At 39.9% G+C, this 230686-nt stretch carries 159 protein-coding genes and 2 riboswitches (1 of these 161 running past the window's edge); of the genes, 38 read left to right on the top strand and 121 right to left on the bottom strand.

Going from position 1 to position 230686, the window contains the following annotated elements; all coding sequences use genetic code 11:
- The 4 genes from asrB to R2R35_RS04170 form a co-directional block, all read left to right on the top strand.
- Window positions 1–490, top strand: the 3' portion of a protein-coding gene (gene asrB / locus R2R35_RS04155; protein ID WP_317733234.1) for an anaerobic sulfite reductase subunit AsrB. The gene continues 338 nt to the left of window position 1, outside the view; 490 of the gene's 828 nt are visible here — the last part of the coding sequence; its start codon lies beyond the left edge, outside the window; the stop codon is at window positions 488–490.
- Window positions 491–500: 10 nt separating this feature from the next.
- A complete protein-coding gene (gene asrC, locus R2R35_RS04160) occupies window positions 501–1463 on the top strand; it encodes a sulfite reductase subunit C (RefSeq protein WP_317733235.1) in 963 nt (320 codons plus the stop codon).
- A 147-nt stretch (window positions 1464–1610) separates the two neighbouring features.
- Complete coding sequence (locus R2R35_RS04165) at window positions 1611–2378, top strand: formate/nitrite transporter family protein (protein WP_317733236.1); 768 nt, start codon at window positions 1611–1613, stop codon at window positions 2376–2378.
- A 901-nt stretch (window positions 2379–3279) separates the two neighbouring features.
- On the top strand, window positions 3280–6258 hold the full coding sequence (locus R2R35_RS04170; protein ID WP_317733237.1) for a X2-like carbohydrate binding domain-containing protein: 2979 nt from the start codon (window positions 3280–3282) through the stop codon (window positions 6256–6258).
- Window positions 6259–6446: 188 nt separating this feature from the next.
- Here the strand turns inward: R2R35_RS04170 and R2R35_RS04175 are convergent, their stop codons facing one another.
- From R2R35_RS04175 to R2R35_RS04195, 5 genes are all read right to left on the bottom strand, one after another.
- Window positions 6447–7832 (bottom strand): diguanylate cyclase, encoded by a 1386-nt coding sequence (locus tag R2R35_RS04175; RefSeq protein ID WP_317733238.1) that lies wholly within the window; start codon window positions 7830–7832, stop codon window positions 6447–6449.
- A gap of 585 nt (window positions 7833–8417) precedes the next feature.
- Window positions 8418–8621 (bottom strand): DUF1858 domain-containing protein, encoded by a 204-nt coding sequence (locus tag R2R35_RS04180; RefSeq protein ID WP_317733239.1) that lies wholly within the window; start codon window positions 8619–8621, stop codon window positions 8418–8420.
- A 64-nt stretch (window positions 8622–8685) separates the two neighbouring features.
- Window positions 8686–11064 (bottom strand): endopeptidase La, encoded by a 2379-nt coding sequence (gene lon / locus R2R35_RS04185; RefSeq protein ID WP_317733240.1) that lies wholly within the window; start codon window positions 11062–11064, stop codon window positions 8686–8688.
- Between the two features lie 102 nt (window positions 11065–11166).
- Window positions 11167–11733 carry a TetR/AcrR family transcriptional regulator gene (locus R2R35_RS04190; RefSeq protein WP_317733241.1) on the bottom strand — a complete coding sequence of 189 codons (567 nt, stop codon included), beginning with the start codon at window positions 11731–11733 and terminating at the stop codon, window positions 11167–11169.
- Window positions 11734–11878: 145 nt separating this feature from the next.
- Window positions 11879–12370, bottom strand: coding sequence for a GNAT family N-acetyltransferase (locus tag R2R35_RS04195; RefSeq protein ID WP_317733242.1), 492 nt, complete (start codon window positions 12368–12370; stop codon window positions 11879–11881).
- Between the two features lie 431 nt (window positions 12371–12801).
- Between R2R35_RS04195 and R2R35_RS04200 the strand changes: the two genes are divergently transcribed.
- Window positions 12802–13005, top strand: a complete 204-nt coding sequence (locus R2R35_RS04200) for a cold-shock protein (RefSeq protein ID WP_033165712.1) — start codon at window positions 12802–12804, stop codon at window positions 13003–13005.
- 258 nt (window positions 13006–13263) lie between these two features.
- Here R2R35_RS04200 and R2R35_RS04205 read toward each other — a convergent pair whose 3' ends face one another.
- The gene (locus tag R2R35_RS04205) at window positions 13264–14040 is read right to left on the bottom strand and encodes an SDR family NAD(P)-dependent oxidoreductase (protein WP_317733243.1); all 777 of its coding nucleotides are present in this window, start codon (window positions 14038–14040) and stop codon (window positions 13264–13266) included.
- 97 nt (window positions 14041–14137) lie between these two features.
- Window positions 14138–16951, bottom strand: coding sequence for an oxidoreductase (locus R2R35_RS04210; RefSeq protein ID WP_317733244.1), 2814 nt, complete (start codon window positions 16949–16951; stop codon window positions 14138–14140).
- Window positions 16952–17123: 172 nt separating this feature from the next.
- Between R2R35_RS04210 and R2R35_RS04215 the strand changes: the two genes are divergently transcribed.
- Window positions 17124–18653: a PucR family transcriptional regulator gene (locus tag R2R35_RS04215; RefSeq protein ID WP_317733245.1), complete on the top strand. Its 1530-nt coding sequence runs from the start codon at window positions 17124–17126 to the stop codon at window positions 18651–18653.
- A gap of 218 nt (window positions 18654–18871) precedes the next feature.
- Here the strand turns inward: R2R35_RS04215 and R2R35_RS04220 are convergent, their stop codons facing one another.
- A complete protein-coding gene (locus tag R2R35_RS04220; RefSeq protein WP_317733246.1) occupies window positions 18872–24370 on the bottom strand; it encodes a S8 family serine peptidase in 5499 nt (1832 codons plus the stop codon).
- Between the two features lie 485 nt (window positions 24371–24855).
- Between R2R35_RS04220 and R2R35_RS04225 the strand changes: the two genes are divergently transcribed.
- The 6 genes from R2R35_RS04225 (at window position 24856) to R2R35_RS04250 (ending at window position 31056) form a co-directional block, all read left to right on the top strand.
- A complete protein-coding gene (locus tag R2R35_RS04225) occupies window positions 24856–26745 on the top strand; it encodes a ComEC/Rec2 family competence protein (RefSeq protein ID WP_317733247.1) in 1890 nt (629 codons plus the stop codon).
- A gap of 62 nt (window positions 26746–26807) precedes the next feature.
- A riboswitch (FMN riboswitch) is annotated at window positions 26808–26922 on the top strand.
- A gap of 164 nt (window positions 26923–27086) precedes the next feature.
- Entirely contained in the window at window positions 27087–28190 is a 1104-nt protein-coding gene (gene ribD / locus R2R35_RS04230) for a bifunctional diaminohydroxyphosphoribosylaminopyrimidine deaminase/5-amino-6-(5-phosphoribosylamino)uracil reductase RibD (protein ID WP_317733248.1), read from the top strand.
- The gene (gene ribE / locus R2R35_RS04235; protein ID WP_317734744.1) at window positions 28159–28818 is read left to right on the top strand and encodes a riboflavin synthase; all 660 of its coding nucleotides are present in this window, start codon (window positions 28159–28161) and stop codon (window positions 28816–28818) included. The genes ribD and ribE overlap by 32 nt, the downstream gene beginning before the upstream one ends.
- A 57-nt stretch (window positions 28819–28875) precedes the next feature.
- On the top strand, window positions 28876–30090 hold the full coding sequence (locus tag R2R35_RS04240) for a bifunctional 3,4-dihydroxy-2-butanone-4-phosphate synthase/GTP cyclohydrolase II (protein WP_317733249.1): 1215 nt from the start codon (window positions 28876–28878) through the stop codon (window positions 30088–30090).
- Window positions 30091–30180: 90 nt separating this feature from the next.
- A complete protein-coding gene (ribH, locus tag R2R35_RS04245; protein ID WP_317733250.1) occupies window positions 30181–30648 on the top strand; it encodes a 6,7-dimethyl-8-ribityllumazine synthase in 468 nt (155 codons plus the stop codon).
- Between the two features lie 165 nt (window positions 30649–30813).
- Entirely contained in the window at window positions 30814–31056 is a 243-nt protein-coding gene (locus R2R35_RS04250) for a DUF2089 family protein (protein ID WP_442872267.1), read from the top strand.
- 306 nt (window positions 31057–31362) lie between these two features.
- Here R2R35_RS04250 and R2R35_RS04255 read toward each other — a convergent pair whose 3' ends face one another.
- The 4 genes from R2R35_RS04255 to R2R35_RS04270 all read right to left on the bottom strand — a co-directional run bounded on the left by R2R35_RS04255 (window position 31363) and on the right by R2R35_RS04270 (window position 39298).
- Window positions 31363–32322 carry an acetylxylan esterase gene (locus tag R2R35_RS04255; RefSeq protein ID WP_317733252.1) on the bottom strand — a complete coding sequence of 320 codons (960 nt, stop codon included), beginning with the start codon at window positions 32320–32322 and terminating at the stop codon, window positions 31363–31365.
- Between the two features lie 592 nt (window positions 32323–32914).
- Entirely contained in the window at window positions 32915–34723 is a 1809-nt protein-coding gene (locus R2R35_RS04260) for an ABC transporter ATP-binding protein (RefSeq protein WP_317733253.1), read from the bottom strand.
- Complete coding sequence (locus R2R35_RS04265; protein ID WP_317733254.1) at window positions 34716–36476, bottom strand: ABC transporter ATP-binding protein; 1761 nt, start codon at window positions 36474–36476, stop codon at window positions 34716–34718. Before R2R35_RS04265 ends, R2R35_RS04260 begins: the two co-directional genes overlap by 8 nt.
- Before the next feature lie 20 nt (window positions 36477–36496).
- The gene (locus R2R35_RS04270; RefSeq protein ID WP_317733255.1) at window positions 36497–39298 is read right to left on the bottom strand and encodes an ABC transporter ATP-binding protein/permease; all 2802 of its coding nucleotides are present in this window, start codon (window positions 39296–39298) and stop codon (window positions 36497–36499) included.
- Window positions 39299–39567: 269 nt separating this feature from the next.
- Here R2R35_RS04270 and R2R35_RS04275 point away from each other — a divergent pair, with 269 nt between their 5' ends.
- Window positions 39568–40245: a response regulator transcription factor gene (locus tag R2R35_RS04275; protein WP_317733256.1), complete on the top strand. Its 678-nt coding sequence runs from the start codon at window positions 39568–39570 to the stop codon at window positions 40243–40245.
- On the top strand, window positions 40238–41278 hold the full coding sequence (locus R2R35_RS04280; protein WP_317733257.1) for a HAMP domain-containing sensor histidine kinase: 1041 nt from the start codon (window positions 40238–40240) through the stop codon (window positions 41276–41278). Before R2R35_RS04275 ends, R2R35_RS04280 begins: the two co-directional genes overlap by 8 nt.
- Before the next feature lie 277 nt (window positions 41279–41555).
- Here the strand turns inward: R2R35_RS04280 and R2R35_RS04285 are convergent, their stop codons facing one another.
- The 4 genes from R2R35_RS04285 to R2R35_RS04300 all read right to left on the bottom strand — a co-directional run bounded on the left by R2R35_RS04285 (window position 41556) and on the right by R2R35_RS04300 (window position 48015).
- On the bottom strand, window positions 41556–41762 hold the full coding sequence (locus R2R35_RS04285) for a hypothetical protein (RefSeq protein ID WP_317733258.1): 207 nt from the start codon (window positions 41760–41762) through the stop codon (window positions 41556–41558).
- A 137-nt stretch (window positions 41763–41899) separates the two neighbouring features.
- On the bottom strand, window positions 41900–45985 hold the full coding sequence (locus R2R35_RS04290; RefSeq protein WP_317733259.1) for a hypothetical protein: 4086 nt from the start codon (window positions 45983–45985) through the stop codon (window positions 41900–41902).
- A 248-nt stretch (window positions 45986–46233) separates the two neighbouring features.
- Window positions 46234–47139, bottom strand: a complete 906-nt coding sequence (locus R2R35_RS04295) for an alpha/beta fold hydrolase (protein WP_317733260.1) — start codon at window positions 47137–47139, stop codon at window positions 46234–46236.
- A gap of 243 nt (window positions 47140–47382) precedes the next feature.
- Complete coding sequence (locus R2R35_RS04300) at window positions 47383–48015, bottom strand: TetR/AcrR family transcriptional regulator (protein WP_317733261.1); 633 nt, start codon at window positions 48013–48015, stop codon at window positions 47383–47385.
- 339 nt (window positions 48016–48354) lie between these two features.
- Between R2R35_RS04300 and R2R35_RS04305 the strand changes: the two genes are divergently transcribed.
- From R2R35_RS04305 to R2R35_RS04315, 3 genes are all read left to right on the top strand, one after another.
- Complete coding sequence (locus R2R35_RS04305; RefSeq protein WP_317733262.1) at window positions 48355–49608, top strand: ABC transporter substrate-binding protein; 1254 nt, start codon at window positions 48355–48357, stop codon at window positions 49606–49608.
- Window positions 49605–50297 (top strand): GTP-binding protein, encoded by a 693-nt coding sequence (locus tag R2R35_RS04310; protein ID WP_317733263.1) that lies wholly within the window; start codon window positions 49605–49607, stop codon window positions 50295–50297. Before R2R35_RS04305 ends, R2R35_RS04310 begins: the two co-directional genes overlap by 4 nt.
- Before the next feature lie 103 nt (window positions 50298–50400).
- Window positions 50401–51405 (top strand): ATP-binding cassette domain-containing protein, encoded by a 1005-nt coding sequence (locus R2R35_RS04315; protein WP_317733264.1) that lies wholly within the window; start codon window positions 50401–50403, stop codon window positions 51403–51405.
- Between the two features lie 244 nt (window positions 51406–51649).
- Here the strand turns inward: R2R35_RS04315 and R2R35_RS04320 are convergent, their stop codons facing one another.
- The 11 genes from R2R35_RS04320 to R2R35_RS04370 form a co-directional block, all read right to left on the bottom strand.
- On the bottom strand, window positions 51650–52597 hold the full coding sequence (locus R2R35_RS04320; protein ID WP_317733265.1) for a glycoside hydrolase family 43 protein: 948 nt from the start codon (window positions 52595–52597) through the stop codon (window positions 51650–51652).
- A 231-nt stretch (window positions 52598–52828) separates the two neighbouring features.
- On the bottom strand, window positions 52829–54538 hold the full coding sequence (locus R2R35_RS04325; protein ID WP_317733266.1) for a heparinase II/III domain-containing protein: 1710 nt from the start codon (window positions 54536–54538) through the stop codon (window positions 52829–52831).
- Window positions 54539–54587: 49 nt separating this feature from the next.
- Complete coding sequence (locus R2R35_RS04330; RefSeq protein ID WP_317733267.1) at window positions 54588–56378, bottom strand: sensor histidine kinase; 1791 nt, start codon at window positions 56376–56378, stop codon at window positions 54588–54590.
- Window positions 56379–56397: 19 nt separating this feature from the next.
- Window positions 56398–57435 carry a response regulator transcription factor gene (locus R2R35_RS04335; RefSeq protein ID WP_317733268.1) on the bottom strand — a complete coding sequence of 346 codons (1038 nt, stop codon included), beginning with the start codon at window positions 57433–57435 and terminating at the stop codon, window positions 56398–56400.
- Window positions 57436–57670: 235 nt separating this feature from the next.
- Window positions 57671–59950 (bottom strand): GH36-type glycosyl hydrolase domain-containing protein, encoded by a 2280-nt coding sequence (locus R2R35_RS04340; RefSeq protein WP_317733269.1) that lies wholly within the window; start codon window positions 59948–59950, stop codon window positions 57671–57673.
- On the bottom strand, window positions 59934–60602 hold the full coding sequence (locus tag R2R35_RS04345) for an SGNH/GDSL hydrolase family protein (protein WP_317733270.1): 669 nt from the start codon (window positions 60600–60602) through the stop codon (window positions 59934–59936). The genes R2R35_RS04340 and R2R35_RS04345 overlap by 17 nt, the downstream gene beginning before the upstream one ends.
- A 54-nt stretch (window positions 60603–60656) precedes the next feature.
- Window positions 60657–62807, bottom strand: a complete 2151-nt coding sequence (locus tag R2R35_RS04350) for a glycosyl hydrolase family 28 protein (protein ID WP_317733271.1) — start codon at window positions 62805–62807, stop codon at window positions 60657–60659.
- A 189-nt stretch (window positions 62808–62996) separates the two neighbouring features.
- Entirely contained in the window at window positions 62997–64973 is a 1977-nt protein-coding gene (locus R2R35_RS04355; RefSeq protein WP_317733272.1) for an alpha-amylase family protein, read from the bottom strand.
- Window positions 64974–65230: 257 nt separating this feature from the next.
- Window positions 65231–66838: an ABC transporter substrate-binding protein gene (locus R2R35_RS04360; RefSeq protein ID WP_317733273.1), complete on the bottom strand. Its 1608-nt coding sequence runs from the start codon at window positions 66836–66838 to the stop codon at window positions 65231–65233.
- A gap of 29 nt (window positions 66839–66867) precedes the next feature.
- On the bottom strand, window positions 66868–67752 hold the full coding sequence (locus R2R35_RS04365; RefSeq protein ID WP_317733274.1) for a carbohydrate ABC transporter permease: 885 nt from the start codon (window positions 67750–67752) through the stop codon (window positions 66868–66870).
- 11 nt (window positions 67753–67763) lie between these two features.
- Window positions 67764–68720 (bottom strand): ABC transporter permease, encoded by a 957-nt coding sequence (locus R2R35_RS04370; RefSeq protein ID WP_317733275.1) that lies wholly within the window; start codon window positions 68718–68720, stop codon window positions 67764–67766.
- 354 nt (window positions 68721–69074) lie between these two features.
- On the opposite strand from R2R35_RS04370, the gene R2R35_RS04375 reads away from it, so the two are divergent.
- Window positions 69075–70055 (top strand): aldo/keto reductase, encoded by a 981-nt coding sequence (locus R2R35_RS04375; protein ID WP_317733276.1) that lies wholly within the window; start codon window positions 69075–69077, stop codon window positions 70053–70055.
- Window positions 70056–70236: 181 nt separating this feature from the next.
- Here the strand turns inward: R2R35_RS04375 and R2R35_RS04380 are convergent, their stop codons facing one another.
- The 10 genes from R2R35_RS04380 to R2R35_RS04425 all read right to left on the bottom strand — a co-directional run bounded on the left by R2R35_RS04380 (window position 70237) and on the right by R2R35_RS04425 (window position 85737).
- Window positions 70237–72015 (bottom strand): sensor histidine kinase, encoded by a 1779-nt coding sequence (locus R2R35_RS04380; RefSeq protein ID WP_317733277.1) that lies wholly within the window; start codon window positions 72013–72015, stop codon window positions 70237–70239.
- 17 nt (window positions 72016–72032) lie between these two features.
- The gene (locus tag R2R35_RS04385; RefSeq protein WP_317733279.1) at window positions 72033–73586 is read right to left on the bottom strand and encodes a response regulator transcription factor; all 1554 of its coding nucleotides are present in this window, start codon (window positions 73584–73586) and stop codon (window positions 72033–72035) included.
- Between the two features lie 29 nt (window positions 73587–73615).
- Entirely contained in the window at window positions 73616–75403 is a 1788-nt protein-coding gene (locus R2R35_RS04390; protein WP_317733280.1) for an ABC transporter substrate-binding protein, read from the bottom strand.
- 393 nt (window positions 75404–75796) lie between these two features.
- A complete protein-coding gene (locus R2R35_RS04395; protein WP_317733281.1) occupies window positions 75797–76837 on the bottom strand; it encodes a glycoside hydrolase family 18 protein in 1041 nt (346 codons plus the stop codon).
- A gap of 30 nt (window positions 76838–76867) precedes the next feature.
- Window positions 76868–77860 carry a glycoside hydrolase family 130 protein gene (locus R2R35_RS04400; RefSeq protein WP_317734745.1) on the bottom strand — a complete coding sequence of 331 codons (993 nt, stop codon included), beginning with the start codon at window positions 77858–77860 and terminating at the stop codon, window positions 76868–76870.
- Window positions 77861–77890: 30 nt separating this feature from the next.
- The gene (locus tag R2R35_RS04405; RefSeq protein ID WP_317733282.1) at window positions 77891–80416 is read right to left on the bottom strand and encodes a transglutaminase domain-containing protein; all 2526 of its coding nucleotides are present in this window, start codon (window positions 80414–80416) and stop codon (window positions 77891–77893) included.
- A 100-nt stretch (window positions 80417–80516) separates the two neighbouring features.
- A complete protein-coding gene (locus R2R35_RS04410) occupies window positions 80517–82007 on the bottom strand; it encodes an alpha-L-fucosidase (protein WP_317733283.1) in 1491 nt (496 codons plus the stop codon).
- A gap of 112 nt (window positions 82008–82119) precedes the next feature.
- Window positions 82120–83751 (bottom strand): extracellular solute-binding protein, encoded by a 1632-nt coding sequence (locus R2R35_RS04415; RefSeq protein WP_317733284.1) that lies wholly within the window; start codon window positions 83749–83751, stop codon window positions 82120–82122.
- Window positions 83752–83881: 130 nt separating this feature from the next.
- Complete coding sequence (locus tag R2R35_RS04420) at window positions 83882–84796, bottom strand: carbohydrate ABC transporter permease (RefSeq protein ID WP_317733285.1); 915 nt, start codon at window positions 84794–84796, stop codon at window positions 83882–83884.
- 11 nt (window positions 84797–84807) lie between these two features.
- Window positions 84808–85737 (bottom strand): ABC transporter permease, encoded by a 930-nt coding sequence (locus R2R35_RS04425; protein ID WP_317733286.1) that lies wholly within the window; start codon window positions 85735–85737, stop codon window positions 84808–84810.
- 605 nt (window positions 85738–86342) lie between these two features.
- Here R2R35_RS04425 and R2R35_RS04430 point away from each other — a divergent pair.
- Complete coding sequence (locus tag R2R35_RS04430) at window positions 86343–87401, top strand: carbohydrate-binding family 9-like protein (RefSeq protein WP_317733287.1); 1059 nt, start codon at window positions 86343–86345, stop codon at window positions 87399–87401.
- 193 nt (window positions 87402–87594) lie between these two features.
- The gene (locus R2R35_RS04435) at window positions 87595–88647 is read left to right on the top strand and encodes a LacI family DNA-binding transcriptional regulator (RefSeq protein ID WP_317733288.1); all 1053 of its coding nucleotides are present in this window, start codon (window positions 87595–87597) and stop codon (window positions 88645–88647) included.
- A gap of 136 nt (window positions 88648–88783) precedes the next feature.
- On the opposite strand, the gene R2R35_RS04440 is transcribed toward R2R35_RS04435, so the two are convergent.
- The 6 genes from R2R35_RS04440 to R2R35_RS04465 all read right to left on the bottom strand — a co-directional run bounded on the left by R2R35_RS04440 (window position 88784) and on the right by R2R35_RS04465 (window position 97569).
- Complete coding sequence (locus R2R35_RS04440; RefSeq protein ID WP_317733289.1) at window positions 88784–89548, bottom strand: copper homeostasis protein CutC; 765 nt, start codon at window positions 89546–89548, stop codon at window positions 88784–88786.
- A 165-nt stretch (window positions 89549–89713) separates the two neighbouring features.
- Window positions 89714–91888, bottom strand: a complete 2175-nt coding sequence (locus tag R2R35_RS04445) for an alpha-amylase family glycosyl hydrolase (RefSeq protein ID WP_317733290.1) — start codon at window positions 91886–91888, stop codon at window positions 89714–89716.
- A gap of 344 nt (window positions 91889–92232) precedes the next feature.
- Entirely contained in the window at window positions 92233–93069 is an 837-nt protein-coding gene (locus tag R2R35_RS04450; protein WP_317733291.1) for a sugar ABC transporter permease, read from the bottom strand.
- Window positions 93066–94370, bottom strand: a complete 1305-nt coding sequence (locus tag R2R35_RS04455; protein WP_317733292.1) for a carbohydrate ABC transporter permease — start codon at window positions 94368–94370, stop codon at window positions 93066–93068. The genes R2R35_RS04450 and R2R35_RS04455 overlap by 4 nt, the downstream gene beginning before the upstream one ends.
- A gap of 10 nt (window positions 94371–94380) precedes the next feature.
- Window positions 94381–95853 carry a sugar ABC transporter substrate-binding protein gene (locus R2R35_RS04460; protein WP_317733293.1) on the bottom strand — a complete coding sequence of 491 codons (1473 nt, stop codon included), beginning with the start codon at window positions 95851–95853 and terminating at the stop codon, window positions 94381–94383.
- Window positions 95854–95871: 18 nt separating this feature from the next.
- On the bottom strand, window positions 95872–97569 hold the full coding sequence (locus tag R2R35_RS04465) for a glycoside hydrolase family 13 protein (RefSeq protein WP_317733294.1): 1698 nt from the start codon (window positions 97567–97569) through the stop codon (window positions 95872–95874).
- A 114-nt stretch (window positions 97570–97683) separates the two neighbouring features.
- On the opposite strand from R2R35_RS04465, the gene R2R35_RS04470 reads away from it, so the two are divergent.
- The gene (locus R2R35_RS04470) at window positions 97684–98481 is read left to right on the top strand and encodes a LacI family DNA-binding transcriptional regulator (protein ID WP_317733295.1); all 798 of its coding nucleotides are present in this window, start codon (window positions 97684–97686) and stop codon (window positions 98479–98481) included.
- A 57-nt stretch (window positions 98482–98538) separates the two neighbouring features.
- Here the strand turns inward: R2R35_RS04470 and R2R35_RS04475 are convergent, their stop codons facing one another.
- From R2R35_RS04475 to R2R35_RS04495, 5 genes are all read right to left on the bottom strand, one after another.
- Window positions 98539–99705: an InlB B-repeat-containing protein gene (locus R2R35_RS04475; RefSeq protein ID WP_317733296.1), complete on the bottom strand. Its 1167-nt coding sequence runs from the start codon at window positions 99703–99705 to the stop codon at window positions 98539–98541.
- Between the two features lie 174 nt (window positions 99706–99879).
- Window positions 99880–100545, bottom strand: a complete 666-nt coding sequence (locus tag R2R35_RS04480) for a hypothetical protein (protein WP_317733297.1) — start codon at window positions 100543–100545, stop codon at window positions 99880–99882.
- A 102-nt stretch (window positions 100546–100647) separates the two neighbouring features.
- On the bottom strand, window positions 100648–101181 hold the full coding sequence (locus R2R35_RS04485) for an ATP-binding cassette domain-containing protein (RefSeq protein ID WP_331670222.1): 534 nt from the start codon (window positions 101179–101181) through the stop codon (window positions 100648–100650).
- Between the two features lie 182 nt (window positions 101182–101363).
- Window positions 101364–104477: a hybrid sensor histidine kinase/response regulator gene (locus R2R35_RS04490; protein WP_317733298.1), complete on the bottom strand. Its 3114-nt coding sequence runs from the start codon at window positions 104475–104477 to the stop codon at window positions 101364–101366.
- 182 nt (window positions 104478–104659) lie between these two features.
- Entirely contained in the window at window positions 104660–105637 is a 978-nt protein-coding gene (locus R2R35_RS04495; protein ID WP_317733299.1) for an aldo/keto reductase family protein, read from the bottom strand.
- 138 nt (window positions 105638–105775) lie between these two features.
- Between R2R35_RS04495 and R2R35_RS04500 the strand changes: the two genes are divergently transcribed.
- Window positions 105776–106150: a MerR family transcriptional regulator gene (locus tag R2R35_RS04500; protein ID WP_317733300.1), complete on the top strand. Its 375-nt coding sequence runs from the start codon at window positions 105776–105778 to the stop codon at window positions 106148–106150.
- A gap of 46 nt (window positions 106151–106196) precedes the next feature.
- Here R2R35_RS04500 and R2R35_RS04505 read toward each other — a convergent pair whose 3' ends face one another.
- The 3 genes from R2R35_RS04505 to R2R35_RS04515 form a co-directional block, all read right to left on the bottom strand.
- Window positions 106197–107195, bottom strand: coding sequence for a DUF4846 domain-containing protein (locus R2R35_RS04505; protein ID WP_317733301.1), 999 nt, complete (start codon window positions 107193–107195; stop codon window positions 106197–106199).
- Window positions 107196–107216: 21 nt separating this feature from the next.
- Window positions 107217–107888: a DNA alkylation repair protein gene (locus R2R35_RS04510; protein ID WP_317733302.1), complete on the bottom strand. Its 672-nt coding sequence runs from the start codon at window positions 107886–107888 to the stop codon at window positions 107217–107219.
- 503 nt (window positions 107889–108391) lie between these two features.
- A complete protein-coding gene (locus tag R2R35_RS04515) occupies window positions 108392–110446 on the bottom strand; it encodes a DUF2264 domain-containing protein (RefSeq protein ID WP_317733303.1) in 2055 nt (684 codons plus the stop codon).
- A 476-nt stretch (window positions 110447–110922) separates the two neighbouring features.
- Between R2R35_RS04515 and R2R35_RS04520 the strand changes: the two genes are divergently transcribed.
- Complete coding sequence (locus tag R2R35_RS04520) at window positions 110923–111450, top strand: ClbS/DfsB family four-helix bundle protein (RefSeq protein WP_317733304.1); 528 nt, start codon at window positions 110923–110925, stop codon at window positions 111448–111450.
- Window positions 111451–111588: 138 nt separating this feature from the next.
- On the opposite strand, the gene R2R35_RS04525 is transcribed toward R2R35_RS04520, so the two are convergent.
- The gene (locus R2R35_RS04525) at window positions 111589–115287 is read right to left on the bottom strand and encodes a glycosyl hydrolase 115 family protein (protein WP_317733305.1); all 3699 of its coding nucleotides are present in this window, start codon (window positions 115285–115287) and stop codon (window positions 111589–111591) included.
- 278 nt (window positions 115288–115565) lie between these two features.
- Here R2R35_RS04525 and R2R35_RS04530 point away from each other — a divergent pair, with 278 nt between their 5' ends.
- Entirely contained in the window at window positions 115566–116381 is an 816-nt protein-coding gene (locus R2R35_RS04530) for a helix-turn-helix transcriptional regulator (protein WP_317733306.1), read from the top strand.
- A 100-nt stretch (window positions 116382–116481) separates the two neighbouring features.
- On the opposite strand, the gene R2R35_RS04535 is transcribed toward R2R35_RS04530, so the two are convergent.
- The 12 genes from R2R35_RS04535 to R2R35_RS04590 form a co-directional block, all read right to left on the bottom strand.
- Complete coding sequence (locus tag R2R35_RS04535; RefSeq protein ID WP_317733307.1) at window positions 116482–117561, bottom strand: HAMP domain-containing sensor histidine kinase; 1080 nt, start codon at window positions 117559–117561, stop codon at window positions 116482–116484.
- A gap of 86 nt (window positions 117562–117647) precedes the next feature.
- Entirely contained in the window at window positions 117648–118316 is a 669-nt protein-coding gene (locus R2R35_RS04540) for a response regulator transcription factor (protein ID WP_317733308.1), read from the bottom strand.
- Window positions 118317–118885: 569 nt separating this feature from the next.
- Window positions 118886–120067, bottom strand: a complete 1182-nt coding sequence (locus R2R35_RS04545; protein ID WP_317733309.1) for a macrolide family glycosyltransferase — start codon at window positions 120065–120067, stop codon at window positions 118886–118888.
- A 239-nt stretch (window positions 120068–120306) separates the two neighbouring features.
- A complete protein-coding gene (locus R2R35_RS04550; RefSeq protein WP_317733311.1) occupies window positions 120307–121710 on the bottom strand; it encodes an FAD-binding oxidoreductase in 1404 nt (467 codons plus the stop codon).
- A 194-nt stretch (window positions 121711–121904) separates the two neighbouring features.
- Window positions 121905–123101 carry an electron transfer flavoprotein subunit alpha gene (locus tag R2R35_RS04555; RefSeq protein WP_317733312.1) on the bottom strand — a complete coding sequence of 399 codons (1197 nt, stop codon included), beginning with the start codon at window positions 123099–123101 and terminating at the stop codon, window positions 121905–121907.
- A 14-nt stretch (window positions 123102–123115) separates the two neighbouring features.
- Window positions 123116–123904 carry an electron transfer flavoprotein subunit beta/FixA family protein gene (locus R2R35_RS04560; RefSeq protein ID WP_317733313.1) on the bottom strand — a complete coding sequence of 263 codons (789 nt, stop codon included), beginning with the start codon at window positions 123902–123904 and terminating at the stop codon, window positions 123116–123118.
- 144 nt (window positions 123905–124048) lie between these two features.
- Complete coding sequence (locus R2R35_RS04565; protein WP_317733315.1) at window positions 124049–125584, bottom strand: L-lactate permease; 1536 nt, start codon at window positions 125582–125584, stop codon at window positions 124049–124051.
- A 281-nt stretch (window positions 125585–125865) separates the two neighbouring features.
- Complete coding sequence (locus R2R35_RS04570; RefSeq protein ID WP_317733316.1) at window positions 125866–126573, bottom strand: FadR/GntR family transcriptional regulator; 708 nt, start codon at window positions 126571–126573, stop codon at window positions 125866–125868.
- A gap of 180 nt (window positions 126574–126753) precedes the next feature.
- A complete protein-coding gene (locus R2R35_RS04575) occupies window positions 126754–126960 on the bottom strand; it encodes a hypothetical protein (RefSeq protein ID WP_317733317.1) in 207 nt (68 codons plus the stop codon).
- A gap of 90 nt (window positions 126961–127050) precedes the next feature.
- Complete coding sequence (locus R2R35_RS04580) at window positions 127051–129450, bottom strand: PEP/pyruvate-binding domain-containing protein (RefSeq protein WP_317733318.1); 2400 nt, start codon at window positions 129448–129450, stop codon at window positions 127051–127053.
- A 104-nt stretch (window positions 129451–129554) separates the two neighbouring features.
- Window positions 129555–130853, bottom strand: coding sequence for an MFS transporter (locus R2R35_RS04585; RefSeq protein WP_317733319.1), 1299 nt, complete (start codon window positions 130851–130853; stop codon window positions 129555–129557).
- Between the two features lie 81 nt (window positions 130854–130934).
- Window positions 130935–131510: a TetR/AcrR family transcriptional regulator gene (locus R2R35_RS04590; protein WP_317733320.1), complete on the bottom strand. Its 576-nt coding sequence runs from the start codon at window positions 131508–131510 to the stop codon at window positions 130935–130937.
- Window positions 131511–131804: 294 nt separating this feature from the next.
- Window positions 131805–131884, top strand: a riboswitch (ZMP/ZTP riboswitch).
- Window positions 131885–132173: 289 nt separating this feature from the next.
- On the opposite strand from R2R35_RS04590, the gene R2R35_RS04595 reads away from it, so the two are divergent.
- A complete protein-coding gene (locus tag R2R35_RS04595) occupies window positions 132174–132809 on the top strand; it encodes a class I SAM-dependent methyltransferase (protein ID WP_317733321.1) in 636 nt (211 codons plus the stop codon).
- A 286-nt stretch (window positions 132810–133095) separates the two neighbouring features.
- On the opposite strand, the gene R2R35_RS04605 is transcribed toward R2R35_RS04595, so the two are convergent.
- The 3 genes from R2R35_RS04605 to R2R35_RS04615 all read right to left on the bottom strand — a co-directional run bounded on the left by R2R35_RS04605 (window position 133096) and on the right by R2R35_RS04615 (window position 138045).
- Window positions 133096–133743: a hypothetical protein gene (locus tag R2R35_RS04605; protein WP_317733322.1), complete on the bottom strand. Its 648-nt coding sequence runs from the start codon at window positions 133741–133743 to the stop codon at window positions 133096–133098.
- Between the two features lie 297 nt (window positions 133744–134040).
- The gene (locus R2R35_RS04610; protein WP_317733323.1) at window positions 134041–136458 is read right to left on the bottom strand and encodes a cellulase family glycosylhydrolase; all 2418 of its coding nucleotides are present in this window, start codon (window positions 136456–136458) and stop codon (window positions 134041–134043) included.
- Between the two features lie 255 nt (window positions 136459–136713).
- Entirely contained in the window at window positions 136714–138045 is a 1332-nt protein-coding gene (locus R2R35_RS04615; protein ID WP_317733324.1) for a family 43 glycosylhydrolase, read from the bottom strand.
- 444 nt (window positions 138046–138489) lie between these two features.
- On the opposite strand from R2R35_RS04615, the gene R2R35_RS04620 reads away from it, so the two are divergent.
- On the top strand, window positions 138490–139344 hold the full coding sequence (locus R2R35_RS04620) for an AraC family transcriptional regulator (RefSeq protein ID WP_317733325.1): 855 nt from the start codon (window positions 138490–138492) through the stop codon (window positions 139342–139344).
- 91 nt (window positions 139345–139435) lie between these two features.
- On the opposite strand, the gene R2R35_RS04625 is transcribed toward R2R35_RS04620, so the two are convergent.
- The 5 genes from R2R35_RS04625 to R2R35_RS04645 all read right to left on the bottom strand — a co-directional run bounded on the left by R2R35_RS04625 (window position 139436) and on the right by R2R35_RS04645 (window position 145464).
- Window positions 139436–139942, bottom strand: coding sequence for a CarD family transcriptional regulator (locus R2R35_RS04625; RefSeq protein ID WP_317733326.1), 507 nt, complete (start codon window positions 139940–139942; stop codon window positions 139436–139438).
- Window positions 139943–140485: 543 nt separating this feature from the next.
- Window positions 140486–143137, bottom strand: coding sequence for a glycoside hydrolase family 28 protein (locus R2R35_RS04630; protein ID WP_317733327.1), 2652 nt, complete (start codon window positions 143135–143137; stop codon window positions 140486–140488).
- A 325-nt stretch (window positions 143138–143462) separates the two neighbouring features.
- Window positions 143463–143834, bottom strand: a complete 372-nt coding sequence (locus tag R2R35_RS04635; protein WP_317733328.1) for an iron chaperone — start codon at window positions 143832–143834, stop codon at window positions 143463–143465.
- 62 nt (window positions 143835–143896) lie between these two features.
- Window positions 143897–144598, bottom strand: coding sequence for a hypothetical protein (locus R2R35_RS04640; protein ID WP_317733329.1), 702 nt, complete (start codon window positions 144596–144598; stop codon window positions 143897–143899).
- A gap of 329 nt (window positions 144599–144927) precedes the next feature.
- Window positions 144928–145464: a flavin reductase family protein gene (locus R2R35_RS04645; RefSeq protein ID WP_317733330.1), complete on the bottom strand. Its 537-nt coding sequence runs from the start codon at window positions 145462–145464 to the stop codon at window positions 144928–144930.
- 824 nt (window positions 145465–146288) lie between these two features.
- Here R2R35_RS04645 and R2R35_RS04650 point away from each other — a divergent pair.
- Window positions 146289–147134 carry a class I SAM-dependent methyltransferase gene (locus R2R35_RS04650; protein WP_317733331.1) on the top strand — a complete coding sequence of 282 codons (846 nt, stop codon included), beginning with the start codon at window positions 146289–146291 and terminating at the stop codon, window positions 147132–147134.
- A 97-nt stretch (window positions 147135–147231) separates the two neighbouring features.
- Complete coding sequence (locus tag R2R35_RS04655; RefSeq protein WP_317733332.1) at window positions 147232–148038, top strand: AraC family transcriptional regulator; 807 nt, start codon at window positions 147232–147234, stop codon at window positions 148036–148038.
- A 223-nt stretch (window positions 148039–148261) separates the two neighbouring features.
- On the opposite strand, the gene R2R35_RS04660 is transcribed toward R2R35_RS04655, so the two are convergent.
- The 12 genes from R2R35_RS04660 to R2R35_RS04715 form a co-directional block, all read right to left on the bottom strand.
- Window positions 148262–149416 carry a glycoside hydrolase family 27 protein gene (locus R2R35_RS04660; protein ID WP_317733333.1) on the bottom strand — a complete coding sequence of 385 codons (1155 nt, stop codon included), beginning with the start codon at window positions 149414–149416 and terminating at the stop codon, window positions 148262–148264.
- A gap of 166 nt (window positions 149417–149582) precedes the next feature.
- Complete coding sequence (locus R2R35_RS04665; protein WP_317733334.1) at window positions 149583–150632, bottom strand: glycoside hydrolase family 88/105 protein; 1050 nt, start codon at window positions 150630–150632, stop codon at window positions 149583–149585.
- A 403-nt stretch (window positions 150633–151035) separates the two neighbouring features.
- On the bottom strand, window positions 151036–153390 hold the full coding sequence (locus tag R2R35_RS04670; RefSeq protein ID WP_317733335.1) for a glycoside hydrolase family 3 N-terminal domain-containing protein: 2355 nt from the start codon (window positions 153388–153390) through the stop codon (window positions 151036–151038).
- A 31-nt stretch (window positions 153391–153421) separates the two neighbouring features.
- A complete protein-coding gene (locus R2R35_RS04675; protein WP_317733336.1) occupies window positions 153422–155275 on the bottom strand; it encodes a beta-N-acetylhexosaminidase in 1854 nt (617 codons plus the stop codon).
- A gap of 250 nt (window positions 155276–155525) precedes the next feature.
- On the bottom strand, window positions 155526–158624 hold the full coding sequence (locus tag R2R35_RS04680) for an alpha-mannosidase (RefSeq protein ID WP_317733337.1): 3099 nt from the start codon (window positions 158622–158624) through the stop codon (window positions 155526–155528).
- Between the two features lie 196 nt (window positions 158625–158820).
- Window positions 158821–159804 (bottom strand): glycoside hydrolase family 130 protein, encoded by a 984-nt coding sequence (locus tag R2R35_RS04685; RefSeq protein WP_317733338.1) that lies wholly within the window; start codon window positions 159802–159804, stop codon window positions 158821–158823.
- Window positions 159805–160483: 679 nt separating this feature from the next.
- Entirely contained in the window at window positions 160484–161974 is a 1491-nt protein-coding gene (locus R2R35_RS04690; protein WP_317733339.1) for an ABC transporter substrate-binding protein, read from the bottom strand.
- A gap of 107 nt (window positions 161975–162081) precedes the next feature.
- On the bottom strand, window positions 162082–163008 hold the full coding sequence (locus R2R35_RS04695; RefSeq protein ID WP_317733340.1) for a carbohydrate ABC transporter permease: 927 nt from the start codon (window positions 163006–163008) through the stop codon (window positions 162082–162084).
- Between the two features lie 61 nt (window positions 163009–163069).
- Window positions 163070–164029 (bottom strand): ABC transporter permease, encoded by a 960-nt coding sequence (locus R2R35_RS04700; protein ID WP_317733341.1) that lies wholly within the window; start codon window positions 164027–164029, stop codon window positions 163070–163072.
- A gap of 397 nt (window positions 164030–164426) precedes the next feature.
- Window positions 164427–165833: an alpha-L-fucosidase gene (locus R2R35_RS04705; protein WP_317733342.1), complete on the bottom strand. Its 1407-nt coding sequence runs from the start codon at window positions 165831–165833 to the stop codon at window positions 164427–164429.
- Between the two features lie 94 nt (window positions 165834–165927).
- Window positions 165928–168939 carry a glycoside hydrolase family 2 TIM barrel-domain containing protein gene (locus tag R2R35_RS04710; RefSeq protein ID WP_317733343.1) on the bottom strand — a complete coding sequence of 1004 codons (3012 nt, stop codon included), beginning with the start codon at window positions 168937–168939 and terminating at the stop codon, window positions 165928–165930.
- 238 nt (window positions 168940–169177) lie between these two features.
- The gene (locus tag R2R35_RS04715; protein ID WP_317733344.1) at window positions 169178–170200 is read right to left on the bottom strand and encodes a LacI family DNA-binding transcriptional regulator; all 1023 of its coding nucleotides are present in this window, start codon (window positions 170198–170200) and stop codon (window positions 169178–169180) included.
- Window positions 170201–170684: 484 nt separating this feature from the next.
- On the opposite strand from R2R35_RS04715, the gene R2R35_RS04720 reads away from it, so the two are divergent.
- Complete coding sequence (locus R2R35_RS04720; RefSeq protein WP_317733345.1) at window positions 170685–171161, top strand: RNA polymerase sigma factor; 477 nt, start codon at window positions 170685–170687, stop codon at window positions 171159–171161.
- Window positions 171154–172146 carry a hypothetical protein gene (locus R2R35_RS04725; protein ID WP_317733346.1) on the top strand — a complete coding sequence of 331 codons (993 nt, stop codon included), beginning with the start codon at window positions 171154–171156 and terminating at the stop codon, window positions 172144–172146. The genes R2R35_RS04720 and R2R35_RS04725 overlap by 8 nt, the downstream gene beginning before the upstream one ends.
- A gap of 49 nt (window positions 172147–172195) precedes the next feature.
- On the opposite strand, the gene R2R35_RS04730 is transcribed toward R2R35_RS04725, so the two are convergent.
- Window positions 172196–173704: a sialate O-acetylesterase gene (locus R2R35_RS04730; protein WP_317733347.1), complete on the bottom strand. Its 1509-nt coding sequence runs from the start codon at window positions 173702–173704 to the stop codon at window positions 172196–172198.
- A 401-nt stretch (window positions 173705–174105) separates the two neighbouring features.
- Here R2R35_RS04730 and R2R35_RS04735 point away from each other — a divergent pair, with 401 nt between their 5' ends.
- Entirely contained in the window at window positions 174106–174624 is a 519-nt protein-coding gene (locus R2R35_RS04735) for a hypothetical protein (RefSeq protein ID WP_317733348.1), read from the top strand.
- A gap of 139 nt (window positions 174625–174763) precedes the next feature.
- Here R2R35_RS04735 and R2R35_RS04740 read toward each other — a convergent pair whose 3' ends face one another.
- Together R2R35_RS04740 and R2R35_RS04745 are read right to left on the bottom strand one after the other, a co-directional pair.
- On the bottom strand, window positions 174764–177004 hold the full coding sequence (locus R2R35_RS04740) for a right-handed parallel beta-helix repeat-containing protein (RefSeq protein WP_317733349.1): 2241 nt from the start codon (window positions 177002–177004) through the stop codon (window positions 174764–174766).
- A gap of 197 nt (window positions 177005–177201) precedes the next feature.
- On the bottom strand, window positions 177202–179925 hold the full coding sequence (locus R2R35_RS04745; RefSeq protein WP_317733350.1) for a right-handed parallel beta-helix repeat-containing protein: 2724 nt from the start codon (window positions 179923–179925) through the stop codon (window positions 177202–177204).
- A 582-nt stretch (window positions 179926–180507) separates the two neighbouring features.
- On the opposite strand from R2R35_RS04745, the gene R2R35_RS04750 reads away from it, so the two are divergent.
- Window positions 180508–181074 carry a DNA-3-methyladenine glycosylase I gene (locus tag R2R35_RS04750; protein WP_317733351.1) on the top strand — a complete coding sequence of 189 codons (567 nt, stop codon included), beginning with the start codon at window positions 180508–180510 and terminating at the stop codon, window positions 181072–181074.
- A gap of 82 nt (window positions 181075–181156) precedes the next feature.
- Window positions 181157–181513, top strand: coding sequence for a hypothetical protein (locus R2R35_RS04755; protein ID WP_317733352.1), 357 nt, complete (start codon window positions 181157–181159; stop codon window positions 181511–181513).
- Window positions 181514–181673: 160 nt separating this feature from the next.
- Here R2R35_RS04755 and R2R35_RS04760 read toward each other — a convergent pair whose 3' ends face one another.
- The 3 genes from R2R35_RS04760 to R2R35_RS04770 form a co-directional block, all read right to left on the bottom strand.
- Window positions 181674–182432: an ABC transporter ATP-binding protein gene (locus R2R35_RS04760; RefSeq protein ID WP_317733353.1), complete on the bottom strand. Its 759-nt coding sequence runs from the start codon at window positions 182430–182432 to the stop codon at window positions 181674–181676.
- Between the two features lie 3 nt (window positions 182433–182435).
- Window positions 182436–184754: an ABC transporter permease gene (locus R2R35_RS04765; protein ID WP_317733354.1), complete on the bottom strand. Its 2319-nt coding sequence runs from the start codon at window positions 184752–184754 to the stop codon at window positions 182436–182438.
- 110 nt (window positions 184755–184864) lie between these two features.
- A complete protein-coding gene (locus R2R35_RS04770; protein WP_317733356.1) occupies window positions 184865–185491 on the bottom strand; it encodes a TetR/AcrR family transcriptional regulator in 627 nt (208 codons plus the stop codon).
- A gap of 277 nt (window positions 185492–185768) precedes the next feature.
- Between R2R35_RS04770 and R2R35_RS04775 the strand changes: the two genes are divergently transcribed.
- On the top strand, window positions 185769–186122 hold the full coding sequence (locus R2R35_RS04775; protein ID WP_317733357.1) for a hypothetical protein: 354 nt from the start codon (window positions 185769–185771) through the stop codon (window positions 186120–186122).
- 37 nt (window positions 186123–186159) lie between these two features.
- Window positions 186160–186534 (top strand): DUF6483 family protein, encoded by a 375-nt coding sequence (locus R2R35_RS04780; RefSeq protein WP_317733358.1) that lies wholly within the window; start codon window positions 186160–186162, stop codon window positions 186532–186534.
- Between the two features lie 202 nt (window positions 186535–186736).
- On the opposite strand, the gene R2R35_RS04785 is transcribed toward R2R35_RS04780, so the two are convergent.
- From R2R35_RS04785 to R2R35_RS04795, 3 genes are all read right to left on the bottom strand, one after another.
- Window positions 186737–188926 (bottom strand): alpha-galactosidase, encoded by a 2190-nt coding sequence (locus tag R2R35_RS04785; protein ID WP_317733359.1) that lies wholly within the window; start codon window positions 188924–188926, stop codon window positions 186737–186739.
- Between the two features lie 331 nt (window positions 188927–189257).
- Complete coding sequence (locus R2R35_RS04790) at window positions 189258–189659, bottom strand: VOC family protein (protein WP_317733360.1); 402 nt, start codon at window positions 189657–189659, stop codon at window positions 189258–189260.
- 266 nt (window positions 189660–189925) lie between these two features.
- Complete coding sequence (locus R2R35_RS04795) at window positions 189926–191767, bottom strand: PA domain-containing protein (protein ID WP_317733361.1); 1842 nt, start codon at window positions 191765–191767, stop codon at window positions 189926–189928.
- A 134-nt stretch (window positions 191768–191901) separates the two neighbouring features.
- Between R2R35_RS04795 and R2R35_RS04800 the strand changes: the two genes are divergently transcribed.
- Window positions 191902–192483 (top strand): TetR/AcrR family transcriptional regulator, encoded by a 582-nt coding sequence (locus R2R35_RS04800; RefSeq protein WP_317733362.1) that lies wholly within the window; start codon window positions 191902–191904, stop codon window positions 192481–192483.
- 110 nt (window positions 192484–192593) lie between these two features.
- Here R2R35_RS04800 and R2R35_RS04805 read toward each other — a convergent pair whose 3' ends face one another.
- Entirely contained in the window at window positions 192594–193802 is a 1209-nt protein-coding gene (locus tag R2R35_RS04805; RefSeq protein WP_317733363.1) for a YibE/F family protein, read from the bottom strand.
- A gap of 178 nt (window positions 193803–193980) precedes the next feature.
- Entirely contained in the window at window positions 193981–200007 is a 6027-nt protein-coding gene (locus R2R35_RS04810; RefSeq protein WP_317733364.1) for a chitobiase/beta-hexosaminidase C-terminal domain-containing protein, read from the bottom strand.
- 546 nt (window positions 200008–200553) lie between these two features.
- Here R2R35_RS04810 and R2R35_RS04815 point away from each other — a divergent pair.
- Both R2R35_RS04815 and R2R35_RS04820 read left to right on the top strand, forming a co-directional pair.
- On the top strand, window positions 200554–201759 hold the full coding sequence (locus tag R2R35_RS04815) for a trigger factor (RefSeq protein ID WP_317733365.1): 1206 nt from the start codon (window positions 200554–200556) through the stop codon (window positions 201757–201759).
- A gap of 465 nt (window positions 201760–202224) precedes the next feature.
- Window positions 202225–203208 carry a phosphotransferase enzyme family protein gene (locus R2R35_RS04820; protein WP_317733366.1) on the top strand — a complete coding sequence of 328 codons (984 nt, stop codon included), beginning with the start codon at window positions 202225–202227 and terminating at the stop codon, window positions 203206–203208.
- Window positions 203209–203869: 661 nt separating this feature from the next.
- On the opposite strand, the gene R2R35_RS04825 is transcribed toward R2R35_RS04820, so the two are convergent.
- The 26 genes from R2R35_RS04825 to R2R35_RS04950 form a co-directional block, all read right to left on the bottom strand.
- A complete protein-coding gene (locus R2R35_RS04825) occupies window positions 203870–204280 on the bottom strand; it encodes a hypothetical protein (RefSeq protein WP_317733367.1) in 411 nt (136 codons plus the stop codon).
- 1014 nt (window positions 204281–205294) lie between these two features.
- A complete protein-coding gene (locus tag R2R35_RS04830; protein ID WP_317733368.1) occupies window positions 205295–205903 on the bottom strand; it encodes a pentapeptide repeat-containing protein in 609 nt (202 codons plus the stop codon).
- 9 nt (window positions 205904–205912) lie between these two features.
- Window positions 205913–207418, bottom strand: a complete 1506-nt coding sequence (locus R2R35_RS04835) for a hypothetical protein (protein ID WP_317733369.1) — start codon at window positions 207416–207418, stop codon at window positions 205913–205915.
- A gap of 47 nt (window positions 207419–207465) precedes the next feature.
- On the bottom strand, window positions 207466–207753 hold the full coding sequence (locus R2R35_RS04840; protein ID WP_317733370.1) for a WXG100 family type VII secretion target: 288 nt from the start codon (window positions 207751–207753) through the stop codon (window positions 207466–207468).
- A 13-nt stretch (window positions 207754–207766) separates the two neighbouring features.
- Window positions 207767–209089: a tetratricopeptide repeat protein gene (locus R2R35_RS04845; RefSeq protein WP_317733371.1), complete on the bottom strand. Its 1323-nt coding sequence runs from the start codon at window positions 209087–209089 to the stop codon at window positions 207767–207769.
- 150 nt (window positions 209090–209239) lie between these two features.
- A complete protein-coding gene (locus R2R35_RS04850) occupies window positions 209240–209752 on the bottom strand; it encodes a hypothetical protein (RefSeq protein WP_317733373.1) in 513 nt (170 codons plus the stop codon).
- Between the two features lie 57 nt (window positions 209753–209809).
- Window positions 209810–210109, bottom strand: coding sequence for a WXG100 family type VII secretion target (locus R2R35_RS04855; protein WP_317733374.1), 300 nt, complete (start codon window positions 210107–210109; stop codon window positions 209810–209812).
- A 145-nt stretch (window positions 210110–210254) separates the two neighbouring features.
- A complete protein-coding gene (essC, locus tag R2R35_RS04860; RefSeq protein ID WP_317733375.1) occupies window positions 210255–214802 on the bottom strand; it encodes a type VII secretion protein EssC in 4548 nt (1515 codons plus the stop codon).
- Between the two features lie 11 nt (window positions 214803–214813).
- Window positions 214814–215068 carry an EsaB/YukD family protein gene (locus R2R35_RS04865; RefSeq protein WP_317733376.1) on the bottom strand — a complete coding sequence of 85 codons (255 nt, stop codon included), beginning with the start codon at window positions 215066–215068 and terminating at the stop codon, window positions 214814–214816.
- Window positions 215069–215088: 20 nt separating this feature from the next.
- The gene (locus R2R35_RS04870) at window positions 215089–216144 is read right to left on the bottom strand and encodes an AAA family ATPase (protein ID WP_317733377.1); all 1056 of its coding nucleotides are present in this window, start codon (window positions 216142–216144) and stop codon (window positions 215089–215091) included.
- A 62-nt stretch (window positions 216145–216206) separates the two neighbouring features.
- Window positions 216207–216896, bottom strand: a complete 690-nt coding sequence (locus R2R35_RS04875) for a DUF6382 domain-containing protein (RefSeq protein ID WP_317733378.1) — start codon at window positions 216894–216896, stop codon at window positions 216207–216209.
- A gap of 20 nt (window positions 216897–216916) precedes the next feature.
- The gene (locus R2R35_RS04880) at window positions 216917–217222 is read right to left on the bottom strand and encodes a hypothetical protein (protein WP_317733379.1); all 306 of its coding nucleotides are present in this window, start codon (window positions 217220–217222) and stop codon (window positions 216917–216919) included.
- Entirely contained in the window at window positions 217182–218279 is a 1098-nt protein-coding gene (locus R2R35_RS04885; RefSeq protein ID WP_317733380.1) for a GGDEF domain-containing protein, read from the bottom strand. The genes R2R35_RS04880 and R2R35_RS04885 overlap by 41 nt, the downstream gene beginning before the upstream one ends.
- Before the next feature lie 67 nt (window positions 218280–218346).
- On the bottom strand, window positions 218347–218631 hold the full coding sequence (locus R2R35_RS04890) for a hypothetical protein (RefSeq protein WP_317733381.1): 285 nt from the start codon (window positions 218629–218631) through the stop codon (window positions 218347–218349).
- A gap of 169 nt (window positions 218632–218800) precedes the next feature.
- Window positions 218801–219862, bottom strand: coding sequence for a hypothetical protein (locus R2R35_RS04895; RefSeq protein WP_317733382.1), 1062 nt, complete (start codon window positions 219860–219862; stop codon window positions 218801–218803).
- A gap of 33 nt (window positions 219863–219895) precedes the next feature.
- Window positions 219896–221215: a hypothetical protein gene (locus R2R35_RS04900; protein WP_317733383.1), complete on the bottom strand. Its 1320-nt coding sequence runs from the start codon at window positions 221213–221215 to the stop codon at window positions 219896–219898.
- 18 nt (window positions 221216–221233) lie between these two features.
- Window positions 221234–221587 (bottom strand): hypothetical protein, encoded by a 354-nt coding sequence (locus tag R2R35_RS04905; protein ID WP_317733384.1) that lies wholly within the window; start codon window positions 221585–221587, stop codon window positions 221234–221236.
- 246 nt (window positions 221588–221833) lie between these two features.
- Window positions 221834–222292: a hypothetical protein gene (locus R2R35_RS04910; RefSeq protein WP_317733385.1), complete on the bottom strand. Its 459-nt coding sequence runs from the start codon at window positions 222290–222292 to the stop codon at window positions 221834–221836.
- Between the two features lie 15 nt (window positions 222293–222307).
- Window positions 222308–222973, bottom strand: coding sequence for an InlB B-repeat-containing protein (locus R2R35_RS04915; protein WP_317733386.1), 666 nt, complete (start codon window positions 222971–222973; stop codon window positions 222308–222310).
- Window positions 222974–222984: 11 nt separating this feature from the next.
- Complete coding sequence (locus R2R35_RS04920; protein ID WP_317733387.1) at window positions 222985–223443, bottom strand: hypothetical protein; 459 nt, start codon at window positions 223441–223443, stop codon at window positions 222985–222987.
- 35 nt (window positions 223444–223478) lie between these two features.
- Window positions 223479–224000, bottom strand: a complete 522-nt coding sequence (locus tag R2R35_RS04925; RefSeq protein ID WP_317733388.1) for a hypothetical protein — start codon at window positions 223998–224000, stop codon at window positions 223479–223481.
- 71 nt (window positions 224001–224071) lie between these two features.
- Window positions 224072–224731, bottom strand: coding sequence for a hypothetical protein (locus tag R2R35_RS04930; RefSeq protein ID WP_317733389.1), 660 nt, complete (start codon window positions 224729–224731; stop codon window positions 224072–224074).
- 222 nt (window positions 224732–224953) lie between these two features.
- Window positions 224954–227023, bottom strand: coding sequence for a hypothetical protein (locus R2R35_RS04935; RefSeq protein ID WP_317733390.1), 2070 nt, complete (start codon window positions 227021–227023; stop codon window positions 224954–224956).
- A gap of 31 nt (window positions 227024–227054) precedes the next feature.
- Entirely contained in the window at window positions 227055–229082 is a 2028-nt protein-coding gene (locus R2R35_RS04940) for an ATPase, T2SS/T4P/T4SS family (protein ID WP_317733391.1), read from the bottom strand.
- 18 nt (window positions 229083–229100) lie between these two features.
- Window positions 229101–229925, bottom strand: coding sequence for a hypothetical protein (locus tag R2R35_RS04945; protein WP_317733392.1), 825 nt, complete (start codon window positions 229923–229925; stop codon window positions 229101–229103).
- Between the two features lie 14 nt (window positions 229926–229939).
- On the bottom strand, window positions 229940–230569 hold the full coding sequence (locus R2R35_RS04950) for a hypothetical protein (RefSeq protein ID WP_317733393.1): 630 nt from the start codon (window positions 230567–230569) through the stop codon (window positions 229940–229942).
- Between the last annotated feature and the right edge of the window lie 117 nt (window positions 230570–230686).

Consider the following 230686-nt stretch of genomic DNA (forward strand, 5'->3'; position numbering starts at 1 on the left):
AGTTTCTCCGGTACGTGGTGTAATTGAATATTTTCACAAAAACCGTACTCAGGTCAAGGATATGACTGTTATAACCGGATTTAAGTCACCTTCATTTGTACTTTTCCAGGAGGATCTCAAAAACTGGAATGATAATATGAAGCTTATTCTGACAGTTGATAAAGAAGATGACACCCCTTCTGATGTCTGTGAAAACACAAAAGAATTACCCGCTTATCAGGTTGGACTGGTTACTCAGTATATTCCTGCAATTAAGGTTAAATCAAAGACAGATACGGCAATCCTTGTAGTAGGTCCTCCCATGATGATGCGTTTTACTGTGCAGGGTCTGTTAAAGGAAGGTTATCCGGAAGAAAATATCTGGATTTCCCATGAGAGAAAAATGTGCTGCGGAATCGGTAAATGCGGCCACTGTAAAATAGATGATGTTTATGTGTGCCTGGACGGCCCGGTATTTCCCTATACCAAAGGACGTCTTCTGGTGGATTAGGAGGTAAAGTATGGATATCAATACCAAGAGCTTAAAGAAAAATGCTTTCCGCGTCACCAAGGAAAGAGGAATTACCGCCTCCAGAATCCGTGTTCCCGGAGGACATATGGATGCAAAATATTTAGCAGTTATCCAAAAGATTGCAGAGGAATACGGAAATGGCAGTCTTCATATAACGGTCAGACAGGGTTTTGAAATACCAGGTATTAAATACGAAGATATGCCGGAGGTCAATACGCTTTTGCAGCCCTTAATCGAAGGTCTTTTAATCAACCAGGAAAAAAAAGGAAAAGGTTACGAAGCCTCCGGTACCAGAAATATCGTTGCCTGCGTGGGAAACAGAGTCTGTCCTTATGGCTGCTATGATACCTCCGCTTTTGCCCTGAAGATTGAAAAGGCTGTATTTCCTCATGATCTGCATTTTAAGATTGCTCTTACAGGCTGTCCAAACGATTGTGCCAAAGTACGTATGCATGATTTCGGTATTCTTGGAATGACTGAGCCTCAGTACGATAAGGACCGTTGTATCAGCTGCGGAGCCTGTGTGAAAGCCTGCAAGAAAAAATCCGTAGGTGCTCTCTCCTTCGTTAATTATAAAGTTGAGAGAAATCACGAAAAATGTATCGGCTGCGGTGAATGTGTTATTCAATGCCCCACCAGAGCCTGGACCAGAAGTCAGGAGAAATATTACCGTCTGACCTTACTGGGCAGAACCGGAAAGAAGAATCCCAGGTTAGGGGAAGATTTCATCAAATGGGTGGATGAAGAAAGTATTATAAAGATTATACTTAACACCTATGCTTATGTAGAGAAATACATCGGCAAGGAGGCTCCGGGAAGAAAAGAACATATTGGCTATATTGTTGACCGAACAGGCTTTGAAGAATTTAAAAAGTGGGCGTTAAAAGAGGTGAGCCTGCCAAAGCAGGCATGTGTCAGTCAGACAATCTATTGGAAGGGTATTGTTTATTAAAATACAAAAATTAAGTGCGTAATCTTTTGCTGCCAGTATGAATATCTGATTTCCTTTTGCAGCTCTGAGAAGGGATGATAAATAATTTGAATAAATATGCTGAACACAATAATTAACGAAACATTAAAAGAAGGGATTGGATAAAAAATGTATAATGAAGAAGTAGAGGCCTTTGGAAATGCCTCACAGGGGAAAATCAAACTTTTATATGGAAATCCATTGGGGTACTTTGTCTCCTCTATGCTTGCCGGTATTTATGTAGGCTTTGGTATCCTGCTGATTTTTTCCATCGGAGGGATGCTGGTGGACCAGCCTTATGTTAAGATCATAATGGGCATTTCTTTTGGTATTGCCTTAAGCCTTGTAATCATTGCAGGTTCAGAACTTTTTACCGGAAACAATATGGTTATGGCTCTTGGATTCTTTCAAAAAAAAGTTAAATTAAAAGATACTTTGCTCCTGTGGCTGGTATGCTTTATTGGAAATCTGGTTGGCGCCATTTTGATAGCTTTCCTCTTCTGGCAGTCAGGACTTGCAAAAGGCGCTGTTGGGGAATTTATTATTCAGGCTTCCCAAACCAAGATGGAGCTTTCTCCCCGGATTCTCTTTACCCGTGGTATATTGTGTAATGCCTTGGTCTGTCTGGCGGTTTGGTGCAGCGTTCGCTGTAAATCTGAAAGCGGAAAACTTATTATGGTTTTCTGGTGCCTTTTTGCCTTTATCACCTCCGGATATGAGCACAGTGTAGCCAATATGACCTTATTAACTGCCGGTTTATTTGCAGATACCAGCGGTGCTCTGACCATTGGTGGTTATGTTCATAATCTTCTTTATGTAACCCTTGGCAATATGGTGGGTGGCATACTTCTTGTTGCATTACCTTATTACCTGATTTCCAAACACAAAATCAACTAATTCTGATAAAAGCATTTTCAGACGATAATAAAAATGCCAGAGTTCCTGATCCTTTGAATATTAACTTGCATGTCAGCACTCTTACACCTGGATTTTCAGGGGTAAGAGTGCTATTTTAATCATGTTTACACCGCAGGATACTTTACCGTCTGCTTGTCCAGAGACGATAGCTTGCATGTCTTTAAAAATACTCTGGTATTCTCTCAACTGTCATGTTATAATAATATTTGTACCATAATTTTACATATTTATCATGAACAGGCTAAGGTGTGGTGTGTCTGAAAACTGCTTGTACCAAGCTGGAGGTTCACTTTGCGGGAGGCAAATTTGCCCAAAACAGCAAGACCCAATTTGGGGGACTAAGTGGTGTTACTTTTCTCAAATTACAACGCAGGTACTGCAAAGTGGGTTATTCAAATCGGCAATGTGCTTCCGACGCACCCTTGTTATATGTAATACAGTAGCTATATTATTCGTTTAATTACAAGCAACAACTTTAATTATGTCTCAACTAATCTCGACTCTGGACACTCATTTAAATCTGACTCTATAAATCGATATACTGATTTTGCTTCATTTACTTATTTCTCATTACTCAATTATTCCATCCCAGCTGGGTTATCAAAATTTTCAAACATCTTCTTTTGGAAATCAATAAATAAAATTATTTAACTCTTATTGGACTCAATTTCATTTCATAATACAGTAAACTTTAACAGCCTGCAGTTTTTCATACCATGAAGAAAGGAGGTTTCAAAACAGACGACTTGTTCAGACATCCTGTAATCGGGGTTTTACCGGTGACCGAACAGCGGGGACGGCGGTATGTTATGGGCTGGAGCATACACTTTGCTTATCCTTGCGCAGTAAATAAACCTATAAAGAAGGGAAGGTATAAATAATGAAAAAACGTCTTTTATTTTTATGTACGCTCATTGCATTCATGTTTCTGCTGTTGTCATCAGGACAAGCAGTTTCAGCAGCAGATTCACAATATCCCGGTTTTCGGGTAGAGGGTCGTTTTCTCTATGACAATCAGGGGGAAAAAGTAATCCTGTATGGTATTAATAAGATGATTGTCTGGACGGATAAGGATGGTATTCCCTCCTATTCCGAAATAGCAAAGACAGGCGCAAACAGTGTTCGAATCGTATGGTCTCTGGAAGACACTGCGGAAGAGCTGGATCTCGCTATCCGAAATTGCCGTACTGAAAATATGATTCCTATTATAGAACTTCACGATGCTACTGGTGACTGGTCAAAACTTTCTGCCCTGGTGGATTACTGGACAAGACCTGATATCGTTGCTGTAATTCAGAAGCATCAGGAATATCTTCTGGTCAATATTGGGAATGAAGTGGGTCAGCAGGTATCAGAAGCAGATTTTAAAGCAGGATACAAAACCGCTGTTAACAGAATGCGAACCGCCGGTATCCACGTTCCTCTGGTTATCGATGCCAGCAGCTACGGACAGGACATTAACATTCTGCAAAGCTGCGGCCCCTACCTGGTAGCGGAAGATCCGGATCATAACCTTATGTTTTCTGTCCACATGTGGTGGCCGAAAGCCTGGGGCTATACGGATCAGCGAGTAATCGATGAACTTCAGGAATCCGTAGCCTTAGACCTGCCTCTCCTCGTCGGAGAATTCGGTCATATATGGGACGAAACAGAAGCCGGAAAGATTCCTTATCAGACTATCCTTGAGTATTGCTACAAATATCAGATAGGTTATCTTCCCTGGGAATTCGGACCAGGTAATAATCCCCAGACCTTTTTGGATATGTCAACAGATGGTACCTACGATACCCTTCACGGCTGGGGTCTGGAGGTTGCAGTAACAAGTCCCTACAGCATCCAGAATATCGCTGAAAGACCGGTATCCATGCTCTCCAACCTTCCGGCTCTTATACCTGCAGAGCCTCTTCCTGCCGGCAATCTGGCTCTGAACAGAACCGTTACAGCATCTTCTTTAGAGAGCAGTCTCTACTCCGGTAATAATATTACGGACGGTAGTCGTGATACCAGATGGGCTTCCGGCCTCTCAGACCCCAACTGGGTATCCATAGATCTGGGCTCCGTTAAGGACATAAACCGGGTTCTTATTTGTTGGGAGGCGGCTTATGCCACTCAGTATAAAATACAGGTCTCTACGGATGGCACCACCTGGTCTGACGTCTACACCCAATACGGTGGAAAAGGACGTACGGAGGATATCAGTCTGACTGCCACCGGACGGTATGTAAGAATTTATTGCATGCAACGATATAATAACAGCTGGCCTTATTCTATTTATGAAGTAGGTATCTACGGTGCAGAATCCGCTTTAAGTGCTTCCATAAGTCCTGCTACTGCCGTTTTTGATAAGAATCCCGGGAAACAGGAGGATATTTCCATAACTCTGAATCCCAAAGCCAATACCTTAACAGCGGTAAAAAATAACGGAAGCAATTTACAAGCTGGCATTGATTATGTTGTGACGGGAACTGCTTTGCTCCTAAAAAAGGAATATCTGGCTGCTCAGCCCGTAGGTATATACCGTTTGACTCTGGACTATAATGGTGGTGTAGACCCGGTTCTTGCCGTAGCCATTGGCGATACTACGCCAAGTCCTTATATCAGGCCAGGAAGAGTCGACTATAATAAGACCGCCGGCAGTCAGTCAGATGTTGTGGTTACCCTCTCTAATGCAGGCTCCTTAAACAGTATTAAGAATGGAGCAAGCTTTTTAACAGCAGGAACCGATTATAGCCTTTCCGGTAATCAGGTAACCATAAAGAAAGAATACTTAAACCGCCAAAGTCTTGGTATCACCCGATTGACTTTTGACTATAACGCCAAATACAATCCTGTTTTGAAAGTAAATATAAGCGATACCTCGCCAAGCTCTGTCATAACACCTGTAACCGCAGCCTTTGAAAAACGCCTGCCGGCAGATATCACCATCCATATGACTTTGAATGGTAATTCCCTTACCTCTATTTTAAATAACACGGTTGTCCTGACAGCAGGAACCGACTATATCCTCACCGGTACAACCATAACCCTTAAAAAGGAATATCTTAGTACTTTACCCACAGGAACAACGGCTCTCTCTTTCGTTTTTAGTGCCGGCGCACCACAGCGCCTTACCCTGTCGGTAACAGATACCGTACCAAATTCTGCTATATCACCAGACAGAACTGTGTTTGACAAGGAATCCCCTGCCGATATCCCCATCACCCTGACCCTCAATGGCAACTCATTCCTTGGTATTTATAATGGAACAGCCCTTCTGATAGCCGGAAGCGATTATACCTTATCAGGCACAACAGTTATCCTGAAGAAGGAATATCTCTCTTCACTTTCAGAAGGAACGATACGATTACTCTTTGATTTTAGTGCAGGCAAAGATTCAGAACTTGTAATTACAGGTACTTCCGTAGCTTCCGGCCTTTCAGTGACCTTTTTCAACGGCACCAAAACTGCTCAGGCCAACACCCTTTCCCTGCGTCTAAAATTAACCAATACCGGCAGTGAAGCAATTAATCTGTCCGCTGTCACGCTGCGTTATTACTATACGAAGGATGGCAGCCAGCCCCAGTCTTTCTGGTGCGATTGGTCTAATGTGGGAAGCAGCAACGTAACCGGCAATTTTATCCCATTGACTGTCCCTACGACAAGCGCTGATAATTATCTGGAAATTGGATTCACCTCTGCTGCCGGGAGTCTGGCTGTAAATCAAAGTATTGAGATACAGATACGGGTTGCCAAAGCTGACTGGTCCAACTATACCCAGACCAATGACTACTCATTTCTTGAAAGCGCCGACAGTTATGTCTCTTGGGAAAAAATAACAACCTATGTAGCCGGTATGTTAAGTTCCGGCATTGAACCATAGTATTACATTATTAATCATAGAATGCCGGATTTATCTCCTGCAGTAAGCTTAAAGAGTTTTATTCCAGAAATATATAGAATAAACTTCCGTATTTAAGCTTATTTACTTCTGATAAATCCGGCATTATAATTTACAGACAGGCTAGGTTGTGGTTCGAACCTTAAGAAGCCTGCTTGCAGCATTTATGTTCATAGCAGGTTAGCCTGATTTCGCCCTTTTGCTTTTGATAAATACAGCGCCTGGTCAGCTCTCTTTAGAATATCCATACAATCTGAATCCGTCTTTTGAAAGAAGGAAATACCAATTGATATCGTTGATGTTATTACCGTTTCTCCTAAAGATATCTCTAAGTCTGAGATAACTGATAAAATACTCTGGGCGAAAACAAGCGCATTTTTCTTCTGCAGACCATTAACTATTATGATAAATTCGTCTCCGCCCCAGCGTATAATTTTGTCCGAGCTTCTGATGATACCGCTGATTGCCTTCACGATTTCTACCAGCACAAGATCCCCCGTCGCATGTCCGTATTCGTCATTGATTCCTTTAAAATGATCAATATCAAACATCATAATGACAGGGTCTGCTTCACATTTCAGGTACGTCTTATAGGCTTTATTGATATCTATTGTACCGCTTCTGCGATTACCTGCCCTTGTAAGAATGTCCTGATTCATTTCCGATTCCATTTGCTTACTGGTGTTATGGTAGCGTATTTTTTCTATTAAGGTTACGATACAATAACAAATAAACAATATAATAACAAAGACTAGCAGCAGTACCAGCATGAGCCTGGATACAAGCCTAATGCTCTGCTGATTCATCAGATCAATATCCTCCTGGATATCATCCAGATACATCCCCATTGCAATAACCCAGTCAAAGTCTTTGTATAACTTGGCGTAAGTCAGCTTCTCTGATATTTTGTCACTTTCCAGTTCCTTAAAATAATAAGTAAAGAACAGCTCTCCATTTTTATTGATTCCCTGCAGTTCTGTTTTATAGGGAAAGTTTCCACTCATATCTTTTGTATTGGTAGAAAGATATGTTCCTTCTGTCTCCGGAAGGTTCGGATGAACAATCCGGATTGCATAATTATCACCACCGGCATAATTGATTATCTCATTAACCCATACATAAGAATTATCACCGAACCTGGTACTTCTTATTATGTCTGAAACCTCAGCTTTTACCAGCTGATCAGAATATTCTTTGCTGATACCAAGGAATATGATTTCTTCACCGTGAGTCACTAAACGATAGGTAGCCATTTCAGGTACTACCTCCTTTAATGTATCCTCCCAGTTGTTCTTTGACAGGTTCAAAGGATCATATATGGCTTTCTTCTCCCCTGTATCCCATAGAATTACCTGTACGAAATCATAATCCGGGTTTCCATTAAAAAAACTGATAATGAATTGACTGAATTCAGCTTCAGAAAGCTCTGACTTCAGCTTGAGGACCGCTGCTGTTCTGGTCATGAACTTTTCCAGATAATCAACTTTCGTTTTCCTTCTGACTTCAATTTCCGATATAATGTTATTAACAGTGTCTTTGAGAATATCTTTTTTCATATTATAAACAGTTTCCTGGGTCTTGCTGATATAAATATTGCTGATTTTATCCAATGAGAATAGATAAAACCCTATCAGTACACCGCAAAGAATACTTAAAATTGCTAAAGTAAATAAAGTATATCTACGTTTGATAATACACGCCTCCAATTACCTGTGTTTACAGTCAAAAAAGAGGTCACAAATTACCACGTACCCTCATCCAGACATATTTGCTTTTCTTATTTTTACGTTATTTTTACAGTATGTACTCTATTATAGACTAATGTACCATTGGGAAGCAAGCTTAAACTATTACATATTCAAAGCAAAGATAACATTCCATACTTCTGTCGGTTTTCTGATACGCTTTCCACTATTTAAACAGTATGTTAAAGGATAAATATAATAAAATGCTATTTTAAAATAATTCCTATTATAAAAAGAGGATGTCACCAGTTATCTATTCTTAGAAGCAGTTGTCAACGAATACGGAATCGTTAAATTCAATATTCTAAAAATAACATCCTGCTTAAGAAATTTCTGGGACACCCTCTATTATAGCGATACTTAATTTGTCGTCTGTGAAAGCAGACGTACGACCAATTACTTATTCATATGATCATTTAACTGGTTTACCAGTTCATCTACCTCTACACCGTGTACGGCACAAGCATCTTCCAGACTTTCAGCAGAAGAAGCAGGACACCCCAGACAATGCATACCCATTTCGAAAAAATAAGGAGCAGTGGTATTATCTGCATTTAATACTTCACCAATCAATGTATCCTTTGTTACCTGTAATTTCATATTAACCTCTATTCTTGCGCACGCTCTTTGCGCATACCAAGTTTGTGGTGCGCATGCACAAACTTTATACTTCCATTGTTAATCCGCCCATAATCTGCTGACTGAATACATGTTCAATCCTGGGCAGTGAGATTTCCAGAGTTTCTCTTAATACATCCTCAATGGTTTCGACCGGGATTACAGTAAGCTGTTTCTTTACTTCCTCGGGAACCTCCTTTAAGTCTATCACATTGTCTTTTGGAATGAGGACTTTATTGATACCGGCTCTCTGAGCGCCTAGCAGTTTTTCCTTCAGTCCGCCAATAGGAAGCACTGCTCCTCTTAAAGTGATCTCTCCGGTCATGGCAATCTTTGGATCAACCTTTTTACCGGTAACCAGAGAAGCCAATGCGGTAAACAAGGCAATACCTGCTGATGGTCCGTCTTTTGGCACTGCTCCGGAAGGAACATGAATATGCAGATCTCTTTCTTTAAAGTTCACGGAATTTAGCGGCAGCCTGGATTTTAATAAGCTTAAGGAAATTCTTGCGGATTCTTTCATGACATCCCCAAGCTTTCCGGTTAACATTACAGCTCCGCCTCCCGGCATGTCCGTAGCTTCAATAAAGAGAATCTCACCGCCGACCGGTGTCCAGGCAAGTCCGGTTACAACTCCCGGCGGATTGTCCTGCTGCGCTCTGTCATGCCTTGATACCTGTCTGCCCAGTAATTCTTCCAATGCATCTGCATTTATCTGATATGGGGTTTCAACTTTGTTGGATACAATCTTCTCAGAGGTAATCCTTGCAAGTGCTGCCAGCTGCTTCTTCAAACCTCTCACTCCGGCTTCCAGTGTATAATCATTGATAATCTTCTGAAGAACTTCATCCTCCATTACCAGATGCTCCTCTGTCAAACCATGTTCCTCTAATACAGCAGGAAGCAGATAATTCTTAGCAATATGGAATTTCTCTTCCATGGTATAGCTGGATACTTGTATTACTTCCATTCTGTCCAGCAAAGGTCCGGGAATACTTTCCAGAGAGTTTGCTGTGGCTATAAAAAATACATCGGACAAATCATATGGAAGATCCATGTAGTGGTCGGTAAAAGTATTGTTTTGTTCAGGGTCAAGAACCTCTAACAAGGCACTGGCAGGATCTCCGCTATAACCACCGGCTACCAGCTTGTCTACTTCGTCAAGAACCATGACCGGGTTGTTGGAACCTTCTTTTCTTATGCTTTGAATAATTCTTCCGGGCATTGCACCAACGTAAGTTCTGCGGTGACCTCTGATTTCAGCTTCATCCCTGATACCGCCAAGGCTTAGGCGGATGTACTTTCTGTCAAGGGCCTCTGCAATGCTCTTACCAAGACTTGTCTTACCGGTTCCGGGGGGGCCAACCAGTAAAAGAATGGATCCACGTTTATCATTTTTCAGCTTCATAACTGCCAGATGCTGAATGATTCTGTCTTTTACCTTATTAAGACCATAATGCTGCTCGTCCAGTATCTGTCTGGCCCTCTCAAGGTTAATGGGTTTTGCCTCCGCCTTTCTCCAGGGGAGTGAAATCAGAAGCTCAAGATAGTTACGGATTACGTTATATTCTGAACTGTTAGGTCCTTGGGCTTCTAACTTGTCCAATTCTTCTAAAGCTGTATTTTCAATGTCCGCCGGCATGGCTGCCTCTTTTATCCTTGCAAGGAAATCCTTATCTTTCTGACTGCCTCTGTCTTTGCCTTCATTTAGCTCATCCTGAATAACTTTAAGCTGTTCCCGGAGCACAGACTCTCTGTAATACTTATTGGCTTTTTCTGAGAACTTCTCTGAAATCTGTAGTTGAAGTTCAATGGCTTCTTTCTGTTTTAACAGGTGGTCCATATACCTTAAGCTTCTGGCCTTTAAAGATTCTATTTCCAGTAATTCATACTTCTCATCGTTTGAGATAGACATATATTGGCTAAGATATACCATAAGGGTATTTAAGTCCTTAAACTCATCCACAATACGGCTGTATTGCTCACCCCCCTGGAACTTAGCACTGATTTCCCTGATTACCTTTTTCAGGTAATCAAGCATTTCCTCTTTGCTCTTATCATCCAGATCTATAATTTCAGGACTGAGTTCGTACTCCCCATGAACCAGACCATTTAGAAAATGCAATTCTCTGATTTCTACCCTGTCTTCTATCTTAACAGTAAGCATAAGGCCTCTTTCTGTCTTCTCCAGTTCCTTCACCTGAAAAGTTAATCCGGTACGATAGAAATCCTCTTCTTTTAATGCTTTCTGTCCAAAATTCTGTTTTAGCGGCAGGATTATTTTTGTGATATCCTCATTATTCAAATATCTTAATTGCAGCTCATCGGGTGTTTTTATATGCACCTTCGTTTCAACTCCCGGTAATAAGACTGAATTGGAAACAGGAAAGACAACTCCCTGGTTATTGTTATAATTATCTGACATACTATCATCCTTTCCTTTGGTATAAATGAATATTCATTTATTTATACTGTGAAATAATTGCGAGATCCCTTTGTCTATTCAACAAAATTATCTCGCTTGAATTTATTGTATCAATATTGCTTCCTGTATGATTTGAATCATCTCCTTTAGCAAATCCGCTCTTTCAGCTTCACTTTTATGATTATCCGCTGCTATTGCCTTGACCGGATAGAAAATTATCGCCAGTAAATTATCATCACTGTAATTTTTTATAACCTGCTTCTGCTTCATTTCATTCATAAGACTGTGAATGTTACAGATTTTCTTCCTCCTGGAACAGCCATTGGCCAGGGAGGGACAGTTGGAGAACTGCTCCACAAAACTGAAAACCTCTCTATTCTCCAAAATATAATTGTAGTAGCTTCTGATAAGTACTTCCAGCAACTGTTGTCCGGTCATTTTGATGTCTACCCTGTCAAGCAGATAATCAAAGATTTCTTCCGAATATTCCGTGTAAATGTCCTGCAGCATATTTTCTTTGTTTTCAAAATATATATAAACTGTTGCCGGCGAAACCCCCGCCAATTTCGCGATTTTTGAGATGGAAGCACCATGAAAGCCTTCTTGAAGAATCAGTTTAATAACTGCATCTTTTATGCTTCTCTCTTTCTCATCGTCTTTTTTTCTCATGATATCACCTCAACATGGTTTTATAATAAACGATCATTCATTTATTGTCAATACTTTTTTCATTCCCTTTACTATTGTACTCTAAATAGATGTTTACGGCAACTCTTATAGGGGGGGACTGCATGGCAACTTCGTTTTTAACCTATTATCGCTTCATTTCTTTTCTTAATTGAAAGGAGCCTGCTTCTAAATCCTTGGGGTTCTCGATTCTCACACAATGAAAACCACATTTATTAATATAGAAATTATGATTTCTTCTGCTAAAGATAGGTGTCTCCGTACTCCAGCTCAAGGTGTCCGGATACATCTCTTCAACCATCTGCCATACCTTTGTACCAACCCCTTTATTCTCTTCCGCTGCATCGAGAAAAATTGTTCCAAGGAAATGATGCTTATCGGTTTTAATCCACAGAACAATACCACCTATCAGCTCCTCATCCCTATAGATTTTAAAGGCAGTAGAATCCGGGTGAAGTCCCCATTTTCTTAAAAAACTGCCATCATCATATCCTTCCGGACCACCTTCCTCGTTGTTTGTATGCATCTTGCTGTCTTCATCAAAAGCTCTTTTTGCAATTCTTGTCAATTCATCAATATCCTGACTCTCCATTGGTCTAAATGTAATATTTCCTGCCATACATAAAATCCTCCCATTTTCATTTTTTTACACTTAAAACTTACTCTTAATTACTTGCCTCATGTCTACAGCAGAAGTATACTCTTTGACGTCGCGTCAAAGTCAATATGCATTTCTTACTTTTACAGCTGTTGATTGGATTACCAAAGCCTGCCTAGGCATATCGATTTGTGATGTCAGCACCAAGCATGTTGCCTAAAACAACAATGCATGGGTGTAACGAAATGAAACCGTAAGTAAAAATTTATTTTTTTTATGATTAAGTATTGACACCTGATAATATTCATGATATTATATCAATGTTATTTTAGATGCAAATTTGATTCACATATTTATGTAAGTCATTAAACATTTAATGGTTTGCACAAATATGTGATTTTTTATTTTCACCCAAAATATTCACAATTTAATTTTATTAGGAGGTATCTTTCATGAACAAAGGTACAGTAAAATGGTTTAACGCACAAAAAGGTTTTGGATTTATCACAAACAGTGAGAACGGTGAAGATGTATTCGTACATTTCAGCGGAATCGTTTCTAATGGTTTTAAGACTTTAGAAGAAAATCAGAATGTAACTTTTGAAATTACTAACGGACCTCGTGGTTTACAGGCTGTTAACGTAGAAATAGCTTAAGTTTCAATTCGTTATACCAATAAGAACCCCGGACTTTCTTAAGAACGTCCGGGGTTCTTATTTTATTATTGCTGCAACCATGATGAACTTCATAATCCGTTTTTATCTTTTTCCGCTTGTATGAACGAAACTAGAAATCAAAAAGACACATTCAATCAACGAAGAACAATTGATTGAATGTGTCTTAAATAATATTCTGAAGGAACGCAGCTATAAATCATAAAGGACATTTATTATCCGTGATCTTAGCTTCTACTCCTAAACAATAGAGCCGCCGCCATCAACAATGATAAACTGACCCTGTACATAGCTGGAAGCATCACTGGAAAGATATAATATCGTGCCGTTTAATTCACCTTTTCTGCCTGGACGGCCTGCAGGATTTGCTGCATTATAGGCATTCAGAAATTGCTCTGATTTAAACAGGGTTCCGGCGGTCATCTCGGATTCAAAAAGTGCAGGTCCAACGGCATTTACAGTTATACCATATCTTGCATAGGAAGCTGCCATTCCTTTTGTCATTCCAAGCACAGCAGATTTTGAGGAATTGTAGGAATGTCTGATAAACATATCATTTTTATCAGCTACCACTGCATTTACGGATGCAATGTTTACTACTTTTCCGTAACCTTTTTCTTTCATCTTTGGTATTACATATTTACTGGTTAAGAATATGCTCTTTACATTGGTATCAAAGGCATTATCCCATTCCTCTTCTGTCATACTGTCAACACCACCTCGTACTGCAATACCGGCATTGTTTAATAAGATGTCCACCTGCCCAAAGGTATTGAACACTGTTTCCATCGCTTCTTTTACACTCTCTTCTTTGGTAACATCGCAAGCTACTGCAAGGGCTTTTCGTCCTGTACTCTCGATAATTGCTTTTAATTCCTCAAGCTTATCATAACGCCTTGCCAAAAGGGCTACATCTGCACCTGCTTTTGCATAAGCAAGTGCTGCATCTGCTCCCAGTCCGGAGCTTGCTCCTGTAACGACTGCTACTTTTCCCGTTAAATCAAATAAATTCTCCATATTCTTAATTCCTTTCATTTTATATTTATTTAAAGCTATCAACTTTTTCTGTTATAGCTTATTGCTTCTATCATTTCAGCTATCCCTTCACCCGTTATTAAATACGTCCGGTTTCCATAAAAGCTGTACGGTCATAACGTCCGGTAAGGAGATAGGGAATAACTTCCTCTGCCTCTAATTTCTCTACCAGATTCAGCTTATGTACCAGCAGGCTGTTCTTGGAATAAGCTCCTCCAATTATGGTATTGACAGGAAGCTCTGCCCAAGGGTCGTCGATACTGGATTTTAAATTCATTGATACGATACCTGGCTCCCAGGATTTATAATTGTATTCACATTGATTCATGAGCAGAGCACCGTTCATAAAGTGAGCTGCACCATTTTCATCGGGCTGTCTGTCAAAGTGGAAATAGAAGCCGCCGCCAAAGGTCTGCTTGCCTGCTGCCGGGAATTGGTATAAAGCTGCGGTCATAGGACTGTTATATTCGCCTAAATGCATCTTTATATCCACCAGTTGTGTTCCTCTTCTGGTAACACCTGCTGTTACGGTATCACCATTTCGTCTGATTACAAATTCTCCACCCAGCTTCTTTGGTATACTTCCGTTATCCCTGCCGCATTGTACCGCCATTTCTGCTCCGGGTCCTCCCAGTACAAGACCCATGGTATACAGTCCCAAGGTTTTTCCATAAGTTGCATAAACACCCAGTATTGCTTCATAGTAATCATCTGCAAAGGTCGGATTATTAACATGGCAGACGGATAAGGTAACCACCGGCATAGAGAAAGGTTTTAACGGCGGAGGAAGAATTCTCTCTATGGCTGCGGGATCGGTCAGATAACTGATATAGATTCCCTCCTGATCGTCCATCAGAGAAACCTTACCGAAGTTTGGAAGTTCTTCCTTTGCTACCTTAAAACTGGGTACCTTCTCGGCTGTTGTAAACAGACTGGAGGCTGTATCATATGCGGTACGGGTTGCAGGAGCAATACTGCCGTCTTTTATCGCACTACCTATAAGCTTCACAATCGTTCCCCTGGCTTCCAGTTCAGATACCAGTGTTCTGTCGGGACGGAAGCCAAGAGATAGTACAACTGCTTCTGCATCCGCTTTTACTTCTTCTTTGTTCTCTATCTTTTCCAGTATAACGCTGTCTTTTGTAATCTCTTTCAGGGAATGTCCTAACAGGTATTGTGCACCAGCTTTTGCAAGACGTCCGCATACATCGGCAACATTGGTATGGTTTGCATTTGGTGCAGGCTTATCAAGCATATCAATTATTGTCACCTGATTTTCTGTTTCACATAAGTATTCTGCAGTTTCAAGACCGGTGAGTCCTGCTCCAATTACTACAACCTTTTTGCCCTTAAGGACTTCCTTACCGGATAATATGTCTTCTACGGTATACACGTTCTTGCCGTTAATACCTGGTATTTTGCCTGGTATAATGGAAGTGGAACCGGAGGCCAGCAAAACCGCATCTGGTTTACAGGCCATAATGCTTTCAGTATCTGCTTCCGTATTGAGTAAGACTTCCACTGAAAGTTTCTCAAACTCATTGCCGTAGTAGTCTGCAATCCACTGCATACGCTCCTTTAGAGGAGGTTTTTTCGCAAGATTAACCGTTCCGCCAAGCTCAGCCTGACGATCCATTAAGGTTACTTTCATTCCCCTTAGTGCGAGTGTCTGTGCCGCTGTCATACCCGCAGGACCTGCACCAACTACAACCACCCGATGTCCTTTGGTATCACGAACCAGATTTCCATACTTTCTCTCTCTTGCATATCTGGGATTTAAGGCACATTCCGGCGGTAAGCCTGCAGCATTGTATTCGTTTAAGCTTTCGAAACAGCGGAGGCAGGAAATACATTTACGCAGCTCCTTTTCCCTTCCCTCCTGGACCTTTTTACCCCATTCTTCATCTGCATTCCAGGAACGGCCCATGGAGACAAAATCAACTACACCGTCTTCCAAGAACTTTTCAGCTGCAGCAGGTTCCCTGATAACAGAAACACCGATTACCGGAATCTTTACATGACTTTTTACAGCCTTAAGAAAATCACGTCTCCAGCCCTGAGGGAAGGAAATTGGTTCAATACAGGTCATTCCGGTTTCATAGAGTCCACAGCTTGGATCAATGAAATCTATTCCTGCCTGTTCCAGTGCCATGGCAATCTTAACACCGTCCTGCACATGGATATACTCTTCGGTTACTCCAGTCTTATCAAGGAACTCTTCAATACTTAGACGTACACCAACTGGGAAATCAGGGCCGCACTCTTTCCGGATTCCTTCAATGATTTCAATAATAACCCTCAAACGGTTCTCGAAGCTTCCGCCGTATTCATCCTCCCTTTTATTCGTATAGGGTGAGAGGAACTGATGCAGCAGGTATCCATGGGCAGCATGTAATTCCACACCGTCACAGCCGGACTTTTGCACTCTTAGGGCACCAGCTACAAACTCCTTCACTATCTGCTTCACCTCTTCCGTGGTCAATGCACGGGTTTCCTGCTTCAGAAGTTTACAGGGAATGGCTGAAGGTGCCACTACCGGCTGTCCCCCAAGAAGGGCGGTCACGGTTTCACGTCCCGGATGATGAAGCTGGATAAATATCTTGCTGCCATGCTTATGTACTGCTTCTGCCAGCCTTGACAACGGTTCGATATGTCTGTCCTTGGTAACGGATAACTGTCTCATAAGACCGGCACCGTTTATATCATTTATACGCGTAATCTCAGGGATAATTAGTCCCGCTCCGCCAATTGCCCTTGCCTCATAAAATGCTATCATATCCTCTGAGGGTGTTCCATCCAGGTTAGCCAGGCCGCAGCCCATGGGTGACATGACTAAGCGGTTTTTAAGTTGTACCTTGCCAATGCTTCCCGTTTCAAATAATCTGTTATACATTCTGTACCTCCAATGGATTTTGTTAAATTTATAACACTGTTGATAACATAAGGATACAGGATTACGGGTAAATTCACAACGTGTATGATGAATGATAAAACTTTGACAATTTGGTTACCATGCACTAAAATAAAACAAGAGATATTATTGATAGAAAGAGTTGGGGATTTTTATGACTTTTAAAAAGCTGATTGAAAGAATATCCAAGGAATACCGCATAGATATATTAAGTGAAGGAGAAGATACGGAGTTACAGGATATTGCCTTGATTGACGGCAAAGATACCAATATCCGGAAGAATACCTTATATTTTGGTTACGATAAACAAATGAACAAGACTGTCTTTCTCCACAATTGTATTTTAGCTTGTACAGGCTCTGGTCCGCTTCCCCTTACCACTGGCTGTAATGCTGCCAGGGTCGCGGAAGAGGAGCTTTTCTCCCTGTTCAATATGGTCAAAAATCTGATAGAAACTACCCGCAGCAAGGGGATTTACGAGGAACTCACTGCCTTAGCAGACAGCTCCCGCAGTATAGAAGCGGTAATTGACGCAGCCTCTGTTAGGCTTGGCAGCTTTCTGGTATTCTGTGATATGAACTTTAAAATCATTGCCAAATCCAACTCCATACCGGTCCATGACCCCCTTTGGATAGAAAATACCGTCAAGGGTTATTGCAGTTACGAATTCATTCATGCTGTTAAGGATTTAACAGCAATTAAAAATGCCTCAATGACAACTTCAGCTTTTGAAGTCGTATGCAGCCAATCCTCCAACCGTAAAATCAGCTGCAAGGTCTTTCACAACAAGACCCAGATTGGATTTCTGTTAATGATAGAAGGAGACACTCCCTTTCTTCCCTCTCATTTTGAAATGCTTCGTACCATAAGTCACGCTGTCAGCTATACCATAGCTTACTATACACCAGATTTGTTTGAAGAAAACAGCCGTTATCATGAATTGCTATACAGCATGCTGATAGGTGCTCCTGCCAAGGACATTGCCAACCGTCTTTCAAGTCTTACGTTTCCCGGCAGAATGCTGGCGCTGTATCTTCGGCCTGCCCGATACTTAGGACAGCAGTATCTTAAGAATTATACCTCCAAGGCACTAAAGCATAGAATTGCTGAGACCCATGTAACCTATCACAAAAACGGTATAGCTGCTGTTATCCCATTACCAGAGGAGCCTGACCTGTTCAATAAACTGCCGGAATTATTAAGAGATCTTGCAAAGAAAGAATATGTACGTATTGGAATAAGCTATCCCTTTACAAAAATTGAGAATTTTGTAAACCACTTTGATCAGGCTTTCGCTGCTCTTGAGCTTGGACAGAAGCTAAAAAGCGAGGAACCGATCTGTTTTTATCAGGATTATCAGTTTTTTCATTTACTGACAGAGGCAAAATCTCCTGATAAACTGGGGAGCTTCTGTCATCCAGCACTGGCAGCGCTGCGGCAATATGACCATGCAAATAATTCCCAGCTTTATAAAACCTTGTGTGTCTACATTGAGAAAGGCTGCAATATCAAGCTGACTTCTGAAAGCCTGTTTATCCATCGGAACTCCCTGGTGTACCGCTTAGACCGTATCACTGAAATCTGCGGAATTGACCTTTCAGATATTAATACTTTGTTCCTTCTTCGATTATCTTTTCTTGTTGACCGCTATAATGAGCTGAATACAAGTATTGAGTGGGGTTAATAATATGATTAAAGCTTACTGCTTAAGGCAGAAGGCTATCGCTCTGAACGTCAGAAATCAGCTACTAACTAAAGTTCCTCTATTAGCTTAGCAGTTCCTTTAAATCAAGGTTTAACGGCTATAAAGCAGTTCCAGGGGGTATTGGCCCAATTGATTCACTATTGCCCAATACCCCCTGGTAAATTAATTATTTCTTACCTTTATCTATCTTCTTATTTCTAATATTCTTCCCCTGGTCCAACAGGAACCGGGTAGATGGGATTCTCAGGAGACTCAGATACAACCGGTACTTCCGGCATTAACAAACCTCCGCTGTTTGGCAGTACCAGATTGATGGTACCTGAAGCAATTGCAGTTAAGGTTTTCCCATAGATATCCGTATAGGTAACCTCTACCAGTAAGCCTGTTGCTTTCGTATAATTAGGTGCTATCCAGGTTCCTGTATAGTATCCCGAAGATACCTCTCGCATGGTAAAGGACTTAGGTTTGATGGTATTCTGATCCTGGGCAATTATTCTGAAGGAAGCGGTTCCTCCTGCCAGACTCTTAAAGCTTACCGTCAATACTTCACCGCTTTTTAGGGTTACCTCGGAAGAAGGTGTAAGGTCGATTATACCCTGTTCTTTTACAACGTTAATTTTACCAGCAGCTATAGCTGTCACTTTATTTCCTGCGCCATCTGCAAATTCAGCTTCAATTACGAGTCCGCTTATGTTTGCCTGAGGAGCAGTCCAGGTTCCTACATAAAAACCTTCGCTGACTTCCTGCATACTGATTCCGCCGCCAGACTGTGTTGCAGGACTGGCAGGAAGCACTACCCTGAAAGTCCCGCTGCCCCCTGGCTCGCTGTGAAAGCTAACGGTCAGTGTCTGCCCGGGTGTTAGGTTCACATCACTTGCAGGTTCCAATGCGGATATAACCGGTACCTCTTTCTTCACAATAACCTTAATCAGTTTCTCGGTGACATTTCCTACCTGATCATATGCCTTTAAGGTAAATAGATTCTCTCCTGTATAGACAATCTTCTCAACGTGGAAAGCTCCATCCTGGACCACAACATTCTCATTGTTTATCTCAAGTTTATTAAAATGCTGGTCAAACACCGTTCCGGTAATGTCTACCACTCTTTCATTCGTTATCAATCCATCTGCCGGTGCGGTAACAAGGAGTTCCGGTGCCAGCTTATCCTTTATTACCTTTTTGGCTGCTGAGGGTTCCGTTTCTTTTCCGTTTAACTCAGAAGTTGCTGTGATGATACTTTCTTCTTCGGTCAGTGGAATTACCTTACGGAAGGATTTGTTGACGGAAGTTACCTGCTCTGTTTTACTGCCATTCACATAAAGATTGACTTTACCATCCGCTGTCACTGTCCCTTCTACCAAAATGGAATCCTGGTTGGTATAGCTGACAGCCTCTAAGTTGGTGATAACCGGTGTATCCACAGAGTATTCCATTCTTGCACGAATCATTAAGCCACCGGCTACCTCCTCCTCTGCAATAGGTGTAAAGGTATCACCGGAATACAGATAAGAACGGTCAGCATAAGGACTGTCTTCGTCAATACCGGTACCAGGTGAGGCAGTACCCACAGCAGTCTGAGAGGTTGCTATAAAGAAATCTCTGCTGGTGGAGAAACCAAATTCTGATAAATCAATGTAATTCCACTCTCCTCTAACAACATTTACTACCTTGGGTGAAGTATTTAATTTCACCGGGTTACCATTGGCATCTGTATCATAGATGGTAACTCCGATCTGATCCCCTCCTGGTGACGGCCAATCAGTTCCCCAGAAGAAAATATTTGCACCTTTTACTTTACCATACTGTGCTGGTGTTACTCTGATTGCCAATCCATTACCGGTTGCATTCAGCACCAGTGCATTTTCTCCTGTTCCGTCGTCGTATACGATTTCTTCCTCATAACCTACAAAACGTTTAAGAGGTATTGTCACTTCCGTGGTCTCATTGCCAGTTACCACAGCGCTGACCTCGCCGGGTTCAAACCCATCAGCGATTACCTTTAAGGTATAAGTGCCTTCGTAAATATCGGGAATCCTAAATTCACCGTTTGCATCTGTCGTTACAACAGGTAGCTTTGAATCCTCTTTTACCCTGATAACTGCATTTGCTGCCGGTTCTCCTGAATATCTGTCAGTAACCTTACCCTGTATGATTCCTTTCGGCTTTTCAGTAAGCACAAAATTCTTCTTAACGGTTTGGTTCTCTGTTAAATGTACCTGTGCTTCCGCCGGATAATAACCATAGGCTTCTGCTCGTAAAGTCCAGGTATCTTCTCCTTCATTTATCGCATGCTTTAGGGTATATCTGCCGTCAGCGGGGTTGGTTTTAGCACTTCTTCCTGTTTCCAGCACGGTTACTACCGCATCGGCAGGCAAGCCTGCTGTCACAGAGGAAATGGCCTGAACGAAAGCATCACTGACCGTTTCGTATTTCTGAGTTACCGTTGTGTTCTTCTCCTTCAGATTCAGTTTGATGGGTTTTACTTCCATTTCTTTCTTCTGAAGGCTTAAGCTGTTGTCTGATGCCTTGTAAGCTGGTAATTGTATACTGGAGGCGGCTGCATTTGCTGCATTTACCAATAAGTAATCAATATACCAGCCTGCTTTATTAAGAGAGGAATCAGAGGTCAGAAGAAATCTTATCTTTACGGTTTTTCCTGTATAGGAGGAACCCAGCAGAAGCTCCGTATTCGTCCAGGCTTTTCCATCACCGGTATAATAGCCTCCGGGAGCCAGGTCCGTCCAAGCCGACCAATTATCACCATCTTTTATAGAAATCTGGATATATCCCTTATCGTATTTGCTCTCAAATTCATACCACTGTCCAATCTTTAAAGTGCTGATCTTATCCTCTGGCAGCTGGATTTCAGGCGTTTCTAACCAGGAATTACTGCTGTTTAAATAATTGGCAGCAAGTCCGGTAGCCCAAACCTTAGCACCATAAAAACCGGTTCCCGGACCGGAAGCCGGAACTCCCCACTGCCAGGAATTATTAGTACCGCCGGTTAAGAAAGCACCATTACTGTTTTCAAAATCCTCGTAATAAACATAGTCACCCAGTGATTGAACCTCAAGGGTCAAAGGCAGTGATAGCCCGCTTTCATTCCCGGCAAAGTCAAAAGCAGAAACTTTGTAATAATAAGTTCTTTGTGCTTCAATACTGTTATCCCCATAGGAATTTGCAGCAGTTTCTGCCAAAAATGCATATGCTCCGTCAATGGAATCCGAGCGGTAGACACGGTAACCTGCTATATCAGTGTCTGATACGGCAGACCAGTTTATTGCGGCGGTATTTAAAATAACACTGCCGGTTAAATTAACTGGTACAGAAGGAGCGATTCTGTCCGTAGCGATAAATTTCGCATCCTCCAGATACCAGCCGACCTTAGAAACACTTGTATCTGAAACCAGACGGAAGGCAATGTATACGGGAAGAGAAGAGCCTATATATTCGCTTAAGTTTATGGTCAGCTTGCTCCAACTGGTCTTTGTGCCTGTTATAACAGGTCCTACCTGATTCCAGGTCTCCCCGAGGTCAGCGGTTACATATACAAAACCCTTATCAAAATTATTTTCGATATCATACCACTGATTCACTTCAAACTGAGCAAATTTAAGGGTAGTATCCCTTAGATCCAAGGGTACGGACACCAATATACTGTCTCCGCTGTTGGAATAATTGCCTTTTAGATTTGTTCCTATGAGTTTCGTACCGCTTAAGGCCGACGGTCCAACTCCCGCTGCCGGTTCACCCCATTGCCAGTCACCTTGGAAGAGCCAGCCAGAGGGATAGCTCTCAAAATCCGTACTGTAGCTGTCAGGAACTGCACCGAATTTGACTTCGACTGTATACTCACCTGTCGCCACTGTATTTCCGTCATAATCCCTGGCCTTTAGCTTATAGGAAAAACCCGGCTGTACTACCAGATCATCTGGAATAGTACCGGTATATACTCCTGCTTTATAATTTCCAGAGGTCCTGGTTAAGGGAAGTGTAATCCAATAGGATTTTCCGCTTTGTTTTACCAGAAGTTCTGTATCAATAACAGATACATCATCCGAGATATCGGCCTGTATCTGGATACCGGCACCGGAATAGGTCTCTGTGATAACCTGGTTGTGAAGGATTACAGGATTTTCAAGGTCTTCTCCTTCCCTTGTTACTTTCCCTTCAATGGTACCCGTTCCGCCTGCAATTCTTGATACAGCTTCAAAGGCATCAATTAATCCATAACCGTAGCCATAGTTGGGATCTCCGGCGTCATCGGCATCTTCTAAAGGAATTGCCGTATCCCTTAACAACTCTTCCACGTCTTCAATGGAAAGGGAATTATTTGCAGACAGGATTAAAGCTGCCGTTCCGGACACTGCCGGAGCAGACATACTGGTTCCGTCCCAGCCGCCTTCATAACCGCCTGGTACAGAGGACCGTATATTTACACCGGGAGCGATTACATCTGGTTTTACATTGTTATATGGGCCAGGGCCTCTTCTAGAAAAATCTCCTCTTACATTATTAATATCCAAAGCTCCGACAGCAAAGCTCTCGGGATAATTGGCAGGCGCACTGACAGAAGCCGGTGGTGCTGCTGCATTTCTCTCATTACCCGAAGAGAATATTGGAAGGATTCCAGCTGCCCTCCAGGCAGTTACCATAGGTCTGAACCACTCATCCAAACCGGAAGCACCACCCCAGGAATTATTGATGATATCAGGTGCTGCTGCCGGATCTCCTCCGGGAGCAAGCATCCACTCTGCTGCTGAGAGGATATCATCATCATATCCTCCATCCGCGGTAAAGGCTTTGGCAGTAATCCAGGTGGCACCGGGTGCCGCACCAATCTTATTGCTTCCATCGGGTTCCTGTCCAAGGATTGTACCAAGTACATGGGTACCATGGGGTATACTGGCTTCATCTACGGGTAAAGTACTTCCGTTAACCGGGTCATACCAGTTTCCGGCTGAGGTGGGGTTTGCAGGATCACTGGGATTGTATCCTCTCCATTTTAATTTCAGGGCAGGATGAGTCCAGGTAGCTCCTGTGTCAATGGTTCCAACAACAACGCCGGTTCCATCTACTCCAAGACCCCAAACTTCATCTGCCCTGATTCGCTCGATATTCCATTCTACCCCGTCAGCATTGGCCTGAATTTCACCAGCGGTTACCTGCGGTTCATCTAATTTAACAATCTTATTTTCGTATATTTTTTCAACTTCATTCATATACGAAATGTTTTCAATCACCTTTTTGGTGGCCTTTACATACACTGCGTTAACAATGTAATAAGGCTTATACTCTGTGACAGTTTTCTTCTTTTCTTCCTGGGTTATGTATTTTAACAATTTCTGCTGGGTATCTTCTGCATTATCCTTTAAAGCACCGATTACTTCTTTTCTTACTTCAAGCTTCGTATTATACGGTGTTAAGGCTGATGACAGTTTTTCCCCAGCTCCCTTTGCTACCCCCATACTGTCTACCTGACTGCTCAGGTATATGATTGCTTCTACAAGATCCTCATCCGATGCAGAATCTATGAACCCAGACTCTATTTTATCCATGGACTGGGTATGCAGTTCCTTTTTTAAGGAAGCTGCCGGAAGAGAATATTTGCTTTCTGCAAGAGCTGTTACCGAATTAAAGGTCATGATAAAAAATAATAACATGGTAACGATTTTTCTTGCTTTTCCCTTAATCATTTTTACTACCTCCTTTTACTCATCTTTATCATTAAAAATAGCTGCTGCTAATCATGTGCCCCCCCTTTCTACTACCTGGCAGCTGTCTTTAAGACCCCCTTAAATATTACAAAAAATCTCTGTAGTAATTTGTAAGACAAGCTTTGGTATTATTTAACTTTATATTTATTCGGCAGCTTACCTTTTTATGACTGATTTATAGAAAAATATCAATAATTTATCTATCCGATGTAGAAAAGGTAATATGTAAGACTATTTATATGATACTGCTTTCATTAAAATGCGTATTTCTGGATTTGGCGAAATACAATGAAATCCATACTTTCTTTATTTTTTGGATAGACTCTATTTCGACAATTTACCTTTCTGCACTTTACATTCCATAATATATCTATTATTATTATATTTTAAAGCTTAAATAAGGGTATGCTTATTTTTGTGCTTTAAAAGGATAAAGGTTAACGCAGTCAGAGAAAGGTAGAAGTATGATACAAAAAAGACAGAAGAACAAGCAAAAAATTGACTCTTTTAAGTTATTCGGTTGCCTTTTCCTATGCCTTACACTTATTTTTTCGATGCTGAGAAACATAACCGTAAGTGCAATGGATATAGATAATTTAACAGTATCCTTTATTAATGTAGGACAAGGTGACGGAGCATTACTTGAAAGCAACGGAATGTACATGTTAATTGACGGAGGGCCTACAGCAGCGGGACCTACCGTAACTAATTTTCTAAAATCCAAGAAAATCAAAAAGATTGACTACATATTAGCTACTCATCAACATGAAGACCATATCGGCGGTCTGATTGATGTAATTAAGAATTTCGAGGTAGGTAATTTAATTATGACCAATACCTCTTTTCCAGACACTTCTTACAATAATTTTATTGATGCTGTCAAGAACAAGAAAATTAAGACGATTACACCTGTTATGGGAGCCTCTTTTCATCTTGGGTCAGCTACTGTAACCTTTATGGCTCCTAATGGAAGTGGTTATGAAAGCTACAATGACAATTCCATTGTCGTTAAGGTGGTGAATGGTGAGAACTCCTTTCTGTTTACCGGTGATGCAGAAAGTATATCCGAGAAAGAAATGCTTGATAAAGGATATGATCTAAAATCAGATGTATTAAAGGTGGCACATCATAGTGCGTTGACATCGACCACTCAGGAATTTTTAAATGCAGTAGATCCTTCTATTTCTGTGATATCCTGTGATGAAAATGCACCGGCAAGATTTCCAAGGATCACCACTTTAAAGAAATTAGAGAATACAGATATCTATCGCACAGATATCTCAGGCACCATCACTATGGTAAGTGACGGAAAAGAAATAGTAGCAGATAAAATACCCTATTCTTATGCAGGTGATACCATTGATATTTTAACCGGAAAAAGCATCAAAAGTAACACCGCAGAGACAAAGAACTTATCCAATCCAAGTGCTTCAATCCCAGGGAACAGCCTTACAATGCAAAATGAATATGATGATGAAGATTATGAATTACTATTAGGCGGAACCTTACCAATCGTATTCAATGCAGATTATGGAGTAAGTTCCTTGGAAAAGATTGAGTATGCTTTAGCACCAGCAGAGCTTTTTAATGATGTGGACAATGTAGAATGGGCTCAATTAAGTAAAAATGAGCTGATTCTAAATGAAGATTTTATGGGTTGCATCTATGTAAAATTTGTAAACAAGCTTGGTAATACAATAATTCGTAAAACACAGGGATTTACTCTGGACGCAACACCTCCTGAAAACTGCAACGTAGTATCTAATGTTTCAGGAATCAATCTTTTGGATATATCTGCGACGGATTCTTATTCTAAGAAAGCTTCCGGTCCAGTAACACTGCAATTTAACGCAGATTTCGGTATCAGTGACTATGGCAAGACAGAATATATGCTGGTCCCAAGAGGAACGGAATTTAACCCGGAACAATCCTGGACAAATGGAAATACTTTAACCATCAAGAAAGATTACATAGGAACTGTATATGTAAGATTTACTGATGGCGCCGGTAATGTAACAACCAAGAAAACCACCGGATTCAGTTATGTTTCAAAGCAACCCATTAATACAATGATTACCTCCAAGGCAAAAGACATCCAATTTGTAAATTGGGGTTCAAAGAGTGGATATACTACGGTAAAGGCTCCTGTGCTCTTGAATTTTAGTGCTGATTTTGGAGCCAGCGGTATAGAATCCATTCAGTACATGCTAGAGGATAACGGACAAAAAGGAAAATGGATTAATGGAAATTCGGTTACAATAAAAAAAGGTTTTAATGGCAGAGTCTATGTAAGATTCACAGATAAGAAGGGTAATTATGTAACAAAAAATTCCAATTTATTTACTGTGAAATAGCAGACCCTCAAATCTGACTATTGACAATTATTTAATTTCGTATTACTATAAGTGCAATTGAATACAATCTTCAGGGCAGGGTGTAATTCCCTACCGGTGGTAAAGCCCACGAGCCGTAAGGCATGATTCGGTGTAATTCCGAAGCCGACAGTAAAGTCTGGATGAAAGAAGATGCAGCAGTATCTGCACATTATATTGTGCTAAATTGACATTGCAGCTCTGAAATGAATTTTCTCATTTCAGAGCTTTTTTATTGTAATAATTGCAAGGTCAGATAGAAGTTTGCTGGAAAATGCCTTGAATTTTGTGTTCAAGGCATTTTTCTTATTTGGAGGTATTCTATGGATGACAAAGAATATATGCTTTGTGCATTACAGCTTGCAGAAAAAGGCAAAGGTTTCGTAAATCCAAACCCTATGGTCGGTGCTGTTATCGTTAAGGAGGGACAGATTATTGGTCAAGGCTATCACGAAACATACGGTGGTCTCCATGGAGAACGAAATGCACTGGCTAGCTGTACCCAGTCACCAGTTGGCTCCACGCTGTATGTAACTCTGGAACCTTGCTGCCATTATGGTAAGACACCTCCCTGTACGGATGCTATCTTACAAAGTGGCATTAAAAAAGTGGTGATTGGCAGCAGAGATCCTAATCCTTTGGTTTCCGGGAAAGGAATTGAACTGCTTCGCAGCCAGGGTGTCGAGTGTCTGGAGGGTATTTTACAAACTGAGTGTGACCGGCTTAATGAAGTTTTCTTTCATTACATACGAACAAAAAAACCATATGTGGTAATGAAATATGCAATGACCATGGATGGTAAAACCGCGGCCTACACAGGTAAATCCAAGTGGATTACAGGGGAAGCTGCACGTCTTAGGGTACACGAGGACCGCCGCCGATACCAGGCTGTCATGGCAGGTGTGGGTACGGTTATAGCAGATGACCCTTTGCTTACCTGCCGCTTACCCCAAGGCAGAAATCCTACAAGAATCATCTGCGATACCAATTTAAGAACACCCACTCAGTCACAAATTGTAAAAACCGCTAAAGAAGTCCCTACCCTCCTTGCTACCGCCTGTACAGATAAGGAGAAGCAGAAAGCTTATATCGATGCTGGCTGCACCCTTCTTACCGTTTCCAGAAAACAGGGTCATTTGGATCTAAACGAACTTATGGAGCTACTAGGTGCAAAAGAGATTGACAGTATTTTGCTAGAAGGCGGCGGCCTCCTTAACTGGTCAGCCTTACAGAGTAACATCGTCAATAAGGTACAGACTTATATTGCTCCGAAACTCTTAGGAGGTACAAATGGAAAATCACCTGTCTCAGGAATCGGTATGGCCAGCCCTTCCCAGGCTTATTCTTTAGCGAATACTTCTATTACCTGCCTGGAGGAGGATATTCTCATTGAAAGTGAGGTTCAGTATGTTTACCGGAATCATTGAAGAAATTGGTATGCTAGTGGAACTGCGGCGAAGTTCTGAGTCTTTTAACCTCATTATAGAGGGTAAAATCATCTTTGAAGATCTTCACATTGGAGACAGTATTTCTGTAAATGGTGTATGTCTTACAGCTTCTAACATTGGCAAAAATACTTTTAAAGCGGACGTGATGCCTGAAACCCTCCATTGTTCTAATCTTGGAAGTTTGAAGCCAGGCTCTATGGTAAATCTGGAACGGGCAATGCCAGCAAAGGGACGTTTCGGAGGACATATGGTCTCCGGGCATATTGATGGTATGGGAACCATTAAAGCAATAAGAAAAGACAAAAATGCTCTTTTGTTTACTATATCTGCTCAACATCACCTTCTGCGGTACATCGTTGAAAAGGGCTCTGTCGCAGTAGATGGCATCAGTTTGACGGTAGTGACGGTTAACACAGCGGAATTTCAATTGTCTGTCATACCGCACACTGCAGGTTCTACAATTCTTTCTCGCAAAAAAGTTGGAGATACTGTGAATCTGGAAAACGACCTTGTAGGAAAATACCTTGAAAAGCTAATGTTAAATGCTCCTCTCCAGTATAACCACAGGAGTATCACAGGAGAGTTTTTAAACAAATATGGCTTTTAAAGGCAGCTTTTTTTATGGCTTTTCATTGCGAACAGGCAATGTGAAATGGAGGTAAATATGTTTCAGTATAACACGATTGAAGATGCTCTTGAAGCTCTTCGCAAAGGTAAAATAATACTTGTTACCGACAAGGAAGACCGGGAAAATGAAGGAGACTTTATCTGTTCCGCCGAATTTGCTACTACAGATAATATTAATTTCATGGCCACCTACGGAAAAGGGCTTATCTGCATGCCCATGAGTGAAGCACTATGCAAGAAATTAGAATTCCCGCAGATGGTTGAAGCAAATAACGACAACCATCATACTGCCTTTACCGTATCAGTGGATTATGTTAACACCCTTACGGGAATTTCCGCAGCAGAACGTTCCCTCACCGCTATGAAGTGTATTGAGGAAAATGCAAAACCAGAGGATTTCCGCAGACCCGGACATATGTTTCCCTTACTTGCTAAAGGTAACGGGGTATTGGAGCGGGGCGGTCACACAGAAGCAACAGTGGATCTGATGCGCTTGGCAGGATTAAAAGAATGCGGTTTGTGCTGTGAGATCATGCAGGAGGACGGTACTATGATGCGCACCCCTGACCTGATAACCCTTGCAGAGAAATGGGATATGAAATTCATAACCATAGAAGCCTTACAGGAATACCGAAAGAAGCATGACGAACTGGTAGCACAGACCTCTGTCAGTGAAATGCCCACCAAATACGGTAATTTTAAAGCATATTGCTATGTGAATAAATTAAACGGTGAACACCATGTTGCTCTTGTAAAAGGAGATATTGGTACAGGAGAAAATCTCCTCTGCCGTGTTCATTCTGAGTGTCTTACCGGGGATGCCTTTGGTTCCATGCGATGTGATTGCGGTCAGCAGCTCGCTGCTGCCCTTTCACAGATCGAACAAGAAGGCAGAGGAATCCTGCTCTATATGCGCCAGGAGGGCAGAGGTATCGGTCTTGTAAACAAACTGCGGGCATATGCCTTGCAAGATGAGGGGCTGGATACTCTGGAAGCCAACCTCGCTCTGGGTTTTGACGGTGATTTGAGGGAATACTATATTGGTGCACAGATTTTACGAAATCTGGGTGTAAAGACCCTTCGCCTGTTGACAAATAATCCGGATAAAGTATACGGACTCTCCGGCTTTGGTATGGATATTATCGAGAGAGTTCCAATACAAATGTCTGCTAATCCTTTTGATTCTTTTTACTTAAAAACCAAACAGGAAAAAATGGGTCACATATTACATTATGAGAATCAAGGAGACTAGGTTGAAAAAATTGTTTTTCACCCGCAGGTTTGTGCTTGTGCACCACAAACTTGGTATGCAAAAAGAGCGTGCGCAAGAATAGAGGTTAACATGAAAGTATTTGAAGGAAATCTTATTGCCAAACAGATAAAAGTGGGGATTGCAGCCGCACGTTTTAATGAATTTATTACTTCCAAACTGTTAAGCGGTGCTCTGGACTGCTTAAAGCGTCATGAAATTGAAGAAACGGATATTGAAATAGCCTGGGTTCCCGGCGCTTTTGAGCTTCCCCTAATTGCCGCTAAAATGGCTGCTTCAGGCAAATATGATACAGTGATATGCCTTGGTGCAGTTATTCGCGGAAGCACTTCACACTATGACTATGTGTGCAGTGAAGTTTCCAAAGGAATTGCCCATGTATCCTTGACTAGCGGTATTCCGGTAATGTTTGGCGTGCTGACCACAGAGAATATAGAACAGGCTATCGAAAGGGCTGGTACCAAAGGGGGTAACAAAGGGTTTGACTGCGCCTCGGGCGCTATTGAGATGGTAAATCTAATAAGGGCGATACAGGCATGATGAGCCAGCTTACAAACTAAAAATAAAGTTACACTTTTCTATTGACTTTAATATTATTAAACATTATACTCAATATAGTTAAAGTTATATAGAAAGGTTTGGTTCAATATTATGGAAATTGTCCCTGAATGGATGACTAATCTGGATGATGAGGATGCTACATTTATGAAAAATTTTCTTATGACATCCGGTTCTCTCAAAGAAGTAGCAAAGTTATATGGCGTAACTTATCCGACTGTTCGGCTGCGATTAGACAGACTTATTCAGAAAATAACAATAAGTGAGGATACTGCAAATAACCCCTTTATTTCACTAATCAAGAGATTGGCTCTTAATGAAAAGATTGATTTCGACACTGCAAAGCTTTTGATTACTGAATATAAAAAGACCCAAAAGGAGGAAACCTGATGTCTATTACCATACTCATGCTGCTTCTGTTTTTTACTTTCTTAATATTTGTTGGAGTGGTGTTCTTCGTTGTGTATTTAATTAACTCAAATACTCAAAAGCGTACGAAAAGGAGTCAACAGCAAGACGAACTTGACCGTATGAAAATTAAAGATTTGTAAATAGATAGTTAAAAGCAGTCTTCCTTTCCTGTTATGCACTGCCTGAAAGACCTGTTACCTGTTTCTGGCTAAAAACCGAAGAATTTTGTTGGATTATAGCCTGCGAACTAGGTAAGAAGCCTTTCAGCCGGTGCGTGAGGAAAGCTTACAAGCTCATCATAAATGTATATACTCTATCCATCATCTGTGGTATATTCTCATGTCCGAAGTCAGGATATATATCCATTTTCTTCCTGGCATTAATCTTATTATATGCCGCAAACTGGGTTGAAGGCGGGCAGACAGAATCCATTAGTCCGACATTCATAAATACTTCGCCCTGAATCCTTTTAACGAGATTCTGCAGATCAATATATCCCAGTTTCCTAAAGATCTCCTCTTCCCGTTCGTGCCTGGGATCAAATTGCCTGAAATAATTCTTAAGCTCTGCATAAGCCTCCTTTGCCAGATCCATATCCCAAACTCTTTTGTAATCACAAAGAAAGGGATAGACAGGTGCAAGCTTTTTAATGCCCGGTTCCAGTGCTGCACAGGCAAGCGTCAGGGCTCCGCCTTGAGAACCTCCCATTGCTCCTACCCGTGTTTCGTCAACCTCCGGCATGTCCATCACAATACGGGCCAGCTGTGCTGTATCCAAAAAGATTTGGCGAAACAGCAGATCATCTGCCGACTGGTCCAAACCTCTGATAATATGTCCGTTAAAAGTATTACCTTTTACTCCTCCCACATCCTCGGATTTCCCGCCTTGCCCTCTGCAATCCAAGGCAGCAACAGAATACCCCATAGCCACATAATTCAGTTTGTCATTCCAATCACCGCTATTCCCAGAATAGCCATGAAACTGCAGGATGGCAGGATGTTTTTCATCCATATTCTTGGGACGCAGATATTTAGCATGTACTCTCGCTCCTTTTACGCCTGTAAAGAACAGGTCAAAACATTCAGCAAAAGGGACCTGAAATTCAGCCGGTATCAATTCTACTTTGGAATCAGTTGCTTTCATTTCTGCTAGAGCTCTTTCCCAATATTCATCCATATCAGAAGGGCAGGGACTGCTTCCGTTATATTTCTTTAACTCTTCTAAAGACATGTCAATCAATGGCATAATTCATTACTCCTTGTATTTTAATTTTATTTATAAACAGGTAGAAATTTCTTTAGAATATCTAATTAAAGTCTTATTTCATCTTTCCCGGAACTTTATGTACAATTTTAATAATCTTTCACCCGTTTTTACGAAAGATGATTCGTTACTCGCTATCCTTCATTATATATTCATATTTTTCTAAATACAAGTATACAGTCACGATATTAATTAATAAATATAGTTTTTTATCCAGTATAATTTCCTTTGCATTTGCTCCTGATACTGCCTGGGATTATCCGTTAAATATACGGCAAAGTAATACTCCTTCTCCCTAATCTCCAGTATTCCATTTTCTCTACTTAATATAGGGTGGATTACCCTTATAAGCAATTGTATCAATCTGTATCTGAAGTCCATCCACACCCGTTTAATAGCAAAATTTTATGGAGATGAAACGAGAAAAACCCATAAAACCGAAGATTTCTCCTCTGTATTTACAGGTTTACTCTGAATATATTAAATTCTTTTAATATCCTTTCTCTCTTGATGATTTTTTAGCTGATAATGTCAGATTTTAAGGAAAGTCTATAAAACCTCATAACCTGTTTTCTTAAGAAGCCTCATCAAACTGGCTGTTGTAAAGTTCTGCATAGAAGCCTTTTTTCCTTAATAGCTGTTCATGATTTCCGCTTTCAATAATATCTCCGTCCTTCATAACCAGTATCAGGTCTGCATTTTTAATGGTAGACAACCTATGAGCAATAACAATTGAGGTTCTTCCCTCCATCAGCTTATCCATAGCTTCCTGTATCAGGACTTCCGTACGTGTGTCAACGGAACTCGTAGCTTCATCAAGAATCAGCATAGGTGCATTTTCGATCATGGCTCTTGCTATGGTAATCAGCTGCTTCTGCCCTGCTGAAAGGCTGGCTTCCTCATTTAGAATCGTGTTATATCCTTCAGGCAGTGTTTTGATAAAATGATGTACCCCTGCTGCTTTGCAGGCTGCCACTATTTCCTCCTCCGATACCCCGATTTTATTATAAACGATATTTTCACGAATTGTACCTTCAAAGAGCCAGGTATCCTGTAATACCATACAGAATAATTGATGAACATTCTCTCTTGTCAGGGTTCTTAAAGGTATATTATCTATTCGTATTTCACCGCTGTTAAGTTCATAAAATCTCATTAAAAGATTTACCATGGTAGTCTTTCCTGCACCGGTGGGTCCTACGATTGCAATCTTTTGCCCGGCTTTTACCTTTGCGGAAAAATCCTTTATGATTATTTTATTCTCAGAATATCCAAACTTAACATTCTTAAATTCAATATCTCCTTTTGCCGTTTTCATAATTGTATGTTTACCGCTTTCATCTTCTAATTCTGCTTCACCTAAGAACTCAAATACGCGATAACTTGCAGCTCCGGTAGACTGTAAGCTTGTGGCTGCCTGAGCAATCTGGCTAAGAGGTTGTGTAAAGAGACGGACATAAACCATAAAAGCAACAATAACACCAAAGGTTATAGAGCCTTTCATAGCAAGGGCTGCTCCTGCAACACAGACTGCCACATAACCTATATTTCCAATAAAGCTCATAAGGGGCATCATGAGCCCTGACATAAACTGTGACTTCCAGTTGCTTGAAAACAGTTTCTTATTGATCTGTGTAAATTCACCGCTTAATTCTTCCTCCGCATTATAGACCTTAACTACATTATGTCCGGCATAAACCTCTTCCACATGACCGTTAATGGCACCTAAAAGTTCCTGCTGCTCGGTAAAATACTTTTGCGAACGTGAAATAATGAGTATCATAATTACAAATCCAAGCAAGGAGGAGCCGATTGCAACCAATGCCATAATCCAGTTGGTAACTAACATCATTATAACAGAACCTGCAAGCAGCGTTATTGCAGATACAAGATTTCCGATGCTTTGATTTAGGGTCTGTCCAATGGTATCCACATCATTGGTAACACGTGAGAGGATATCACCATAGCTGGTCTTATCAAAATATTTAAGTGGCAGCTTATTTATCTTAACTGAAATATCCGCACGCATGGTTTTGGATACTTTCTGTGTAACAGTTGCCATTACAAATCCCTGTAAATAGGAAAGTACCACGCTGGCACCATAAAAAGCTGCCAGCCATAAAGCAATGTTACCAACCAGCTTCATATCAATGCTTCCCATTATTCCCTGTGTGATAGCATCAGTCATTTCACTTAGCATATCCGGACCTGTCAGGGTAAAAACCGTTCCGCCCACCGCGCAGGCCAGTGCAAGGATTATTGCAGGGAAATAAGGCTTACAATAGTTTATCAGTTTACCCCAGGCAGCTGAGAATTCATGTTTTTCACCTACTATGGCGATTCCGCCTCCCGGCGGATTACGAAAGTCTGATCCTTTACTCATCTCCAAGTTCCTCCTTTGATAATTGTGAATAGGCAATCTCATGGTAAACCTTACAAGTCTTAAGCAGCTCTTCGTGTTTGCCGATCCCCACAACATTTCCTTCCTCCAGCACTATAATACGGTCTGCATTTCGAATAGTACCGATACGCTGTGCTACAATAAACGTAGTAGCACCAAGGGTTTGAGCTGCCAGCTGTGTGCGGAGTACCTTATCCGTCTTATAATCCAGCGCGGAAAAGGAATCATCGAAGATAAAGATTTCCGGCTGCCTGCAGATTGCCCTGGCAATTGCCAGACGCTGCTTTTGACCACCGGAGAGGTTTGAACCTCCCTGGGATATGGGTGCCTGGTACTTTTCGGGAAGATTATCGATAAAATCCTTTGCCTGGGCTACTGATGCTGCATTTTCAATATCCTCTTTCATGGCTTTTTTCCTTCCGTTATTGCCAAAAGCTACATTCCCGGCAATATCGCCTGAGAAAATAACAGCTCTCTGTGGTACATAACCAATCTTATTATGAAGGTCTTTTTGCTTGTATTTCTTAATATCCACTCCATCAATGAGTACCTGTCCTTCCGTGGCATCGTAAAAGCGTGGTATAAGATTAATCAGTGTACTCTTTCCACTTCCGGTAGATCCGATAAAGGCAACCGTCTCACCTGACTTGGCTTTAAATGAAACATCTTTAAGCACATATTCCGCAGCTCCCGGATATTGAAAGCTTACATTCTTAAATTCTACTTCTCCCATTCCCCAGGGTTTACTGTCCATATCTCCATCTGTAATTTTGGGCTGTGTATCCAGTACTTCGTTGATACGCCTGGCTGATACTGCTGAACGGGGCAGCATGATAAATATCATTACCAGCATCATAAACGCCATAACAACCTGCATGGCATAAGACGAATACACTACCATATCGGAAAACAGAGACAATCTGTCCGGTATATCGGCACCATTGATCAAATAGGCTCCAATCCAGTAAATTGACAGTGTAAGTCCATTCATAATAAGAGACATTCCAGGCATCATAATTGCCATAATGCGATTCGTAAACAGATTGGTCTCTGTCATTTCCTCATTTGCTTTTTTAAATTTCGTTTCCTGATAGTTTTCTGCATTATAGGCACGTACAACCCTGACACCAGTTAGGTTTTCTCTGGTCACACGATTAAGATTATCTGTTAACTGTTGTACAATCTTGAATTTGGGAAGCGCAAATACAACCAATACCGTAACTAATATAACTAATGCAAAAACAGCTCCTCCCGTCGAAACAGACCATTGCCAGCTTTTGCCCGCTATCTTTATGATTGCCCATACCGCCAGGATCGGCGCTTTGATCATTACCTGAAGCCCCATTGCTATAAGAGTCTGTACCTGGGTTATATCATTCGTGGAGCGAGTAATTAAACTTGATGTGGAAAATCGTCCGATTTCCTCCATGGAGAAGGCTTCAACCCTGTTGTATAACCCCATTCTCAGCCTGTAGGACAGAGTTGCTGCAAGGCGGGCAGCGAAATAGCCGATTATGATGGAAGCAACTAAACTGCCCAGAGCACAAAGGAGCATATACCCTCCGGCACTCCAGATTTCTGACATGGAACTTCCTTCTGTCTGCACCAGCAAGGTAATTTCAGACATATAATCCGGCAGTTTTAAGTCGAGCCAGACCTGACCTGTTATAAATACCAGACAGAGGGCGACCTGAAGCCATTCTATCTTTTTAAAATACTTTAATATTTTTATCATAGCACCCTTTCCTTTCTGCCTTACTCGCTGCGCAGTGCGATCACCGGATCTTTTCCTGCGGCTTTCTTGGCAGGTATAAGTCCTGCGAACAAGGTCAATGCCATACTTAACACAATGAGCACGAATCCGCTGGTTACCGGTAACGCTGCATTAACTGCAGTAGTGTCTAACACTGCATGGATCACCGAATTAATAGGTAGGAGCAGCAGGCAGGTTATCCCGACGCCTAACAGACCGGATATAGAGCCCACAATAAAGGTCTCTGCATTAAATACCTGGGTTATATTCCTCTTAGATGCACCAATTGCACGAAGCACTCCAATTTCTTTGGTTCGTTCCAGTACGGAAATAAAGGTAATGATTCCAATCATAATGGATGAAACAATCAGGGAAACTGCAACGAAGGCAATAAGTACATAGGATATAACATTAATTATAGTAGTAATGGAGGACATCAGCAGTCCCACAAAATCCGTATACGTTATTTGATTTTCTTTTCCTGCAGTTTTGTTATAGTCTTCAATTGACGCGGAAATTCCGTCCTTATCTTCGAAACTGTCCGCATAAATACTGATGGAAGAGGGTGCATCAAGGCTTACAACGCCAAACGAACTCATATTGTCATCATAACTTCCGGCCTGGATATAGGTATCATAGAGCTTTAGCAAAGTCTCCTTATCCGGTTCCAGTAAATAAGCATCTAACATTGCAGCGAGACCTTCCTCATTCATTTCTGAAGATATACCAGCACCTGCTGAACCTGTTTGACCCTGAGACGGTATATCAGCTCCTGTATTCTGCGCTTCTTTGCTGTTATTCTGGTTATTTTCGGGTGATGAGGTAAGTATCGTAGTGGCAACCGCTGCTTTATCTGAGAGATTAAGTCCCGAGAGATATTTAATCGTCTCCTCTATTTTTACTTCATCTGTTTTAGGTGAAAAGGACATACCGTTTGTTACATTGATTTCCGGTGTTGCTTCCTGGGCTTTTACAACCGGACTGTTATTTGTTCGTTCTATAAGAGCATCTGTGAGAGCTTTTGTGTATCCGATGTTTCCCGAAATTGCTGTATAGGAAGCATCCTCTTCCGGTTTTATGATTCCTGAAACCTTAAGTTCGATGCTGTCCTTTAATAAGGTTTTCAGAGAATCTCTATCTTCAGCAGTATAGTCGAATACTCCATTTTCCAGCTCCATATAATAATCACTTTCTGGGAGTATATAAAAGGTCTGGTTGCTGATATCTTCATAATTCCATTTGTGACCTTCGAAAGAGATTTCTTCTCCTTTACTGATTTTTTCAAGAACTTCCTTATATTCAGCGGAGGGCAGTATACCAAGTTCATATAGTACGGAAGTAGATATCTCGTTGTTTTCATCCAGTACCAGAACTACTTCGTTATAGGCTTTGGGCCAGTTACCGTAGAGTAACTCGTAATTATCGGTTACTGCTGCGCTGATAAGGTTTCCTTGTGTTCCCGGCAGAAGTTCCTCGAACTTACTGGTAGAGGTCAGATTTCCCATGGTCATACTCCCTAAGGAAAAACCACCCATGGGCATACCGCCTGTCATAGCAGAGGTATTTCCGCTGGTAAATTCACTTCCATCCGTATTGATAAGTTCTCCCTCCGGATCATAAGCAAACGTATCAAACTTTACATCATAGGAATAAATTATACCATTCTCCCCGACATATTGATGGATTTCACTGTCTTGTATATCCAGATATTTTTTGAATTCTGTAAGGTTATTCTCTTTGATACTGGTAGTTGCACTTTTAGCCAGTTCCATATCAGAAGAATTGGAATATACTCCATCCAATTCATGGTCTGCATCATCAGAAATCCCGGACTGCCTTCCGGCAGCTAGTAAACTACTCAAGTCCAGAGACTGTGCTTCAATGGCAATGGGATAAGAAGACATGGTATCCTTTTGTATGTCATCGATATAGGCATTGATTCCATTGGATAAAGATAATATCAAAGCTATTCCGATAATACCGATGGAGCCTGCAAAGGAGGTTAGAAGGGTACGGCCCTTCTTTGTTTTCAGATTGTTAAAGCTCAGGGATAATGCTGTTGATATGGACATGGATGCCTTCCCCATATTCTTATGTTCAGGGGGGGCCAGTCTCGTCTCATCAACCTCATAGGGATTGGTGTCGGATAAGATTCTTCCATCATGAAGCTTAATAATACGGCTGGCATACTCTTCTGCCAATTCCGGGTTATGGGTAACCATCACTACCAGACGGTCTTTGGCAACTTCCTTTAAAAGCTCCATTACCTGAACACTGGTTTCAGAATCCAGCGCACCAGTGGGTTCATCGGCAAGGAGAATATCCGGGTCATTTACCAAAGCCCTTGCAATAGCAACACGCTGCATCTGTCCTCCTGACATCTGATTGGGTCGTTTGTGAAGATGGCTGCCAAGCCCCATTTTTTCAAGTGCTTCCTTTGCACGCTTTCTCCGTTCGCTTTTTGAGATACCGGATATGGTAAGGGCCAACTCTACATTAGCCAGAATGGACTGATGAGGAATCAGGTTATAGCTTTGGAATACAAATCCAATTGTATGATTACGATAGGAATCCCAGTCTCTGTTGGAATATTTTTTGGTAGAGACACTGTTAATTACGATATCTCCCGAATCATATCGGTCGAGACCGCCGATAATATTTAATAATGTTGTCTTTCCGGAACCGCTCTGTCCCAAGATAGCAACAAATTCACTGTCACGGAGATTAAAGGTAACATCATTCAGCGCTTGCTGAGTCAAACCGCCGGTAACGTATTTCTTGCATATATTTTTGATTTGAAGCATAGGCATTTTCTCCTTTTAGCATTAATTTTTTTAGTAGGCCTTTCAACGAAACCGATTATATACAGGAAAGAAAAACTGAAAATTAACAAAAAAAGAAAAACAGAAAATTAATTTGAGTAAAAACAAGCTTAATTCGTTCGGATTTCAGTACAAAATGGTCTTCAGTTTATTTTGAGTTAACGTTTATGGTATAATATTTATTTAGAGATATAGCCAGAGGTTTACCTCTGGATTTCAACTTATACAATACAAACGGAGGTAATGATTTCATGTTTCATATATTGGTTACAGAAGATGATAAGAATACCGCCAGGCTTATGAAAGCAGTCTTAAAACATGCCGGTTATGAAGTTTTTCTGGCAGAAAACGGAGTGGAAGCATTGGATATAATGGATACCCAGCATATAGATCTGGTTGTATTAGATATTATGATGCCGAAAATGGATGGTTATGAATTTACGGAACAGCTGCGCAGCTGTCACAATAATACGCCTATCCTTATGGTAACGGCGAAACAGCTGCCGGAGGATAAATGCAAGGGTTTCATTTCCGGAACAGATGATTACATGGTAAAACCTGTGAATGAAGAAGAGATGCTCTTACGTATCAAGGCACTTTTACGCCGCGCCAGGATTGTGAATGAACACAAACTGCTTTTAGGAAAGGTAACCCTTGATTATGACGCTCTTACGGTAGAGCGGGAAGACGAGAAGCAGACCCTGCCTCAGAAGGAATTCTATCTGCTCTATAAGCTTTTAGCTTATCCTGATAAAATTTTTACCCGAATTCAGCTAATGGATGAAATATGGGGTATGGAGTCTGAGACCGTCGATACTACAGTAAATGTTCATATCAACCGGCTTCGTAAGCGTTTTGAAGGATATCCGGAGTTTGAGATCGTCGCTATTCGGGGAATCGGTTATAAGGCGGTGAAAAAGTGTGAGTAGGCTTCATAACAGATTAAAAAAATTCCAAATGGCTATGTTTTTTGCTGTCATAATATTTATTATCATGCTATTTACCATGCTGCTCATGCTTGTTGGAATATTTGCTTTAAGTCAGCTTGGAATAGTTAAACCCCATCCTACCATTGCACCGTTTTTTATGTTTGCAATCTTTAGTATTATAGTAGGAACTATTGTTGCGATGTTATTCAGCCGTTTTCCGCTATCCCCTCTGCGAGAGATTATTTCTGCTTTTGACAGATTAGCAGAAGGTGAATTTGATGTGCGGATTCATTTAAGAGGCCCGGAAGAATTACAGAATTTAAGCAGTAGCTTTAACCACATGGCAGAAGAACTGGGAAGTATCGAGATGCTTCGATCGGACTTTGTAAATAATTTTTCACACGAATTTAAGACTCCGATTGTATCTGTAAGAGGTTTTGCCAAAATTCTTAAATATGAAGATCTGACCAAAGAAGAACGGGACGAATATCTGGATATTATTATATATGAATCGGAACGTCTGGCTGCACTTGCGACTAATGTGCTTAATCTCTCCAAGGTAGAAAACCAGGTTATCTTAAAGGACAAAACTTCTTATAACGGCAGCGAACAGATAAGACGGATAATCGCTATACTTGAGAATAAGTGGGCTGAGAAAAACATTGAGATCCTTTTTGATTACGATGAGATTAATTTCTGTGGAAATGAAGAACTGTTAAATCAGTTATGGACAAACCTTATCGATAATGCCATTAAGTTCTCACCAAAGAATTCTACGATATCAATTAACATCAGTCAAAAACCCGAGAAAATAACAATAACGGTCTCCGATCAGGGAATAGGCATTAGTCAGGGAGCTGCCGATCGTATATTTGATAAATTCTATCAGGGGGATACTTCCCATGCAACGAAAGGCAATGGTATCGGCTTAACAATAGCCAAACGAATCGTCGAACTGCATGAAGGTACGATAACAGTAAAAAACAATGATATCGGCACCTCATTTATTGTTGACTTGCCTATGCACGATTGAATTAAGTTAAACAGCGGGTCTGCTATGTATTTTCTAGCCTGTTATGATAACAGGCCTATGACCTGTTTCTCATTTTGTTCAAATTTTCTTTGCAAATTGAACCTAAGAATTAAAATTGAACCTAAGAATTAAAATAAAATCCATGAAGTTCTCAGAAACATTTTATTCTGACAGCACTTCATGGATTTTATGTATACACAATATGTAACATCTTTATTCTTATAACATCTTGCTCTTGTAGTAAACCATTCGCTTTCTTCCGTAATACAGCATTTAGTTATTCATTTTCATTATTATTATTACCAAACACTTTCGCTATTAATAGAAGAATTACACCAATAACAATACTGGCAATTTCAACTGTACGTCTGTATTCTCCCAGAAAAAATAAGAATTTAAACTGCAGTCCTACAAATGATAAAGCCAATGAAATTAATCCTATAACAAATAGGAAAGCTCCAACCTTTGATACCTTGTCAAACATATAACTTCCTCCCACATTTTGTTAATATTATACCTTCGTAATTATATCAAATAAAAGCAAAACCGTACACACAATTTTTCACAATATGATATAATTTTACATTTTACTTCCTTTTCCGTATGTGGGTATCTATCCTTTTAGTCTTTCTCGATCTCAATCATAAGTTCTAATATTTGAGTTTCCAGATTATCGATTTGCTTATTCTTTTCCTCTAGTAATTCGGTTAACCGTATAGTTTCTGTATCCTTATCTGCTCTATGCTTAAAATCTAAAAAATTAGTATTTAATACATCGTAGCTTTGCTGTAATTCCTTATTTTTGTCAACCAGCTGCTGTATTAATTTCACCTGTTCATCAATTTTTTCATTTTGCTTTGCTAATGCCTTATACTGTTCAAAGCTTGAGTCCTTCTGCATTTCCAGAGTATGAGTAACTGAATTGATGTTTTCTTCTTGTTGTTTCATATTGCTTAATAACATTATTTTCTCTGCTTCAGTGTCTCTAAGCTTTAAACTCAGCTCTTCAATAGCATCTTCAGAATTTCTGATTTCTTCAGTTAATTTCTCATTCTCTCTTGACAATTGACTTAACTGCGAAAGCTTTTCATTGATTTCATCTGCCTTATTTGCATCTTCCTGATGAAGTTTATGCAGTTTTTGTTCTAAACGATATACCTGCTGTTTTCTCTGCTCCAGCTGCTCTTGTACTTTCAGAACTGCCTCTGTACCAGTATCTTCTGATATTGTTAACGCTTCTTGTTGATGCTGTAATTGCTCCTTCTCTTGTTGTATCTGTTCTTTCTGCTGCTGTACCAGGTCTTTCTCCTGCTGTACCTGGTCCTTCTGTTGCTGTATCTGGTCTCTCTCCAGCTGCACCTGTTCCTTCTGTTGCTGTATCTGGTCTCTCTCCTGCTGTACCTGGTCCTTCTGTTGCTGTATCTGGTCTCTCTCAAGAGTCACTGTCTCTAACTGTTCTGTAAGAAGCTCTATCTCTTTCTTTGCATTTTTCCGGATCTCTTCCAGTTCCAAGGCAGACTGCCTGTGATAATTTTTTTGTGTTTCTTCTGCCTGTTCCTGTATCTTGTATATTTCAAGTTCTGTAAGTTTCTTATATTCCTCCAGCTCTTTTATAGATGCCAGCCTGACTTCAGATAATTCCTGTTCTTTTACTCTCTTGTATTCCTCAAGCTGTTGTTCCGTCTTTTTCCTGTATTCTTCCTGTTTCAGGTCAGTTACCTGTTTATATTCTTTCAGTGTTTGATCCGCTTCCACTTGTAATTCATACTTTTCTTGCTGTAATTGTTCTTTGAGATGAGATAATTCCTCGTTATATTTGTTTTGCAACTCCGATTTTTCTATTTGGAACTGTTCTTTCAAAAACTCAAATTCAAGCAAGGAGTCTTTACTGATTTTCTCTTTTTCTTTCAGCAGCCCTTGATTCTCTTCTACGGCAAATTTAAGTTTATCTGAGATAATATCAATTTTTTCCTCTGAAACTTTTATAAGCTTAAGCAGTTTTTCTTTTTCATTGATAACTTCTGTTATCTGCTCTTCCAGAAGATATTTCTCTTTCAGGGCTTCCTCTTTCATCTGCTCTGTTTCAAGGAATGCCAGCTCCTTGTGTTCTTCTATTTCTTTCTCAGCCTGTGCTTTTATTTTTATCATTTCTTGTTTTGTCTGCTGTTTTAGATTCTCTAACTCAGATTCAGAAATTTCAGTTAACTGTTTATATTCTTCCAGCTGTTGCTCTGCCATCAGTTTATAATCCTTAAAAGCCTGTTCTGCAAGTAATGCCTTCTCATCGTTTTCTTTCTGTAAATGCATTTTGATCTGCGAAATCTTTTCTTCATAGCTTATTTGTAGTTCTGTTTTTTCTTTTTGGAATTGTTCCTTCAGGCTATTTAACTCTTGCTCTGTCTGAATTCTAAGCTCTTCTCTCTGATTCTGTAATTCCTGGCTCATAGCTTCTAATCCCTGGTTCTTAGCTTCTAATTCCTGGCTCTTAACTTCTAATTCCTGGTTCTTAGCTTCTAATCCCTGGTTCTTAGCTTCTAATTTCTGGTTTTTAACTTCTAATTCCTGGTTCATAGCTTCTAATCCCTGGTTCTTAGCTTCTAATTCCTGGTTTTTAGCTTCTAATTCCTGGTTCTTAGCTTCTAATCCCTGGTTCTTAGCTTCTGATTCCTGGTTTTTAGCTTCTAATTCCTGGTTCTTAGCTTCTAATTCCTGGATATCTACATATAATTCTTGATTTTCTGCCTCTGTAAATTTAAGTTTATCTGAGATGTGATTTTTTTCATCTGTTACCGTGCTGATTTGATTATGTAATAGCTCATTTTCATAAACAGCTTCTGTTATCTGATCTTTAAGCTGCTTCTTTTCTTTTTCTGCATTATCGATTAATTCTTCCTGCTCAAGAATCGCAAATTCTCTAATCTCTTCTATTTCCTTATCCATTTGCTTCTTGTATTGCTCTAACTCTTGTGCGGTCTGGGTTTTAACGGCCTCTATTTCTCCTTCGGCAAGTATTTTAGTACTGCTTTTTTCTTGCTCTGCCTGCTGCTTATAGGCCTCCAGTTCTTGGGCAGTTTGATTTATGATATTGCTTATGTCCTGTTCTGCTTGTTTCTTACATTCATTTATTTCTTGTGCAGCAAGTGCTTTCGTAGTTTCATTTTCTTCCCTTAATTCGTTGATAACACGGGAGATTTCTTCCTCACATTTGGATTGCTGTTCAGATCTCTGAAGTTCAAACTGTTGATTTAACTCTTTTATCTTCAGACTTGTCTGCTCTTTCAATTCTTCCTTATCGACCTGTAATTTCTGCTTCTCTTCTTTGGTTTGGTTCAACTCCAGAATAACCTTCTTTGTTTCTTCTCCCGATAATTCAATAAGTTCTTCCAGTTTAATTATCTTTGATGTTAATTCTTCTGCTTTATGATTCAGACCTTCAAGCTGTTGATTAAGCTTCTCTTTCACATTCTCTGCTGTATTCAGCTGATTTTCCATATCCTTCATTTGAGAGTGCAATTCTTCCTTCTCGGTTAACAAAGATTGATTTCTTTCTGCACAGGAATTTAATTCTGCTTTTAATTCCGCTTGCGAGGTAGTTAATTCTTCCTCAAAAGCAGCCATAGTCTCAATTTCATAGGTTTTTGATTGTAGGTCAGCCGTTGCATTTAGGAGTTCCAGCTTTGACTGTTCCAAATCAGTTTTCAATTCCTTTAGGGTATTGCTTAATTCTTGATTGTATGCTTTTTCTTGCTCTAAACTTGCAATGATTTCACTATGTTCTTTTTCGTATATTACTTTTTCTGCTTCAAAAGCCTCTATTGTTTCAGTCTTTCGCTTTAATTCATCCTCAGATTTTGTGTAAGCAGCTCTAACCTGGCCTAATTCCGTTTCAAATTTTTTAATTTGCTCCGTTAATTTGCTTTGCTGTATTTCATTATTCTTTAATTGATTTTTCGTAGCGAGAAGCTCTTTTGCCTGTTCTTCCAAGTCTCTTGTTTTGTTCTTTAACTGTAAAGCCACCTGCCCAAGATTATTTTTTGCTTCTTCCGATTCTTTTTTCAACGTATCATACTGGGTTGTTAATAGAAGTAGCTCTTCCTTTTGCTGGTTTGCAGCTTCCTCTAATTCTTTCAGCTGGGTAAGGTTATTGGTAAGGCTGGTGTTCTTTGCCTCAAGTTCTGTTTCCAATACCTTCGATTGCTCTGTAAGGTTTGCTATTACACTTTCTTTCTCAGCAAATTTCACTTCTGCTTCTTCCAATAATTCTGCATACTCTTTGATCTGATTATCCCTGGCTTCCGCTTTTGCTTTTTGGATAGCCAGCTCTTCTTCACACAATCTTTTTTGCTCTTCCAATTCCGTGAAATTTGCCTGCTGGTCTTTTATGATATTGGATAAGCTATCCTTCTCAACATACAGAGCTGAAATCTTTGCTTTATGATCCGCTACGTCACTGCTTAAACGTGTAATTTGGTTTTCTCTTTCTTTCACATATTCTTCTACCTGGTCTGTAATCACATTATATTTTGCAATTTCACCCTGGTAAAAGGATATCTTCTTTTGGAGCTGCCTTGCTTCCTGTTCTTTTTTTTCTAATTGTACCTTGCTCTTATCGTAATTATTGCTTAGTTCCTCTATTATATAAAGGCTATTATCATAGTCCTGTTCTAATTTTGCTAATCGTTGTTTGTCCTGTTTCGATAATATCATCCGTGTCTTTCCCTTCTGTCTGCTGTCTACCCCTTACTGTCAACTCTTTGCGGTATTTTACATCCCTTCAGGCTGGGTAACAAGGACTATATTATACTTGTTTTTTCAGGAAAAATCCATGATTTTTGACACTTCGTCTGTACTTTTTATGATTATGGGGAAATTTGTCTGATTAATTTACTAAAAATGTTAAAACAAATGCTCTGGTAACATCAATTCATATACTTTTAGCACTATGAAGAGTAATTCTATGCAGTATAGTTGCGTATATCTTCTGCTTCCCCTCTGAGAATCTTTATTATCATCTGATTGACTTCAAAGGCTTCCTCATGATTGATACCATGCCCTGCTTCCTCAAAAAACATGGCATTCAGCCTTCTGCTCTTTACAGCCCTTTCCCCGCCAAGCTCTTCAAAGGGATCTCTTCGTCCCAGTAACAGATAAATGCCTTTGCTGATTTTATCTATTTCCTCCTCGGTAAAGGGTCTTACTTTATGATATCCCATTGCCATATTGTTAAAACCTTTTAATAGACTTTTGTAATGCTCCATAATTACAGGGTTTTCCGTAAAGGCCTGATGATGCTCCCCTGATAATTTCTTAATCAGTTTCAAAACATTTCCTTTGGTTGGCAGCAGGGCTTCCGGCAGAAATATTTTCATCATTGTGTACATGAGATTTCTTTTATCCGTTGAGATCGCTGATGCCATACCGATTGCTTTCATAACCCTCTCCGGCCTCTTTAACAGGTAATACATAACCAGATAGCCCCCATGGGAGGTTCCTGCCATATGTACCTTATCAAGTCCAAGTCCATTCAGAATAGAGTCAATCCATTCAATGTCATCAAAGTCTTTCTTATAAGCTTTTCCCGGTATACTTTTTCCGGGGCCTCCAATAGTATCAATTGCATAGAGTCTGTAATGCTGCCCCAGTGTCTTTGCATTGTAAATCCACATCAAAGCAGAGTCATCACCTACTCCATGAAATAATACAAGCGGCTCACCGGATTTATTACCGCAGGTAATTATATGTGTCCTGCCATAATCATTTTCAATCCAGATATCATCATAGGCAATCTCCCACATATCCATTAACTGGTCATAGGTTCTAAGGATATTTCCTTTTGCTTTATTGCTTTTATAAACTTTCACTTCCTCCTCCTTTTTGCCTCCTGGCTGTACAAATATATTAAAAACTTAAAGTCTCCTTGTGTTTTTGAGATGCTCTCTCTTATGATATTTCCCTTTGTATTCCCACATATTTTCACTTATGTATTTTCACTTTTATATTTTCTTTTTAGTATTTTCTTTTTTGTATTTTCTTTTTTGTATTTTCTTTTTTGTATTTTCAAGTAGAACGGCATACCTTATCTCATTAAACGAGCGGAGGACTTATCATAACCTATATTTCATTTTACGATAGATATCCCTCATATTCTGATTAATCTCCTGCTTCGCGAGCGCTATATTTTCTTCCTTCAGTTCGGGTCCGATGCAATTTTTTTGAAAAGCAAAATAAATAACCCCATAGTATTCCTGTGCCAGTACCTCGGGAGCATTTGAGGCTATGAATCCTTTATCAATCATTTGAGAAAATACCATTTCCATTTGCTTAAGGGGTAAATCAAATACAAGCTTTTGATAGGTATCCTGCGCATTTTGAGCAGATATCCGCTCAATGGTCAGCATTGCTATCATTTTATAGACCACTGGGTTAAGCAGGTAACCCTGCAGCATTCCGTTTGCCACAGCACACATTGCTTCATCACTAACTTCAACTGCTTCTGAAAATGCAGCTCCAAACTCCGTTTTCATCTGCTGTATAAGCTTATCAACCCTTCGTAACAGAGACTCCAATATCCCCTGCTTATTAGTAAAGTGATAATAAATAGCACTTTCCCGTAATCCTAATGGCTTACAGATATCTCTTACAGATACTGCCTGAAAGCCATATTTTGAAAACAGTTCAAGTGCTGTCAACTCAATATTTTCTTTGTTATTTATCTTTGTATTTTTTTCTTCAGACACTTTTTGCCTCCTACTTAACAACTGTTAAGTAATATTATACTTAACAATCGTTAAGTGGTCAACTACATAATCTGCTTTTTTTAAATTAGCATCTTGTTTTAAATTAGCATCTAGCATCTTGTTTTAGATCAGCAGCTTGTTTTAGATTAGCAGCTTGTTCCCTTGGCGCTTGTCTGATAGCGCAAGTCACATAAAAAATCAAATATATGATAAATTGTATCAATATTATATCTGCATTTGTTGTTTTTACAACAAACAGAATAATAAACTTATGTTATAATGTACTCATTACTTGAACAAGACTTTTCACAACTTAAGAGTTAAGAAAGGAAAATTGATATGTCACGTTACTTTAACATTACCGATACCATTTATGATATAACTGAGAAATATCCCGATACCATTAGTATATTTGTTGCCAGCGGATTTGAGCATCTGAACAATCCTGTTATGCGAAGCACTATGGGGAAAACTGTTACACTGGAAATGGCACTGTCATTGCGTAAAGTGAACCAGGAAGTATTTATACAGAAGCTCGAAGAGGTTATTGAAGGGAGTAACCCTGACCTTTCAACAGGTCTGTATGCTGCCAAAAAAGAAACCGGAGGCGATATCCGTATCGAGGGTGTACTCCCCTGCCCCATCCGCCTGCCGCTCTTAGAAAAATTCACTGGCTGGTTTGATTCTGTTAAGGATACACTGGATTACCAGGTGGATTATAATTTGAAGTCAGCCAATCTTGGACTGGACGACGTGAAAGAACGTATCGTTTCAGCAAATGGCGATTCCGACGGACTTTCTGACCTTTACCTGTCTGCCGGTTTTGATTTATTTTTTGATAAGAAGCTCATGGGACAATACCGGGAAGCAGGTGTATTTGAAGACATTTCCGGTGTTGGTCAAATGAATCCTGATTTTGATAACGAAGATATTTCCTTAAGAGACCCGAAAGGTCAATACGCCATAATTGGTGCTGTAGCTGCTATCTTTATGGTAAATACAAATGTATTGGGTGACCGTCCCATGCCTGAAAGCTGGGAAGATTTAATGAAGCCGGAATTTGAGAACAGCATCAGCTTACCTATGAGGGATTTGGATATGTTCAATGCCTTTCTCCTCCATATCTACCGTCATTACGGTGAAGACGGTGTTAAGAAGATGGGCAAGGCACTCTTACAGAACATGCACCCTGCTCAGATGGTAAAGGCTCATATACCCAAAGGCGGCAATCCTGTCCCTGCTGTTACAGTAACCCCTTATTTCTTCGCCAGTATGGTAGATAAGAAAGGCCCTCTTCGCCCGGTTTGGCCTAAAGATGGAGCAATCATAAGCCCTATCTTCCTGCTTTCCAAAGCAAAGAATAAAGATAAGCTGAAACCTTTTGTAGACTTCCTATATTCAAAAGAAATCGGTGAAATCTTAGCCTCTAATGGAAAATTCCCCTCCACCAATCCTCTGGTAGACAATCATTTATCTCCCGACCAAAAGTTTATGTGGGTGGGTTGGGATTTTATCCACAACAATGACATCGGAGAATTGATTACACATACCGAAGAGCTGTTTTACAATGCCTCTGGAAAGGAGTCCTTATGAATCTCATTATATTTTCCGGACCTCCCTCCTCCGGTAAAACCTCTGTTATCTTGAAAACAATAGCCTCCTTTCAGAATCGAAACATAAAGGTAGGCGTTATAAAATTTGACTGTTTATACACAGATGATGATATCGCTTATGAAAAAGCAGGTATACCGGTTAAAAAAGGCCTGTCAGGCGCTCTTTGCCCCGACCACTTCTTTGCTTCCAACATTGAAGAGGTGGTTAACTGGGGGAATAAGGAGCAGCTTGATCTGCTCATCACGGAATCTGCCGGCTTATGCAACCGTTGCTCTCCTTACCTAAAGGAAATCAAAGGAGTCTGCGTTATTGATAATCTTTCCGGTATAAATACACCTAAGAAAATAGGACCTATGTTAAAAGCTGCTGATTATGTCGTTATCACCAAAGGAGATATCGTATCCCAGGCTGAAAGGGAAGTATTTGCTTCCTGTGTCAGCTCTGTAAATCCCAGAGCTGTAACCATGCATGTAAACGGGTTGACCGGACAGGGTGCCTACGAACTTGGAAGCCTCCTCTATGATGAGACTCAGAATATACAGACCGTACAGGGTATGCAGCTGCGTTTTCCTATGCCCGCTGCTCTCTGCTCTTACTGCCTGGGAGAAACAAGAATCGGTGAAGCTTACCAGATGGGCAATATTAAGAAGATTGACCTTGAAAAATAGCAGGTAAAGAGTATGATATCAGCCGGATAGCTTTTACAGTTGCATCATGACTGTGACACAATAACGGACAGGCAGAAAATTTTACCCAGGAATGGAGAACAAAATGTTAGAACAGAGTATAAATAAATTGTTGTCGGAATATCCCTTTGCCCTTTCTTATTTCGAACAAAACAAACTGGATATTACAGAATATGGTGATAAGACCTTTAAAGAATATTTAGACCATTTTACAGATGAAGAATTGGAAGATGGAGCAATTGATAAGGTTAAGCTTTTAGAAGATCTTCCTGTCTTTCTTGAACAGATGAGTGCTTTTTTAGGACTTTCAAAAGATAACCAGGTACATTCCCTGACTATTCTTCCTGGTCATGACAAATCCGGTGTAACAGAAGGCTTTTCTGAGCTTACAGTGGAAACCTCACAGATTATCTCAATCGTCGGTCCTACTGGCTCCGGTAAAAGCCGCCTGTTGGCTGATATTGAATGGGCTGCACAGAATGATACCCCTACCGGACGAAGTATTCTTATCAATGATAAAGTTCCGGATAATAAATGGCGTTTTTCTTCCAATAACAGACTTGTGGCACAGCTCTCCCAAAATATGAACTTTGTAATGGACCTTACGGTACAGGAATTTTTGAATATGCATGCCATAAGCCGTATGGTGGAAGAACCCCAGGAGGTTATCGAACGTATTATTCAAGCTGCCAACAACCTGGCCGGTGAAAAATTCGATTTAAACACTCCGGTAACAAGCTTAAGCGGTGGACAATCCAGAGCTTTGATGATTGCAGATACTGCAATTTTAAGTTCTTCTCCCATTGTTCTTATAGACGAAATTGAAAATGCAGGGATAGACAGAAAAAAAGCTCTGCAGTTATTGGTTTCCTCCGATAAGATTGTGTTAATGGCTACCCATGACCCTCTACTGGCACTTATGGCAGATAAAAGAATTATCATAAAAAACGGTGGCATCAGCAAGGTTATCTATACCAGCAAAGAAGAAAAAACCTTGTTAAGCGAGCTGGAGAAGCTGGATGTATTAATACAAACTGCGCGTCAGGATCTTCGTAATGGACAGGTTTTGTCTATGGCTTACCTTTCATAAGCCAGTAGAGGATTATGTCTCGAGCATGTGTTGATGTATTTATAGAAACCCTGGAGTAACTCCGTTTTATTTCAGTTTTACTTCAATCGTGTTTGAGAAGTATTAGTTATGTTTTCACAAAAAACTGACCTCATAAAAGTTAGATTTTTGGACTGATATGCCTCTTGTCCGCTTGAGAAGGGGGGCATATCAGTCTAACTTTTAGGGGGCTGTACCGTGTTTCTTATAACACCTTCCCATGTAATTAATATTCTGAGGGTTTCTTTTTAAAAGCTTTTAATCTCTCGTATTCTTCTAGTGTAATTGTGAGAATAGTTCCATGTTTATAGCCATAGGGGAACTGAAAGGATTGATCCGAACGAACAAATTTACCTGTTGATAATTTATCCGCGAGAAATGGAACATACCCCTGCTCTTCTGCTGAACAACCATAAAAATCCAGGAACAGACTCCATCTTCCATCCTCCAGCCTAACCGCTGTTGGCGCTTCATATAAGCCCTCTGAAACAGCTTCCATACTCTTATCAAATCCGTCAATTTTCTTAAAAGGACCTGTAACATTTTCTGATTCCATGAGTATAATCTTTTCCGGATTCCTCTCACTTTTTAAGAACAGATAATACTTATCATCTTCTTCATACATGGCAGAATCAATGACTCCGCTGTCTTCTTTCTGATATAGCAATTGCGCTTTCGTGAAATCAACGAAGTCCTTTGTCCGGGAATAATAAATTCCCTTGTTCCCGAAATCATTCGAGCTGTGAGGAGATGACCAGTGTACGATATAGTCATCCTTCTTTTTGTCATAAATAATATCCGGTGCCCAAATGCATCCAAAATCTTCATCACCAAGTTTTATCATCCTCTGCTCTGACCAGTGTATGAGATCCTCTGACTCCCAAAGTACCAGGCATTTGCTTCCGTTTCTGCCAATCTCTGCCCAGGAATTATGATACTGGTTCAGCATTCCGTAGGATAAACTTAAGTCTGTGGCCATAATAACAAATTTACCTGTTTTAGTTCTGATAATGGTAAAATCCCTTACACCCTTGTCTCCGTAATAACTCCATAAAACCGGATTGCCATCATTCACTTCTTCCCAGTGATAACCGTCCTTACTGACACCGAAGTATACCTGCTCTCCGTCCGGTGTTCTCTTTTCCTTAAAATGTACAAATAAATACGCCTGCATATTGTTTACTCCCGATTTTAATAATTAATTATAGCTGTAGTTATTGCAGCCGTATAAGCCTGCCTGTAAATGGGTCTATCGGATACTTTGTATTTCTTCATCATATCATGAACATCGAAAATTAAAAGAAACAAACTTCCGATTTTCTTGATATTTTTTCCGATATTTTAAACTCTTTAACAAGCTATTTACAGATGAAGATTCAATGTAACTTCCTTTCTAGAGACTCTTCTAAAAGTGAAACAACACCCTTATAGCAGCCTCTTTTTTCTTCTCCTTTTGTTCCAAACCGATACGGTAAGCCGTAATCTGCTCACCAAAATGATTTTCAAAGGACAGTTCCTCAAGGCTGTAATTCAATAAGGTATTATCGTAGGACAGTGTTACGACCGCTTCCCTGCCTTCTAAAATAATCTCACCTTCCTCTAATAATTTCGGCTCTATGAAACTCACAAAACCCTCTTCAATTACAATTTCCTCGGTGGCACTTACGGAATCCTGCAATAATATACAGTGCTTTGACAAATCAGAGGTAAGGCTGCGTTTTAAACTCTTTACCTCAGAAAGACCATACAAGGTTCCAAGTTCCATGCTAATTTCAGAAAAAGCAACGCTGGCAGATACCTGCTCAACCCTGCATTCTCCCATACCCGCTAATTGCTCCCGTCCATTTACAACAGGCAGATTATGATAACGGGATCTGGTCTGAATAAATTCATAACGTTTCTCCCCGAAGTAATCCGCCGTATAACAGCCTGCTCCAAAATCAGCAAGGAACTGCTCTCCATTTATCGCCAGCACAAAGCTACCTGCATCGTTATGATTATGCTGTTCCCTGTTATTCCCACCTTTAACGGCAAAAAAATGACCTTTCTCTCTTTGCAGCAACCACTGTCTGTCAGGCAGATACGTCGCCTCCGCCCTAAGTCCGGGTCTAAAGATCTGCTTATCCGTCCACCAGAGATTCCTGCTGATATGGGCAAATCGGTAGCCATTATCAAAATCAAAGGGTGTTATCTGTAAACAGGCTGGTGTCTCCACACCATATTCTTTATTCAGGCAGGATAGTAGTCCAGTAGGCAGATAGCTTTTTGCTGCTACATCAGAAAAAGGGACAAAGGACTTCTCGCTCATCTGGACAATTCTTGGAAACTCTGCTATTTTTTTTATTTTGTGAAGTTCCTCCTGCTGATGATATTCAGGATCCATTTCCTTTCGCAGGGTTATATAATAGATGTAATACCCAAAACCATAAACCCAATATCCGATACCTTCTTCACAGGCACCATCGGGTCCAAAGCTATTTATGTAATTCACAAGCCCTTGATCGACCTTTTGCAGCAGCTTGTCCCTAAGTTCCCCTTCTGTCAGCAGTAAGGCAGTCATTCCGACCGAACCGCAACAGACAGAACACCAGTTACTGTGGACGGTTTCCCACCACCAGTTTCTTGTGAGGAAGGGTTCAAATATACGCTCTGTAATCCTGTTTCTTATTGTACTTACCAGAAAGGGAGGCAGTATATTAGCGTGAAGATTTAGGATTTCTGCCAATGTCTCTCCCGTTTCTGCAGCAAACAGATCTATCTGTGTCTCAGGGTTTTCCAGAAATTTATTCTTATCCTGTGGAAGGTGAGCCATTACGCACCAGGTAAATTCATGGATAACCGACCAAAGAAGTTCTTCAAAATAATTTAAGGCTTTTTTATAATTGCTTTCCGTGCTCTTATGATACTGCAGATACAGGCAGAAAGCTGCTAACTGTTTTCTTCTCTCGAAATAGGCTGCTTCTGATTCTCTTCTGCTCCCCTTTTCAACAAAGGCCATATATCCGGAAAAGGGCAGCTGAGGGATACATCCATCCATTGCTTCCAAGACAAGGTCATCAATCTGTTTTCTTAGCTTCAGAGTTACCTCACTGCACTCCCAACCCCGTATTTTCATTTGCCGCAACCACCTTTCTATTTCAACCTGTACAGGCAAAGAACTCTTATCAATGCAACTTGACCATTGGAATTTTAATTACTACCTCTGTCCCAAGGTCTTCTTCCGATTCTATGTTAATTCCATAATCCATCCCGAATACAATCTTAATCCTCTGATTCACATTATAGATACCGATATGGTCCTCCATCTGATTCTCTCTGTCATTTAATTTCCGGTTAATATCCGCCAGACGGAAGGGATTCATACCAACTCCATTATCACATACATGAAAATGTATCATTTCATTTGCGGCTATTTCTCCTCGAATTTTTAATAAACCATCACTACCTTTAGGTTTTAAACCATGGTATACTGCATTTTCAATAATTGGCTGAAGACAGATTTTGATAATGGAATATTCTATTATTCTTTCATCGATTTCCCATTCCACTTGAAAAACATCTCCATATCTTAATTCCAGGATATTCAGATAATTCTGTGTATTATCAATTTCCTGGCTTATGGGAATAATGTAATCTCCAAGATACACATTGTTCCGAAAAAGCTGAGCAAGGCTGTTGACTGCTCTTGATACATTATTATCCCCCTTTGTAAGGTCAAAAGCCATCCAATTGATAGTTTCCAGGGTATTATAGAGAAAATGTGGATTGATCTGGGATTGCAGCATTGCAAACTGTGACTGATCCAGCAGCTTTAATTTGCTCTCCAGTTCATCCTTCATAATCTCATTTGCCTGCATCTGCTTTAATATGGTACTTATGATATAACGAAGTTCATTCAGTCTGGCTTTGGCAGGATCACTGTAATCATTAAACTTCTGAGGTTCTTCCAAAACCGTAATAATCTCCGCTACAGGCTTATAGCTTCTGATTGCAGCAAAATAAGCAAATACTATGCTCAGAACAACTAATAAAATAATTAGCAGAACAATTTGTGTTTTTAATTGATTTAACTTGTTTTGGTAATGATACATAGAGGTAATGCTTATATAGGTAAACCCAAACTTGGTAGAGGGTGTTATGGAAATTACAGAATCCATACCCTCTATATTTTTTATGATGGAAGTCTCACTGCCGCTCTCTACGATTTCCTTTAAATAAGAAACATCCTTGATCTCGTTCCCAAACTGCTCTTCCTCGCTGGACATTATGATATTACCACTGTCATTGTAAAGATATATTTTACTTTGATTTTGATATTTTTCTGTGGTAATGATATTATGAAGTTTCTCACTGTTGATATTTAATATAACTGCACCCTTTTTCTCATGATCCATGATAATCGGTTTAATAATCGAGATAATTTTAGGGTAGTTATTGTTCTTAAGCCTTGATATCGTTCGCCCGGAGATATCTTCAAGGTTCTTGTATTCCTCAAGCCAGGAAATATCCTTAAGTTCTTTTAATGGGCTTTTTCTTTCACCAATATATACGGAATTATTATACTCCGAATACACATAGATCGAGTCTATGTACTTATAGATCAAAGGAATCGCTTTTACCAACTGGGTAAATTCCTTCATGGATTTGCTGTTAAGATCTGTAAACCAGTCATTTACCATAAACATTTGTACATTGTCATTGTACGAAATATAAGTGCAGAGCATATCACAGTCACTTAATAAGGTATCTGAAATATCCCTTACGCCATAGAGCAATGAGTTGTTTTCCATAATAATCTCATCTTTTGCGATACGCTCTACATTTCTGTAATACAGATCATTGAGCAGAAAAAAGGGAATGGAGAACATAACAAAAACCAGCAGGAATGTACGGATAAACATGCTGTTGAATTTGTAGCTTTTTATATAGGACCATGTGTTGTTCTTTTTCTTCAATTTATGTCCCCCTGATCTCCTATTTACAACTCATGAACCTTCTGGCGTAATCCTTGGGCGTGTATTTATAGTATTCTTTAAAGATCCTGGTAAAATAACTGGGATCATGATATCCGCAGGCTTCGCTGATCTCCGTTACCTTAAGATTTTTCTCCAGCAATTTAACTGCCTGTTCCATTCGAATGCGAAGCAGGTAATTACTAAAGGTCTCACCTGTCTGCTTTTTAAAGAAACGGCTAAAATAGACAGTGCTAAAAAACATCTTATCAGCAACATCCTGTAAGGAAATATCCTCCTGGAGATGCTCATTCATATATTCCTTGATATCCTGAAGAAGAAATTCATTGGAGGCTTCTTCTTCATTTAATAGCATTCCTGAAATCCTTTCCAATATATCAAGGGCAGTATTTTTTAATTCCTGAACACTATGCTGTGACAGTAATTGCTTTAAATTGAATTTATCTGCACTGAGCTGAAGCTTTAGGTAGAGGTTAAGTTTATCTATAATTATCTCATACAGATCATAAACATACTGCCCGATATTAGCCGGGGAATTTTCCTTGACATCCTCAAACACAGAAAGCAAGGTATCCGCAGCTTCCTTCCTCTTACCAGATAATATATTGGAGTAAAGCAACTTAATCTTATCCATGAACTGCACCTGGTCTTTTTTGGTTCTGTCCTGATCCATTTCCAGTTTCATCTGGGATAATACCTCTTTGAATTCTGCAAAGTTCGTGGGTTTTAGGATATAATTCTTCACTCCGTACTGAATGGCAGATCTGGCATACTCAAATTCCCTGTAACCACTAAGCAAGATTACTTTAATATAAGGTTTATTTTCATAAATGTATTTCGCAAGTTCTATTCCCGATACACGGTTCATCTTGATATCAGAAATAACTAAATCAACATCATTTGTATTAATAAATTCGATAGCTTCGGAGCCATCACTGAAGCTGTGCAATACCCTAAAGTCTTCAATTTCGGAATTGATGAAATTCGTTATTCCACTACGGATTACGAGTTCGTCATCTACTGTGATTACCTGATACATACTTCATCTCCTCGTTGAATTTGCTGATATTTAACCGATTATTATGTGCTATATTACTCTAAATCCAACTTATATATTTAACTATAGCACAATGAAAAATACAAGTAAACCTTATGAATTTTACAACACGGGTGAATGCTGCAGTACTTTTCAATTCCAGGTATTGATATGCAAGGCTGAACTATTATCGTGAAACACATACTGATTAAACTGGGTTATTCCCCTTGCGCTTTCCTTATATCTCTACCGAAAATTCCTTGCGTCCTTCTACATGCTCCAAAAAGACTTTCTTGCCTCTATTTGTAATCGTTATATGATAGTTACATCCTCTGAATTCCCTGTCTATCTTGACCTCCGTCCATTCCTCCGGTATACAGGGAGCTATCTCAAGCCCCTCCCACTTTGCTTTCACTCCCAGAATATACTGTGTTGCGGCCAGGTACATCCAGGCTGCTGTTCCAGTAAGCCAGGAGACATTTGCCAGTCCGAATTTATCACTTTCCGGCCCGAAGATATTAGAGGCATAGACATAAGGTTCTGCTTTATAACGATATTCACCGGCCTTATCCTGTACCACCATGGGCAGGAGCTGATGATAATACTTATACGCCAGTTCACTTCTTCCCAGCATACATTCGGCTATTATAGCCCAGGTATTGGCATGGCAAAAAATACTTCCGTTCTCTCCGCAGCCTTTGTTGTAGTGGGTAAGCGGATCCTCTTTGGCAGGGTAATCTTTCATTGAAGGATGGATTTTCTTAATCCCATAGTCCGTATCCAAATGTTTTTGTACACTGTCCATAGCCTGAAGCTGTTTTTGGGGATCACCCATTCCGCTGATTACTGCCCAGCTTTGAGTATTCAGCCAGATTTTAGCCTGCTCTTCTGCTTCTGAACCTATAAAGGTTCCGTCATCGGTAATACAGCGTCTGAACCACTCACCATCCCAGGCAGTTGAATTTATAAGCTGCTTCTGCTCTTCGTACAATTTCAGATATACTGTACCATCTTCCTTCATAAGCTGTGAAAGCTGATCCATCATCTGCAGCACAGTACCAAACTGCATACTGGTCCAGATGCTTTCTCCCTTCCCCTGCCTGCATACTTTATAAAGCATATCATTCCAGTCAGAGGAGAGCATAAGCGGAAAACCTCTCTCCCCTAGATTCTGTCTGGTAAATTCAATGGATTTTTTGATATGGTTCCAGACCGTGTCTGCCCCACCGTCATAAAAAGGAACTTCCGTTAACAGGTACTCTAGCCTTCCTTCCTCCATAACAATATGGTATACGTCCATGACCAGCCATAGATGATTATCGGAATGAATTCTCGTAATCGGCTCCCATCCTTCATTTGGATAGAAATAATGATTGCAGTGCCCATCCTTATACTGCTGGGTGAAGAGAGCGTTCAGCTTCTCCTTCGCCCGTTTAAGATCAAAAGGGATCATTGCCAGAATATCCTGAGCCGTATCTCTGACACCGACTCCTCTGAAGGTTCCCGTCGCATAATAGCTGATATTTCTGGAAAACTGAAAATTTCTCTCCATCTGATAAGGATTCCATATATTGATCATGGTTTCTGCCTCTTTATCAGGAATTTCACATTTGAATTTGCTTAAAAAGGCATTCCAGTCCTCAGAAAGAGATTCCAGAGATTTTTCTACAAATCCCTTCTTCCTGCACCTTTGTACAGATTGCAGGACCTCTTCTTCCGTCATAGCCGTACCAAGGAAAATATTTATCTCTTTTTCTTCCCCTGCCTTTAGCTCCACCTCCAGCTGTAAGGCAAAACAGGGATCTCCGCCATATAAGGTAGAACCAGAACATGCATTATTCTCCACCCGATAAGGATTTTCCTCGCTTCTATAGCTGCCGATAAATTCATCCCTGTCACAGTCAAAGCCACTGACCACAGCATCACAGGCAAAGTATACCAGAGGGGTTTCCGCTGGTTTTGGCTGCTCCTCCACACCATAATGGTATATCAGGACATCTTCCTTGTTATAGACCGATAGCTGGTGCTTATTATAGCATTGCCATTGCAGCTCTCTCATAAATTCCATCATGCCCAATTCCACATAAGGAAATATTTTTATTTTCTTATCTTTGGCAGACTTTAATTTTAAATTCCAGATCAGTGCATTTTCATATTTGCCAACCAGATAAGTAGCAGTTACCTCGAGATGATTCTTTCTTGCCTGGAATCTGGTATACCCCATACCATGAGTGGACTGCCACCAGTCGGGTTTATCCTTGCAGGGTTCACTGGTGGGACACCAGATCTCCTGACCGTCTTTTATGTAAGTATAGAAACCACTTCTGTCCGTAGGCAGATGAAAAAAACGGTAGTGATTGATTCGAAATATCTGAGGGGATTTATAAAAAGCTACACCTCCCCCTGCCTGAGACATCATGGTATGAAAGGTACCGTTGGATAAATAGTTCATCCAAGGGGTGGGAGTGTTGTATTTATCAAAAATTATCTCTTTTCTCTCATTATGAAATTGATACATTCAGTTCTCCTTCAACACACCTTAACCATTCTCTGGCCATTAACTCATTACCTGCCATGGTCAGATGGATACCATCTGGGGACCAGTGTTTCACCGGTGCTTTCTTCAGGGCTTCCTCGAACATACTGCCAAAGGGTACAAAGATAGTCTGGTATTTCCCGGACAGAGCTTTTACGATGGCTCTTCTCTCCAGCATATGCTTATTCCATATCTCCCAGTTTTCAACGATATCTGCTGAATTTCCAGCTTCATTTATATCGGGTTTTAACAGAAAAGGCTCACAAAGCACAATCTTAGCCTGTGGTTTTGCCTGTTTTACCTCCTGCAGCATCCTGTCATAGACAAATTTAAATTTCTCTGCATCTGCACCCATATTCAGTCTTAAGGCATATCCGATATCATTTACTCCGCATAAGATGCTCAACACATCAAAGTCAATGTTTAAAGTATCTTCAATCCATCTGCCATAGAGATCAGAAATTCTGTTCCCGGCAATGGCTGTATTCTTAATCTGAATTCCCGGATAGTCGCACATTAAGCTGGCTCCCAGGAAATTAACATAACCGTCTCCCAAAATCCTGTTCTTGTCTTTTCCCTCTTTGTCTCTGTTTGCATCTGTAATGGAATCTCCCTGGAATAATATTGTTTTCATATAAAACTCCTTTCTCTGTGCTCTATCGCTTCAAAATCCCTCATGAAATAATCCCTATTTTACTATCACGTTTGCATACATATGGGCACTAGTAAGCGGCGTTACGGAATGAAATAAGGTATAAGGATATCTGTATTTCTTTACTTTAGCAGTTTGTGCCTCGATTTCCAGCCAGAAATTTTTCGCACCGGCTTCCAGTCCAAGCTCTTCAAACGGAATAGACGCAAAACCATCTCCCCCTCCGGGTATCTGGATTCTCTTTATTTCCTTAACCTTTGGTTCATTTTTGAATACCAGCGTAATTTCAAGGGGACAACGCAGCTGGGGAGCAAGCTCTAATCCCTGCATGCCATTTAACACTGCGGGAATCACTCCAAAATCCGTTTCTTCTACAGAAAATAATACCTCTTCTTCCCTCTTTGGAACCGGAACTGCTGTATATATTACAAGACTGTTGTTACTATCTTTTAAGATATCTGATTGCAGTAACAGTTTCCCCTTACAGACGGAAGCCTTCACCCCTTTGGTTCTTATGTTATAATAATTGATAAATTCCAGCTCAGGTGTTTCCTCCACATTCTCTGTTTCAGAAAGTATCCAGTCAAGAGGAAGGAACTTCCAGTCAAAGCTTACATCCACATCTTCTGCCTGTACTGCAAGAACATATTTACCAGGTGGAAGTTCTACCTCATACTCATAGCTTATCTTCTCTCCGGCTTCCAATACAAAGGCCTGTGGTTCTCTGTTATATTCACCGGTATGGGTCGGAGATATCTGCAGCCAGAAACTGTTTTTTTGTAGATTCTCTCCTGTGTTTTTAAGCTCTGCCTTTAGTTTTCCGCGATAACAGCCCTTACTTGTTAAGTGAAAATTCTCCGTAATCGTTAGTTTAGAATCAATGACCTGTATTTTAGGAGTCTCTTCCGGGTATTGAAAAATTACATTATCCACATACTCCATCGTAAGCAGCCCGCATTCCTTTTCATTGGTGGCAACTTTTCCAAGAATATTGATGTTATCAAAGGTGATATTACTGATACGGCTCTCCTCAGAAAAGCCCTGCAATCTGGATTTGGACAGAAGCCAGTCGATACCGGGATTTCCTATGTAATATATATCCTTGAAAGTAATATCTCTGATACTTCCCTTATCCTTATCTCTGTTCCAGACCGAATCCCTGATACGGATATCAAAGAGCTGTGCCCCCGGTGCATTCTCTATTCGAATGTTCTCAAAGCAGATATCAGAAACCTCCGCTCTGTCCCCATGATGAATTCCCATTAAAGGATATCCGGTTGGAGAATGGATGATATCAATGTTCTCAAAACGAACATTATGGATTTTTTCAGCCCGAAGCTCTACCCCTACCTCCAGAGGTCTCGCAAAGTCATTCCAGAGAATAGAGTCCCTAAAAGTTACATTATCCACATCACCGGTATTAAAAGCCTTTACAACAAAAGAATCATCCCATACTCTGGTAAAAATGTTCTGCACCAATACATTTCTGGAACCACAGATATCAATCCCATCCGAATTTCCACGGCAGCCAAAGATTTTTACATTATCAATGGTTACATTGTCACAGCCGAATATCCTCAAACTCCAGTCATTGCTGTCGGTAATGGTAATATCACTGATGCTTACTGCTTTGCAATGAAGAACATCAATGCAGCGTTGATAGACATTTCTCATTTCAAGTGGATATTTCTCCATACTGATAGTCCCGTAACCACAGATTGTAAGGTGGCTGCACTGGTTAAATTCCATCTTGCCGTTTAGAAAGGCTCCTTCTTCCAGATAGATAATGGTATTATCTCTTTCAAATCGGAGGACGTCCACTGTATGGATTCCCGGCCCGTAATAAACTACATTGTCTGCATCTTTGTTAAAACCTTCATACTTTATGGCTTCCGCAAAGACAATAAGGTTGTTATAAAAGCTTCCATTTATCTCCACAGAGAACTTTTTAGGTTCTTCCAGATGAAGAAAAATCTCATGGTCGTTGAAACGATAATCAACCCCTAAGCTAAGCGGCCTTATGATTACACTTTGGAGAGGCGTTTCGGATTGAATGCGTATATCAACAGGTTCTTTCATTGTAAATTGTGTATACTCACTGACCTGTACTTCGTTATAGGGCGTGGGAAATATATGTGTTGTTTTGATTTCAATATTTTCATTATTCACAAAGACGGTATAATTCATTTATAAGTCCTTCCTTACGGGTATACTTAAGCTAACCAAAGTCCTGTTACATCTATTATTTGAACGCCAAATTAATGTGCCTGCAAAACCTTCTATACATACAGCCGGTACCACTATCTTTTCATAAAGCTGATTACTTGAAACCCCAGACAACAATTACAACATCATCACCGGGATTAACCTTATAAATTAATACTCAGCCACAACCATCTGATGCAGCTCAAGCTTTGGTACCTTAAATTCTACGCTTTCCTTCTTCTGTATATATTTCAGCTCAATTTCTCCGGGAGCAAGATATATCCGCTTAATCTCTTCTGTACAATTTAACCGCACCTCAATTTCATAAAGGGGCTGTATATCTTCTATTACCTCTGTATTCTTTCCTCGTTTAACCGGAACTCCATACAACAAATGGACAACATAACGACTCTTTTGCTTTGTCAGGGTAACGATTCCTTGGGCAGGGAGGGAGGTTCTGACAGCTGCCTTATCATTGAGCAGCTGGTCAAGAGCATATTGAACCATACGCTTTAGAATAAGACTTCCTGCAGTCGCATAATCCCCGAATACCTCCCAGGATATATAGATGCCATCCTTCCCGCTAACCATTCCAGGTCCGGCTTTTTCATTCCTTGCCGGAGAATGCAGGTGAGAACAAAAGGCAGCAGCTGTTCTGTTAAAATAAGGATTCTCCCTGCTGCCAAGTTCTTTTCCTGAAACCATCTCTATCGCATAACCCTGGGAATACATAACAAAAGCTGATGTATCAAGGTCTTCTATAGTAAATCCAGGTCGGAAGTAGTCCGGACGGAATTCATTCTCTCTCAGATAACGAATACCAAAGTCCAGCTGGAAATCTGTCTTTTCACTATTTAAGCCTGAGCTTCCAGTGGCCAGAAGTTTACCTCCTTGTACCACATATTGCTCCAGCTTTTCCTTCAGTTTGGTCTCCAGTAATATAATATCCGGCAAAACGAGCAAAGAATATCTGGTGAAATCCTCTTCTTCATCAATAACATGAAACAGATAATGTCCCTCCAGAAGAATCCTGGCGGCCCCGATATCTGCCAATTTAGCGGCTTCTGCTAAAGCTCTGTCATGAAAACCGCTCTTTTCTATAACCGCCTCCGCAGACAGTACTCCAATATCTGCAAGGTTTTCTGCCTTTAGAAGCCAGGGTTCCTTAAGGCTTAATTCCTCATAGGCTTTACCTATTAAAGAATAAGTAGCCATATCCATCTCTCCCGACGGATGCAGCTGGTCTCCGATAGAGACTCCCGCTCCATTCGCGATAGAAAGAGAGGCTTCATACCTGAGGGCATTAGGATGCTTAAAACCTCCGAATTCTCCCCAGGACTGATGGAATTTCCCTGTCATACCAAGATACTCCATACCAAGCGTCCTGGCATAAGCAGCGGACAGCGGAAAATGATCATATCCCCAACCACCAGTAGGCAGGCTTTCCAGTTCCAGATGACTGTTCATATAAGCCAAATCTCTTCTGCCCCGTCTTATATGCCCTCCGTTATGAAATACCGGCAAGCCCGGTTTTACACTGTCAATGGTCTCTCTTACCCGCATTGCATATTTGGCATATACTCTTTCTGCCAGGGTCATAACATCCGCCTCTTTAAAGGGGTCCATTCCCTCCTGCTCCATAGTTTCTCTGCAATGCCTGCAATAGCAGGGTTGGACTCCTATAATATCTAAGAAGATGCCATCAGCTTCGTAATTCTCACATACTTCTTTTATCTGTTCCAGCAAATAATCCAGATACGGTGTATTTATACATAATTTATGATAACCCGGCTCCAGAAAGCTTTTGGTCCACAACATGGAATCGTCTTTCATTCTGACAATCCACTCCGGATGCCTGCGTGCAATTTTTTCATCAAACCCTGCAGACAGGTATACTGGTGTCTTTACCCCTAACTCATGTGCCGCACTTATTTGCGCTCCCAAAAGGTCAAAGTTAAGATTGGGATGTATTTCATTGGCCCTGGAAGGATGATAGGCCCAGCCGTGATGGCATTTAGAAAATAGTGTTATGGAGCTTACACAACCTTTCTTTAAGGCTTCCTGAAACTGTTCTTTGCTGAACTTTTCCCCGATTCCTTCTATCTTTTCACTGGTGTGAAAGTCCAGATGTACTTGCCTGTATTTCATATTTATTTCACCTCATTTTCTCATGTCTGCAGCTACCCTACGAAAGCTGTTCTTAACGGTATCACTACTGACACTTCCCTGAAAACTCCCTGATTCAATCACTTTTTATTTGTCCAGTAAATACGTGAGGCAGCATAACCGCTCCCTCATTAACAAGCCTCCTTCCATGTCTGTAGATATCAGAACACGGAAGAAGGTTGAATTAAACTAAAAACTTCTCAGAGCTCTTTGCTGTTGATTACAGCTTCCCTTCCATATTATTTGGAAGCTCTCCATTCATCAATCTGGCGTTGAATCTCTTTTGTCACCACATCATCACCTGCTTTAATCAGCTTAGTGACAAAATCTTTGTAAAGCGCATCTGCATCAGGCGCAGCACCGGAGTTTAAGGTAGTCTTATATTCGCCGATTACAGCATTTACCTGTGCAAGCTCTGTTTTAATTGGATCGGTATCCAGTGTAAAGCCTTTCAGCTTTGATGGAGCTGCATCTGCATTTACCTGACGGATGAAATCACTCTGCAAGGTAAGAGGTTTGTTCTCCATGTAAATCTCGTAACCGTTAAAGATATTACCGATAGCCCAGTTGTATTGACCGTAAGGGCTGTCAGCGGTAGGCTGTGAAGTATAACCGATAGGCTGGATTTCTTTGTCATTGATCTTATTGTAGTGCTTTCCTTCAATACCATAAACCATTAAGTTATAGAGGTCTTTCCCTTTTTCTGTGTTCATTAATTCGATTAACTGCATCGCTCTTTCCGGATTCTTGGAATTAGAGGATATAGCCATGTTGGTAGCTGCTGCTGCATAAGGAATATAGTGAGAATTGTCAAAAGGAATCTTTACATAAGCGGTTGAACCAGCTGCTTCACTTGTTGCGATTTCAGATTCTGTGGGATAATAACCCTGACCTACCAGGTAGTTACCGCCACCGCGCACTTCATAAATTTCCTGTGATACATTATCAGCCGTTAAGATATCCTTTCTGATGTAACCCTTCTGGTACCAGTCGGAATATTCCTTTACGAAAGTCTCATATTCAGGTGTTCTGTAAAGATTGACAGGTGTATAATCGTCGCTGTAAATATCGATTTTATAAGGATTTAAGATCCACTCATAACCTTTTTCCACGTGATCTGCAAAACCGAAGACACCTTTTTGTAAATCGCCGCCGTCTTTTATCATCACGATATATTTCTCAAGTTCATCCCATAATTCCTGGTCCATCTTCTGATGGGAACCGAATAATTCTGCCAATTGCTCCACATTAATCTGATCTTTGTATTTCTCATAAATCTTTATGGGAAATTGTAAAGTGGATACATAAGAAACCATCTGCTGCATGTTGGGTATGCTGTAAAGCTTTCCATCCACTCTTGATTTATCCAGGATGTTTTCAGGAATTTCCTTTAACAGGGAAGGTGCATACTCTTCCATCAGTTTGTCAAGCTCCATATAGGAACCTTTTCGTACTTCCGTTACATATGGAACCATCCAGCCATGCCATACGATATCGACATTTTCCTGGGAAGCACTAATCAGTTTCCATTTCTCTGCATAATCTGCTGAGGTGATACCCTCAAACTTAACGGTAGTACCAGGCAGATATTTCTGAAGTTCTTCGTTGAATTTGTTCCATACCTCCTGCGCATCTTTCTGCTCGCCCGGACTTAAGAATACCCATTTCAAGGTTACCGGTTCCGCTTCCTTTTCCGGTTCTTTTGTACCGGTAGGCTCACTCTGCTCTGCATTTGTTTCTTTTGTTCCGCTGTTATTATCCGGCGTATTGCTGCTGCCCTTGCAACCTGTCAGGATAATGGAAAACATAAGACAGATTACAACGAAAACTCTCATTCTTTTTAACATAAAATACCCTCCTTTTAATATGTAAACCTCTATTCTTTTACCGCACCTACCGTTAAACCTTTTGCAAAATACTTCTGAAAGAACGGAAAGATGATAAGCATTGGTCCAGCTGCAACAATACACAATGCAAATCTTATAGTCTCAGAAGGAAGCTGGGTCAGATTGATACTGATTCCTGCTACCGGCGAACTCTCTGCCATGTCTTTGATAAACTGTACTTCTCTTAATATCTGCTGCAGCAGATACTGTAACGAAAATAACTCCTTGCTTCTGATATAAATCAAAGCAGTATTCCAGTCATTCCACCTGGCCAGTAGATTCAATAATGAAACTGTGGCAATAACCGGTTTTGACAAAGGCAGTACAATCTTATAAAACACCTGCAGCTCTCTTGCACCGTCAATTTTTGCAGACTCAACAAGTGAAGGCGGCAATCCCTGGAAGAAAGACCTGATTACGATAATGTGAAATGCATTTGCCAGGTTTGGTAAGATATATACCCAGATATTATCCTGCAGATGCAGATATTTAGTCATTAATATATAAGTAGGAATCAATCCTCCAGAAAACAACATTGTAAAAATAATAAAGAAAGTTACAGGTTTTTTGTACTTATAACTGGATCTGGATAAGGGATAAGCCATTAAGGTCATAACAACCATACTGAAAGCTGTGGCAACCAGGGAATAAAAAATTGTTACCTTGTAGGAATTCAGCAACTGTCCCGGACTTTTCATGACATATTTATAAGCTTCCAAGGAAAACTTATGGGGAATCAATTTATACCCTTCTGTTATAAGTGTCTGTTCATCCGTTATGGATGATGAAATAATTAATATAAACGGTATTATAAAACCCAGTGAAAATATCAGGAAAAATATATTTACCGGTAAATTCGCTCTTTTGCTTTTCACGTTTGCCTCCTCTAAAACAATGAATTTTCAGGTGATATCTTCTTAACTATTTTGTTGGTAGCTACTACCATTACAAACCCCACAAAGGATTGGAACAAACCTACTGCCGTTGTTATTCCGATATCATCACCGGTCTGCAGCCCACGGTAAATATAAGTATCAATAATATCAGTGGTAGGATATAATAGTCCCACATTACGGGGTATATTATAAAAGAGACCAAAATCACCTTTGATAATGCCGCCGACATTTAAGATGGTCAGCACCGTCATAAGGGGAATCAGAGATGGGATGGTAATATAACATATCTGTTTCCATTTGCTTGCTCCGTCAATGGAGGCTGCTTCAAAAAGCTGTTCATCAATTCCCATTAATGCCGCATAATACATAATGCAGCTGAGGCCCACACTTTTCCATACATGAACCACCGGCAATATAACCACCCAGTATTTCGGTTCCAGATACCAGTTGATGCCCTCCATGCCAAAGAATTTTATAATCTGGTTCAATATTCCCATATTGGGTTCCAGTAAGATATAAGTAATATAACCTACAATGACCCAGGACAGGAAATGTGGTAGTATCATGGTAGTCTGGTAAAATTTCAGGAACAGCCTGTTCTTCACTTCATAGAGAAGTATGGCAATCGCTACTGCACAGACAATTCCAAGTATTATGAATACCAGACCGTAACCTACGGTATTTCTTGCTATCCTGAATGCATCCTGTGAAGTAAAGAAAAATTTGAAATTGCGAAGTCCTACCCATTCACTGCCGAAGATACCTAAGTTGTTTCGATAGTCTTTAAATGCAATAATAACTCCAAGCATTGGTATGTAACTGAAAACCAGAAAGAAGATAATGCCGGGCACCAACATCATCGACAGCTCAAAATTATCTCTAAACACTCCCCATTTGCTCTTCTTTTTTATTGTTAAATTTACTTGTTCCCTTTTTAATTTCGACATAAACACCAGTACCCTTTCGTTATATTGCATAGTTTTTATCACTCTTACTGGTTTTTATTATATCTCTTTAACAATTCAGTAACAATCATAGATATTTAACATAACCGTAGAATTTTAACCAATATAAAATTCTACTATTTTTATACTGATACCAATGCCTATATGAATTTTTGTATAGAATTTAAACAGATTTGTGTATGATTGCTACAGCTTTAGGGTTAAATTGCATAGGAAATTAAGGGAAAACAACAATATTTATTGATAAAATTTACCTTTTTGCTAAAACTGCTTGACATGCAGTGAACTCTATACAGTAGACTTGTATCATACTATCAGGAAAGTGAGGATAATCATATGGAATATGTTAAACTTGGAAACACCGGTTTAGAGGTATCACGGCTTTGCCTTGGCTGCATGAGTTTTGGTGATCCTGCAGGCTGGGTTCATAAATGGGCATTAACAGACGAGGAAAGCCGGCCTGTAATCAAAAAGGCCCTGGATTCAGGTATTAATTTTTTTGATACCGCTAATGTATATTCGTTGGGCAGAAGCGAAGAAATCCTCGGACGAGCTTTAAAGGACTATGCAAACCGTGATGAAATCGTTATTGCAACAAAAGTATACAATAAGATGCAGGAGGGTCCCAATGGAGCCGGACTTTCCAGAAAAGCTATTATGAGCGAGATCGATAAGAGCCTGAAACGTCTTGGTACGGATTATGTAGATCTCTACATCATCCATAGATGGGATTATAATACTCCTATTGAAGAAACCATGTCAGCACTACATGACCTGGTAAAAGCAGGTAAGACAAGATATATCGGTGCCTCCTCCATGTATGCCTGGCAATTTCAGAAAGCTCTTTATACTGCAGAGAAAAACGGCTGGACACGTTTTGTATCCATGCAGAACCATTTAAACCTTATCTATCGGGAAGAAGAAAGAGAAATGATACCCTTATGCAAAGAGGAGAAAATAGCTCTGACACCTTATAGCCCCCTGGCTTCTGGAAGACTGACCAGAGACTGGTCAGAGACCACAAAACGCTATGAAACTGACCGGGTGCAAAGAGACAAGTATGATTCTACCATAGACGCCGACAGACTGGTGGTGGAAAGACTTGCAGAAGTTGCACAACAGCACGGAGTTCCCCGAACCCAGATAGCCCTGGCATGGCTGATGCAAAAACAGCCGGTTACAATTCCCATAATCGGTGCTACAAAGATTTCCCATCTGGAAGCAGCCGTACCGTCCCTGGATGTCAGACTTTCACCGGAAGAAATCGCTTATATGGAAGAGCCCTATGTCCCCCACCGGATTGTGGCTCATAGCTAATTAGTCTAAAAAAGGATTTGTGTGCTTATTCGAACAAAGTTCGTTTATAGCACTCAAATCCTAAAATTACCTGACATATTGTATTTAACACCGGAACCACTATTATTCCGTAATAAAAGTGGTTTCGGATTGTTGCTTAATTTCTTCTGGCAGCCGTGATTCTATTGCAGGAGCACACTGATTACACCGGAATCAGAGGCAGCATCAACCGAACTTTTGTACCGTTCTCGGGCGTACTTTCAAGCTTCATGTAATACTCTTCACCATAGAATAATCTGATTCTCTGATTTATATTGTTCAGCCCGATTCCTATCCTTGTGTTATCTGATTTTTCTTTGATTTTGGTGTCCAGCCGGTTCAACTCCCTTGTATCCATACCAATGCCGTTATCTTCAATGGTAATATACAGGGCAGACTCCTTATCCGAGGTCACCTCCACCTTAATCCATCCATTTTTCTTGACGTTTTTCAGACCATGGGTTACTGCATTTTCTACAATCGGCTGTAACAATAATGGTAGAATCTGATATTCCCTGCTTCTGATATCCTCCTGTATCGTTATACTGTAGCTGATTCTGTCCTCAAATCTTAATTTCTGAATCTGCAGATAGACATCAATGTAATTCAGCTCTTTTTCCAGAGTAGTCGAAAAGGTTTCCGTATTTTCCAATACATAGTGGATTGCCTGTCCCAATAGCTTAATAGCAGTGGACACATTATAATCATCGTTCTCAATTGCCAGCATACGGATGGTTTCCAGTGTGTTATATATAAAATGAGGATTTATCTGGCTGGCTAGCAGCTTGAATTCCATCTTCTGCTGTTGGTTGATCAACTCCTTCTGCTTGATAAGAGCTTCATATACCTGAGCTTCCTTTTTCTTTATCTCCTGGATCATATATTTCAGATCAAAAAAGGTTTCCGTCAGTTCATCGTCTCCCCGCAAAGTATCAATAATATCATATTCCCCTGTACTGGCACTGCTCATGGCCTTACGCAGAGCAATTACCCTGTAACTGAATTTCTTTGTATAAAACAGGATTCCTACTAGCGGTATGACAATGGATACAAGTGTTATGACCACACACATGACCACAATCTTAAAGATACTGTTATACGCCTCCAGATCCAGGGTGGTAATATAATAGGTATCCTTAGAACGATAGGCCGGCAAGGAAGATATATATCCCAGAACCTTATTCCCTTGATATTTCAGAGAACCTTTAGAGGTAAAATATTTTTCCTCAAAATCAATGGGAACCTGTTGTTTTTCTCCCTGCACGGATCTTGTCGTGCTGAAGAAGATTTCGTCTTTGTTCAGAGAGACTGCTGTAAAGAGTTTGTTGTTCTGTATACGGTTCTTTAAGTAATTCGTACTGATCGTAACCACCAGAATGGCCCCGTCATTGGTATGCTCATCAGAGTCTACAATAGGAAAGGAACGAATAAAGGTCAGCTGTAACAAGCTCTTTTCCTTGTTTTCCGGCGTGTAATTGACCCAGGCACTGCTGGAGGGTATGGAGACTTTGGAAAACCATTCATCCTTCACTTGAGGAGTGGCATGTTTAATGTAAAAGCTCTCTGGCAATGAGGTATTGGTCGTATATACGGTAATAGCCGCCAGTGCTGTATTGTTTTTCATATAGGTATCAAAACGGTCATAGGTATTGATCCGGCTGCTGAATTCCGTTTCCTCCGGTGCTTTTTCCGTGAGCATTGAGAGCAATGCTTTATCATTGATAAAATCTTCGGACATATTAAAGATGTTCAGGGTACAGTCCAATAAAATGGACTTCACCCTGAGATTATCGGATTCCAGCTGAGAATAGGTCTGCTGGTATAAAGCTTTGGCAAAATACAGGGTCAGAAATAAACCGATGAAAGCAACCGGTATTACAAGAAAAGGAATAAATATAATATACATCTGCGTCTTTATTTTTACTTTTGATTTTGTTTGCAAAGCCCTTCTCCCTGTCCTCACCCCTTAAGCATCTGTTTCCGGTATTCTGTCGGTGTGAGATTCGTATACTTTCTGAATTTCGTATAAAAATAATCTACGTTGCGGTACCCAACCTTCTCTGCGATGTCATAAACCTTCATGTTATTCTGCTTCAACAATTTAATGGAATTCTGCACCCGAACATAATCCACATAATAATTAAAGCTTTTACCGGTTTTTTCGTGAAACAGTTTTCCCAGATAGCAGCTGTTATACCCGAATAGACAGGCTATACTTTCCAGTTTGATATTTTCCTTGTAATTGTGTTCGATATAATAGATTACACTGTCTATCACACTGTCATTGCCGGAAACACCCACTGTATTCATAATAATTTCAAATTCCTCGGTAAAAAAAGCAAGAATTTCATAAAGATAATTCCTGGTGGTTATAAAATTGATAATCTGGGTATTGGTAGGAAAAGGAATTTTGCTGCCGGCATACAAATTATTAATCTTGTCCTTGATCTGCAAAAAAAGGTCCGATAAAGACAGCTTGATATCCGGTATATTAATTTCACACCTATTCAGCTTCTTTTCCAGCTCGTGGAGTGTTTCCACCAACAGATTACGGTTGTGGGTCTGTATATAATTTACCAGCAGATGAAAAAAACTGTTTATCATTTCATGGTCGAAAGGAAGCTTTTCATTGTTATCTTCTTCTGTATCAGGAGGTCCTATGGTATGCTGGTCCTGGACACAGAAAAAACGCCTCTGCATTAAAAATAAAGCATCCAGATAGGAGGTGCGTATCTCCGTGACTTCTGAGACAGTTCTTCCGTAAGAAATAAACAAGGTATCTAAAGGTGAACCTTTCTGTGGTTTGAGATCATATTCATATTTCTCAATAAATCGTTTGAACTGTCCAATGGCGAATTCTCCTTTCAGAATAATGACCTGATTCTCCTTAATCGTAATACTTTCAAGTGAATTGCTATCCTGATTGGTGACTCTTAATATTTCAGAGAAATTATAGGAAGTATCTGCTATATTGTGGCTGTACTTCTCATATATCAGTACCTGGAAGATATTTTCTGTCATATGCAGGTCCGCCAAATTAATCCTGGAGATATCCGCCTCACCGTTAATAAGATCCCTTAAAATAGCAATTTTTGCTTTCTCACGGTAATGGCTTACCGTCCTTTTCTCCCAGGCTTCTTCCTGCAGCTCATGGGATATGGAGTTCAAGGCTGCTTCCAGCTCCAGCTCATTCAATGGTTTGTTCAGATAAAATTTAACATCATATCTTATAGCTTCCTGCGCATAGGCGAAATCAGAGAACCCGCTTAAGATAATTATCTTTCCTTTATAATTGCCCGCTCTGGCCTTTTGAATAACCTCCAGTCCATCCATAAGCGGCATCCTTATATCCATCAGTACAACGTCCGGGTTTTGGTTTACCAGGAAGGAAAGTGCTTCTTCTCCATCGGAAGCTTCTCCCGTAATATTGTAACCAAGCCTTTCCCAGTTGACTACTTTCTTTAATCCACGTCTGATGATTGCTTCATCATCTGCTATCAGAACTGTGTACATAAAACACCCCCATAAATTCCAGCATACCTTTAATTATCAATAGCTTCTCTTGCCTGTTTCTGCTCTTCTGTATTCCGCAGATCAATATTTAAAACCTTTTCATACCCCAGTCCCATGGCAATGTCCGTCATTTCCTTTATCAGCCGGGTAAATTCCTCTTCATCTTTCGCAAACACTGACTTCCAGGAGTATTCTACAATAGTTGAACGAATCTGAGCCCGGATAGTAGTGATATCCGGATCCTCCGCTGGTACAGCATAACCGCTGCCTACGGATATCACGGCCTGTTTATTTTTATAGAAATACTCTGTTGCATTCTTAGCCCCCATATGGGTCTGCCAGTCCCTTTCCATATCCGTAAGGTTCAAGGATATATAGTTATCCCACATCAGATAGTTGTAAGGATAACCGGTCTCAGGGTTAATCTCACCATCTGATACAGCTTTGAAATTCAGTCTTTCAATACCGTCAAGATAGGTTCCTCCGCCATACTCCTCGGGCATCAGGGTCTTATCACCATTGGTCAGGCATTTATAGCCAAAATCCGTAAGTACCGGTTTACCGTCTGCTACTTCCCACATCAGCCCCTTTATACCGGACAAACTGCCTGAATAAGCTACTGTGAGACCTTCCGGTGAATAGAGCCAGTCGATAAAATCCATTAGCCGTTCCGGATCTTTTGCCTTACTGCCGATCATTATGGAATTATAGGGATTTCCTTTGGTATAACAACCCCAGTCATACAGCTGGAAATCCTCAACAGCCGCTGTGTTAAAAGCTTTGCCGGAGGAGGTATGATCTGCTGTATTGTATCCGGAGGACTGCCAGGGCCAGGGTGACCACAGTACTGCACCATCCTTATATTTCTCTGATAAAGCGTCAAAATTCTGAGTAGTAGATTCCGGATCCAACAGTCCCATCTGATTTGCCTGGAAAAAGAATTTAAGACCCCTGATATACAGAGAATCCTCCGCCAAAGCACTTTGAGGTTCCTCGGAATCATCTGCTTTTGCATAGGCATAACCAATGGGTGCATAGCCATACATGTAAGGTATCTGATTGGCTGCCCCCAGATATTCACTGTCCCAATCCTTAAACAGGGAAAAGGCATAGATTTTTTTACCGGAATCACTGACTCCTGCAATGTCCTGCATCTCTTTCATCACTGGCAGCAGATCCTCCAGAGTCTTCATTTTCGGATAACCCAGCTGTTTATACAGATCCCATCGGATATAAGTTCCAAAATTTAAAACCGTACCTCCCAGATTCGTATCAGCAGGCCTTTCTGATATTTCCGAAGGGATTGTCCAAATCCCTTCCTCTTTTGCAAGTGTTTTGTTGGTATATTCAATCGCTGCCTGGTATTTGGACAGATTCTTTTTTCCCTCCATGAAGTCCGTCATATCAATTATGAGTCCGGCCGTAACAAGATCCTGAAGCTTTCCGCCGGCTGCTGAAGTAAGGATAAGATCGCCCAAATTCCCGGCTGCACTGCGGGTCTGAAGCAGGGTTTCACCGCCTCCTGCAACATTTGGTGCAATAATGTTAAGTTCCATGTTAAATTTATCTTTGATAATTTTTGCAAGCCAGCCCGATTGTATTCCCTGATAATTGGATTGGGAATCAAAAACATCCACTGTTATGAATTCTTTGTATTTTGCTTTACCTTCCTTTCCGGAATCCTTACCTTTATCACCGGAAGAGTCTGTAACTCCCAAAATCTCTGTGTTTTGGGGATTATTAGCACAACCTTCTGTAATGGTAACAGCCATCACCAGACATAAGAGAATGCCAATAAGCTTATGTTTCTTAACCATATAATAACCAAACCTTTCCCATATCCTGCAACTCTTTACCAAAGGCAGCGCCAGCCCCGTTATATGCCGCTCCTGTCTGCAGAGGCAGCAGTGCCGCAAATCAGAGCAAGGAGGTCGTTTATCTATATTTCCTATGAACTGCCGCGAGTATGTTTCGTATTTAGACAAGTATTTATACATTTTATTATATGACAAAATTCTTTTAATAAAAAGTGTAATAATTAAAGTTTTTTCCTCTAATAATATGACCTTTTTCACAAATAACAATGACCTTCCTCCACACAACGGCGGATACCCGGATCCATTGTGTGAAGGAAGGCCATCGGGACTTCTTCTGATCTTGCTTATTGTACTATGCCGCTATCTGCCGCTGAACTTTCAGTGAGAAATACCTTAGAAATCTCCGTTACTACCGGGTGCACTGCCTATCTGCTCTCTTAACCAGCCGGTTAAGGTATGCGTTTTGTCGCAGCCGTACTCCCAATACATCAACCCATGGAGACCCTTCTCCTTTAAATACTCCGCTTTTCTTTTCAGCGACTCTCTGTCATCATAGCTTATAAAGGTATCTCCGTTAAACAGATAAGGAGCTTTTGCTTCCTCATCCCAATAACGGACATATCCATTCCGGTCAATAAAATCTGCCAGCAGGCTGTAATAGGCAGGACCGTAGCCGCCGGTGGTTGCAGCCATCTGATGCAGACCATGCTCAATATCAGGTACACCCTTCCACAGCCTGGAGTAAAAGGCTGCACCGATTACCAGCTTTTCCTTTGGAACTCCTGCCTGGATAAAGCATTCCACGGCACGGTCCGTACTGGCAGGAAACAAATCTCTTTTATTAGAATACAGACTGGTATGATGACCTGTAAAATTCAGAAAACCTCCCTTTAAATCGTAGGTCATCAGTTGTACGTAATCCAGATACTGCTGTGCACTTTTCATATCCGTACAGGCAGTAAAGTATTCACCCCCGCCTGCCGCAATGGTCAGCAGGTAATCCTTTTCGGCTGCCCTGTCAAGTGCTATTCTGAACGCTTCCAGCAATAACGTAAAATTCATTCTGTCCAATTCGCTTCCATCAATACCAGCCACACGGTAACATGGGTATTCCCAGTCTATATCTATTCCGTCCAGATCATATTCTCTTATGAGCTCTACCGCGGAAGCAGCAAAGCGTATTCTGTTCTCACTGGTCATAGCAGCCTCAGAGAAGCCGGCAGCCCCCCAGCCTCCCAGGGATAATATAAGCTTTATATCCGGATTCCGGGATTTTATCCTTGACAATACCGCTTTGCATTCGGGATGATTCCACTCCGCTAACCCATGGTCTATATGCCCGAAAGCTATATTGATCACATCCAGACTCTTACTATCCTCTGCAGTCACCTCACTTAGATCACCGGTGCTGACATATCCGATTAACTTCCCCATTCTCTGTATTCTTTTCCTCCGTTTCTTTTATTAAGTTAAGGCATGTGCTTTGGTAAAGCCTATCAGTTCTTCCACCGTAGTAAAGGCCAGACCGGTTACCGTATCCGCACAGCCATAATATAGCGCTATTCGTCCGGTATCCTTATCAGTAAGAGCTGCACAGGGGAATACCACATTGGGAACATCACCCACCCGCTCATAATATTCCTCCGGTCCTAAAATATAATATTTCGAGCGGTATTTTACTTTCCAGGGTTCCTCAAGGTCTAAAATGGCAGTGCCTACACGGTACACAAAGCCATTGCAAGTATGTATGACTCCATGATAGATCAGAAGCCACCCCTCCTCTGTCTCGATGGGGATGGGGCCAGGGCCGATTTTTGTGCCCTGCCAGGCAGATTCGTCGCCTTTTACAGGAGACATAACATGTCTGTGGTGTCCCCAATATTCCAGGTCACTACTTTGGCTGTAGAAGATATCTCCAAATGGTGTATGCCCTGTGTCACTTGGTCTGCTGAGCATGGCATATTTGCCGTTGATTTTCCTGGGAAACAGTACACCGTTGCGGTTATAAGGCAGAAAAGCATTTTCCAGCTGGTAAAAGGTCTTAAAATCAAAAGTGTACCCGATGCCAATCGTTGGCCCATGATAGCCGTTGCACCAGGTTATATAATAACGGTCTTCCAAAAAGCAGACCCTGGGGTCATAACGGTATTCCCTTTTCAGGATTTCCTTATCCTCTCCCAGAAAAATAATCGGTTCTTCCTCAATCCTCCAATGGATACCATCTTCACTGAAGCCCGGATAGATATCCATGCTAACCGCTATGCTGTCACAACGGAATACTCCTGCAAATCCATCCTTAAAGGGGATTACCGCACTGTTAAAAATGCTGTTGGAAGTAGGTATTGCATCTCTATTTATGATAGGATTGCTGTCATAACGCCAGACCGGTTTGCTGTACCCCTCCGGCTTATCCTGCCACGGAATAACGGTAAGAATCTCCGCATGGCATTCTTTCATTTTATTATTTTCTTTCACTCTTTGTCCTCCTTACTGTTTTTGCTCCTCCAGTAGTCTCCGCATAAATTCCACACTGCCTACATGATAGCCCCCGCAGGCATACACACTGTTTCCTTCTCTGTCCGCCAGGATAAGAACCGGCAGTTTATCTTCATTTAGCTGTAACATCACCGCTGCTCTGTTACAGCTGTCTGAGCTGTCAAAATATATTTCAATACCTGATAATTTCGCAAGGACTTTTCCCAGGGTAATATTCTCCAATTCAAATCGCTCCCGCAGTACTATAAGCATTCTGCCTGTGCTGTTGTTCCACGTATCTGCCATATCCAGCAATTCGTTCAGGACATGCTCAGTGGGTTCTTCTCCTGTCCCCAAAAATGCAAGAATAGCTGGCTTTTGCCTCACCAGTTCGAACAGACTGCTTTTCTTTCCACTGCTGCTGTTAAAAAGAAAATTCTCCAGCTTAACACGGTTCTTTGGTATCTGCATTTCCGTCTTCCACTCTGCCATATCAATGACTTTACGTTCTCCCTCCACCAGCCGGAAAACCCTCTCACAGACTTTCTGATGCCCTTCCGGCATACGCCTGGCAGCTATGAGCCTATAGATTCCTTCCTCCAGGCTAAGCTTAAGTTCATTCTCCCAGAAGACCTTCCCCTCATAGACCAGGGTCTCAAACTGCATACCTTTGAGCTTACCGATGGTCCAATTCTGATAATAGCTCCATCTGCTGTCTTTCTTCTTTTTCAATACCAAGGTTGCAGTATTGGCTGATGCTACTTTCTCCGGTGAAACAAATACTCCATGACATAAATATTCCGGAGCTTGGGTTACCGGATTTAACCTGGCTGGAATATGAAGACTTCTGCAAATAGCTACAAACAAAATACTTTGTGACAAAGGGCTTCCCAGCCCAAGCCGCAGACTGCCGATGGGTGTAGCACATAGGGTTTCATATTCTTCTTCCGGAATATAGCCTATGCCTGCTTTAATGTATTTCCAGATAAGATCAGGCTCTTTTGCGAAAACTTCTTTCTCTTCCTTACTGAAATAATTACGGATAAAACTCTTATAAGGTGTAAGTTCCTCTTTGAAAATCCTGGGACACAGTACATATCTGTAATAATTTTCCCTGGAAAATCCATATTCTTCACTATACGGCTCCAGATGATCCTCCAGGATTTCAGCCTTCAGATCCTTAAAATCCTTTTCCGACAGATGAAGCAGCAGCTGTTTCCTGAGCTCTTTCTGGTCTCTGGTCAGAAAAGCTTTTAGTTCTTGTATATTTTCCCCCGCTCTGCAGATGGCTTCAAGATCCTCCGGGTAAAGAGTTTCCACCTCTTCATCATAGCAGGACAAGAGGTTTTTCTCCCTGATATCTCTGGCAGTTTTTATGCGTGCTGTATTTTTCTCTTTTTGTTCTTTGCTTTCATAAGCAGGATGCAGCGGATGTTCCGTCGGTGCACGATATTCTTCCCATTCCCATCTGTCACTCAACCAGTTATTACTCTGTGTATGTAATAGAAGTTCTTCTTTTACTCCCGGGCTAATGGTAAGCTTCCTCTCCCCGAAAACCTCCCCTATAAAAGCCCTGACTCTGATATCTCCAAGTCCGGCTTTTATCCGTATTTCTCCTTTACTGTCTGTTACAAGAACAGCGGCGGGATAATACTCCGCCATGTTAAGAATCTCCAGCGAAACCTGAGCACCTTCCACTGTCTTTCCATAGGCATCCTTTACAATCACCAATGCTTCCTCTGTCCTGGCATAATAAGAAGTATGGTTACAATAGGTCAGTACTCCTTCCTGTCCTAGTGTTTCTTCCAAAGAAGCCACCGGGAATTCGGAAAATCTGCGGCTGTGAATTAATAAAGCGCGATTGGCGGATTGCGTAAACCAGCCTCTGTTCAGTTCCTCCTCTGGTTCGCAGGCACCCAGAAAATACCAGTCTCCCTCTAAATAAACCTCCACCCAGGCATGGTTATCATCACAGTGGGCCCATCTTGGTGTATATACCTGCCTGGCAGGTATCCCCACGCTCCGGTAAGCCGTAACTGCAAAGGTAGATTCTTCTCCGCAGCGTCCCCTTTTACACCGGAACATGGTCATAGGTGAGACAGTTCGTTCATCCGTTGCTTCATAAGCAGCATTTTCCGCACACCAATAATTGATTTCAAGTATAGCAGCCTTCAGGTCCAAACCCTCGAGCCTATCCTTTAGCTGCTCATAGAAAAAATTTCTGCAGTCGCTGATGCTTTCGGAATTAATGCGGTAATAAAGCACATAGTGAATAAATATCTCTTCCGGCAGCTTACGGCACCATTCCCTCTCTCTGCGAAGCCAAAGGGCATGCTGTACAAAGCTTAAAAATACATCAAATCCATATTCTCCGGCATCACGCAAGGGCATAGTGCCGTAAAGAAAACGCATCAGCACGGCTTCCTCTTCTTTACAGCCTTTTAAGCCTTCCTCGATATCAGCCAAAAGACAGCCGTAATACTTTTTTCGTTTTTCATATTTATCGGAAGCGTATTTCTGCAGTTGTACCGTAAACATTTTTTTCCGCCTTCCTTTTATAGACTTATTTTAATCGTCTGCTGTTGCATTAATTTCATCAAACTTAACAAGTAACAAAACATTTGCAATTTTATTTCCATCAGCTTCCAAAAGCCGCATCCGGCTCCAGTTTATATACTCTGGCTACAGGAGCCTCTTTGCCCTTCTCCCAGGGTACCGATATCTGAAGACCTCCCGTTGTGTTCTCAAAAAGTATATTCTCACCGGTACCAACCATTGTCACCCGATTAACCTTTTCATTAAAAGGAAGAAATACCTTATCCGGAACATCGTCGTCTTCTGCGAACAGTTCCAGGGCGTATACCACCTCCTCTTTTCTGGTAAATGCAATATTATCCACCTTGTATGGCGCACAAATCCTGGTACCATAAATGGCCTCTCCGAAAAGCTTAAGCCATGCACCTATTCCTTTTAAAGAAGCAATCGCCCCCTTAGGAAGCCGCCCGTCGGGTTGTGGCCCCACGTTAATTGCCAGGTTGCCTCCCTTTGCAACAATGTCCGTCAACAGATGGATTACTTCCCTGGGGGTTTTATAGACATCTTCATAGGCAAAAGAAAAGGAAGTTCCCAAGGTAATACAGCTCTCCCAAGGTACATTAAGCGGTTCTTCCGGCACACATTGCTCTGGGGTAATATAATTTTCATAAGCACCACCAACCGTTCTGTCGGCACATAACATTCCCGGCTGCCAGGTCCTGATCTCCTCTATCGTCTCACCAAGGCGGATATCCTGGCCGTTTTCCTTGCATACCCAACCGGCATCAAACCACATGATATCCAATTTCCCATACCTGGTTGCCAGTTCCTTCACCTGATTCCGGGTAAATTCAGTAAATCTCTCCCATTCCTCAGGCTGTTTTGATGGTTCATAGGAGGGTCCCCTCCACATATATTCACCCCGCGGATAATTTTCAGCCCAGTAACTGTCTATATGCCAATCCGCTTTTGAAAAATATGCCGCTATACCAATTCCTTTCTTACGGAAGGCTTCAAACAGATGCCCGCATATATCTGCATATTTATGACTATGATATGGGCAGTCCGTTCCCGTAATCTTATAATCTGAATAACGGGTATCCCACATACAGAACCCATCATGGTGTTTGGTGGTAAATATCAGATAGCGTATACCTGCCTCCACTGCAATATCAGCCCATTTTTCCGGCTCAAACCGAAGCGGTGCAAAGGTTTTATTCAGATCAAAATACTGCTTCTTGAATTCTTCACCGCTTACTTCCCAATCAATTCCAGTTCTGGACCATTCCGCATCCGCATCAGAAAGTGCCCAGGATTCAACGATTCCAAGCTGGGAATACGGTCCCCAATGCATCATCAGTGCCAGTTTCTGATCCTGGAACCACTCCAGTTTCTGCCGAACTTTTTCATCCTCAGGCCAGACATATTCTTCTGCTGTACTGTAATTGTGGACACCTTTTTCTATTTTATCCTGCGCAGCTGCTTTTTCATTCTCCTGCTTCTCTGTCTCCTCTGACGTTGACCTCCGGCTGTCCGCTTCCAACTTTTCTGTAACGTCAAGGCAGGTAAGTGCAGCCTCTAATTTATTCTCCATCTGTGTCACCTGATCCCTTCTTACCCAAAGTTTCTTCAAAAAGAAAAGCATATCACCGGAGATACAGTAATATGCTTTTCACCGGTATCCTCTATTCTACCTCTGCCGTTTGTTATTCTGCTATTCCTTCAATTCCTCGCATTTTAACCCAATCCTCCAGGCCAAGGGCATTAAGACCGTCTGTATAGGCTTTCCATTGAGCATCATCATTTACATCCAGTTCTCCGGTAACGAAGAGAGCCTGCTGCTGATTGAAGTAATCTGTAAGGGCTGTACTGATATCAGAATATCTGTCGATATCGTCAAGAGCTATCCAGTTGGAGGGAATGACCTCTTTTGTCAGATTAGCCTCATAGGTATTTTCCATTGTCTTTTTCTCATCATAAAGAGGGCTGTCTTCAATGAACTTAAAGCCTGCAGGAAGATATTTTGGCAGAGCCTGTGGCCATAAGTTGCTCCAGCTGACCTTTTCCTGCTGATCTTCCGGAAGTGTTGAAGTATCAATTGCACGATAACCGTTACCTTCCTTCATTGTGACAACTCCTACAGGACCTCTGCTGCAGCCGATTCCATTTTCCAGTGCAAAGGCATTATCAAACCACCTGCAGATAATTTCAGGATTCTTTGCTTTATCAGTAATTACAGCCTGGGTTCTGAATACACTGAAACCGTTAGTATCCTTTAACCAGATACCTTCTTTGTCAGTATTAAGTACAGGGAGTACGTCAAATTCACTTTTCTCCGTTGTCTGAACAATACCTGAAAATTCATTGCTGCCATAAGCGATGGATACACCATAAAGATCTTTATTTCCTTTTCCTTCCCAGGTGGAAGAGTCCTGTGTAAAAAGTTCCATATCTATCAGGCCCTCTTTATAAAGGCCGTTGAACCAGCTCAGGAACTCTCTGTATTGTTTACTGATACCGCCGTAAACAACCTTATCCCCCTGTATAGCAACACCATATTTGTCCATGGGTAACCCAAACCAACCGGTCATGGCTTCTATATGTTTATTATTGGGATCTGCAGAAAAAGGAATCTCATCGCCGGCGTCACCATTTCCATTGGCATCTTTTTCTTTAAAAGCCCTTAGTACGTCTGCGAATTCCTCTGTAGAGGCAGGCATTTCCATTCCTATATTTTTCAGCCATCTGCTGTTGATATAAGGAGAATAGCTGACCGTTGTATCGCCGGTTACATAAGGTATGGTATAAATGTGTCCATCCGGTGCTGTCATTTTCTCTCTTACGCCCGGTAAATCCAGGATAGCAGAGATATTAGGACAATATTTCTCAAAATAATCTTCCAGAGGAATGAAAATACCCTGTTTTACTCCATAGGTCAGGATCATACTGTCATTTAAAGTCCAGCCTCCGATAACATCCGCATAATCACCGGAATTCAGATCCAGATTCAGTCGCTCTGTGGCAGTTTCATAAGGAAAAACCTTTAGTGTAACATCTACATTCGTCTGTTTCTTAAACTCATCTATCATGTAGAATTCTCCGGATTCACTGGAATCATCCACAAAAATCGAGAAACCATAGGTACCTTCATCTACCAGCGGAAGCCCTTCTTTGTTCATGAGTCCATTGATCTTGCCATTTTCATCCGTCGTATCCGCAGAAGCACCTGCCCCTGCTGCCTTGCTGTTGCTTTCTCCATTGTTTCCTTTGCCGCAACCCCAAAAAACTGTTGTGCACATTGCCATAGCCAATAAGAGTGCTATTGCTTTCCTTTTCATAATAATACCTCCTCTTTCTTTTTTTATTTGTACCGGCACATTAGGAAGCACCGGCAAATAACTTTCCCTCTCAAAAATACGTTTTAACCCCTTTGTTCCTTCATAACTGCCACAAGCGGTTTCAGCCACCTTAGCCCTTTACGGAACCAATCATCACTCCCTTAACAAAATGCTTCTGAATAAAGGGATACATTACCAGCACCGGAATACTGCTGATTATAATAAGGGAGTATTTCATAACGTCAATTAATTGCTGCTTCTCACGAAGAGCATCTCTTGCCGCCTGGGTGGTTGCTGTCTGGGACAGAGCTGTCTCATTCGTAATAAGGATATTCCGCAGCACCAGCTGCAACGGATAATAATCTTTGTCAGAGATATAAACCAATGCTGAAAAGTATGAATTCCAATGTCCCACACCATAATAGAGTACCAAAATGGCAATAATGGCTTTCGACAACGGAAGAGCAATCTTAAAGAAAAATTTCCCCTGGGAACACCCATCTATCTCAGCCGCTTCATACAATTCTTCTGAAATATTGGACTTAAAAAAGGTTCTGGCCACAATCATATTATAGACGCTAAGACATCCCGGAAGGATAAGCGCCCACATGGTATTAAGCAGGTGCAGGTTCTTGACCACTAAATATGTAGGTATCAGACCGCCGCCAAAGAACATGGTTATCATATAAAAAATGGTTATTGGTTTCTTTCCACCAAATGCATTTCTGGATAACGCATAAGCTGTCGGAAGGGTAACTGCCAGGTTGACTAAAACTCCGCAGACTGTATAAAAAACTGAGTTCAGGAAACCTCTCATTACGGCGCTGTTACGAAAGACCTCTTTATAACCCTTTAAGGTAAATCCGATGGGTTTCCACAGAACCTCACCGCTTGATACGGCACTGGGACTGCTGATGGATGAAATAACCACCCAGTACAGGGGGTAAGCCACAATCAATAAAATCAGCGACAGAACAAGAAATGTTACCGTATCAAATATGACATCCTCCCTGCATCGTTTTGTTTTCTTTTTCCTCTTATCCATTCTTTTTCCTCCTACCACAAACTGTTGCCTGAGAGCTTATCAGCCGCTTTGTTAACGGCTATAAGCATGACCAGGTTAATCAACGTATTAAACAGGCCGATGGCTGTTGAATAAGATATGTCATTGTTAATCAGACCCACCTTATAGACATAGGTGGAAATAATCTCAGATACCGTCAGGTTCAGATTATTCTGAAGCAGATAGGCTTTTTCAAAACCCACAGAAAGAATGCTTCCGCAGCTCATGATTAACAGGATGGTCGCTGTAGGCAGAATGGAGGGTAAATCTATGTATCGAATAAGCTGAAGTTTGGTAGCTCCATCACAGCGCCCGGCTTCATGCAGCTCCGGACTTATACCGGATAAGGCTGCAAAATAGATGACTGAACTCCATCCTGTACTCTGCCAGACTCCCGTCCAGACATATATGTGTCTCCAATATTCTTTCTTAGCCATAAAATTAAATGTATCAAGCCCCAGAAACTCCATTATGTGGTTGATTACCCCCACGGAAGGCGATAGAAACAGTATGATCATACCGCACATGACAACCGTTGAAATAAAGTTCGGTGCATAGGTAACTGTCTGAATTACTTTTCGGTATCTCTTATGCCGAAAGGAATTCAGCATCAGTGCCAGGATAATTGGAATCGGAAAGGATATGAGGAGCCCGTAGAGACTCAACACCAGGGTGTTTCGAATGGTTGAATCAAAATAAGGGGATTCAAAGAACCTCTTAAAATAATACAGCCCCACCCAGGGACTGCCCCATATCCCCTCTCTTCCGTTATACCGCCGGAACGCAAGCTGTATTCCGTACATGGGAATGTAGCTGAAGATAAAGGTCAATACGATACCCGGAAGACAGAACATCCAAAGCGAGAGATCTCTTTTAAATATCCTGAGAGTATGGCCTTTCTTCTTTTCTCTTTTTGAAATCATTTTCTTTTTAGCCACACAATAAATGCAAATCAGTCTGCATTTTATTGCTAAAACAAGAAAGAGCGAAAGAATGGCTTTTGTGGCATCCTTTCATTTAAATTTTCTTCCACTCTGGAACTGCTTAAGATATCTCAATGAACATTTTTAACATTTTTTCATTTTCTAAATTTTGTTTGTGTATTTTATATAATTTAACTTTCCTATTTGGGTGTTTCGTAGTTATTTTGTTGGTTTGATTTTAACATCTGTTCACTTTTATGTCAATATGTTTTGTAAAAATGTTCTGTTTTCTTAACATTCTACAAATTTTCGCTTAAAACTTTTTATTTTTTAAGTTTTTTCAGATACTCTGACAAAAAAAGTATAGCAGCAGACTGTATATTGAATAGTTGCAATTATACTGCTTTTTTACTACATTTTAAAATTTTCAGTTTCAAATTTTCTATTGGATTGAAATTTTGTATTGTAAAATTCCTTTTATCTTTTTTGATGTTTTGTTCATTTTGTTAAGTATTTATTGTAAACTTGTTCACTGAATGCTATAATGAGATTATCCGGCAGTCACAAATAAGCCGATTATTATGACGATAAGAAATGAGGTATTTATGAAACCTGTAAGAATTCCAATACCGTCAGTGGGTTTTAATCCTCCGGTTTACCCTTGCCGCAGAGCTGTAGAACCCTTTACCCTGGACGGAAGACTGGATAAACCTTTTTGGGAAACTGCTCCCTATACTGATCCTTTTATCGATATTGAAGGAGAACATAAGCCTGCACCCAGATTCAGAACCCAGGTCAAAATGCTGTGGGATGATGAGAATCTGTACATAGGTGCAAGTCTTGAAGGAAATGAAATATGGGGTACTGTGAATGAGAGAGATGCCGTAATCTTTCAGGACAATGATTTCGAGATCTTTATCGACCCGGATTCCGACACCCACCAGTATTATGAATTTGAAATGAACGCTTTGAATACCGTATGGGACCTCTTTCTCCCCGCTGCTTACAGAGATAAAGGAAATGCTCTCAATGGTTATGATATCCAGGGCCTACGTACCGCCGTATATGTCGACGGCCGCGTAAATGATCCGTCTGCTCCAAATAAAAGCTGGTCTGCGGAAGTTGTTATCCCTTTCGCATCTATCATCGAATGCCTGCCCCATAAACGTGCTCCCCAAAACGGTGAATACTACCGTCTTAATTTTTCCCGTGTGCACTGGAAGACCGATATCCTAGAGGGCAGCTACCGAAAGTGTACGGAACCTGTAACCGGAAATCTCCTGCCGGAAGACAACTGGGTCTTAGCCCCCACAGGAGTGATCAACATACATTATCCTGAATTATGGGCTTTTGTATTTTTTACAGGAACAACGGAAGACGAAACCTCCTGTATTATTCCGGAAGACGAGTACCGAAAATGGGAATTAAGAAAACTCTATTATGCCCAGAATATCTATCTGGATTTAAACGGCTGTTATACCTCGCAGCTGAAGGAGCTTACTTTAATTCTTGAACACTATTCTCCCAATGACATAAACCGTTGTGTAAAAGCATTTCCTTACAAAATAGAAACGACTTCTCATACCTTTGAGATTTCCTGCCCCTCCGCTCATCCTGATAAAACTGTTATAATTTACTCCAATGGAAAAACTGAAATACGTTAAACAGAAATGTTCAGTTCGTTCATGATGTATTTGAAAAGAATCAAAATTACTGGTATAATAGCAGCAAATGAGTGCAGCATTGGTGCAGCGATAAAAGATTAAGATAATAGAAAGGACGCCACAATACTATATTTTTAATCTATATTAGTGGCAGTACCAAAGGCGTGCCCTGCGGTATTCTCGGGAAAAAACGATGAAAAAGATAACCCTGCAAAAAATTGCAAATTCCCTTGGTGTTTCCCGTACTACGGTATGGAAAGTATTTAGCGGACAGGAAGGCGTCTCTGCTGAGCTTCGAAACAGAATCATTAACAAAGCACAGGAACTGAACTATATTTTTCCGGTGAACTTTGATACTTCATCTGTTATGGATGCTTCTACAGCTGTTTCCGCCTCTTCAGAGGAGCCTTCAGCAAATATTGCTGTTGCCGTATGCCGACCGGAGACCTCCATCTTCTGGATGACCATTATACATCAAATTGCCAAGGAGCTTTCCCACCACAATGTCAACCTGGTTTATACCTATCTGCCTTCCACTGTCAGCGCCAATTATACCCTTCCTGTATCTCTCACAAATGGCAGCACCAACGGAATTATTATCATGAATGTCTACGATACCCAATTGCTTCGATTACTTGCAGCCACTCCTGTTCCCAAGGTATTTCTGGATACCTCGGCTTTAGTTCCCCCTGCAGAGTTGAATGGAGATTTGATTTTAACTGAAAACCGTACAGGAATTTCTGCCATAACGGAGCACCTGATACAAAAGGGACGTAAATCTTTTGCTTTTATTGGCGATATCAACTACGCCCACTCAAATTATGAACGATTCGAGGGTTTTCAGAATACCTTGCTCCGTCATGGTCTTTCCTATAACCAGAAACTAAGCCTTACAGGTGCAATAGGTATCGATACCTACAAAGAAGAGATCGGAGCCTTTCTTGATACCCTTCCTCATTTGCCGGAGGCTTTCGTCTGTGCAAATGACTATGTGGCATGTATATTGATGCAACTGCTGCTTAAGCGTGGAATCCGTATACCGGAAGACATTGCTCTTTCCGGTTTTGACGCGAATACAGAGAATCCTCTGGCAGAAAATCTGACCACGGTACAGGTATTTAATCAGAATATCGGCTTTCGCCTGGCTCTCCAGATTTTATACCGGATTAAATACCCAGACGTTCCCCATGAGATCATTTATATAACCTCCAAAGTTATCTTCCGGCGTTCTACCGGAGATTCGTAAAAAACTCCATCAGGAACCTGGTAATACAGACTTAATAGCAAAAAGCTGCCACATTTCTGCGGCAGCTTTTATCTTAATCCATACTTTACTATTTCTCCACAAAAGGGAGGACTCCTATCTTATTTCTGTGAGAATATTACGTCTGAGTATCCTCCTGTAAGTTCTCAAGTACCTGTCTGGCTTTTCTGATTTCTTCCTCACTGGTACGATAAACTGTATACTCACTGAAAGAAGGAAGTCCCATATTCACCTCTGGTTTCCGGTAGCTCATAGCACTTTCCAGTACAGCCTTACCAGACATATGATAGGCCTTTACACCGGATACCCGGTAGAGGGTGGGAATCACACCGGCATTAACGCCTCCTCCTGCCTGAATACAGATTCTTTCCTGACTCTTTTCCTTCAGTTCTTTTAGAAGAGCTGTTCCTTGCATACATAGATTTTTCTGTCCAGAGGTAAGAATGGTATCCATTTCCAGACTTATGGCCTGTTCCAGCTCTTTCAGGGGATCTGCACACATATCGAACGCCCGGTGCAATGTAGCAGACATCCCTTCAGCCTCAGACAACAATCCATACATTGCCTCCATATTCAAAGTTCCCTCGGGTTTTAATATACCGATTACTACTCCTTCGGCACCCAACTCCCGAAACATCCTGACCTCTTCTTTCATGATGGAATATTCGTATTCCGTATAACAGAAATCTCCAAACCTGGGCCGTATCAGTACATGAATTGGTATGGTACTGTGCCCTCGAATCTCTTCAAATAATTTGGGGCTTGGAGTTGTTCCTCCAATTATTAGATTTCCGCATAATTCAACTCTTGTGGCTCCGCCCTGCTCACCTGCCAGTACAGATTCCACAGAATCTGCACATACTTCTAGTATAAACTCCTTCATCCCAGCTTTTCTCCGCTTTTTCAGGAATATAACCAAAAACTCTTATATTTCTGTATTTTTCATATATTACTACGTGTATCTCATGCTATAATAATTTTCACTCCTATATTAAATTATCAGCTTTACCTTTAAGTATACTATACGAATGCTGGAATGAATAGCAGTTTATTGCCAGTTAACCGTTACCGTGGCGGTACCGGAAGCAGGTGTCGTAACGGAATGATTGGCTCCGCTTTCCCAGGTTACATTTCCGGTGCTGTCCTTCTTAATAAACTTATACTCTATGGTTTTTCCGGCAGGAACATTTACATCCATGAACCAGGTTGGATATGCTCCTATGGTTGCCGTTGCATTGTAGATGGGACCGATAGCCCTGGCAGGGTCCCAGTTACCAAGTTCATAGCAGCTTCCCACAAGATATACTCCCGTTCCCCAGGAGGTCGTCGCATTATTAACCTTAAATCTTACAGATACCTGATCTCCGGTCAAGACCTCAAAACCATCATAGGGGGTACTTGGAAGTCCGTCGGAGGTTGTTATTGAAACATTGTAATTTCCGGCAGTTACAGTAGGAACGGTTACCTTAATAATCGTATCCGACCAGGAATTCACAACTGCAGCAGCGGTACCGAACTTAACAGATCCTGTCAAAGCACCAAATCCTTCTCCTGTTATGGTTACCACATTACCGGCTTTGCCCATGTTGGGGTCCACATTTCCTATAACAGGTGTGGCTGCACTGGTTGAAGTATACTGCCATACTGCGGATTCACCTGGTGCCAGGTTAAAAGTTCCTACTGACTTGTTACCTGCAACGGTAATACTGTTGCCTCCCAACAATCCCTGCATGACATCATCATAGGTACCAGCGGGAAGATTGGTATATAAACCCGTTATATCATAACCGGTGGTACTGGAGCGATTAACAGCGGTCAGTACCACACTGTTCCCGAATTGCCTTTCATAAATAAATACATCACTGTTGGTCCAACGCTCCTGCGTCGAGCCGTAAGCAAGTGCCGGATTGGATTTACGTAAAGGGGCAATCCTGCTGATTACCTGATAAGCCGTTGAAGAAGTATGAAAGGAAGTCATATCTCCCCGGTTATACGGATCTTCCGCACCGGTCAGATACTGTTCCGTTCCATAATAAATATTCGGTACCCCACGAGAGGTCAGAAGCAGGACATATGCATTCTCCACTGCTCTTGCATTGTTACCCGATAAGGTCATAAACCGGCTCATGTCATGGCTGTCCATAAAGGTCACCTGATCATTGACTTCTTTAAAGTCCGTACTGGTATCGGCAACCACCTTACTGATATCAAGCATGGAACCGGTCTTGCTGCCCAGGGCATTACGGACTGCATTGGCGAATCTGAAATCCAGCAGGCTCATGCCTGAATTATTTGTAAAATTCGAAAAGTCCTTATCATTTGTGGTTCCGCCGTAATACCATTCCCCGAAAGTAAAAACACCTTCCTTGGAATAGATACTGCTGAGCCAGTTCTTCTGCCAGCCAAGGGACATATGCTTTACGGCATCAACACGGATACCGTCAACTCCAAGCTCGAGCCACAGATTTATAGCATCCTTCATATAAGTGTCTACCGTGCTGTTCTGCTGATTCAGGTCAGATAGTCCCCAAATACTGTGATAGATTCCATTTTCAATGGTGCTGTAATCAGACCATTCCTTTTCATGGTTAAATATCCCCTGTGCATCATTGGTGTAAGTGCTTATCAGGCTGCCGTTCCGGTACAAGGCTCCGTCCTCGCCATATACCGCAGTAGAAGTATGATTTGGCACAAAATCGATGACAATCTTGATACCATTTGCATGGGCTACTGATACCAGTTCTGTGAAATCACTAAATGATCCAAAGGCAGCATTTGTCTTAAAATAATCTTTTCCCCAATATCCGTGATAGGAGGCATTATCATTAGAGCCGTCAATTACCGTGATATTCTGCACCGGAGAGGATATCCAGAGTGCCGTAACACCAAGTCCGGTCAGATAACCGTCTTCAATCTTATCAATGATACCCTGCCAGTCACCTCCATGATACTTAGTTAAATCTCCGGTATCAAAAACCGCACCGGTGGGATTATTGGATGTGTCCCCATCATAAAAACGATCCGTAACTATCTGATAGATTACATCGGTGGAAAAACTTGCCTTGTTGGTTACATCCGTATCCTGTACGGAGGTAGCCGAGGAAACAATTGCGTAGTTAAAAGTACCATATAATACGGCAGCAACAGCAAAAAACATTGCAGCCATAAGAGCTGCCGCTTTCCGTGTAAATCTTCTCTTTGAATGATATAACTCATGATTCATAATTTTACTCCTCTCTGAAATTAATTAATCTTTGGTTACCTAGGAAGATCAATGGTAAATATCCTGAACGCTGTGTCACTCCAACAACTAAACAGAACCTCCTTTCTCATTCGACTGTCAATTGGTATCCTTACCGGCCACGTCTTAAAATAGGCATCACCTGTTGCAAATAACCAATTTTCTGTATCTTATATGAGGGGTATATAAAATACTATGTTTGCTCGTTATTTTAGTCATATATGGTAAAAGCAGGTATTTACCTACTCTTCCTACCGACTTTTAATATATTTCTATCGTGTTATAAAAGGGTTACGCAATTCTCTGCAAAGCATAATCTGAACGATTTATCCTTTTACTGCACCGGAGGTCATACCACTGATCATGTAGCGAATCAGTATGAAATAAAGAACAACGATGGGTACGGCTATAAACACCGAACCGGCAGCAAATCTTGAAAATTCCGTTTCCCCAAGGCTCATAAGCCCTACCGCCACGGTATAGAGATCTTTCTCTTTCAATAACAGCTTTGGCAGGATAAAATCACTCCAGGGAAAGGTAAAGCTGGTAAGGGCAGTATAAACAAGCATGGGCTTGGACAAGGGCAGATTTATTTTCAGAAATATCTGCAGATTTGTTGCTCCGTCTATTTTAGCCGCTTCATCAATGGAACAGGGCATGGTATCAAAAAAACCTTTCTGGGTGAGATAACCCATCGGAGCACAGGAACTGTAAATCAGTATTACTCCCCAGATTTTATTAATCAGTCCGAACTGGGTCATTATTATGTACACCGCAATCATGCTCATAAAGGAAGGAAACATCCCAAGAATCAGCGTGGACTTCATGATTTTCTTCCTGCTTCGAAACTGGAACCGGGACATGGTGTAAGCTGTCAGTATTACAAGAAAAGTACCTATTATACTGCTAAAAATGGCTATAATCAAAGTATTCATAAACCACTGGGGATAATTATACATGGCCGTATCCGTAAATAAGGTCTTAAACGTGTCAAGACTGTATTCCTTTGGAAAAAAACCTTCATAGGAATAGATGGAGCCGGATTTACTAAAGGATGCCAGAATCAGCCACAAGCAGGGAAATAAAAACACCAGTCCAACAACAATCAGTATCAAATAAGTAACGAAGGTGTCTGTCCAGCGCAGGAATTTCAATTTTTTCATCGGAAAACATCCTCCTCTTTGTAAGACGGTGACTTTACATATACAAGCAGTGACAGTGCTGAGGTAATAAGGAATATCACAAGGCTGATGGTTGCACCTATGTTATAGTAGTTGTTGCTGATGGATAAATTGTACAGCCAGTTTATCAATAGATCCGTATCACTGGCCAGGAAATACCCATCCAGATATAACCCTCCTCTTAGAAAGAAAAAGACACCGAAGTTATTAAAGTTTCCAATAAACTGGGAAATCAAGACAGGTGTTGTGGAAAACAAGACAAAAGGCAGTATGATTTTTGTGAATTGCTTCCACCGTTTGGCGCCGTCGATCTTTGCCGCCTCCATCTGGTTTCCGTCTATGTTTGCAAGTATTCCTGTAGTCAGAAGCATAATAGAGGGTATACTGAGCCATGCATTTATCAGAAGACCGATGAGCCTTGCCATCCATTTTGCATCAATATCGAGAAATCCAACAGCCTTGTAGCCCAAATCCGTAATAATCTGATTGATGGGTCCACCGTAAGAGAACATAAACCGGAACCCCAGGAGTATAATGAAGCCGGGAACCGCATAAGCCAGTACCGGAAAAGCCCTCCATATTATTTTTCCTTTTACGCACTTCTTATTCAGCAGCAAGGCCAGTCCAAGCCCGGCGAAATAATTCAGTAAAGTAGAGGATACTGCCCAAAGCAGATTCCAGCTGAGTATCCTTCCAAAGGTCGGTGCAAATTTTTTCAGAGTCACTATCTGTAAAAAATTATCTAAACCCACCCAATCGATAAGCTTTGGTGGGACAATGCTCCCCCCATAATTGGTAAAAGCAACGGCAATCATAAAGATAATTGGCAGTATATTGAAGACAAAAACGCCTATAATCGGCAGAAACAGGGCTGTCTTATAAAATTTCCTGTCCAGCAGCTTTTTTAAGTCTTCCCGAAAGGACAGTGGTTTTCCTCCCTTTTGAACCAGTAGCTGAGTTTCATAGGCATCTTTGATATTCGAGAAATAACAGCCGATAAAGAGCAGCACCGCCGCCAGAGACAGAATTCCCATAAGCAGCATAATAACAGAATTATCGCCTTCAATGCCAAACCAGGCATCCGCCTCCTTCGTCCCCAGAGTAAAGAAGCCTGCCAGGTCCGAAGCTCCTCTCTTAAGGAAATAAAGGATTCCGCAAGCAAAAACCACAAGGTATGCCAGCCCTTTTCCAATTTGTCCGTACATCAGCTGTCCAAGTCCCATCAGACATATACTGGCTTTTACATTTCTGTCTGCACTTCTAAGAAAAGTCAACTTTTTCATTTTAATCCCTCTATTCAGAAAGTGTGTAAATTGCATCATATATTTGCTGATCTACCGCCTTTAAAGCGCTTTTTAAGGTATCATAGGAAGTATATTTCTTATCCGTGGTACGAAAGGCATCTTTTGCCAGATCCGTAAAAAAGGTCTCGGCCGGTGCCCATACCTGAACCATCTCTGTGATGGAGGGCATAATAACAATATTTCCTTTGTCCAGGCTGTTAAATACAACCTCCGCCACCCCTCCTGCTTCCTTTGCTGCATCAGCACGGGCTGGTATAATTCCTAACAGCTCATTTCTCTTTAGGAGCATTTCATAGCTTGTGGCAAAATCCACAAAGGCCAGGCTGGCATTTGGTGCTTTGGTATAAGCACTGATTGCATATCCATTGATTCCGCCCATAGCCTTAAAGGGTATGAGTTCCGGATTCTCTTCTGTTAAATCTCCACTTGCCGGCAGCATTGGCACCCCAGTTACCACCAGGTTCTCCTCTGCCAGTGTCTGGGCTGCTTCCCGGTCCATTCCCTGTTTCTCATACTCTGATACCAGTTCCTTGATGAATAAGGTGTATACATCCGGTGTTGTCATGGTAGCGAAATAAGAGCCGTCGGCAAGCTTACTGTATGCATTTACCGTAATTGAATCATCAATACATTCTTCATTCATCACTGCCGCGAGCTTCTGTAATACATCCGCACCGACTTCTGCCTTTCCGGCTGACAAACCCAATTCTTCAGGATTTGTATTATTGTCCCCAAAGATATATCCGCCGTAGGAGAAAAGGAAACCGGAGGAAAAATAAACATCAAACAAAGATCTCATATAGCCGTATTTTCCCTCTCCGGACGCAACAATGGTTTTCGAGTATTGATACAGATCATTCCAATTTTCTACCATATCCGGTACTTTATTTTTGTTATCATCCCATTTTGTTTCCCAGTCCGAAGGAAGCATATCCTTTCGGTAGAACAGCATGGAGGACTGGACATTTACAGGAACCCCCATATAATAAGAAGTTCCGTCCACTTCTGATTTATAAGCCGCCCAGGCATTTTTTGGTATCTGAGAAAAGCATTCCAGATTCTCAGCAGGTATCGGATAGATATGCTTTCCATCTACATATTTCATAAGGGAGTCATTTGCCTGGTATAACACGTCCGGTCCATATCCATAAGGACCATCATCGGCCAGATTGCTGCGCTGATCCATGTTGGCATCAACGGCAACAATACCGTAATCCTTATACTTTTCATTAAATGCAGCAATCAACTCCTTAAAATATCCCTGCTCGATAGCCGTATCATTTTCCAGTACACGCAGTGTAACATTCCTCTCCAGTTCACCGTTATAAATAGAGGTTAATGCACTGGCAGAGGTCGCTTGGGATACCTTTTCGGTTTCTGCCTCCTCCTTCTTTATGCTGCAGGCAGTTAACTGACCGAGGCTTAAAAGTGCCGCAAGTAAAAGACATAGAATTCTTTTCATAGAAATACTTTCTCCTCTCTAAGCTTCATAAACAGCAAATCCATCTGTGTACAAGCTGCCGGCTGATAATTTATTGGCTGCCAGTACACTTTCACTCCTGTTAAGTTCTACAGCTTCCCCTGATTGGTTAACAATCAATAGAACCGAGCTGTTTTTATAGGTTCTTCTTATGTAACATAACCGGTCATCATGGGTGATACGGATATCACCGCTTTGCAAGGCCGGTTTTTGTTTCAACGCAAGCAGTTTCTTAAGGATTTCCATATAGGAACTATCCCAGTGGCTTTCGTCCCAGTCGAAACATCTGCGATTATCCGGATCATAACCGCCCTCCAGACAGATTTCTGTTCCATAATAAATGCAGGGAACCCCTGAATACATGTTCATAACGGCAAGGGCAGAAAGCATTTTGTCCTTGTTCTTATTAATACTGGTATAGAAACGGTCTGTATCATGTGAATCCAATAAGTTGAACATCATGGTATTGACCTGCCCGTTATTCCTCATTAACAGCTGGTTTAACTTTTCAGCGAAGCCTTTTGCCGCAGAGGTACCAAAGGCGTAGTAATCCAGACAGGCTTTTGTAAAGGCATAATTCATTATGCTGTCATACTGGTCTCCCTGCAGATAGGCATAGGCATCATGCCAGTTCTCACCGATTAGTACACAATCCGACTTAAGCTCCTTGATTCTTGTTCTGAATTTCCGCCAGAAATCATGGGACACTTCATCGGATACATCCAGCCTCCAGCCGTCGATATCATATTCCTTTACCCAAAAAGCTGCGATATCCAATAAAAATTCCTGTACTGCCTTGTTGCTGGTATTAAATTTCGGCATATAGCTGCTGAAGCCGAATACCTCATAATTAAGGTTCTCCATATCCACCCGGTCACCGTCGATGATAAACCAGTCGAAATACTCCGATTCAATTCCTTTTGAAATTACATCCTGAAATTGGGGCAGTAATATGCTACAATGATTGAATACAGCGTCCAGAACAATTTTCATGTCTCTTTTATGTGCCTCTTTCACCAGTTCTGCAAAATCCTCGTTGGTTCCAAACTGCTCATCTATGCATGTATAATCGGATATGTCATACTTATGGTTGGAAATGGAACAAAATACCGGTGTCAGATAGATTCCATTTGCTCCAAGTCCCTTTATATAGTCCAGCTTCTTTGTAATTCCAGGGATATCTCCCCCGGTAAAACTCTTGGGATTTGGTATCTCTCCCCAGTCCAGATTGATATATGCAGTATCTTTTTCTTTCTTTCCCTGGTAAAAACGGTCAATAAAAATTTCATAAAATACTGCACCTCTCATCCAGTCAACAACCTCATGGATATCATTTTTGTTAATATAAGGCATCTGGAAAGAGTTATAATAACATAACTTAAAATTGTACTCCTCCGTGATTCCGTCCTCTGAAAAATAACAATACTTCTGCTCTTTCCAGATGCGGAACACATAAGTCAGCCTCACATCCTCAAGGGTCAGCTGAGTTTCATAATATATAAATAAGTCATCCCGGTATTTTGCTTCCAGCTCCGCTGTTTTCTGTTCCATATAAAAGGTATATTTACAGCCGTATACCACCTCCACCCTGTCCGGGGCATCGTTCTTATCCATCCGTAAACGCAGGACAACGGAATTCTGATCTATGGGGTAGCAGTATTTTGATTGCGGTATATGTAAAATTGCTTGTTTATTCATAGTGTTTAGTCCTTTAATTTTATTCTTCCTGTTATTTTGAAGGTCATTTCTTCGGTTTGTCTGCAGTCAGTAGTTTATATTGACAAAATTGCCAATAGAGTATATAACTAAGTCATGGATAAAAAAATTACAATAAAAGACATAGCCAGACAGGCCGGTGTCTCTGTGGCTACCGTTTCCTATGTGCTCAACAACCGGACAGATCAGCGAATCAGTGAGGAAACCTGGAAAAAGGTTCTTCAGATAATCAATTTAATGGACTACAAACCGAATTCCTCAGCGAAATCTCTTTCTACGAGTAAGACCAATTGCATCGCACTTTATATGATGTCTGAGACTTCCCTCCTCAAACGTTCAGAGCAGTTGTTGCTGACTGAAGTTTTATCAGAAGTATTGACTTTATATGGCTATCATTTGATCCTCCAGGATAATAAAGATATTACCAAGCTGAATTATGTTGATGCTATCCTGTGCTATGATGCTACATATGATTTTTTTCACAGCATAGGTGATAAGAACTTTATTCCTGTTATTGCTGTTGACTGTCTCATTGATATCCCCTGGTTCTTCCAGATCTGCACCGATTACAACAATCTCAGGGAAAATGCAGAGAAGCATTTTGGCGTATCGAATTATACCTATGTATGTTTGACTCCCAACAATGAACTTTTGACGGCTCTCATAAGGGATACCTTCAAAGATGTAAGCTTTGTACCCGATTTAAAAGATTTTACAGAGATTCCCGAAGGAAATTATGTCTACAGCCAGAAAGCTCTGGATTATATTTTGCAGGGAAAAGAGAATGCTTTTTATATCGCAACTGATCTCCGGGCAAAAATGATGAAGGTATACAGCTGTATCGAATTAGCCATTAACAGGGTTCCTTCCACGGAACACATGCAATTTATTTAATAGTAATCTTTAACAGGCTGCCGCCGAAATACACGGCAGCCTGTTGTTCATGCCATGCTATTTAGCTTCATAAGCTACGGTCAGCTCCGCTGTTTCACTATTATACGAAAAGGTATAGATTCCGGCAGCTTTTGCTATTATATTGTCACTGGTACTGCCTTCTACAAATTCCAGGGACTTGCTGTCCTTGATATTACTGTATCTTACATACTCATTCCCTACACCTTCCGTATCTCCGGTCTTAACCCGGGAGGTAAATAAGAATTCTTCTTTGTCTGCCAATTCTATGGTTAATGTCAAACCGCTGTCTGTCTCCATAAATTTATACTGGTCTTCATAAATGTCATTCCAACCGGTAGCAACGGAACTTTTGATATAATATGTAGTAGCGATATCCGTAACGGGTTCTTTTGTTTCCCCGTTGTACACCCAGGTGATGGTGTCATAAGGATTATAATTAAATTTTTCCTTGCCTTCCTCCGTATAATTACTGTCTGCCGTATCATAGTAGTCTGCTCCGGGATAAGTGGTTAATGTAATTGAATAGTTACCGGCAATAAGGCACTTAATGTTCATCTTCTTCGCATCACTTGCTTGATAGTTCCCTCCGGAGCCGGATAAATACTCTACACCGTCCTGTGCTGTTGCAGTCAGATACCCAGCACCTCTCTGGTTATACCAGCCGCTTTCACCAGAGGTGTCCATTGCCAACTGGAACTCATCTCCTTCGTATATATCCAGGTTTATGGTATATACATTTTTATCTGCTTCTTTGGTAAGCAGATGTTCTTCCTTTATGACCTTTCCCCAGCCTGATGCCGCAAGTAAAGGACTCTTACCACTTCCCACAATAGCAAAACCTCTGGTATCCTCCTTTTCTTCCAGAAAACCGGCAAAGATTTCGGTATCCTCAGCAATAGGTACATGAAAGTCAAATTTGTGGGATAAAGATGGAGTTGCATACCATCCCATAAATATATATCCGGATTTCTCCGGCGTATATTCTTTTACCGGTTCACCTGCCTTAACTTTCCCTGTTGAAAGTTCAGTAGTTCCATCCATGTCATAAAAAGTAACCTTGTACTCTGTCTCCTGAACCTGGCTTTCCGGACTGCCCGTTTCTTTGGTATCCCCTCCAGGCTCCTGGCCCCTGCAGGCAGTCATAAAAAAAATACTGGTAAGAAGGGTTAGTAAGAAGACAATTCTTGTTTTGCTTTTTCCCATAAAATTTACCTCCATTATGATTAACCGTTTAAGCAAGTAGTTAAAAGAAATGGCGCCTTGATGGAAAGACGCCTTGTATTCATTTCTGCTTAACTGGTTAAGCAAATTTTACTATGCATTTTTTTGTATGTCAATACTATTTTTTGCCAATAAAAGCGATGTTTTTTGTTAGTTTTATACAATATCTTTCTCTTCGTAATTTACGCAGGTCTTGGCTGATGCAATTATTCTTACACCAAGAAGCACAAACCAAAGAGAAAACAGCAGCTGGCAGACAAATGCGATTGCTGAACCCGTTATCCAGGGAAAAGCGCTAATTAAATCGGCAACAACTACAACAAACCCAAAATAAGCAATTGCTCTACCTTGTTCGATTTTTCGGATTGCGAAAGAGAGCAATAAGGTTGCAATACTAAATACGATTGCCACTAAATGCATTCCACCATAATAAATACTCAGTACCAGCCTATAAATGTCAGCAGATAATTCCAAGTTATATACCGGATAAACCAGACGCCCCAGTATAATATCAAGAAAAATAAACACAGGTATACTGCTTGCCAGAAGACCGCAGCCCGTTATTGCTTTGAACTTATCTGTAGGAGACACTAATTGGTATAAAGAAAAAACAGCAGGAATCAAAAATAATGCAGCAAATAAGAGGACTTCATCTGCCATTGAGATATTAAACTTCCACTTTTCCAACCAGACCAGCAGATCAGCCTCCAAAGCAGGTGGTCCTTGCAAAGGTAGAAGAAACAGGTTTTGCACCAGGAACAGAACGCCTGAAATAATCCATGCTATTCCACCAATCGTTATTATGTTAATTTTACGCTTCATAAACTCTCCTCCGTGACAAGCAATTTTTTTTCATTTAACCTTCTTAAATGGTGTCCTGGCTAATTCTTCTGTTTGTTTACAAGATGTGAGTTCGACTCTCAGTTACAGGTACTTAGCCGTTATTGACTCTTCACAGTCTTTTAAATCCTTTGGAGTCCCTTCAAAAAGTATCTGACCGCCTTTGCTTCCTCCTTCAACTCCTACATCAATAATCCAGTCTGCATTCCGGATTACATCCAGGTTATGTTCAATGACGATAACCGTATTCCCTTTGTCTACAAGGCGATTGATAATATTTAGTATACTGGTTATATCAGACATATGCAAACCGGTCGTCGGCTCGTCCATAATATAGATATTCCCCTTCTGGCTCAATTCCTTGGCAAGCTTAAGACGCTGGCACTCACCACCGGAAAGAGTATCCAATGGCTGACCCAGGGTCATGTAATGTAAGCCTACCTCAACAATATATTTTAACTTATTCCTGATTTCCTTCTGCGTAAAGAACTCTACGGCTTCTGCAATGGTCATATCAAGCACTTCAACAATGGACTTGCCATTGTACTTATATTCAAGTACCTCCTGCTTATACCGTTTACCACCGCATTCTTCACAAGTAGTCTCAACAGAATCCATCAGGTTACTTAATATACGATAACCTATTACTGTCTCTCTTAATCAAAATAATAATTGATTATATACTGACGACGTATCATATCCTCACAGGCTTTTTTGGCTTCCCTGCTGTTCTGATAATATCCTGCTCCAAGGCCACATAGGGGTTTGTAACGAATTTCTTTTCTCTCCTTAGGTTTATACTATGTAATTGACAATGGTATCCTCATGGTTACACAGGTTCCCACATCCTTTTCACTCTGTATCTTCAATTTTTCGCCGTATTCATTGTTCAGCCTCTTATTGACATTTTTCAAGCCAATACTGCCATCTAAGGTATCTTTCATTAAAAGCTCCACTATATCTTCGCTCATGCCAACACCATCGTCTTGAATACATATAATAATAGCTGCCGCCTGTTTTTTTATGGATACTGCCACTGTTCCTCCTGTTGTCCTCATCATGACACCATGCCGGATGGCATTTTCCACCACTGGCTGAATCAGAAAAGCGGGTATACGATGCTCCAGTATCCCTTCATCATAATCCAGCTGGACCTGTAAACGCTTCCCAAAACGTGCTTTCTCAAGCTCAATGTAGGAGTTAACTAAAGTAATTTCTTTGTGTAATTCAATAATAGAATGGTGGGGATCAATCTCTAAGATACTGCGCAGGTAATGACTCAGTTCACTGAGGAGATTCCCCGCTCGTTCCGGCTCACTGTAACATAAGGAAACAATACTGTTCAATGAATTGTATAAAAAATGCTGTTTGATTTGAGACTGTAAAAATACTGTTTCTATTTTAACGGCATCTTGTAAGGCTTCCTGCATTTTTCTCAGAGTCTTTACCCTGTTAATCAATTCTTTTCCATGAAAAGGTTTAATAAGAAAGTCATTTGCTCCCGCTTCCAGGCCGGTTTCAATATCCTCTGTTGCATTCCGTAAGCTTAAGAGCAATACCGGAAGTTCAAAGATGGAGTATCTGTTTCTTATCTGTCTGCAGACTTCATAGCCTGAAATACCAGGCATTACCGTATCCACCAGTGCAATTTTTATATTCCTGTCCCGCTCTATAAACTCCAGGGCCTGTATACCATTACAAGCAATAATTGGCTCGAACTCTTCTTTGCAAACATCGAATAAGAACTTAAGACTGACTGTATCATCATCCACCAGGAGGATTTTAGGTTTCTTCTCTTTTCTTTTGAAATCTGCTTCTGTAATCTTAGGTATTTCCAGCGGAACTGTGCTGTTGGTATTGTTTCGCTTCCGGAAAACAGCAAGGTTATGGTGCGGCAAGGTTTCCGTGGTGAGCTTAACTTTTGGCAAAGCCAAGACAATTGCTGAATCCTTTTTCTCTCCTGATTCAAAGTATACATCACCCCCCATATTTACTGCAAGGAGCCGTGAAACATAAATTCCCATTTCCTTTGGCAGACTGCCTTTTGCCTCTTTTCCAGGTTCCATTCTATAGGCTTTTAATAGCTCTGCCTGAATAGTATCCTCTAACTCTTTGCCGGCATAAGAAATTCGGATATAGATTTCCTCCCCCACTTCTTCTCCGCTGAGCAAGATATCACCCTTTTCTGACATTTTTAAAGAATAAACAATCAGATTATAGAGTATCTGCTCCAATCGATTTTCGTCTGCAGTTATAAAGTATCGTTTTTCTTCTATCGTGCTCTTTATGGTAACCGCTTGTCCCGGGTTCATATAACCTACGGTTTCCAAAACCGCAATTACCATGCCGTAAATATCAAAATCTTTACGTACTAATTTCAGCTTATGATTTTTTAGATTCTGGTAGTCTATGATATCATTTACCGTATCCGACATTTTAGCTGAGATACTTCGTATATAGAGTAAATTCTCTTTTTGGTCTTCTAAGGAGGATTCCTTTGATTCATTTAATAAGTCTTTCGTGATATTGGAGATAGTTTGCAATGGGGATTTAAACTCATTTGATGCATAGGCTAGAAATTCTTCTTTGATCTTATCTGCGGCAACCAGATTTTCATTTACCTCTTTAATATTATTATATGCTCTCAGATATTCATCCACGAACATGTAGCAGAGACCAAGCAGCAACAGTACGAAGGTAAGGTTGGACACCAAAAAGCTCTTTGCTACTGAGTAATAATAAAGTATAGTAGAAATATACTCATTTATGAACTGAAGATCAAGGAACAGCAAAAAGATCACCACTCTCTTACCAGTCCCCTCATGGCGGTTAAAGAATATGCAATAAAGCAGCCTTAGAGCTACCAGTGCGTAGGTGAAAATAAAAATGGTTGTAACTGCTTTTTCAGTAACCACCATATACCTGTCAGGGGCGGCAACAGTTACTGTCATAGAGAGTACCGTAATTATCTGAATTATTTTCATAGGCACCGCTGATATCAGCGCTTTGCTCATTTCTCGAATAAATAAGCATACTAACAAAATACTGAACGCCACCGTAGCAGTCCGTAATTTAATCACCAATAAGTAAGGAAGCTGGTCCATAAACAGAAAGAAAATCTTGGCATTTCCCGTAGAAATTAAAAATGCCAGACTAATGCAAAAGGCTGACATGTATAAAAACTTCTTATCATCTCTTCTCCTGAAATAAATTACCAGGTAATAAATGCTGGTTAATATTAGAAAGGATACGACGATAACATCAAGAATGATTTCCTTAATGTAATCCCAAGTGATATCTTTTTCCGACCCCAGATAGATGCTTTGAATCAAACCGCCGTTATAGTAATTAATATTGGCAGCCTGTATTACCAAATCTATTGTTTTGCTGTTGTCTGCCTCCCCTTTTAAAGGGAAGATTACAGTCATAGGTACATTGTTTGGAACATAGCCGCTCTCTATATCGGCAGCTGGATTGCCACTGGCAGCAATCTCTTCTCCATTGATAAATATTTTATAGGATATCCTGATATTTTTGATTCTCAGACCTAAGATGTCATTGGCCTTATTGACTTTAATTTTTAAACGGTATGTTCCTATACCGTCGTCTTTTTGTTTGTCACCTTCTTTGACTTTCGTCGTCCATCGGCTGGGGACCTGGAGGTAACGAAAAGACAGCGGGTTTTCTGTTTCCAGGTCTTTTGGTGTCAGCAGACTATTAGAATAAAACTCCCAATAACCATCAAGCTTTACACTTCCATCCTTTTGAAAATCCCAGTCTTCCAGATCCAGATGACCCGCCTTTCCTTGGGGCATTTCTTTCTCAGAATGGCCAGAAAGAGTAAAACCAGCGGTTAAAAATAGTATGAGTATAGCCAGAATTAAGACCAGCTTTCGGTGATTTAGTTTCTTCACGTCGATATCCTCAAAGCAATCCTATGTATTTTTTATTATACTTTCGAGGTTTTATTTTATCATTTATTTTTTGTCTTTACAATATTTTCTCCATTCTTTATGTAAATAATATAGAATTCCTATCAGAAATAAAGGTCAAAAAAAAGAAGGAAAATCCAGCCTTCTTTTTTTGATCTATGATACTATCCAACTCTGCGTACAAAGGGTTTGTAATCCAGAATTTTTTCAATCTCAGCCATGGCATCTGCCGGAATCTTAAAACCACTTGCAGCTATATTATTTAATAGCTGTTCCGGTTTGGTTGCGCCGGTAATTACGCTGCTTATTATCTGCTTCTTAAGAATCCAGGCTAATGCCAGAACGGACATATTCGTTCCTAATTCCTCTGCAAGAGCTGACAATTTCTCCACTTTATTCAGATTATCCTCTGTCAGCAGGTTGTTTATCTGTTTATCTGCCTGATGGGTTGCTCTGGAGCCTTCCGGCAATGGCTGATTTTTCTTATATTTTCCGGTTAGCAACCCTTGTGATAGGGGTGAGAAAGGAACGATTCCTATTCCATTGTCCTCACAGACTTCCATTATTTCATCTTCAATATATCTGTCTACCATGTTATATTGTGGCTGTATTACATTAAGGGGTCTTAGTCCTAATTCTTTTATGATACCAAGTGCTTTATTGATTCGTGCGGCACCCCATTCTTCACTTACACCGTAATACAGGACTTTGCCCTGTACAACCAGATCACTTAGCGCCTGAAGCGTTTCTTCCATTGGAGTCGTTGTATCAAATCTATGACAGAAATACATATCCAGATAGTCTACCTGCATATTTTTAAGGCTCTTATCGATCTGCTCAAAAATATGTTTTCTGGAAAGGCCTCTGTCATTTGGTCCTGGTCCTACCCCGAAATATACCTTACTGGATACCACATAAGAACTTCTGGGATATTCCTTTAATACCTGGCCTAAGAAACGTTCTGCTTCGCCACCGCTGTAAGCATCTGCACAGTCAAAGAAATTAACACCTTTCTCAAAGGCAAGTCTGATGGTGTCTCTTGCTAGCTCGGAAGCATTACTGCCATTTAAATCTGTCATCCAGCTTCCTACTGAGATTTCACTAACCTTCAAACCCCATTTACCCAAATTCCTGTATTCCATAATAACCTCTCAATCTGCCGTTTACAGCGGCATATTATATTTGACACTGTTCATTATAATTGTTAAACTTAAGTTTAAGTCAAGAAGAAATATAAAATAATTTATTTTTAGGTTAAGTAAATCGCATGGGAGGATAACATGGAATATTCAATTAAGCAGGTTGCCGAACGTACCCAGCTCACACCATCTGCACTTAGATTCTATGATAAAAAAGGACTTATTCCACAGTTAAAACGTTCAAGCTCCGGTGTTCGTGTATATACAGAGACGGACATATGCTGGCTTGAGTTAATCTGCTGCCTCAGAAACAGCGGTATGTCCATTGAGACAATAAAGGAGTTTATGAATCTCTGTCTGAATGGTTCATCTGCCTGTGAAGAACGAAAAGATATCCTGGAAAAACACCGGGCAGACCTCGTTAAGCACATTAACCTGTTAACCTGCAGTCTTGGAACAATTGATTATAAAATCGATCATTACAAGGAAATTGGCGTATTTCATATAGATTCTTAAAGGGCCTTAAGAGTTTATATTCCTTTAAACCGAGTGAAAGGAACTCTTACCAGGTTTTCAGATCCGAGGTGTTGAATATCCATTCAGGCGTTATCAAGGAGCCTTCTATCTCAGCAGAAAACCACGGCGAGTTCTCCTTATCGCCTTTTAAGATCTGGATATCCTGAGCAGGCATATAGCTTTGTGCCAGCATGAATATTTTCTCACCGGTACTTTCCTTTACTGCCATATCCACTACGATAACACAATGTCCCGGAGCCCCCCCCTGTATAAACACATCTCCAATTGCTAATTCCTCATATGGTTTTGCAATCAATTCCTTTTCCAGGGACAATGTAGAGGCATAGGCATAAACAATATCCAGGTATTTCTGAAAACTTTCATAGGAGCGGTTGTTTTTACTGTTCGGATACCAGGATACATTATTATCCTTTACGGATATTCCCTTTCCGTCGGCCCATTTCGAAAATTCCGCCTTAAAACCGCTTACAAAATTGAAATGAATTCTATCAAACTGCTCCGTTTCATAAAGGTATTCCGCCCTTAAGCGTATAACCCCATCAGCGCACTGCTGTAAGTCCCGGTCACCTAAGGTAAAATCGACCACGGCTAAATAAACCTCTTTGCGTTTTTCTCTTCCATCATAATATTTCACTTTCGTACCATCCGGTTTCAGGGATAGATTCTGAAGATAAAAGCCAAAAGAGTCCTCTTCCGCTTCCACTCTCTTATAACCGTCAGGTACATTAAATCTTTCAAGGATAGTCGTTCCCTCCGTAACTATTATGGCTTCCGTGGGTACCTGTGTTGTTAAAGCTTCTGTAGGTATAGTATTGGTAACAGCTGTGACAGCTTCTGTGGGTACGGCTTCAGGCGTCACGGTTACCGATGGTTCTACCTTATTGTCTGTGCTATCCCCGGTTGTTGTTTTCTCTGTCAACTCAGCAGAAGGTTCATTGGAACTATCAGAGGTACAGGCCGTCAGTATTAAAATACTGAACAAGGTCAAAAGTAGAAATCTTATTGTCTTCTTATAGTCTCTCATGGTTTCCCTCCTTCTTATGAATCATTTTCTTTTTTTATTTACAACGGCTGTTATCCAATTGGGTGCATATGCTGAAGTACAGCCCTTTGGAACCTTCAGCTCCCGGTATACGCCTAAGCTTTCTCCCAGTAACATACACTGTTCTGTATAACGGGGGTAACATATCCCGATTTCGCACAGGGCATGATTCATTGCCCATTGTTTCCCGGCAGATGCAGTTTGGATCTCTGCTTTCACTATTGCAAGCAGCCTGTCAAGCTCCTCGTCAGCCAGATTGCCTTCCGCAACTCTGTGTACAACAAGATTCCAGCCCGCCCTTCCAAGGTTATCCTTAGTGGAAATTGTCCATTCTTTTTCAAGGACCTCTGCCTCTTTATGATAACAGATAACTTCACCAATAAATTTATCTATCAGATCAGGATATATCAGCTCCTCTGTCATTTCCCGTACTTCCTTAAGACTCAGTTTCTGAACCTCAAAGCTCATGCATGCAAGCCACCTGGCTTCTGTGTTGCCGGTGTGCCAAAGTTCAACTGCCAGTTCATTATTTTTTCCCGTCTGCTTGGCTAATTTACGAAGATCTCCCAGCAGGACACCGTAAGTATTCTCACCGGCACCATTTTTAATATACATTTGCTTCCGTTTATCATTACCTGTTTCTCGAAGTTTAGCAAGTATTTCATTCGCTGTCATATTCTCACGCTCCTTTTCTTTAGCTTACTCCAGCATGGGTTATATTATCCATACAGGGGTCTTTTCCTGCCAATACTTATATTTATTATATCCAATGCTTTTGTATATCGCAAGCTTGCTCTTTTTTGATATTGCTATTCAAGCCTTTACTATATACAATGAAGGATAATACGAATTATCACCTGATACCTTTAAGGTCATAAAATTTTAACTATTAAAGAGGCGGCAAACTATTCTGCAAAAGTTATGATACCAGCGTAAAAATCTCAGGATATGCGTCAATTTACCTGGAAGGTAATATTCATATTGATTAATTTCATTTGTTAGCATGTATTTCTTACTAAAAATCCAAGAACAGCATCTGTTTTTTATCATACTAAAAAATCCATGAATACATTGGAGGCAAAATGCCGCTCCAGTGTTTCATGGATTTTAATTACTAATCTGACTATCATTCATTTACCCGGGGAAGAACTGTGACAAACGTGATAACTTATCTGCGACTACAGCTGCAGATTTCCTTCAATTCCCTCAAATTCAATCACTTTTTGGCTTCCGTCTTTCATAAACAGGGTAACCGGTCCATACCCACCGCATTTTTCTTTATCCGTATACTCAACAGAAGCAATTGGGAATAATTCATCTTCGCTAAAATCCTCCAGGCTTTCTTTGGTAATTACCTGGGAAATCATAATATAAGGTTCATAACCATACTGTTTCTTACTGGTTTGTTTTCCATAGACCACAATGGATTTCTCAGAATCCGGATTGGTTCCTTCGCTGTGCAGTAGTCCAATTTCTTCCCATCCGTCATACAGGGTCATAGCAAGCTGTTTCTCTCTGCCGGTAAAATCATGACCTTTTAAGATAATGGCTTTTGCATTTTCTCTTTCCAACTGTATAACTTCGGTTCCGTTATCCGGAAAACCATAAGCACCTAACGTCATGGAAACCGGTCTGCGATGGAGTTTAAGCTTATCTGCTCTTACAATTCCGTGAGCAACAGGAAAATCCGCAAGATTTACTGCCTGAATCCAGGTGCATTCTTTGGATATCTCATAATTAAAATATTGTCTGCGGTAGAGAATTCCTTCTTTTTCTCCATGCCAGAAGGTAACATTTGCCTTTTGATAAGACCCGGTTGTGATATCCTCCAGTACATACTGCTGCGCCTCCACTGCTTTAGAAGGTGCTGATTCCCAGGGATATTTCGTATTAAAGCACAGCTTGGAATAATTCCACATACCATGTTCGTCTCCGCAGTTTCTTACTACCTTTCCGGTTCTAAGAATAGTCTCACCGTTGGCTTCATGGTTTGTAAAGCAAAGTGCCGGACCATTGAGTATCGTCTCCTTAATTTCCCTTTCTTTCAGCTTATCCCAGGTCCCGTTATTTTCTTTCACTGTCCAGAAGGGATGTTCGGCAGGCAGATGGAGGCATAGAAAAGCTTTCCCCAGCCAGAAGGGTGATTCGGCACAGGAATATCCCTGTACTAAAGGTGTAAACTGCCCATAAAAGCCCAAGGTCGGAATACCTTCGAACAGAAAATCCTCCCTGGTCAGAAATTGCAGCAGGGAGCCGGATGCAATACGCCTTGCCCTTCCGGGGTCCGCTGTGGAAGCTTTCAGTAACATGTTTCCATCAAAAGCACTGGTAGCGGCATTTCGATAGATATTGCTTCTCCCCCACATATTGGTAAATCCGTCGCGGTCAAAGAAATCTCCATAGGTCTCCATCAGTTTATTGGAGTTCTCTTCGAACTTCTTAGCCAGGTACGGCTCTTTTTCATAACCATACCAGAGATTCCAGATGGGTGTATATACATTAAACGCCCAGCAGGAATAATAATCAAAGGAATGCCCGTCACGATACCAGCCGTCACCTGCATAGAAGTTTAAAATTGCCTGACCATGATCTCTCATAATATCTTCATCTATGGGGTAGCCTTCGCTATATAGAAAAGCCATATCCAACATGTTAAAAAGGCGCCAGTTCTGTGGAACTGTACTGGCATGGGCATAACTGGTCAAAAATCCTGCAATGGTATCCTTTTGTTCCTTTGTATAGGTATCCCAGATCTCTGCTTTGCTGCTCCAGAGGCACACTACCAAAGCACAGGTCTCTACTGTCTGCTGGAAGGTTCGGAAGGGGTCCTTGCTCTCTGCCAATTCCAGCTGTTCCTCATAACTTCCTACAGAATTGCTGTCTCCTTTGGTACAGGCACGCAATACCTGCTCTTTATAATAATCCCTGATTTTATAATTGCATACCGTAAGCTCCGGATTATCATGAATCAATGGTGCTGCCAGGAAAAATGATCTAGCCAGTCCTTCAAATATCTCTGCTTTTCGTTCCACCTTTAATTGAGCTTCTGAGGCATTCTTATGCGGATAAGTAACTTCCGTCTCCTTTCTTGGCATAACAATGGGATCATGTATTGATTTCAAGTTCTTAAAAATTCCGGTTAAAAGATACTCCCCGGCTTCTATCCAGCTTTCTCTGGTAAGCCCTGTAAAGGGGCTAAGTGCATAATCTAATGTTTTTGGCTGAAATACCATCTGCTTATCCTTCCCTTCTCCTTACATTTTGGTACTGCTTGTCCATCTATAGCTATTTTATCCGGTATACGCTATAATACCAATTAATCTAAAAAGGCTGTATTTCTTCCATTGTATAGCTTTTGGGATTTATTTTAAATGACTAATTCTATTATTTACTAACCTTTTCTGCTTTTATTGGTAGATGAATAGCGAAATCTCTATTGCCCTTCTGCAATAAGCAAAGGGACCGGATTAAAATATTTAAACTTGACCTGATGATGTCAACTTTAACAGGTTATAATTAAGACCATGTGTGAACATGACCTGAAGGATAAAATGAACTTTCTGTTTTTAGGGATTCATGTCATTTATTGCACAGGCCTTGTTATTTTATGTATAAAAAAAAGCAGCGAGTTTTGCTGCCGTATATCTGATGGCAGGAGCGTTTTTTTGCCCAGCTATTATTAATCACGTTGATTGAGAGGAATTAAAATATGCAAGAGTATGTGGATACAGCTGCTTTGATATCTGAAATTAAGAAAACAGCTTCATTATTCATAGCAGAGTTTGATGGAATATCAGAAGCAGACAAGTCTCTGCGGTTAGAAGAAGTTGACCGGACACCTCAGGAGCTGATTGCCTATCAGCTGGGTTGGATGAATTTGCTCCTCAATTGGGACCGGGACGAACTGGACGGTAAGGAGGTGATTACACCTTCCCCCGGCTATAAATGGAATCAGCTGGGCGGGTTGTACCAAAGCTTTTATGAGCAGTATCAGGAACAATCTCTGGCTCAGCTAACAGCCTTATTTGTTTCAACCGTAGATCGACTCACTCAATGGGTGAACGATTTAAGCACGGAAGAGTTATTTCATCCCGGCGGCAGGAAGTGGGCAGCCTCAACTCCTTCTAACTGGCCAATCTGGAAATGGGTGCATATCAATACCGTAGCACCTTTCAAATCCTTCCGCAGTAAAATTCGTAAGTGGAAGAAGCTGTACCTTGTTAAAACTCCCAGGTAGTTCCTATTTACATCCAACTTTTCTTAAAAACAATATAAAGTTTTTTCATAGGTATAAAGAAAAACGGATTCGCAGTCAGGCCATCCGTTTTCTTTATATTATTTATTCCGTTGTGTTGAAACCCTGCATTTACTGCTCCTAACCTCTTTTCGAATCTTTCCAATCCGCATCCAGGGGCGGAAGTTCCTGACCTGAGGTGATATAAATCCTGTCTATTCTAAGCTCAGACTTTCTTGCCAGTATCCCGAATATATGCTCTCCTTTACTGAAATCAAAATGGGAGATACTGCACCAGTAGTATACCTGTGCGGTATTGTAGGTGTGCAGTTTTCCTTTCGAATACTGCTCAGATACTGGTTGTACCTTACCATCCAGTGTAAAATAGCAGGAATCTGATTTATCGTTATAATGTCTCAGCAGCAACCAGATTTGGTAAACACCAGGGGTATTGATGTAAAGCTTATAATACATTCCAGGTGCAGTCTCAGCCTCTTCCCAGAACAAACCGGGAGCTGCCACCTGCATGGCAAGACCGGTTCTGCCATTAGTCTCTGCCTGTAAATGACTCCATAGCAGCTGCTTGTCCTCTGTACCAGCAGTCAGGAAAGCATTTTCTGAATTTTCCAGTGCATATTCTGCCTCAATTGCTATGATGCCCTTCTCCTCCAGAAAGCGTCCCGTTCCAAATGTCTCTATCATATCCTTCCTGGTACCATCTTTTCCAAGCAGCTCATACCGTTTGGCTCCTAAGCCAGTCTGGGGACGCTCCAGATATTTAATAAATATCTGATTTATATAATTTTCAAAGAAATCTCTTGTTGCATAGAGAACATTTAAAGGAGGAACTTCCTCTGCTGCGGTTTGATAAAAATCCCTGCTGATTTCCTCCAGCTGATTCCAGTCAACCCCTGGCCCTTCCATCCCGCTCTCTGCTGTGAAAGCTCCTGATACACCACTGAATTTCGGTCCAAGGTTAGTGCTTTTTCTATTCCCGGTATAGAGCACAAACTTTGAAATCGTTACAAAATTATCCATCCTATAAAGCTTTAAGGTATGTACTCCTGTTGTCAGATAAGGAAGGTTTACATAGAGTTTCTCTCCGTTATTAAAGACACTCTCCTGCCAATTTCCTGTCCATTCATCACGGGTTTCTGACTCGACCAGAAGAGGCTCCTCATTATCCAAACCAACCAAGAAACGAATCTGTCCCAAGGAATCCAGCGTAAGGAAACGATATATTTCCAGAACATGAGAACCGCTGGTTTTCAAAAAGAAATTGTATTCCAGTCTTGGATCGTATACTATCGAGGAATTATATTCCATTGAATTGTACGCTGATTCTTTCAAGGCGCTATCTGCTACAGCTGAATCACCAAAAGTTTTTGTCCAAGCCATCATAGCTGCCCCTTCATGTCTTCCCATTCCAGGAACTGTTACCCAACCGCTGTCAGTACTATTCCCAGTACTACTCCTGTTATTTTTGCCTACATTTTTCTGATACCCTTCTGCTGGAATGGACACATAGCCGTCTGCCTCTATATAGCCGGAAAAGTTCTCTGGCAGTTTAAGTTTATCCTCTATTCGTACCATTATGGGTATTTCCTTACCATTTCTGAGGTCATTTACGATAATGCTTCCTTGAATACCAGCGTATTTTTCAGGTTCTGTTACGGCTATCCGTATTCTTTCTTCGGTCCGAAGGATTCCTTCGGTTTCTGATATACTTATCCAGTTCATGTTTTTTTCTGTTCTGATAACATAAGGAATTTCACCGTCTCCCTGATTCCCCAGCTCAATCCATTTCTGGGTCTGTCCATGGGGCGAGAATATCAAAGCCTCTTCTTCATTCCATAAATCCACCCGCAGACTGCTGCCTTCTATTTTAAGGGCAGGTTTTCTAACAGGATACATTGCGGCTGCCGGTGGCGGGAAACTCTCGGGGGTAAGGATTCCTTCCCACTTTCCCTCACTCATTTTCTTATCATAGAAATACAGCATCTGACGCTTTTGCTCCGTCATCCTGGCAGAAAGTGCCGTATATCTGTCTGCTGCCTGCATATTTCCTCTATCATAAGAGAGGACACTTCTATCTCCATAATAATACTCATGATTGGTATAGTAGGAGGCGTGAATTTTCATTAAAAATAGCTGAAAAAATCCTGCCTTTTCTTCTTGTGGCAGACTGTTAAGAATTGCATTTCCCCGTCTGAAGATATCCTCCAGCTTCTGCAATCTGCGGCCTGCTTCGTCTCCGTAACCAGTTTGTGAAAATATTCCAGATTTCATATGTTCTATTTTTCTTACATTGGTTACCTGGGCAAAGGTAGTGTATAGCTTTGCTGCCTCCAAGCCATGATTTCCCGAGAAGTTTTGATTGATCCAGTACTCTGTAAATTTACCGGCATCTCTTAGTATTTCACTGTCTTTACCGGCCTCCCAGCCACATCTTAAGAAGAACTCCATATCCTGTTCCACAGGTTTTAAGCCGCCTACATTGAGTACCCATATACTTCTTATTCCTGACTCATAGGCTTTTCTAAGTTCATTTCCAGTCTGTGCCAATGGTATGGAATTCAGGAAGAGGTAGCTCATAGCCGTACCGGGAGCAGCCCAATAGGAACTGTGAAAATACAGACCGTTGCCGCCCTTCCTCTGCTTTTCTGCTTCATTTGGATAACGTCTCATATGACCGAAATTATCATTTGCCCAAATGAGAGTTAAGTCCTCTGGTACCTCTAATCCCTGATTGTAAAGGTCTAATACCTCCTTATAGGGCACAAAAGTCTGTAACGCTTTCTCTCCTTTCTCTGCACCCAGTACCTCTTTTAGAATTTGTCTCTGGTCTTTAATAACCTGACCTAAAAGAGCAACTTTGGCAGCTTTTTTCTCTTCCGGTGTTAGGTTCTTCGCTTCATCTATTGCCTTGGTATGGAATCCGGAATCATGGATTCCTCTCATTCCCATAGTGAAGCTTACTTCATACTCCTTGTTCTGTTCAACACTTTCCCTCCAATACTCTTTCAGGATCTCACGGTTTCTGCCTTCGAGGGAGTAATCATATACAGCATCTGTATAGCCCTTTTTTGTAATCCAGGGCAGCCACTCATTCTGATTGCTGCGCAGCAGCATATCGCAGTGTGAGGTTCCCACTACGACACCCATACGTTCTGCCAGCGCTCCATTCTCCTTATTCTCATTAAAATAATTTACATGCATGGCAGGCCAGATATAATTTGCCTTCAAACGAAGCAGCAGTTCAAACAGCCTGCCATAAGTAACAGGGCCAATGGTCCCGTCAGGTGTATGGAGCTTTGACCAGTCATTTAATTCCTCCTCATCATTGATAAAGATTCCTCTGTACTTTACAGAAGGCCAGTCCGCTTTTCTGTAATCAGAAGGAAGTAGAAAGGAATCTTTTCTTTTCACCGGAATATCCGCCCAATAGTACCAGGGCGACACACCGATTTGCTCACATAAGTCATAAATGCCGAAGATGGTACCACGCCTGTCAGCTCCGATAATATAAAGAATATCATCTGCGACTTCCTGAAGGTAAGCTTCCTGATGATAGGTTCCATCTGCTGCCTTTATTTTATCGAGGGACAGTTTTTTCTCCTTTATATGATCAGACAGTTCCACTAAAGCTCCAGCTGTACCAATTATAAGCTGGCTGTTATCAATCTGGTCTGTCATTACAGCCTCACAGCCAAACACAAGTTTAAGGTCTCTGATAAAATTTTGGACAGCCAGCAAAACTCCGCTGTTTTCTCTCTCTGATATAAATATATATACGGTTTTATTTTTATGAAACAGTTCCATTGTCTTTTCTGTTTTCATACCTGCTCCTCTCTTGGTGCTTTTGAGCCACCTTAACTCAAGCTCCATGCAGCTTTTTCTTCATTAATTATTATTACATTACACTAATTTATTTAATTTAATTTTTTATTTTCTAACCCAATTACATTCCAACAATCCACCTTCCAACATAATAACCTTCCAAAACAATCACCTTTTCCTTTAACCCAATTATAGCGTTTTTTTATAACAATAATCTTTTATTATATTGTTATATCCATTAATTTATTATACAATATTGCTGTTATGGAGGTAAGGATATGAAAGCAGATCTCACCAATATTCATCCATTGTTTTTCATTGATTATTTGATTCATGAATCCGATGAAGAAATGACCGGCTACCACTATCACAACGGATATGAATTATATATTCTGGAACAGGGTTATCAAAATCTTTTGGTACATGATATCCTCCTTGATGTAGCCAAATATGACGTTGTCTTGTACAAACCAAATACCTTCCACAAAAGTATGAAGAGGCAGGGCTGTGCCAGAACCTGTATATATTTCTCAGAACGTTTTTTACAGTTGTATTTTACAGAGCATGCAATCAAGACCTTGCTGCATTGTTTTGAGAAGGAATTGATTTCTCTTAACAAAGAAATATTTCCAAAGATAAAAAAATTAATGCTTTTACTGGAGAAGGAAACCATTCATGAACCGGATAACCGGATTTTTATTTATCTGGCAGATATCTTAAACATTCTGAATGCCAATGAGAATGCGCCACGTTCAGAGCCTTTTCCGTCTGCTGTTACAAATTTATCGCCTGTCCTGTCTTATATCAATAGTAACTACAGCAGCATAACAACCATAAATGAAATATCGAATGCTTTTTATATTTCGAAATTCCATTTATGCCACGCCTTTAAAAAGGCAACTGGAATTACCCTCATTCAATATCTGAATAAGATTCGGATACAGAATGCCTGCAATATGCTTGCCGGCACTAAGTTATCGGTATCCCAAATAAGTACTGCCTGCGGCTTTCATTCCTCTATGTATTTCTGTAAGGTATTTAAGGAAGCTTTGTCTGTAACACCCAGTGAATTCAGAAAGAATGCATTATCTTAGACTTAATATATTGATGAAACATCTTATAATAACCCATAAAAAAAGGATCATCTAATAACATATATAACGATTAGATGATCTGTTTATTAACCATATTTATCTATTTTAAGGGAACTGTAACTTCCATTACTGTCCCTTTTCCTTCTTCGCTTGAACAGGTTATTTCTCCGCCAAGGAGCTCAAGGATTCTTTTGACAATGGAAAGCCCAAGGCCATTACCAACCTTCTTATGGGATTCTTCACATTGATAGAATTTCTCAAAAATCTTTGCCTGTTTTTCAATACTGATGCCATCTCCTTCATCTCGAATGGTTACCAGCAGATAATTGTTGTTATGGATTCTTCCGGTTATATAGATACTGCTGTCTTCAGCTGAATATTTGATGGCATTATCAATAAGGTTTGCCCATACCTGCATCAATAAATCTGCATTACTCTGTATCACCAGATTACCGCAGTCTATTTCATAGTTTCTTACTTTATCCGGCCACTTTTCAGATAACATGATAATACATTTTCTTATCTGTTCGTCCACTCGTATATTGTCCGCCTTCACAACTATCTGCTGATGGTCCAGTCTGGACATGCGAAGCATATTCTCACATAGACGGGATAATCGGAGTGACTCTTTATTAATAAGCTGAAGATACTCTTTCTGCTCTTCCGCTGTTAGACCGCCTTCCAAAAGTATTTCGGACAGCCCGGTAATGGCAGCCACCGGTGTCTTTACTTCATGGGATACATTGCTCATAAAATCTTTGCGCATATAATCCATTCCGCTTAATTCTGCGGCCATGGTATTGAAATTCACAGCAAGCTCATCAATTTCATTTGAGTACTCATACTCCCCACGACTTCTTTCATTTCTATCAATATGAACTGTAAAGTCACCTTCTGCAACTTTCTTAACCGCCCTGCTGATTTCTTCAAGGGGTTTTGTAAGATGAATGGAGCCAAACCAAAGCATGGTGCCTCCAAGAAGAATCGTCAGTCCACAGACCAGAAGCGCAATAATTATCACCACCGGCAGTGTGATGTCCCCATGGAAAAACAGTTTCATTCCTCCCAAAACCAAGACCAGGGATACGATACACGCAGAACACAAAGTAGTAATGGATACCATTGAAAAATAAAGCCTGAGTGAAACCCTTACTTTTCTTTTCTTCTCTTGCTTTTCCATTCCTTATTTTACCTCTTTCGTGAGTCTAAGTTCAGCTATTATCCTCTTCTGGCTCCTAATAAAACATAAACTATAAGCCTTCAACATTAGAACCTGGCCTTATATCCCAAACCTCTTACCGTTATGATTTCAAAATCCGGATAACCTTCAAACTTACGTCTGAGTTTCTTAATATGGGAATCAACTGCCCGTTCATCCGCTTCCGCATCCATTCCCCAGATTTCATCCATCAGCTCAAGTCTGGTAAAAATCTTATTGGGATTACTTAAAAGTTTGAACAGCAGAAAGAATTCTTTGGGCGGCATTTCATAATAATCCTCACCGATCTTAACCGTTAATGCATCATAATCAAGAACCGCATTCCCTACGGCCATTTTCCTGTCATTGTTAATTTGTGCACGCCGGAGCAGAGCATCTATACGCAGGATCATTTCTTTCATACGAATAGGCTTAATCATATAGTCATCCGTCCCTGCTTTAAAGCCTTTCTCCAGATCTTCTAGCTGGTCTTTGGCAGTTATCATAAGAATCGGGAGTTTATAGGAGGTCTCTCTTAGTACTTTGGTCAGCTCATATCCATCCATTTTCGGCATCATAATGTCACAGATAATCAGATCAATATACTCCCTGTCCATTATCTGCAAGGCTTCTTCTCCGTCAAAGGCTGAAAAGGCTTTGAAATGCTCCTGTTTCAATTTAGCGCAGATCATCTTATTTAATGTTTCATCATCTTCCACAACCAGTATAGAGAACATTGTATCACCGCTTTTCTATTAGACTGTGTCTGAAAACTGCCTGTACCGGACCGGACATTCCTCCCATAGGAGCTGATCTGCCTGCGTCAGCAACGGATAGTTTAATTTGCGGTACTGTTATTTCGTAATTGAAACGCAGAATATCGCAAAGCAGACCGTTAAACCGGTGGCACTGAGATTTCAGACACGTCTTATTTCACCTGTATATCATCTGATATTATTCTGGTTCTTGCCTAAGTATAGTGCTTGTAATGTTAGTATGTCACATACTTAACATAAATGCCATGGCACCTATACTTTGCCTTAATATAGTTTACCTGCTTTATAGAACTCTTTCAAGTAATAAAATAATATCAATTGAATTCAATAGACTCTATCAGGCGGTATTACAACCGGATACTTCTGCTATATCATCTGCTGATTTTTCCTGCATTATCCGTTTTATCAATATCTTATGCGATGGAATTATTCTTTGAAGATCTTCCAATCTATTGAATATTGAATAGCCTAACACATTAATTTGCCCTGAATATGACCAAAATTCAAGATTTATACTCCAATTTGTACATTTAACGCTTCAAACAGACTTCCTCAAGCTTCTCTGCCACTAAGGTAAGACCTTCCGTACCCTTAAGCTGTTTTGATATTCTGATACAATTTTCCTTGTACTCCTTCTCTCTTAACAGTTGCTCTGTACCCTCTCTTAAGGATTGCGGTGATATCTCTTTGAATTGTCCAACTATGCCAAGTTTCAGGTCATTTAATCGCTTCGCAACCATATGCTGATCATTGACCATAGGAAAAGCATACATTGGTACACTATAGCTTAGCGCTTCATTAACACTGTTAAAACCGGCATGGGTAATGAAAACATCTGCTTGCTCTAAAATTGCTAATTGCGGCAGGAAATTCCCAACATAGAAATTCGAAGGGATATCTCCCAACTGCTCTATCTTGCATTTCTTCCCGATTGACATCATAACAAAAACATCAGAGGCCTTAAATGCCTCCAGACACATTTTATAAAAGTCGATAAAGTCTGTATTAACACTTCCGAGCGAGATATAAATCAAGGGTCTGGAATCCTTTTGGGGAATATCATCCATCGGTTCGGCCACAACCTTTTCTACTAGTGCCCCTGTAAAGAAATATTTAGACGCTTCCAGTCCTGCATCTCCATTAAACTCAGGAATGGTATATACAACATTCCATTGTGATTTACTAATGAAGATATCACTTAAGCCTGGTACTGGAACTTTGTATTTATCACAGATTCTGTTCAAGATCTCATAGCAGTGATCCAACTGGGGATGTGTACCCGGCTGCAGCATAGAATCCGGAACAGGTGCATGACTCATAGCAAAACTTGAATGTGAGCTTACTACCGGTATCTGAATTAATTGGTCTAAGAAATATGGTGCTCCAAATAGTGAATCACAGACTACCATATCATACTCTTTCCTATGAATCAGTTCTAATACTCCAGGCAGCACTGCTTCCGCATAGAGAAGAATATATTCCATTAACAAAAAGAAGGGATGCCTGTCCGTTGGTCGATAGGCAGCCAGAAATTCATCCAGTTCTGTTGAATAATTCAGAAATACTGCGCCTTCTGCTATTACTTTTTCCTCAAATTGCTTGGAACAAAAATAATCCACCTTATTTCCCCGTTCAACCAATTCCCTTACCAGTGGAAGCGTCGGGTTAATGTGTCCATATAAATTTGCATTTACGAATAAGATATTTGCCATACTTTTCTTTCCCTCCATATATCACTCTGATATAATTTATACTATATCAGAGTGATATATTTGTCAAGTAAAAAATTTCGGTTTTCCTTCCCGCACCGGCTGAAAGACAGATTACTCATTTTGTGTGCTGTATTTTTCGTTTTGGCACACAAAATCCGCAACTTATCTTTCAACTGTGCATTACAGGAAAACCGAAAGGCTTCTTTGTATTTAACCTTCTCTTTCAGATCTTAGTCCTTTTATATCTGACATACCTTATGAGGATTTAAGATATTCTTTGGATCAAACGCCTTCTTGATACCTCTCATGATTTCTACGGTAGCCGGGTCCATGGCTTCCATAAGATAGGACTTCTTTGCATAACCTATACCATGTTCACCAGATACCTGGCCACTCAGCTCTCTGGCTTTCCCATAGATCTTATCCATGGCGGACTTCATCTTCTCCTCCCATTCCTCTTCGCTTAAATCATCCTTTAAGATATAGGCATGAAGATTTCCATCTCCTGCATGGCCAAAGCTTTTGATTCGGATATTTACTTCTTTATATAAGCCATGGATATATTCCACCATTTCATTCACGGAACTTCTTGGTACTACCACATCTACTTCATCCATAAAGGAAGTGGACCCTTTGATGGCTTCCAGAAATGCTCCTCTGGCTTTCCAGATGGAATCTTCTCTTTCTGTGGTATCAGAGATCAGGATATCAATGGCACCCTGCTCCAGACAGATTTTCGCTACGTTTTCATAGTCTTTTTCGATTTCTTCCGTAGAATTTCCATCAAACTTAAGCAGTAGATAGGCATCTGCACTGTTATCAGGAAACTTTTTGCCCAGGTATTTTTCTGCATCGATTATTACTTCCCTCTGCATAAATTCAACCGCAGTGGGAATGGCTTTGGATTTAATAATCAGAGGTACGGTACCGATTGCCTTTTCCAGAGAAGGAAAGGGTATCAAAAGGCTGATTGCCTTCTTCGGCAAAGGAAGAATCTTTAAGGTTGCTTTGGTAATAATACCAAGCGTCCCCTCCGAACCTACCATCAAATCCTTCATGGCATATCCGGTACTGTTCTTTACTACCTTGCCGCCAAATTCCACCACCTTGCCATCGGGCAGCACAACCTCCAGCCCTCTTACATAATCTCTGGTCACACCGTATTTAACCGCTCTCATACCGCCGGCATTTGTACTGATATTTCCACCGATAGTAGCGGATTTTTCACCTGGATCCGGCGGGTAAAACAAATCTCTTTCCTGCACATAGGCAGCCAGTTCCATTAGCAATACTCCCGGCTCTACCGTAATGGTAAGATTATCCTCATCCAATTCCAGAAATCGGTTCATAAGACTGGTATCCAGCATAATGCCATGTTCAATGGCAACAGACGCACCTACCAGACCTGTACCTGAACCTCTGGGGGTTACAGGGATTGTATTCTCATAGGCATATTTCATTATTGCAGAAACCTCTTCGGTGGATTTAACCTTTACTACCACATCCGGATAACTGACCGTATCACTTAATTCATCATGGCTGTATTCTTCCTTTATATCTTCACCGAAAAGAATCCTCTCTTCCTCTTTTATAACACCTCGTATATAATTAATATCATTCAGTTCCAGCTTTTTATATTTCATTTAATAACCCTGCCTTTCTCACCGCCTGTAAATCTTAAGCCACAGGTACAAATTTTGGTATGAGGTTGCTGTTTCGCTCTGACTTCCTTAAATTTATCTCTAACTTCTTTGAATCTATCTCTAATTTTAAGTTGAACTTTAATTGTTGCAGCTGATATTACGAATAATTCATTACACCTTTTTTGTAAACACACTCAAGCACTGACAGGTTTACCGGCTTTTATCCGGCCGATGATCTCCGGCAGGATTTCATACAGATCCCCAATCAGGCAATAATGAGCAGTTTTAAAAATTGGTGCATTTTCATCTTTGTTAATGGCAATAATCTGTTCAGCATTATTCATACCTGCCGTAAACTGGACAGAGCCGGATACACCGCAGGTTATAATCAGCTTCGGCCTTACCGTACGGCCGCTTAAGCCCACCTGGCATTTGGCTGCCAGCCAGCCCGCTTCCATCACTGGACGAGTACAGGCAAGCTGACCACCCAGTATATCAGCAAGTTCTTTTAACAGCTCAAGATCTTCTTCTTTTTTGACACCTCTGCCAGCAACTACCAGTACATCAGAGGCTTCAATAAACTGCTCTTTCTCTTTCGCAATAATATCTATTACTGAGACTTTACTATCCAGTTCCTTTGCATCAATGACGCAGTTAATTATTTCACCGGATACCTCTTCTTTTCTTTCCGGCGCATCCATAACCTTATAACGCACAGTAGCCATCTGAGGTCTGTGATTGGGTGTTAAGATCTGAGCCATAATATTTCCACCAAATGCAGGTCTTATCTGTACCAAATCCGTATTTTCATTTATATCAAGGATTGTACAGTCAGCAGTTAATCCGGTCTTTAATCTGGCTGCCAGCCTTGGTGCCAGCTGTCTTCCTACCGGTGTTGCTCCCATTAAGATAGCCGTAGGTTTAATATGCTCAACGAAATCCTCAAAAGCCTTGGTATATGGTTCCATCTTAAAGCGGTCCAGTTCTTCCTTATCATAAACAAATACCTTATCTACTTCATAATGCAGCAATTCTTCACACTGGGTCTGTATATGATGTCCCATCATTACGGCATATACCGGGTGATTGATCTTAGCTGCCAGTTCCTTTGCTTTTCCGATTAGTTCATAGGTCACTGGATGAATTATCCCGTCAATATGATCTACATATACTGCAATTCCATTCCACTGTTCCTTGTCAATGGCTTCAACCGCTTCCTCCACATATTCAATGGCGCCTGCCGGGCCTTTTTTCACACAGAGCTTACACATCTTACAGGCGGCATTTATCTGAAGCAAGTTGTCTTTCTCTTCAATTGCGCCAAAGGGACAAATTCTGATAAGCTCCTGTCTGTTTCCTACCTTTTCCTGGTTTACGATTAACTTAGCCATACTCCTCTTCCTCCTCAGGCAAATTTTAATTCATTTAATTTATGAAACAACTGTTCAGCCAGTTCTTTTCCCTCTCCATTCCACACTTCTCTATGATTATTGACCTGAGGCGGAAAAATTCTTTGCACTTGTGTGGGGGAGCCATTTAAGCCATAGTTTTTCTCCTCTTTATCCTCCAGGTCTGCAAGGGTAATCACTTTAATTTCTCTGTCCTTTGTTTCCTGTTTCTTTACATAGGAGGGAAGCCTTGGGATAAATATGTCTTTATCCACTGCCAGCAGACAGGGATACTGTATTTCTGCTACTTCAATGTCATGGGTCATATCCATCTCCACTACTAAGGAGCTCTCTTTTTGTTCAACTATCCTGGATACATTGGACAGACTTGGAATCCCCAGCCATTCTGCTACTTCAGGTCCTACCTGCGCGGTATCTCCGTCGGTGGTCTGTTTTCCGCAGAGAATCAAATCAAATTCCCCACTTTGTTTTATACCCTGTGAAAGGGTATAGCTGGTAGCCAGTACATCGGCTCCGCCAAATTTACGATCAGATATCAGCACTCCGTTATCTACTCCCATGGCAAAAGCTTCTCTTATAATTCCAGTCGCCTGCCCCGGTCCCATAGTAATTGCTGTAATACTTCCGCCGGTTTTCTCTCTGATACGCAGTGCAGTTTCTAACGCATATAAATCATAAGGGTTCATCTTGGATTCCACCCCGTTTCGTTTCAACACACCGGTAACCGGATCCACTTCCACCTTATTACTGTCCGGAACCTGCTTAATGCATACTAAAATATTCATCTGAAACTCCTTTCCTACCCTTTTCAGGTTTACTGCAAGCACATGTCTTTCAAGTCAAAACCTACAGCATAAATCAATTTACAATTTTATTTTAGCTAACAAATTTCTCGTAGCCAGTCTGACTCCGCTTTCATACACTATGAGTTATGCCAGCAATCTTGCGCCGACATAAGTAATAACCCCAACTATGATTACAAAAAGGACAAAATATTTAATGGTTCCCTTTAACAGCATATTTTCCTTTCCCTCCAAACTAACTGCTGCTACCGCAACCGCTATGCTCTGAGGTGAAATCATCTTGGCCATAACCGCACCGGCTGTATTAGAGGCTGTAATCCATGCCTGATTAAGTCCAAGTGCTGCAGAGGTTTCCGCCTGCAAACCGCCAAACAATACGCTGGCAGAGGTTCCGCTTCCAGTCACAAAGGTTCCGATTGCCCCGAGAAAAGGTGCAAAGAAGGGGTAGAAGGAACCGGTGTAGGTCACAAATACAAGTGAGATGGAAGCAATCATACCGCTGTATCCCATTAATTTTGCTGTTGCCATAATAGCAATAATTGTTATGACCGTCTTCATCATCTGAAGGATCGTTTTCTTTAGGAGTACTAACATTTCCTTTATACTCAGTCCCTGAATCTTTCCACCGATAAAGGCGGACAAAAGAATCCACAAACCAGGAGTTGCAAGCCAGGAAAAGGTATATGGTGAGCTTCCTTTCCCCTGATAGATACTTACCGTTGTTTTTACGGATGCCAGCAGTTCGTTAAAGGAGCCTGCCATTTTCGAAGTAATTAAGAGGAATGCAAAAATCAGGATGAAGGGACTCCAGGCAACCAAGGCTTCTTTCACAGTTACCTTCACTTCCTGCCTGCCCTCCAGAATATACTTATCATCCACCCTTCCTTTACCAAAGATCCTTGCTGCCAATACGGTGGCAGCCATAGAGCAGACCGCTCCGATTACCACCGGCAACTCTGCTCCCAGATATCTTGCAACCAAATACTCCGGAAGCAGAAAGGAAAAACCGGAAATCAGAGTGATAAGAGTGATTCCCTTTAAAGAATTCTTTGATTTTCCTGTTAGGAATACCAATACAAAGGGTGTTAGGATAATTAGCACGGCTAATAAAATTACCGTATTGGTAGACAGATCAATTACATTAATACCGGTAATTTTCGCCAGGGTGGTAGTGGGAATACCAATGGAACCAAAAGCTGTCGGTGTTGCATTAGCTATCAGACAGACAATAGCTGCGAATACCGAAGGAAAGCCAAGACCAACCAGCATACTTGCCGGAATGGCAACCGCAGTGCCAAAGCCTGCCATACCTTCCATAAAACCACCAAAACCCCATGCAATAATAAGTACTAACACTCTTTTGTCTTTCGTGACGTTGGCCAGCATTTTTTTGATTATTTCCATTTTGCCGGTAGCAACACAGACGTTGTAAGTAAAAATAGCAGCAATTATAACAATGATAATTGGCCATAAAGCAAGTGCGGCCCCCTCCGCAACTGCACCCAGACTGTCAATAAACGGCATCTTCCATACAAATACGGCAAGTACATATGCAATTGCCAGAGCGATGGTACATGCTTTAAACCCCGGGATTTTTAAAGCTGTCAGAGCAATGATTAGCCAGATAATCGGTAACAATGCCATAACAAATTCGAAAATCATCTCCATACCTTCTCCATTCTGTGGTATTTGAGGAGCTGTCAGGAATTTCTCCAGATTCCTTTTACTCCTAAAATAAAATTTTTTCCAATTGGTACTACCAATTTATACTGAAAAAAAATGGTGTTGCAAAACAGTTTTGTTTTACTACACCTATTTGCTGCCAACTCCGTCGAATTGGTAGTACCACTTTGTAATTTTATTATAAATGCGCATATCCTATCTGTCAACAAACGTCATTTTTTTAACAAGTACTTTGTTTATTTTTACCTCACAAGGAACTTTTATATCATTTTCAGGTCATTATCTTTTAATTTTTCGTCAATTATACCAAAATGTTTGTTAATAGATTCATAAGCCAGATTTTTATCCCTGGTAATTAAACTTTCTATCATTCCATTGTGGGCCTCCATCAGAATTTTTCTGCTGTCTTCCTGGCTTAAGATTTCTCTCCTAAGGTCTACAATGAATTTATCCAATACCTCTGAAAGAGCCTGAAGGATATTGATGATAAGCGTATTCTTGGAAGCCAGCGCTATATTATAGTGCATTTTCTTATCCAGCACCACATTGTTAGCTTCTGTATCCGCCTCCAGCTGAGATATAATCTTTACCAGGGACTGGATTTCCTCATCCGTAATATTGTCAATTGCCAGCATCAGTGCTTCCATTTCCAAAGCTCTTCTTAATTCACTGACCTGCCGGTAATCTATCTGATTCAGCAGAAACATCATGGACAGCGATTCTACCAGATTATTCTCAAAGTTACCGGTCAGAAAATTGCCTGCTCCCTGCTGGCTTGAGATTACCCCCATATTATCCAGCGTCCGGATTGCCTCTCTTACAGAATTCCGGCTGATACCAAGTATCTCTGACAGTTCTCTTTCCGCCGGCAGTTTTCCTCCTATACTTAATTCTCCCAAACGTATTTGTTTTTTTATGTAATTTATAACTTTCATATAGGACTTTTCCTGTGTTCCGTATTCTTCCATCGCTACCTCCGTCTGTTTCTTCTGACCAATTTCACATTGCGTCAGCTGGATTTTATAAGCTGCCTTTTCGTCTTTGGAAAACTTGCTTTACTACTTTATTTTAATAACATATCCTTTTCGCTTTTGCTCTATTTATACACCGTTTCAGATACGGCTTGTCTTCATTCTACCATATTTTGTTTAATATTCAACTAATATGCTTTTCTTTCGAAGATTTACCAGCTGATATTTAATATACCTAAAACGTTGAAAGTGGCTCAGCATAGCAAGGAAGGAACTGCCCTGAAAATACCCTCTAAAGGTTAGATATACGAACCTTGGAAGCTCACTGTTCTCCTTTGCAATCCGCAGTGCTTCTTCTGACAGCCGGCTTTCTGTTTCCTTCATACATTTTCTCCCCACCTGAATTTTTGTCAAGAGCAAAAATTAGGATTAAAGGTCCACTAAATCAACGTTTTACATGGTATAGCCTTTATTTTATACGGGACCTTTATAACAGAGCTGAACAATACCCTTATCACCATTAACAACAATTTCTTGTCCATCCTGTAATATTTCGGTTGCGTTGCCACAGCCTAAGACCGCAGGGATATTATATTCCCTTGCTACAATAGCGCTATGGGACAGAGGCCCTCCGGTATCGGATACGACCGCGGACGCTAAAACAAACAATGGCGTCCATGAAGGGTCAGTATATCGGCAAACTAGAATGTCACCTTGCTGCATTTTATCAAATTCCTGCAAGGTAAGAATTCTTTTAACTTTTCCTTGGCAGATACCTCTATTACCTGATACACCTCTTAACACATTTTCGCTATTAACCTTTCCGACAAGCGAAAGGCTGCTCCACAATTTTTCGTTTTGAGGGCGGCTTGCCTTTCTAACCGTAATTTGCTTCCTATAATTTTGAGTCCCAGCAGACAGTGCATATATTTCTTCTAGTGTAAGAAAAAGAATATCCTTTGGCTGCATAAATATTTCCGGAAACCGAAGCTCCAGTTCAAAAACTGCTCTGCGTGCTAATCCATAGCACATCTCTATCAGGTAAAGACTTTCTTCCCGGTTGACATGATACCCTCGAATTTCCTCAATCTTCTTATGCACCTTGGCGGCTTTATTTGCAGAAAAGCACCTTGTGATTTTCTCAAGGATTGCCTGATATTTGTTGTTTCCTAAATCCTTGTTATCAGACTGTAACAAAGCTTTTATCAAAGAAAAGAGCGGAATCATATCCTCATGCCATGATACGGAGCAAAATGCACAGTAGCTGCTACTTGATTTCCATCCGAACTCATTGATAAAATTTTGCAACCTGTCGGAAAAATCAGGATAGTCGTTCCGAATGGTTTTTATGGCACTGCTATCCATAATTTTATGATTCGTAATAGCTCTGTTTAACTCTTTATAATCTTGAATATAAGCGGCCAGCTTTCTTAATGCGACATTCAGTTCCCATGTTTTATAAGGCAAGTCGCTCAGCAGATCGAATTCATTAATCTTTTTATCTATCCGGCGCAAGTTCGGATAAAGCAACTTGGAAACAGCAACAGACGGGAAGATATTATAGCGAAAACGTATGTATGCAATTTCTTCCGATAAGTTCATCAAAGCCTTTACTTGCTGAATCAGCGCAGTGACTGATAGCTGGGAAACATCTACCGCAGATATTTCTTCCAGCTCTTTTTTTATCTTGGAAAATGCACCGTTTGTATTTGAAGAATTCACCGCATAATTTGTATACTGCCGCAATAAAAAAGGGATATTCAGAATTCGTGGAGAAATACGTATCGTACTTGCTGAGAAGGATAGTATCCCGTTTTCGTCCATATTCAGCGCACCACCAATGGAAATACCTAATTCCTGAAAAACTTTTGATTTTGCCCGATCTATGATTTCACACGGTTCTATATCCAAAGGGTAAAGAGGCGTAGGGCAATGCTCAATCCAGTTATTGAGCACAGCTTTTTGTGATGCGGAAAGCTCCGGCTGTCTTTCATTTGCTTTTTTTAAAGTAGTAATTGGGCGGGACTGTAATAAGTACAACTTGCCGTCTGAAATAGCCCATTCGATATCCTGTGGGCTTCCATAATGTTGTTCAACCCTCTGACCCATTGTAAAAACTTCAAGTGCTTGTTTGTCATTCAGGCAAAAGCGGTTTCTTTGCTCCAAAGGTGTTCTTCTTTCCTCGATTCCTGTGTTGCCATAGCAGATCAAAATATCTTTATCACCCATTTTTTTATCGACTATACGGTTGCGCTTTTTGCTGTATATATAGATATCCGGTGTTACTTTTCCTGAAACAATCGCTTCTCCAAGACCCCATGAAGCATTAAGCATCATTTGACCTGAACTCTGACTGACAGGATCGGCGGTAAAAAGAACGCCCGACACTTCACTTTCCACCATCTTTTGAATCACGACCGCCAAAGATACTTTCACGGTATCAAAGTTTGCCTGTTTCCGATATGTCACAGCACGGGTAGAATACAGAGAAGCGAAGCACTTCTTGACTGCGATCATAAGCGGCTCCCTACCAACAACGTTAAGATAGGTTTCCTGCTGTCCGGCGAAGCTTGCCTCTGGCAAATCCTCGGCTGTAGCTGAGGAGCGGACAGCAACTCGCATATTTTGCCCGAGCGTTGCATAGCACTCATTAATTTCTTTCTCTAATGTAGCCCAAAGCTGTCCTTCCGCGATTTCAGAGCTAAGCGTTTCACTATAAGCCGATGCTTGCTGGTCAAAACCATTACGCTTCATGTATTCGTCAAACGCATCTCCTGTAATGCAAAAGCCATCGGGAACAGGAAAACCGGCATTAAACATTTCGCTCAAATTTGCTCCTTTCCCGCCGACAACAGAAACATCTTCTTTCTTCATTTCATGAAACCTTCTAATATATTTCATATTAATCTCCATTCCGTGCGCCTTGGTGCGGCACAAATAGTCATGAAATTTCTCATTTCCCTCCTCCATACTGAAGTTCACGCATTCGTTTTGTCTAAAACATGGCTAATTCGAAAAGATAGGGAAGCTGCAATCGTCCCTGTTGCGGCAAGAATCAGAACACCGCCAATATAATATTGCTGCGGATAGCTGAGTGAAAACTGAAATAATATTGTTCCGATACTGCCGCCAAAATTGCGGATTAAGTGGGCTGCGCTGTTTACACCCGAAGCATTATTCTGCGTCCGGGTCGCTGTATATCCCAATAATACAGACATTAATACACCTGAGCCGAATCCCAGCAGCCCCACAGCCAGCATAAAGAAGAACGGTATGAAAATGCCACCTGCCAAGCCTGCCAACCATCCGATCAGGATGGCCGGACGTTCAGAAATTTTATATAATGCCCCCAAAACGCTTCCGACTCCCATGAGAACAACGAATACTGCCAATAGATTCCCCGCCCTATCTGCACTGAACCCCATAGAAAACTGCATCAAGCTTGGCAGATATGCAAGACAGACATTATAGAATGCTCCCAACAGAAATACCTGAAGGCACAGGTTTCTCAATAAAGAATCTGTTGCAAATTCCTTTGGAAGCAGTATATTTCCGCCTTTGGTGTCCTTCCATACCACAAACAAAAGCAATGCGGCGCTTAAAATCAGTAATAGGTATTGTTGATGATAGGCTTGCTCGATTCCCAAGGTTGTGAGAAGAATAGCCAAAATCATAAGTAGATGCCGGCGAAAGTAAAAAGGCTCTGTATGCATAGATGGAACGCTATCAGGGAGATTTCGGAATACCAGCCAAAAGCTTAGCATTTCAAGTGGGAGTAAGAGAAAAAAAATTGCCTTCCATGAAGCAATCTTGGGTAAATATCCGCCAGCTAAGCTGCCTAACCCATTGAATATGATCTGCACAACGGCAAAGGAGGCAAAAACAGACGAATACTTTTCTTTCTCAAAATGTTCACCTATTATACCGTAGGTTGCCGGAACTACTACCCCTGCGCCTATTCCCATAACGATTCTCGTGATTACCAGCTGTAGCATAGAGCTGCTGAATGGGGCTATTATAGTCCCTATACCAAATAGCAAAGAACCGATAATGAAATTTTTCTTGTTACCGAATCTCTGACACAACCCACTGGACAATATAATGACGGCGGAAGAAGCAAGTATATAGCTGCCATGTATCCATGAATAAAAGGAAACGGATTTGAAACTGCTACTGATTGCGGGCAACGCGCTGCTGAAATAGGTTTGCATAATGGTGGAAGCACCCATGCAAAGCAACAGCCCGATAAGAATGGCAGTTTTTTCAGGTTTGTTCAAACAGAAACACCTCCTTCAAGAACAAGTATAACATCATCCTATGAAAATATCAAATATTTTTCATAGCTTGGATAAAAATTATCAAAGTTGCTCAAGGAGTGCTTTTTCAATGACTGGATACCACGAATCAAAACCAACACCTATCTTTTCTTTATGAGTGCACAATATGGCCAACGTTGCAACAGCAGCGGCCAGTTCCTCATTAGATGCTGAGATAACAATTCCTTTATTGGCCCAAATTTGTCTGATCTGCTGAATGAAATGCAGATTATCTTCTGCGGTAATGGAATCGTCATTCCAGACCAACGTTTCTAATAAACTACTATATTCATTGGTGTAAAATTTATTTGTGACCGTTTTATTTAAAAGAACATGAGCAAGATCCGTAAAAAATTCTTTTGGTGTTTGGTTTTCTTCTTCAATTATGGTTAGGATTTTTTTTCGTATTCTGTTTTTTTCATCGCGCAGAATTTCTTCATAGAGAGCTTCTTTGTCTTTGTAAAAGGAGTAAAAGCCTCCTAATGATATTCCCACTTGCTTAGTCAATAGCTGTATTCTAAAATCTTTGAAACCTAGTTGCATGAACATCTTTGCAGCAGCTTCTTTAATTTTTATCTTTAGCTCCGCTCGTTCTTCCTCGGTATAAGGACGTCCCAATATATTCACCCCTTCAAAATAGTTCTGTGTATATTATAATACCTTTCCATTCAAGGTTCGTCAATATAGCATTCATGAGATAATAAATAGATGTCCTATTAACGCAGGCAGATTTTCCTTGATTATGTGGGATTCCAACAGCAGCTGAAATTATCCAGATAATTGAGAAATACTTGATTACATGCGAACTGTTAACTTACACATCTTATTATATTAGATGAATAATATATCCTCAACTCTTCTGAGCTTGGTTCGGAGTTGACATTGACAATATCCATATTGAATGGTAGTATAATTATGCTGTATGACTGACGGAAGTGGATTAAACCACAGGGAGTATAGCGTTTCGGGAGCCGACCGTCTGGGCATGATGCTTAGATTGGTGGGCCTTTTTTTATACTGTTAATATCATTCAGAGAACATTTGAATCTTGCGCAGAGTAGAACGTTGTGCGTATATCAATGAACAGCACAAGGCTACAGTGTGATAGATAATGCAAACTTGGGAGGACACTACAATGAGCTTTTTGGTTAGAGGATCGAGGGCGTAATGATGGAGCTGCGGTATACAAAATAGCGGCGCTTATCTTTCAGAGAGTAGTCGAAAATATAAATGGCTTCATTATCAGATATAATCAATTAATACACAAGGAGGAGTTATCCGATGGAACAAAAAGATTACTGGAACAGTGTTTCAGAGACAAAGCAGTTTACAACGCCTTTTCAGGCCAATGAATTCGCCAATTATCTTAATCTCAATGCCGTCATTCTTGATGTTGGGTGCGGCTATGGCCGTACACTGGACGAATTGCATCACTTAGGGTATAAACATCTGATCGGCATGGATTTTTCGCAGGGGATGATCGAACGAGGAAAACAACTGGCCCCTTATCTTGATCTCCGTTTGAAAAAAGATGCAGGGATCGATTTGCCAGACCATAGCGTAGACGCGGTTATACTTTTTGCCGTCCTGACTTGTATCAAAAGCAATGAAGAACAGCAGGCACTAATTACTGAGATTTATCGTGTATTAAAACCAGCCGGCATTCTGTACATAAACGATTTTCTTATTAATTCAGATGAAAGAAATCAATCCCGCTATCAAAGCTTTAAAGAAAAGTATGGCATCTATGGTGTTTTTGAATTACCGGAGGGTGCCGTTCTTCGCCATCACTCAGAGAAATGGCTGAAGGAACTTCTGGCTGATTTCAGTACATTAAAATATGAGCACCTGACATTCACAACTATGAACGGACATAAGTCGAATGGATTTTATTTTATAGGAAGGAATCTTTTCTAATTCTATTCCGTTTCACAAAAATATACATTTAATCACAGACGATGACAAAGAGCTTTGCGCTCTTATGAAAAAATGTATAGAGCAAGAAAATTTATCTGCTATTATACCGGTGCTTATGCTCATCGCTAAAATGATGAGGAAAATAAAGTTTCCAAGCTTCGGCTTGGTGCAGATGATTATTTAACAAAACACAGACAACTAAAAAACCAGTGTAACGAAAGCAGGTTTTCCGTTACACTGGTTTACTAAAATATTTTTATTCCAATGAATTAAAGGTGCTGTTTTATTATTTCATTAATTTCCCACCAAAGAATTCTACTATCTCTATTACCTCACTTAAGGATTTTATGGAAACTGCTATCTTAAAAGTAATCTTATCCGTTATCTGAAAATCTTCTATGGTGACTGCTTCCGGTAGTGTTAAAGGTATCGAAATGAGCGAGCTTTCTTCCTCGATATTTGCTTTATCTATTTTATTTTTCAGATAATCCATAACGACACTTTTTAATACCGGTATCCTTCCCATATATGCTTTGTTTATTTTGACTTGCAGAGCATTATCAGTTACCGTGAAATCAGTCTTTAAGATTAACTGTGCCGGAAATAAGGACAATAACTTTGTATCTGCATAAAAATAAACCTCACCATTCTGTATGGCACAATGGACACTGTCTATTTTCTTGCTTTTTAGCTTATCCATATTCCCTGAAATAATATTGTTCATATCATTTTCCGATAATTCAAACTGGAACTCTTTTGAGGAATTGGTTAACATTCCTGTGATGGAATCCAGGATCTTCTCTTTCATGAGCTCTTTCAAAGAGATTTGTTCCGTTGAAGCTTCCTTGAATTTCTCAACTGGTTGGATGCAGTAGATAATTGCTGCGAATAAAACGATTATTAAAACAATAGTCAATGCTAATTTATTTTTCATTTCAGTCTTCCTCTTTGTTCTTACCAGGGCTTGGCTTGGTATAGGGTTCAGCCTGGATCCGTTCATGAATGCCTTGTTTAAGTTCCTAACAGCCTTATAGAATATACTTTACCAATACAATGGTTTCTATTATCACTTTGGAAATTAAGTGCATCCAGGTCTTATACTATTATATCAGACGTTGGAATTTTAACAAGAAAATCTTGCCTGTGATGAAATGAAAAAGAGCTCGCTGCTATCCCTTATATTCTATTCGCTTCCTCCTACGAATCGTAAAATCACTTCAAGGTTCTGAGATTAAGGTTCTGTTCCCCATTTCAGTGTACCGGCAATATAACCGGTAACATTGTTCCAATCCGTATAATTTGTTGCCGTGGCATGAAAGGAATAATCATTTGACTGTGTAAAGTTTGACCAGTCCGACTTCCATACTCTTCCCTTTATTTCAGTCTCTGCTCCTGGTGCCAGCGTGACTGCTGAACTATCAAAGCTTATTTCCAGGTAACAGTCAGCATTTGTCTTTGATAACCCTGTAAAAGTACCGCTAATTTTCCCGCTGCCTGCCGAAGCCCAGTCACAAACGTAACTGGCAGCATTGGTACCATCCTTTGTAAAGTAATATCTTACCTTCACATCAGAAAGATTGATACTTGTTGTACCGGTATTAACAATTTTAAAGTTTGGATACAAAGTATTAGTGGAAGCTGTAGTATTTCCATTGAAGAATTGAAGTTTGATATTTCCACCAGGTATTGGGGTTATGGTAGGGATGGGGGTAACTGATGGGGTGGGAGTTACCGTTGGGGTAACTGTTACTGTTGGGGTTACTGTTACTGTTGGCGTTACCGTTACTGTTGGGGTTACTGTTACTGTTGGCGTTACCGTTACTGTTGGCGTTACTGTTACTGTTGGCGTTACCGTTACTATTGGCGTTACTGTTGGGATAACCGTTACTGTTGGGGTAGGCGTTACCGGAGTAGTGCCGCCTGGTTCCGTGCCATACACCAGAACCCCTTTTACATATGCTGTTATTTTCAGATTCTGTCCATAATCTGTTTTACTGGAATCGAAAGAATAATCATTGGTCTGATTGTATTTGGAATTGTCGTATTTCGTCAAGGTAATCTGAAGCTCACCGCTGCTGGCTCCGGGATTCAGGATTCCCGCACCACTTGAAAAGCCTACTTCCGAATAGAAATCGGCTGTACTGTAAGCTGATGAAAGTGGTATTCTGACCATATTTCCATAAACATTACCAGAACCGACTACTGCATAATAGCAGTTAAAGGACTGCCATTTTCCATCATCTCTCGTATACCAGTACCGAACCTTTACATCAGAAAGCGAAACCGCTGTGTTATCGTCATTTCTAACCTGCAAGCTGAACCGAATTCCTCCGGAAGCACTGGTATCTCCGCATTTGTACAGTACTGAAATTTTAGGTCCGCTGCCGGACGGAGTAGGGGTGGGGGTCGGAGTGGGAGTAGGAGTGACCGTCGCTCTTATTCCACTCATAATTCCTTCCAGTATTGCCGGCTGTACAATGGCATAAGTCTTTCTGTCAATGATTCCGGAGCCACCGGGACCATAAGCTCCGATATCCCAGTATACCGGAACGGCACCATATTTCTTGCAGACAGTATTCAAAATCTTATTGAAATAAGCACGGTAGGTGTTATTACTTGCATCTTTATCCGTTTTATCCGTAGCACAGTATTCACCGATTACCACCGGATAACCTTTTTTTACAAAGGTTTGATACATTTGCGCCAGCTGTGAATCCATATAATCTTCCTGTCCCCAGCTGGATTTCTTAGAGGGATCAGTGGCTATGGAACCCCATTGGGTAATGGAACTGCTGTTATCAAGGGTGAACTCATAGGGTGAATAATAATGAGCTGAGATCATTATTCTTTTCTCCTCAGAGGGTATGGCAGCTGAGCGATAACTATCTGTAGGTATTACAAATCCAAAATCCAGTGTCATATGATCAATATTGGTATTCCAGCCTGGAACCAATAACCACCGGGCGGCATTGTTTCCACCGGATTGTCTTATCGTATCGACAAATATCTGATTATATGCATTGAGATTCTCATATAATACCGGATCAGGATCATAATAATTACCGTCAAACACTTCATTCATGGATTCAAAGATTAAATGTTCATCATACGCTTTAAATGTATTCGCATATTGCTGCCATACTTTCTTATACTTGTCTCTGACTGCCGTCTGATCACTGTCTGTTACTAAAAGCCATGCACCATTGATAGTATGGTACCCGTCACCATGTACACCGTCAAGAATTACATAAAGTCCCTGATCATAGGCATAATCGACCACTTCCTTAACTCTGGCTAACCAAGCCGAATCAATGGTATAATCAGGTGCAGGACCGATTGCTTTTAGTAAAGTAACCGGTATCCGGACGGTGTTAAATCCGGCATTTTTTACCGCCGTAAAAAGCTGTCTGGTAACTTTGGGATTACCCCACATTTCTTCATTTGGCCCATAGTCACTAAAGGCTTCCATGGTGTTCCCAAGATTCCAGCCTGTACCCATAGCAGCTACCAGCTGCTGTTGGTTTAACTGATCGAAATTGGTGGTCTGCTCTGCCATAACAGGCACCATGGAATACAAAGTTGAAGCAAGCATAGTGACCAGCAACCCCAATGCCAGTATATAGCTTCTGATAGACTTACGTTTAACCATATAAATACCTCCTTATTACGAAATTATTATCCTTTTTACAAGAAATCCGTAAAGCCTGCTACTTTATACCTTATATTGAGTCCGGAATGGCCTTGACACCAACTGCAATATAAGTTCTCCCCTGGTATTTCGTACTTCCTATTCTTTTGTAGCTCTTTACCACCTCCTATTTTTCTTCTTTTCCAATAAAATTGTTTTTGTCTATATTCATTGGGCTAAGTCTTTGCTTCAAGTTTCTAACCGTCTGATCCCTGTCTATTTCATAAATACGAAAGATTCCAATTCAAACAAATGCCTTCCTTTGAACATATCCGCGGTCCAGCCTGTAACACAATCCTGCACGAGAAAATAAACCGCATGCCTGCCTGTAATCTTCTTCACTACCGTCTGATAACTACCGCTGTCAGCACCGATTTTACATATTCCGATTTCTTCACCTTTCTCATAATCATCAAGTAATATCCTTATTATGGATTTGCAGCCTGTCCCCCTTACCTTTACAACGAAGTCCATGGTAAGGCTGGCATAATCTTCCCCAAAATCAAAATACTTATAGCCAATAATGCAGCCGCTGGTAATTGCGGTAACAGGTCTTTCAAAAACATTCTTTTCCGTCACAAAAGCTCCGCCGATTAAAACGCAGGCGGTTTCTGCCGGTGTTATTGTAAAAGGTGACAAAGCCTCTTCAAATCCCAGAGAGGTCATCTCTACCTGAGGAATGCTGCCGTCTGGTAATATGGTTATCTTTTCAACACAGGCTCGTCTTGACATAATGGTATTGTTTGTCATGCGGTGATAAAAAATATACCATTGTCCATTGATACAGCAGATGGAACCATGATTATTTCCTGCAGGATAGTCCTGCCCGTTATCCACTATAATTCCACCATATTCGAAGGGTCCCTTTGGAGATTTGGATGTGGCATAGACAAGTCTGCTACCTTTTCTGGGACTATAAATAAGGTAATAGGTATCCCCCACTTTTCTGGGAGAACAAGCTTCAAAGAAGGTAAAGGGTTCTTCTACCGGAATAATATCATCCTGATAGGTTCCGTCAATTATTTCATACATGTTCTCCGGATTGATTTCTGCAATAAAAGAACGCTCATAACCACAATATATGTATACCTTGCCATCATCATCCACTAGAACGCCAGGATCTATAAACCAGCCGCTGCCAAAGCAATCTTCACCTTTTCCTTCCGGTATCCTGTATTGATATCTGGAAAGCAGTTTAAAGGGACCTTCCGGTCTGTCACTGACTGCCACACAGCCAACGGCTCCAATTATATATGCATAGAGATAATATTTTCCATCCTTTTCAACAACGTCAGGTGCAAAGAGCTCATTCTCTGTCCAGTGGGTATCTGTCTCGTGGTCTCTGTCTTTGCGTGTATGAAAGCTGTCACCATGACACTCCCATTGATTTAAGTTATTTAGCGGTGCAGACCATACCTTCAGTTTATAATCGCAAAAGTGGTCAGAACCTGCATTATCATGTGAGCCGTATATATATACTCGGTCTCTAAATACTCTGGGTTCACCATCGGGGATATACTCCCATAAGGGAAGAAAGGGGTTTGCCATAAATGCCTCCTAGTAAGTCATAATTTTATTCTTCCTCTTCATCCTAGCATAGACAACTTTACAGTTCTACCATTATAACGCCATGTATTAGCACATAAATGACATTTCCTTACTACTTCTGTCTTAGGTTATTCTTTCGAAATGGGCGAAGTTCGTTTTTCAATATTCACAATCTTCATCCTTGATTTCTTCCCTTATAAATTGAATTTATGCATCATCTGGGGCTCTTACTTTTATGGGTTTAAGCAAGCTTATGCTTTATGTATCCTGGTGTTTGTGCAGTGGGGAATTACTTTAATAGGTTTTTCTTATTCTCCTTTACTAATAGCTTGTAATGTAATTGTTTTTTTACTATACTATAACAGTAATATTCATATATACGCCGTTTTATATAGTAATTTTTTTCCATTTTGTAGCATATTCCAGCCAATATCGGAGGTTTCTATGCCCTACATGAAATTAGGTTATTTTACGGATGATGAGAGTTTCCCATTTTTCATACAATACGGATATCATGACGAGGACCTGTTTGTACATACACATGAGGATTTCTTTGAACTGGTGATCGTACTGAACGGGAGTGCTTCACATATTGTAGATGAAGAGAAATTCCACATTAGCAAAGGTGATGTTTTTGTTATTGGAAACAATACTGCCCATGGTTACCAGGATACTGACAATTTCCGCATCTGTAATATTATGTTTCGTCTGGACAGTCTGTTTCCCGGGAATTATGATATTACCCGGTCGGCAGGCTTTCATGCCCTGTTCCTGCTGGAGCCCTATGTTTCAAAAGAATATAAATTCTCCAGCAGACTTAAGCTGCTGCAAAAGGATTTTGACAGAGTATGTAAAATGGTTGATTTGATGAACGCAGAATATCAGGATAAGCAAGAAGGCTGGCGCACTTTTCTTCAGTCCAGCTTTATGACACTTGTAGTAATTCTGTCCCGATCCTATGACTTTAAGGATGACTTTCATAAAATGGATATTATTAATATTGCTAAAGCCATTTCCTATATTGAGAACCACTACAACGAGGATATCTCCATTCAGATGCTGGCTGGTCTTTCCCACTATTCGGAACGGCATTTTATCAGGGTTTTTCGGGATACCTATCATACAACACCAATGAATTATCTTATTTCCCTGAGAATACGCAAGGCATGTCTTCAGCTAAAGGACAGCAGTCTTTCCATTAGTGAAATTGCTCTAAGATGCGGCTTCAATAACAGTAATTATTTCAGCCGCATCTTTAAGCAGCAAATGGGTGTTACACCCACAGAATATAGGAGTTAATCTGCAGAAAGAACAGCAGAAGCTCATTTTCATATTTACTTACTCAATTACTATTTACCGGATTCTTTCTTTGCAGGCAAAAAAGTTCTTGTCAGGTTATTTCACCCAACTTCTCCATGATCTCAACTTCCGCCTTCTCACGTGACATCTCAAGAACCAGTGAGATCTCATCTGTCAGAGTATTACAGATAAGATCTAAATATTTCTTATCAAGAGCAGACAACCTTCTATTTCCTGCACTTTTTTCTATCTCTCTCAGTTTAAGAACTTTTAGTATCTGCAATAGTTCACAGCAATCATTAAGCTTTAAGGCTTCTTTGTAAATTGGCTCACTTCTCTTGTCATCATATATATCAATAAACTCCAACCCGGGAATATCCTGAATTAAATTCATGGCTTCTTCTTTCGTAATCACCTCCCGCATCCTCACTTTGTTATTTTCCACGGGTGTATAGATAGCACTGCCCCTGGAATGTAAAGGCTCCAGGGTATAGTATAACTTATTTCTGACAAAACCATCTCCTGAAAGATATCCAACACTCTTAATTCTGCATATTCCGGTGATTCCATAGACAATATATTGATTACTCTGAAACATATTTATACCTTCCCTTTCTCTTGCTTAAATAATAGTTCTATGGTTGAGAAGCAGTCTTTCATCTTCAATGTAACATCTCCTTTATTTCCTTCTGATTTCATTTCACCTGTTAGTACATCATACCTCCTGTTTCAAAGGAAACCATAAATCATTAATTGTATTGCATTAATCTATTTTACCACTAAATTTCTCTTAATGTCAGTAAATTTTTTAATATGCAATGTATTTTCAGCATTTTCTTAGAAAAGGTCTGGAAATACTTCACTTTTTCTATCTCTGTTCTGTTTTACTCATTCATTTAATATAATTAAGCCATATCCTAAAGCAGAAGGATCTGAATCCTTAGCTCAATAAAAAGGATGATTATCGCATGTATAATCATCCTTTACCAATAATATTATTAGAAACATTTTTTAATGAAAGCGTATCTGGGCTGTTGGATTGTTGCCTTTATGAAAGAAAGACAACAAATCAACAGCCCTTTCTTAATCTGAAGACTTAAGGCCCAGAACAATTGCTCTCATAAAACAACTGCTGTATTTTCTATTTTATAATCCTTATGAATACCTCCATCTTAACAGGTATAATACCATCATCTGCTGTAAAAGTCAGTTTATAAGGCTCTTTTCGCAATGCTGCTTCTGTTGGCTTCCACTTAAAAACGCTTGGCTTACCTGGCACAAAGGTGGAGGAATCAAAAACTGCTCCTTCCGGTAAATTGCTTCCCTTCAAGGTCATGGGTTTTGAAACACCTTTGACGCTATAATCCTTTACAGTAAGGGATTCATTGTATATCTTTCCGTCGGTTTCTAAAAGAGAGACCTCGTAAGCCGGCTGTCTGGCAATGATCTCAAGCACAAGCTCCTGCCCCAACTGAATCCTTTGTTCTGGAATTGGACGGAAAAACGGGCGATATACGGTTTGAGGCAATGGATAGTTTGCAGTTTCATAATCGTAGTTATAGCCTGTCTCCGTGATTGCAGCTGTTTCATAGGAATACAGACCGTCTTTTGGTGTCCCTGGTGCCGGAGCAGTAATCTGTACCTGTTTAACAGACAGACTGCTGTCCATTTCCACCTTCTCGACAGAGGTCAGCTGATAAGGATAATCTGGCACATATTCCAGCCCGGCAGGACGTTTATACTTGTTCGTAACACATACGACTTCTTCTCTATCCTCTCTGTGGTCCGCATGAATACGGCAGAGGGTCCCTCCTACAACATCATCCAATACAATAGGATATCTGCTGTCTTCCACAAGATAATGCAGCGTAAGATTTGACACCTTTAGATTCTCTACATGGCGGGCATATAGGCCATAAGCCGGCAGTATCCCCCAATTGCTGGGTTCCGGATAAACCTCCGGGAGTTCCGGTATATTAAAAGGTGCCGCCTTCCAGGCTTTCTCTGCCGGATTCCATTCTGCTCTTGGTAGCAGTCCCTCGTTTTTCAAAAAAAAGGTATTAATCAGCCATGGCAGGGATTGAATGCTTCTCTTTCCTTTGTTATAACGATATTCCCAATTGGTATTTACCTGACGTTGTTCCACCGCCTCTTTAAGTGAAAAGCCTCCTCTGTATTCAACGGTAATATTTTCAAGAATAATGTTACGAAGTCTGCTGCCAACCAGTCCCATCAGTTCGATGGGATATCTTGGATCAGCATTTCTAACCGATATATCCCGAATAATAATATCATGGACCGAAGCAATTCTCTCACTTCCGAAAGCATTGGCATAAAGGGGCAGATCACCTTTCATTAATTCACAGTCATAGTCAGGCAGGTACTGTAAGGAATCCAAATCATACTTATATGCAAAGTATCTCCCCTCCTCCTCATGATAATTTGCCGGATTTAAAAGCAAAGGGTCAACCTGGTCTACGATTTCAAAGAAAGAACAGCCATCTGCGGTAACACGGTGGGTTCTGTTATATGCGGGCAGATATCTTCTTGCCGGATATAGGGAGTAATTTTCTTTCGCCGGAAGAATCCAGTTGGTATTTTGCAGGCGCACATTTGGTCTGGAAGCTTCTGATGTGATTAGCTCTTCCTCTGACGAGTTACCCGTAACCGGATAACGGCCCCGGTCACCTGCTCTGATAAAAATCGGTGAACTGCTTACATCTTCCATGGTGGAATCCTCAAAGAGAATATTGCTTAAGTCTGAGCCGTCCACTGCCTCCAGCGCAAATCCCCGGGAACGTTTAAACTGTACCCGTCTTACCGTCACACAGTCATAACCGCAGGTAGCTTCTGTTCCCAACTTGACTCTTGCAGTTGGACCGCAGCGATCCGTAGCTATCAGCTTATCCGTCGTAAAGGTTCTGTCATAAACGGAACCCATATCATAACCGCTGACCTTACAATCCTCCACCAGGACATTTTCCAGGCGTTTGAAGATACCTCCGCCATAAGAAGCCTTTAAGACAATGGCATCATCTGTCAAGGAATTAAAGGCTGAATTCCGAATGGTCACATTCTGACAGCAATCCACATCCAGGGCATCTCTGTTGGTATCTACTAATACCTGTTCAACCAGGAGGTTGGTCACACAGGTTGCTATTATAGCAAAATGTCCGCCTGCCAGGAGAGAGAAGTCCCTTAACACCACATTCCTGCACCGGCAAAGAGCAATAGCCTTATTACCAAACCATTCTCCTCTGTGTCCGGCTTCCATACGTTTCCCAGGTTCCGGTGGATCTCCTCCCATCAGCACATGCTCCAGTTCCCCCTTGTCATTTAAAAAGCTGCCATCAAGTAAACCGGGGCCGTAAATCATTACCTCTGAAATATCACTTCCATAAATAAGGCTATTTCGAAAATAGGTATGTCCATGATCCTGCAGCCCAACATAAGCATTTACCTCTGGCTCATCATAATTGCCGCCTTCCCCTTCCTGCAGTTCATAGGAGTTCTCTATATCTGTTTTGGCGGCATGTAATACACTGCCCTCACTTAAGTAAATATTTACACCACTCATAAGAACTATGGTATAAACTCTGAAATCCCCTTTGGGGATTATCACAGTCCCTCCTTCTATGGACGCTTCCCTTATTGCTGCATTGATGGCAATGGTATTGGTAACGGGAGGCATATCTATACCTGCACCATATGTGCAAATGTCAAATTTATGTTCTTCCTTCTCCAGATAATTCCTGCCAAAAGGACACCCTGTGGCTTCTTTTATTGCAAACATATTTCTCACTCCATTGTTGTATAGTAATCGTTATTTTACTAATCATAGCAAATGCTTATTTATTATTCTCTTCATTTTCTTTCACATATTAAGCATCTACGACCATCATGAGATAACGAAAACAATTCATTTCTTTTATAAGCTGTAGGAAAGAGAGGCTGTTTACATTACCTGAGTGCAGGAAAAAGCCCTGTGACATTCCTGTGCTGCACGGCTTGAAAGTCATTCGCCAATTTTGTATGCTAAAATCGTGCATTTTAATGGGATTACTGCTTGCGAAGTCCGGCAGCATTTCTTTCAAGAGTGTTTTGGAATGAAACAGAGCTCATTTTCTCCAGAATGTCGTGGACTCAGCTTTATCCTGAATATTAAATTCAATTATTTTTTCAAGTAATCCATAATCAACATCATTCTCCCAGGTAATTCGTATAAGCCCTTTGGTACAGCTATAGCCAGCTTCCTCAATTTCAGGCATAAACTTGGTTATAGCCGCTTCCTCAGGGGCAATTGCCAGGTGTTTTTTTGCAACACTAAACCCAATAATAAATGTTCCATGGTCTGTAAACATGGGCTGATTCCAGGCAATTTTGGTTTCCAGGCTTGGATATTTCCCATTAATCCATTGGAGAATTTCTACTACTCTGGCTTTTTGCTCGGGCTGTTCAATTTTTGATATAAACTCCGTAAAAGCTTGCATTCCATACCCTCCTTTTTTCTTGTGTCTATTATCTCTCATATTCTATTTATACTTGCTGACTTTCATCTGAAATAATCTGCCAATAACTCCTCCTTTTTATCAAGAAGTATATAATTTTCAGGGATATTTTTATTCTTAAGATATTTAATTATATCTTTCAGAAAATCATCACTCCCAACAACATAATAATAGGCATCAATATCTTCCGAAATCACATTCAGCATTTCAAAGAATTCCTTTCTGGTACCTGTAAAGTATTTTGTAAGCTTCGGGTTATAAAGCTGGTCCAGCTCATTTTTGTATATAAATGTTTCAGAAGAATCAATCGTAAGGCTGGTCAGCTCCCGGATGCCCGTCTGGTCTTTCATAAAACTTTTTATCAAGGGTCTCATGGTTGCAATACCGACCCCCATTGATACCAGCACAACGGACTTTTCCTCTCTTCTCAGATACATTCTTGAACCGACTTTGAAGAGAACTACTTCATCGCCTGCCTGCAACCCCGATAATTTGCCTTTAAACTCTGAGAATGGCGGGTATACTCTGGTCGTAATACCTATTTTGTTATCTTCCGGCAAAGTCATAATTGACATATGTCGAACCCAGGCTTTGTTCGGTGTCTCTCCTTCGTCAAATCCCAACATACCAATATGTGTATGAGCTCCTTCCATCCACGTAAAGTTTTCCGGTTTCTCAAGTAGAAAGGTTTTGGTTCCTTGTGCTTCTTCTATGATATCTGTAATCTTAACCTTGTGCTTAACCATATGTTATTTCCTTTCTGAAAGCTTGACAGCTTACGAACATCAGAATTGCGTAATTGAAAATGTTTCTCATTTATATTTCTAATCATAAGTATAAACCAAATCAGAATATAAGCAAGTAAAATTTTACACTATTTGATTGCGTTTAATACAATCAAAAACCGGATAATTTTGCTTAAATACCAAAAGAAGGTGTTGTAATAATCTTTCCAGCTTAAACAGATGCGGGATATCAAAGTAGAATCTCCACAATATCATATCCTTGCTCTTCTGTTTCGTTGAACTGACTTTACAACACCTTCGATTTTCAATTTAACTTATGGACAACTAAATTATTCAATAATATAAGCGCTTACAATCTCACCATAATATGCCGTATGGTAATCTCTGTTAGCACCGTGGAAGGTACTGTCAACCTCCTGAGGATAGAACCTTTTATTATTTTCTTCCGTGATTTCCTTCGCCTCCTGTTTCTGCTTGTATACGATCTTGCATTCCAGGGTCAAAGGAAGCTCCTTAATGGCAGGAACAGAAACAACAGCCGGCTCCTCCAGTGTCAGATTAAGTTCTTCTACTTTATCAACTGTATGACCAGATTTTGTTCCGCATACTCCCAGAATCTTTTTATCAAAATCACCAAAGGGAACATTAATGGTAAATTCAGGATTCTTACCCAGTTGTTGTTTGGTAAATCTGTTTTCTCTGACAAAAACGGTAAAGATTAATTTTCCCCACTCAATTCCCAAGGTCCCCCAGGATATGGTCATGGAATTCACTTTCTCCTCTGCTTTTGTTGTCAGCAACACACCATTTTGCACTGCCTTCATAATATCATTTGCATAGTCTAATACCTGTATTTCCTTTTTCATCGTACAGCCTCCTAGAAATATTATTTTTTATATGATAACCTTATATGTTTAAGAATACAAGTATGTACTTATTGGTGAGATACTAACGAAAAGGAAAGTATAAAGGCTGCTGCTGGTTTCGCTTATTCCTCTATCAGAGTTCAACAAAAGGATTTACGAATTGCCCATGTTTCTTTGTACTCTTACCATATTGGATTGCAAATTCAATGCACTCAAACCAAACCCTGTAAAATCCTCTATGAAATACTGGCAGCTCATTACAGTAATACCATACTGCTGTTATTGGAATGGAATTTTTTAAAAGTAAATGCCTGTTCAAAGGGACAGTCCCATGACTATCTGAACTATTTAGTATCAGCCTTATAATATGGCTAATTTGATTAAGCCAGTATAAGCCCCAGCATCCCTTTAATGAATGCTTATAAATTCTTAATTACTTCTTATTTTCCTGAGGTTGACGAGGTAAAAAATCTATGCTATCCTATTGACGTGATAACATGAACGTAAGAAGGTGACGCAATCCGGCACACTTGATATTGCATAATCAGTAATATAAGTGAGAACGTGGAAACGACGAATAAAATCATAACCGAATAAGAAAAAACTGACTGTTTTGTAACAGTTTATTTTCTTTGTCCAAAATATGATTTTCATTCTTCTATCCACGCACATATTTCAAATACTAGAAAGCTGTGGATAATTCCACAGCTTTTTTCATGTTATCACAAAATATAATTATGGAACTTTCGTTTTAAACTGGAATTTTTTTAGTACACACAAAGAACTATCAAATTAAAAATCTTATATTCACGAAAGGAATTATTATGAATCAAAAATTAATAAACATACTTTCCAAAAAACCTGAGCTTTACGAGCAAAGCACCGCAAAATTCTGGGACGATGAACACATTTCCAACGAAATGCTAAAAGCACATCTTGACCCCACTTGGGATGCTGCCTCCAGAAATCATTCATTTATTGCAAAATCAGTAGACTGGATTACACAGCTTGCTCCTCCTTTACAATATAGGAAGCTGCTGGATCTGGGCTGCGGTCCGGGACTATATGCAGATAACTTTTGCAAGAACGGGTATGAAGTGACCGGGATAGATTATTCTCACCGTTCAATAGATTATGCCCGCAGCACTGCATTGAAGAAAAATTCTGATATTACTTATCTCTATAAGGATTATCTGGAATTATCATACCAGGAGGAATTCGATGTCATAACGCTTATATATTGTGACTTTAGCGTAATGTCTGAGAATAATCGAATGGAATTATTAAGGAAAATATATAAAGCCTTGAAAACAGGCGGTAAATTCATTTTTGATGTAACTGCTCCCAAAGCATATGAAGGGAAAACCGAATCCAGGGATTGGTATCAGCAGGAAAGTGGATTCTGGAGTGCCACTCCCCATGTATGTATCAACTCCCATTCCTTCTATCCGGAAGATAATACCTGGCTCAAACAGACTGTCCTCCTTACAAAAGACAGCATGGAATGTTATAACATATGGGATCACATCTTTACAGAAACGGAGCTAAGAAAGGATTTAAGTACTGCTGGCTTTTATGATATAGCTTTGTACGGAGATATTTCAGGTGCCGAATATAACACAGATAGCAAAGTACTATGCGTGTCAGCCACTAAGGAGGTAAAGAAATGAATTAGTACTTTATAAATTGCGAAACTTCCTGGCAGATGATAAAATAGGTTATACCTATTTATATTATATGATGATAACTTATCGAAAAGGAGCTCTTATGAGAGACGTAAATACCTTCTCATTTGATTCATTACGCTGTGTCGGTTTTGGATATAAGCCCGCTGATTTGCATCGTTGGGGGCCGGGTGTTCGTGATTTGTATGCTTTTCACTATATTATCTCCGGCAGAGGATATTACATGGTGAACAAGGTCTGTTACCAATTGCAGGCAGGAGAAAGCTTTCTGATATTTCCGGATACCGAGGTGTTCTATTATCCGGACGAAGGGGACCCGTGGGAATATGTCTGGGTGGAATTTAGAGGGGAAGAGGTCAAGGAATTAATAGATTTAACCACTTTATCTGTTAAGTGTCCCGTAACACTGCCCATTTCAACTGAACGCTCAACTGAGTGGAAAAATCTATATCATATTCCTGAAGCTTATCGAATAAACCGCTTTGAGATTGAGCGCGGCAGTGCAAGACTTCGTTTATTGCTTTCGTATTATATAGAGCATTTCCCAAAAAATCAGTCCTCCTTAACTTTTGATTATGTAAAAGCCACAAAGCACTTTATTAAATCAAACTATTGGAGAACTGAATTAATGATTGCAGATATTATTCAGCATGTAAATATTGACCGTACTTATCTTTTTCGTTTATTCAAACAAGCTACTGAGCAATCCGTGCATCAATATCTTACTGCTTACCGAATCAAAAAGGCTTGTGATCTGCTTTGTCACTCCGATCTCGCCATAAAGATTATAGCTTATTCAGTAGGTTATGCTGATCCCCTGTATTTTTCTAAGATTTTCAAAAGCATAACAGGAGTGACTCCAACCCAGTATAGGATTGATAAACCTTGAAACAAAGCTGTTTCTTTTCATCGGAATAGTACACAATTGCCGGATTCTCTATAAACCTGAATCCGGCTTTTTATTGCTTCACTGCTACAGGATAACTTAATGGAAAGACAATCGATGCAAAAGAATACAGAAGTTGTTCTTGAAATTAACTTAAAGCAAATTGCTTTTTCATCTTCTGAGAGTTTTGCTCCGCATTCTTTACAGTAATTCCCTTCAGACATAATTACACCAACTTCGCACGGACAACGGTGCAGTCATGTGCCGGAACAACTGCTGTGAAGCGTTCCTTGAAAACTCCAAGTTCTTTATGGTCCCAGCAATCAAATAAGGACAATCCCTTATTGCTTGCAGAAGGAATCCCCATGTCCCAAAATTGCACTGCTAGTTCCTTCTGTCCATCACTCAGATTAAAGAGACCAATGGCTATATCTCCGTCTGTCAGCACCTTGACCAGAATAAAACATTCCTCTGCATTGAACCATTGAGGTTCCGCCTGAAGTCTGTATGCTCCTCTTGACTCTGCATCCTGATTAATACGAATAATCTCGGGATTTTGAAGAATATCTTTTGTAATCTGGCTGGTATTGCGAATATCACAGCCAATTATCAAGGGAGAACCCATCATACTCCAAAGGGAAAAATGAGTCTTGTATTCCTGATCTGTACATCCGCCAACGCTCCCAATAAAACTGCTGTTGCTGCCTCCATGCATACCTACTGTCAGCATATCCATGTCATTATGGCAAAAAGTACTAGTATAACATTCTTTATCCAACTGGCTGACAGCTATTTTCTTAATAGATTCCCAATTATCACGGATATCTTCCGTAGACCGGTACATATGTGCACCAGATTCTCTTACCCATTGATACACATTATCGAATCCCCAGTTGCAGGCAGAAAATAAGATGTCTCTGCCACAGTTCTTAAGTGCCAGACTCATTCGTTTGTAAAGGAGCTCTCCATTCATATGGCGAGGTTTAAAGCAATAATCATACTTTAAAAAGTCCACTCCCCAGGAAGCAAAGGTTTCCGCATCCTGAAACTCGTGTTCAAAGCTTCCCGGATATCCGGCACAAGTATGTGTCCCGGCGCAGGAATACATGCCAAATTTTAAACCCTTCTCATGTATATAATCAGCCAGTGCCTTCATTCCCCCCGGAAACTTTTTCGGATCAGGAACAAGCCTGCCCTCTGCATCTCTTTCTTTCAGACTCCAGCAATCGTCAATTACCACGTACTCATAGCCAGCCTCAAGGTATCCATCTCTGACCATACAATCTGCTACATTACGGATTAATTCTTCGTTAATATCCCAGGTAAACGTATTCCATGAATTCCATCCCATAGGTGGGTTAAATCCCAACATTTTCTCCATTTTATTATCCTTTCTGCTGCTTTTGTATTACAATACAATCAGTAGGATATACCAGATTAATAAGAAAAGGAATTGTATTATGTTGTTATTACATGGATATTTGTTGTTTTAAATATTTATCTAAATACCGCTTCCAGGAAATCAGCAAATACTTAAGCAGGATTAGTTAAAGCGCTCCATCTCCTAAAATACTGTCAGACATAAGAACAGCACTTAAAAATGCCAGTCCCAGACCCTGTCCCCAGCCCTGAATCCATTTTACCGAGATATTCTGATACCCTTCTCTATCCTTCATAACCGCGGTTCCGCCGGATACATTCATCAACCTGCCATCAGGGGCGATATTCTTAAGTACGCCCTGTAAGGCTCTTTGAATATGTTTGATATGAAGAGGATTGCCTTTCCAGATCATAGCCGCAGCTATACCCGCAGAGGCAGATAATTCTTCATAGGTATCTTCATCGTTTAGAATGGTTCTCCAGAGTCCCTGTTCTGTCTGGAGCAGCTTAAGAGCAGATAATTGCTCATTAAGGCTTCCAACTATCTCAAGATATTTGGGATACAGGTAACATTCCGGCAGAATTTTTCCTACCCGGCTCATGGTATAAGCTGCCCAGCAGTTGGCTCTTCCCCAATAAAAACCTGACATATGATCTTTCTGTATATTGTTATACCCATGATACCACAATCCGCTGTTCTCATCCTGCAGGTATTGAATATGCCAGTAATATTGATTCAAGGCATCCTCTATCAATGCTTCGTCCTTTTCCATTATGCCTACTCTTAACAAGAAATAAGCCGCCATAAATAAAGTATCCGCCCAGCATTGCTCTGGAAAATCATTTTTGCTGGATACCGTATGCTGAAGTACCTTATCGCCAAACCGCAGGGCTTTGTGGCTTAAATACGCAACCTTTGACTTAATAAGCTCCTTATATTTCTCTTCGCCGTATTCCTGATATAGGGTAATAAGACAATGCCCCATAGCACAGGTATTAACGGTCCAGGAGGGAAGACCAATGTCTATTAATTCATCCACTCGTTCCTTCAAAAATTCTATGTACTCTTTCTTTCCTGTGGTTTCATAGGCTGTAGCCAACCCGTAGTAAGCCACTCCACAAGGCCAGTCCCAGGACATGTCCATTCGTTTGGTTCGCTCAACTATTTTATCAATTGCACCAAGTATCTCCTCTTTCTCATAGATCAGTTTTCCCATAATATACCTTCCTTTTGTTGTTATGATAGTTATTCTACAGGAAACATACAGGCCTTTTCAATTACTATTTTCTTTATTTCTGCCAGCTTTCAACCCAATTATAATGCTCCATGCTCTTTCCAGGTATCATTACACATACCTAAGACAACATTCATATCAGACCAAACACAAACCAAATGACAAAATACACAGGTGCCAATTAACTCTTACCTTAGACCGGTACATTTCATCTGTAACATGCTATACCAGGTAATGCTAAAAGAAACAGTATGGCTTTCCGGGATTCCTACAGAAAGCCATACTGTATTATGCTTTATTTCTTTGAAAGCAGCCTCAACATTATCAATAGAAAATTAATATATCCTATATCGATAATCCATCTGAGAGATTTATATCGGTTCTGCTATTCTGATATGATAACCTTCCCTTGCCAGAAAGTCTGACATCCATCCGATAACATCAGCTGAGTGTCCCCTGCCTCCATTGTAAATTCCATAAGTTCATTCCAGATTGAGAGTTTTTCTTCATCCAGGTGCAATACAGCTCTCGCTGATTCTCCCTTTTTAATAAAGACCTTTGTAAAGTCCTTCAGTTCAATTACCCGTCTTATGATACTGGACTTCAGATCTTTTATAAAAAGCATGATCAACGCATAACCGTCGTAATTACCATCATTTGTTATATTAATTTCCAATTCTATGAAGCCTTTCTTCATATCGTCAAAGGTCAGTCCTATACTTTCTGAGTATATTTGCTGCTCATCCTTAAAACAGCTGTCTGCTCCATTACAGGCGGCTGTAAACTGATACTTAAGTTTTATGTCACTGTAACGAAAGGTTGTATAAGATAAACCATAACCAAAAGAATAAAGTGCTTTATCCGGCATATTTGAATAGCTCATGGCATTATAGGAGTCTTTGTAATTATAATAGACCGGCAGCTGTCCCACATGTCCTGGCAAAGATACCGGAAGATGACCGGATGGACAGGTCTCTCCAAAAATTACCTCAGCTATTGCCTGACCTCCTGTCATTCCCGGATAAAAGGCACATAGCAGTGCCTTGGAATGCCGGTCAACCTCCGTTACTGCATAAGGACGACCTTGGATCAGGACAGAAATAACAGGTTTTCCTGTTTGTGCTATTGCTTCAGTCAGCCTGACCTGCAGACCGGGCAGGCTAAGAACTGCTGTATCAATTCCTTCTCCACAGTCCATATCCAGGCTTTCACTTAACTTTGCTGCACCGTTTGCATCAAATTCAACCTTGGAAAACCTGCTGGAGGAACCACCCAATACAAGAATTGTATAGTCGCAAGCTTTTGCTAACTGAACTGCTTCTTCTATATAGTTTTCCTCATTCCTGATCAAACCACAGCCTTTTGAGTATCTAACAACTGTATTCTCTCCGCAGTCCTTCAGGAAATCCTTGATGCCTTTTAATACAGTAATTCCTTCTTCCTCTCGAACAGAAGGTGTGTAATCCCCCAACTGATGATAAAGCTCATCTGCATTGGGTCCGATTACTGCAATAGAGCTTATTTTCTTTCTATCAAGCGGAAGAATATCGTTCTCATTCTTTAGCAGGCACACAGATTCTCTTGCCAATTGAAGTGCTTCCGGATGGTTCTGGTATGAATATACTTTTGATATGTCCTGCTCTTTAATGTATGGATTTTCAAAGAGTCCTAATTCGAATTTAAGTTTCAGTACCCGATAGACCGCTCTGTCAAGTTCCTCCATTGTCACAAAGCCATTTTCATATGCCTCTTCCAGCCTTGTAAAACCTTTATCCCACAAGCTGATATCGACTCCTGCCTTTAGTGCCATGGCTGCTGATTTTGCGTTATTCCCCGTCATGCCATCCAATCGATCAATGGCCAGTCCGTCTGCCATGACCACGCCTTTAAACCCCATCTCACCACGCAATATTCCTGTCAACAGCTTTTTGTTGCTGTGACAAGGTATACCATCGATTTCATTATATGCTGCCATGATTCCCTGTACCCCTGCCTGACAGCAGGCTTTTGCAGAAGGAAGATGGATTTCTCTTAATTCTCTTTCTCCTATCCGGGCTGCACTGGCATTGATACCTCCTGTCCCTTCCCCCTGGGCACAGAAATGTTTTGCCACAGCGGTCACACCTTTACCCTGAATTCCTGTAACGGCGGCTTTTGCAAGCTCACCGGAAAGATACGGATCTTCGCTGTAACACTCTTCACTTCTTCCCCATCTGGGATCTCTTAATACATCCAGTACAGAAATTAGCGCCAGGTGGACTCCCAGATCCTTTAACTGGCTGCCGCATACCTCATATGCCTTCCTTAGCAGCTCCGGGTGAAAGGTTGCTCCTGCATTTAAGTTAACCGGCAGAAGATATCCGTCAAGAGCCTGATGTCCGTGAGGGCATTCTGTACTTAACAGCATCGGTATACCAAGTCTTGAGTGTTCCAGTACAAATTTTTGTATCTTATTATAGGCCTTGGGGGCCAGAACGCCGGTTAAGCCGTTCTCATAGGTTTTGCCTGACCAGGGATCTGCCCGGTAAAGTCCATAGAGTACGCCAAGTCCTCCATAGTACTCTACCTCCTCTATGAGTTCTTTGTTTAATTCAACCTCAGCACCCTTGCGTTCATACACCTGAAATCCATATAAATGCTGGTTAAGCTGACCTGCCTTTTCCCGAACTGTCATATGAGACAACAAATCTTTCGCACGTTCTTTTGAAGAAAGGCTGTTGTCCTGATATAAATATTTCATGTTTTCCCCCATTGCATATTGCATCTTTTTATCATATTTCACTTTCTCTCAGCTTATCGGCATACCAAAGGATTACATTTTGTATACGGAATAATTCTGACTCACGGCTTACCGTTCTCCATACTTCCTTATAAGCATAGAACCAATGCTCCAATTGCTCCGCCAAATTCTTTGCAGCAACAGCCGCTTCATTGTCCGTACCGTATAGTTCTTTACAGAGAGTAGCGCCAATGGTATTGAACAGTACCATACCTTCTGCCGCAACAATATAAGGTTTTACCTGATCTCTTTTTGAGGTATCAAGGTGTTTCAGATTTCTGTACAGCTGAAGGATACCTTGATTGATGGTATCGTTGGCTGCCTTCACTTCGTCAAAATTAACTGAAGTCAGTAAATGCTTCTTCTCTTCTTCACTTTTTCCCTTACTGTCCATTTCCATGTAACGCACAGCATACAGCCAGTCAAACACACTATTTTCTGAAAGCATTGCCACATTATGAACAAAGGAAAGAGAGCTGTCTTCAAACTCAAGACGGGATATCTGTGCTTTCATGTCATCTTTGTCCAAAATCCGATGGTTCCAGGAGAATGCTGCTCCAAATATAATACCTGTTATACTGAATTCAGGATGATTAATATGCCCAAAATCACCCCAGTCCGTATTTAAGACACCGATTGCTTGATATTTATGTGCATAAGAACACATTCTGCTGATATTCTCATAGGAAGCATCAATGAAATTAATAAACTGATTCCAGCCTGCAACTCCCGGGCACAGATACTGAACAGCTCCTGCTTTTGCAAGTACTTTGGCTGACTCTTCTCCTTCACACCTGGAATATCCCCAGTTAAGGCAGATTGTTTCCTCTGGCAGCTCTTTTATTGCCTCCGGAAAACCTTTGACAATATCTCCCCAGAACATAGGTGTTTTCCCTTTATCTACAAGGTATTCGCACAACTCCCTGACATACTTGATATACATACTGTTTACACCTGTCTGGTCAGCTTGTTTTTTTGATCTTCCTTTGCCTAAATCAAAGGTCTCATCCGCACAGATATTAAAATATCTGGAAGAAAATAAAGGAAGGTACTCCTCAATAAGCTGCTTTATCAACGAAAGACTGCCTGCATTCGTTACATCCACCGTATGGTGGTCCATCCTGTCATCAAAAGAAAAGGGTTGTTTATCAGAATCTTCAAGTTCACAAAGAGAGGCATAGGTTTTAGTACTCAGCAGTTTATATAAATGCCCAAAGCTTGATAAGGATGGAATCAGCTCCACATGATATTGCTTGCAATAGGCATCCAGCTCCAGAATATCCTCCCCGGTAAGAGGAGTATCATCCCTCCACACCTCGCTTAAATCCTTAAACAAAAAACTATGTTCCACATAGAGCTGTAGTTGATTTATCTTATAATAGCTGAGTTTTTCTACCAGCTTCTTTAGATAGGAAAGCGTCGGGATTCTTCCTCTTGTTACGTCAAAATAATAACCTCTGTTGGGTATGTCTGGGTAATCTTCAACGCACAAGTATGGCAGAACCGCTCCTTCCATGGCAATGACCTGTCTTAAGCTCTGTATTCCATAAAGGATTCCAGCACTACTTCCTCCCTCTATTCGTATCCCCTTAACATCAATGGTCAACTTGTACTCTTCTGATTTCATAGCTTTAGCCTGGGTCAGATAGATACAGCTGGTATCAGCCTCTCCTTTCGTTATGGACAGGTTATAGCCAAGCTTTAACTGTATATCCTTCCCCAGAAGCTTTGCATGTGAATATACTTCGCTGCCACAGGCAGCATCAACAATAATTCTTACCTGATAGGATAAAACAAAATACTCATTTCCCGTTACGACCACCTGGGGTCTTGGTATAATATTCATAAACACCCACCTTTCTTGTTACAAATAAGTTCTCCGCTACACACTGGACAGTGTTTTCTGTCAATCAGACTGCACTGACCTGCCACTCCTTACGAAATATCAATTACCTAAAAGGGAGCATCCTCTCCGGATGCGGTTTAGGTCCTTATCCTTCTATTTATATGTTGCAGAAAGAAGAAGCGGGGCAGCTTCTTCTTTCCTTCCGTTTATTATGCAATATTTTGGGTATTAAGGAAACACAAATTTACATTTATTTGAATTTGATTTTGTAGGTCTTAATCTCATATGGCTTTATTTCAAAAGCAAAACCCTCTTCTGTTCTGGGCACTGCTGCAATTACTTCCTCCAGCAGATTGCATTCTTCTACCGATACAATGTCTGCTGCTCTTTCAAGAGTTGCTTTTGCTTTTGTCAGTGCATTTTCAAATTCATAGATACGCAGCACTATGCCGTCTCCTGCTTCAGCCTGTTTTACAGTCTCAAGCATAACATTTGCTTTATCAATGGAGGCGAACGAGTTAGAATTACCGGGAATTCCACCTTTCACCGCATAAGCCGGCTGGTTTAGGTTGCTGGCTTCTCTTACCGTGCCTGCCTCTCTCCAGCTCTTTGCATGGGGATAGATTGCATAGGTAAAGTAATGCTCTTCCTGGTCTGTTGTGGGATTTGGTTCAATACCGGATTTGATCAGCGTAACTGCCATATTACCGTCTTTTACCGAATGTCCATATTTGCAGTCATTGAGCAGACTGACACCATAATGACCTTCTGACAGATCGATCCACTTATGTCCGCAGCTTTCGAATCTAGCCATATCCCAGCTGGTGTTGCTGTGTACTTTTCTCGTAAGATTACCAAACTGAATATCAAAAGAAGCTTCATCAGAGTGGATATTTACAGGGAAATGTACTTTCAGAAGATGCTGATGCTCTTTCCAGTCTACGTAGGTATTGAAATCAATCCTTCTGCTGTCCGCATAGAAATATATTTTCTGCTTTATGACTGAATTGCTGATCTTTCTGTCAATTTCCAAGGTTACACGAACTTCGCCGATCTCCGTCCATTCCAGGCGGGTTATTCCGGTGACATCCCAGAATTTTTCTGTATAGAAGATATCAATATCCCAGTTGTCATAATAAATAGGCTTATCTTCGTAGATACGGAACAGATTTGCCTGCTGACCTTTCTGTAATACCTCTCTGTCATTGTCTTTATCATAGATTGAGGTAAATAATCCATATTCATCCAGTTCAATGGTATAGAAAGGTGTTTCAAGGCAATTACCCGCCAGCTTAAAGGATGCTTTGCTTTCTTTCTCGTTTATTACTTCAAAAGTCTTACTGCCTTTAGCAGGTAATCCTTTGAGATAAGCAACTGCACTATCACCGATTTTTTGAACCGGATAAATATTACCAGCTTCATCCTTAAGAGCTTTTCCATCAATCGTTCCAAGATTTACAATATCATCCCTAACAAAGCCCAGAGTATTGTAAATGGTTACGCCATCTCCTGCACCCGTTAAGGTCTCCAGGGAGTTTCGAATAATAGCACCGGCTGTATCTGCTATCTCAGCATATTCCTGTTTCGTAACTTCATATACCTCTTTGATACTGGAACCGGGCAGTATATCATGGAACTGATTCAGCAGCACTTTCTTCCACATTGCATCAATTTCTTCTGCCGGATATGGAATATTCTCTTCTAATGCCATAACAGAGAGCAGTTCCAAATCCATTAACATCAGCTCGCTCTTACGATTAGAGCGTTTGTTCCTTGCCATGGAAGTATAGGTTCCTCTATGATATTCGAAATAGAATTCTCCCTCCCATTCTGCCAGCCTTTTGTTATCCTTTACTCTGTCGTATAACTCATCAAAATAGGTTCGGGAGAACTCCTGACGTACTTTGGGTATACCTCTTACCCCTTTTTCCATACGAAGTGAGGTCTCTAACATTTCCCTGGTAGGACCGCCTCCGCCATCACCATATCCATAAGATATCAGAATATCATTGTTAATATCCTTGTTCTGATAACGGGTCCAACCGCCCATAATAGCATCGGGGTGAAGCATACCGTTATAGGTGGTAAAGAATTCATTGGTGCTCTGCCCTACTCCAAGGGTAGATATAAAATGTGTAAAAATTTTAGTTCCGTCAATACCTTTCCAGTTCAAAGTATCATTGGGTATCTTGTTAAATTGATTCCAGGCCAGCTTGGTGGTCATAAAGTAATCAATACCAGACTTCTTCATTATCTGGGGAAGCGCTCCGGAATAGCCGAATACGTCAGGCAGCCAGAGTATTCTGTTGTCAACACCAAATTCCTCTTTAAAGAATTTCTTACCATGCATAAACTGACGCACTAAGGATTCTCCGGAAGTAAGATTGCAGTCAGCTTCAACCCACATACCGCCTTCCGGTTCCCATCTACCTTCTTTTACCCGCTCCTTCAGTCTCTCATAAAGCTCCGGGTACCTTTCCTTGAGAAAATAGTATAGCTGGGGCTGGCTTGACATGAATTTATAATTCGGATACTCCTCCATCAGCTTAAGCACAGTAGCAAAGCTTCTTCCAACCTTTTCTCTGGTCTGTTCAACCGTCCACCACCAGGCAACATCAATATGAGTATGCCCGATACAGGTTGCTATCACATCTTCAAAACCTGCCATGTCCTCATAGAGAGCTTTCGCAAGATAGGTATCAGCTGCTTCTAAAGACTCATAAAATTCCTTCGTATAAGGAATCCTAAGGTCCAGATAATTGACACAGTTATTTAGAACTGCTTCAATGTCTTTCCTAACCTTATCGTCTTTCTCCATTCGGGAAAAAGCACTTAAAGGTACTTCTATGTCATAATAAAGTTTTTCGATTTTAGGATCAATCTCCAGCATTTCAACTATCAGATTGAATTCGCTGTGAAGTGTTCCTGTATAAGACTGCAAATCCAAGTGATAGGTCTGACCGGACACCGCTGCTTTTGTTAAAAGGACTCTTCGGTGATTCATATCTATCCCCTGAGTTGCCACACCATCAACAAATAGCAGGAATTGCGGATTTTTTCCATCATCCCATTCATCGATCTGAGTTCTTACATTCATCCATACCGCTTTGCCCTCCATGGAAGAAGGAACCGTAAATTCACTGCGAAACCAGTAATGTACATCAGGCCCATACCAGTGCATGGTTTTGCAGTCGAATTGTTCCCATAGAGCTTCCGCTTTATCCGCATCCTCTGGAAATACATAATTGCCTTTTTTAAATTTCCAGTTATCAACGGTAACTTTTTGTACAATTGAAAGCCTTTTTAATTCATCACATATTACACGAACTCTCTTATCCAGAAATACCATAGACACCTCTTTCTACTCAGGGTACCGTTGAATCATTGCTCTCACTAGCTTTTTTCTATACCCCGGTTAATAAATCTTCTTTCCTATCCCTGTTTTATTATACAGGATTTCTATAAGAAGAAGTAGGTTTTTATCCCTTCCTCTTTTCAAATGTTTATATCTTAAAGCCAACATGCAACCGGAAAGCTGAATAAACTTATACTACTTCCATCGCAGCCATCAATTCATCCACAGTCGTAAATGCCAAACCTACTACCGTATCTGCACAACCATAATAGATCGCAATTCTTCCGGTATCTGCGTCCGTCAAAGCAGCACAGGGAAATACCACATTGGGTACATCACCACTTCTTTCATATAACTCATCGGGAGCAAGGACATAATTCATGGTTCTTTTCTTAACTTTCCAGGGTTGATTAAGATCCAGCAATGCGCAGCCTATACGATATACAAAACCATTACAGGTTGCCAGAACCCCATGATAAATAAGAAGCCAGCCTTCGTCTGTTTCTATGGGGGTAGCACCTGCCCCAATCTTGGTGGACTGCCAGCCGGACTCCTCAAAATCACAGGTCCCCATCACATAACGGTGATGTCCCCAATATTCCAGATCCTTGCTCTGACTGTAATAAATATCACCAAAGGGTGTATGCCCATTGTCACTGGGACGGCTGAGCATAGCATATTTATCACCTATCTTCTTAGGAAATAAAACACCGTTTCTATTAAAAGGCAAAAATGCATTTTCCAGCTGAACAAAGTTTTTAAAATCAAAGGTATATGCGACCCCTATGGTGGGGCCATGGTAACCGTTGCACCAGGTTATATAATAACGATCCTCTATGTAACAAACTCTTGGGTCATAACGGTAAACTTTTTCCGTAATCTCCTCATCTTCGCCTGTAAATTCAATGGGTTCCGGCTGTATGTCCCAGCTGATGCCGTCTTTACTGAACCCTGCATAGATATCCATGGTCACAGCCTTGCTGTCACAGCGAAATATTCCAGCAAACCCATCTTTATAAGGCACTACCGCACTGTTAAAAATACTGTTTGAGGTGGGTATTGCATCTCTTCCTATAATAGGGTTTGCATCATAACGCCAGACCGGATTAATGTATCCTTCCGGTTTATCCTGCCACGGAAGATTATTATAAGACCCTCCAATAATTTTACTCATCTTTTATCCTCCATTATATTATTCGTCAATGCACTGCTGCTGCCTGGCATTCTCTCTTTGATTTATCATAAAATTGGCTTATTTATAAAAGCAGATAGTCCAATTTATTTCCAATTTTAAGGGTTGTATTTCTCTTAACAATACATTAAACGAGCTATTGCAAAACTTCTACGCGAACTTTCTGCCTGCATTTTGTAACAGCTCGTTTAATATTTTGGACATTGATTGACTTACTTTATCATTATTAATTTCTTTTTATTTATCAACTTTATCTATTTGACTGGTTATTGATTTTCATTATTTATTAATTATTTAAATCACATGTAATTATCCTTACTTACTGATTAACTTCTACTGTATAAATTCCCATAAATTTAATACTAATTGCTCTAAGTATCCAAAGCATTAATATCTCTTCAAGTACAGGCAATTGCAGAAAACAGAAAGAACGAATGCTGCCTATGGAGAGGCATTAGCAGTCCTTTTCTCTGGAAATTTTGTGCTATAGAATCATACAGATTGTTTGAGTACACATAGTGTACTCATGCGTAGCGAGTTATCTGTTTGATACGATGTCCAGCACAAAAATTCCAGAGAATCAGGACTTCTTATGCCTTGTAATCGAAGCATGCGTTCTATCTGTTTTCTGCAGTTTGCCGTCCCCTTGCCAAAAAACTAACTATTTATAATAAGCATTAATCTGATTCTGTACTTCCGTAAGAATAGTATCAAGACCGCCGGCTTTTAATTCCTTTGTAATCTTAGCAACTGTCTCTTCCGGATTTGTTGCACCTGTTAATAATTCGCTCTTATACTTGTTATAAACTTCTCTGCAGTTAGCAAGTTCATTCTGGATTTTGGAATAATCAACATTAAATCCTAAAAGTACAGAAGGTTTTGCATTTTCATTTAATGCTTTTACTTCATCCCACTGGTTGAATTCATCTGTTGTCAGCTGTGATACAGTAAAGAAAGTACCCTGGGTATAACCAGCCATTTTCCAGTCAGTGTTAAGTCTTTCAATCTTGCCGTCATCTGTGTATTTGAAGTTCTCACCTTCAACACCAAAATAAAAGGCATCTCGAACCTTTGTGTCCAGATTAACAAGCTGTAAGAACTCCAGGCACTTCTCAGGATATTTTGAACCGGAATAGATTGCATTCACGGAACCACGTACTGTTTCATTAGAAACGATCGTATCATTTATCTGAATAGCTTCTGCTTCTACGCCCATATTAGGACCCCAGGTAGTTTTTGCTGCGGAAGGCCATCCCTGAGCAACACTTACTGCTTTGTATGTAGGTGTTTCAGAAGTAGAAGGTGCATCAGGATTGATAATTCCTGCTTTATACCACTCATTTAAGATTTTCAGCTGAGACATAACATCTGGCTGCTCTAAAACGTTTACTACAGTACGGCTCTCATCATCAAATTTCACACCCACTGCAGGAATTCCAAGACCCATGGAATCATATAAGCTCATAATCATACTAAGTCCATTCTGGTCCATCGGGAAAGCTGCAACACCTTCACCTTCAGTGATTTTCTTTAAAGGTTCGGTAAGAGCATCAAGTGTATGGATATTCTTGTAGTCTATGCTGTATTTATCAGCCATTGCCTTATCCCACACAATATAATTGGACATGGAGGAATCCTTATAAGTCGGAACACCATAAACATTACCGTTAATGGATACTGCACTCCAGTAATCTTCCGGAATATAGCTGTAAAGCTCTGGTGAACTTGTTTTTACAATATCCTTGATATCATAATATGCACCTAAAGCAACGTCGCTGGCAAAATTGCTGCCATCTGTAAAGAGAATATCAAAATATTCACCAGAGTTAACAAGAATATTTCTTCTGTTCCCCCAGTCACCCCAAGATACAACTTCCATATCGATATTAACCCCAATTTTTTCTTCAAGATATGGATTTATCTGCGCTAACCACGCATCATAATTATCAGGCATGCCACTGCCAACGGCAAGCCACTTCAGGGTTACTACCTCATCCTTGGATGCATTATCTGCCGGTGTTGTCGTTGCAGCTCCATTGTTTGTTCCCTGGCTGCCGGTGTTCGTGTTATCCTTTGTATTCTTAGAGCATCCTGCAAAGATTGTACTAAGGATCAGCACGAAAGATAATAACAAAGCAATCTTTCTTTTCATAAAATACCTCCTATTTGTTTGATATTTATTTATTAAAGTATGATACTTTTAATAAATCACTGTAATGGATGAATTTCTTATTAGCAATTTTGTATTTATCCGTTCCCTCAACCCTTTACGGAACCAATGGTTAAACCTGATACAAAATACCTCTGAAAAAATGGATAAGCACAGGCTATGGGAACAACAATTAGTACTGCGATCGCCATTCTGGCGGATTCTGTAGGCATCAGATTCTTATATTCCTGAATCGACAGTCCTGCTGAAGGGTTGGTGGCAAGAAATTCAACATTTTTTTGAATATTATTTAAAATAGCCTGCAATGACATTAAATTGCTTTTGTTTATGTAGAGGGAGGACTGGAACCAGTCATTCCAATATCCAAAACTCAAAAACAGACCAATTGTCGCCAGCAGCGGCTTTGAGATAGGTAGGATTACTCTAGTGTATATACTCAGCTGATTGGCACCGTCAATTTTCGCAGCCTCTACAATGGAATCCGGAATGCTTGTTTTGAAGAAAGTCTTACATATGACAACATTGTAGGAGGAAACCGCCAGCGGAAGTATCAAGGCCCAGATGGAATCCTTTAAATGAAGCAGATTCAGATTCACTACATAGGATGCCACCATACCGCCACCAAAAATCATAGGAATAAAGACTACCCAAGTAAGAAAACCTTTCAGCTTATACTCAGCTCTGGATAGGACATATCCCATGGAGGAGGTCAGTATCAGACCGATTATGGTACCTAATATGGTAACCAGCAATGAAATACCGAACGCATTGAATATGGTATCCTTTTCATTCCACAGGAACATATATGCATCCAGGGAGAACTCCTTTGGAATGAACCTATAACCCCATGCGGCAATGGATTGCTTTGAAGATACTGATATCATAATCACGAATAAAAAGGGGATAATAGCAACTGCTGCTCCAATGACAAAAATAATATTAAATATAAAATTAGTGGGCTTTGAAATTCTGTTTAACTTGTAATCTGATTCTGCTTCTTTCTTTTTTCCGAACATTTATCTTCACCATCCTCTATATTAGTTAGTAAACACAGCGGTTAAAAAACCGCCTGATAAGTTATATGATCGCATATTCGTCATCTACTTTTTTAACGATCCAGTTCGCAAACAATATTGTAAAGCAGCAGGCAACAGATTGCAGGAGTGAAGTTGCGGATGTCATGCCAATTGGTGAATTAGATCTGATTGCATTGTATATATAGGTATCAATTGTTGAGGATACATTATAAAGGGATGCCGGTATTCCTCTTGTAACCTGATAAAATAATCCGAAGTCAGAGCTGAAAATACCTCCGATACTTAAGATGAACATCATGATTATGATAGGCTTTAAAAAGGGAATGGTAATATATTTTACCTGCTTCCATTTTGTAGCTCCATCTATAACAGCCGCTTCGTAATAAGTAGTATCAACACCTGTTATACAAGCCAGATAAACTACTGTTCCATAACCGACTCCTTTCCACATCTTCATGAAGATAAGAATGAAAGGCCAGTACTTTGCTTCCATGTACCACTGAACAGGCTCTCTTCCCAAGGTCTCCAATATCTGATTAAAAATTCCTTTATCAGCACTGAGAAATGAAAATACAAAATAACTTACAACAACCCAGGACAAGAAATGGGGGAAGAACATACAGGTCTGATAAATCTTGGATTTGACCTTGCCATGTATCAGGCTGAGCATAATCGCTAAAGTAACCGGTATCAGGATACCCAATATAACGAATACCACATTGTAAAGAATCGTGTTACGAAGTAATAATGCAAAACTATTTGATTTGAACATGTACACAAAATTTCCGAAACCGGACCAATCACTATGTATCAAATTATATAGAAATCCTTTTCCGGGAAAAATTCTATAATTCTTAAATGCAATTACCACACCAAACATAGGCAAATAGCTAAATAATACATACCATACAAAGGTAGGTAAAGCCAGCAAGGATAACTGCGAATCATCTTTCGTCCAGCGCCCTCTTTTTGTTTTTTTCTTCCCCGAAGCTTTTTTCATGCCAACACCTCTGCCTTTCCCAATCTGCAATTATGTAACAAAATTAACCAATAAAACTTAACAATTACCATAAAATGTTAATGCAATTTCATAAAGCAATAAGAGCATTTACACTTTTAAGGTTTCTTTACTTAACATTAAAATTAACGTATTTCTTAAAAGATTAACACAATTTTAACATGACTCATCTCAACTGTCAATATGTTTTTAAAAATTATCAACAAATTATCTTGTTACAAAAGCAAATTTGTATGTTTTTTGACCAATCAATTTATCAAAAATGTTAACTGCTTTAATTTTACTAAAATTCATTCTATTAACAACGCTTTCAACATATAATTATTAATGTTAATTATTATTAACATTTCGAACTTTTGTGTAACTCATTAATACTTTTTTAGTACAAACCTACATGGCGAATGACAGGAGCCACTCGGAATTCTTTAAAGACAATTCTTAACGTTATAACCTCTAACGGTACCAGCTCACAGATTTTTTTATATCCAATGGTAGTCCCGCTATATAGTAAGAGCTCTGACTTTTCTTTGGTATCAGCCCAAATTTCAAAGTGCTCTACCCTCTGGCTCATTCTAATCTGTTCCTGAAGGACTACATAATGTATCTGCTTCTCTTCTTTCAGGTTAATTATTATTTCACAGGCATTACAATTATCAACTGCTTTCCAAAAGGTCTCATCCTCTTTCAGTACATTGGAGATTTCATATGCTCCTTCGGTTTCCGTTGCCTTTAAAACAGCCTGTTCTGCATAATTGTTTTGAAAGTTTTCTCGGATGAAATCGCCTAATTCTACTAATCTTTCTTCATCAAACCTTGTGATAAAGCCATCTTTGTGGGGAGGAATATTTAAAAGAAAGACACCGTTACCACCAACAGAATTAAGGTAAATATGTTTCAGCGCCGCAAATGACTTTACCTGGTGATCTTCTGCTTCATGATAAAACCATCCCGGCCGGATGGATACATTGACTTCTGCTGGATACCAGATCAGACTTTCTGCCTTGCTTACCACTTTAAGGCTGCCAAGGTCCTTCGTTTGCTGATCCAGCCCTTGCTTACGGAATTCTTCATTATCCGTCTTTTGTGAGTTCTCCATAATGTCAGACTGTGAAAAAACTTCCGCAGGCACCACACTCCATTCCGATTCTCTGCAGTCTCCAGCCTCATTTCCACACCAGCGCACATCCGGACCGCACACCGAAATGACTGCTTCCGGCTGCAATCTCCGGATCAATGCATAGTAGCGTTTCCAGTCGTACTCCTGCCTTTTTCCATTTGGTCCCTCACCACAGGCTCCATCAAACCAGACACTATAGAGTTTGCCGTATTGGGTCAAAAGCTCTGTCAGCTGTCCGCAAAAGAAATCATTATACTCTTCTCCGCTTCCATAGGACGCCTCATGCATATCCCAGGGAGACAGATATACCCCCAATTTAATACCATATTTCTCACAGGAGGCAGAAAGCTCTGCTACAATATCACGGCCGAAGGGGGTATGCATAACCGAATGTCTGGTGTATGCAGTATTCCAGAGACAGAAACCGTCATGATGCTTTGCAGTAATGATACAGGCTTTTATCTCAGCCTTTTTAAGCACTTCACACCATTGATCCGTATCAAGGTTCTTCGGAGAAAAAAGGAAAGCCTCCTCCTTTCCTGTTCCCCATTCCCGGTCTGTAAAACTGTTGATTCCATAGTGAAAGAAAGCTGTATATTCAAGCTTCTGCCAATTCAACTGATTTTCACTGGGTACAACCGATATTAATTTTTCCATAAATGATTCCATACGCCATTCTCCTTTTGATTACATAATTATTTGAAAAAACCCGGCTTTTACACCAGGTTTTCTATAACTTATTAATTTGATGTTAATCTGGTCTTTATTTATTTGCTATGTGAGAAGCTCGGATGCAAAATTTGTGATGAAAGGACTTTTCATTAAGCCTGTATTTCTCCAGCAATTCAGGTCCGCAGCTATGAGAACCAATTCCGCTGACTTTATAATCCACTCTGACGATTGTCTGACCCTTGGGTTCCAGTTCATGACTATGAACAGCTTCTGTTAACTGTTCAGAATCATACCGGGATACATTACATTCAAAGCCCTTTTCAGAATAGAACTCAAGTGCAGCTCCTTTCTCCTTATAAACTCTCAGATATTTTACTCCCGTGTGATTTCCATGCTCCTGAGGCATTATGTAAGGAACATATTCTTCCGTTGCTGTGGAATGGTATAATCCTGTCTTAACATGATGGCACATATCCCTGTAATTCTCATAGGGCCCCCTGCCAAAATAATCTATTTGCTCCATTTCTTCCGGGAGAATAAATTCATAACCAAATCTCGGCAGCCAAATACACTCTTCGTGAATTTTAACCTTAAGGTCAACTGTCAGATATCCCTTCGCATCTACCCGGTAACAGGCTTCGTATCTTGCAAAGGGCTCTCTTGCTACTCCTGCAAGACTTCCGCTTACAGAAATCTCAACCTGGTCTTCCTCAGCCTTCTTCCAGTCCATACGGTAACACTTATGAAATAGATGATTTATATTCCAACCGCTGTAATAATCAGAAAAGAGTCCCCATTTATGCTTAATATATCTATCATTATCTGTTGGCGCTCTCCAGGCCGTAAGCTTTGCTGGCTCTTTAAACAGCTCCTCACCGTTTATTCTGATACCGGTAAAGGTTCCTTTATGTTTATCAAAGCTGTACTCAATACCAGAATCACAAAAGACTGTCAAAGTATCCTTTCCGTCCTTCAGCTTTAGTTCTCTAACAGAAGCTTTTGCTTCCGTTAACATAGTGTCTTTAAACCAATCGTTTATCGGTACCTGAGGTATGGGAAGCTGTATCATAGCAGTTTCATAACCCGCCATTGCCCACTCAGCATCCTTAGCAGTAATTAAAGAAAGGTTCAAAAAACACCCCATTTTACAACTATCCGGCAGTTTATAATCCAGGAATAAATTCTTGGATTCATGAGGTTTTAGCTCCACTGCCATTTCACCTTGGGTTATTATTTCACCATCTGTCATCAGTTCCCAGTTCAGGGTAAATTCTTTTAAATCCGTAAAATCATGAAGATTGGTTATGGTAATTTCACCGCAGCTTCCATCCAGCAACTCTGCTTTTAAGTATTGATAGGCTGCTTTTGCTTCTAAGGAGCCAGCTTTAAAGGTACGGTCTGCAAAAACCAAACCGTCTACACAAAAATTTCCGTCATGGGTAGTCTCTCCAAAATCTCCTCCGTAATAATAGTTACCCTCTCTAAGCACTGCATGATCCGCCCACTCCCAGATACAGCCGCCAATCAGTCTGGGATATCGGTAAAAGGTATCTACATAATCCTTTACATCTCCCGGACCATTTCCCATGGCATGAGAATATTCACACAGGAAATAAGGACGAGTATCTTTTTTGTCAGCCCCCTCTTCTTCCAGCGTCTCCACACTCATATACATATAGCTGACAACATCTACACAAGGAGGATTATCTACCATATTGGCTCTCTCATAATGTATGAGCCGCACCTTATCTCTGCTTTTGATCCACCTGCACATTTCGTTATAATGACTTCCATACCCGGATTCATTTCCCAAGGACCACATAATTACGCAGGGATGATTCTTATCCCTTTCGACCATTCTTTTTATTCTTTCCAGCAAGGCCTCTTCCCACAGAGGAGCATCCGTAAGCCAGTCCTTTGCATAGGCCTTATACTCACAACCGGTTGTCTTTGTTGCAAAACCATGCATTTCAAGGTCCGCTTCGTCCACCACATAAAATCCATATTGGTTACATAGCTTTAGGAATTCCGAAGCAGGCGGATAATGAGAAGTTCGTATGGTATTAATATTTAAACGTTTCATGGCAATGAGATCTTTATGGATATCTTCAAGAGACATTACATGCCCCTTTTCAGGATGGGTATCATGATGATTTACACCTTTTAGCTTTACGGAAGTTCCATTGATCAGCAGCTCCCCCTTCTTTGAGACTTCTATGGTTCGAAATCCAACCTGAAGCGGTATGTATTCCTCCTGTAACTGAAATACCAGAGTGTAAAGGTTAGGTGTTTCCGCCGTCCAAAGCTTAGGTGAATCCATAACAAAGGTAACCCGTCCATTCATCACCTGCTGTTTTTCCACCAGGATATCCTTATAATATAAACTGCTCCATACCGGCATCTCCTGGTCTTCCTCCTCCTTTGAGAAGTCAAGGCAAGCCGTAACCCTTTGCAAATCACTTTCTATATGAATATCCTGTATATGCACCTTATCTCTTGCCAATAAATATACATCTCTGAATATTCCTGACAAACGGAAAAAATCCTGATCTTCCAGATAGCTGCCATCACACCATTTAAGAACTTTTACGATTACTTCATTGCCTCCTTGCTTTAAGAAGGGGGTTATCCGAAATTCCGCCGGCATATGACTGCACTGACTGTAGCCAATTTCCTGTCCGTTAATATAAAGATAAAAACAGGAATTAACGCCTTCCAGAATCATATATACTTCTTTTTCCTGCCAGCTCTCTTCTATTTCTATGATTTTTCTATATACACCGCAGGGATTATCATCCGGTACATAAGGAGGGTCAACAGGATGAGGATAATTGATATTTGTGTAATAAGGTTTATCAAATCCTAACATTTGCCAGCTTGAGGGCACCGGAATGCTGTCCCAATGTTCAATAACCTCTGTCATCTCATAATATCTGTCAAAATACTTAAAATCCCAGGTACCATTTAGTAACCTGTATGAGTCAGACTGCTCCTTTACATCTCGTAAAGCTGAATCCATGTTATGATAGGGAATAAAATAAGCTCTTTCTTTTTCTCTGCCTTTATGCAGGAATGTTGGATCTTGCCATTCTGTTTTTTTCATCGCAACCTCTTTCTGGAGTATCTGTACATGCAAATTTAACATTATTAACATTTAAAGCAACATTTTAACATCATAATAACACGATATTATTCCGATGTCAAATAATTTTACACAAAAAAGAGCCATAAAAAGAATACTATTTTGTCATTTTTGTACTCTTTTATAGCTCTTTTTTATTATTAACTTTGTATCTTATATTTTGCAGATTAATATAAATTTTCCAATTCAGGAAAATGTTTTATATTCCCGTTGAATTTCGGTAGATTACTTTTGTCCGTACATAAGTAACTTCATAAGGGTCCTCAGGGTTATCAATTCTATACAGTAATTGCTTTGCCAGACGTTTTCCAATTTGAGAATTATTAACCTGTACAGTGGTCAGATTCTTTGTGTAATTGAATTCATTATTATCATCATAACCAGACACCGACACATCCTCCGGCACATGATATCCATGGCTCTCAAGATATTGAACAAGTATGTTGGCAGCATGATCATTTACGCACACAAAAGCATCCGGTACTTGTGTGATACCATTCATAAAATCTTCTATGACACTAACATAAGTGTTTAAAGTCATATTTCCGGTATAGCAGATATTGGGATCAATAGACTTCCCAAATTGATACATTGCCGATACATACCCTTCGTATCGCTCCATATTGGTCTTCGCATACTGGATATCACCAATAAATCCTATACGTTCATGACCTTTGTTGATCAAGGAGGTAACAATTTCTTTGATACTGTCTCTTCCTTCTAAAAGCAGCAGATCCCCTTTTAAGGATTCCGTGGTCATTCCTGTTACAATATCCAAAAACACCTTTGGTATTGCCAGTTCATTAAGCAGCTTCAGCATAGCATCATCATAGACATTCATGATAATAATTCCCTGAATACTACCATCTGTTAAAGATTGCGGCAGCACATACCCCTCTGTCAGATGTGCCGGCAGATATGTATACATCAAACCGATACCGCTGTTTGAAAATTCTTCTGCCAGCTGGTGGATTATCTTTACCCAGAATGCCGATGTTTCCGGCCTGGATACCACTACCGAAACTAATGTCTGTTTCTTTAAGGGCATCGCTATGCCCGCCTCCTGAAGTTTTGATGGCTGGTAGTTTAATTCAGCGGCACATTCCAAAACTTTTCGTTTCATGTCCTCTGAGACACCCTCTTTGTTATTAAACACCTTCCATACAGTTACCCTAGATATATCCAGTAAATCAGCTATATCTTGTATTTTCGCTCGTTTCATCCAATATAACCCTTTCATTTATTACGAATTCATTCCTGTAAACTCATTATGTTATTGAGATTATATCATAATCACATGCAAAGCAACAACATATATTTTAGTAATGTTCATATTATTTTAACATTTGTTAACGATTCTCTACTATTTCTTCTCTCTGTTGACACTTACAGCTATGATCTATATACTATTTGTAATAGGAGGTGATGGAATGATTAAGATAAATAAGCATTCATTTCGGCAAATCCTCTCTGTCTATAACAATAGCATATGTCAATGCTTTAGGACCGGATAAGATTAACATTGAAATAAAAATCCAGGCAGCGAATAAATAAAATTACTGACTGGAACCAGATCGTATAAAGCACACTAAATAAAGTCCGTGGCAGTTTAACCACGGACTTTTAAATTTTTATTTTTTTTTGTGACAAATGATGGAACGAAAGTGTATTATAGGTGAAAGCTTTCAAAATACAGGAGGTGGTGTTTGTTGGAGCACAATATTTTTCTTGTGCATGCAGAAAAACATAAAGATACTGTTTTTCGTATTTCATTAAGTTATCTGGGTAACACCTATGATGCGGAGGATGTGGTACAAGAGGTATTTATGAAACTATATATAACGAATAAGCATTTCGCAACGGATGATCATGTCAGATACTGGTTAATACGGGTTACTATAAATACCTGCAAAAACCTGCTAAGGAGTTCCTGGAAGACAAAGAACGTAGCCTTCGACCAGGTCACAGTGCCAGTAGCTGCATTTGAACACAGCGAGCAGGAAGACTTATACCAGGCAGTCATGGAGCTGCCGGAAAAATACCGTACTGTCCTGTATCTGTATTATTATGAAGAACTGTCCACCAAAGAAATTGCCCGATTATTAAAAATAACTGTTACTTCTGTAACCACCAGACTTTCTCGTGCACGAGACCAGTTAAAGGAGGTTTGGATATATGAATGATAAAAACTTCTATAAAGATACTTTTTCCCAAATACATTCATCACAAAATTTAAATATGGAGGACTATAAAATTATGAAAACCAAGAGAAAACATCTCAGAAAAATAATCATCGCAGCAGCTTCTGTCTGCCTTATTGCAATTGCATCTACCTCTGTTTATGCCGCTAACATGTTCGGTCTTAAGGATATGATTATTGGAAACAACTCCAGCCTTACACCCAATGACAGCGGAAAGATAAAAGACTCGGATCCTGAAAGTACTCCAGGCAGCACTCCGGATGCAACTATTTCTGAAGAACCCCAGGGTGCCAAAGAGAACTATATTTCACTACAGGGCTTTTCCGACAGCAACGAAAGCAAAGCCAGTGCCGAATGGCTCAGTTTCACACAGAGCTATGATCAGGACGGCGCTTTATTAAACGAGGTGGGCAATGGTCCTACGGGCCTGGATTCCAAATATGACCTTTACCTGATATATACACAGGAAATGGCAGACAGATTGGAAGAAATCCTGCAAAAGTATGACCTTCGACTGCACACCTCCCTATCAGTCCTTACAGACGGTGAGGAATTAATACAAAAAACAGGAACCGGAAACTTCCTGGGTACAGCCAACACTGCCTACAGTCCTTATATCTACGAAGATGGCACCTTTCATTTTGACGGTGAGGCGACCTTGGACAACGGACTGGTTATTAGTTACCAGTTCGAGAATTATAAAAAAGGAACCTTTAGTGATGTTTTCTTAAATATCGGAAATATTGCTGATTACCAGGAATGGAACTATAAGACTGCAAGCCAGCAAACGGTAAGTCTGGCCATCAGCCCGAGTAAATCCTTAATTATCGCTGATTTGGGTGATTCCTTTATTACCGTTAATGTGCTGGCTGGCACAGAACATGGTTTTCTTGATGATACCGGTAAGATCACTGCCTCTGACTTGGAAGCCTTTGCCGATAGTTTTGATTTTTCTATGGTAAAATAAGAACTACTTTCCTAAAACAAAGCCAAACAGGCGGAGTTATTGCGTATCTTTATGACATTGTACGAAAGGGTGCCAACGGAATTCCATTTTTTCCAAAAAGCGCTACCTCACTATAATTCGTCCAGCAATAACGAACCGCCTCCGGCTTTACAACCTGGTTGGAATAAACAAATATTTTTGAATCTCGGATTTCATATAATGCAGGCTGATAATTCAGTTCGTCATCTGTAATCTCAAAACCATTATATTCACCTCGTACTTCAAAACCCTCTGTCGCATAATCAAAGCTCAGTTCAATCCCGCCTTCCAGGTACTCAAAAGAACGATAGATTGGACCAAAGGCTTCTTCCTCACTGCTTTTATGAAATACATGATAAAGTGCCTGCTGCGCAAGACGTTCTCCTACCAGCCTCTTATCCTTGGGGTGTATTTCGTTAAATTCACCGCAATCCAAGGTTACAGCAATCCCTGTATTCTTAACTGTTTGGAAGGTATTCATCTGTGCCTCACGAATCAGGCACCAGTTCTTAAAATCAATTGTATCCTTGTAGCGATGCATCGGAAGCTGAACCAGTAAAAAAGGCAACGTCTGATCCCTCCAATCCGATCTCCATTGTTTAATGAGACGTGTCAATAATTTCTGATACATACCGGGTTTGTGGTCATCCGATTCCCCCTGATAATAGATAAAGCCCCTTAAGGTGTATGGAATAAGCCGTTTCAGGATAGTATGATACAGACCACTGGGCCGAAAGGGATTCATACAACTCTTTGGTCCTGGCCATAGACAGGGTCCCAGTATTTCCTGAACTTTTTCCCAGGTCATTTCCGTGTCCTCGGAATATAATCTTGTACATTCCTTATCCCATTTCTCATGGTAATCCTCGTATTCCTTAAATTCCTTTATCTGCAGTTCTTCTGTTTTACCTTCTGTTTCCCTATAATACTCCTCCCAGTAGGTATTCAGTTCCGCATCTTCTCTGACAGCCTCTTCTCCCATCCAGCAGGTTGCTGAAGTTCCACCCCAGTTGCAACCGATTACCCCTACGGTAACATTTAGTTCCTCCGACAGTTTCTTTGCAAAGATATATCCGACTGCAGACCAATGTTTTGCATTTTCTTCACTGAATTCTGCCCAGCTGGTCTTGGCTTCTTTCTCATAAAATACCTCATCGATATAGGACATTTTATTGGAATAGAAATATCTTACCTTGGAATTTTTGTCCTTCTGAAGCATCTCCTGTCCGCCGGTGCAATTTCTAAGCTCATATTCCATATTGGATTGACCGCCAGCCAGCCAGACTTCACCAATTGCAACATTTACAAAATGCCTTACTTCCTTCTCACAACGAACGCTCAGTTCAAAACCCGTACCAGCTTTCATCGGTGGCAGCAACAAAGACCAGCTCTCAGCTTTTACCTTTGTTTCATAGGTATTCTCATTGAAAGTTACCACTACTGTCTTATTATTTTCACCTTGCCCAAATATACAGATATTTTTATCTCGTTGCAATACCATGTGATCACTGAATATTGCAGCTGTCTTAAATCTTGCCATAAGCTAATCCTCTCTCCAAATATGTAATTGCAAATATAACTTCTTTCAGAACTTTTATCATTACAAATTATAGATAGGTTAACGTATTATCAAGGAGATAACAACATAAGAATTTAGTTATATAATGCTATAAAAAATAGTGCTTAATAAAGTTTACATCCCTTTATTTCTGAACATAAAAATACGAACATATAGTTATAAGTCTACTTAAAAAGCAGATTTTCCCTTCTGCTTGACAGTTTTTTAACACAATGGCATAATGTATCACACCAAGATAATATTTAATATACATTGCCAGTGAGGACGAATCACCAATGGTAAAATTCAGGTCTTGGATTTGACAAACTAGGGTTTGCCTGAATACTATGGATATATCAACTTATTATAGGGGGAGAAAAATTATGAAAACCAGATTTATTAACATTCTTAACATGAAACACAGAAAAAACCGGGCTACTATTTTTCTGTTCATAGCTATATTTATCGGTTTGCTGGGTAGCTTAGCTGCATTTTTTTTATCTAATAATGATTTAAAGAAAGAAGAAAAGCTATATATTGGATATATTTCTATCAATAACAAAACACTTGCATTAGATGAATTTGAGTTTATTACTTTCGAAGATAAAGAACGTATGAAAGAACTGAATCTGACCGATGAATATATGCCAAATGGATATTATATTTATAATGAATCAGAGGAGCTTACTTATTTTAAGCTTAATAATAAAACGGAATTTACTTTTTTTGATCTTGGGAATTTATTTGTAAAAGAAGTGGAGGATAAAAAATATACGACTTCTGATAAAGAAGAATTCAGACAATTTTTATACGGCAATAATGATGTCGCAAGAGTAACCCCCTTTTGGGTAAAAGTACGGGGCAATACTGTCCTATCCGTCACAGAACAGTTCGTTCCATAACAAATCTATGATAAAATAGCCGTTACATATCCTTATTCTTAGATATTCTCTATCAAAAAATCAAATTGAGCATGTTAATTTGACTTTATAAAGAGTATTAAGAATACTAGATACCTAACGGCTATTTCTCTACATTCTTCTATTGTTCCACTACCCCAAAATCATCTACATAGACATACGCCCCACCAGAGGGCTTATAGGCATACACCGTTGCACTGGTAACACCCGCTCCGGTTGTAAAAGGAATACTCATCATTGTCCAGGCAGTGTTAATCGAGGTTGCAGTCACATCCGTTCCTCCAAAACCGGTAACGCCAATCTGAATCTGCCCTCCCGCCTCTGCCTTAACCCAGGCGGTACAAATATAGCTGGTATTTGGGCTTAAACCTGTAAGCACCTGCTTGATACCATCTTCACCGGCTCCCAGTCTCACACTCTTCGAACAGCTTCTTGCATTTGATACACTTGTTGCGGTACCTCCATGCGTCGTAACCCAAGGTGAGATTATTCCGTTCTCAAACCCTGACTGCCTTACATTATTATCATAAAGCACGCTGTAATTCTCAAAAACCGGATTAGGAGGCGAGGAAAAATTATGCCCTGCCGTCCAGTTGGTTCCGCCATATTCATAAGCTCCAATATCCGGTGCTGAACCAATATACCCCTCCGTAATTCCAGGTATTACGACTCCTGCATTAATAGCCGGAGACGCTGCCTGCAGTCTGAAGTCATAAGATGAAATATCAGAAAATAACGGATTGGTTCCTGAGAAAATATTATTTCCCTCTATATGAGTTCCCGGCAGTGTAAAGGCAGTAGTAAAAATGTTGTTGAAAATCCTGTCACCATACATATCTGTCTGAAAATTACTTCCCCAATATCCCACATTCCCGTTACCGTAAGTGGTATTGTTATAAATCAGGTTAAAGTTGCTTGGCGTGTTCAATCTGATTCCCGTATAGTTTCCCCATACAACATTATGATGCACAATATAACCCTTGCTGCCATTATCCAGATAGATACCGGTGCTGGAAAAATTCTTTGCCAGATTATCATGGATGTAATTGTGATGTATTGCCGTCCCCTGCCCATCCCAGGCAAATTCATAGAGTATTCCGCAGTCTCTTGTCAGCTTTCCTGCATTATATAGATTATTATACTGTATACGGCTGTTTTGGGTTGGCATAAATATCAGGTGGCGGCCGGCATTATACACCGTATTATGACTGATCAGATGGTTTGACCCCAGTAAATAAATTGCCGGGATATCCGCTGCCGAATAATCTGCTTCATGGATAAGATTATTGATAACCTTATTTCCAGTGCCCTGTATACTCACCAGATTACCAGAGCTGTAAGTCAAGGTACTGTTCCTGAGCTCATTGTTGGTACCAGACATAAATATCCCGGTACTGTATTGGCTGGTAACATCAGAATCATGGCTGATATATTCCGCAGTAAGGTCAGACACTTTGCAGTAATTAGAGGCTGACATTCTGATACTGGAGGCAAAGATGTTGATTCCGGTAATGTTTATGTAAGAGCGGGAGCTCAAATCAAATGCATAGGTCCGCTTTTTTGCTTCTACTGTAAGCGTATTTGGATTAACACCACCGGGTGCCCATAAGTAAAGCCTGCTGGTACTGCTGTCATAATACCATTCACCGGCACTGTCAAGCTCCTTAAGATTACCCGTGATATAATAGCTGTTGCCTGCCGCCGCGGCAATCCCCATAGCGTCAAAGGTAATGGAACCGACACCTGAACTGGTGATAGTACTTTTATAAGATTTATACCCGGTTCCGGGAACACACCAAACCGTTTTGCCAACCCAATAACCGGCAGCCTGTGTTAAGTCCGCATCATAGATTGTTGTGGAGGAACCGGAATCAACGGTTGCAAAGGTTGCATTTAAAGGGTCAAGGGTTGCCGAATTTGGCCATCTGGCTTCAAATTGCATTTGTTTGTTAACAAATATTTGATCTTTTGTTCCAAGGGAACCAGTCATAGGTGCATAATAGACAGAGCCGGAGTAATTTACCCAGCCAGTAACGGGCTCTGCGCCGGAAACTGTTACCGTCTCTCCTGTATACGCCTTAAAGTTTATGGGATTGGCAGAAGTCCCGGAAGTATTCAGGGTAACAGTTTCCCGATAGGTCCCCCCTCGTATGATACAGGTATCTCCTGCTGTCATGGTATCTGCTGCCTTTTGTATGGTTTTCCATGGATTTGATAAGGTACCGGTTCCAGTGATGTCATTCCCTGTCGCAGAAACATAATATACGGAAGCTGCTTTTGCGCTTCCACCACTCAGGTTTAAAGTAAACAAATTAATCAGCAAGATTACAACGAAGAACATAGAGCCTTTTCTCTTATTCACAGCTTACCTCCTGTAATAAATTCTATTTTCAGATATGGCTTCTACGCATGGACTTGCGTTCACTGTTAACTATTTTCTGACATTGAAATCGATGCGTATAGTTAAGCCCTGGTTATTTTATCGACTTTTATCAATACACAGTCTATGATTCTTTTGGCTGATACCATAATTTAATGAAGCCGCCAGTAAAAGCTTCTCTACTGTACCAATCCTGCCAACGCCTTTATTTTCTCTGTCAGCTCCTTATATTTACCGGATTTATCGTTTCCGTCAGAAAAACTTTTAAAGAATTCCAATATCTGTTTTATCTTCGTAACACTGTCGCTGTTTTCGGAATTATTTTCAGCCGTTGCAAAGACTGCTTTGCAGATATTCACACTTTCAACCAGAATATAATCAAACTGGTCATTGGTAATTATCCAGGGGGATTGCAGCTTCGCCTGGGCAAGAAATGCTGTCATATGTAACAGTACCTGTTTATACTGTTCTTTGCTTAATGCATCCGTTACCTTTCCAAGACTCTTAAGTAAAAGTTCTTTGGACACCTTATTAATATCAAGATTATTAATATAATCTTTCAGATTTTCAGTAAGAGCTTTCCCTGAGAGTCCTTTGGGACCAAATTCATTCATATTGTGATTTTTAAAGGAGGGCATCTGATCCAGTAACGCAAGTCCAGCATTAAGCTCATAATTTCCGCTGCCATAGCCCGCAAACCCCGGATCTTCCGTTAAAGCTCTATTGTTAGTTCCCAGCATAAGCTGCTGCGCTCCCCTGGCTCCGCTTGGAAGAATTGCACCATTTATAAGACTTAAAGGAAATTTGATATTTACCGTTAAATTTTCCTCAAAGGTATTCGTTGCAACAGCCGCATAGAATTCCTGATCAAAGGTCAAAAGCTCCGGATATCTGGCAGCATAAATGGGATTAGCTGCATACTTTTTAACAAGTTCAAGTCTTCTGAGCGTTTCTGCATCAGCAGTATTCCAGGTCATCTCCGGTTTGTAGTTATCAAACCCCCAATAGGTGGCAGAACAGTCTAAAAACAGATTTCCCTTAATGGTATTGCGGGTTCCCTGGGCCCTAACTGCCACCACATTATTGGCTCTGTCAGAACCGATGTTTGCAAAGATATTATTATAAATTTGCAGAGCATGACCGTTATTATCCGTCCTTATTCCACATACATTAAATTGCTTGGTGTATTGCCCCACCGGGAAGATACCAAGATTGTAGATGTAATTGTTTTTAAATACAGACCCTCTCTGCTGAGGGCTGATTTCATTTCTGGTATAGATTGCATCCATATCCAGGCACTCTTTTACAGCATCATGGATTTTATTGTATTCAAAGATATGATCATTTCCGCCAAAATTTATAATACAATGAGGTCCGTCAAATACATCGTTATAAGCTACTCTTCCTCCCACCCCCTGCAAAGCAATTGCCGGGTTGTATGCCTTATGCTGATAGCCGATTCTGTGAATGGTGTTGCTGATAATCGTATTCTCACTTGAGGTCAGAGTCTCATAGTCACCACCGGACATAAAAACACCGGTTCCACCTATGTTCTTAATCTCATTATTCTCCAGCTTGATTTTAGTACCCCGAAAAATCAGTCCGCCTTGTCCGAAGTTTCGGATCAGGCAATTCGTGAACTCTATTCCCACAACGCCCGGTCCATCATCCAGAAAACCATCCCATATATGTCCTGGAAAGACCTGGGCTTCCGGATAGTCAGCAGGTGAAGCAAGTCTAAGGAAATGAGTAGATGTAGGGTCAAAGGTTATGGGATTTGTGACATTGTTCTTTATTAAGAACTCACCATAGGTCATCATCTGATAATCTTTGGTGGTGCCCAGAGCTGCGTAACCTCTGCCGCCTTCAATAGTCATATTAGTAACTGAAATATTCTTAGCTCCGTTGAAATAAAAAATAGGTTTTCCTATGGTAGATAACTCAATCTTATAGCTTTTTGTACTGAAGTCCGCCGGTGGCAGATAGTAAAGCTTACCTTCTTCTCTGTCTATGTAATATTCACCTGTCTCATCTAATTCTTCCAGCAGGTTTTCTGCAAAATACCAACCATTTGTGTAATAAGTCTTTATTTTGCCTTCCTTTAGCTTGATTTTTTTCTCAGTGGTGTTAATGCTCTCAATTGGATAATAGTTATTTTCATAATTAATGGATAGAGTACCGCATATCCAGGCATCTGTTGCATTTGCCCAGCTGGAGGGTCTGTCTATATCATACTTAAAGGACATTTCCTCCGGCAGAAGGTATTTATTATCCACGGGAATAGTCCCCTCATTGGGATAGCGTGCCAGCGTCTGATTTTCACCATTAACAATGAGCTCAGCAGCCATGTATTGTCCTTTGTTAAAATAATGGTAACCTCTGGTATTTAAAACTCCGTATTCTGTGATATCATTCCCTCTTAAATCTGCAACCAGTACTTTACCTGCTGCCTCCTGGTCAATTATCCGTACCTTTTCTTCTTCCTGAATTGGCCTGAACCAGCTTTGTTCAATGGGTTTGCTGCCGGATAAGCTTACCTCCTCTCCCGGGTAGGCTGTGTACGTAATCTTTCCATTTTCCGTGCCGGAATCCTCCGGGCCAAAAACCAAAGAATCATAAAGATAATAGGTACCTTCTCTAAGATATACTTTGGCACCTCCACTGGGCAGCTTACCGTTGCCAATCAGACTGCGAACCGCCTCCTGGGCTTTCTGAATCGACTTAAATGGAGCCTTTTTGCTGCCATTGTTACTGTCACTGCCGTTATTATCCACATAATAACTTGCAAAATTTTGAGAGTTCGACATAGGTTCCGCATCAGCAGCCGCATAGCTTGTCAAATTTGGCGGCAGCAATAAAAACGCTGCCAACATGATACACATAATCTTTTTACCCTTTCTCATACTGAATCCCTCCTATATTTTTGATTTATTTAATAACGGTTTAACCCTATTATTAACTTGAAAAATCAATCCTGTGGACTGGCTGCGATTGTATTATTCACTACATAACAGAATGCAAATAACCTTATGCTGGGGATTGGGATTTACTAAATTATATCTAAATATTTTATTTTCTATATGTTTTTATTGTTATTTTCTTAATATATTTATTTCTCTAACTTATTTTTGGACTATTCAATTCGTCATTTTGTATATTTTTATCTTCTATTTACATTTTTCATTATATCTATTGCCAAATATTTGAACAACAGTAGAAATTTAACATAGCAGCAGTATTTTAACCTTTATTACATAAAACGCGTAACAAATTGTTTGACACTTTGTCTATTTATACCCCAGGTACTGCTACAGGCGTTTCTACAGGAAGGAATATCTGAAGGATTACCGAAAGAGCAATCCGGTTGCTTTCATATGCGCTCTATGATAAAGTAGATTTATAGTGGTATTTAAATTTAAACACTTTAAGTAAATAAAATATGGCAAACATATTTTTCTACAATAACTACACTTTAGGAGATTATAATGACACTTGATATAAAAAGATGCGATTGGGCTGTTAAAAGCAAACTAGAGCAGGATTATCACGATAAAGAATGGGGCATTCCGGTACATGATGATAGAAAGCTTTTTAAATTGTTAATTCTTGAAGGCAAGCAGGCAGGCTTAAGCTGGTCAACGATACTGACAAAAATGGATACTCTTTGCGAAGCATTTGATGATTTCGATCCAACTATCCTTGCAGCGTATGACGAAGCAAAGGTCGAGATGCTTTTACAAAATAATGGAATCATCAGAAACCGCCAAAAAGTTAATGCTGTTATTAATAATGCAAAATCGTACTTTAAACTGTTAGAGGAATTTGGTTCTTTGGACAGCTATTTATGGGCATTTGTAGATAACAAACCTATTATAAATTCCTGGACTCGTATTGAGGAAGTCCCCTCAAGCAGCCTAATCTCTGATTCAATCAGTAAGGATATGAAAAAGCGAGGTTTTAAGTTTGTTGGTACAACAACCATCTATGCATTTATGCAATCAATCGGGATGGTTAATGATCACCTGGTATCCTGCGCTTTCTATAACCGTTAGTTCTCAATACAAATAGAATTAATATGACATACTGTAGTCTGATTTCCTATGGTAGTATATCCTTAAAAAAGGAGTCATTATCATGTTAACGAAATTACCCACACCTATTGCACTTTATATGGATTCGCTAAACAACGGCAATCTCTCAAGCCTTAAGGAATGCCTGGCAGAGGATGCTCATATTTATGATCTGGGAGAAGATACTCATATATATGGGCTTACTTCTATAATAGCTTGGCGCGGAAACACCAATGACGAGTATCAATTGAAATCAAAAGTTATAAACCTGGAAGACAAGCATGGGATAATCATTGTAACCTCCTTAACCAGCGGAAATTTTCCAAGCAGTCCCCATTTGTTCTATTATTTCTTCTCCTTATGCGATAATCAGATTACGAACCTGGAAATAGTTCCCGGTGAAGGAAATGTACAGATATAATTCCAAACATTTCTGACCTGCCCATGCGTCTAAACTTAAAAGAAGCAGCCACGAGCTTCCGGACTTATACCAATTGAAATACTTAAATAAAACAATGAGACGCAGAATTGAAGTTTCTGCGTCTCAAAGATTTTAATATTCTTATTATAAATTGCTCATACTAAATACCTAATTCTCTCATCTTTTCTGTGATTCTACTAATTCTTGCTTCAATATCCTTCCCATTATATTTCGATAATTTCAGCTCCGATATAACTTTCCCGTCACTCATAAATATGACGCGTTCCGTTTGCGCTGCTATTTTTGCATCATGTGTTACTAGCAGTATGGCAGTACCGTCTGCATTGATCTGTGCTAATATATCCATTATCTCCTGGGCAGCTTTTGAATTAAGAGCACCGGTAGGCTCGTCTCCAAAAACAATCTCAGGGTCATTCATAAGAGCCCTGCATATACCGGCACGTTGCAGCTGACCCCCTGAAACCTGTGCAATATCCCGCTTTTCAAGTTCTGCTATACCAACCCGCTTCATAAGTAGCCTTGCTTTTTTAGTATATTCCTTCACGTTTTTTTTGTGCTCTCGCAGGGAGGGTAGCAGGATATTGTCAAGCAGATTAAGATTTTTCAGCATCGTTGGCTGCTGAAAAATAAACCCCATCTTTGTTCTACGTATTTCAGAAAGCTCCTTCTCCTTAAGGGTTGATAATTCTTTCTCCTCAAAAACCACCTTGCCGCTGTCAATACTGTCCATTCCGCTGAGAGCAAAAAGCAAGGTAGATTTTCCAGAACCGGACGGTCCCATAATTGCAGCAAACTCCTTCTCCTTTATCTCAACAGAAACCTGCTTTAGTACGGTATGCTTTTCATCGCCTTCCTTATACGCTTTTACAATCTCTTCACCAATTATAATCTTCTTCATAGGCTACTCCTTTATATGCTCGGATATTATGATTTCTCCAGCTTTTGTAACGCCCAGAAGTGTTGCCAGTATAACTGTGGCTGCCATCATTAAGGGGTTTAACAGATACGCGGAAAACGGGTTAAGTGCAAATTCAAAAGAGGATACGCCAAAAGTTGATATGCCTGCTCCTGCAAGCCTTTCACCAAGTGTATTTGCCAGCAGAGTCCCAAGTACAATTCCTATAAATAGGAGGAACACAGAACGGGTAATATATTGCTGTCTGATATCTGCATTGGTATAGCCAAATGCCTTCATCATAGCGATGGAATATCTGTCTTTTGCCACTAGCATCTTCATAAACAGCAGTGTTATCAATAAAATTATAAGTATGGCTATGACGGTTGCCGCATAGGAAGCTTTCCCCACTGCATTTATTGTCATTCCAAAGGTCTGGCTGATGAATTCATCTACTCCTGTAACTTTAGCATAGGAAAATTCCCCTCCATACTCTGCCACTTTACTCTTTGTAAAGGATTTATCTATAAAACCGGCACTGATGATATACCACATGATATCCTCTGATTCGTCCGTAAATACAGCTTTTGCTGTCTTCCCACCATTGGTTATATCCGAGTAAATGCCACTTACCTTTCGTTTTATCTCCTTACCGTCAGAAACCAGTGTTATGATATCTCCTGTCTTTTTACCGAGTTCTTCGGCTTTAAGCACTGAAAGAGCAATTTCATCTTTTGATTGTGGTGCTCTTCCATGGGAATATTCTATCGGAAATATCGAATGGTCCCCTAATTCGATTTTGATATTTTCCAGTGTTCCATCAGAACTTTTCAATTTAAAGTTTTTAGTAACTAAAACCGTGTATCTGGTTATTGTGCTGTCACTTTCCATGGTATTTTTAATTTTCTGTACTTTTTCCGAAATATCCTCTGTCTGCTGCAGGTCAATACGCATATCATAGCTTCCTATCCCCATATATCCGATAAAACGATCTGAGGATATGGTGTGAAACAGGTTCTGTGGGACAATAATTATAAAGACTGCAAGCATTAATACGGCCAGCATGGTGGCGTAAAGCTTCTTCCTCGAAAGAACATCTTTTATGCCAAGAAAGACATTGGTGGATAGAAGCTTATTCTTACTTAAGAAAAAATTCTTCGAAACTGAGGTTTTATCTGTTGATGTTCCATAACGGATAGCCTGTGCTGCAGATATTCTTTTAAATTGCTTTAAGACTTTATTTACATATAGGAGAATTATCACATATACCAGCATTACTCCTATTAAACCAAAGACCAAAGCAAGAGATGTATTGTTACTTTCTCCCATATATAGCTTGATGTTTTCCAGAAGAAGCCCCCGGAATCCAAAGGATAAGACACTTCCCAGAAGACATCCTGCTGCTGCAACGGCCGCGTACTTAACCAGAAATATCTTCTTAATATCGGTCACCGGAAGTCCAATTGCTTTCATTACACCTATTTCTCGGTAGTCTTCTTCAATTTTAGCAAGAAGGGTAAACCGGATGCACATGAATGCAATTGCTACCACAAGTACACTTACAAGAAGGATAACTGCAATCATAATTCCATCCGATATCCCATTGAGCATTTTTATAAGAGGATATGTTATCGTCGGACCATTTGCTTCAAGTCCTGCTGAGGTATATGCATTCTGAAAAGTACTCAGCCTTGATCTGTCCTTAAGTCTGAATTCAATTAGATACTCAACACTTCCGGCTTCTTTTATTTTATGATAGTCATTTTCGCTTATCAGAAATCTCTTGGAGGAGGCCAGTAAAGAATTCATTTGTGAATCTCTTAGAAAGCCGGCAATGATAAAGTTCTCATTACCAATTTTCATATTACTTCCTATTTCAGCTGTACGGTCTTTTAAGTAACTTATGGGAACATATACCTCCCCATCCGATACCTTTATCACTTTTCCTTCCAGATCAAGAAGAAAATCAAAGCTTTTACTTTGCACCATAAAGCCATTATCCTGGACACTGCCAGTAAGTGCCTTTCCGTCTATGATAATCATTGAAGTATCTACATTAAGAAACTCCAGTACTTGAAATTCCTCTACATTACTGTTCCCTTCCGCAAAAGCCGACAGACGGCTGGTATCAATATCACCGGAATGCATCTGCATGAAATGCGGTGTTTTGGCTTGGCTCATCAGTGTGTCTATAGCCCCGGATAAATGAATGAGGAGTACAGCTGCCAGTGATACCAGCATGGCAGCAGCTGTAACAAATAGCAGTGTGATAAGCGTAATCCCTTTACTTTTGCTTATGTCGTTACGGATAATTTTGTAATACATAATTTCCTCCCTTCTTAAGGATATTATTACTAGTCATAGCCTGGCTTAATCCTAGGTTCCCGTGTTTGCAATATCAATACTCACAGATTCCCCTTGATTCTCTGATTCCATTAACGTTTAAACATACTCATTACTTCTGTAAGGCTTCCACTTTTTGCCCCCAGTAATCTTTCAGCATTAAAAGCAAAGGCTTGGATTCGTGTACTGCGTTCTTCCTCTGTCAGCTCAATAATATCACTATCAAAGAGGGTATTCAGATATATCACCATCATCTCCATACATTCCTTGGGATATGGTGTGTTAAATAGCCCCTTTTCAATCCCTTCTCCTATGATTTCCGCCAGAATCGGAGGTACATTGCTGTATATTGCTCTTTGAATTTTCTGATGCATCAATGCATTCTGAGGTTTATGAATATGTTCCATAATCTCATTACTACTGCCACCGCTTAAGCTCAATGCCCTTACGACCCGGATAATCCGCTCATAGACCGGTATACTCTTATCGAAAGCTATCAGCTTTGTAGCGTCAATAAGCCTAGTATTATATCTCTCTATCAAGGCATCCATAATATCTTCTTTTGACTTGAAATGATAGTATAATGTCCCCCTGGCAATTCCTACTTTTTCCAGAATATCATTGGTACTTGTACCATCAAACCCCTTCTTACCAAAGAGTTCATCAGCTGCATCAAGTATTTCAATTCTTCGTTCAGTCGCTTCTTTTACAACTCTCATAATTTTATCTCCTAATATCGACTGACTGTCGGTCTATAAAGAATCTTAATATACTAACAGCTTTCTGTCAAGTGCGTGTATTAACTTTATTTTCATTTTTAAGATATTTTTTGATGATGAAGCAATAGAAATTTATTTCTAAATAATGAGAGTTATCTGTAGACAAAGCCAATTGTTATAAGAATCCTGTAAATATATATGTATAAATAACAAATACTATTTTTTTCTCCTTGCTTATGGTATTCTTTAATAAATTGGAATTTATGGTGGTGATGAAATGGATTTTATTACTGAAAACTTAGCTTTTATGGAATTCAAACGAAAGAGTTTGTTAATGAGATTGTTTATTGTATTTTTTACAGTTTCTATTACAGCTACCGTTATTCCAAGTGGTATAGTAATTTCACAAGGATTATTTGGAGAAGTGAAATGTGTAGTAGTTGATAAGAGTGAGCTTGGAAAAGAGCAACACCTTTTACAGGCAAAGCATAAAGCGAAAGCTACCGTACAAGCGTTTAATATATGGTTATTGATTATTATTGCAATATTGGTATTAAGTTTTAAAATACATTCGGAAAAAGCACCACCACATCAAACATTAGTGTCAGCACGGGTGCGTATGGATAATTAAGTCCTTTCTCTAATACCTATTATAGAAAGGAGATACAATGTTTGAACAAGACTATATTATGAGAATGATTAAAGAAATGGTTAGGTTATTTTTGAAATTGCTTTTTAATATTAATACAGATTCACCATCTGCTGAGCTATTAGAAAATGAACAGAAACAAGGAATATTAAATAATTTAACAAATATGATTGATAAAGGGAATATTAATAAGGCAGAAAATGAACTGTACTCTATTATTGAGAATGGAGAAAAGGATGATTTGGAAATGGTTATATTGTTTTATTCCTATCTAAATGATAAAGATGATGATTTTCTTTCAGAGCATGATTTTAGTAGAGAAGAAGTAAAAAATGGTTTAAAAACTGTATTATCAAAATATGGTTTCGAAAGTTTATCAGAATTATTATTCTAATGTCATTTCTGTACGGTAGTCGATTGTGGCTGTCAGAGAAATATAAATTTTATACATAGATTTACTAAAAGCACGGAAGTCTCCGTGCTTTTAGTCTGTATATCTTCCGTTTTTGCATAATCCTAAATCAAAAATTAATTTGTCTACAGACAGCCATGAGCTGTGCTCACCAAATATACATAAAAACAAGCATTTATTTTAATCAATCATTTTTTATGAAATGGTACAGACGGCTCACGGCATCTCCCCACATATCTTTTACAAGGAATCCACCATTTACAAGCATTTCCCCATGATATACCTGTTCTGTTCCTTCCAGACGGTAAGATGCTGTCTCCTCCAAGCCCTGTAATCTAATCTTCCTGCTATGGCTGTTAGGAATTCCGCGTACCTGTACATAGGTAACAAGTGCTTCCTTCTTATCCTTGGAAACTACCTCATAGCAGTCAAAATAGTGATTATCACCATAAGAAGCAATACGGTAATAATCTCCTTCTCTTACCAGCTCGTGGAACTTATGATACATCTCTACCTGCTTTGGTATCAAATCTCTGTCTTCCTGTGGTATCTTTGTAATATCCAGCTCATAACCGAATGTTCCAGCTAAGGCTACATGTCCTCTTGTTTCAAAAGGAGTTACGCGGCCTACAGAGTGATTGGGGCAATCACTGACATGAGCACCTATGGCTGAAAGCGGATAAATAAGGGCAGTACCTTCCTGTATCTTCAGCCGTTCTACTGCATCTGTATCATCAGAGCACCAGATCTGGGGGCTGTAATAGAGCATACCTGGATCAAATCTGGCACCTCCGCCAGAACAATTCTCCAGCAGCAGATTAGGAAACTCTGTTACCAGGCGTTCTTGCAGCTGATATACACCAAGGGTATAACGATGGAATAATTCCTGTTGAGAAGCTTTATCCAGATAAACGCTTCCAAGATCCGTTAACTGACGATTCATATCCCATTTAACATAAGCGATGTTTGCATTTCTCAGTATTTTTGCTACGCATTCATAAGCATAATCAACCACTTCCGGATTGGATAGATCCAGTACATATTGTTCCCTGCTCTGAGTTGCCTCACGTCCTTCAATGTGTATAGCCCATTCGGGATGTTCCCTGTAAAGGTTAGAGTTGGGTGAAATCATCTCCGGCTCAAACCAGATACCGAACTGAAGTCCTATATCATTGACACGGTCTACCAGGTCTTTTAAGCCTCCGGTAATTTTCTTTTCATTCACCACCCAATCTCCTAAAGAACAATTATCGCTGTTACGCTCGCCAAACCAGCCATCATCCATGACTAACATTTCAATTCCGGCTTTTTTCGCTTCAGCAGCAATAGCAAGTAATTTATCCGTATTAAAATCAAAGTAAGTTGCTTCCCAGTTATTAATGAGAATCGGACGTTTCTTATTTCGGTATGGACTGCGAATCATGTGTTCACGATAGAAATCATGTAGAGAACGTGTCATCCTGCCAAGGCCTTTATCGGAATACACCAGAACGACTTCCGGTGCCTGAAATGCTGTGCCAGGTGTTAGATTCCAGCTGAACTCTTCCTGATTGATTCCCATTACCATACGTACAGCATCGAATTGAGTACGTTCAACCTGTCCGATAAAATTACCGGAATAAACAAAATGCATTCCATAGACTTCTCCCTGCTCCTGGGTTGTTCCGGGAGTTAGGAGTGCTATAAAGGGGTGCTCCTGATGTCCTGACTCACCTTTTGCAGAAGAAACCAGCTGCTTACCGTAAGCTACAGGATTCTTCTGAATGTGGCGTTCTCTTGCCCAGGAACCATGAAGACTTAACATCTGATATTCCTGATTATCCATATCCAGGCAGGCACTATAGATTTTCTCCAGTTTCAAATTCTGGTTACCTTCATTTACAACCTTTACACTTCTGGTTATAATATCATTTTCATAAAATGCGGAATAGGAAAGAATTACTTTTACACCTAAAATTGTATCTGTACAGGAAAGTTCAAGTGTTTCTACCTCCTGTTCACTGCCAAAAGAACTTGGAAGACCTTCCATTCCTGGCTTGCCCTTTAATATTTCATGAGAAGTATAGAAAATCTCACAACCCATACGTCCCTCTTCGTTTCGTATGTTCAGGCAGCTTTCACGGTAATCTCCCACTCCGCCGGTAGGATATTCCATAGGGAAGAAATCAAAAAAAGAAGCCTTTTCTCTCTTTCTGACACTGGGTGTAAAGGGATTTTCTTCTGTTCTTAACAGATAATTACCTCCTGCATGCTGCAGACGTTTTCCGTAATAAATATGCCCAACATATCCTTCAACCGTAGTACCAAACATATATGTGGTATTTTTCGTGTCCAGTTTGAAGATTCGCTCTTTTTCAAGATATTGAATTGCCATTTTCTTAACTCCTTTTTAATTATTCTACAAATTATAGGATGATTTATTTCTGTAGCTTTAATTAGTTTATAACAAATATTTCAGACAATAGCAACTTAAATTTGATTTTGTTTTAATCATTTTTCACTTAATTTCAAGCTAAATATTTTCTACAAACAGGTAAATAGAGAGTAATTCGCAGAAAGCCTAACAGCTTCGATGACAGTTTATCAAAGAAGCTGTTAGGCTTTCTATTATGCAATTCTATTCCTAAAGACGGCTATAACGAATTCACTAATATGCCTTTGCCCACTTGTATTTTATCTATAGCAAATACCAGCTGATAATTATATTACTCCAGCGTAAACATCCAGTTAACACCGAACTTGTCCTGTAAATTGCCATGAAGTCTGGCAAAAAATGAAGGGGTTAGTTCCATTGATACTTTTCCACCCTCTTTTAACCTATCCCAAGCTCGCTTTATCAGTTCGTCATTACTGGTAGTTAATGATATATACATATTGTTTCCTACTCCAGGAGTTTGTCTGCTGTCAGCACACATTACCTCCACACCTTCGATGACAATACGTGAATGCAATACAAGGTTTAAATCATTTTCTTCCATTGGGAATCCAGAATTAGGAGGTATATCTCCATATTTTTGCATATTTGTTACTTTTGTATCAAAAGCCTTTTCATACCATTTTAAAGCCTCTTCACAGTTTCTGTTAAACAGCAGATAATGACCTAACATAACAACCACTCCTTTGGATGAATTTTCCAGCAGTATAGACCTTGTTTTTTTAGATTTATACTACCCAAATAATATCTCACTCATACTGCTTTTATTCACACATGATTGAATTAATGCCATTGAATGATAAATCAGGTTGGATTGCTTGTATCCTGTTTTGTTTGTTGAAATCACCCTATTTCCAGAATGCCTCTCACAGAGATACCTATAGATAACTATCTTTCCTTAACCCCAGATTAATCTATAAATTCTGGTTGTGCAGTGATTTAATTACTCATTCCATAAAAATAAGTATATCTCTCCCCAACTCCTAACTGTTCTGCTGTCATTTGATCAATTATTACTGCTGCTTTTAACAACGATATAATCTGTTCGCGCATAAGTGCTGTATCAAACTTATCCATTTCCCGGTTATCGCTGTTAACCATCAGATAATCCGGCATGGGGATAAACCCAATTACCGGAATACCAGCTTCAAACAGCGGCTGACTCTCTCCGAATTCAAACCTGTTATGCCCTCGAAGCAATACCGTTCTCTGCGTTTTTCTCTCTTCCACTGATTTTATCCAGACAGCAGACATCATCTCATTTCCGGTATAAGTATATTCTGTCTGAAGGTTACCTGTCTTCTCATAAATTCCATCTTTGTTCTCTTTCCATTCCATACTGCCAAGATGTTCTACTGTAATTCCTGCTACTGCCTTCAAATGCCCCTCCTTTCCATCCCAAAGTTCCGGATGGGCCTGCATCCAGGTTGAGGTTGCCTGAGAAGTTCCCTGGAAGACCGGAAGTCTAAAGTGCCCAGTTATAAATGCAAATACAATGGTACGTTCCGGCTGAACTTTCTGCAGATATCGAATCATCGACAGCATCCCTACAGCACCGTTTTCTTCCACCACATTTACTCCGTCTGTATGAGAGTTTATGATAAGAGCTTCCTTTGTATTTTTACCGGGTATGCTGACATAAAAGGATTCCGTTTCTGCCTTTGGCTGCTTGTTCGCTTCAAGGATTACTGTCGCTGTTTTGTTTAATTTAGCTGCTGCTAATACTTTCCTGCCCTCTGATGCATTCACCCAGACAGCCGGTATTCCTGCATAGTCGGTGATAAAGGAGAGGTACTGATCTTCTGCTTTTTCATCGGATACACCTTTCCAGACCAAAATAACAGCAAGTGCACCTTTTTCTTTCGCTTCTTCCAATTTGGGTTCCTGCAGTGCTGTTGTTAATACCAAATCTCCGTCACTGGCAGTAAGCTTATTCTGCAGTAAAGCCGTGATACGCTCATTCATAACGAGACCTAAGGGAATCTTCTTTGTATTATCAATCTCAATTACTGCAATTTTACCTTTGGCTTTCTCATACTTACCGGCAGTTGTATAGACCAGTTCTCCGGTTACTCCCTTTTCATCTGTTTCACCAGAATAAGGGAAGGCAGATGAGATATGGATTTCTTCTCCGTTTATATATAAACTGCTTTTTTCTTCTTCCCAACTGTTAAATGTATACTTATCCGAATGAATTTCCAGTCCCATATTGGTTAATTCTTTCTTTAGCCAGTCTATAAATTCCTGTTGTCCCTCAGAGCCTGTGACACGGCTTCCAAAAGAATTCATAGTCTTAATATTATGAAGCATAACCGTTTCTGAGTCCAGTAAATCGTCATCAATTTGTGCAGAAATATGAGCTGGTAGCTCCTTCGGTTCTGTTATGGGTTTCGTATAAATATTGATTAGCAGGAGTACAACTGTCAGTACACTTAAAAGGCCATAGATACACTTAGCGATTACTGAGGAGCTTCTTTTCTTTACCGGTCTGATTGAAGCTATATGATAGACTCCGGTCGCAATAAGCAGGAATATCCCTATTACAAGGAATATGAATTTTTCCGAAAAGAAAAACAATACCTCCGGCACTATTATTCCAATAAAAAACAGCTTAATTTTCCTGGTGTTACATTTAAGATAATATGACAAAATAGATTCGATTACGAGACACCCTGAGATTATCAGTGACAGATCTTTTTGATATCCCAGGAATATACACTGTGACATTGCCAACATCAGTAATACCACTCCAGAAATTATTTTGTAGATAGTCGTCTTCATTCTTAACAGCTCCATTTCAATGAAATTTGACATTACATTTGTAATCTCAGTTAAATTATAGTATAGTAAGTCCTGTAAAAACAATACCAAGTTACCGTATTCACCCCATCCCGTACAAAAAGGAGGCATCTGTTATGCCTGATTACCCGCTATTTATCCCAAATACACAGAAGCACTGCTCCAATAAGGAAACCAACCGCCTTACCAGAGAAGCCATCTGTACCGCACTTGTTCTGCTAATCCGGGAACAACCCTTTGATAAAATTACCGTTACCGATATTGTTAGACGAGCAGGTGTATCAAGAACCGCTTATTACAGCAATTATTCCACCAAACAGGATATACTGATTGAACTGGTCGACTCCCTGATTCTTGAGATAAACCAGGGACTGCTTCCTTATACCAACGAACAGAATGGTAAAGCAAAAGAACCTGAAAAGTTTATTACCGTACTTTTTCAGATTCTTTTAAAACAGCGTGACATTTATCAGACCTTGCTTGATGCCAGCTTTCAGCATATTATTTTAGAGCGTTTAACAGAAACCCTGCAATCCAATATCTTAAACAGGACGGAGGAAAATCTGTATCGGGCTACCTTCAACGCAGGTGCACTGTATAATATTTTTACCAGATGGATGCAGGTGGGTTCCCAGACTCCGATTGAAGAAATGACTCAGATCTGCCTCAAGATTTACTATATGCCAATGTCTGAATGATATCATCTGCCCCTACACTGTTAATGTTTTCTTTTTCCAAATTCAAGCATCAGGTATCCGCATTGGTTATATGGTATTCCTTTATTTTCTGATTTATCTGCGCAAGCATATTAGGGGAGGAATTCAGAAAAAGTATGGATATCCTTTTCTGTTACTTCTCTGCTCTTTTCTATTTCTTCTTTTCTGCTCCACTTAAATACAGCTGCACATAATGCTGAAACAAGGGGTGTTGTAGCAATTATACCTACCGAACCGGCAATCCCCTGCAGAATTTCGATTACGATCATATCACTGTTTAGTATCTGGATCATCGGATACTCATAGATTTGAAATAATATCATGAGATTAAAGGCTGACCCCACAAATGCAAGTATCAGAGTATTTGCCATAGTTCCCATAGCATCCCGGCCTATATTCATACCAGATTTGAAAATCTGTTTTTTGGTAATGGTAGGGTTCTGTTCATATACCTCATGAAGTGCAGATACGATGGACATGGAGGTATCCATTAACGCCCCCAGAGCAGCCAAAAGTAAACCGCTTATCAGCAGACCGCTGATCTGAAGGGGTGAATCAGAAGCTCGTATGACCATTTCTTCCGCTTCTGACATATTAAATCCGTTTATTGGTGTCATAAGAGTTACCAGCCAGGCAAAGACTCCGGCTGCTATTACCCCACCAACACAGCCTAAGAATGCACACAGCGTCTTCTTCGTAAAGCCTGTCAGCATCAGCAAGGCTCCGGCACTGGTATAGGCGGCAATTATTATTGTTGCCATAACCGGAGGCACACCTTTTAGAACCAGAGGAATCAATATATACCACAGATTAATCAAAGTAAACAACAAGCCGAACAAAGCCCTTGCTCCCTGCTTACCGCCTACCAGTACCATGAGCAGGGCAAAGGCAAGGAGTGCTATAATAAGAACACTGCTTCTGTCATAGTTGGGTATCGATAAGACATACAATTCTCCCGCATCATTAAAGTCCAGACGGACAATGACACGTGTTCCAAGCTTGGCATCCACATTAAAGTAGGCATTTACATAGTTAACAGCTTCCAGTACCTTTCCTTTATACTTACCGGTAAGAACAGTTACCTCCAGATTCTGTTCACCTATACGCCTGCCTTCCGTCCAGCTGTCTGGTGCTGCGTTGTCACTTAAGATATCCGTAACCTTTGCGACAGCAAATATTCTTTTTTGCGCAGAGGACAGTACCTCGTCCGGATCCGGTTGATTTAACAGGATTGCTGTACCGATAAATAGTAACAGCATTACCACTGCAGTTATAATCTTTATCCTCAGGTTCTTTCTCATATTAACCCCTTTCAATCTCTATACAGCCAAGGAAAGGGGCTGCACTTAAAGTACAGCACCCCGCCTTCAAAAAATAAAGATTTAATCTCTAATTGTAATTTCTTTATAGCCAGCGATGAAAAGAGCTTATATGGCTTAAAGTGAAAATGTAAAAATTTCAATATTTCAATATTTTGCATTATTTTACTGTAATGTTTTTGGTAAAGCTCTTCTTCTGTCCATTCTCTAAGGTAACAGTAACTGTAACCTTGACAGTTCCTTTCTTCCTGGCAGTAATGACACCGTTTCCGGATACAGCAGCAATATCTTTGTTACTTACCTTATAGGTTATCTTCGCTTCTTCCTGTCCCAGTGGATCACCGTATACAAAAGCAGTAACCTTGCTCAATTCCTTTGGAAGTGTTACTTTAATATTCAGTTTGTTTCCTTTGGTAACGGAAGTCTTTACCGTTATAGTAACTCTGTCAACCAACTTAACGGCGTCCTTAACCGGCTCTGTGCAGATAATATAATCTCCGCCGCTTAGCGAGGATAATTTAAGTGTACCATTATTTGCAATGGTCTTTGGATTATTCGGTATTTCTTCCAATAAGCCCGTTTGGGAGTTCTTGTAGTAAATATATACCTTATTACCTGCTTTTACGGAAATAATATCTTCAACGGCTACCGTAACAATCATACCGGCTGCTAAGTTACCTTCTGTTCCTATGGATAAGATTCCAGCTGACTTTGCGGCTGCTTTTGTACTTTTCACCACTCTGACAGACAAATTTAACTCCTTCGATGCAGCTGTGACTTTTTTAAGCTCAGATGCCGGAATATGAACTGTGTAACTCTTTGCATCTGAATTTGCCACCTTGATGGTAAGAGCCTGACCAGACTCTCTTACAAATAATAAAGCTTCGGGACTTAATGCAATGGTGTTTACAGCCACATCTTTTACAACCGGAATTGATAATTCAATTGCTATACCTTTTGAAACTTTACCGTCTGCCGGGATATCCTTAAATACTTCTGTTCCCAAGGAAAGCTTTATATTCCCACTGCCGCTTTTTGCTGCTTCCTGCAGTGCTTTTTCGCTGGTTTCCAATTTAATGGCTGCTTTCCCCCCCGTTATCTTCGTAACTGGATTACCAAGTACAATCTTAGTCTCCTTCTCCGGTGAAGGGTTTATTGGGGTAGGGACAGCCGGTGTTGGTGTTACAGGGTCAGGTGTTGGCGTTGCAGGATCAGGTGTCGGTGTTATTACCGATTCTCTGGTACACACAATATCTGCCCGGTCTCTGATACGGATACGCGCCGGAAGGCCGTCGAATGTATTATCATAAGATGACAGTCCAACAGCAGTTATACGATTGCCAACTTCTAAATTATTAATTTCCTTCTCTGTTGTAATATAGCCATCAATGAAGATTCTTGCCGTATTTCCGGCATTATCCCTGACCAGGATTGTCTGGACGGCACCATTTGCAAGTTCAACTTTGGTTATCTTTCCGGTAAGCTTCACAAGACTTCCAAGGTAGGTTTGGTTATTTACCTGTTCAGCAGTTACAGCTTTTGGTTCCAGAGTCTGAACATTACTGTCTAACAAAGAGATACTGCTTACATTCAGCTGCCGCTCCCCATTGTAGGAGGAGGTTGTTCCGGTTATACGAACCTTCTGACCAACTTTATAGTCTCCTGATACCGGAAAAGCATTAATACCGGCAGTTCCATCCTGCAGATAAATACAGTCAAAGAAAGCGGTAGCTTTGTCAAAACCGGAAGCATTGGAGGTAACGATTCCTTCTACTGTAAATTTCACCCCTTCTTCTGCTTCCTTTTGAACCTCTGCAATGGGATCTATTTGTATCGGGTTAACAAATTGTATTAAATTCTCTAAAATCGTGTAATTTGAATAATTTAATTCTGCATTGGTATCCGAAACCGTAGCCTGGATTTCAAAATTACTCATAAAAGCTGCACCGTCTACGATTACCATTGACTGGCTTCCGTTTGAATGAGTGACCATTTCTGTTGCTAGCACCATCAAACGGTTATCCTCCTTTGCGTACTCATATTTCGGTATATTTCCGCCCAGGCTGTCATTATCACAATTCTTTGAATACGTAGTGCTATGCCCATACACAACCGGTGATATATTAGATGGTAATACAGAAGTTGGTATTCCCTCCTCATCTACCGCATAAATTGTAGCTCCGCCATATTGGCTGAACAGCTGAGAGTAAAGGTTATCATTGGGGTGTTCCTTATCATATACAATTCCTTTGGTCAAGGGATTTTCCCAGTTATAAGTGCTCAGATACAATCTGGCTTTATTTGCTTCGCTTCCACCTGCATTGAGTACATCATCATAAGCACCGTCATCACTAATACGAAGAGTTGCGCCGATTGCCGCAAGCAGCTTATTCTGCTGCGCAGCCATATGATCTTCTGCCGGGAAGGCCTTATAGTTCTCATAAAGGTCGGACCATCCACATAGTACCAGACTTCCACCGGCTTCGGAGAATCCTTTGATTGCAGCGATTTCTGCGTCTGAATATACTGCATAAGGTTCTCTTAATGAGGTTCCGTTACGACGGCTGGGTGCAGTGAGTATGATCATCTTAAATTTACCGTTGGTATTCTGAGCTGCTGAAATCAATTCCTCACTGGTATTTAAGATAACACATCTCACATCGCTTTGTGCCGCAAGGCGACTGAAGTTACCCATGGAATCCTTATAGTTTCCTGCTACATATTCATTGTAGTGACTTCCATCGATTCCTATATATACCAGCTTATCAGCATCTCTGATATCCAGACTAAGGTCTTTTGTAAAGGAATAGTCCTGATCACCCACCGTTAATACAGCTTCAACGGTCAAGGTCTGTACCTTTGCTTTTACAGGTGTAAACTCATAATTGACTGCCGTATTTGTTCCTTTAGCCACTGTACCTGCAGAGCTTAGCTGATCGATTACCGTTCCGTCCAATTTATAGGTCAGGGACTTGATAACAGCGTCGGAAGCTTCACTGTTAAACAATGTAGTCTTCACAGTCATTTTCTCGCCGGTAACCGGTGTATTTGTACTGCTTTCTACATTTGAGATGCCAAGCAGTTTCGTACTGCCCACCCAAACCGGTGCTGTTACGGCTATATCCCCATCCTTTTCTTTTACTCTGATGTAATAATAGCTGTAGTCCGGTTTCAGGGTTACATTTAATTCTTTGCTCATAGCATTAACATCCCAGGAATAAACCACTCTTCCGCTATTTGCAATTACTTCTGCTTTCTGAATCTCATCATCGGCATCGTTTAATATTACTTTTAAATTAAGACTTTCCGGTACTTCCTTTATGATACTTCCCATAAATTCATCGTTTACAGTATAGGTTATCTCAAGGTTCTTATCTTCCGTAGCATAAACCTTACGATCTTTTAAGGCATCATATATACCCTGTTCCGTGAAATTATCTGTTATGATAACGTCTCTTGCATCGTTTGCATTGCCCCATTTGCCTTTGTGGTTATCCTGGTTATTAGTAGGGGCTACATGCCAGCCTTTGTCCAGAGCCATGGTGTAGTAATTGTAAGAAGGAAAATATCCGCCGCTGCCAATAGCGCCTTCTCCGTTTCCTACTTCCACCAAAGTAATACGGGAATCAATTTCCGGATCCCAATAAGCAAAATCACTAAAGGTACCAAAGGTTGTGCCAGGATGGTTGAACTGGCTCACAGAAGCTGCTCCTTCCGGCTGGCTTAACAATGCGTAATACGCTTTCATACCCGCATCGTTGGTCTTATTGTTAAGGGTTGTGTTATTACGGCTTACAATACCCTCTGTGTTCCAGGTGTTGATATGTCCGGGTCCGCCTGACCAGGTCATTTCAAAGCCGCCAAGGGCAATAACTCCTCTGTTTTCTGCGGCAGCATTGAACTCAGCAATTTTACCCTTGTATTCATTCCACAGAGTCTGGCTGCCTGCCGTCATTAAGCTCTTGTTATACAGAGAAGCCTCTGTGTTAACTTCTGTTTTGGTATCAAAATAGTTGGAATGATCTGTGAAAGCGGTAAAATCAATATTGTCACTCTTGTTAAGCTTATTGATATAATTAAGAGCATCATTTAAAGTACCGGAGCCATCAGAATAGGTCGTATGACTATGTAGTTGTCCGAAGTACAGATTATATTTTGGTGTACCTACTGTAAAAGACCAGTCATAGGTTATTGCCTTTCCATCTGCACGAGTAATCACAACGGTGGCTGTATATCCCTTATCCGACAGGTCCACGATCGGTGTATAGGAAAAGCTTCCGTCAGCATAATTCATGGCAACCGTATCTAATACAATCGTACTTCCTGCCTTTAAGGTAAGCTTAGCTGTTGGAGCTGTTCCAATATTTACTGCTGTTACACTGATTACCGGTCTCTTTTCCTCACCGGTTTTTCCATTGCGTTCCGGTGTAACTTTTACGACCTGCGGCTCATCCGTCACTGAAATTGTTTTAATACTGCTGGCTGCTTCATTTCCTGCTTTGTCTTTCGCAGTTACAAATAAGGTAAAAGAAGATACCGCTTTAGTAAAGAGGCTTCCAGGGATTGTTGCTTCCCAGGTGGTGTTATCAGCCGTATTTTGTACCAGTGCTGCTTTATAGCTAGTTTCATTTATTGTGTAAGCCAGCTCTGCTTCTGCTACCGCAACGTTATCTGTAATCTTAACAGATACCTTGTAATCCTTTCCAAGTTCTGCATTCTCAAAGGCCGGCAGGGTTATTACAGGTGCTTTTGTGTCATTTTTAACTACATAATCAGCAGAAGCCCCAACACGCAGCTGATCGGTGGTAGTGTATTTGGATACACAGGCATAGAGGTCAACCTTTTCACCGGCTGCTACACCAACGGGGTAGGTTGCCGCCCGATAAATAGGCATACTGTTTCCGCTGTTATCTGTTACAGTTGTACTTCCGTTGCTGTTGTAGGTACCAAGAGTGATATCCCTGATAACTACCCATTCAGATATCAGGGTATCCTTAAGGGCTTTCAAGTCGCTGATAGAAGTAAATTCTTGTGCTTTGATCAGCTGTGTTTCTGCTGCTGGTGTGATCAGCTCTTTCTCTGTAAGAGTCTGTAGCTGTGGAACGCCTCCGTACAAGGAGGTGGTGCCTGTCAACTTTACAACATCACCAATGCTATAACTGGTAAGGGCATCGTATACCTGTAGGGCGTATATGTTTCCCTCAATGACGTCTTCTAATATAGCGGTATTGGTGTTATCATAGTTTCCAAATCGGTAAACCAGCTGTCCTACTACAGTAATTACTTGTCCAGCTGCAGCCTGACTGCCCTCCAGAACAGATTTTGCACCTTCTGGAATAACTGGTACAGGGTCATATAAGGTAGGATCAGTTCCAGGATTTTCAACAGGTACGTAATTGAATTCTGCTATATCACTGTCTTCATATCCTGCTGCTTTTGCTTGTGCAAAAATAGTTGTATCCGTATTTATAGTAATAGGTTCTGCGTAATTAATCCAAATTGCTGAGGGTGACACCGTTGTATAATAGATACTGGAACCGGGAGTGCCACAGGTTAAACTGATAGCACTTCCAGAAACAATTTTACCCGGAGCCATACTGGCTTTCGGGGTTTCTGCTTTTACAGAAACGGGAGGAACACTGCTATCCAGCTTGTACAATGTAAAGGCAGAAGGATAACCGGCATTGCCTGCAGCAGTACCTGTTTTATATGCTCTGAATTTATTCTCGCTATTTTTGTTACTTGCTAACATTACAGTATCTGCACCAGTTCCTTTAAAGGAAAAGGTCCCATTAATAAATTCCGCATCCCAGTTATAATCACCAGGTTCTATACCGTTTACATTACCGCCTAACGGTTTTATAGATATTCCATTTGCATCTGTAAAGGTAACGCTGTTACCTGAGACTGTGAGATTCCATACCAGGGTATTATCAGGATTTACTACTTTTCCATCTACAGGGCTAATTGCTGTGGCACCTATCCATTTGGTACCGCTGTCATATGTACTCATGGCATAACCGGTGTTTACTATTATTACATACTTACCACTGGTAAGCTCGGCTGCTGAACTGACTGGCACATAGGTACCGGCAGTTTCTGCTGCATAACTTTGGGCAGGTGTTACGGAAAATACCATAATAATACTTAACATCACCGCCAGACATCGTTTTGCAAACACTTTCATTCTTTTTCCTCCTTATGATGATATACGCAATTCGTCTACTGTTCTTACACTAATTTTGTTCTGTCATCAGTGCTTAAGCTTAGTAAAGTAAATAGCTAACATTCTTATGTTAGCAAATATTTCTTATACTACCATTTCCCTACAGTAAACATCTTGTAAATTCTATACTTGTTTTATCCTATGTTAATTATTTGATTAGAAAATAGAATCAATAATCAATTCATTGGTACTTAACATTTATAACTCATATTAATCTTACCTCTTTTTCCACATATTAACAACGACTTTCAACCTACAATAAGAGCAAAAAAGAGACAAGTAATTATACTGCGGCTTTTCCTCCTCCTCAAAAAACAGATGCATCAAGCGACTTAACACTTATTTTGTCAGGATTGAATCATAAGGGGTAATACACAAATAATTCATAATTTTAGTATAGAATAGAATTGCAGTTTTCATAGCTATGTACTATACTTATAGTATTAATATACAGTTGGACAAGATGTCAGCTGCAATAATAAAACACTAATAACAAGAGAGGTTAAGATGAAGGGTAAAAAGCAAATCGATAATTCTTCCATGAGTTTGGGGCAACAGAGACGCCTGGAGAAAAAAAGAGAAGTGGAGAGAGCGAAACGGAATGCACTCCTCGGTAAAGTAATTTCGTATTCATTGATTGTACTGATTTCCGCAGGTCTTGTTGGTGCATTCAGCTATTCAATCTATCGTAATGCAACAAAAATTAAAGCTAGCAGTGATTATAGCACTTATTTAACTGACGATGGACTTATAAAAGATGTGACTGCAAATGAACTTGTAGAATTGACTGATTATAAAAACATAACTGCTCCTTTAAGCGAAATTGAATATACAGATGAATCCGTTGAAAAAGATATCAAATCTCTTCTGGAGGAGCACAAAGAATTATCAAAAGAAACTGATGCTGCAATTAAAGATGGAGACAAAGTAAACATCGATTATGTTGGCTCTGTTGACGGAGTAGAATTTAACGGCGGTAATACCAATGGCGAAGGTGCTGATTTAGAAATCGGTTCCAACAGTTATGTGGATGATTTTGAAACACAATTAATCGGACATAAGATAGGTGATAAAGTAACCGTTAATGTCACTTTCCCTGCTGATTATTCCAGCGCAGACCTTGCCGGTAAAGATGCTGTCTTTGAAGTTGTGATTAATGGAATTTACGTAACACCTGAATTTACAGATGAATTTGTAAAAGAAAATTTATCCGAAAATGCGTCTACTGCTGCTGAGTATAAGGAATATTTAAAGAAAACAAATTATGATAAAAATTTAGACACCTGGCTGGAAAAATATCTTTTGGATAATACCACTGTTAAATCCTATCCTGCAAAATATTTTAAACACTTAAAGTCTATCAAGAAATATGAAGATCAGATGTCTGTTGAGTACATGAACAACCTGTATTCCTCAATGGGTTATAACCAAACTACGACCTTTGAAGAATATGTTGGCATGACAGAAGCAAAATACGATGCCAAATTAGATGATGCTATTAAAGACCGTGCAAAGAAAACCCTGCTGTATCAGGCAATCTATGAAAAAGAAGGCCTTTCTGCTTCCAAGGATGATTACGCTGCTTATTTTGATGAAGATTCCACCGGCGGATATGACGCACAGGTAGAACAACAAGGTGTTGGTTATGTAATGCAGCAGATAATTGACAAGAAGGTATTGGAGTATGTGAAAGACTTGGTGACAGTTAAGTAATTGAAGCTGTATTTTGAAATAAAATATGTTATGAATCTTTTGTGACTAAATATTTTTTGTTTTACTGATTTTCAATGCATAGAATTCCAGAAAATCCCAGAAGTATCGTTAAGGCCGAAACCCTTCCTTGACTGCATTTCTGGGATTTTTATGTTGAGATATTAAATTATACTATTATAATTACATTATTATCTATTGCAGCTGCTGCTCCTACCATAAAATCATTTATATCCATCAAAGGATTATAGAAAATTCTTCTTATATCCAATATCATCTTTCGTTCCATTGTTCAAGCCAGAAATATTCGTCCCTATGTATTCCAGCAACCTGGTTATTAAATCCGCAATATTGATGATATCTATTCAATATTACGAATTTCTTATTGTTTAATTTAATTGTTTTCGAGAATGACAACGAAACAATAGTGATTTACAATTTAGATAGCAAAAATAAAGGAGATTTAAAATGGATTTAAAATTTTTTCCAATACAATCATCAATACTATCACCGGACGCTTTACTCAAAGAAATTAGTTTACGCTATGGTTTTAAAACACTACAATGCCGCTTATGGAGCGCTGGTTTGAATGATGTGTATCTATTACAAGATGCTACACGGAAGCTTTTTTTAAGAACTTCACATACGAAACGTTTTTCTAAAAAGGATTATGAGGAAGAACTAAATGTAATGCTACAGCTAAGGGCAAGAGGCATTAATACATGTATACCTGTTAAACAGTTGGATGAAACATATATTTGGGAAATTAATGCACCTGAAGGAAAGCGATATGCCGTTCTTTTTGAAGAAGTTAAAAATAACAATAAGGTAAGCAACTATAACATGGGAAAGCTTGCTGCTGAAATTCATAAAGCTTCCGATGAAGTTATATTAAATATTAGTCGTCAGCCTATAGCTTATGAGCAGTTGATTTCACAACCAATTAAAAGTATTATTGAATCTGGCTTTATAAATGAAATGGATACACAATTATTAGTAGAAAGCTCAATGGAGATATGGAACCACCTTAAAAGCCATATTCCTGATACAGCACCATACTATGGTTATTGCCATGGCGACATGCATTGTGGGAATATATATTTCAATGATGGTATCCCTCAGATTTTTGATTTTGACTGTATGGGAAATGGTTATAGAGCTTATGATTTATGCGTCTATTTATGGGATGAGACCTCTATAAATGAAGAGTTTATTAACTCAGAAGAATGGAAAGATTATTTAAAGGGTTACAATGAGGTTCGCAAGCTTTCAAACGCAGAAGTTATTGCAATTCCTGCTTTTGCATCATTAAGACAATTATGGTTTATCGGTCTTATAATTGACGCTACCAATATTAATAATTCATGGGATGGTTTAAATGACAGTTTTTTTAAAGAACAATTAAAGAGATATACATTCTGGTATAATAGGTGGAGGAGTACAGTTAATTAATTGATAATATGATTAATAGCTGGGAACAACTTATACCATATCATGAACAGGGAGCTTATGAAAACAAGATTTATTGATTTTGAAGCTATTCATGGCAGCAAAATCAACATGGATTTTTTGAAGGAATTAGAACATTGAAATTTATTTTAACGATATATCGAGTCTCAGACTAGAAAATCCCAGAAATATCGTTATGTCTGTAACCTCTCCTTGACTGCATTTCTGGGACTTTTATATTGAGATATTGAATTTTCCTATTATAATTGATATTACCCTCTTCGTCCTCATATTCAGGAATTTTCATATCCTTCAAGTCGCACAATCGCAACCATTTATACATTCCTGAACTGAAAAATTCACGCCTATTTTGCCTCAAAAGCAGGGATGAACCAAGGGGTCGAAAATGATGCAGGTTAAAGAGCCGAGGTCAAAAATCTCCCCTGCTCGGATTACATCAGCCCGCAATGCGGGCTGAGATGATTTTTTTATCGGGGTCAGATTTATGTCATTTGGGTTGTAAGTGGGGTCATTAGCGCAAGAAATATCCATTAATGCGAAGTATTTACGGAGTCACGAACGACTCCGAATATTAAAATGGGGGATCAGTTCATCTGCTGATCAATTGGATATGAGGCTTATGCCGCTAAACTAATTATGGCTTTTACTTTTTTATTTCTTCAATTTTAACTCCAAGTAAGTCGAAAGGAATCTTAAAATAGTAGTAATCATCAAGATATGACGTATAGTAATTATTATTTTTTTTCTCCAAATTTAAGTTTGAGCCATCTCCAATTAGTAGTAAATTGTAATCTGTATTCTTAATAATTTCATTAATAGTCTTAAAAAGTATCACTAAAGCCTGATCTCTAAACTGACTAAACACTTGAATTCGTGCACTTGTATCTGCAACAAAATTAAAATCTTCTTCAATAACCTCTAGCCCGACCTCTTCTTCTAAATCTACCGATATAGTCATACAGTTAAGACATAAATTAATAGAATCTTGGTCTTCAATAGATTTGAAGTGAATATTTATTTTTTTTTCTAAAATTTTCATTAAATAATAGGCCAATCAGTTCCCGTACCGGCAACCTCATATGACAGCGTTAACTCTGTATGGAATGGATTGCAAGTCATTTCTGGATTTATTTTTGAGAGATGGAACGTCAGAAAAAAGAACAGAAAAGGGAGCTACAGAAAGAGTATCCCCCCCCTGTAATCCCCGGCAGCACCATTTTACCATAGAACCTGTTTGATGTAAATTCATGGTTCACCATGAACCATAAGGTAGATGATCTGGCTAATTTTCTGGTGGAACAGAATCAATAGACCACTTTAGGTTTGCCCTGTGTCGCAAATAATTGCCCCTGTGTGACCTTTAAAACCGATAGTAGAACATATATGCCATTCAGGCAATAAAACACCTCGTTGGGCAAATTTGAAAAACATAGGATTTTCCCTTTGCACCTAATAACTGTTTGGATTGCTATTGCCTCCTGTTCATCTTCCGGTTGCTTTTTCAGAAAAACATCGCATATAGGCCAGTTTTTCATATCCCTCAAGTCGCACAATCGCAACCATTTATAAATTCCTGAACTGTATAATTCTTGCCCTATTTTCCTACAAAGCAGGGATGAACCATGGGGTCGAAAATGATGCAGGTTAAAGGCCGGTGCACCTTACGACGCTCCAGCCAGCTTACAGCAGCCGGCAATGCCGACTGCATAAGTATTTGTGGACAAGCACCTTCTTTTTTTAGGTGGCTGTCAATAAGGTAAAAGTCACCCATCAGGTGGCTGTAACAACTCTGAAATACACCTAGTTCAAAGTTTTTTAAAGGTGCCTGCTTAGGTACACCGCATAAAATATGACCAACTAATTTACGTCAAATCCCCCTCATCATTTTAATTTCTTCTCTCTAATTTCTCCAATAAATGCATTGATTTTTAGTGATTTCTGAAATATATAACTAACCACAAATACCAGTCCAAAATCAAATCTAAAGAAATGTTCTTTTTGGACTGGCTCTTGAAGTTTCGCAGTAATTATATTAAAGTGTGAATCATCTCCCTTACAATTTGTTAATTCACAAACTAAAATATTGCCTTATTTCATTATTTAAGTTAGTTTTTATTCCATCTTCTATCTTAATACTAACATTATTGAAATTTATATTATTAACTTCCATAATGTTTTGAAAATTTGTTTGTTCAAAATGACACCCGATAAATATAACATTATCAAATTTAGAATTATTAAAAGAGCATTCTATAAAATTTGTATTAATGAATGTGACGTTAGTAAATTTAGAATCATCAAAATAACTTCTTTCCAACTGAGATTCTATAATTTTAACATCTTGAAAAGAGGTTTCATTGTATGATGTTCTAAAAGAATCCAGATTTTTAATCTCCGTAGATATAAATTCTGTGTAATCTGCGTTTCCCTTTTTAAAAGTATTGTATAAAAAAATACACTGATTAAAAATACTACCGCAAAGAGAAGCACCGCTTAAATAAACTTTTGAAAAATCACAATTATTAAATGTAATCTCTAAAAAGCTACTGTTATTCAAATCATATGGAGAAAAATCAATATTATTTATGGTAACATCCTGATAAATTAAACTACATTTCTCTTTTGTTTTTCCTAAAGAATATTCCGTATATTTTTGAAGATTGGTAATTAAATCCATATAACCTCCTTATGGCCAAGTAACTATTTTATCCATCAAATTTAAATCTGAAAGCTTCTCAAGAAGTTCAGCCTTATGCAATGAGCTTAAATTTGATGTATCAAGAATCACAAATTCACCTTCACTTAAAGATTTATTAATAGATCTAAGTGAACTTTCTAGTGTATATCCTCCTTTTTTAGGTTTAAAGTTAGAATTAAATGACTTAACATCCCAAGCTTGTCCATTAGCGTCAAAAAATTCTGCTTTTCCAGAAGGATCTCTTACAATAGGTCCTTTGATTTTTCCACTTTCTTCTACATTTAGTCCAACTGTACGTTCATGTATTCCTTTTTCAATATCTATTGGTCTATTTGAACCTGTATGTGCTGGATCTTTAGCCAAAGAATCTAACTCAGTGGAAGCTCTACCGCCTGTATAATTACCTTCTATGTCATATAGCGTTTTACCCGTCCCCTCACTACTACCATGTCCTTCACCAGACATCAAATTCAGCCCATCACCAACCAGATTTTGAGCACTTTTTAAAGCTATACCTCCTCCAATGCTCATGGTTGCAATACCTGCTGCTGTTAATGGTACTCCAGCAACAGCACCTACTCCGGTGGAACTCAAAGCAGCACCTCCTGCTCCTCCCATCGCACCAAAGATAAATGCACCAGTTCCGGCAACCATTAAGGCGAGGTCTGTTACCGTCTTTCCTAAATTAAATGCTTTTCTATCCAATTGAAATGGTTCTGCTGTTCCACCTAACTCCTGTAACAATCCACCAAAAACATTATTATCTATTGCTACTGCTGAACCTACCATAAAATCATTTATGTCCATCAAAGGATTATAAAAGATTCTAATAATATCTAATAAATTAACATTATCATCTTTCGTTCCATTGTTCAAGCCAGAAATATTCGTCCCTATGTATTCCAGCAATCTGGCTGCCGTTACATTTATGAAATAAATCCCCACTCCTTGTGCCATTTTGACATAATCATTGAGCATTTTTATTTTATTAGCAAACTCAAGTATTTTTATACATTCACGTTCATACCAATCCTTAATTGTACTTTTAAGGGAGTCGAACTTCATTTTTAACTTTGCCAGAGAGGCAATACATAGAAGCAGTATTGTCTTATTCGCATCCGTTAACAAATCCAGAAGCTTGACCCACCACTCTTCAAGCCTGCCAGCTTTCTGATGCTCCAGAGAATACTCACCTTGTCCGGCAATAGCATCTGCTACTTCCTGATCCATCCTGTCTGCCACGATAAGGAGATTTGTAATTTCATCTGAAAAATGATAAAAAGCTTCGGATTTCTGTCTTAAAGCTATGATTTTATCTCTAACAGAATCAGCCGCCTGAATTAAATATCCGGAAGAGTCTCCTGTCACATTATCTATATTATTAACAATCGTTTTTTCCAAGTCTTCACTATATTCCAATGCCTCTTTTCCCAAGTCTTTGGAATAACGTGCAATAGCCTCCAGATCTTCATAATCTAATATAAAATCTGACATGTAACACTCCCTCCATGTATTGTTGATTACACTTATGCTCAAAACATTTAATCCAAGCTTATTCTCTGAGCGGTTTCATAAACAGACTGATACTTACTATCTGCTATCTGCATATTCCTTGACATAATCTGGATTACCTCAATGTATGTAGAAATATTTTTTTCCCATTCTGTCCCATACTTTTCAAAGAATGCATCTCCTGCCTGGGTATCCCACCCATCTTTAATATCCTCCACCGCAACAGACAGCTTTGCTTTCAGATCTATCATACGCTGTGCTTGTTCCTGATAGGTTAACTTTGTCCTATTAAGCATTTCTTCGTTGATTTTTAGCATTTCTTCACTTCCCTTACTGGTTGTTTTGAATTAATAAGGCTGCCATACCCTCCATGGTGCGAATTTTTGCCTTCGCCTCATCAGCCTCTTCTGCTCTACCCATCTCAGAAAGAATCGCACCACGGATTGCATACAACTCGCCTGAATCCTCTCTGACTTTAAGAATATAATCCGAAAGTTCCAGTGCCTTCTCATACATTTTCAAGTCCTTCAGACATAACATCCGGAATACATAAGCATCCAGATTATTGGAGTTTTGTAATGAATACTTGCGTAATTTCTCAACTCCCAGCCTGTACAATTCATCTGCTTCTGTTTCTCTGTTTAACATACGTAAACAATAAGGTTCATAATAATAAGCCGGCAGGGTATAATCCCCCATTGTATTGATATCTTTAAGTGAACGGGCGCAGGACAAAGCCTGTTCATATTCTCCCATGGTAATATAACAGTTCATCAATAAGTATTCCGCTTCCGGATCAGGTTCCGGCGGAACCTTCGCACCAGAGGCTGCGACTGCATTTTTTAAGCTATCTATTGTCCCCTGCATATTCCCCTGCAGGGCATAAATCTGAGCATGCTCTATTGCACTCCTGCGTTTGTCTATTTTACTCTCAGGTCTGTTTTCTTCCGTCTTTAAAAGTTCCAAGGCTTCTTCGAAACAATTTTGATTTGCATAAAGATTCGCCTGATCCAGAATAAAGTCAGGGTCCTCCGGGAAATTATCAATTGCTTCCTTCACCGCCTTATGCGCTTTATCAAACTCTTTCATATCTGCGTATAAGCGGATTTTCATATGATATCCCTCCGCATTATCAGGGCATTCTAGCGTCATCTCATCCAGGGTATGAACGGCTTCATAATATTTTTTTTGCTTTATGTAAAGCATTGCTTTTTTAAGCCGTATCTCTCCCCTTCGCGGAGCTTTGCTGATTGCCTTTGTATAATTCCTAAGGGCCAGAACAGCATCACCTTCTTCTTCATACAGGATACCCATATTATAAAATATTTGTGAGTTATCGTATCCGTTTGCAACGGCCTGGTTATAATATTGGATTCCCTTTTCCTTTTCACCCTTCAGTAAATTAATATTGCCAAGATGAAAATAAATACTTCCGTCTTTGCTGTTAACTTTTATGGCTTTTAAAAACGCTTCTTCAGCCTCTCCGTATTCTTCCATATTGGTATATGCAATTCCCATACCAATATAAATGTCGGGATTAAACGGATCCTCATTCTCCGCTTTTTTGAAATACTCCAGTGAATTTTCACTTTTTCCACTTACCAGCAGCACTTTTCCCTGATTTATATATTCAACAGCCAGTACCTCATTCATATCCTGTCATCCCTTTCCTTCCTAAAAAAACATATCAGTTGAATTTTAAGGTCTAATTAAAATAAAGCTTTATCTTATGAAGTTTTATATTTCCTGGAAAAATACATTACCACAGTCAATTTCTTCTAACATTTCTCTGCAAAATTAGTTTTAATTTACGCTTTTCTTACCTGCAGCACGTGCCCTTTCCTCTTCTCTTCTTTGCTCATCCCTGCGCTCTGCCTCTCTTCGCTCCTCTTCCAATCGCCTTTCTTCCGTCCTTATTGCGGCTTCCGTTGAACTTATCTGGTTTTTTAAACTGGTTATTTGTGTTTCCAGCTCAGTAATTTTATTTTCGGTAACTGATTTTTCACTTAACAGATTGTATTTGGCAGAAGACAACTTGGCATCAGCGTCCGGCTCCTGCTCTCGTTCCTTTTCAACTACATAGGAAAGCTGTGTCATATTCCTGCTTCCTTTAACTCCATCTAAAATTCCATTCGAGATATCTCCGGTGCTTTTTGTGATACTGCCGGCATAGTAATCAAAATTAATGCTTAAATCAGATATTATTCTTTTTATAGCCTCTCGTCTTATCTTCTGCTCTTTCAGTTCCGCTTCTGCTTTTTTAAGACTTTCATTATAGCTGGACAACGAAATAACTAAGCTGCTTAAATAACTCATGCCAAACTTCCTCTCCAATTCATGAATCCATCATTTATTATCATTATCTGCAAAAAATTAGTTTACAAGATATTTACTTAGCTCCTCGTCAGTTGTCCTGTATGCATTCAATCCATCCACCAGGGTATGATATAATTCATTTAAGATATCCTCGATATCTGTAAGCTGCAAAAAAATTTCGTCATATTCTTTCTCAAAAGCCTGTCTTCCCTTTCCGCTCCAATGCAGAAGTAATTCAGATGTTGCCTGTTTTACGGTTGTCCTTATACTATTGTATTCTTTAATGCCCTCATCAAAAGCGAGAATAGCCGCATCCATTTTACTGGTATCAAGTTTCCTTATAATGTTATCACTCATGATTATTCTCCATTTCATGTATGTCTCTTTCTTCGTATTATAATGCTTCTGACAAGGAAGACACCTTCTCAGGACTTTTTCGGTCTAAAATCCGAAATGGGCACTCTCTGTACCCATTTCATGTTAACTCAAGGTTATTATTTTATTAAATTTCTTCATCTGATCCGTATATAATTTTCTGTTTTTGAACACCTTTTTCTGTAATAAAATAGGAATCACCGAGTTCTATTTCTTTTCGGTACTGTCGTATATAATTAATTGCCACTTCAGTAAATTTGAGATTTGACAGGTCTTCAAACACAAAGGTATTTTTACTATCCTTTAGCAGTTTCAGAAGCTCAGAGGCGCCATAAGCAACTGGTGCATTTTCAACATCTGTAAATAAGAAGCATACCTTAAGCTGTCTGTAGTTCTTAAGTATATCCTTTAAGAAATCTATTGCATTTTTGCTGATTCCGTTAGCACTGTATATATTGCTGTTCTTAACAACAGCAAACAGCAGCGGTTTATTTTGCAATGCTTCCATACCGCTTTCCATTAATAACTCCAGTCTCTCTTTCAGTTCAGCGTTAATTTCTTCAATTATTGGTTCGAACTCGTTATAATCAACGGTATACTTTTCAACAATACCGGAAGCCTTCAAGGAACTCAGTCGTTTCTGATAATCATCCACGATATAGGCTTTTACCGGAAATTCAAACATTCCCTGTCTAAGGTAATGAAACATAACTTTTACCAGGTTTGTTTTTCCGCTTCCTTCACGGCCTGTTATGCTTATCAGCTGCGTTTTCATGAAATCAATATAATTTAATTCTACAGAATCATAATCAATACCCACTGGAACGCGGTATGAATTCTGCTTGTTGTATTTAAGGTGCTTCATGAGGTATTCGTAATTTAGCAGCTGGGGAACTTCTGGAATACGTCTTGCATATTGTTCACCAAATCTTTCATTGATTTTCTTTACATATTCCTTAATCCCTTCTACCCTGTCAATTTCCTTCTCACCCTGGAAAGCCAGATAAGTCTGATATTCGTAAATATTTTTATTGATTTCCACAAGCCCTCTGCCCGGAACATTTTTAGGCTGAATTCGGCACTTATCAAATACTGCACGATATTCATCTGCGGTATTACAGTAAAGACTGATACGATTGGGAAAATTACTCATGTATTTATAGCTGATTCCGCTGGTTTGTTTTACTGTAACAACCATACTTATACCAACGGAATTGCCTTCCCTGCAGATATTGATAATATATTCCTCGTAATCCGGATACAGTTCCTTCAAAGCAAGGAAGTTATCCACCATAACTATGATATTGTTCATATCCGTATACCCTGCCTCTTTATAGGAGCTGAAGGAGGTAATACCGATTTTTGAGAACTTTTCTTTTCTCTCTTTAATTTCTGTGTTAAGCATTTTTATAAGATTCTTCAGCTTCTCATCATCGGCTGCCAGTACAACGCCACCCAAATGATTCAGCCCATCAAAAACACTTAAGGCCATAGAACCGAAGTCCAGTATATAAAGGGATACTTCATCGGGTGTATATTTATCTGCAATACCTCGTATTATTGTCTGGAGCAGACAGGTCTTTCCATACTGCGAAGAGCCAAGAATAAAAGTATTCCCATTCTGAATATCTATGGATACTTCCTTCTGCTGCTGATTATTTGGATCATCATAGATACCAAGCCTTACAATAGTCTGCAGTGCCTGCTTCCTGTCAAATGTATCTTCATATACGATCAGATCTGCGAGAGGCGGCATGCAAATTCCTGGAAGCTGTTCTATACGTCTGTTTTCGCAATGGTTATGTATATAATTCACCACTGCTTCTAACTGTGTCTCAGATTCTTTTGCAGCGGTTCCCTTTTTACTGATATAAACAGGCGTTCTTTTTCCAGATAAGGAAATACTGGAAATAACATGTTCTTTCTTCATGGCAGACTCGTCCATATTGGTGGAAGCTCCGCTGTAAGCAGACTGGAACAGTTCAAAAATTTCATTATTGCCTACCTGCAGATATGCTCGTCCCGGTTCTTTGATTTCAGCAGCCAGAGGTGTTTTTAAGACTTCGTTACTGTCCTCTTTATTCTGAACCTTTAAACACAGTTTAAATTTAGAATTGGACCAAATCTGAGCATCAACAACACCGCTGGGTTTTTGGGTAGCAAGTATCAGATGGACACCAAGGCTTCGTCCTATTCGTGCCGCACTGATAAGTTCTTTCATGAAATCCGGCTGATCCATCTTAAGCTCGGCAAATTCATCTACGATTAAGATCAGATGGGGAAGTGGTACTTGAACTTCTCCTTTCTTAAACAATTTTATATATGCATCGATGTGATTAACATTGGCAGCAGCAAACAATTCCTGACGTTTTCTAAGCTCCGCTTTAATGGACAGAAGCGATCGGTCAATCTCTCTTCCATCAATGTTGGTAATAGCTCCGACCAGGTGGGGAAGATTCTTGAACTGATTAACCATACCTCCTCCTTTAAAGTCAATGATAACAAAACCGACTTCATAGGGATGGAACAGCGTCGCCATGGACAAAATATAGCTCTGTAAAATCTCACTCTTACCAGAACCAGTCGTACCGGCAACCAGACCATGGGGTCCGTGATGCTTTTCATTCAGATCCAGATAAACAACGTCCTTTTTGGAGTTAACTCCTAAAGGAGCTGCCATGGATTTATAAACTTCAGAAGTATCCCATCTTCTATCAATCTCCAAGTCATCAACATTTAGTATACCCAACAACTCATATAGTGAAATATTCTTTGTAAGGGAGCCTTCCAGACTGACTTCTTCGCAATAGACAGGAGACAACTTAACAGCTGCATTCATGGCAATATTGTCATTGATATATTCATATCTGAAGTTGCTGACTTTCGTTGAATCTGCTTTGTCTATTAGCTTCCCCAGATATTCATTGCGGTTTAATATAATGATTTTCTGGCACCCTAATGGCAAGAGCTCTTTGTATTCTTCGAAAAAAATAAAAGTTACCCCTAAATCTTTTGCTTTTTCAATGTATTGGGATATTGGATGACGTTTCATTCCGATTTCATTGTAAACAAATACTACAATCCTGGGATTGACGGTATCCGAATTTTCTCTTCTGGATAATTCTTTATATAGATATTCAAACAGAATATTCCTGCTTTCCTCGTTGCAAACAATATTTCGAATACCCAGATCATCATTTTGCAGATGGGGCAGCAGACGAATCCATTCTATATTCTTTGAATATTCTTCTTCGATTACGAAGAAAACCTTCACATCACTGTAATACTGTCTAATACAAATATCCAAAAGAATATTCTTACACAGCTCTCTGATATACATCTCAGCACCAACAACTCCTACGGCTCCGCAATCAGTAAGCTTTAATATAACCGGGGCCTCCTTTAACAGACGATATTCCTCGGTAATCTGCTCCGGAATCACTGCCATGGAATCATCCGATTCAAATCTCTCAAGTTTTTTATATTCTATCTGTCGCATGGATTCAGACTCCCCGATTCCCAGCCTGACATCCAGAAAATCTTCATCTTCATAGCTTCTGTTAAAGAGGTCTCCTGAGAAATCCTCCACCAACCCCACTTCATTTTCCAAAGAATAATAAGTGCTGCTGATGATTTGCAGTTCTTCTTTTCTCTTAGCCTCAATTTCGCCACGCTTTTTTTCTATATATTCTGAGTACATTTTCTTTCTGTCTTTTGTCGATTTTCTATATTCCTTGTCCTCATCAATCATCCCGTAAACGGAAGTTACAATACCTATTCCCATGGAGCAAACGCTAAACAGGACAAAGGAACCGCCACCTCCCATAACACCACGCAGGACAACCGTCAGTCCCAGTGATGCAAAAGCAGGTGCCAGTTTCATAATAATGTTTCTTTTAGGTTTATTCGGTTGCTGGGGAGGATCCAGTATTGATATCTTCTCATCCGGAATCAACGAGATAATCCTGGTATTTCTATTAAATTTAGGATACTCAAAATGACTCTTCGCATCACCTTTAACCCCATAAAGCAATGATGGGATGTCCATGCTGCTCATGGAAGAGGTATACAGCTTTCCTTCCTTATAATAAAAACTGAAACCAAGTATAGAGAAAAAATCATAATCCTTTATCTCTGATTTCTGTCTTACTTTTAAACCATTTACATATAATCCGTATCTCGTACCATTATCTGTAATAAAAAGCCTGTCCTGTTCCCTGACAAGTGTAATGGAATCTGAGCCTATCAGCTCATCTCTTAAAATAATATCGGAAGTTTCATTTCCGCCTATTGTCACCTGGTGGCTAAAGGAGATGTCTATTTCTTTTGCATAATCTCTTTTCTCAAAGTCAAAATCCATTACAAAGCTTACTCTGAATATTTCCTGATTGGATTTTTGATATTTTAGAATAAAATCATCACCATGGGATAATTCCCTGCTAACCAGCTTCATGACTCCATCTGAGGATATGTAGATATTTTCATCACATCTTATCATCCAATCCCCATTGTTATTAGTAAATCTTATTTCAAAGTCCTCAAAAAACTTTTCTTTTCCTAATCGAATATCATTATGCTTAAAGGTTCCCAGCGTTATTTTTTTACTTTCTACCGGTAGCTCAACTTCTTTATATATTCGCTTGCTGAATATAATAATTTTATATCGCTTATCCACTGATACATCCCCTATTCCGTAATATTAATTGTGGTACCGTTTCTCATTCCATACTCTGCTATTGATTTATTCCCCTTTAACAGGGCAATCGGATTTTCTGTTTTTAGAAAACATTTCGATAGATCCCCTGTATTAATACCAAGCTGAAAGCCTTCATTTAAGCCTATGATTAACTCATTTACCGTAATGTCCAGCGGTAAATCAACATCAATCTTTATATTCTTTTTGTGTAGGTATAAAATTGCCGTAATTCTATCACTGTTCATAAACATCTCCTCCCTTCATATCAAATGAACATGAGCGCAAGTTTTTGAATACTCCGGTTATTTGTTAAAACTCCCTCTTCCGACGCACTGTTCTCTGTCCATAATTCTATGTATTCGCTAACCCTGCAGAAATTTGTCATATAACCATTAGCCAGGAAATTTTCCCGATTATTTCTGTATTTATTACATACAAAAACAAAACGGTCATTATCTGAACAGTCTATATTTCGTAATAGACAATCTAATTTATATACCGCGTTCTTATCCTGTCCTGCAAGGATAATCGTATGATCTGCTACTCCCATAAGTCTGGATAGATCTTCTGTAAAACCAGTTGCTCCATCCACGATAACATAATCATAATCCTTGGAATCCCTGATACCATTTATTAAATTAATATAGTCCTCCCCTTTTATGTTCAACGAAGGAAGTGACAAGTGAAACGGAGGTAACAGATCAAAGGTTCTGTTAATTATCTTTGTTTTCACAGCCTCATAAACATATTCACTCTTCTCAATCAATAACTTTTCTGTTCCACTCTCCATAAAAGGCAGCTGCGGTATCACACTTCCTATAGTCTGCAGACTGTCAATTCCTATAAGTAATACCTTTTTCTGGTATTTCGCAAGGGCTTCACACAAGGCGGCAGAAACTGTGGTCTTTCCTATTCCTCCTATGGGTGAATACATCATGAGTATTTTTGTTTCTTCCTTTGTGTTCAATGTCTCCGATCTGGCGGAAGATTTACCTATAATCTCAGCGTATATTTCTTTTACACTTGTATATTTATAAATCCTGTTTGCCTCTGCATCTCCAGTATTGTTATTTAATAGTTCCTGTTCCGTAAGTATGAAAACACTGGCAATGTTATGACGCTCCAGCTCAGCATCGTATAGTTCTTCGTTAATAATTAATATATCCACTCTCTGCGGCTCAGAGAAATATTCTTTCAGATAGTCAGGATCTGTAATAACAATAAGATCTGCCTTATCTTCCAGTCCATCGATAAATTTACGTTCCAGAGGCATCAGATATTTGTCATCTGTATCTGCCAATACTATTTTTATATTTGCCATTTATGACTTCCTTTCAAAAACTGTTTCTTCCATAAGCAATGTTTTATCTCTCAATAAATGTCCTATTTTGTCTTTTTCCCAAAGGTAAACAGCTTTTTAACCCCTGCAAGCATATCATTGCTATCTGCCGCCCCTGAGGTTATTCCATCTTTTTTCTTAAACCCAATCCGGTGTTTCTGTCCAGTATAACCGTTTTCCTGCATATCCTTGAGGTATTCCTGAATCTCCTCTGTGTTAAAAGCTATATTGTTAAGATTCTCACAGAGAGATGTAATATAGGGATTTCGATTGTTGTATGCATTCAGGATTACAGAAAGATTTGCTTTGAGCTCTGCTTCAAAAATACCGTAACTTATACTGTCAGACTCATGATTAACTGGCAGATAGATCAGGTTAATGCTATAATTGTCACAATCTACAAAGATATGGTCAGGTGATACCAATACATTTTCGCATTGCATAAAACCATTGCTCTTTACCATGTTAACTGCGTCTAATAGCTGTATCAGCAGCGGAAGTATTTCGGCAAAACTCAAACCAGGCATAAGTGTCTCCAACGTCTTAAACCTTGCCGTATCATATACCAGCTTATCTTTCCCGTTATGAGAAACCTTGGTGCATTTAAGAAATCCATTTTTTTCCTGTCCTATTAATACTTTATATCCTACAGAATAAAACAATGATGATGATTCCAGAATATACGCATGGTTCTGTGTGTCCTTTATCTCCGTTACTTTATCCATGACGCTCATATTTCTTCCCCCTATTTTAACTATTTTCTGCTGTTCGATTTTTTTAGTCTTGTATGCTTCATGATAATTCGATTCAGTTCTTTTTCTGCTTTTTCTTCTTCAACATTCTCAGGACCGGCAGGATTAGAAAGAATCCATAAAATAAACGCGTAATATTTTGGTACATCTGATTTCATTATTTCAATTTCTTCCATTGTAGGATAATAATGTAATGTTGAAAATTCAATGTTATCGACTATTGAAAACAGGTCATCCATTTTTTCATGTGTAATGGTAACATAATTCCTATCTTTCATAATTTCGATATTTTCTTCTAAAGTCTTCAAATTTATCCTCCCATTCCATCATATGTTCATGATAAGTAGTTGTTTGATTTTTTCCGTGCTGTTTTGAATAGTATAATGCCTGATCACATTTTTCTATCAGTTCCTGCGCAATAGCACCTCTTTGATTATTCTCTATTAACCCAATGCTGACAGTAATTGGTCTCTTTGTCCTGACCCATTCGGCATTATGCTCATAAGTTGTCTCACAAAAGCTTTTTCTAACCTTTTCTGCTATTCTAAAGGCCTCATCATCCGTTGTTTTCGGTAAAACTACTGCAATATCTTCACGGCCATACCGGAATCCCGTATCCTGACTGCGGCTGACCTTTTTCACTGTATTGACCAATGTTCTTAATACATAATCCCCAAAAGGCTGACCATAGGTATCTTTTACGAACTTGAAATTATCTATATTAATAATAAATATGCAGAAAGGTGCCATTAATTTGGTTCTTTCCTCCACTTCTTCATAGAAGGCTCCGCTGTTATATAACCCTGTCATGTCATCTCTTTTAGACTTATCCATAAAAAAATCTGATTTTGCACTGATAGACAGCGTCTCTTCCGTATATCTTTTTATTATCATAAATATCTGAACCAGCCCCATAACAAAAAGCATCAGGTTTAACAATATATTTGCTTTAAAAGGTACAAAGAATATTGAACTGATCAGTATGATTACCATGAACGCAAAGGTGATGATACACTCCTGTTTTATCATTTCGATATCTTTTTTTAAGGTTATTGCAAAAAGCGGAACAATTAAAAGTATGGAGACTGGTATAAAATTACTGCAGATAAAGGCATCAATACCATAAAATAAAGTAATGCTGGTCAATGAGAATATCAGCTTTCCTTTATCGGTTATTTCATCAAAATTAAGATAACTTTCACGCCAAAACCATAGGAGCAATTTACAAACAACTGGCAATAATGCAAATATAAACCCCAACACACCAATATGAAAAAGAAAAACTATCGTATATAAAATTACCGAAAATATTAAATTCAGAGTCAGCAGTTTGCCAAAAAAAATATTAAAATTACTCTCCTTCATTTCGAACTCCTTTACCATCTGTATTGTTTTACATAGACCATTTTAAAAAACAAAACAAAACATAAATTTATATATTAACAAACAATAATATAAAATAAATCAGGATTAAAACAACTATGATGGATATGGCTATAAATACTGGTTTTAAATTTAAGGGGGATCTTTTTTTCCCTCTTTCATCAAACATTTCGGTGATTTTAATACCTGTTGGTTCATGGCTGTTGATATATCTTACCAGCCAGATTATTGTTACCAAGATAGCAGCGATAACAAAATAGCCATAAAAAAGCCGAATAACAACTAATAAATTATGTAAATTAAAATCCTTTTGTAAAGTTTGCAAATCATGCATTTTTGTTATGTCCTCCAACTATTTTTCAATATACTTAATATGACAGAAAACGAAATAATAATGTCGATTAATCGGATAAAAACCTACTAACCTTTCAATTGCAAAAAGCTCCTTCACTTTCAGGCAGTTTATGCCGAGAAGTGAAGGAGCTTTCTTACTTTAATTATCACTATTGTGTCTTATAGGTAGTATCAATTTTATTGAAGATATAATTGTAATCAGGCGTGTATCCGGCTTTCGCGGCTTCCTCCACACTTCCAAAATAGGCAACTGCCTGAAGCTGGACCAGGTTACTGTCCTCAATTTGAGATTCATAACAATATTTTTTCTTATTATTACTATCAAGGTATCCAATTACATGTACTTTTTTAATAACCTTCAGTCCTGAGATCTGAGCATTTCTAACCTTAGCCTGTCCTGAAAAATCTACATCCTTCATAATCAGTATTAGGCTTGGGCTGTCAATTTTATTCAGTCCGCTGGAGGTCTGAGCAGAGGGAATATATACTGTATAATCCTTGTCGCTTCTCAGTTCTGCAATGGCATCAATATTCTGTGTAATGGCATTCGTTATCCTGGTATTTATTGCTCTTGAAACGGTTTCTTTGCTTAAGGACATACTTTGACTCGGTACACCGCCTTCACTGGGGGTTGTTTTAATACTGCCTATATCTGCATAAGCAGTACCGCTTGTCATAGCCATTGTATTTGCATTAACTCTTATCCATTTTTCTGATCCCAGACATACCGCTATTTCAGATGCCAGTTTGTCATTATCATCAAAGGTCTTAATCGTATAGGGCAGTTTAGGAGACCAGTTAAATTCAAATGTATTGCTATGCGCCTCCCCCGTCTCGTTAACCTCAGACATAAGGGTTATATAATAACCATCATTTGTAGCCAATATTGCTGTTGCAATACTGTCTTCTATATATTTTAAATTATCTTCATATAAAGACATATTGTAATTCATACACATCATTTCTTCAAAGGCAGGCAGACACAAATTGGGGCTGAGCGTTGTCTGGTTCATGTCCTGATAGGAAAGTTCACTGTTTACACTTGCCAGAGAATAATGGAAGGCCATTTCCCCTGAATACTCTATTGCTTTTGACAACCTGTCCGTATCGTACTCCGTTGTAGCAGTTTCCAATTGTATATAAAATGTCGTAAGCATAACAAGCAGACAGCATAATGCAACGAAATTAAATATCATAAGCCAGTTTTTCATGGTGCACAGCTCCTTTCTGCTTTACATCTTCTGTTATTTTATTTTGAATTTTATTGTTTTTGAATTTCCTACTTTATCGGTTACTACCAGAGTGTACGATCCTTTTGCAGATATCTTCGTTCCATTCTTTATCGTCTTATTGTTTAATTTTGCACTTTTAATACCGGATTGCTTATCACTGAACTTAATGGTTTTTGTTGTTTTATAAGTCTTTCCATTAGCGACCCCGGTAACTGCCGGTGCTGTTTTATCAATATTTGATACTTTCACTGCATACAATAAATAATTCCCAAGATAATCACGTATCCGGAATGTATACGTGCCATTGGAGGTGGCCAAATAACTCTTCCCGGTTAACGCTTTCGTAACATCGCTATTATAAGTCGACCAGGTATAATAGTCATTGATCTGGGCTTTTGGAATAATACCCTTTGTAACCAGAAGTTCTGAATATTCAAAAGGGATATCCAACGTTATCCTGACATCTCCTTTTGTAAGTGAAGTTATATTTTTCCAGGCATCTAAAACATAAGGTGTCTTCTTTACTTCTAAGGAGGTAATTGTTGTACTCCCCTTCATAGTAATATAGTATGTTCCTGTTTCCAATACTCTCGTTATGGTATTATAGTCAGCTCCCTGAGAATTGTAAGTCTGCTCAACGATATTGGCATCCATCGAATTCTTTAATACACAGGCGGAACCACTTAAATTGATATCCTTTAAATCCTTGAAATTAAAACGGATGGTTACGATACTTGGCTCCGTTATATCAAACCGGTAATAATCTATAGGAGCAGTAACACTTAGAAAACCGGTCTCAGCTTTATTAAAGGAAATGATATTAGGGTTTACTTTTGAGGATGCAAAGACACGTTCCGTGCTATTAGCAGTTTGACCGATTATACAGGCACCTACGGTAGTAGCAACATAGGAATAATTATTATTGACTGCTTTTAAGGAATAGTTGAAATAATAAGTTCCGGCATCCAGTAAAATCAAATGATAATTTTTTTCAGTTGTAAGAGTTGCCTGGGACCCTACCAGGTCAATTCCTTTTATATCTCTGGAAAACCAGATAACCGGATTAGTCACCTCCGCAGTTTTCCAATTCAGATATGCCTTTACGACAGTAGGTTCCTTGATAACAACCTTGCCAACTCCTGATATACCTACAAAAGCTATAAACTGATCGGTAGCCGGATACTGCAAATTATCCACTGAGGTCGTATAGGTAATTGGCATCTCCGTTGAGGGAGAAATATCTGCCTGTACTTTTTGCGGATTTATCGTAAATATGATAGCAAGGCATAGGAAAAGTCCCGTTATTTTAGCAGTAAAACTGTTTTTTTTCATATCGTATCCTCCCATTATTTAGTGTACCATTTTGGCCATCGTCAAGGAATAATTTTCATCATCCACTCCGATAAATAAGCTTAATATTTTCTGATATGCTGATTCCGATTTTTCAACCAGTTTAATCTGAACTACATCTCTTTGGTTTAACAGGCTGATATCATCAGCTGCAATATATGTTGTATTAACATTTCCGTCCTTCTCCAAGGTAGCAGTCTTAACAAGCCTGTTAATCTGCACATCAAGTACCATACCGTAAGATGAAACCTTGAGATAGAATTCATTTAAGTCATCATTGGTTATCGACTTTTTGTCCGTTATCACATCTAAAAAACTTGTTACTTCATTTAATAGTTGACGTCGGTTTTCCATCTCGGTGACGCAGTAGGAATTCACCAGCGGGGCTAGGATTAACATAAAAAAAACTAAAATTAGAGAAATTATTCTTGATAAAAAACCTTTCATTTATATTTGACACTCCAAGCCCGAGTATCTTCCTCCTTTCTCCTTCACCTTTGTGACGGTACTTCCTCTGACCAGCTCTGGCATTTTCATAAATTTCACATAGGGCAGTAATAAGCGCTATATCTCCTTTATGTCAGCAGCATTATTGTCATTTCAATTTGTTACCGCAAAATTAAAAAAGGAATTTTTTGTTTTTCCTTTATCATCGGTCTCATATTCATATGTAATTATATACCTTGTATCCTTATCATCGTCCAGAATGGCACCAGCCATATATTGACCATATATTGTAAGATATTCTTTATAAGTGTAATCAATATTAAACTGGGTTCCATGTACCTTAAGACTCTTGGGAGCCGGCATATTTGAATCCTGTATCTGTGTAATCAGCATCAGCTCTGCTTTCGAAAGACTTGCATCATAGGCTCCGTATTCGGTTAAGACATATGCATTGTTCTTAATTGTTGTATTTTTATCCTGCATATAGGCTTCGTTATATCCATAAGCTCTTTTATTGGTCATAAAGGTAGATGAGACTCCTGTAACAATGCAAAGTGCTAAGACTATCATCAGAATCCCTATGTCCAGGACTTCCATTGCTTCGTTTTCCATATATCGGCTCTCCTTCTATTGTGTCCAGACGGCATATAAGGTAAATTCTCCAAACAAAACAAGATTTTCCACTTTTTGTCCATTGGTGTAAGTGACATTTCCTCCTTTTGTTATGGACCAGCCTGCAAAATTATATCCTTGCTTGTAATAAGTATTCTTTGTCAATGACTGTCCTTTACCCGAGGTACTGCCGGTATAATCATCATAGATGAACTCCTGGCTGGCCATACGCCCACTACCGCCATTTGCATCAAACTTTACTGTGTAGGAATAGGGATAGATAAACAAATGGTACTGCCCTAACATTTCATCATATATGGTTTCCAGCTTGACCCTGCCCTGAAGATGCTCCAGCAGACACGGACTGTCACTGATTAATTCATATTTACCATGTACATCATCACATATAAAGCAGGTCAGGTCATGAATTTCTGTAGAATTATACTGTGTCAGTGAATATACTGCAGCAGTCGGTAATATAACTTTGCTGTAAGACAATGATCTCAGATTGGCATTGTTGGTTTCTAATTCCGCATCTGCCATCGTTGTATAAACTTTGTCTCCCATCTGCTTCCCAACATTAATGCCATATATAACATAAACAAGCAATATCGAGATGAAACCCATCATTACACCGATTTTAACTACATCAATGCCTTCATACCCAAATCCACGCTGCATCTGTCCTCCTCCTATTGTGCTTCAAACCTGTATATTTTTCTTAATTTACTTTTATCGATGGTAACCAGGAAATTATCATAGATATTGTCTTTCATTACTTTATTTACAAGGTAATCCTGTGTCCACAAAATCGTAGGAAACTCTGCCAGTCCCGGATTCTGAAGATATGAAAGATAAAGATCATTTGTTATTGGAAAGGTCTTGGCATCTATCGTTATATAATAATCATATTGGTTGTCATGCTTTAGAATGAATTCAACAATATCATTACCGGATACATTCTCACCATGTTCAAATAAATAATCTGTTGCTTCATTACGCAGCAATTCACCCTGATTGATAATCCATGCTTCCCGGTTGTATAAATGCCTGGCAGTTATCGATAAGAAGAACAGGATTATGCAGAATATACCCATGGCTGCCATATTTACTGCCAATCTGATAACATCCTGTAATTCTTCTCTTCTCATAAGATTACCTGTGCCTTTCTAAAATGATAACTACATTAATATCTGATAAAAGCAATACCAGTGACAGTTCCGGAAAAGCGATTTTCATAGAATGTTCTGTTTTTAACATCATCTCCGTTGTAAATCAGATAAGGATGAAACAGTGCATTCATATCAATCCCTCTGTCGGCTGACATTAATGCTTCCATGCTATAATCTGAAGGATTATCTTCCGCATCCTTTCTGGTCAAATGAATGTATTTTCCTGAAGCATTTGGTATATCCACGTAAATTTCAATACTTCCATCCCTATAATTTCTTATAGCTTCTACAACATCATCGGCGTACAGACACTCGCTTTTATAAGCTGCATCGTCGGATATATCTGAATAGCCGGTTTCATATTTACCAAATTCCCGATACTGCCTGATATTATGAGCAGTTACAATCTTATTGTTTTTAACTTCGGCAAAATCATTTTTTATCCCTACAAAGTTAACGACAAAAATCAAAAATACAGCAATAGTTAAAAATTCAACACCGATAGTAATCATTTCCTCCAGTGTTTCTCTTGTCATACAACCACTCCTTAAAAAAACGAGTTGGGAACAACTGACTTCCCAACCCATTCTTTATTGTACACAGCGTCTTAGTTAGATGATGTCTGAACAAATACAACACCGCAAGTAGAACCGGTAGAGTCCTTGATTAAGGTAGACATATACTTGGCACCTGTAGGTATAAATTCTCCTTGACCTTGCTTACGCATGTTAGATACCTGATTGTAATATTGAATAGTACTGTTATCTGTTAGAAAAGTCCCTTGTGTTTGAAATGCTCCATTTTCCATTTTAAGATCAGCCAGTTCCAATACTGCATTATAATTGACACCCCAGAATTTTGTAACAGGATCTCCTTTACTATTAGTTGCAGATAATCCATCAACATTTATCCGTTTTACTCTATCCTTACCATCAACTGTGCCCGACATATCTAGTCCTGGACAACTGGTAGCAGAATTTACATTATCCACCATACTTCTTGTTGCAATTACAATTGCAAATGGTTTACCCTCAAAATTTGAGTAAGCTGCTTTTACTTTTGTACCCAATACTGTCTGCTGGTCATAATCTTCAAACTCCGATTGCTCCACCGTATTCAGCTGAGTCGTTACCTTATCAGCACCTGAATTTGTTATAGATTTACCAACTGTAAAAATTGTAAGACCGATTACCAAAACAAAGCCAAAGGCAAATAATGCCGTTCCAAGTTTCGATAGGTCAATACTCTCGTCTCCCATTCCTGCCATAATATCATCATTCCTTTCTTTTGTTTAATTTTTTTGCAGATATAAGTTATTATCCTGGGAAGTAATAATAACCGGACCGGCTACTGATGTTAAGACCGGTTTGTTTTGTTTGTAATTCTATAGTTAATATGATAGAGTTTTTTTAAAACTGTATTTTTTCTCCGATTTTTTGAACTTAATTTTTAACTTTTACACTGTTTTACCAAATTACAACTTTTTCTTTTATATATTCTGCAGTTCATTGATACCAGACATCATTTCTGTAAATCCCATATACATCAGAGGAAATACAAAGAGTAGAATCAATGTCATCATAAACGGCATTTTCGCCCTTTGTCCGCATTTGTTCCGGCGGTCATCAATGTTATTTTTTAGTACTTCATCACGGGTATTGCACAAATGCTCCCTGTTTTGTATCAGATCAATAAAAGCTTCTTTCAGTGATAATTCATCTACCGTCATTTTCATCTTCTCGATAAAACGTTTAAAATCCGGAATCGGCGTTTTTTCAATCATTGTATTCAATTCTGCAATTGGATTGGAGGCATACCCCTGATAACAGTAGGTCAACATGTCCTTATGTATGGTTGATATTTGGGTTAGATGCTCCAGGGCCTCCATGGTATCACAATTCATTGACATTAGAATGGTCATGATTGTCTGCAACTGCAGGAACTCCTCCTCCTCTTCTTCCTTCAGGAAGCTGTTTCGTTTTCTCAGTGTTATATTTGGTAAAAAATAACCAACTACTGCTATGACAAAAGCGATGTTAATGTAATACCAATAGAAATGAACTTTTTGCAGCCAGTCATATTTTTTGGCGAGCCTTGTTTTCTGATCTTCTACCTGTAAATTATTAATGTCAGGCATGGTTCCCCTGATCAGTTGGGTCAATTCTTCCTGTTCCGTTTCCTTTAAAGTCCCTTTCATCCGTTCAAAATTAAATTTACCTCTGTCCCTTAAACCAATATAAGTCAGATCCATCTTAAGCAATTCTTCCTGTGTATATAATGGTTCTCCGTTTTTATCCTTATATTCTTTCTCATCAGATATCATCGATAAGGAACCTGTATAATGAAGCATGTAGTTCCTGCCGGCAATTGTTGCACTAAAAAACAACAAAAGAACAAAACAAAAAATAACAACAGCATATAGAAGTTTTTCAACATAAAACTCTTCAATTGATTTCTTTGAAAAAGCATTTTCCAGCCTTTGCTTCAAAATCCTTCGTTTCCGGTTCTTCGGAGTAATGTTTTTAATAAAGTGATATATTCTTCTATTCTTTAAGAGATTATAAATAAATAAAATCCTGTCATCTTCCTTTACTACATGCATGCTATTAGCTTTGGATATATAATCATAACAATAAATACAGGCAACTATGATAAATATTCTGATGAGGTAACCTGCTATACCCTCTATAATAATAGAAGTTCCTGGCATATACTTTAGAAGGAACCACTGAACAAACGGGATACAGGGTATTGGTATTAATGTCAGATACTCCAGTTTACCAAACTTCATAAACTGGTAGTCCTGTCTTTCCAATTCCTGATTAATGTCCTTGTTCATAATCAGCAAGGTGGATATAAAAGTCGAATTCCCTTCCGCATCGTATTCATCCCCTGTATTATTAATGGAATAGCAGACATATGCCAGGGTTTGGATAGGTTTAAAGGGCGTTGTTTCAAAAAACTCCTTCAACCTTAATTCCCCATGTGTAGAAATAAGAACACTATGAATATTCTCCATTATTTTAGCGATCCGATTCCCATACGTAGCCGTCTCAAGGGATTCGACCACATCATTGCATCTCATATATTCAAGTCGAATGGATTCCATTGCATACTTTAACTGTGTATATACGATATAGTTAATACGCTCCATTCGTTTTTCCAGCATTGTTGTCAGGAGGATATATGCCAATACCCCGCATAAAATTACGCTGGTAATATCACTGAATATAATCAGTGCAACTGAAACTGTTGCAGCAACACAGGCAATGGTGGCTGTCAGATATTTTGACAAAATAGCTTTGACTTCATTTTTACTGTATACAGACATGGAGGAAAGCTTCTTCGTCATTACTCTAATGTATGTTTTTAGAACGGGAATCTTTTTGTATTCTTCATACAAACAACAATAAAAAGCTTCTTGTTTTGTTTGCTTTTTATAATTTGTTTTTTGTTTGGCAAGCCATAATATAACTGCCCCTGCGATAAAGGTTAATACTAAAATTACCAAACCGGCAATCATAACAGGAGAAGTCATTATTTCTGATAAATATTTCATTGTTTTCTCAGCCTCCTATTGTACATTGCCTTTATTCTCCCATATTGAACTGCTGGGCAACCAGGCTTCGGCTGCTTAAGAAGGCAACCGCTGAATTAAAGTCAACTGCATTTTCTTCCGCTTCTTTTGCATTCTCGAATTTGGCAGTTTCATCATAAGCTACTTTTCTGGCCACTCCATGGTAATCTTCAACACTTTCGCCCTTCCAATAATAAGCCATGAATTTGTCAAATTCCTCCCGCTCTTTCTTAGAGAGTGCTCCTCTGATTTTATCTCTCAGACCATCACTGAAATCTTCCTTCGGCAGATAGGTATCCGTATCTGTGTCATAAACCATGATATCTCTGGTAGAAAAGGATATACGGTCAGTCTGCCTGGTATAATACTCTTTATCCAGATCATATTTTAATTCATCCGCTGCCTTGTCCTGATTATATTCCGGATACGGTACCCCTTCATCCAATTGAGTGATTTCCGTTATACGCTTGATATAACGCTTCCCTTCAGGTGTAAAATCCAGGTGTACATTTATTTTTAGAACATCGGTTACCTGCTTTTCAGCTGTTGTCATATTATCAAAACCGCCGGCATTCACCAATGAGTTTCTTAATGTCAGTACAAGATCCTTTGCTTCATTTGCATGGTGGGAAAACAGGGTATACAAGGAACCGGTCATGGCCAGCTGAATCATACGTGCCGCTACCGGATCGGTAGCAACTTCTCCGATAATCGTAATAGCGGAGTCGGATTTTTTCAGCGCATCCTGAAGAGATTCTGCCGAGACAGTATCTGTTTCCTGAACAGAATAAATATTTCTATTCGGATAAATTTCACGCAGATACATTTCCGGTGCCATTTCCAATACACGGATATTATAGCGTGGATCCATATATGCGATTATCGCTTTCATAAGGGTCGTCTTACCAGAACCCTGACGCCCAGTAACGGCAGTAGTTATCTGACCTCTCATTAAAAATTCAATGAGGCGGATTGCAATTTCACCGTCTGTAACCCCAGGCTTTATAATAAGTGCTTCCGGCGAAATGATATCCAGTGTAAATTTTCGTACAAAAGCAGCCCACATTTCACCGGCAGGAGGTCTTACTGCCAGGATACGGGATTTATCCTGCATGGTATTTACCAGATATCCTCGTTTTGCAGACAGCGGACCGGGCGAGTTCCATCGAATCAGCAGCTGGATTACTCGTCTCACTTCATCTTCCGAGCCGAAATCAAGGAATTGGAGGTGAATATAAGAACCCCTGTAATACAACCATAAAGCATTTGTGGCTTCACTGAACGCCTCATTATCTTCTTCCTCCTCTGACTGTCCGTAATTCACATTAATGGCATCCATAACTGAGCCGGAAACACCCACATTGTATCCGTTAATATTCATCTCTGACAATGTATCAATACAACCAAAGCCTTTATATGACTGGTATAAAAGAGTGGTAAATATATCTGTGACTTCATCATCGGTTAAATGGTACTCCAATGCAAAGTAACTTCCTTCCAAATCTGCTTTTGTTATATAATAGGCGGTATCATTTTCACTTCCTATACCAACAGCCGGTCTTTCTTTATAAAAACTATTTTCAAGAATCCATTTTGTTAATGCATCCCTGCCATACAGTTTTTTATATTTGTACATAATGATTTCAAACATGGTATTGGTATTAGGTTCACTTTCCTTATCAAGTCCTACAATCTGTCTGATTTTTTCAGGCTTCATATGTTCAGTCAGAAATGTATGAATCATTTCTTTTACCATCAGCTTCGCACTGTCGATGCCGTAAACTGAGTTTTTTAAGGCTTCTTTTCTCTGAGCCTTTCTTTTCACAAGACGCTTTAAATCTTCATCTGATTCCTGACTGCTAATGGAATCCTCTTTTGTCAGATTAACAATATAGATTTTTAGGGCATCTAAGACTTCATCAAAGGTAGATAAATCTTCTTCTATCACAACCTGTTTTTTAGCTTTCGCACGTATGTACAGAAAAAAAAGTATTAGTGTAATAACTATAATGGAAGCTAATCCAAGATTGAAGTTACTCATATTTTATGCCTCCCCTTTTTAATAACTCCTAACCCTTCTTTTTTCTTCTCTGGTTGCCTGTTTAATACTCTGTACCCCGCTGACCAGGTGTTTAATATCAGAATCCAATTCTATAACATCTGCATTTCTCTTTTGAATCTGTTCCGCCAGATATTTAAATTGTCCTCTGTTCGCACAATAAGGAATCCATTGATTGAACCTCAGCTGATACCATTTATTCGGTCTTTTGATTCCAAGGATTCCTGCCGTATCTTTCAGGTTACCGATAATGTCGCAATATTTATTAACCACAACCAGGTTAGGAATATTTGCTGTGTGTTTTTGTATTTTATTCTTTTGTGCTGTAAATCTTTTTAGCTCTGTTACAGACTGTGTTAGTACGAAAATCAGGCAATCCGTATGAGCAAGCACCAGTTTGACATTCTCTTTTTCCAGGTCATTTTCATCTATGTCAAAGACAACATAATCATGAGGAAATTCTTTACAGATAAATGAGAGTACCGTCTGCATCTGCTCCTGATTAACGTTTGCTTCCTTCCCGCTCTTAGTAAGAAATGTATCAAGGCTGAATAAATCCAGTTTCTCTGTTACTTCTCTGCAATAATTACCAATATCATCTCTTCTAAGCCCTCCTTCTCTTATGAGGTTTATAAGCTGAAGAGGGTTATTGGTCTGGTCATCTGTCTCTTCAAAACCTAAATAAGGAAACATGGACTCCGATTTACTGGTTACGTGTGTCAGGCAGACACTTTTATTACGGGATGCCAGCTCAAAAGCCAATAAAGCTGCCACAGTAGTATTCCCATTCCCGTTAATATGTGGTGAAATTACTGATATATTCATGATTTGTATTCCTTTCATTTCTCTTTTTTCGTAAAGGCATATCTCTTTCTTTTTAACAAATCGTAAAAGGTTGTCGGTTTTATATCAAGTATTCCGGCAAAGGCATTAACCAGAAAAGCAGAAATCAGTTTATCCTTTAACGGCTGCAGTTGCCGAAGCTCTTCTGTCTGGAATAAGTAAATGGAGTACTCCGGCTTCCAGATTATCTGATGAAACGGTATCCCCTTTGGTATAACAGACTTATTCTTCCGGGGGGTCAGGGTCAGGGTCCCAAAAGTAACATTTTCCTGCTCCTCTATGATATCTTCCATACTATTCCCCATAAAGGTACTATTATACTCACAAAGCATCAAAATATGACCTGCATCTTTGGGATAATAAGTATCTGATATATAGATAAGATATTCCGTCTCCTGGTTTATTTCCTGCTCTTCAATCTCTGCAAGGCTTTGCTCCGATAAATGAGGTAATATATGTATTTTTATTCCTTCAATTACACCTTGATTTTCTGTTCCGGCATATAATCTCTTATAAGCCGTATCATCCGTAATAACGCTGGTTCGACCGGCTATGGAGCATGCTCTCATGAATGGGTATGCCAAGATTCTTTTATCGGCTTTGCCCGTTATAGCTATTTTAATCATACAATTATATTCTCCTTTTACTACGACTCCTGTCTGTATCCCTGATGCACTTACTCTATCAGCCATCAATAGGTAAATTATTTATTCTTAACGTTTGACCCGCTCTCCTTGCCAGGT

The sequence above is a fragment of the Anaerocolumna sp. AGMB13020 genome, assembly GCF_033100115.1.
In the GTDB taxonomy this organism is placed as follows: Bacteria; Bacillota; Clostridia; order Lachnospirales; family Lachnospiraceae; genus Anaerocolumna.

What these genes read in the sequence shown, in the direction of transcription:
- R2R35_RS04350 (WP_317733271.1), bottom strand. Translation starts at nt 62,807, where the DNA reads ATGAATTATACCGTCTTTGTGAATAATGAAAATATTGAAATCAAAACA.
- R2R35_RS04855 (WP_317733374.1), bottom strand. Translation starts at nt 210,109, where the DNA reads ATGAGTGATAACATTATAAGGAAACTTGATACCAGTAAAATGGATGCG.
- R2R35_RS04385 (WP_317733279.1), bottom strand. Translation starts at nt 73,586, where the DNA reads ATGTACACAGTTCTGATAGCAGATGATGAAGCAATCATCAGACGTGGA.
- R2R35_RS04845 (WP_317733371.1), bottom strand. Translation starts at nt 209,089, where the DNA reads ATGAATGAGGTACTGGCTGTTGAATATATAAATCAGGGAAAAGTGCTG.
- R2R35_RS04420 (WP_317733285.1), bottom strand. Translation starts at nt 84,796, where the DNA reads ATGGATAAGAGGAAAAAGAAAACAAAACGATGCAGGGAGGATGTCATA.
- R2R35_RS04275 (WP_317733256.1), top strand. Translation starts at nt 39,568, where the DNA reads ATGTTTCATATATTGGTTACAGAAGATGATAAGAATACCGCCAGGCTT.
- R2R35_RS04555 (WP_317733312.1), bottom strand. Translation starts at nt 123,101, where the DNA reads ATGGCTAAGTTAATCGTAAACCAGGAAAAGGTAGGAAACAGACAGGAG.
- R2R35_RS04935 (WP_317733390.1), bottom strand. Translation starts at nt 227,023, where the DNA reads ATGAAATATTTATCAGAAATAATGACTTCTCCTGTTATGATTGCCGGT.
- R2R35_RS04210 (WP_317733244.1), bottom strand. Translation starts at nt 16,951, where the DNA reads ATGTATAACAGATTATTTGAAACGGGAAGCATTGGCAAGGTACAACTT.
- R2R35_RS04305 (WP_317733262.1), top strand. Translation starts at nt 48,355, where the DNA reads ATGTCACGTTACTTTAACATTACCGATACCATTTATGATATAACTGAG.
- R2R35_RS04220 (WP_317733246.1), bottom strand. Translation starts at nt 24,370, where the DNA reads ATGATTAAGGGAAAAGCAAGAAAAATCGTTACCATGTTATTATTTTTT.
- R2R35_RS04575 (WP_317733317.1), bottom strand. Translation starts at nt 126,960, where the DNA reads ATGAAGGAAACAGAAAGCCGGCTGTCAGAAGAAGCACTGCGGATTGCA.
- R2R35_RS04450 (WP_317733291.1), bottom strand. Translation starts at nt 93,069, where the DNA reads ATGAAAAAATTGAAATTCCTGCGCTGGACAGACACCTTCGTTACTTAT.
- R2R35_RS04770 (WP_317733356.1), bottom strand. Translation starts at nt 185,491, where the DNA reads ATGAGAGTTGTAAAAGAAGCGACTGAACGAAGAATTGAAATACTTGAT.
- R2R35_RS04470 (WP_317733295.1), top strand. Translation starts at nt 97,684, where the DNA reads ATGGATAAAAAAATTACAATAAAAGACATAGCCAGACAGGCCGGTGTC.
- R2R35_RS04205 (WP_317733243.1), bottom strand. Translation starts at nt 14,040, where the DNA reads ATGGAGAATTTATTTGATTTAACGGGAAAAGTAGCAGTCGTTACAGGA.
- R2R35_RS04505 (WP_317733301.1), bottom strand. Translation starts at nt 107,195, where the DNA reads ATGAGAGACTATAAGAAGACAATAAGATTTCTACTTTTGACCTTGTTC.
- R2R35_RS04400 (WP_317734745.1), bottom strand. Translation starts at nt 77,860, where the DNA reads ATGAAAGAATGCCATGCGGAGATTCTTACCGTTATTCCGTGGCAGGAT.
- R2R35_RS04695 (WP_317733340.1), bottom strand. Translation starts at nt 163,008, where the DNA reads ATGTTCGGAAAAAAGAAAGAAGCAGAATCAGATTACAAGTTAAACAGA.
- R2R35_RS04780 (WP_317733358.1), top strand. Translation starts at nt 186,160, where the DNA reads ATGTTTGAACAAGACTATATTATGAGAATGATTAAAGAAATGGTTAGG.
- R2R35_RS04885 (WP_317733380.1), bottom strand. Translation starts at nt 218,279, where the DNA reads ATGAAGGAGAGTAATTTTAATATTTTTTTTGGCAAACTGCTGACTCTG.
- R2R35_RS04830 (WP_317733368.1), bottom strand. Translation starts at nt 205,903, where the DNA reads ATGGATTTAATTACCAATCTTCAAAAATATACGGAATATTCTTTAGGA.
- R2R35_RS04535 (WP_317733307.1), bottom strand. Translation starts at nt 117,561, where the DNA reads ATGGAAAAGCAAGAGAAGAAAAGAAAAGTAAGGGTTTCACTCAGGCTT.
- R2R35_RS04605 (WP_317733322.1), bottom strand. Translation starts at nt 133,743, where the DNA reads ATGAAAAATAAATTAGCATTGACTATTGTTTTAATAATCGTTTTATTC.
- R2R35_RS04530 (WP_317733306.1), top strand. Translation starts at nt 115,566, where the DNA reads ATGAAAGCAGATCTCACCAATATTCATCCATTGTTTTTCATTGATTAT.
- R2R35_RS04765 (WP_317733354.1), bottom strand. Translation starts at nt 184,754, where the DNA reads ATGTATTACAAAATTATCCGTAACGACATAAGCAAAAGTAAAGGGATT.
- R2R35_RS04610 (WP_317733323.1), bottom strand. Translation starts at nt 136,458, where the DNA reads ATGGTTAAACGTAAGTCTATCAGAAGCTATATACTGGCATTGGGGTTG.
- R2R35_RS04460 (WP_317733293.1), bottom strand. Translation starts at nt 95,853, where the DNA reads ATGAAAAGAATTCTATGTCTTTTACTTGCGGCACTTTTAAGCCTCGGT.
- R2R35_RS04920 (WP_317733387.1), bottom strand. Translation starts at nt 223,443, where the DNA reads ATGAGAAGAGAAGAATTACAGGATGTTATCAGATTGGCAGTAAATATG.
- ribH (WP_317733250.1), top strand. Translation starts at nt 30,181, where the DNA reads ATGAAAGTATTTGAAGGAAATCTTATTGCCAAACAGATAAAAGTGGGG.
- R2R35_RS04415 (WP_317733284.1), bottom strand. Translation starts at nt 83,751, where the DNA reads ATGAAAAGGAAAGCAATAGCACTCTTATTGGCTATGGCAATGTGCACA.
- R2R35_RS04735 (WP_317733348.1), top strand. Translation starts at nt 174,106, where the DNA reads ATGAAAACCAGATTTATTAACATTCTTAACATGAAACACAGAAAAAAC.
- R2R35_RS04635 (WP_317733328.1), bottom strand. Translation starts at nt 143,834, where the DNA reads ATGCAAGCTTTTACGGAGTTTATATCAAAAATTGAACAGCCCGAGCAA.
- R2R35_RS04940 (WP_317733391.1), bottom strand. Translation starts at nt 229,082, where the DNA reads ATGAGTAACTTCAATCTTGGATTAGCTTCCATTATAGTTATTACACTA.
- R2R35_RS04515 (WP_317733303.1), bottom strand. Translation starts at nt 110,446, where the DNA reads ATGGTATTTCAGCCAAAAACATTAGATTATGCACTTAGCCCCTTTACA.
- R2R35_RS04655 (WP_317733332.1), top strand. Translation starts at nt 147,232, where the DNA reads ATGAGAGACGTAAATACCTTCTCATTTGATTCATTACGCTGTGTCGGT.
- R2R35_RS04620 (WP_317733325.1), top strand. Translation starts at nt 138,490, where the DNA reads ATGCCCTACATGAAATTAGGTTATTTTACGGATGATGAGAGTTTCCCA.
- R2R35_RS04320 (WP_317733265.1), bottom strand. Translation starts at nt 52,597, where the DNA reads ATGCAGGCGTATTTATTTGTACATTTTAAGGAAAAGAGAACACCGGAC.
- R2R35_RS04760 (WP_317733353.1), bottom strand. Translation starts at nt 182,432, where the DNA reads ATGAAGAAGATTATAATTGGTGAAGAGATTGTAAAAGCGTATAAGGAA.
- R2R35_RS04645 (WP_317733330.1), bottom strand. Translation starts at nt 145,464, where the DNA reads ATGAAAAAGGAAATACAGGTATTAGACTATGCAAATGATATTATGAAG.
- R2R35_RS04170 (WP_317733237.1), top strand. Translation starts at nt 3,280, where the DNA reads ATGAAAAAACGTCTTTTATTTTTATGTACGCTCATTGCATTCATGTTT.
- R2R35_RS04240 (WP_317733249.1), top strand. Translation starts at nt 28,876, where the DNA reads ATGTTTCAGTATAACACGATTGAAGATGCTCTTGAAGCTCTTCGCAAA.
- R2R35_RS04930 (WP_317733389.1), bottom strand. Translation starts at nt 224,731, where the DNA reads ATGGCAGGAATGGGAGACGAGAGTATTGACCTATCGAAACTTGGAACG.
- R2R35_RS04705 (WP_317733342.1), bottom strand. Translation starts at nt 165,833, where the DNA reads ATGGAATCATTTATGGAAAAATTAATATCGGTTGTACCCAGTGAAAAT.
- R2R35_RS04870 (WP_317733377.1), bottom strand. Translation starts at nt 216,144, where the DNA reads ATGGCAAATATAAAAATAGTATTGGCAGATACAGATGACAAATATCTG.
- R2R35_RS04745 (WP_317733350.1), bottom strand. Translation starts at nt 179,925, where the DNA reads ATGAGAAAGGGTAAAAAGATTATGTGTATCATGTTGGCAGCGTTTTTA.
- R2R35_RS04405 (WP_317733282.1), bottom strand. Translation starts at nt 80,416, where the DNA reads ATGTTTACGGTACAACTGCAGAAATACGCTTCCGATAAATATGAAAAA.
- R2R35_RS04485 (WP_331670222.1), bottom strand. Translation starts at nt 101,181, where the DNA reads ATGGATTCTGTTGAGACTACTTGTGAAGAATGCGGTGGTAAACGGTAT.
- R2R35_RS04675 (WP_317733336.1), bottom strand. Translation starts at nt 155,275, where the DNA reads ATGAATATTATACCAAGACCCCAGGTGGTCGTAACGGGAAATGAGTAT.
- R2R35_RS04390 (WP_317733280.1), bottom strand. Translation starts at nt 75,403, where the DNA reads ATGGTTAAGAAACATAAGCTTATTGGCATTCTCTTATGTCTGGTGATG.
- R2R35_RS04190 (WP_317733241.1), bottom strand. Translation starts at nt 11,733, where the DNA reads ATGAGAAAAAAAGACGATGAGAAAGAGAGAAGCATAAAAGATGCAGTT.
- R2R35_RS04865 (WP_317733376.1), bottom strand. Translation starts at nt 215,068, where the DNA reads ATGAACAGTGATAGAATTACGGCAATTTTATACCTACACAAAAAGAAT.
- R2R35_RS04340 (WP_317733269.1), bottom strand. Translation starts at nt 59,950, where the DNA reads ATGTATCAATTTCATAATGAGAGAAAAGAGATAATTTTTGATAAATAC.
- R2R35_RS04835 (WP_317733369.1), bottom strand. Translation starts at nt 207,418, where the DNA reads ATGTCAGATTTTATATTAGATTATGAAGATCTGGAGGCTATTGCACGT.
- R2R35_RS04840 (WP_317733370.1), bottom strand. Translation starts at nt 207,753, where the DNA reads ATGCTAAAAATCAACGAAGAAATGCTTAATAGGACAAAGTTAACCTAT.
- R2R35_RS04445 (WP_317733290.1), bottom strand. Translation starts at nt 91,888, where the DNA reads ATGAATCATGAGTTATATCATTCAAAGAGAAGATTTACACGGAAAGCG.
- R2R35_RS04650 (WP_317733331.1), top strand. Translation starts at nt 146,289, where the DNA reads ATGAATCAAAAATTAATAAACATACTTTCCAAAAAACCTGAGCTTTAC.
- R2R35_RS04900 (WP_317733383.1), bottom strand. Translation starts at nt 221,215, where the DNA reads ATGAAAAAAAACAGTTTTACTGCTAAAATAACGGGACTTTTCCTATGC.
- R2R35_RS04265 (WP_317733254.1), bottom strand. Translation starts at nt 36,476, where the DNA reads ATGATAAAAATATTAAAGTATTTTAAAAAGATAGAATGGCTTCAGGTC.
- R2R35_RS04215 (WP_317733245.1), top strand. Translation starts at nt 17,124, where the DNA reads ATGACTTTTAAAAAGCTGATTGAAAGAATATCCAAGGAATACCGCATA.
- R2R35_RS04640 (WP_317733329.1), bottom strand. Translation starts at nt 144,598, where the DNA reads ATGGTTAAGCACAAGGTTAAGATTACAGATATCATAGAAGAAGCACAA.
- R2R35_RS04175 (WP_317733238.1), bottom strand. Translation starts at nt 7,832, where the DNA reads ATGAAAAAAGATATTCTCAAAGACACTGTTAATAACATTATATCGGAA.
- R2R35_RS04430 (WP_317733287.1), top strand. Translation starts at nt 86,343, where the DNA reads ATGAAACCTGTAAGAATTCCAATACCGTCAGTGGGTTTTAATCCTCCG.
- R2R35_RS04775 (WP_317733357.1), top strand. Translation starts at nt 185,769, where the DNA reads ATGGATTTTATTACTGAAAACTTAGCTTTTATGGAATTCAAACGAAAG.
- R2R35_RS04370 (WP_317733275.1), bottom strand. Translation starts at nt 68,720, where the DNA reads ATGTCGAAATTAAAAAGGGAACAAGTAAATTTAACAATAAAAAAGAAG.
- R2R35_RS04875 (WP_317733378.1), bottom strand. Translation starts at nt 216,896, where the DNA reads ATGAGCGTCATGGATAAAGTAACGGAGATAAAGGACACACAGAACCAT.
- R2R35_RS04850 (WP_317733373.1), bottom strand. Translation starts at nt 209,752, where the DNA reads ATGAGTTATTTAAGCAGCTTAGTTATTTCGTTGTCCAGCTATAATGAA.
- R2R35_RS04495 (WP_317733299.1), bottom strand. Translation starts at nt 105,637, where the DNA reads ATGGAATACAGGAATTTGGGTAAATGGGGTTTGAAGGTTAGTGAAATC.
- R2R35_RS04500 (WP_317733300.1), top strand. Translation starts at nt 105,776, where the DNA reads ATGGAATATTCAATTAAGCAGGTTGCCGAACGTACCCAGCTCACACCA.
- R2R35_RS04730 (WP_317733347.1), bottom strand. Translation starts at nt 173,704, where the DNA reads ATGGCAAGATTTAAGACAGCTGCAATATTCAGTGATCACATGGTATTG.
- R2R35_RS04325 (WP_317733266.1), bottom strand. Translation starts at nt 54,538, where the DNA reads ATGAAAATACGGGGTTGGGAGTGCAGTGAGGTAACTCTGAAGCTAAGA.
- R2R35_RS04915 (WP_317733386.1), bottom strand. Translation starts at nt 222,973, where the DNA reads ATGCAGCGTGGATTTGGGTATGAAGGCATTGATGTAGTTAAAATCGGT.
- R2R35_RS04455 (WP_317733292.1), bottom strand. Translation starts at nt 94,370, where the DNA reads ATGAAAAAGTTGACTTTTCTTAGAAGTGCAGACAGAAATGTAAAAGCC.
- R2R35_RS04950 (WP_317733393.1), bottom strand. Translation starts at nt 230,569, where the DNA reads ATGATTAAAATAGCTATAACGGGCAAAGCCGATAAAAGAATCTTGGCA.
- R2R35_RS04165 (WP_317733236.1), top strand. Translation starts at nt 1,611, where the DNA reads ATGTATAATGAAGAAGTAGAGGCCTTTGGAAATGCCTCACAGGGGAAA.
- R2R35_RS04310 (WP_317733263.1), top strand. Translation starts at nt 49,605, where the DNA reads ATGAATCTCATTATATTTTCCGGACCTCCCTCCTCCGGTAAAACCTCT.
- R2R35_RS04625 (WP_317733326.1), bottom strand. Translation starts at nt 139,942, where the DNA reads ATGTTTCAGAGTAATCAATATATTGTCTATGGAATCACCGGAATATGC.
- R2R35_RS04520 (WP_317733304.1), top strand. Translation starts at nt 110,923, where the DNA reads ATGCAAGAGTATGTGGATACAGCTGCTTTGATATCTGAAATTAAGAAA.
- R2R35_RS04660 (WP_317733333.1), bottom strand. Translation starts at nt 149,416, where the DNA reads ATGGAGAAAATGTTGGGATTTAACCCACCTATGGGATGGAATTCATGG.
- R2R35_RS04225 (WP_317733247.1), top strand. Translation starts at nt 24,856, where the DNA reads ATGATACAAAAAAGACAGAAGAACAAGCAAAAAATTGACTCTTTTAAG.
- R2R35_RS04270 (WP_317733255.1), bottom strand. Translation starts at nt 39,298, where the DNA reads ATGCTTCAAATCAAAAATATATGCAAGAAATACGTTACCGGCGGTTTG.
- R2R35_RS04665 (WP_317733334.1), bottom strand. Translation starts at nt 150,632, where the DNA reads ATGGGAAAACTGATCTATGAGAAAGAGGAGATACTTGGTGCAATTGAT.
- R2R35_RS04725 (WP_317733346.1), top strand. Translation starts at nt 171,154, where the DNA reads ATGAATGATAAAAACTTCTATAAAGATACTTTTTCCCAAATACATTCA.
- R2R35_RS04755 (WP_317733352.1), top strand. Translation starts at nt 181,157, where the DNA reads ATGTTAACGAAATTACCCACACCTATTGCACTTTATATGGATTCGCTA.
- R2R35_RS04255 (WP_317733252.1), bottom strand. Translation starts at nt 32,322, where the DNA reads ATGCCATTGATTGACATGTCTTTAGAAGAGTTAAAGAAATATAACGGA.
- R2R35_RS04815 (WP_317733365.1), top strand. Translation starts at nt 200,554, where the DNA reads ATGAAGGGTAAAAAGCAAATCGATAATTCTTCCATGAGTTTGGGGCAA.
- R2R35_RS04510 (WP_317733302.1), bottom strand. Translation starts at nt 107,888, where the DNA reads ATGACAGCGAATGAAATACTTGCTAAACTTCGAGAAACAGGTAATGAT.
- R2R35_RS04580 (WP_317733318.1), bottom strand. Translation starts at nt 129,450, where the DNA reads ATGAAGAAAGAAGATGTTTCTGTTGTCGGCGGGAAAGGAGCAAATTTG.
- R2R35_RS04560 (WP_317733313.1), bottom strand. Translation starts at nt 123,904, where the DNA reads ATGAATATTTTAGTATGCATTAAGCAGGTTCCGGACAGTAATAAGGTG.
- R2R35_RS04195 (WP_317733242.1), bottom strand. Translation starts at nt 12,370, where the DNA reads ATGGCAGGAAATATTACATTTAGACCAATGGAGAGTCAGGATATTGAT.
- R2R35_RS04630 (WP_317733327.1), bottom strand. Translation starts at nt 143,137, where the DNA reads ATGTTTGCAATAAAAGAAGCCACAGGGTGTCCTTTTGGCAGGAATTAT.
- R2R35_RS04615 (WP_317733324.1), bottom strand. Translation starts at nt 138,045, where the DNA reads ATGGCAAACCCCTTTCTTCCCTTATGGGAGTATATCCCCGATGGTGAA.
- R2R35_RS04800 (WP_317733362.1), top strand. Translation starts at nt 191,902, where the DNA reads ATGCCTGATTACCCGCTATTTATCCCAAATACACAGAAGCACTGCTCC.
- R2R35_RS04810 (WP_317733364.1), bottom strand. Translation starts at nt 200,007, where the DNA reads ATGAAAGTGTTTGCAAAACGATGTCTGGCGGTGATGTTAAGTATTATT.
- R2R35_RS04715 (WP_317733344.1), bottom strand. Translation starts at nt 170,200, where the DNA reads ATGAAACGAGCGAAAATACAAGATATAGCTGATTTACTGGATATATCT.
- R2R35_RS04200 (WP_033165712.1), top strand. Translation starts at nt 12,802, where the DNA reads ATGAACAAAGGTACAGTAAAATGGTTTAACGCACAAAAAGGTTTTGGA.
- R2R35_RS04475 (WP_317733296.1), bottom strand. Translation starts at nt 99,705, where the DNA reads ATGGGAAAAAGCAAAACAAGAATTGTCTTCTTACTAACCCTTCTTACC.
- ribD (WP_317733248.1), top strand. Translation starts at nt 27,087, where the DNA reads ATGGATGACAAAGAATATATGCTTTGTGCATTACAGCTTGCAGAAAAA.
- R2R35_RS04805 (WP_317733363.1), bottom strand. Translation starts at nt 193,802, where the DNA reads ATGAGAAAGAACCTGAGGATAAAGATTATAACTGCAGTGGTAATGCTG.
- R2R35_RS04410 (WP_317733283.1), bottom strand. Translation starts at nt 82,007, where the DNA reads ATGGAGAATAAATTAGAGGCTGCACTTACCTGCCTTGACGTTACAGAA.
- R2R35_RS04360 (WP_317733273.1), bottom strand. Translation starts at nt 66,838, where the DNA reads ATGTTAAAAAGAATGAGAGTTTTCGTTGTAATCTGTCTTATGTTTTCC.
- R2R35_RS04890 (WP_317733381.1), bottom strand. Translation starts at nt 218,631, where the DNA reads ATGCATGATTTGCAAACTTTACAAAAGGATTTTAATTTACATAATTTA.
- R2R35_RS04250 (WP_442872267.1), top strand. Translation starts at nt 30,814, where the DNA reads ATGAAAAATTTTCTTATGACATCCGGTTCTCTCAAAGAAGTAGCAAAG.
- R2R35_RS04425 (WP_317733286.1), bottom strand. Translation starts at nt 85,737, where the DNA reads ATGATTTCAAAAAGAGAAAAGAAGAAAGGCCATACTCTCAGGATATTT.
- lon (WP_317733240.1), bottom strand. Translation starts at nt 11,064, where the DNA reads ATGTCAGATAATTATAACAATAACCAGGGAGTTGTCTTTCCTGTTTCC.
- R2R35_RS04345 (WP_317733270.1), bottom strand. Translation starts at nt 60,602, where the DNA reads ATGAAAACAATATTATTCCAGGGAGATTCCATTACAGATGCAAACAGA.
- R2R35_RS04525 (WP_317733305.1), bottom strand. Translation starts at nt 115,287, where the DNA reads ATGAAAACAGAAAAGACAATGGAACTGTTTCATAAAAATAAAACCGTA.
- R2R35_RS04355 (WP_317733272.1), bottom strand. Translation starts at nt 64,973, where the DNA reads ATGAAATACAGGCAAGTACATCTGGACTTTCACACCAGTGAAAAGATA.
- R2R35_RS04465 (WP_317733294.1), bottom strand. Translation starts at nt 97,569, where the DNA reads ATGAATAAACAAGCAATTTTACATATACCGCAATCAAAATACTGCTAC.
- R2R35_RS04545 (WP_317733309.1), bottom strand. Translation starts at nt 120,067, where the DNA reads ATGGCAAATATCTTATTCGTAAATGCAAATTTATATGGACACATTAAC.
- R2R35_RS04895 (WP_317733382.1), bottom strand. Translation starts at nt 219,862, where the DNA reads ATGAAAAACTGGCTTATGATATTTAATTTCGTTGCATTATGCTGTCTG.
- R2R35_RS04395 (WP_317733281.1), bottom strand. Translation starts at nt 76,837, where the DNA reads ATGGGGAAGTTAATCGGATATGTCAGCACCGGTGATCTAAGTGAGGTG.
- R2R35_RS04785 (WP_317733359.1), bottom strand. Translation starts at nt 188,926, where the DNA reads ATGGCAATTCAATATCTTGAAAAAGAGCGAATCTTCAAACTGGACACG.
- R2R35_RS04570 (WP_317733316.1), bottom strand. Translation starts at nt 126,573, where the DNA reads ATGGAAGAATACGGAACACAGGAAAAGTCCTATATGAAAGTTATAAAT.
- R2R35_RS04925 (WP_317733388.1), bottom strand. Translation starts at nt 224,000, where the DNA reads ATGACAAGAGAAACACTGGAGGAAATGATTACTATCGGTGTTGAATTT.
- R2R35_RS04440 (WP_317733289.1), bottom strand. Translation starts at nt 89,548, where the DNA reads ATGAAGGAGTTTATACTAGAAGTATGTGCAGATTCTGTGGAATCTGTA.
- R2R35_RS04910 (WP_317733385.1), bottom strand. Translation starts at nt 222,292, where the DNA reads ATGGAAAACGAAGCAATGGAAGTCCTGGACATAGGGATTCTGATGATA.
- R2R35_RS04480 (WP_317733297.1), bottom strand. Translation starts at nt 100,545, where the DNA reads ATGAAGCGTAAAATTAACATAATAACGATTGGTGGAATAGCATGGATT.
- R2R35_RS04335 (WP_317733268.1), bottom strand. Translation starts at nt 57,435, where the DNA reads ATGTATCAGGTAATCACAGTAGATGACGAACTCGTAATCCGTAGTGGA.
- R2R35_RS04315 (WP_317733264.1), top strand. Translation starts at nt 50,401, where the DNA reads ATGTTAGAACAGAGTATAAATAAATTGTTGTCGGAATATCCCTTTGCC.
- R2R35_RS04690 (WP_317733339.1), bottom strand. Translation starts at nt 161,974, where the DNA reads ATGAAAAGAAAGATTGCTTTGTTATTATCTTTCGTGCTGATCCTTAGT.
- R2R35_RS04285 (WP_317733258.1), bottom strand. Translation starts at nt 41,762, where the DNA reads ATGTTTGACAAGGTATCAAAGGTTGGAGCTTTCCTATTTGTTATAGGA.
- R2R35_RS04750 (WP_317733351.1), top strand. Translation starts at nt 180,508, where the DNA reads ATGACACTTGATATAAAAAGATGCGATTGGGCTGTTAAAAGCAAACTA.
- R2R35_RS04375 (WP_317733276.1), top strand. Translation starts at nt 69,075, where the DNA reads ATGGAATATGTTAAACTTGGAAACACCGGTTTAGAGGTATCACGGCTT.
- R2R35_RS04790 (WP_317733360.1), bottom strand. Translation starts at nt 189,659, where the DNA reads ATGTTAGGTCATTATCTGCTGTTTAACAGAAACTGTGAAGAGGCTTTA.
- R2R35_RS04260 (WP_317733253.1), bottom strand. Translation starts at nt 34,723, where the DNA reads ATGAGTAAAGGATCAGACTTTCGTAATCCGCCGGGAGGCGGAATCGCC.
- R2R35_RS04795 (WP_317733361.1), bottom strand. Translation starts at nt 191,767, where the DNA reads ATGAAGACGACTATCTACAAAATAATTTCTGGAGTGGTATTACTGATG.
- R2R35_RS04180 (WP_317733239.1), bottom strand. Translation starts at nt 8,621, where the DNA reads ATGAAATTACAGGTAACAAAGGATACATTGATTGGTGAAGTATTAAAT.
- R2R35_RS04540 (WP_317733308.1), bottom strand. Translation starts at nt 118,316, where the DNA reads ATGTTCTCTATACTGGTTGTGGAAGATGATGAAACATTAAATAAGATG.
- R2R35_RS04565 (WP_317733315.1), bottom strand. Translation starts at nt 125,584, where the DNA reads ATGATTTTCGAATTTGTTATGGCATTGTTACCGATTATCTGGCTAATC.
- R2R35_RS04680 (WP_317733337.1), bottom strand. Translation starts at nt 158,624, where the DNA reads ATGGTATTTCTGGATAAGAGAGTTCGTGTAATATGTGATGAATTAAAA.
- asrC (WP_317733235.1), top strand. Translation starts at nt 501, where the DNA reads ATGGATATCAATACCAAGAGCTTAAAGAAAAATGCTTTCCGCGTCACC.
- R2R35_RS04670 (WP_317733335.1), bottom strand. Translation starts at nt 153,390, where the DNA reads ATGAAATATTTATATCAGGACAACAGCCTTTCTTCAAAAGAACGTGCG.
- R2R35_RS04290 (WP_317733259.1), bottom strand. Translation starts at nt 45,985, where the DNA reads ATGATATTATCGAAACAGGACAAACAACGATTAGCAAAATTAGAACAG.
- R2R35_RS04710 (WP_317733343.1), bottom strand. Translation starts at nt 168,939, where the DNA reads ATGAAAAAAACAGAATGGCAAGATCCAACATTCCTGCATAAAGGCAGA.
- R2R35_RS04550 (WP_317733311.1), bottom strand. Translation starts at nt 121,710, where the DNA reads ATGAAATATAAAAAGCTGGAACTGAATGATATTAATTATATACGAGGT.
- R2R35_RS04595 (WP_317733321.1), top strand. Translation starts at nt 132,174, where the DNA reads ATGGAACAAAAAGATTACTGGAACAGTGTTTCAGAGACAAAGCAGTTT.
- R2R35_RS04700 (WP_317733341.1), bottom strand. Translation starts at nt 164,029, where the DNA reads ATGAAAAAAGCTTCGGGGAAGAAAAAAACAAAAAGAGGGCGCTGGACG.
- R2R35_RS04820 (WP_317733366.1), top strand. Translation starts at nt 202,225, where the DNA reads ATGGATTTAAAATTTTTTCCAATACAATCATCAATACTATCACCGGAC.
- R2R35_RS04905 (WP_317733384.1), bottom strand. Translation starts at nt 221,587, where the DNA reads ATGGAAAACCGACGTCAACTATTAAATGAAGTAACAAGTTTTTTAGAT.
- R2R35_RS04945 (WP_317733392.1), bottom strand. Translation starts at nt 229,925, where the DNA reads ATGAATATATCAGTAATTTCACCACATATTAACGGGAATGGGAATACT.
- R2R35_RS04435 (WP_317733288.1), top strand. Translation starts at nt 87,595, where the DNA reads ATGAAAAAGATAACCCTGCAAAAAATTGCAAATTCCCTTGGTGTTTCC.
- R2R35_RS04685 (WP_317733338.1), bottom strand. Translation starts at nt 159,804, where the DNA reads ATGAGTAAAATTATTGGAGGGTCTTATAATAATCTTCCGTGGCAGGAT.